The organism is Streptomyces sp. NPDC018026, assembly GCF_044327745.1.
In the GTDB taxonomy this organism is placed as follows: Bacteria; Actinomycetota; Actinomycetes; order Streptomycetales; family Streptomycetaceae; genus Streptomyces; species Streptomyces rubrogriseus.
This window is the reverse complement of sequence record NZ_JBIRFY010000001.1, coordinates 56,476-287,161: the sequence shown is the minus strand read 5'-3', so window position 1 is coordinate 287,161 and position 230,686 is coordinate 56,476. Positions and strand designations below refer to the sequence as shown.

General features: G+C 72.0%; 177 protein-coding genes, 6 pseudogenes and 2 riboswitches (2 of these 185 running past the window's edge). Of the genes and pseudogenes, 63 read left to right on the top strand and 120 right to left on the bottom strand.

Features of this window, described 5'->3' with window-relative positions; translation table 11 throughout:
• On the bottom strand, positions 1-622 hold the 5' portion of the coding sequence (locus ACH4D3_RS01175) for an enoyl-CoA hydratase family protein (RefSeq protein ID WP_398315047.1). 206 nt of this gene lie to the left of the window's left edge; the window shows 622 of its 828 coding nt (coding positions 1-622); its start codon is at positions 620-622; the stop codon falls past the left edge of the window.
• 184 nt (positions 623-806) lie between these two features.
• On the opposite strand from ACH4D3_RS01175, the gene ACH4D3_RS01170 reads away from it, so the two are divergent.
• Positions 807-1,247 (top strand): ATP-binding protein, encoded by a 441-nt coding sequence (locus ACH4D3_RS01170; protein WP_398315045.1) that lies wholly within the window; start codon positions 807-809, stop codon positions 1,245-1,247.
• On the opposite strand, the gene ACH4D3_RS01165 is transcribed toward ACH4D3_RS01170, so the two are convergent.
• From ACH4D3_RS01165 to ACH4D3_RS01155, 3 genes are all read right to left on the bottom strand, one after another.
• Entirely contained in the window at positions 1,207-2,646 is a 1,440-nt protein-coding gene (locus ACH4D3_RS01165) for an amino acid permease (RefSeq protein ID WP_398315043.1), read from the bottom strand. The genes ACH4D3_RS01170 and ACH4D3_RS01165 overlap by 41 nt on opposite strands.
• A 124-nt stretch (positions 2,647-2,770) precedes the next feature.
• Positions 2,771-3,778: an ornithine carbamoyltransferase gene (gene argF / locus ACH4D3_RS01160; protein WP_398315041.1), complete on the bottom strand. Its 1,008-nt coding sequence runs from the start codon at positions 3,776-3,778 to the stop codon at positions 2,771-2,773.
• Positions 3,779-3,877: 99 nt separating this feature from the next.
• Positions 3,878-5,101 (bottom strand): arginine deiminase, encoded by a 1,224-nt coding sequence (locus ACH4D3_RS01155; protein WP_398315039.1) that lies wholly within the window; start codon positions 5,099-5,101, stop codon positions 3,878-3,880.
• 210 nt (positions 5,102-5,311) lie between these two features.
• Between ACH4D3_RS01155 and ACH4D3_RS01150 the strand changes: the two genes are divergently transcribed.
• Positions 5,312-6,607: a cation:proton antiporter gene (locus tag ACH4D3_RS01150; protein ID WP_398315037.1), complete on the top strand. Its 1,296-nt coding sequence runs from the start codon at positions 5,312-5,314 to the stop codon at positions 6,605-6,607.
• Positions 6,608-6,659: 52 nt separating this feature from the next.
• On the opposite strand, the gene ACH4D3_RS01145 is transcribed toward ACH4D3_RS01150, so the two are convergent.
• From ACH4D3_RS01145 to ACH4D3_RS01115, 7 genes are all read right to left on the bottom strand, one after another.
• Positions 6,660-9,212, bottom strand: a complete 2,553-nt coding sequence (locus ACH4D3_RS01145) for a polynucleotide kinase-phosphatase (protein WP_398315035.1) — start codon at positions 9,210-9,212, stop codon at positions 6,660-6,662.
• Positions 9,209-10,687, bottom strand: a complete 1,479-nt coding sequence (locus ACH4D3_RS01140; RefSeq protein ID WP_398315033.1) for a 3' terminal RNA ribose 2'-O-methyltransferase Hen1 — start codon at positions 10,685-10,687, stop codon at positions 9,209-9,211. The genes ACH4D3_RS01145 and ACH4D3_RS01140 overlap by 4 nt, the downstream gene beginning before the upstream one ends.
• A gap of 166 nt (positions 10,688-10,853) precedes the next feature.
• Positions 10,854-11,777: an LLM class F420-dependent oxidoreductase gene (locus ACH4D3_RS01135; RefSeq protein WP_398315031.1), complete on the bottom strand. Its 924-nt coding sequence runs from the start codon at positions 11,775-11,777 to the stop codon at positions 10,854-10,856.
• 70 nt (positions 11,778-11,847) lie between these two features.
• The gene (locus ACH4D3_RS01130; protein ID WP_398315029.1) at positions 11,848-12,318 is read right to left on the bottom strand and encodes a DUF6099 family protein; all 471 of its coding nucleotides are present in this window, start codon (positions 12,316-12,318) and stop codon (positions 11,848-11,850) included.
• 182 nt (positions 12,319-12,500) lie between these two features.
• The gene (locus ACH4D3_RS01125) at positions 12,501-12,845 is read right to left on the bottom strand and encodes a nucleotide pyrophosphohydrolase (protein WP_059298140.1); all 345 of its coding nucleotides are present in this window, start codon (positions 12,843-12,845) and stop codon (positions 12,501-12,503) included.
• On the bottom strand, positions 12,842-14,053 hold the full coding sequence (locus ACH4D3_RS01120; RefSeq protein WP_398315027.1) for an ATP-binding protein: 1,212 nt from the start codon (positions 14,051-14,053) through the stop codon (positions 12,842-12,844). The genes ACH4D3_RS01125 and ACH4D3_RS01120 overlap by 4 nt, the downstream gene beginning before the upstream one ends.
• A gap of 95 nt (positions 14,054-14,148) precedes the next feature.
• Positions 14,149-14,541 (bottom strand): cell division protein SepF, encoded by a 393-nt coding sequence (locus ACH4D3_RS01115; protein WP_398315025.1) that lies wholly within the window; start codon positions 14,539-14,541, stop codon positions 14,149-14,151.
• A gap of 163 nt (positions 14,542-14,704) precedes the next feature.
• On the opposite strand from ACH4D3_RS01115, the gene ACH4D3_RS01110 reads away from it, so the two are divergent.
• A complete protein-coding gene (locus ACH4D3_RS01110) occupies positions 14,705-17,851 on the top strand; it encodes an FAD-binding and (Fe-S)-binding domain-containing protein (protein ID WP_398315023.1) in 3,147 nt (1,048 codons plus the stop codon).
• A 44-nt stretch (positions 17,852-17,895) separates the two neighbouring features.
• Here the strand turns inward: ACH4D3_RS01110 and ACH4D3_RS01105 are convergent, their stop codons facing one another.
• Complete coding sequence (locus ACH4D3_RS01105; RefSeq protein ID WP_398315021.1) at positions 17,896-18,363, bottom strand: hypothetical protein; 468 nt, start codon at positions 18,361-18,363, stop codon at positions 17,896-17,898.
• A 280-nt stretch (positions 18,364-18,643) separates the two neighbouring features.
• Between ACH4D3_RS01105 and ACH4D3_RS01100 the strand changes: the two genes are divergently transcribed.
• The 6 genes from ACH4D3_RS01100 to ACH4D3_RS01075 all read left to right on the top strand — a co-directional run bounded on the left by ACH4D3_RS01100 (position 18,644) and on the right by ACH4D3_RS01075 (position 23,529).
• Positions 18,644-19,990 carry a chloride channel protein gene (locus ACH4D3_RS01100; protein ID WP_398315019.1) on the top strand — a complete coding sequence of 449 codons (1,347 nt, stop codon included), beginning with the start codon at positions 18,644-18,646 and terminating at the stop codon, positions 19,988-19,990.
• 98 nt (positions 19,991-20,088) lie between these two features.
• Complete coding sequence (locus ACH4D3_RS01095) at positions 20,089-20,568, top strand: potassium channel family protein (RefSeq protein ID WP_398315017.1); 480 nt, start codon at positions 20,089-20,091, stop codon at positions 20,566-20,568.
• 51 nt (positions 20,569-20,619) lie between these two features.
• Positions 20,620-20,805: riboswitch (cobalamin riboswitch) on the top strand.
• A 29-nt stretch (positions 20,806-20,834) separates the two neighbouring features.
• Positions 20,835-21,539, top strand: coding sequence for an energy-coupling factor ABC transporter permease (locus tag ACH4D3_RS01090; RefSeq protein ID WP_398315015.1), 705 nt, complete (start codon positions 20,835-20,837; stop codon positions 21,537-21,539).
• Complete coding sequence (locus tag ACH4D3_RS01085; protein ID WP_398315013.1) at positions 21,536-21,892, top strand: energy-coupling factor ABC transporter substrate-binding protein; 357 nt, start codon at positions 21,536-21,538, stop codon at positions 21,890-21,892. Before ACH4D3_RS01090 ends, ACH4D3_RS01085 begins: the two co-directional genes overlap by 4 nt.
• Positions 21,893-22,642, top strand: coding sequence for a cobalt ECF transporter T component CbiQ (gene cbiQ / locus ACH4D3_RS01080; protein ID WP_398315011.1), 750 nt, complete (start codon positions 21,893-21,895; stop codon positions 22,640-22,642). It begins immediately after the preceding gene.
• Positions 22,643-22,713: 71 nt separating this feature from the next.
• Positions 22,714-23,529: an ATP-binding cassette domain-containing protein gene (locus ACH4D3_RS01075; protein WP_398316600.1), complete on the top strand. Its 816-nt coding sequence runs from the start codon at positions 22,714-22,716 to the stop codon at positions 23,527-23,529.
• A 30-nt stretch (positions 23,530-23,559) separates the two neighbouring features.
• Here ACH4D3_RS01075 and ACH4D3_RS01070 read toward each other — a convergent pair whose 3' ends face one another.
• Both ACH4D3_RS01070 and ACH4D3_RS01065 read right to left on the bottom strand, forming a co-directional pair.
• Positions 23,560-25,188: an MFS transporter gene (locus tag ACH4D3_RS01070; protein WP_398315009.1), complete on the bottom strand. Its 1,629-nt coding sequence runs from the start codon at positions 25,186-25,188 to the stop codon at positions 23,560-23,562.
• A 148-nt stretch (positions 25,189-25,336) separates the two neighbouring features.
• Positions 25,337-25,984, bottom strand: coding sequence for a TetR/AcrR family transcriptional regulator (locus ACH4D3_RS01065; protein ID WP_398315008.1), 648 nt, complete (start codon positions 25,982-25,984; stop codon positions 25,337-25,339).
• 139 nt (positions 25,985-26,123) lie between these two features.
• Between ACH4D3_RS01065 and ACH4D3_RS01060 the strand changes: the two genes are divergently transcribed.
• Positions 26,124-26,558, top strand: a complete 435-nt coding sequence (locus ACH4D3_RS01060; RefSeq protein WP_398316598.1) for a hypothetical protein — start codon at positions 26,124-26,126, stop codon at positions 26,556-26,558.
• A gap of 66 nt (positions 26,559-26,624) precedes the next feature.
• On the opposite strand, the gene ACH4D3_RS01055 is transcribed toward ACH4D3_RS01060, so the two are convergent.
• Together ACH4D3_RS01055 and ACH4D3_RS01050 are read right to left on the bottom strand one after the other, a co-directional pair.
• A complete protein-coding gene (locus ACH4D3_RS01055; RefSeq protein WP_398315006.1) occupies positions 26,625-28,922 on the bottom strand; it encodes a glycosyl hydrolase family 18 protein in 2,298 nt (765 codons plus the stop codon).
• A 169-nt stretch (positions 28,923-29,091) separates the two neighbouring features.
• The gene (locus ACH4D3_RS01050; RefSeq protein ID WP_398315004.1) at positions 29,092-29,703 is read right to left on the bottom strand and encodes a TetR/AcrR family transcriptional regulator C-terminal ligand-binding domain-containing protein; all 612 of its coding nucleotides are present in this window, start codon (positions 29,701-29,703) and stop codon (positions 29,092-29,094) included.
• Between the two features lie 147 nt (positions 29,704-29,850).
• Here ACH4D3_RS01050 and ACH4D3_RS01045 point away from each other — a divergent pair, with 147 nt between their 5' ends.
• Positions 29,851-31,317, top strand: coding sequence for an MFS transporter (locus ACH4D3_RS01045; RefSeq protein WP_398315002.1), 1,467 nt, complete (start codon positions 29,851-29,853; stop codon positions 31,315-31,317).
• Between the two features lie 14 nt (positions 31,318-31,331).
• Here ACH4D3_RS01045 and ACH4D3_RS01040 read toward each other — a convergent pair whose 3' ends face one another.
• From ACH4D3_RS01040 to ACH4D3_RS00970, 15 genes are all read right to left on the bottom strand, one after another.
• Positions 31,332-32,888: an ATP-binding protein gene (locus ACH4D3_RS01040; protein WP_398315000.1), complete on the bottom strand. Its 1,557-nt coding sequence runs from the start codon at positions 32,886-32,888 to the stop codon at positions 31,332-31,334.
• Positions 32,885-33,634 carry a response regulator transcription factor gene (locus ACH4D3_RS01035; RefSeq protein WP_398314998.1) on the bottom strand — a complete coding sequence of 250 codons (750 nt, stop codon included), beginning with the start codon at positions 33,632-33,634 and terminating at the stop codon, positions 32,885-32,887. Before ACH4D3_RS01035 ends, ACH4D3_RS01040 begins: the two co-directional genes overlap by 4 nt.
• Positions 33,635-33,693: 59 nt before the next feature.
• Positions 33,694-35,211 carry a streptophobe family protein gene (locus ACH4D3_RS01030; protein ID WP_398314996.1) on the bottom strand — a complete coding sequence of 506 codons (1,518 nt, stop codon included), beginning with the start codon at positions 35,209-35,211 and terminating at the stop codon, positions 33,694-33,696.
• Positions 35,212-35,245: 34 nt separating this feature from the next.
• Positions 35,246-37,468: an MMPL family transporter gene (locus ACH4D3_RS01025; RefSeq protein WP_398314994.1), complete on the bottom strand. Its 2,223-nt coding sequence runs from the start codon at positions 37,466-37,468 to the stop codon at positions 35,246-35,248.
• Positions 37,469-37,662: 194 nt separating this feature from the next.
• A complete protein-coding gene (locus tag ACH4D3_RS01020; protein ID WP_398314992.1) occupies positions 37,663-38,859 on the bottom strand; it encodes an FAD-dependent monooxygenase in 1,197 nt (398 codons plus the stop codon).
• Positions 38,856-40,253 (bottom strand): MFS transporter, encoded by a 1,398-nt coding sequence (locus tag ACH4D3_RS01015; RefSeq protein ID WP_398314990.1) that lies wholly within the window; start codon positions 40,251-40,253, stop codon positions 38,856-38,858. The genes ACH4D3_RS01020 and ACH4D3_RS01015 overlap by 4 nt, the downstream gene beginning before the upstream one ends.
• Positions 40,254-40,267: 14 nt before the next feature.
• Positions 40,268-40,972: a DUF1275 family protein gene (locus ACH4D3_RS01010; protein ID WP_398314988.1), complete on the bottom strand. Its 705-nt coding sequence runs from the start codon at positions 40,970-40,972 to the stop codon at positions 40,268-40,270.
• Positions 40,973-40,986: 14 nt separating this feature from the next.
• Positions 40,987-42,816 (bottom strand): gamma-glutamyltransferase family protein, encoded by a 1,830-nt coding sequence (locus ACH4D3_RS01005; protein WP_398314986.1) that lies wholly within the window; start codon positions 42,814-42,816, stop codon positions 40,987-40,989.
• A 5-nt stretch (positions 42,817-42,821) separates the two neighbouring features.
• Positions 42,822-44,024, bottom strand: a complete 1,203-nt coding sequence (locus ACH4D3_RS01000; protein ID WP_398314984.1) for a DUF3500 domain-containing protein — start codon at positions 44,022-44,024, stop codon at positions 42,822-42,824.
• Positions 44,017-44,802, bottom strand: a complete 786-nt coding sequence (locus tag ACH4D3_RS00995) for an alpha/beta fold hydrolase (protein ID WP_398314982.1) — start codon at positions 44,800-44,802, stop codon at positions 44,017-44,019. The genes ACH4D3_RS01000 and ACH4D3_RS00995 overlap by 8 nt, the downstream gene beginning before the upstream one ends.
• Before the next feature lie 189 nt (positions 44,803-44,991).
• Positions 44,992-45,609, bottom strand: coding sequence for a TetR/AcrR family transcriptional regulator (locus tag ACH4D3_RS00990; protein WP_398314980.1), 618 nt, complete (start codon positions 45,607-45,609; stop codon positions 44,992-44,994).
• Positions 45,610-45,691: 82 nt separating this feature from the next.
• Positions 45,692-46,840 carry a pyridoxal phosphate-dependent aminotransferase gene (locus tag ACH4D3_RS00985; protein WP_398314978.1) on the bottom strand — a complete coding sequence of 383 codons (1,149 nt, stop codon included), beginning with the start codon at positions 46,838-46,840 and terminating at the stop codon, positions 45,692-45,694.
• A complete protein-coding gene (locus ACH4D3_RS00980) occupies positions 46,837-47,496 on the bottom strand; it encodes an RraA family protein (protein WP_398314976.1) in 660 nt (219 codons plus the stop codon). Before ACH4D3_RS00980 ends, ACH4D3_RS00985 begins: the two co-directional genes overlap by 4 nt.
• Positions 47,497-47,647: 151 nt before the next feature.
• A complete protein-coding gene (locus tag ACH4D3_RS00975; protein ID WP_398314974.1) occupies positions 47,648-48,472 on the bottom strand; it encodes a hypothetical protein in 825 nt (274 codons plus the stop codon).
• A 77-nt stretch (positions 48,473-48,549) separates the two neighbouring features.
• Positions 48,550-49,194, bottom strand: coding sequence for an RNA polymerase sigma factor (locus ACH4D3_RS00970; RefSeq protein ID WP_398314972.1), 645 nt, complete (start codon positions 49,192-49,194; stop codon positions 48,550-48,552).
• A 185-nt stretch (positions 49,195-49,379) separates the two neighbouring features.
• Between ACH4D3_RS00970 and ACH4D3_RS00965 the strand changes: the two genes are divergently transcribed.
• On the top strand, positions 49,380-50,555 hold the full coding sequence (locus ACH4D3_RS00965; protein WP_398314970.1) for a PP2C family protein-serine/threonine phosphatase: 1,176 nt from the start codon (positions 49,380-49,382) through the stop codon (positions 50,553-50,555).
• On the opposite strand, the gene ACH4D3_RS00960 is transcribed toward ACH4D3_RS00965, so the two are convergent.
• Positions 50,539-51,966 carry a non-reducing end alpha-L-arabinofuranosidase family hydrolase gene (locus ACH4D3_RS00960; protein WP_398314968.1) on the bottom strand — a complete coding sequence of 476 codons (1,428 nt, stop codon included), beginning with the start codon at positions 51,964-51,966 and terminating at the stop codon, positions 50,539-50,541. The genes ACH4D3_RS00965 and ACH4D3_RS00960 overlap by 17 nt on opposite strands.
• Positions 51,967-52,356: 390 nt before the next feature.
• Here ACH4D3_RS00960 and ACH4D3_RS00955 point away from each other — a divergent pair, with 390 nt between their 5' ends.
• Positions 52,357-53,790 (top strand): endo-1,4-beta-xylanase, encoded by a 1,434-nt coding sequence (locus ACH4D3_RS00955; RefSeq protein WP_398314967.1) that lies wholly within the window; start codon positions 52,357-52,359, stop codon positions 53,788-53,790.
• A 60-nt stretch (positions 53,791-53,850) separates the two neighbouring features.
• Here ACH4D3_RS00955 and ACH4D3_RS00950 read toward each other — a convergent pair whose 3' ends face one another.
• The gene (locus tag ACH4D3_RS00950) at positions 53,851-54,357 is read right to left on the bottom strand and encodes an NUDIX hydrolase (RefSeq protein WP_398314966.1); all 507 of its coding nucleotides are present in this window, start codon (positions 54,355-54,357) and stop codon (positions 53,851-53,853) included.
• Between the two features lie 56 nt (positions 54,358-54,413).
• Between ACH4D3_RS00950 and ACH4D3_RS00945 the strand changes: the two are divergent.
• A pseudogene (locus ACH4D3_RS00945) lies at positions 54,414-54,659 on the top strand (SDR family NAD(P)-dependent oxidoreductase); the annotation flags it as partial.
• A gap of 41 nt (positions 54,660-54,700) precedes the next feature.
• On the opposite strand, the gene ACH4D3_RS00940 reads toward ACH4D3_RS00945, so the two are convergent.
• Positions 54,701-55,675, bottom strand: a complete 975-nt coding sequence (locus ACH4D3_RS00940; RefSeq protein ID WP_398314965.1) for a helix-turn-helix transcriptional regulator — start codon at positions 55,673-55,675, stop codon at positions 54,701-54,703.
• Positions 55,676-55,812: 137 nt separating this feature from the next.
• Between ACH4D3_RS00940 and ACH4D3_RS00935 the strand changes: the two genes are divergently transcribed.
• The gene (locus ACH4D3_RS00935; protein WP_398314964.1) at positions 55,813-56,208 is read left to right on the top strand and encodes a RidA family protein; all 396 of its coding nucleotides are present in this window, start codon (positions 55,813-55,815) and stop codon (positions 56,206-56,208) included.
• Between the two features lie 103 nt (positions 56,209-56,311).
• Here ACH4D3_RS00935 and ACH4D3_RS00930 read toward each other — a convergent pair whose 3' ends face one another.
• A complete protein-coding gene (locus tag ACH4D3_RS00930; protein ID WP_398314963.1) occupies positions 56,312-56,830 on the bottom strand; it encodes a hypothetical protein in 519 nt (172 codons plus the stop codon).
• Between the two features lie 523 nt (positions 56,831-57,353).
• On the opposite strand from ACH4D3_RS00930, the gene ACH4D3_RS00925 reads away from it, so the two are divergent.
• The 3 genes from ACH4D3_RS00925 to ACH4D3_RS00915 all read left to right on the top strand — a co-directional run bounded on the left by ACH4D3_RS00925 (position 57,354) and on the right by ACH4D3_RS00915 (position 63,825).
• Complete coding sequence (locus ACH4D3_RS00925) at positions 57,354-60,737, top strand: ALF repeat-containing protein (RefSeq protein ID WP_398314962.1); 3,384 nt, start codon at positions 57,354-57,356, stop codon at positions 60,735-60,737.
• Positions 60,738-60,818: 81 nt separating this feature from the next.
• Entirely contained in the window at positions 60,819-62,768 is a 1,950-nt protein-coding gene (locus tag ACH4D3_RS00920) for a DNA/RNA non-specific endonuclease (RefSeq protein WP_398314961.1), read from the top strand.
• Positions 62,769-62,805: 37 nt separating this feature from the next.
• On the top strand, positions 62,806-63,825 hold the full coding sequence (locus ACH4D3_RS00915; RefSeq protein WP_398314960.1) for a hypothetical protein: 1,020 nt from the start codon (positions 62,806-62,808) through the stop codon (positions 63,823-63,825).
• Positions 63,826-63,913: 88 nt separating this feature from the next.
• Here ACH4D3_RS00915 and ACH4D3_RS00910 read toward each other — a convergent pair whose 3' ends face one another.
• Both ACH4D3_RS00910 and ACH4D3_RS00905 read right to left on the bottom strand, forming a co-directional pair.
• Positions 63,914-64,069, bottom strand: coding sequence for a hypothetical protein (locus ACH4D3_RS00910; RefSeq protein WP_398314959.1), 156 nt, complete (start codon positions 64,067-64,069; stop codon positions 63,914-63,916).
• Positions 64,066-65,415 (bottom strand): wax ester/triacylglycerol synthase domain-containing protein, encoded by a 1,350-nt coding sequence (locus ACH4D3_RS00905; RefSeq protein WP_398314958.1) that lies wholly within the window; start codon positions 65,413-65,415, stop codon positions 64,066-64,068. The genes ACH4D3_RS00910 and ACH4D3_RS00905 overlap by 4 nt, the downstream gene beginning before the upstream one ends.
• Positions 65,416-66,236: 821 nt before the next feature.
• On the opposite strand from ACH4D3_RS00905, the gene ACH4D3_RS00900 reads away from it, so the two are divergent.
• The 5 genes from ACH4D3_RS00900 (at position 66,237) to ACH4D3_RS00880 (ending at position 83,556) form a co-directional block, all read left to right on the top strand.
• A complete protein-coding gene (locus ACH4D3_RS00900) occupies positions 66,237-67,349 on the top strand; it encodes an SDR family oxidoreductase (protein WP_398314956.1) in 1,113 nt (370 codons plus the stop codon).
• An 87-nt stretch (positions 67,350-67,436) separates the two neighbouring features.
• Positions 67,437-69,020, top strand: a complete 1,584-nt coding sequence (locus tag ACH4D3_RS00895; protein WP_398314954.1) for a PfaD family polyunsaturated fatty acid/polyketide biosynthesis protein — start codon at positions 67,437-67,439, stop codon at positions 69,018-69,020.
• A gap of 56 nt (positions 69,021-69,076) precedes the next feature.
• Positions 69,077-75,118: an SDR family oxidoreductase gene (locus tag ACH4D3_RS00890; protein ID WP_398314952.1), complete on the top strand. Its 6,042-nt coding sequence runs from the start codon at positions 69,077-69,079 to the stop codon at positions 75,116-75,118.
• 41 nt (positions 75,119-75,159) lie between these two features.
• Positions 75,160-81,798 (top strand): beta-ketoacyl synthase N-terminal-like domain-containing protein, encoded by a 6,639-nt coding sequence (locus ACH4D3_RS00885; RefSeq protein WP_398314950.1) that lies wholly within the window; start codon positions 75,160-75,162, stop codon positions 81,796-81,798.
• 1,566 nt (positions 81,799-83,364) lie between these two features.
• Positions 83,365-83,556: a hypothetical protein gene (locus tag ACH4D3_RS00880; protein ID WP_398314948.1), complete on the top strand. Its 192-nt coding sequence runs from the start codon at positions 83,365-83,367 to the stop codon at positions 83,554-83,556.
• 318 nt (positions 83,557-83,874) lie between these two features.
• On the opposite strand, the gene ACH4D3_RS00875 is transcribed toward ACH4D3_RS00880, so the two are convergent.
• Positions 83,875-84,924 (bottom strand): DnaB-like helicase N-terminal domain-containing protein, encoded by a 1,050-nt coding sequence (locus ACH4D3_RS00875; protein ID WP_398314946.1) that lies wholly within the window; start codon positions 84,922-84,924, stop codon positions 83,875-83,877.
• A 294-nt stretch (positions 84,925-85,218) separates the two neighbouring features.
• Between ACH4D3_RS00875 and ACH4D3_RS00870 the strand changes: the two genes are divergently transcribed.
• Positions 85,219-85,626, top strand: coding sequence for a hypothetical protein (locus tag ACH4D3_RS00870; RefSeq protein WP_398314944.1), 408 nt, complete (start codon positions 85,219-85,221; stop codon positions 85,624-85,626).
• Positions 85,627-86,286: 660 nt separating this feature from the next.
• Here the strand turns inward: ACH4D3_RS00870 and ACH4D3_RS00865 are convergent.
• The 5 genes and pseudogenes from ACH4D3_RS00865 to ACH4D3_RS00845 form a co-directional block, all read right to left on the bottom strand.
• A complete protein-coding gene (locus ACH4D3_RS00865) occupies positions 86,287-86,679 on the bottom strand; it encodes a type II toxin-antitoxin system death-on-curing family toxin (RefSeq protein ID WP_398314942.1) in 393 nt (130 codons plus the stop codon).
• Complete coding sequence (locus ACH4D3_RS00860; RefSeq protein ID WP_398314940.1) at positions 86,676-86,870, bottom strand: ribbon-helix-helix protein, CopG family; 195 nt, start codon at positions 86,868-86,870, stop codon at positions 86,676-86,678. The genes ACH4D3_RS00865 and ACH4D3_RS00860 overlap by 4 nt, the downstream gene beginning before the upstream one ends.
• A 697-nt stretch (positions 86,871-87,567) precedes the next feature.
• Complete coding sequence (locus ACH4D3_RS00855) at positions 87,568-87,831, bottom strand: GlsB/YeaQ/YmgE family stress response membrane protein (protein WP_398314938.1); 264 nt, start codon at positions 87,829-87,831, stop codon at positions 87,568-87,570.
• 5 nt (positions 87,832-87,836) lie between these two features.
• Positions 87,837-88,385, bottom strand: a pseudogene (locus tag ACH4D3_RS00850) (ion transporter); the annotation flags it as partial.
• Between the two features lie 618 nt (positions 88,386-89,003).
• A complete protein-coding gene (locus ACH4D3_RS00845; protein WP_398314936.1) occupies positions 89,004-89,639 on the bottom strand; it encodes a MarR family winged helix-turn-helix transcriptional regulator in 636 nt (211 codons plus the stop codon).
• Positions 89,640-89,749: 110 nt separating this feature from the next.
• On the opposite strand from ACH4D3_RS00845, the gene ACH4D3_RS00840 reads away from it, so the two are divergent.
• The 8 genes and pseudogenes from ACH4D3_RS00840 to ACH4D3_RS00805 all read left to right on the top strand — a co-directional run.
• Positions 89,750-90,721, top strand: coding sequence for an aldo/keto reductase (locus tag ACH4D3_RS00840; RefSeq protein ID WP_398314934.1), 972 nt, complete (start codon positions 89,750-89,752; stop codon positions 90,719-90,721).
• A 77-nt stretch (positions 90,722-90,798) separates the two neighbouring features.
• Positions 90,799-91,890 carry a Gfo/Idh/MocA family protein gene (locus ACH4D3_RS00835; RefSeq protein ID WP_398314932.1) on the top strand — a complete coding sequence of 364 codons (1,092 nt, stop codon included), beginning with the start codon at positions 90,799-90,801 and terminating at the stop codon, positions 91,888-91,890.
• A gap of 200 nt (positions 91,891-92,090) precedes the next feature.
• Positions 92,091-93,206: an NAD(P)-dependent alcohol dehydrogenase gene (locus tag ACH4D3_RS00830; RefSeq protein ID WP_333747769.1), complete on the top strand. Its 1,116-nt coding sequence runs from the start codon at positions 92,091-92,093 to the stop codon at positions 93,204-93,206.
• 146 nt (positions 93,207-93,352) lie between these two features.
• Positions 93,353-94,336 carry an MBL fold metallo-hydrolase gene (locus ACH4D3_RS00825; protein WP_398314930.1) on the top strand — a complete coding sequence of 328 codons (984 nt, stop codon included), beginning with the start codon at positions 93,353-93,355 and terminating at the stop codon, positions 94,334-94,336.
• A gap of 49 nt (positions 94,337-94,385) precedes the next feature.
• Positions 94,386-95,291, top strand: coding sequence for an NADP-dependent oxidoreductase (locus ACH4D3_RS00820; RefSeq protein WP_398314928.1), 906 nt, complete (start codon positions 94,386-94,388; stop codon positions 95,289-95,291).
• A gap of 52 nt (positions 95,292-95,343) precedes the next feature.
• Positions 95,344-96,066 carry an alpha/beta fold hydrolase gene (locus ACH4D3_RS00815; RefSeq protein WP_388527896.1) on the top strand — a complete coding sequence of 241 codons (723 nt, stop codon included), beginning with the start codon at positions 95,344-95,346 and terminating at the stop codon, positions 96,064-96,066.
• 155 nt (positions 96,067-96,221) lie between these two features.
• On the top strand, positions 96,222-97,349 hold the full coding sequence (locus tag ACH4D3_RS00810; RefSeq protein ID WP_398314926.1) for a Gfo/Idh/MocA family protein: 1,128 nt from the start codon (positions 96,222-96,224) through the stop codon (positions 97,347-97,349).
• A gap of 117 nt (positions 97,350-97,466) precedes the next feature.
• A pseudogene (locus tag ACH4D3_RS00805) lies at positions 97,467-97,661 on the top strand (ISL3 family transposase); the annotation flags it as partial.
• Between the two features lie 172 nt (positions 97,662-97,833).
• Here ACH4D3_RS00805 and ACH4D3_RS00800 read toward each other — a convergent pair.
• The 5 genes from ACH4D3_RS00800 to ACH4D3_RS00780 all read right to left on the bottom strand — a co-directional run bounded on the left by ACH4D3_RS00800 (position 97,834) and on the right by ACH4D3_RS00780 (position 105,960).
• Positions 97,834-98,424, bottom strand: a complete 591-nt coding sequence (locus tag ACH4D3_RS00800) for an antibiotic biosynthesis monooxygenase (RefSeq protein WP_398314924.1) — start codon at positions 98,422-98,424, stop codon at positions 97,834-97,836.
• Positions 98,425-98,451: 27 nt separating this feature from the next.
• The gene (locus ACH4D3_RS00795) at positions 98,452-99,891 is read right to left on the bottom strand and encodes an aldehyde dehydrogenase family protein (RefSeq protein ID WP_398314922.1); all 1,440 of its coding nucleotides are present in this window, start codon (positions 99,889-99,891) and stop codon (positions 98,452-98,454) included.
• 158 nt (positions 99,892-100,049) lie between these two features.
• Positions 100,050-102,821, bottom strand: a complete 2,772-nt coding sequence (locus tag ACH4D3_RS00790) for an ATP-binding protein (RefSeq protein ID WP_398314920.1) — start codon at positions 102,819-102,821, stop codon at positions 100,050-100,052.
• Complete coding sequence (locus tag ACH4D3_RS00785) at positions 102,821-103,723, bottom strand: LLM class flavin-dependent oxidoreductase (RefSeq protein ID WP_030869077.1); 903 nt, start codon at positions 103,721-103,723, stop codon at positions 102,821-102,823. The genes ACH4D3_RS00790 and ACH4D3_RS00785 overlap by 1 nt, the downstream gene beginning before the upstream one ends.
• Positions 103,720-105,960, bottom strand: a complete 2,241-nt coding sequence (locus ACH4D3_RS00780; RefSeq protein WP_398314918.1) for an FAD-binding protein — start codon at positions 105,958-105,960, stop codon at positions 103,720-103,722. The genes ACH4D3_RS00785 and ACH4D3_RS00780 overlap by 4 nt, the downstream gene beginning before the upstream one ends.
• 119 nt (positions 105,961-106,079) lie before the next feature.
• Between ACH4D3_RS00780 and ACH4D3_RS00775 the strand changes: the two genes are divergently transcribed.
• On the top strand, positions 106,080-106,472 hold the full coding sequence (locus tag ACH4D3_RS00775; RefSeq protein ID WP_003977857.1) for a helix-turn-helix domain-containing protein: 393 nt from the start codon (positions 106,080-106,082) through the stop codon (positions 106,470-106,472).
• A 109-nt stretch (positions 106,473-106,581) separates the two neighbouring features.
• On the opposite strand, the gene ACH4D3_RS00770 is transcribed toward ACH4D3_RS00775, so the two are convergent.
• A complete protein-coding gene (locus tag ACH4D3_RS00770; RefSeq protein ID WP_398316596.1) occupies positions 106,582-107,514 on the bottom strand; it encodes a zinc-binding alcohol dehydrogenase family protein in 933 nt (310 codons plus the stop codon).
• Positions 107,515-107,571: 57 nt separating this feature from the next.
• Positions 107,572-108,591 carry a zinc-binding dehydrogenase gene (locus ACH4D3_RS00765; protein ID WP_388527917.1) on the bottom strand — a complete coding sequence of 340 codons (1,020 nt, stop codon included), beginning with the start codon at positions 108,589-108,591 and terminating at the stop codon, positions 107,572-107,574.
• A gap of 61 nt (positions 108,592-108,652) precedes the next feature.
• Between ACH4D3_RS00765 and ACH4D3_RS00760 the strand changes: the two genes are divergently transcribed.
• Positions 108,653-108,961, top strand: coding sequence for a helix-turn-helix transcriptional regulator (locus ACH4D3_RS00760; protein ID WP_003977860.1), 309 nt, complete (start codon positions 108,653-108,655; stop codon positions 108,959-108,961).
• A gap of 37 nt (positions 108,962-108,998) precedes the next feature.
• Here ACH4D3_RS00760 and ACH4D3_RS00755 read toward each other — a convergent pair.
• Positions 108,999-109,145: pseudogene (locus ACH4D3_RS00755) on the bottom strand (NmrA family transcriptional regulator); the annotation flags it as partial.
• A gap of 218 nt (positions 109,146-109,363) precedes the next feature.
• Entirely contained in the window at positions 109,364-109,957 is a 594-nt protein-coding gene (locus ACH4D3_RS00750; protein ID WP_398314915.1) for a hypothetical protein, read from the bottom strand.
• Between the two features lie 228 nt (positions 109,958-110,185).
• Between ACH4D3_RS00750 and ACH4D3_RS00745 the strand changes: the two genes are divergently transcribed.
• Both ACH4D3_RS00745 and ACH4D3_RS00740 read left to right on the top strand, forming a co-directional pair.
• Positions 110,186-111,904, top strand: coding sequence for a histidine kinase (locus ACH4D3_RS00745; RefSeq protein ID WP_388527926.1), 1,719 nt, complete (start codon positions 110,186-110,188; stop codon positions 111,902-111,904).
• Between the two features lie 91 nt (positions 111,905-111,995).
• Entirely contained in the window at positions 111,996-112,655 is a 660-nt protein-coding gene (locus ACH4D3_RS00740) for a response regulator (RefSeq protein WP_388527928.1), read from the top strand.
• A gap of 611 nt (positions 112,656-113,266) precedes the next feature.
• Here the strand turns inward: ACH4D3_RS00740 and ACH4D3_RS00735 are convergent.
• The gene (locus ACH4D3_RS00735; RefSeq protein ID WP_398314913.1) at positions 113,267-114,208 is read right to left on the bottom strand and encodes a hypothetical protein; all 942 of its coding nucleotides are present in this window, start codon (positions 114,206-114,208) and stop codon (positions 113,267-113,269) included.
• On the opposite strand from ACH4D3_RS00735, the pseudogene ACH4D3_RS00730 reads away from it, so the two are divergent.
• Positions 114,204-115,062 (top strand): annotated as a pseudogene (locus ACH4D3_RS00730) (transcriptional regulator); the annotation flags it as partial. The gene ACH4D3_RS00735 and the pseudogene ACH4D3_RS00730 overlap by 5 nt on opposite strands.
• A 12-nt stretch (positions 115,063-115,074) precedes the next feature.
• Positions 115,075-115,542 (top strand): annotated as a pseudogene (tpg, locus tag ACH4D3_RS00725) (telomere-protecting terminal protein Tpg); the annotation flags it as partial.
• A gap of 18 nt (positions 115,543-115,560) precedes the next feature.
• Here tpg and ACH4D3_RS00720 read toward each other — a convergent pair.
• From ACH4D3_RS00720 to ACH4D3_RS00705, 4 genes are all read right to left on the bottom strand, one after another.
• Positions 115,561-118,260, bottom strand: a complete 2,700-nt coding sequence (locus ACH4D3_RS00720) for an AAA family ATPase (RefSeq protein ID WP_398314911.1) — start codon at positions 118,258-118,260, stop codon at positions 115,561-115,563.
• A gap of 469 nt (positions 118,261-118,729) precedes the next feature.
• A complete protein-coding gene (locus ACH4D3_RS00715; RefSeq protein ID WP_398314909.1) occupies positions 118,730-119,614 on the bottom strand; it encodes an alpha/beta fold hydrolase in 885 nt (294 codons plus the stop codon).
• The gene (locus tag ACH4D3_RS00710) at positions 119,602-120,081 is read right to left on the bottom strand and encodes a serine hydrolase (protein WP_398314907.1); all 480 of its coding nucleotides are present in this window, start codon (positions 120,079-120,081) and stop codon (positions 119,602-119,604) included. The genes ACH4D3_RS00715 and ACH4D3_RS00710 overlap by 13 nt, the downstream gene beginning before the upstream one ends.
• A complete protein-coding gene (locus ACH4D3_RS00705) occupies positions 120,078-120,242 on the bottom strand; it encodes a hypothetical protein (protein ID WP_395577436.1) in 165 nt (54 codons plus the stop codon). Before ACH4D3_RS00705 ends, ACH4D3_RS00710 begins: the two co-directional genes overlap by 4 nt.
• Before the next feature lie 428 nt (positions 120,243-120,670).
• Between ACH4D3_RS00705 and ACH4D3_RS00700 the strand changes: the two genes are divergently transcribed.
• Positions 120,671-123,394 (top strand): ATP-binding protein, encoded by a 2,724-nt coding sequence (locus tag ACH4D3_RS00700; RefSeq protein WP_398314905.1) that lies wholly within the window; start codon positions 120,671-120,673, stop codon positions 123,392-123,394.
• Positions 123,395-123,884: 490 nt separating this feature from the next.
• Here the strand turns inward: ACH4D3_RS00700 and ACH4D3_RS00695 are convergent, their stop codons facing one another.
• Both ACH4D3_RS00695 and ACH4D3_RS00690 read right to left on the bottom strand, forming a co-directional pair.
• Positions 123,885-125,273, bottom strand: a complete 1,389-nt coding sequence (locus ACH4D3_RS00695) for a class I SAM-dependent RNA methyltransferase (RefSeq protein ID WP_398314903.1) — start codon at positions 125,271-125,273, stop codon at positions 123,885-123,887.
• A 51-nt stretch (positions 125,274-125,324) separates the two neighbouring features.
• On the bottom strand, positions 125,325-127,397 hold the full coding sequence (locus tag ACH4D3_RS00690) for an APC family permease (protein WP_398314901.1): 2,073 nt from the start codon (positions 127,395-127,397) through the stop codon (positions 125,325-125,327).
• Between the two features lie 611 nt (positions 127,398-128,008).
• Between ACH4D3_RS00690 and ACH4D3_RS00685 the strand changes: the two genes are divergently transcribed.
• Complete coding sequence (locus tag ACH4D3_RS00685; protein WP_398314899.1) at positions 128,009-128,680, top strand: potassium channel family protein; 672 nt, start codon at positions 128,009-128,011, stop codon at positions 128,678-128,680.
• A complete protein-coding gene (locus ACH4D3_RS00680; protein WP_087806775.1) occupies positions 128,680-129,360 on the top strand; it encodes a TrkA family potassium uptake protein in 681 nt (226 codons plus the stop codon). Before ACH4D3_RS00685 ends, ACH4D3_RS00680 begins: the two co-directional genes overlap by 1 nt.
• A gap of 80 nt (positions 129,361-129,440) precedes the next feature.
• Here ACH4D3_RS00680 and ACH4D3_RS00675 read toward each other — a convergent pair whose 3' ends face one another.
• The 8 genes from ACH4D3_RS00675 to ACH4D3_RS00640 all read right to left on the bottom strand — a co-directional run bounded on the left by ACH4D3_RS00675 (position 129,441) and on the right by ACH4D3_RS00640 (position 136,936).
• A complete protein-coding gene (locus tag ACH4D3_RS00675; protein WP_398314897.1) occupies positions 129,441-130,259 on the bottom strand; it encodes a DUF3159 domain-containing protein in 819 nt (272 codons plus the stop codon).
• Positions 130,260-130,262: 3 nt separating this feature from the next.
• Entirely contained in the window at positions 130,263-130,661 is a 399-nt protein-coding gene (locus tag ACH4D3_RS00670; protein ID WP_076976707.1) for an OB-fold nucleic acid binding domain-containing protein, read from the bottom strand.
• A 94-nt stretch (positions 130,662-130,755) separates the two neighbouring features.
• Positions 130,756-131,439 (bottom strand): response regulator, encoded by a 684-nt coding sequence (locus tag ACH4D3_RS00665; RefSeq protein ID WP_398314895.1) that lies wholly within the window; start codon positions 131,437-131,439, stop codon positions 130,756-130,758.
• Entirely contained in the window at positions 131,436-133,982 is a 2,547-nt protein-coding gene (locus tag ACH4D3_RS00660; protein WP_398314893.1) for an ATP-binding protein, read from the bottom strand. The genes ACH4D3_RS00665 and ACH4D3_RS00660 overlap by 4 nt, the downstream gene beginning before the upstream one ends.
• Positions 133,983-134,142: 160 nt before the next feature.
• A complete protein-coding gene (locus ACH4D3_RS00655; RefSeq protein WP_398314891.1) occupies positions 134,143-134,835 on the bottom strand; it encodes an ABC transporter ATP-binding protein in 693 nt (230 codons plus the stop codon).
• 214 nt (positions 134,836-135,049) lie between these two features.
• On the bottom strand, positions 135,050-135,802 hold the full coding sequence (locus tag ACH4D3_RS00650; RefSeq protein ID WP_003973152.1) for a DUF3710 domain-containing protein: 753 nt from the start codon (positions 135,800-135,802) through the stop codon (positions 135,050-135,052).
• Between the two features lies 1 nt (position 135,803).
• Positions 135,804-136,355: a dUTP diphosphatase gene (gene dut, locus ACH4D3_RS00645; protein ID WP_356862489.1), complete on the bottom strand. Its 552-nt coding sequence runs from the start codon at positions 136,353-136,355 to the stop codon at positions 135,804-135,806.
• On the bottom strand, positions 136,352-136,936 hold the full coding sequence (locus tag ACH4D3_RS00640; protein WP_398314889.1) for a PaaI family thioesterase: 585 nt from the start codon (positions 136,934-136,936) through the stop codon (positions 136,352-136,354). Before ACH4D3_RS00640 ends, dut begins: the two co-directional genes overlap by 4 nt.
• Before the next feature lie 57 nt (positions 136,937-136,993).
• Between ACH4D3_RS00640 and ACH4D3_RS00635 the strand changes: the two genes are divergently transcribed.
• The gene (locus ACH4D3_RS00635) at positions 136,994-137,458 is read left to right on the top strand and encodes a DUF3093 domain-containing protein (RefSeq protein ID WP_398314887.1); all 465 of its coding nucleotides are present in this window, start codon (positions 136,994-136,996) and stop codon (positions 137,456-137,458) included.
• Positions 137,459-137,471: 13 nt separating this feature from the next.
• Here ACH4D3_RS00635 and ACH4D3_RS00630 read toward each other — a convergent pair whose 3' ends face one another.
• The 4 genes from ACH4D3_RS00630 to ACH4D3_RS00615 all read right to left on the bottom strand — a co-directional run bounded on the left by ACH4D3_RS00630 (position 137,472) and on the right by ACH4D3_RS00615 (position 141,048).
• Positions 137,472-138,428 carry a hypothetical protein gene (locus ACH4D3_RS00630; protein ID WP_398314885.1) on the bottom strand — a complete coding sequence of 319 codons (957 nt, stop codon included), beginning with the start codon at positions 138,426-138,428 and terminating at the stop codon, positions 137,472-137,474.
• Between the two features lie 13 nt (positions 138,429-138,441).
• Positions 138,442-138,738, bottom strand: a complete 297-nt coding sequence (locus ACH4D3_RS00625; protein ID WP_003993510.1) for a DUF4193 domain-containing protein — start codon at positions 138,736-138,738, stop codon at positions 138,442-138,444.
• Between the two features lie 405 nt (positions 138,739-139,143).
• Positions 139,144-140,388, bottom strand: coding sequence for a sensor histidine kinase (locus ACH4D3_RS00620; RefSeq protein ID WP_398314883.1), 1,245 nt, complete (start codon positions 140,386-140,388; stop codon positions 139,144-139,146).
• A 6-nt stretch (positions 140,389-140,394) separates the two neighbouring features.
• Entirely contained in the window at positions 140,395-141,048 is a 654-nt protein-coding gene (locus ACH4D3_RS00615; RefSeq protein ID WP_003993508.1) for a response regulator transcription factor, read from the bottom strand.
• A 427-nt stretch (positions 141,049-141,475) separates the two neighbouring features.
• Here ACH4D3_RS00615 and ACH4D3_RS00610 point away from each other — a divergent pair, with 427 nt between their 5' ends.
• Positions 141,476-141,649, top strand: a complete 174-nt coding sequence (locus tag ACH4D3_RS00610) for a hypothetical protein (RefSeq protein ID WP_007387792.1) — start codon at positions 141,476-141,478, stop codon at positions 141,647-141,649.
• Positions 141,650-142,299: 650 nt separating this feature from the next.
• Here the strand turns inward: ACH4D3_RS00610 and ACH4D3_RS00605 are convergent.
• Positions 142,300-143,118 (bottom strand): inositol monophosphatase family protein, encoded by an 819-nt coding sequence (locus tag ACH4D3_RS00605; RefSeq protein ID WP_398314880.1) that lies wholly within the window; start codon positions 143,116-143,118, stop codon positions 142,300-142,302.
• 8 nt (positions 143,119-143,126) lie between these two features.
• Positions 143,127-144,254, bottom strand: coding sequence for a ferrochelatase (locus ACH4D3_RS00600; RefSeq protein WP_398314878.1), 1,128 nt, complete (start codon positions 144,252-144,254; stop codon positions 143,127-143,129).
• 163 nt (positions 144,255-144,417) lie between these two features.
• On the opposite strand from ACH4D3_RS00600, the gene ACH4D3_RS00595 reads away from it, so the two are divergent.
• Positions 144,418-145,674, top strand: a complete 1,257-nt coding sequence (locus ACH4D3_RS00595; RefSeq protein WP_398316594.1) for an MFS transporter — start codon at positions 144,418-144,420, stop codon at positions 145,672-145,674.
• Positions 145,616-146,953 carry a D-arabinono-1,4-lactone oxidase gene (locus ACH4D3_RS00590; RefSeq protein ID WP_398314876.1) on the top strand — a complete coding sequence of 446 codons (1,338 nt, stop codon included), beginning with the start codon at positions 145,616-145,618 and terminating at the stop codon, positions 146,951-146,953. Before ACH4D3_RS00595 ends, ACH4D3_RS00590 begins: the two co-directional genes overlap by 59 nt.
• Here the strand turns inward: ACH4D3_RS00590 and ACH4D3_RS00585 are convergent.
• Positions 146,877-147,791 carry a hypothetical protein gene (locus ACH4D3_RS00585; protein WP_398314874.1) on the bottom strand — a complete coding sequence of 305 codons (915 nt, stop codon included), beginning with the start codon at positions 147,789-147,791 and terminating at the stop codon, positions 146,877-146,879. The two genes, ACH4D3_RS00590 and ACH4D3_RS00585, sit on opposite strands and share 77 nt — an antisense overlap.
• 472 nt (positions 147,792-148,263) lie before the next feature.
• On the opposite strand from ACH4D3_RS00585, the gene sepH reads away from it, so the two are divergent.
• Positions 148,264-149,322 carry a septation protein SepH gene (gene sepH, locus ACH4D3_RS00580; protein ID WP_398314872.1) on the top strand — a complete coding sequence of 353 codons (1,059 nt, stop codon included), beginning with the start codon at positions 148,264-148,266 and terminating at the stop codon, positions 149,320-149,322.
• Between the two features lie 259 nt (positions 149,323-149,581).
• Here sepH and ACH4D3_RS00575 read toward each other — a convergent pair whose 3' ends face one another.
• On the bottom strand, positions 149,582-150,433 hold the full coding sequence (locus ACH4D3_RS00575; protein WP_398314870.1) for a sulfurtransferase: 852 nt from the start codon (positions 150,431-150,433) through the stop codon (positions 149,582-149,584).
• 235 nt (positions 150,434-150,668) lie between these two features.
• On the opposite strand from ACH4D3_RS00575, the gene ACH4D3_RS00570 reads away from it, so the two are divergent.
• On the top strand, positions 150,669-151,472 hold the full coding sequence (locus ACH4D3_RS00570) for a VOC family protein (protein WP_398314868.1): 804 nt from the start codon (positions 150,669-150,671) through the stop codon (positions 151,470-151,472).
• A gap of 116 nt (positions 151,473-151,588) precedes the next feature.
• Here ACH4D3_RS00570 and ACH4D3_RS00565 read toward each other — a convergent pair whose 3' ends face one another.
• From ACH4D3_RS00565 to ACH4D3_RS00535, 7 genes are all read right to left on the bottom strand, one after another.
• Positions 151,589-152,563 carry an MBL fold metallo-hydrolase gene (locus ACH4D3_RS00565; protein WP_398314866.1) on the bottom strand — a complete coding sequence of 325 codons (975 nt, stop codon included), beginning with the start codon at positions 152,561-152,563 and terminating at the stop codon, positions 151,589-151,591.
• Between the two features lie 93 nt (positions 152,564-152,656).
• A complete protein-coding gene (locus tag ACH4D3_RS00560; RefSeq protein ID WP_398314864.1) occupies positions 152,657-153,505 on the bottom strand; it encodes a ketose-bisphosphate aldolase in 849 nt (282 codons plus the stop codon).
• Positions 153,506-153,784: 279 nt separating this feature from the next.
• Complete coding sequence (locus ACH4D3_RS00555) at positions 153,785-154,723, bottom strand: DMT family transporter (protein WP_398314862.1); 939 nt, start codon at positions 154,721-154,723, stop codon at positions 153,785-153,787.
• Positions 154,720-155,712, bottom strand: a complete 993-nt coding sequence (locus ACH4D3_RS00550; protein WP_398314860.1) for a BadF/BadG/BcrA/BcrD ATPase family protein — start codon at positions 155,710-155,712, stop codon at positions 154,720-154,722. The genes ACH4D3_RS00555 and ACH4D3_RS00550 overlap by 4 nt, the downstream gene beginning before the upstream one ends.
• 49 nt (positions 155,713-155,761) lie before the next feature.
• On the bottom strand, positions 155,762-156,919 hold the full coding sequence (locus ACH4D3_RS00545; RefSeq protein ID WP_398314858.1) for an SIS domain-containing protein: 1,158 nt from the start codon (positions 156,917-156,919) through the stop codon (positions 155,762-155,764).
• On the bottom strand, positions 156,916-158,217 hold the full coding sequence (locus tag ACH4D3_RS00540; protein WP_398314856.1) for a D-tagatose-bisphosphate aldolase, class II, non-catalytic subunit: 1,302 nt from the start codon (positions 158,215-158,217) through the stop codon (positions 156,916-156,918). Before ACH4D3_RS00540 ends, ACH4D3_RS00545 begins: the two co-directional genes overlap by 4 nt.
• A gap of 246 nt (positions 158,218-158,463) precedes the next feature.
• Entirely contained in the window at positions 158,464-159,252 is a 789-nt protein-coding gene (locus ACH4D3_RS00535; protein WP_398314854.1) for a GntR family transcriptional regulator, read from the bottom strand.
• A gap of 242 nt (positions 159,253-159,494) precedes the next feature.
• Between ACH4D3_RS00535 and ACH4D3_RS00530 the strand changes: the two genes are divergently transcribed.
• Positions 159,495-161,564 carry a glycoside hydrolase family 36 protein gene (locus ACH4D3_RS00530; RefSeq protein WP_398314852.1) on the top strand — a complete coding sequence of 690 codons (2,070 nt, stop codon included), beginning with the start codon at positions 159,495-159,497 and terminating at the stop codon, positions 161,562-161,564.
• Positions 161,565-161,593: 29 nt separating this feature from the next.
• Here the strand turns inward: ACH4D3_RS00530 and ACH4D3_RS00525 are convergent, their stop codons facing one another.
• The 4 genes from ACH4D3_RS00525 to ACH4D3_RS00510 form a co-directional block, all read right to left on the bottom strand.
• Positions 161,594-162,244: a thymidine kinase gene (locus tag ACH4D3_RS00525; RefSeq protein WP_115744595.1), complete on the bottom strand. Its 651-nt coding sequence runs from the start codon at positions 162,242-162,244 to the stop codon at positions 161,594-161,596.
• Between the two features lie 47 nt (positions 162,245-162,291).
• On the bottom strand, positions 162,292-163,485 hold the full coding sequence (locus ACH4D3_RS00520; protein ID WP_398314850.1) for an alkaline phosphatase family protein: 1,194 nt from the start codon (positions 163,483-163,485) through the stop codon (positions 162,292-162,294).
• Entirely contained in the window at positions 163,485-164,081 is a 597-nt protein-coding gene (locus ACH4D3_RS00515) for a DUF5998 family protein (protein WP_003973177.1), read from the bottom strand. The genes ACH4D3_RS00520 and ACH4D3_RS00515 overlap by 1 nt, the downstream gene beginning before the upstream one ends.
• A gap of 118 nt (positions 164,082-164,199) precedes the next feature.
• Positions 164,200-167,346: a GNAT family N-acetyltransferase gene (locus ACH4D3_RS00510; protein ID WP_398314847.1), complete on the bottom strand. Its 3,147-nt coding sequence runs from the start codon at positions 167,344-167,346 to the stop codon at positions 164,200-164,202.
• 202 nt (positions 167,347-167,548) lie between these two features.
• On the opposite strand from ACH4D3_RS00510, the gene ACH4D3_RS00505 reads away from it, so the two are divergent.
• Entirely contained in the window at positions 167,549-167,830 is a 282-nt protein-coding gene (locus tag ACH4D3_RS00505; protein ID WP_007445064.1) for an HPr family phosphocarrier protein, read from the top strand.
• 142 nt (positions 167,831-167,972) lie between these two features.
• Here ACH4D3_RS00505 and ACH4D3_RS00500 read toward each other — a convergent pair whose 3' ends face one another.
• The 4 genes from ACH4D3_RS00500 to ACH4D3_RS00485 form a co-directional block, all read right to left on the bottom strand.
• Positions 167,973-168,668 carry a GntR family transcriptional regulator gene (locus tag ACH4D3_RS00500; protein ID WP_398314845.1) on the bottom strand — a complete coding sequence of 232 codons (696 nt, stop codon included), beginning with the start codon at positions 168,666-168,668 and terminating at the stop codon, positions 167,973-167,975.
• A 169-nt stretch (positions 168,669-168,837) separates the two neighbouring features.
• Positions 168,838-169,602, bottom strand: coding sequence for a M23 family metallopeptidase (locus tag ACH4D3_RS00495; RefSeq protein WP_398314843.1), 765 nt, complete (start codon positions 169,600-169,602; stop codon positions 168,838-168,840).
• A 12-nt stretch (positions 169,603-169,614) separates the two neighbouring features.
• Positions 169,615-169,778: riboswitch (cyclic di-AMP (ydaO/yuaA leader) on the bottom strand.
• 189 nt (positions 169,779-169,967) lie between these two features.
• Complete coding sequence (locus tag ACH4D3_RS00490) at positions 169,968-171,356, bottom strand: M16 family metallopeptidase (protein WP_398314841.1); 1,389 nt, start codon at positions 171,354-171,356, stop codon at positions 169,968-169,970.
• On the bottom strand, positions 171,353-172,735 hold the full coding sequence (locus ACH4D3_RS00485) for a M16 family metallopeptidase (RefSeq protein WP_398314839.1): 1,383 nt from the start codon (positions 172,733-172,735) through the stop codon (positions 171,353-171,355). Before ACH4D3_RS00485 ends, ACH4D3_RS00490 begins: the two co-directional genes overlap by 4 nt.
• A 335-nt stretch (positions 172,736-173,070) precedes the next feature.
• On the opposite strand from ACH4D3_RS00485, the gene ACH4D3_RS00480 reads away from it, so the two are divergent.
• Positions 173,071-175,527, top strand: a complete 2,457-nt coding sequence (locus tag ACH4D3_RS00480; protein ID WP_398314837.1) for a DNA topoisomerase (ATP-hydrolyzing) subunit A — start codon at positions 173,071-173,073, stop codon at positions 175,525-175,527.
• 6 nt (positions 175,528-175,533) lie between these two features.
• Here the strand turns inward: ACH4D3_RS00480 and ACH4D3_RS00475 are convergent, their stop codons facing one another.
• On the bottom strand, positions 175,534-176,637 hold the full coding sequence (locus tag ACH4D3_RS00475) for a CobW family GTP-binding protein (protein ID WP_398314835.1): 1,104 nt from the start codon (positions 176,635-176,637) through the stop codon (positions 175,534-175,536).
• 318 nt (positions 176,638-176,955) lie between these two features.
• Between ACH4D3_RS00475 and ACH4D3_RS00470 the strand changes: the two genes are divergently transcribed.
• The gene (locus ACH4D3_RS00470) at positions 176,956-177,534 is read left to right on the top strand and encodes a DUF6082 family protein (RefSeq protein WP_398314833.1); all 579 of its coding nucleotides are present in this window, start codon (positions 176,956-176,958) and stop codon (positions 177,532-177,534) included.
• A 100-nt stretch (positions 177,535-177,634) separates the two neighbouring features.
• On the top strand, positions 177,635-177,871 hold the full coding sequence (locus ACH4D3_RS00465; RefSeq protein WP_079187841.1) for a hypothetical protein: 237 nt from the start codon (positions 177,635-177,637) through the stop codon (positions 177,869-177,871).
• 141 nt (positions 177,872-178,012) lie between these two features.
• Here the strand turns inward: ACH4D3_RS00465 and ACH4D3_RS00460 are convergent, their stop codons facing one another.
• Complete coding sequence (locus ACH4D3_RS00460) at positions 178,013-179,185, bottom strand: citrate synthase/methylcitrate synthase (protein WP_398314831.1); 1,173 nt, start codon at positions 179,183-179,185, stop codon at positions 178,013-178,015.
• Positions 179,186-179,309: 124 nt separating this feature from the next.
• Between ACH4D3_RS00460 and ACH4D3_RS00455 the strand changes: the two genes are divergently transcribed.
• From ACH4D3_RS00455 to ACH4D3_RS00440, 4 genes are all read left to right on the top strand, one after another.
• Positions 179,310-180,575 carry a citrate synthase gene (locus ACH4D3_RS00455; RefSeq protein WP_398314829.1) on the top strand — a complete coding sequence of 422 codons (1,266 nt, stop codon included), beginning with the start codon at positions 179,310-179,312 and terminating at the stop codon, positions 180,573-180,575.
• Positions 180,576-180,629: 54 nt separating this feature from the next.
• Positions 180,630-181,574 (top strand): sucrase ferredoxin, encoded by a 945-nt coding sequence (locus ACH4D3_RS00450; RefSeq protein WP_398314827.1) that lies wholly within the window; start codon positions 180,630-180,632, stop codon positions 181,572-181,574.
• Positions 181,575-181,659: 85 nt separating this feature from the next.
• Positions 181,660-183,330: an ATP-binding protein gene (locus tag ACH4D3_RS00445; RefSeq protein ID WP_398314825.1), complete on the top strand. Its 1,671-nt coding sequence runs from the start codon at positions 181,660-181,662 to the stop codon at positions 183,328-183,330.
• Entirely contained in the window at positions 183,327-184,007 is a 681-nt protein-coding gene (locus ACH4D3_RS00440; RefSeq protein ID WP_398314823.1) for a response regulator, read from the top strand. Before ACH4D3_RS00445 ends, ACH4D3_RS00440 begins: the two co-directional genes overlap by 4 nt.
• Positions 184,008-184,044: 37 nt before the next feature.
• On the opposite strand, the gene ACH4D3_RS00435 is transcribed toward ACH4D3_RS00440, so the two are convergent.
• The 6 genes from ACH4D3_RS00435 to ACH4D3_RS00410 form a co-directional block, all read right to left on the bottom strand.
• Positions 184,045-185,637, bottom strand: coding sequence for a cation acetate symporter (locus ACH4D3_RS00435; protein ID WP_398314821.1), 1,593 nt, complete (start codon positions 185,635-185,637; stop codon positions 184,045-184,047).
• Entirely contained in the window at positions 185,634-186,212 is a 579-nt protein-coding gene (locus tag ACH4D3_RS00430; RefSeq protein WP_398314819.1) for a DUF485 domain-containing protein, read from the bottom strand. Before ACH4D3_RS00430 ends, ACH4D3_RS00435 begins: the two co-directional genes overlap by 4 nt.
• A 69-nt stretch (positions 186,213-186,281) precedes the next feature.
• Positions 186,282-186,971: a response regulator gene (locus ACH4D3_RS00425; protein ID WP_398314817.1), complete on the bottom strand. Its 690-nt coding sequence runs from the start codon at positions 186,969-186,971 to the stop codon at positions 186,282-186,284.
• The gene (locus tag ACH4D3_RS00420) at positions 186,968-188,122 is read right to left on the bottom strand and encodes a sensor histidine kinase (RefSeq protein WP_398314815.1); all 1,155 of its coding nucleotides are present in this window, start codon (positions 188,120-188,122) and stop codon (positions 186,968-186,970) included. The genes ACH4D3_RS00425 and ACH4D3_RS00420 overlap by 4 nt, the downstream gene beginning before the upstream one ends.
• The gene (locus ACH4D3_RS00415) at positions 188,119-188,643 is read right to left on the bottom strand and encodes a DUF1453 domain-containing protein (RefSeq protein WP_398314813.1); all 525 of its coding nucleotides are present in this window, start codon (positions 188,641-188,643) and stop codon (positions 188,119-188,121) included. Before ACH4D3_RS00415 ends, ACH4D3_RS00420 begins: the two co-directional genes overlap by 4 nt.
• 219 nt (positions 188,644-188,862) lie before the next feature.
• A complete protein-coding gene (locus ACH4D3_RS00410; protein ID WP_391908874.1) occupies positions 188,863-190,986 on the bottom strand; it encodes a type IIA DNA topoisomerase subunit B in 2,124 nt (707 codons plus the stop codon).
• Positions 190,987-191,426: 440 nt separating this feature from the next.
• Here ACH4D3_RS00410 and ACH4D3_RS00405 point away from each other — a divergent pair, with 440 nt between their 5' ends.
• Entirely contained in the window at positions 191,427-191,657 is a 231-nt protein-coding gene (locus ACH4D3_RS00405) for a hypothetical protein (RefSeq protein ID WP_007445070.1), read from the top strand.
• Positions 191,658-191,768: 111 nt separating this feature from the next.
• Here ACH4D3_RS00405 and ACH4D3_RS00400 read toward each other — a convergent pair whose 3' ends face one another.
• From ACH4D3_RS00400 to ACH4D3_RS00370, 7 genes are all read right to left on the bottom strand, one after another.
• Positions 191,769-192,626, bottom strand: coding sequence for a S1 family peptidase (locus ACH4D3_RS00400; protein ID WP_398314811.1), 858 nt, complete (start codon positions 192,624-192,626; stop codon positions 191,769-191,771).
• 165 nt (positions 192,627-192,791) lie between these two features.
• Positions 192,792-194,327 carry an RNA polymerase sigma factor gene (locus ACH4D3_RS00395; protein ID WP_385360155.1) on the bottom strand — a complete coding sequence of 512 codons (1,536 nt, stop codon included), beginning with the start codon at positions 194,325-194,327 and terminating at the stop codon, positions 192,792-192,794.
• 429 nt (positions 194,328-194,756) lie between these two features.
• Positions 194,757-195,644 (bottom strand): sporulation transcriptional regulator WhiH, encoded by an 888-nt coding sequence (whiH, locus tag ACH4D3_RS00390; protein WP_398314808.1) that lies wholly within the window; start codon positions 195,642-195,644, stop codon positions 194,757-194,759.
• Positions 195,645-195,808: 164 nt separating this feature from the next.
• A complete protein-coding gene (locus ACH4D3_RS00385; RefSeq protein ID WP_398314806.1) occupies positions 195,809-197,911 on the bottom strand; it encodes an ATP-binding cassette domain-containing protein in 2,103 nt (700 codons plus the stop codon).
• Between the two features lie 55 nt (positions 197,912-197,966).
• A complete protein-coding gene (locus ACH4D3_RS00380; protein WP_398314804.1) occupies positions 197,967-198,725 on the bottom strand; it encodes an NUDIX domain-containing protein in 759 nt (252 codons plus the stop codon).
• Positions 198,726-198,856: 131 nt separating this feature from the next.
• The gene (locus tag ACH4D3_RS00375; RefSeq protein WP_398314802.1) at positions 198,857-200,449 is read right to left on the bottom strand and encodes a DUF4192 domain-containing protein; all 1,593 of its coding nucleotides are present in this window, start codon (positions 200,447-200,449) and stop codon (positions 198,857-198,859) included.
• A 95-nt stretch (positions 200,450-200,544) separates the two neighbouring features.
• Complete coding sequence (locus ACH4D3_RS00370; RefSeq protein ID WP_398314800.1) at positions 200,545-202,704, bottom strand: DEAD/DEAH box helicase; 2,160 nt, start codon at positions 202,702-202,704, stop codon at positions 200,545-200,547.
• A 287-nt stretch (positions 202,705-202,991) separates the two neighbouring features.
• Here ACH4D3_RS00370 and ACH4D3_RS00365 point away from each other — a divergent pair, with 287 nt between their 5' ends.
• Positions 202,992-203,606: a hypothetical protein gene (locus ACH4D3_RS00365; protein WP_398314798.1), complete on the top strand. Its 615-nt coding sequence runs from the start codon at positions 202,992-202,994 to the stop codon at positions 203,604-203,606.
• Positions 203,607-203,965: 359 nt separating this feature from the next.
• Here the strand turns inward: ACH4D3_RS00365 and ACH4D3_RS00360 are convergent, their stop codons facing one another.
• From ACH4D3_RS00360 to ACH4D3_RS00350, 3 genes are all read right to left on the bottom strand, one after another.
• On the bottom strand, positions 203,966-204,604 hold the full coding sequence (locus tag ACH4D3_RS00360) for a hypothetical protein (protein ID WP_398314796.1): 639 nt from the start codon (positions 204,602-204,604) through the stop codon (positions 203,966-203,968).
• 68 nt (positions 204,605-204,672) lie between these two features.
• Positions 204,673-205,374, bottom strand: a complete 702-nt coding sequence (locus ACH4D3_RS00355; protein WP_356862382.1) for a ribonuclease HII — start codon at positions 205,372-205,374, stop codon at positions 204,673-204,675.
• 81 nt (positions 205,375-205,455) lie between these two features.
• Positions 205,456-206,076 (bottom strand): TetR/AcrR family transcriptional regulator, encoded by a 621-nt coding sequence (locus ACH4D3_RS00350; RefSeq protein ID WP_398314793.1) that lies wholly within the window; start codon positions 206,074-206,076, stop codon positions 205,456-205,458.
• Between the two features lie 186 nt (positions 206,077-206,262).
• Between ACH4D3_RS00350 and ACH4D3_RS00345 the strand changes: the two genes are divergently transcribed.
• Positions 206,263-207,810: an MFS transporter gene (locus ACH4D3_RS00345; protein ID WP_398314791.1), complete on the top strand. Its 1,548-nt coding sequence runs from the start codon at positions 206,263-206,265 to the stop codon at positions 207,808-207,810.
• A gap of 104 nt (positions 207,811-207,914) precedes the next feature.
• Here the strand turns inward: ACH4D3_RS00345 and ACH4D3_RS00340 are convergent, their stop codons facing one another.
• The 3 genes from ACH4D3_RS00340 to ACH4D3_RS00330 are packed head-to-tail and all read right to left on the bottom strand — an operon-like array spanning position 207,915 to position 210,121.
• Positions 207,915-208,820 carry an ADP-ribosylglycohydrolase family protein gene (locus ACH4D3_RS00340; RefSeq protein ID WP_398314789.1) on the bottom strand — a complete coding sequence of 302 codons (906 nt, stop codon included), beginning with the start codon at positions 208,818-208,820 and terminating at the stop codon, positions 207,915-207,917.
• 12 nt (positions 208,821-208,832) lie between these two features.
• Complete coding sequence (locus ACH4D3_RS00335; protein ID WP_361007040.1) at positions 208,833-209,492, bottom strand: histidine phosphatase family protein; 660 nt, start codon at positions 209,490-209,492, stop codon at positions 208,833-208,835.
• 14 nt (positions 209,493-209,506) lie between these two features.
• Complete coding sequence (locus ACH4D3_RS00330) at positions 209,507-210,121, bottom strand: YdbC family protein (protein WP_398314787.1); 615 nt, start codon at positions 210,119-210,121, stop codon at positions 209,507-209,509.
• Positions 210,122-210,281: 160 nt separating this feature from the next.
• On the opposite strand from ACH4D3_RS00330, the gene ACH4D3_RS00325 reads away from it, so the two are divergent.
• A complete protein-coding gene (locus ACH4D3_RS00325) occupies positions 210,282-210,815 on the top strand; it encodes a TerD family protein (protein ID WP_398314785.1) in 534 nt (177 codons plus the stop codon).
• A gap of 78 nt (positions 210,816-210,893) precedes the next feature.
• Here the strand turns inward: ACH4D3_RS00325 and ACH4D3_RS00320 are convergent, their stop codons facing one another.
• Positions 210,894-213,776 (bottom strand): vitamin B12-dependent ribonucleotide reductase, encoded by a 2,883-nt coding sequence (locus tag ACH4D3_RS00320; RefSeq protein ID WP_398314783.1) that lies wholly within the window; start codon positions 213,774-213,776, stop codon positions 210,894-210,896.
• Between the two features lie 168 nt (positions 213,777-213,944).
• The gene (gene nrdR / locus ACH4D3_RS00315; RefSeq protein WP_125628514.1) at positions 213,945-214,493 is read right to left on the bottom strand and encodes a transcriptional regulator NrdR; all 549 of its coding nucleotides are present in this window, start codon (positions 214,491-214,493) and stop codon (positions 213,945-213,947) included.
• Between the two features lie 517 nt (positions 214,494-215,010).
• Here nrdR and lexA point away from each other — a divergent pair.
• Positions 215,011-215,790: a transcriptional repressor LexA gene (gene lexA, locus ACH4D3_RS00310; RefSeq protein ID WP_059297927.1), complete on the top strand. Its 780-nt coding sequence runs from the start codon at positions 215,011-215,013 to the stop codon at positions 215,788-215,790.
• A 99-nt stretch (positions 215,791-215,889) separates the two neighbouring features.
• Here lexA and ACH4D3_RS00305 read toward each other — a convergent pair whose 3' ends face one another.
• From ACH4D3_RS00305 to ACH4D3_RS00290, 4 genes are all read right to left on the bottom strand, one after another.
• Positions 215,890-217,944: an ATP-dependent DNA helicase gene (locus ACH4D3_RS00305; RefSeq protein ID WP_398314780.1), complete on the bottom strand. Its 2,055-nt coding sequence runs from the start codon at positions 217,942-217,944 to the stop codon at positions 215,890-215,892.
• 149 nt (positions 217,945-218,093) lie between these two features.
• Positions 218,094-218,789: a GNAT family N-acetyltransferase gene (locus tag ACH4D3_RS00300; protein WP_398314778.1), complete on the bottom strand. Its 696-nt coding sequence runs from the start codon at positions 218,787-218,789 to the stop codon at positions 218,094-218,096.
• Positions 218,790-218,818: 29 nt separating this feature from the next.
• Positions 218,819-220,744, bottom strand: coding sequence for an IucA/IucC family protein (locus ACH4D3_RS00295; RefSeq protein ID WP_398314776.1), 1,926 nt, complete (start codon positions 220,742-220,744; stop codon positions 218,819-218,821).
• A gap of 39 nt (positions 220,745-220,783) precedes the next feature.
• Complete coding sequence (locus ACH4D3_RS00290) at positions 220,784-222,217, bottom strand: aminotransferase class III-fold pyridoxal phosphate-dependent enzyme (RefSeq protein WP_398314774.1); 1,434 nt, start codon at positions 222,215-222,217, stop codon at positions 220,784-220,786.
• A 313-nt stretch (positions 222,218-222,530) separates the two neighbouring features.
• Between ACH4D3_RS00290 and ACH4D3_RS00285 the strand changes: the two genes are divergently transcribed.
• Together ACH4D3_RS00285 and ACH4D3_RS00280 are read left to right on the top strand one after the other, a co-directional pair.
• Positions 222,531-223,760, top strand: coding sequence for a trypsin-like serine peptidase (locus ACH4D3_RS00285; RefSeq protein WP_398314772.1), 1,230 nt, complete (start codon positions 222,531-222,533; stop codon positions 223,758-223,760).
• Positions 223,761-223,868: 108 nt separating this feature from the next.
• A complete protein-coding gene (locus ACH4D3_RS00280; RefSeq protein ID WP_398314770.1) occupies positions 223,869-225,086 on the top strand; it encodes a trypsin-like serine peptidase in 1,218 nt (405 codons plus the stop codon).
• Between the two features lie 249 nt (positions 225,087-225,335).
• Here ACH4D3_RS00280 and hflX read toward each other — a convergent pair whose 3' ends face one another.
• The 3 genes from hflX to ACH4D3_RS00265 all read right to left on the bottom strand — a co-directional run.
• The gene (gene hflX / locus ACH4D3_RS00275; protein ID WP_398314768.1) at positions 225,336-226,829 is read right to left on the bottom strand and encodes a GTPase HflX; all 1,494 of its coding nucleotides are present in this window, start codon (positions 226,827-226,829) and stop codon (positions 225,336-225,338) included.
• A 147-nt stretch (positions 226,830-226,976) separates the two neighbouring features.
• A complete protein-coding gene (locus tag ACH4D3_RS00270; RefSeq protein WP_398314766.1) occupies positions 226,977-228,518 on the bottom strand; it encodes a M1 family metallopeptidase in 1,542 nt (513 codons plus the stop codon).
• A 280-nt stretch (positions 228,519-228,798) separates the two neighbouring features.
• On the bottom strand, positions 228,799-230,686 hold the 3' portion of the coding sequence (locus ACH4D3_RS00265) for a RelA/SpoT family protein (protein ID WP_398314764.1). 287 nt of this gene lie beyond the right edge of the window; the window shows 1,888 of its 2,175 coding nt (coding positions 288-2,175); its start codon lies off the right edge, out of view; the stop codon is at positions 228,799-228,801.

The window sequence follows — 230,686 nt, the reverse complement described above, 5'->3', positions numbered from 1 at the left end:
GGGCGGCCTCGTCGGCGCGGCCCTCTTCGGTCAGCTCGCTGATCAGGCCGATCCGCTCGGCCTCGGGTGCGCGGACCGGGTCGCCGAGCATCAGCAGCCGGGTGGCGTGGCCGAGGCCGACGACGCGGGGCAGGAGGTAGGCGGCGCCCATGTCGCCGCCGGAGAGGCCGACGCGCGTGAAGAGGAAGGCGAAGCGGGCGGACGGGTCGGCGACGCGGAAGTCGGCGGCCAGCGCGAGGACCGCGCCCGCACCGGCCGCGACCCCGTGCAGGGCGGCGATCACCGGGAACGGGCACTCCCGTACCGCCCGCACCACCTGGCCGGTCATCCGGTTGAAGTCCAGCAGCCGGGCGGTGTCCATCGACAGGGTGGCGCCGATGATCTCGTCCACGTCGCCGCCGGAGCAGAAGCCGCGCCCCTCGCCGGCGAGGACCAGCGCCCGTACGGACCTCTGCCGGGACAGCTCGGCGAGCAGGTCGCGCAGGTCGGCGTAGGCCTCGAAGGTGAGGGCGTTGAGCTTGTCGGGGCGGGCCAGGGTGACGGTGGCGACGCCGTCGGTGATCTCGACACGCAGGTGCCGCCAGTCGGGGGTGGGGACGGCGGAGCCGGTGAAGGGACTCATGACAATCGAAGCTATCACCCTTCCGTGACTGTCGTCACGGGGGCGCGATAAGGCATCGGGGCGTCGGTGTCGAGGGTCGAAGGTCCCTGAGGGTGCCCGTCGAACGGCTCTGCCGGGCGGCGCCGTACCATTCATAAGGTTGAAAGCAGGACAGGACTCCCCTGCTCCACGAAACGGACCTGCCGTGCACGATCACTTCCCCGCTCCCGCCTCCTGGCGCATCGCACTGCCGCACTCCGCCGCCGCGGTGCCGGTGGCCCGTGCCCTGGTGCGCAACGCCCTGGCCGAGCTGGAGCACACGGCCGACGGGGACACCGCGGAGCTGCTCACGGCGGAGCTGGTCGCCAACGCGGTGGAGCACACCGCGGCCGGCCCGACCTCGATCGAGCTGGTGGTGGAGCTGATGCCGACCGGCTGCCAGGTGGAGGTCCACGACCCCGACCCGTCGCCGCCGGCCGACCTCACCCGGCCGGACGTGGAGCCGCCCGACCCGTGGCGCGAGGACGGGCGCGGTCTGCTGCTGATCCGCGCCCTCAGCTCGTCCTGCGGCCACCGGCCCACCCGGTCGGGCAAGGCGGTCTGGTTCAGGCTTCCTGCGGTACCCGCTCAGCGTCGTCCGCGCTGACGGCGGCCTGCGCCAGGCGGGAGTGGCGGCGCCCGTAGGCCGTGTAGACCAGCAGGCCCACCGCGAGGAACACCGCGAACTGGAGCCAGGTGGCACCGCCCGTCTCGTACATCAGGTACAGGCAGAAGCCGACCCCGAGCAGCGGCGTCGCCGGGTAGAGCGGCACGCGGAAGGTGCGGGCCAGGCCCGGTTCGCGGCGCCGCAGGGTGATCACCGAGACGTTGACGGCGGCCATGGTGGCGAGGGTGCCGATGGTGCACAGGTTGACCACGGCGTCCAGCGGGGCGAAGGCCGCGGGGAGGGCGAAGACCACGCCGACGATCAGGGTTCCGGCGACGGGGGTCGCGGTGCGCGGGGAGACCTTCTCGAAGACCCGGGGGATCAGTCCGTCCCGGGACATCGACATCAGGATGCGGGTCTGGCCGTACATCACGGCGAGCACCACGGAGGCGATGGCGACGACCGCGCCGAAGGCGACCACGCCGCCGCCGATCGCGGAGCCGGTGACCTCGTCGACGACGTAGGAGAGCGCGGCGGGCCGGTCGCCGACCCGGTCGCCGCCGACGGCGCCGATCGCGGCGACGGCGACCGCGCAGTACAGCAGGGTGACCAGGCCGATGCAGACCAGGATCGCGACGGGGATGTCCCGGCGCGGGTTCTTGGCCTCCTCGCCGGCCGTGGTGATCGCGTCGAAGCCGATGTAGGAGAAGAAGGCGGCGGTGGTGCCGGCGCCGATGCCGCCGAGACCGGCCGGGGAGAAGGGGGTGAGGTTCCCGTCCTGGAAGGCGTAGAAGCCGATGGCGCAGAAGGCGAGCAGCACGGCCAGCTTGAGGACGGCCATGGCGGCCGTGGCGCGGGCGCTCTCCCGTACGCCGCGCACCAGCAGGACCGAGGCCAGGGCGATGACGATCACCGCGGGCAGATTGACCGCGCCGCCGTCGCCGGGGCCCGCGGAGAGGGCGTGCGGGAGCTGGACGCCGAGGACGCTGTCGAGCAGCTCGTTGACGTATTGGCTCCAGCCGACCGCGACCGCCGAGACGGACACGCCGTACTCCAGGAGCAGGCACCAGCCGACGAGGAAGGCCGTCCGCTCGCCGAGCCCGGCGTAGGCGAAGGAGTACGAGGAGCCGGAGACGGGGATCGCGCCGCCCAGCTCGGCGAAGGCGAACGCGGTGAACACGCAGGTGATCGCGGCCAGGACGAAGGAGACGACGACGGCGGGACCGGCCTCGGCGACGGAGTCGGACAGGCCGACGAAGATGCCGGTGCCGACGATCGCGCCGACGCCGAAGCAGACGAGCTGGAACAGCCCCATCGTGCGCTTCAGGCCGTGGCCTTCGCGGTCCGCGCCGGATTCGGCGACGAGGAGGTGGGGGGACTTGACGCGGGAAGCGGGCATTGCGGGTGGTGCTCGTTTCTGGTGGTGCGGGGGCGCGACGGTGGTCGCGGCCGACGGCACCGGAAGGGGTGGCTCCGGAGCCGCCGGTCAGCATAGGGCCTGGTGGGGCGGGCCGCGAAGAGGATCAGGCGAGGGTGGCGACGAGTACGGCCTTGATGGTGTGCAGGCGGTTCTCCGCCTCGTCGAAGACGACCGAGTGCTCCGACTCGAAGACCTCGTCGGTGACCTCCAGCGAGTCGAGCCCGTGGGCCTCGAAGATCTCCTGGCCCACCTTGGTGCCCAGGTCGTGGAAGGCGGGCAGGCAGTGCAGGAACCTGACGTCCGGGTTGCCGGTGGCGCGCAGCACGTCCATGGTCACGGCGTAGGGCGCGAGGGCCTTGATGCGCTCCGCCCAGACCTCCTTGGGCTCCCCCATGGAGACCCAGACGTCCGTGACGACGAACCCGGCGCCCCGCACCCCCTCGGCCACGTCCTCGGTGAGGGTGATGCGCGCCCCGCTGGTCTCGGCGAGCCGGTGCGCCCGGTCGACGACCTCCTGGGCGGGCCAGTAGGACCTCGGGGCGACGATGCGCACGTCCATGCCGAGCAGGGCGCCGGTGACCAGGTAGGAGTTGCCCATGTTGAAGCGGGCGTCGCCGAGGTAGGCGAAGCTGGTCTCCCGCAGCGGCCGGTCGCCGTGCTCGGTCATCGTGAGCACGTCGGCGAGCATCTGGGTGGGGTGCCAGTCGTCCGTCAGGCCGTTGTAGACGGGGACGCCCGCGAAGGCCGCCAGCTCCTCGACCTTGGCCTGGCTGTCGCCGCGGTACTCGATGCCGTCGAACATGCGGCCGAGGACGCGGGCGGTGTCCTTCACGGACTCCTTGTGGCCGATCTGCGACCCGGCCGGGTCGAGGTACGTCGTGGACGCGCCCTGGTCGGCGGCGGCGACCTCGAACGCGCAGCGGGTGCGTGTCGAGGTCTTCTCGAAGATCAGCGCGATGTTCTTGCCGGTGAGGTACCGCGTCTCGGTCCCGGCCCGCTTGGCGGCCTTCAGTTCGGCGGCCAGCTCGAGCAGACCGCGGAACTCCTCCTCGGTGAAGTCGAGCTCCTTGAGGAAGTGGCGGCCGGTGAGGGCGGTCGGGACTGTCGCCATGGGGGCGCTCCAGAGGTGCAGGTCGGGGACTGTCTTCTGGAAGTCTATACGAACTTCTGAATTTATATACAGGGGCATTTTTTATACAGGTCCGGGTCCTTATACGGGCCCCCGCTGCACCGGGCAGCTCATGCAGCGCGGCCCGCCCCTGCCCCGGCCCAGTTCGCTGCCCGGGATCTCGATCACCTCGATGCCCTGTTTGCGCAGGTGGGTGTTGGTCGTGGCGTTGCGTTCGTAGGCGACGACGACGCCCGGCTCGACGGCCAGGACGTTGCAGCCGTCGTCCCACTGCTCGCGCTCGGCCGCGTGCACGTCCTGGGTGGCGGTGAGGACCCGGATCTCGCCGAGGCCGAGGGCGGCGGCCATCGCGCGGTGCATGTGCTCCGGCGGGTGGTCGGTGACCTTCAGGTCCTTCTCCCCGGCGCCCGGCTCGATGGTGTAGGAGCGGAGCATGCCGAGCCCGGCGTACTGGGTGAAGGTGTCGCCGTCGACCATCGTCATCACCGTGTCCAGGTGCATGAAGGCGCGCCGCTTGGGCATGTCGAGGGCCACGATCGTCCGGGCGGACCCGGCGGCGAACAGCTTGTGCGCGAGCATCTCGACGGCCTGGGGCGTGGTGCGCTCGCTCATGCCGATGAGCACGGCGCCGTTGCCGATGACCAGGACGTCGCCGCCCTCGATGGTGGAGGGGTAGTCGGCCTGCCCCTCGGACCAGAGGTGGAAGGTCTCGTCGCGGAACAGCGGGTGGTGGCGGTAGATCGCCTCGAAGTGGACCGTCTCGCGCTGCCGGGCGGGCCAGCGCATGGCGTTGATGGAGACCCCGTCATAGATCCAGGCCGAGGTGTCCCGGGTGAAGAGGTGGTTGGGCAGCGGGCCGAGCAGGAAGTCGTCCAGCTCCATGGCGTGGAAGCGCACCGAGGTCGGCTCCGGGTGCGCGTCCAGGAACTCCCGCTTGGTCATGCCGCCGACCAGCCACTCGGCCAGCTCGTGGGCGGGCAGGGTCTCGAAGGCGGCCCGGAGGTGGTCGGTGGCCAGCACTCCGTACTCCTTCTCGTCGAAGACCCGGTCCAGGACGAGCCGCCGCGCGGCCGGCACGTCCAGGGTCTCGGTGAGCAGGTCGCCGAAGAGGTGCACCGCCACCCCGCGGTCGCGGAGCACGTCGGCGAACCCGTCGTGCTCGGCGCGCGCCCGGCGCACCCACAGCACGTCGTCGAAGAGAAGGGCGTCCTTGTTGCTGGGGGTGAGCCTTTTGAGCTCGAGATCCGGCCGGTGCAGGATGACGCGGGTGAGCCGCCCGGCTTCGGAGTCGACTTGGAATCCCATGTCTCCATCCTGACCACTCCGGCGCCCGTTCACCCCCTGCTTTCGCGTGCCGGTGACCACAGTGCGCCCTCCGGGTGCCCCTGTGCGACGGCGGGGCCCCGCGGCGCCGCCGCGTAAAGCGTGGCGACGGCCGGAGTGCCCGGCCGCACCTCAGGGGGAGGCCCGTTGAGTTCCGAAACGCTGAGTTCCGGCACGTTGAGTTCCGACGCCTTGAGTTCCGACGCATTGATCACCCACTTCGTGGGGGCCTCGGCGCTGATCCTGGTGGCCGCCCACAGCGGCGGGTGGCTGGCCCGGCGGCTGGGGCAGCCGTACATCGTGGGCCAGTTGGCGACGGGGATCGCCCTCGGTCCCTCGCTGCTCGGCAGCACCGCCCCGGACGCGTACGCGGCCCTGTTCCCGGCGGCGATCGGTCCGGCGCTGACCGGGCTCGCGCAGTTCTCGCTGGTGGTGTTCCTGTTCGCGGTGGGCTACGAGCTGGACCTGAAGATGCTCGGCGTCCGGGCGCGCAGCTCGGTGAACGTGGCGCTGGCCTCGTTCGCCGTGCCGATGGCCGTGGGCTGCGGCTGCGCCCTGCTGTTCGGGGACGCCCTGCACGACCTGGGCATGCCCAGGGACCTCTCGCCCGGCATGGTGGTCTTCGCGGGGGTGGCCCTGGCGACGACGGCGGTACCGGTGCTGACGGCCATCGTGCGCGAGAACGGGCTGTCCCGCACGGTGCCCGGAGTGGTGGCCGTCTCCGCCGCCGGAGTGCTGGACGCGATCTGCTGGACGGTGCTGGCGGGCGCGCTGCTGGATTCGGGGGGCGGGGGCGGCACCGCAGGGGGGCTCGACTGGCCGTGGCGGGTGCTGCTCACGGTCGGCTACGTCGCCCTGATGGCGTGCGCGGCCCGGCCGCTGCTGCGCCTGCTGCTGTGGCGGACCCGCCTGGAGCCCTCGCTCCGGATGGCGCTGCTCATCGGCTTCGCGCTCGGCTCTGCGTGGGTCACGCACGCGCTGGGGCTGCATGTGATCTTCGGTGCGCTGCTCGCCGGGGTGGTCGTCCCGCGGGAGACGGGTGGCACGCTCGACCCCGACCTGCTGCGGCCGCTGCTGTCCGTGGCCTCGCTGCTGCTGCCGTTCTTCTTCGTGCTGTCGGGCCAGTCCGTGGCGCTGAACAGCATGACGGGCACGGGCTGGGCGGCTCTGGCGGTGGTGACGCTGCTCGCGGTCGTGACGAAGATCGGCAGCGGGGCGGCGGCGGCCGCACTGGGCGGTCTCGACCGGCACGACGCCTGGACGGTCGGCATCCTGCTCAACACCCGGGGGCTGACCGAGCTGATCGCCCTCAACGCGGGCCTGGACGCGGGCCTGCTGAGCGCCCCGCTCTACACGGTCCTCGTCTTCATGGCCCTGGCCACGACGCTGCTGACCCAGCCGCTCCTGCTGCTGAACGCGCGGCTCGCCACGCGCGTGCGCCGTCCGGAGTCGGCCCGGTCCACGGCGGTGAAGCCGTACGCCGGGTGACACCGGCCGGCGCACGTCCCACCGCCGCGGCCCGGTCACCGGATCACGGAGGTCACAGCCGCGGGTCCACCGGCTCCGACTCCAGGGCCAGCACCGCGAACACCGCCTCGTGCACCCGCCACAGCGGCTCGCCGTCCGCGAGCCGGTCCAGGGCCTCCAGGCCGAGGGCGTACTCGCGGATCGCCAGGGACCGCTTGTGGTTCAGGAAGCGGTGCCTGAGCCGGGCGAGGTTGTCGGGACGGGTGTACTCGGGGCCGTAGATGATCCGCAGGTACTCGCGGCCGCGGCACTTGATGCCGGGCTGCACCAGGCGGCCCTTGCTGTCGCGCACCAGGGCGCCGATCGGCTTGACGACCATGCCCTCGCCGCCGCGGCCGGTCATCTCCAGCCACCAGTCGACGCCCGCCGCCACCGACTCCGGGTCGCCGGTGTCGACGTACAGCCGCCGGGTGGTCTGCAGCAGGCCGCTGCCGTCGTGCTCGACGAGCCGGTCGAGGAGGGCGAGCTGCTCGTCGTGCGGCAGTGCGGCCAGGCTGCGGCCCTGGACGGCCAGGATCTGGAACGGGGCCAGGCGGACGCCGTCCAGCCCTTCGGTGGGCCAGCAGTAGCGGCGGTAGGCGTCGGTGAAGGCGGCCGCGTCGGCGGACCGGGCCCGCTGGCGGTCGAGGAGGTCCTTCACTTCGACGCCGCGCGCCGCGGCGCCCTCCAGCGCGGCCAGCGCGCCCGGGAACACCGCGCCGGAGGCGGCGCCCACGGCGGCGTACTGGGAGCGCAGCAGGCCGGAGGCCTTGAGCGACCAGGGCATCAGCTCGGTGTCGAGGAGCAGCCAGTCGGTGGCCAGTTCGTCCCACAGACCGGCCTCGCCGATCGCGGTGCGCAGCCGGTCGAGGATCTCCTCGGTGACCGACGCGTCGTCGAGGAAGGGGCGGCCGGTACGGGTGTACAGGGACCCGGTGGGGCCGTCGACACCGAAACGGGTGCGGGCCACCTCCGCGTCGCGGCAGACCAGGACCACCGCCCGCGAACCCATGTGCTTCTCCTCGCACACGACGCGCTCGACACCGTCCGCCGCGTACTGCGCGAAGGCCTCCTTGGGGTGCTCCAGGTAGCCGTCCACTCCGGAGGTGGCCGTCGGTGCCATGGTCGGCGGGAGGTACGGCAGCAGGCGGGGGTCGGTGGCGAAGCGGCTCATGACCTCCAGGGCCGCCGCGCCGTTCTCCTCGCGTACGGTGATCCGCCCGGCGTGCCGGGTCTCCACCACCCGGCGGCCCTGGACGTCGGCCAGGTCCAGCGGGCGGCCGTCGTGCCCGCCGGGTGCCTCGGTGCGCAGCGGCTTGGCCGGCTCGTACCAGACCCGCTCGGCCGGTACGTCGACGGTCTCCCGCTCCGGCCAGCGCAGCGCGGTGAGCCTGCCGCCGAAGACGGCGCCGGTGTCCAGGCAGATGGTGTTGTTCAGCCAGGTCGCCTCCGGGACGGGGGTGTGGCCGTAGACGACGGCCGCGCGGCCCCGGTAGTCCTCGGCCCACGGGTAGCGCACGGGCAGGCCGAACTCGTCGGTCTCGCCGGTGGTGTCGCCGTACAGGGCGTGGCTGCGGACCCGGCCTGAGGTGCGGCCGTGGTACTTCTCGGGCAGACCGGCGTGGCAGACCACCAGCCGGCCGCCGTCGAGGACGTAGTGGCTGACCAGGCCGTCGATGAACTCCCGTACCTCGGCGCGGAACTCCTCGCTCTGGCCGTCCATCTGCTCGACGGTCTCGGCGAGTCCGTGGGTGTGCTGGACCTTGCGGCCCTTCAGGAAGCGGCCGTACTTGTTCTCGTGGTTGCCGGGGACGCACAGGGCGTTGCCCGACTTGACCATGGACATCACGCGGCGCAGCACGCCGGGGCTGTCCGGGCCGCGGTCGACGAGGTCGCCGACGAAGACGGCGGTGCGGCCGTCGGGGTGGACGCCGTCGGTGTAGCCCAGCTTGCCGAGCAGGGTCTCCAGCTCGGTGGCGCAGCCGTGGACGTCGCCGACGATGTCGAAGGGGCCGGTGAGGTGGGTGAGGTCGTTGAAGCGCTTCTCGGTGACGACGGTGGCGTGCTCGGCCTCCGCGGTGCCGCGCAGCACGTGCACCTTGCGGAAGCCCTCGCGCTCCAGGTGGCGCAGGGAGCGGCGGAGTTCGCGGGTGTGGCGCTGGATGACCCGGCGGGGCATGTCGGCGCGGTCGGTGCGGGTGGCGTTGCGCTCGGCGCAGACCTGCTCGGGCACGTCGAGGACGATGGCGATGGGCAGCACGTCGTGCTTTTTGGCCAGCTCGATCAGCTGACGCCGGGCGTCCTGCTGCACGTTGGTGGCGTCGACGACGGTACGTCGGCCGGCGGCGAGCCGCTTGCCCGCGATGTAGTGCAGGACGTCGAAGGCGTCGCGGCTGGCGCTCTGGTCGTTCTCGTCGTCGGCGACCAGGCCCCGGCAGAAGTCGGAGGAGATGACCTCGGTCGGCTTGAAGTGGCGCCGCGCGAAGGTGGACTTGCCGGAGCCGGAGGCGCCGATCAGCACGACGAGGGAGAGGTCGGTGACGGGCAGGGCGCGGGCCCGCACGGAGGTGTCTTCGGTGGTGCTCATGCGGCCTTCGCCTCCTTCTCGGTCGGGGCCTCGGTCGTGCCGAGGGTGAACAGGGCCAGCTGGGTGGGCGCGCCCACCTCGGGGTCGTCGGGTCCGACGGGGCGGAACTCCACGTAGTAGCCGTGCCGTTCGGCGACCGCCCCGGCCCAGGCGCGGAACTCCTCGCGGGTCCACTCGAAGCGGTGGTCGCGGTGGCGGACGTGACCGGCGGGCAGGGTCTCCCAGCGCACGTTGTACTCGACGTTGGGGGTGGTGACGACGACGGTGCGCGGGCGGGCCGAGCCGAAGACGGCGTACTCCAGGGCGGGCAGCCTCGGCAGGTCGAGGTGCTCGATCACCTCGCTGAGCACGGCGGCGTCGTAGCCCTTGAGCCGCTTGTCGGTGTAGGCGAGGGAGCCCTGGAGGAGCCGGACGCGGGCGGCCTGCCGCTCGCCCATGCGGTCCAGCTTGAGCCGCCGGGAGGCGATGGTGAGGGCGCGCACCGACACGTCCACGCCGACGATCTCGGTGAACCGCGGCTCCCTGAGCAGCTCGCGCACCAGGTGCCCCTCGCCGCAGCCCAGGTCGAGGACGCGGGCGGCGGCCCGGTCGCGCAGGGCGGTGAGGATCGCCTCGCGGCGGTGCACGGCGAGCGGGGTCGGCTTCGGCTCCTGCTCGGCCTCCGCCTCGACCGCGTTGTCGATCTCCTCGACCTCGCTGTCGTCGGTCTCGGCCAGCCGGATCAGCTCCAGCCGGTCCATCGCCTCGCGGGTCAGGGACCAGCGGCGGGAGAGGTACCGGCTGGTGATGAGCTTGTGTTCGGGGTGGCCGGGCAGCCAGCCCTCGCCGGCCCGCAGCAGCTTGTCGACCTCGTCCGGGGAGACCCAGTAGTGCTTGGCGTCGTCGAGCACCGGGAGGAGGACGTACAGGTGGCGCAGGGCGTGCGCGAGGGTGAGGGTCTCGGACTCCAGCACGAGCCGGACGTAGCGCGAGTCGCCCCACTCGGGGAACTCGGGGTCCAGCGGCACCGCCTCGACGGCGACCGCCCAGCCCAGCGGCTCGAACAGGCGCCGTACCAGGTCGGGGCCGCCGCGGGCGGGCAGCGCGGGCACCTCGACGCGCAGCGGCAGCGGCTGGGCGGCGCGCTCGGGGCGGGTCTTGCACACGCCGCGCATCGCGCTGGAGAAGACGTTGCTCAGCGCGACGGCGAGGAGGGACGAGGCGGCGTACGGGCGGTCGTTGACGTACTGGGCGAGCGCCGCGTCGGGGGCGCCGCCGCGGCCCTTGCCCTTGCCGCGCCTGACCAGCGCCACCGCGTCGACCTCCAGCAGCAGCGCCGCCGTGCAGCGCTGATCCTCCGCCTCGGGGTAGAGCACGTGGGCCGTGCCGAAGGAGGTGGAGAACGCCTGCGCCTTGTCCGGATGCTTGTGCAGCAGGAAACCGAGGTCGGTCGCGGGGTGCTCGGGGGTGCCGGTGGTGGTGATGGTCAGGAACATGGGCCTCTCCGGCCGGGTCGGCGGTGCAACGGACGACTGCGTGGGTGCCGTGCGCACGAGAGCCCCCAGGGGGTGTTCCCCGGGGGCTCCGGCAGGACGACGGTCACACCATCGCACAGGGTGGGTGACCGGCGCCTTCGGTTATCCGACGGTTCGACAGGCGGCCTCAGGCAAGCTGCGACTGGACCTGGGAGGAGATCAGTTCGAGGTGGTCCAGGTCGTCGAGGTCGAGGATCTGGAGGTAGATCCGCTGTGCGCCGGCCTCGGCGTAGCGGCCGATCTTCTCGACGACCTCGGCCGGGGAGCCCGCGAGGCCGTTGGCCTTCAGCTCCTCCACCTCGCGGCCGATGACGGCGGCGCGCCGGGCGACCTCGGCGTCGTCCTTGCCGACGCAGGCGACGAGGGCGTTGGAGTAGGTGAGCGCGTCCGCGCCGCGGCCGGCCGCCTCGGCGGCGGCCCGTACCCGGCCGAACTGGCGCTCGGTGTCCTCGATCGAGGCGAACGGCATGTTGAACTCGTCGGCGTACCGACCGGCCAGCCGCGGGGTGCGGGTGGCGCCGTGGCCGCCGATGAGCACGGGCACCTTGGCCTGCGCGGGCTTGGGCAGCGCGGGCGAGTCGGTGAGGTCGTAGAACTTTCCGTGGAAGTCGAAGGTCTTGCCGGTCTCGGTGGCCCACAGTCCGGTGACGATGGCCAGCTGCTCCTCCAGGCGGCCGATCTTCTCCTTCGGGAAGGGGATGCCGTAGGCCTTGTGCTCCTCCTCGAACCAGCCCGCGCCCAGGCCCAGCTCGACGCGGCCGCCGGACATCCGGTCCACCTGGGCGACCTGGATGGCGAGGACGCCGGGCAGCCGGAAGGTGCCGGCGGTCATGAGGGTGCCGAGGCGGATGCGCTTGGTCTCCCGGGCGAGTCCGGCGAGGGTGATCCAGGCGTCGGTGGGGCCGGGGAGTCCGTCCGCGGCGCCCATGCGGAGGTAGTGGTCGCTGCGGAAGAAGGCGTCGAAGCCGAGGTCCTCGGTGGCCCTGGCCACGGTGAGCAAGGTGTCGTAGGTGGCCCCCTGCTGGGGCTCGGTGAAGATACGGAGATCCATGTCTTCCATCCTGCCTGCTCGGCGCGGGGGTACGGCACAGGCTCCCGCCGCGGCGCGCGGAGCGGGGGCCTCATCCGGCCTCCCGCTCGGGTAAGTGCGCCTCGCGGTCCGCCAGTTTGCGCAGCATCTCCAGGACCCGGTCGCGCGACTCGTCCGCCGCGTCGATGGCCTCCATGCACTGCCAGTACGTCGCCTCGTCGTCGGCGGCGCAGGCGACGCCCACGAGAGCGATGCCGGTCTCGCCGAGCAGGGTGCCCAGGCGCATCAGGGCCTGCCGGGCGTCGCCCAGTTCGGTGAGCTGGGCGGCGCGCAGCTCGCCCGGGTCCAGCTCCGGGGTGCGCAGCACTCCGCAGCCGCGGCCCGCCAGCTCGGTCAACCCGATGGCCTCGCCGCGCAGTTCGGGTGGTCCGTGGACCGCCAGCCGGCTGCCAATCGCCTGGGCCAGCGCCTGCACCTGCCACACCTCCGTCAGGACCTCCGGCACCTCGCCGCCGGCGGCCAGGGCACGCCCACTCGTCACGATGAGCCGCACAGCGTCCATGCGCTGCCCCCGTCTGTCCGACGCGCTCGCGGCGCGTCCGCCCGAACTCCGTTGTTCACTACCCAGAGTGAAGGTGTGTGGGACGAAAAGCCAGAGGAAGGCGGAAATCTTCGGACACCATCGTGATTTCTGGCCGGAATTTGACTGCGGAGAGTGATAGCGGAGTGGTTGACTCCCCGGGTTCAGTCTTCCGGTGCGCCCGCCACCGGGAACCGGGACTCGTTGCGCTCGATCTTCGCCTCCAGCGCGGCCAGCGGGTCGACTCCGAGCACCTCGCAGAACTGGAGGAGGTACGCCAGGACGTCGGCGACCTCGTCCCGGACCCGGTGGGCGGTGTCCGGGTCGGTCATCACGCGGGCCGACTGCTCGGGCGTCAGCCACTGGAAGATCTCGAGGAGTTCGGAGGCCTCCACGCTCAGCGCGGCGGCCAGGTTCTTGGGGGTGTGGTACGGCTGCCAGTCGCGCGCGGCGGCGAACTCGGCCAGCCTGCGCCGCAGTGCCGCGAGGTCACGGGGGTGATCGGTCACGGGTTCAGGTGTACCACCGTGACGCCGCCCGCCGCGGCCGCCCCGGCCCGCCCGGCCTCCCCCATCGCCTCGACCACCTCGACCGCCCACGACGCGTCGGCGACCGCTCCGAGGAAGCGGATGTGCCCGCGGTCGCACATCCGCGCCGCCAGCCGGAGCAGTTCGGCGCGCTGGCACACGTCCAGGCCGCGGTCGAAGCCGTCGGCGAGGACGGTGAGCGTCTGCAGCGCGGCGGGCACCTCGCCGGCCGGGTCGACCTCCAGCACACCGGGTCCGGTGAACAGCACCAGGGCCAGGGCGAGGTAGCGCAGCTCGCCGTAGCCGAGGCGGCCGAGGCCGGTGCGGACGCCGTCGCCCCGGTCGAGGAGCGCGCGGACCACACCGCCGCCGAGGACCGGTTCGGCCAGGACGTCCTCGACGGGGCCCGCGCACCCGGCACGTACCGCAGCGACGAACTGCGCGTGCCGCCGGCCGCACTCGGCGCGGGTGCGCCACAGCACGTCGGCGAGGTTGTCGCAGCCGCCGAGCAGGCGCCCCGAGCCGGTGGGCACGGGCTCCCGCATCCGGCCCGGCCGCGGATCGCAGGCGAAGACGGAGCGCAGCGCGACCACCATCTGTTCGGCCGCCGCGAGCACCCTGCGCTGCCCGTCCGTCTTGCCGGCCACCCGCAGCGGCAGCAGCGGGGTGCCGAGCCGGTCGTCGGGCAGCGGGGCACGGGTCACGGGCGCCGACCCGGCCGTGTGCCAGGCCGCCTGTACGGCACGGCGGCCGGGGTCGCGCAGGGCCGTTTCGAGCAGCACGACGCCGTCCGCCGTCAGCCGCTCCCCCACGATGCGCAGTTCCGGCTCGGCCTGCACGGCGACGTCCAGGTGCACCGGCCCCTCGGCCCCGTCGGCCGTGCAGCCGATGCGAAAGCCCCGGCGGTGCTGCGCGTCGGGCCGGGCCCGCTCGGGCACGCAGGCGCCCGGGTCCGCGAACACCGCGCCGAGTTCCGCGCCGCCGCCGAGCCGGGCCAGGGCGTCGTACGCCCGCAGCGCACTGGTCTTGCCGCTGCCGCTGGGCCCGGCGAGCACGGTGAGCGGCCCGAGCCGCAGCACGGCGCGCCGGTGCCCGGCGAACGCGGACAGCCGCAGCTGGGTGACGCGGGGGCGGTCGGGGACCGGCGCGACGGATGCCGGTAACGCGGAGGACGCAGGTGACGCTGCCATATGCGGACCGTAGGACTCCGCCGGACGGCGAACCGTTTTGCCCGGACGGCTTTCCTACGATCGGGGGACCGGACGGTCAGGGCCGGAGCGGACCGTCACACTCCCGACACCCCTGCCGCACTCTCCATCAGCCCGTTCACCTCGGTGCCCGCCGGAGTCAGCAGGAAGACGTTGCGGTCCACCCGGTGCATCCCGCTGGCCAGCCCGAAGACGACGCCGGTGCTGAAGTCCAGGACCCGCTTGGCCACCTCGCCCTCGGCGCTGGTCAGGTCCAGGAGCACCGGAATCCCGGCCATCAGGGTCTCGGCGACCTCGCGGGCGTCCGCGAACACGTTGACCCTCAGGACGACGAAACGGCGGCGCCGCTCCGTCTCCGCCTCGGGCATCGCCCGGTGACCGACCGCGGACGGCCAGGCGTCGCGCCCACGCAGCGGAACTACCTGGGCGAGCCCTTCCCACTGTTCATCGGTGACGTCGTGGCTGTTCACCGGCACCCCCGATTTCACTCGCCTTCATTGCCTGCACCGGCCAATTCTTACGCCAAGTCACCCGTTCGGCCCAACAGCGACACGGTTGGCGACGCTCCGTGTCCGGTGATTGTCCGGCGCCGGGCCGGGTACTCAGCGACAGCCGTCACAAGAAGGAGTGCCCATGGGTGCGCTGGACCTGCCCGAGCCCGTCACGCGCGAGGCGGCAGCGCCGAAGGTCGACACCGCCGCCCTCCGGGACGCCCTGCGCGAGCGGGTGGACGGTGAGGTCCGTTTCGACGCCGGGAGCCGGGCCGCCTACTCCACGGACGCGTCGAACTTCCGGCAGACCCCCCTCGGCGTGGTCGTCCCGCGTACCCCGGAGGCCGGGGTGGAGGCGGTGGCCGTGGCCCGGGAGTTCGGCGCACCCGTGCTCTCGCGCGGTGGCGGCACCAGCCTGGCCGGGCAGTGCACCAACGCGGGCGTGGTCCTCGACTGGTCGAAGTACTGCACCCGGGTGGAGTCGGTGGACCCCGGCGCCCGCACCTGCGTCGTGCAGCCCGGGATCGTGCTCGACGACCTCAACGGGCAACTCGCGCCGCACGGCCTGCGCTACGGACCCGAGCCCGCCACCCACGCCAACTGCACCGTCGGCGGCATGATCGGCAACAACTCCTGCGGCGCCACCGCGCAGGCGCACGGCAAGGTCGTGGACAACATCGTCCGCCTGGAGGTGCTGCTGTACGACGGCACCCGCTTCTGGTGCGGCCGCACGGACGACGAGGAGTACGCCGAGATCGAGCGGCAGGGCGATCTGCGGGCGACCGTCTACCGCCGGCTGCGGGCGCTGCGCGACGCCTACGGGGACGAGATCCGCCGCCGGTTCCCGGACCTCCCGCGCCGGGTCTCCGGCTACAACCTGGACTCCCTGCTGCCGGAGTTCGGCTTCGACGTGGCAGGGCTGCTGGTGGGCAGCGAGTCGACGCTGGTCACGGTGGTGCGGGCGGAGCTGGAGCTGGTGCCGGTGGTGAAAGAACGCTCGCTGCTCGTGCTCGGGTTCGACAGCATCGACAAGGCCGCCGACGCGGTGCCCGGCATCCTGCCGCACGAGCCGATCGCCCTGGAGGGCGTCGACGCCCGGCTGGTGCGCGACGAGCGGATCAAGCACCTGAACCCGGGGGCGCTGGCCGAGATGCCCGAGGGCAACGCCTACCTGATGGTGCAGTTCGGCGGGGACACCGTCGAGGAGGCCGACGCGCGGGCGCACCGGATGCTTCAGGCCGTGCACCGCTCCGAACGGGACGCCGACTGCGCGTTCCTGGACGACCCGTCGCACGAGGCAGACCTGTGGCAGGTCCGCGAGGCCGGGCTCGGCGCCACCGCGCACATCCCGGGCAGGCCCGACACCTTCGAGGGCTGGGAGGACTCGGCGGTCGCCCCCGAGAGGCTGGGCGACTACCTGCGACGGCTGCGCGGCCTGTTCGAGGAGTTCGGGTACCTGAGCGACACGGGTCCGAGCCTGTACGGCCACTTCGGGCAGGGCTGCGTGCACACCCGGATCCCGTTCGACCTGTACACCGCGGACGGGGTGGCGGCGTACCGGAGGTTCATGGAGCGGGCCGCCGATCTCGTCGTCGAGTTCGGCGGCTCGCTGTCCGGCGAGCACGGGGACGGGCAGAGCCGCGGCGAGCTGCTGGGGCGGATGTTCGGGGACCGGCTCGTGGAGGCGTTCGGCCGGCTGAAGGCCGTGTTCGACCCGCTGGACCGGATGAACCCGGGGAAGGTCGTCGCGCCGTACGGGCTGGACGACAACCTGCGGCTCGGCGGTGACTGGGCCCCGTTCGAGCCCCGCGACCTGCACTTCCGCTTCCCGCACGACGGGGGTTCGTTCTCGCAGGCGGCCAACCGCTGCGTCGGCGTCGGCAAGTGCCGGCAGCACACCAGCGACGGCACGGTGATGTGTCCGTCGTACCAGGTGACCCGGGAGGAGGAGCACTCGACGCGGGGCCGGGCCCGGCTGCTGTTCGAGATGCTCGACGGGCACGGGGACGGCGCGATCCGGGACGGCTGGCGTTCGGAGGCGGTCAGGGACGCCCTCGATCTCTGCCTGGCCTGCAAGGGCTGCAAGAAGGACTGTCCGGCGGACGTGGACATGGCCACGTACAAGGCGGAGTTCCTGTCCCACCACTACGCGGGCCGGCCGTGGCGCCGGCCGCGCTCGGACTGGTCGATGGGCTGGCTGCCGGCGCTCGCGCAGGTCGTGGGCCGCACCCGGCTCGGGCCGGTGGTCAACGCGCTGACGCACGCGCCGCTGCTGTCGAGGGCGGCGGTGCTGGTGGCGGGAGTGGCGGACCGGGAGGTGCCGCTGTTCGCGGAGCGCACCTTCGAGCAGTGGTTCGCCGGCCACCAGCCGGAGGGCGACGGGCGCCGCGGGTCCGTGCTGCTGTGGCCGGACACCTTCACCAACCACTTCCACCCGCACATCGGCCGGGCGGCGGTACGGGTCCTCGAAAACGCGGGCTGGCGGGTGGAGTTGCCGCACGAGCCGCTGTGCTGCGGGCTGACCTGGATCTCCACCGGGCAGCTGGGCACGGCGGAGAAGGTCCTCACCCGCACCGTGCGCGCCCTGGCCGAGCACGTCCGCGCGGGCGGCCTGGTGGTGGCGCTGGAGCCGAGCTGCACGGCCGTGTTCCGGGCGGACGCGGCGGAGCTGTTCCCCGGCGACCAGGACGTGCTGCGGCTGGCCGAGCGGACGGTGACGCTGTCGGAGCTGCTCACCGAGCACTCCCCCGGCTACGAGCCGCCGCGGGTCCCGGACCGCTCGGCGCGTGCGCTCGCCCAGGTGCACTGCCACCAGCACGCGGTCCTGGGCTGGGAGGCCGACCGGGAGCTGCTGCGCCGGGCCGGGGTGGACGCGCAGCGACTCGACTCCGGCTGCTGCGGGCTGGCCGGCAACTTCGGCTTCGAGCGCGGTCATCTCGACGTCAGCGAGGCGTGCGCGGAACGGGTGCTGCTGCCCCGGCTGCGGGAGGAGGACGAGTCGACCGTCGTCCTCGCCGACGGGTTCAGCTGCCGGACCCAGATCCACGAGTTCGACAGCGGCGGCCACGAGGGCGTGCACCTGGCGGAACTGCTGGCCTCGGCGCTGCCGCCCGGTCCCGCGACCGGCCCGGGGAACGCCCCGGGCAGCGCGTACGGCACCGCTTTGGGCGCCCGTCCGTCCGCTCCCGGGCCGCGGGCCCGGGCCGTGGCCCTCGCGGCCGCGGCGGCGGCCGCGATGGGCACCGCGGCGGCGGCGACGGCGCTGGCCCGGAGCCTGCGCCGCCGCTGAGCCCGGACACGACGGGCATGGAGTCCGTGTCCGGGCGTGGAGTCTCAGGCCCGGGACGACGCGCTGTCCTGACGGCTCGCCAGGGCCCAGATCACGAAGACGTCGATCGCCATCATGATCACGGACCAGACGGGCGAGTACGGCAGGAACAGGAACTGGGCGATCAGGCTCAGCGAGGCGAGGACGATGCCCGCCACCCGCGCCCAGGCCATGTCCTTGAGCAGACCGAACCCGGTGACGAACACGAGGGCGCCCAGGATGACGTGGACGACTCCCCAGCCGGTCAGGCTCATCTCGTAGACGTAGGTGCCGATACGGGCGTACACGTCGTCCTCGGCGATGGCCGCGATGCCCTGGAGGACGGCGAGCGCGCCGTTCAGCAGCAGCAGTACGCCCGCGAAGACGACACCGCCGGTCACCCAGCCGCTGGTGCGGTCGCCCGAGCGCTGGGCCCAGGAGGCGTCGCCGCCGTGGGACGGCCGGCCGGGAGTGGGTTCGGCGTGCTGGCTCATGAGCGGAGTCCTTTCTGTGTCCCCCGTACGGGGCAGCTGCCCACCGGCGCCCAACGGCACCGACAGGTCATTCAGAGCCTGCGGGTGGCCGCGCTCCCCGGCCAGGCGGGTCCGCCGGACGGGTGAACCGCGCGCCGGGCGTGCGCATGCGGACGCTCCCGGCCTCGCGTTAACTGAGCGGCACCCGCGGCCCCGGTGACCGACGGACCCCGGGGCGGGACGAAGGAGGGCGTGTGACGAGTCGGCCGCTGCCCCGGCGGGGTCCGCGCGGACGGGTTCCGTGACCGCGCCGGCGAACGCCGTCCCGGACCGGGCGGAGCTGTCCCTGCGGCAGACCCTGCTCAGCCCCGGCTACCGGCGGCTGTTGCTGCTGTGCGTGCTGCTGGGGGTGCCCATCGCGCTGGCCTGCTTCTTCTTCGTCGGGCTCCAGCACGAGTTGCAGCACTGGGTGTGGACGTCGCTGCCCGAGGCGGCCGGATACGACACCCCGCCGTGGTGGTGGCCGCTGCCCGCGCTGGTGCTCGCCGGACTGATCCTGGCGCCGATCGTGACCCGGATGCCGGGCGGCGGCGGCCATCTGCCGGTGAACGGCCTGGGCGGCGCGCCCGTCGGCCCCCGGGCGCTGCCCGGCGCGGTGCTGGCCGCGCTGGCCACGTTGCCGCTCGGCGTGGTGCTGGGTCCCGAGGCCCCGCTCATGGCCGTCGGCAGCGGGCTCGCCCTGTTGGCGCTGCGGCGGGCGGGCGCGGGCGGCGATCAACGGGCGAGCGCGATCCTCGCGACGGCCGGCTCCACCGCCGCGATCTCCACCATCCTCGGCGGTCCGATCGCGGCGGCGGTGCTGCTCATCGAGGGGGCGGGGCTGGCCGGCACCCAGCTGGTCGCCCTGCTGCTGCCCTGCCTGCTGGCCAGCGCGGCCGGCGCCCTGGTCTTCACCGGCTTCGGGCAGTGGACGGGGCTGGAGATCGGCGCGCTGAGCCTGCCCGACCTGCCGCCGCAGGCCAATCCGGACGCGGGTGACTTCCTGTGGGGCCTGCCCACCGCGGCCCTGATCGCCGTACTGGTGACGCTGGCCCGCGCGCTGGGCCGCCGCACCGTCACCTGGACCGGGCACCGCACGGCCGCCCGCACCGTCGCCTGCGCCGCCGCGGTCGGCGGCTGTGTCGCCGCGTACGCGCTGATCACCGGCCGTTCCCCGGCCGAGGCGGCGCTGTCCGGCCAGGCCACCCTCGCCCAGCTCGCCGCGCACCCGCACGCCTGGTCCGTGGGGGCGCTGGTCGCGCTGGTCGCCTGCAAGGGGCTGGCCTGGGGCATCGCGCTGGGCGCGCTGCGCGGCGGCCCGATCTTCCCGGCCGTCCTGCTGGGCGCGGCGACGGCCCTGGCCTGCTCCGGGCTGCCCGGCTTCGGCGCCACCCCGGCCCTCGCCCTCGGCATCGCCGCCGCGGCGGCCGCGGTGACGGGGCTGCCGCTGGCCAGCTCGGTCCTGGCGGTGCTGCTGATGGGCCGGGACGCCCACGACCAGATGCCGCTGATCGTCATGGCCTCGGTCGTCGCGTTCGTCGTGGCCCAGCTGGTGCGCCGCACCCGGCCGGAACCGGGTGGGGCGCCGACGGCGGGAGCGGCACGGTGAGGGACCGCCGGACCGCACACCCGCGCCCTCGCCCTCGTCCGCGCCCTCGTCCGCGTTCCCGGACCGGCTGGGCAGCGGTCCGGCCCTGGCTCGTACGGGTGGGGATCGCGGCCGCCGTGGTCGTGGCGTACTTCCTGCTCCCCCTCGACCACCTGGGGCCGCAGCGGCCGGTGCTGAGCTGGGTGCTGTTCGCCCTGCTGCTGACCCTCGTCGCCCTACTGCTGCTGCGGCAGATCCGGCACGTTCTCCTCGACCGTCCGGACCGCCGGCCCGGGGTGGTCATCTCGCTGCTGATCGTCCTGTCCGTGCACGTCTTCTCGGCCACGTACTACGCCCTCGCCAAGTCGCCTGGCCAGTTCAGCGGACTGCACACCCGGATCGACGCGCTGTACTTCACCGTGGTGACGCTCGCGACCGTCGGGTACGGGGACATCACCCCGCGCGGCCAGGCCGCGCGGGTCGTGACGATCCTGCAGATCACCTACAGCTTCGTCTTCCTGACGGCCGCCGCGACCGCGCTGACCACCCGGATGCGGGACATGGTGGTCCGGCGTCCGGAGCGGGGCCGTTCGCGCTGACAGGGGTGCCGCGGGGTCCGAGGCCTGCTTGTGTCCGCCCCCGTGGGAGCACTACTGTCGCCACGCCTTGGTGAACGGGAAATCCGGTGTGATGCCGGTGCGGCCCTCGCCACTGTGAATCGGGAAGTCCGGCTCCGGCCCTAAGGGGCAGCCACTGGATCCTTGTGATCCGGGAAGGCGGAGCACGGGCGGTGGTACCCGTAAGCCAGGAGACCGGCCAAGGCGCGTCGTCCATCCACGAGGTGCTGGAGAGGGTCTGCTGAGCCATGCACATAGCCGAGGGCTTTCTGCCACCGGCGCACGCGATCGCCTGGGGTGTCGCGTCCGCGCCGTTCGTCGTCCACGGAGTCCGGTCACTCACCCGTGAGGTCAGGGAGCACCCGGAGAGCACACTGCTCCTCGGGGCCTCCGGAGCCTTCACGTTCGTCCTGTCGGCCCTGAAACTGCCGTCCGTCACCGGGAGTTGCTCCCATCCGACCGGCACCGGTCTGGGCGCGATCCTGTTCCGGCCGCCGATCATGGCGGTGCTCGGCACCATCACGCTGCTCTTCCAGGCGCTGCTGCTCGCCCACGGCGGGCTGACCACGCTCGGCGCCAACGTCTTCTCGATGGCGATCGCCGGTCCCTGGGCCGGGTACGGCGGCTACCGGCTGCTGCGCCGCTGGCACGTGCCGCTGATGGTCGCGGTGTTCGTCGGCGCGTTCGTCGCCGACCTGTCCACGTACTGCGTGACCAGCGTGCAGCTGGCGCTGGCCTTCCCGGACCCGAGCAGCGGGTTCCTGGGCGCGCTCGGCAAGTTCGGCTCGATCTTCGCCGTGACGCAGATTCCGCTCGCGGTGAGCGAGGGTCTGCTCACGGTGATCGTGATGCGGCTGCTCGTGCAGTCCAGCAAGGGCGAACTGACACGGCTGGGCGTGCTGCTGACGAAGACGGCCAGCGCGGGCGCCAAGTCCGGGGCGGTGGCCCGATGAGCCGTAACGCGAAGATCAACACCCTGCTGCTGCTCGCCGTGGCCGCGCTGGCGGTGCTGCCGCTCGTGCTGGGGCTCGGCGACCACAAAGAGGAGCCGTTCGCCGGGTCCGACGCGGAGGCGGAGACGGCGATCACCGAGATCGAACCGGACTACGAACCGTGGTTCTCCCCGCTGTACGAACCGCCGTCCGGTGAGGTCGAGTCGGCGCTGTTCGCCCTGCAGGCCGCGCTCGGCGCGGGCGTGCTGGCGTACTACTTCGGCCTGCGCCGGGGCCGACGGCAGGGCGAGGAGCGGGCGCTGGCGGCTTCCGGGGCCACGGCGGCACCGGGGAACACCCCCGAAGGGGACTGAGTGCTGCCGATCGACGCGGCGGCGCACGCCAGTCGCTGGCGCCGCCGCCATCCCGTGGACAAGGCCGTGCTCGGTCTCGGCCTGACCGTGCTCGCGATCTCGCTGCCGCCCTGGCCGGGCGCGGCGCTGGTGCTGGTGACGGCGCTGGCGGTGCTGCTCGGCCCGGCGGGCGTGCCCGGGCGCCGGCTGTGGCGGGCCTACCGGGTGCCGCTGGGCTTCTGCGTGACGGGTGCGCTGCCGCTGCTGGTGCAGGTCGGGGGCCCGGACGGGTTCCTGACGGCGGCCGACGGCGGTGCGGTGCGCGCGGGCGGGCTGCTGCTGCGCACCTCGGCGGCCTCGCTCGGGGTGCTGCTGTTCGCGTTCACCACGCCGATGTCCGACCTGCTGCCGCGCCTGGTACGGGCCGGGGTGCCCGCGCCGGTCGTGGACGTGGCGCTGGTGACGTACCGGATGAGTTTCCTGCTGCTGGACTCGGTGCGCCGGATCCGGCAGGCGCAGGCCGCGCGGCTGGGCCACACCACGCGGGCGGCGGCCTGGCGTTCGCTCGGCGGGCTCGGCGCCACCGCCTTCGTGCGGGCCTTCGACCGGGCGGCCCGGCTGCAGACCGGGCTCGCCGGGCGCGGTTACGACGGCACCCTGCGCGTGCTGGTGCCCGAGGCCCGCGTGTCGGTGCCGTTCACGGCGGCGAGCGTCGCGCTGCTGGCGGCGCTCGCCGCCCTCACCCTCGTACTGGAAGGACCCCTGTCGTGAGCGAACCGGTGCGGTCACCCGACCCGGCCTCGGACCCGGCCTCGGACCCGGCCTCGGACCCGGCCCCGGACCTGGTCGCCCTGCGGGGCGCGTCGTTCGCGTACGAGGAGGGCCCGGACGTGCTGGCGGGCCTGGACTTCGCGGTGCGCGAGGGGCGGGCGCTGGCGCTGCTGGGCCGCAACGGCAGCGGCAAGACGACGCTGATGCGGCTGCTCAGCGGCGGGCTGAGGCCGCGCGCGGGGACGTTGACGGTCGGCGGGGAGCCGGTGACCTACGACCGCAAGGGGCTGACCCGGCTGCGGACCACCGTGCAGTTGGTGGTCCAGGACCCGGACGACCAGCTCTTCGCGGCCTCGGTCGGCCAGGACGTGTCCTTCGGTCCGCTGAACCTGGGGCTGCCCGACGCGGAGGTGCGCTCCCGGGTCGGGGAGGCGCTCGCCGCGCTGGACATCGCGGCGCTGGCCGAGCGGCCCACGCACCTGCTGTCGTACGGGCAGCGCAAGCGGACCGCGATCGCGGGGGCGGTCGCGATGCGGCCCCGGGTGCTGATCCTCGACGAGCCGACCGCAGGTCTCGACCCGGACGGGCAGGAGCGGCTGCTCGCCACCCTGGACCGGCTGCGCGCGGGCGGCACCACCGTGGTGATGGCCACCCACGACGTCGACCTCGCCCTGCGCTGGTCCGACGACGCCGCCCTGCTCACCCCGGACGGTGTGCGCACCGGCCCGGCCGCCGCGACGCTGGCCCGCACCGACCTGCTGCGGCAGGCCGGGCTGCGGCTCCCCTGGGGTGTCGCGGCGGCCGGGCTGCTGCGGGCGCGGGGACTGCTGGCGGACGCGGCGACGGGCCCGCGGACGGCGGAGGAGCTGGCGGCGCTGGCCGACTGACCAAGCGGGGGCGGCCGGGGTGCGGGTGGTTCAGCTCCCGGAACGGCTGAGTTCGGTGTCCCGGGCCTGCGTCGGGTCGGCCCCGGTCTCGGCCTCGGCCTCGGCCGCCCGCCGGGCGCGTCGGCCGGGCAGGACGGCGAGGACGATCAGGGTGCCCGCGGCCATGATGACGCCGCCGACGAGGCTGGTCGTCGAGACGCCGTGGGCGAAGGCCCGGTTCACGGCGTCGGCGAGGGCCTGCGCCTGCTCGGGTCCGGCGGCCGGGTTGGTGGCGAGCCGCTCGGCGACGGCGAGTCCGCCGCCCACGGAGTCCTGGGCGGTGTCGAGGGCGGCGGCCGGCAGCCGGTCGCCGACGAGCCCGGACAGCTCGTCCCGGTAGGAGGTGCCGAGGAGGGAGCCCAGGACGGCGATGCCCAGGGAGCCGCCGAGTTCCAGCGCGGTGTCGTTGGCGCCGCCGCCGACGCCCAGTTCGCTCTCCGGGAAGGAGCCCATGATGGTGTCGGTGGCCGGGGAGACGCTGAGGCCGATGGCGAGGCCCAGCAGCAGCATCGGGGCGAGGAAGTCGGCGTAGGTGGAGTTCTGGTCGATCAGGACCAGCAGGAAGACGCCGACGGTGCCGATGGCCATGCCCGAGCCGACCATGGCCCGCACGCCGAGCTTCGGGGTCAGCCGCCCGGTCACCGCGGCGCCGACGAACACGGCCCCGGCCAGCGGCAGCAGCCGTACGCCGGTCTCCAGCGCGCCGTAGCCGAGCACGAACTGCAGGAACTGCGTGGCGTAGTAGATGGCGCCGTAGGTGCCGAAGAAGAAGAACAGCACCGCGAGCATCGAGCCGCTGAAGGGCCGCAGCAGGAACCTGCGCACGTCCAGCATGGGGTGCGGGTGGCGCAGCTCCCAGGCCACGAAGCCGGTCAGGCCGACGGCGGCGACGACGGCCGCGGTCACGGGACCGGCGCCCCAGCCGAAGTGCGGGCCCTCGATGGTCGCGTAGACCAGGCTGCCGACGGAGACGATGGAGAGCAGCCCGCCGACGTAGTCGATGCGGCCCGCACCGGCCGCCCTGGACGGCGGTACGAGGACCAGCGCGCCGACGACGGCGAGGACCGCGACGGGGACGTTGACCAGGAAGGTCGAGCCCCAGGCGTGGTCCTCCAGGAGCCACCCGGCGACCAGCGGCCCGACCGCGATGGCGAGTCCCGAGGTGGCGGTCCAGGCCGTGATGGCACGGGCCCGCTCCCCCTTCGGAAAGACCGCGACCAGCAGGGACAGCGTGGCCGGCATGACGACGGCGGCGCCGACGCCCATGACCGCCCGGGCGGCGATGACCAGCCCCGTCTCGTGGACCAGGCTGCCCATCACCGAACCGCCCGCGAAGATCACCAGACCGGTGACCAGGGCGCCGCGGCGGCTGTACTTGTCGCCGATCGCGCCGAGCACCAGCATCAGCGCGGCGTACGGGACGGTGTAGCCGTCGATGACCCACTGCAGGTCGCTGCTGCTCAGGCCCAGGTCGGTCGTCATGTCCGGGGCGGCCACGATCAGGGACGTGTTGGCCATGACGACGATCAGCAGAGCCAGGCAGAGCACGAGGAGCGCCCACCAGCGCCGGGCGTAGGGCCCGGGCATCTTCTCGACGGGGGTGGTGGCCAGTAGGGGCATGGGGGCTCCCGGAGACAAGCGAGGGCGGGTTAATTGCCCATGAGTGAGCAGACAAGAGCAGCGTAGTTTGTTGCACATGGACGTGCAAATAAGGCGCCCACCGACCGGGGGCGCCTACTGGACGAGGAGAGGAACGGGAAGGGGTGGCCTACTCGGCCGGGACGGACTTCGCGCGCACCGCCGGGCCCACCGCCTCGACGACGGCCCGCGCCCGCGGCTCCGGCACACCGGCCGCGATGAGCATGGCGGCGGCGGTCCGGGGACCGTCGTCCTCCAGGGCACCGGTGTTGACCTGCTCCAGGAGCGCGACGACCATCGCTTCAAGTCCCGCGCTCAGCACCGCGGGGGGCAGGTGGGCCGGGAAGACCCCGTCCCGCTGGCCGCGCTCCAGGATGGCGGTGACCTCGGCGCGGGCCGGGGCCAGGATCTCGGCCACGCGCTCCACGCCCAGGTCGTGCCGGGCCAGGGCCAGCAGCATGCGGTAGCGGTCGCCCACGGACCACATCAGCAGCGTGAAGTGGGCCAGCGCCCGGTCGGCCGGCTCCTCCGGTCCCGCCGCCTCGGCCATCGCGCCGCGCAGCACCTCGGACGCCTCCTCGGCGAGGGCCTCCAGCAGTGCCGCACGCCCCGGGAAGTGGCCGAAAAGGGTACGCCGTACGACACCGGCGGCCCGGGCCAGCTCCTCCAGCGTGGTGTCCGGGTTCCGCCCCAGCTCCCGGCGGGCGGTGGCCAGGATGCGCGCCCTGTTCGACCGCGCGTTGCGGCGCTGCGGCTCACGGGCGACGGGCTTGGTCACGGGAACCTCGGGGCGGGACGATGCGGGGGGCGCGGGGCGGGCGGCGTGGACGTGGTCGTACATTCTGGCACGGGGGCGCACCCAGAAGGACACCGAGAAGGACACCCAGAAGTACGACGAGAAGGACGAGGTCTGCGCGATGGACACGACGTCGGCGGCCGTGGCAGGTGCCGTCACCTTCCTGTGGCTCGGCATGGTACTGGCGATCTCCTTCCTGGAGGCGCCGCTGAAGTTCCGGGCCCCCGGGGTGACGATCCCGATCGGGCTCGGCATCGGCCGCATGGTCTTCCGCGCCCTGAACCTCGCCGAGGCCGTGCTCGCCGCCGCCGTGGTCGTCGCGGTCGCCACCGGCGGCCCGTCCGCGGCGGTCGTGACGCTCACCGCCGTCGCGGTGGCCGTACTGGCGGTGCAGCTCGGTGTCGTACGCCCCCGCCTGAACCGCCGTTCCGACGCGGTGCTCGCGGGCGAGGACCCGGCCGAGAACCGCTCCGGCGCACACCTCTACTACGTCGCCCTGGAGATCGTGAAGGTCCTCGCCCTGCTCGCGCTGGGCTGCACCGTCCTGGCGGCGTGAAAGGGCCCTGCCACCCCCCGGCGGGGGCGGCAGGGCCGGTGGCGCGTCACGCGGATCCGGTTCGCGTCACTCCAGTCCGTTGTCCAGCGCGGTCATGAGCCGGCCGTCGGCCGTGTCGCCGGACATCTCCCAGACGAAACCGCCCAGCAGGCCCTTGGACTTGACCCAGTCGGTCTTCTTCCCGATCGACCAGGTGTCGTCGAAGGACCACCACTGGCCACCCGGACCGGTGTAGCCGAAGGTGGACACCGACTCCTCGTCGTGGTGGACGGTCATGGACGGGTAGCTGCTGATCAGGTTGCTGTAGCCGCGGACCCCGGCCTCCGCGGGGAACTGGCCGGGTGCCGCGCCGTTCGCGTCCTGCCACTCACCGGCCGCGCCGCCCTCGCTGACGCCCTGCCAGCCGCGCCCGTAGAACGGGAAGCCGACCGTCAGTTTGCGCGGGTTGACCCCGGCGTCGAGATACGTCTGGATCGCGTTCTCGATGCTGAAGTGGAAGGGGTAGGGGTCCTCCGCGTCGGTGTAGAGGTTGGAGGCGTGCCCGGTGCGGTTGGGCTCCCAGGAGTTGTCGCTGCCCGAGCCGTGGAAGTCGTACCCCTGCACGTTGGCGTAGTCGAGGGAGTCGAAGATCTTGGTCAGGTCCCAGCCGGCCTCGATCTTCGCCGGGTCGGCCGGGGTGAACGCGGTGAGCAGCTTGTGCTCGCCGCCGAGCGCGTCGAGCTGCTCCCGGAACTCGGCGAGCAGGGCGGTCAGGTTGTCCTTGTCCTGGGCGCCGTAGTGGTTGCCCGGGTGGCCCTCGGAGCCGGGCCACTCCCAGTCGATGTCGATGCCGTCGAAGATCCCGGCCGCGGTGCCGGGACCGCCGGCGCCGTTGTAGACGGGCAGGTTGCCCTTGATCCACACGTCGATGCAGGACTCGACGAACTTCTTCCGGGACTCCGGCGTCGCGGCGGCGTCCGAGAAGAACTTCGAGTACGTCCAGCCGCCGAGCGACACGACGACCTTGAGGTGCGGGTACTTGGCCTTGAGCTTCTTCAGCTGGTTGAGGTTGCCGCGCAGCTTGCCCCAGCCGTCGTCGGCGACCCCGTCGACGGACTGGGCGGCGGACATGGGCCGCGCGTAGTCGGCGTCCGCGTCACCGGCGCCGGTGCCCTCGTCCGGGTCCTGCGGGTTGCCCGAGGTGCCCTTGGTGACACCGGCCTGGCAGGTGAGGTTGGTCGGGTCGAGGTTCTCGAAGGCGTAGTTGATGACGTCGAGCTGCTTGGCGGCGCCGGAGGTGTCGAGGTTCTTCACGAAGTACTGGCGTCCGTAGATGCCCCACTGCACGAAGTACCCGACCTTGAGCTGCTTGCCCTCGCCTGCCACGTCGTCGGTGGTCACCCGCACGGCCGCGGAGGCCGCCGAGGAGTTGTCGGCGGTGTCCCGGGCCCTGACGGTGAAGGTGTAGGCGGTGGCCGGGGAGAGTCCGTCCACCGTGGCGGTGGTGGTGTCCGCCCCGACGGTCTTCGCCAGGGTGTCGCCGCGGTAGACGTCGTAGGCGGCCACGGCCACATTGTCGGTGGACTTGTCCCAGGCCAGGCCGACGGTGGTGGCCGTCCTGCCGGTGGAGCGCGGGTTGCCCGGCGCGGTCGGCGGCGTCGGGTCGGTCGCCGGGTCCACCGTCTCGACGGTGAGCGGTTCGCTGGCCGGTCCGACGTTGCCCCGCTTGTCGGTGGCCCGGACGGTGAAGGTGTAACTCGTCGCCGGGGTCAGGTCGGTGACGGTCGCGGAGGTGCCGCTCGTGGTGGCGACGGTCTCCGTGCCCTTCAGGACCTCGTAGGAGGTGACGGGGTGGTCACCGGGCTGGGCCGCGGCCCATTTCAGCGCGACCGTGTGTGCGGTGACCGCGGTCGCCTCCGGCGTTCCGGGGGCGGCCGGCGGCACGTCGGGGGTGCCGTCGCACTTGTCGCCGTTGACCGTGCAGCCGGTCGGGGTGCCGACCGGGCCGGTCGCCGAGAACTGGTAGCTGTAGGGCTCGGTGGTGCCGCCCGCCGGGACCCTGCCGTTGTAGTAGGCGTTCTCGACGGTCACGTGCCGGCCGGAGACCGTGGCTTCGCCGTAGAGGTGCCCGCTCACGGACACGCCCGGTGGCAGGTCGAACTCCAGGGTCCAGCCGTCGGAGGCGGCCGTGCCGTTGTTGTGGACGACGTACTTGCCCGTCCATCCGGACCCGTTGCTCTGGGAGCTGAAGGTCGCGGTCAGCGTTCCGGCCGCCTGGGCGGGTGCCGCGAGCGCGGTGAGCGCCGCGAGCGGCAGCAGCAACGCGGTCACCAGTGCGGCGATCCGCGTTCTGATCCTGTTCGGTGGTCTGCGCCTGTGGAACATGGCTCTCCCTGTGGTGGTGGGGTGGTACAGGGGGTGAGGTGAACCGTGCGCGCGTGAGGGAGTTGAGCGCCCACAACGTAGAAGGTCTGGACCAATGCGTCAACCGTGCGCTCGTGCACTTGACGCGGACCGGACCCCGGCCCTTCCGGGCCGCCGTCCCCTGCTCCGTTCAGCCCGTCACCCACACACCCGCCCGCGCGGCGGTGCTCGCCGCGCGGGCCGCACGGTCGGCGTCGGCCTCGCAGAGAGGCCGGCCGGTGTTGAGCAGCGCGTAGTAGAGCGGCGCGGAGACGGCGGCCACGACGGCGTGCGGGTCGGTGCCGTCCGGGACTTCACCCCGCGCCACGGCGTCCCGCACACAGCCGGCCCATTCGTCGACGCGTACGGCGTAGAAGCGGTGCAGGGCCTCGGCCGCCTGCTCGTTGCAGAGGGAGGCCGCGATCAGCGCCCTGAAGAGCCGCCCTTGGCGGGGGTCGTCGAGCGTCCTGACGACGAGGCGCGCGTTCGCCCGGAGGTCCTCCTCCAGGGCGCCCGTGTCCGCACGGGGCAGCGACTGGTCCGCCATGTCGGCCAGAAGGTCGGCGGCGAGACCGCCCGGGGTCCCCCAGCGGCGGTAGACCGTCGTCTTGCCGACGCCCGCGCGGCGGGCGATCTCCCCCAGGTCGAGCGCGTCGAAGCCGTCGGCGGCGAGCGCGTCGCCCGCCGCCAGGAGAACGGCCTCGCGGATACGTGCGGTACGACCCCCGGGGCGGAGGGTCCCGGGGGCGGCTGGGTCGGGCATCACGACTCCCTCGTCTCTCTCACGGCGCACTCACGACGCCAGACCCCCACCTTATCGGAACCACAGTTCCTTTACCGCTCGGCTACGTGCTACCTTCCGAGCCGTAATGGGACCTCAGACCCATTAACGACTTCCGAAGGGAACGCCATGCCCACCACCAACGCCACGGCCACCGCCGGGGCCACCGCCACGGGCGGCGCTGCGGCCGGGGCCGGTCCGCAGCGGCTCACCGGCCGGTCGAAGCTGGTCCTCGCGGTCCTGCTGGTCGCCCAGTTCATGCTGGCCGTCGACTTCTCGATCCTGAACGTCGCGCTGCCCGCGATCGGCGACGGACTCGGCTTCGCCCTCTCCGACCTGCAGTGGATCGCCACCTCGTTCGCCCTGTCGGCCGCGGGCTTCACCCTCTTCCTCGGCCGTATCGGCGACCTGGTCGGACGCAAGAGGATCTTCATCGGCGGCATCGCCCTCCTGGGCCTCGCCTCCCTGCTCGGGGGCCTCACCACCAGCCCCGAGGTGCTGCTCGCCGCCCGGGTCGCCCAGGGCCTGGCCACCGCCGCCGCCACCCCGGCGGGGCTGTCCCTGCTGACGACCTCGTTCGCCGAGGGTCCCTTGCGGCAGAGGGCGCTCGGCATCAACGGCGCGCTGATGTCGGCCGGGTTCACCACCGGAGCGATCCTCGGCGGTGTCCTGACCGACCTGCTCTCCTGGCGCTGGACTTTCTTCGTCAACGTGCCCGTGGCGCTCGCGGTCGTGCTCGTCGCCCCGGCCGTCATCAAGGAGTCCAGGCCCGCCGGCCGGGCCGGCCTCGACCTGCCCGGCGCGCTCACCGTCACCCTCGGTCTGCTCGCTCTCGTCTACGGCATGACCCAGGCCGGCGAGTACGGCTGGACCCACCCGCACGCGCTGGCCGGGCTGGCCGGGGGCGCGCTCCTGCTCGCCGCGTTCGTCCTGATCGAGCGCAGCGTGCCGGCGCCGCTGGTACCGCTCGGGACGCTGCGGCGCCGCAACGTGGCCTGGGGCAACGTGCTGGGCCTGCTCGCCTTCGCCACCGAGACCTCGCTGGTCTACCTGCTCACCCTGTACCTCCAGAAGACCCTGGGCTTCTCCGCCCTCGCGGCCGGTGTCTCCTTCGGCGTCCTCGGCGTGGGCACCGTCGTCGGCGGGCTGGTCGCCCCCAGGCTGCTCGCCAGGACGTCCACCCTGACCGTGCTCGTCGGCGGTGGCATCGTCCAGGCGGTCTTCACCGCCGCCCTGCTCTTCCTCGGTACGACGACCGGGGCGTCCCTCGCCCTGCTGCTGCCCGCCACCTTCTTCGGCGGCGTCGGCAACATGCTGGTCATCGTCGGTTTCATGGTCACGGCCACCAGCGGACTGCCGGACGCCGAACAGGGCCTGGCCACCGGGCTGGCCTCGATGTCCCAGCAGGTCGGCATCACCATGGGCACACCGGTCATGTCCGCCGTCGTCACCGCCGGCACCGCGGGCGCGGCCACCGCCTCCGCCGTCCACCGGGGCGTCACGACGGCCATCGCCGTCAACGCGGCCCTGGTCCTCCTCGGCGTCGCCGTCGCCGCGCTCTTCCTGCGAAGCCGCGCCGCCCGGCCGTCCGGGTGACGCCGGGCGGTCGGTCAGGTGGCCGCGGCCTGCGGCGGGTCGTCCGGCAGCGGAAGCAGGATGCGGAAGGTGCAGCCCCGCCCGGGGGCGGCGTCGAGGGTGAGGCGGCCGGTGTGCGCGGTGACGAGGGCGTGGGCGATGGCGAGGCCGAGGCCGGAACCGCCGGTGGCGCGGGTGCGGGAGTCGTCGGTGCGGTAGAAGCGGTCGAAGACGTGGGCGCGTTCGGTGGCGGTGAGGCCGGGCCCTTCGTCGGCGACCTCCAGGACGGCGTGCCGGCCCACCGTGCCGACGCCGATGCGGATCGGGGTGCCGGCGGGGGTGTGGGTGACGGCGTTGCCGATGAGGTTGGTGACGACCTGGCGCAGTCGGGCCTCGTCGGCGTGGGCGGGGGCGGAGCCCGGTTTGCCACCGCCGGGTCCGGTCAGGGTCACCGGACGCGTGCGGTCCAGGGCGCGTACGTCGCGGAGGGCGTCGGCGGCCAGGGTGCGCAGGTCCATGGGGGCGAGGTCGAGGGCGAAGGCGGGCTCCCGCGCGGAGCGCGCGCCGTCGGTGCTCGCGCCGTCGGCGTCCTCGTCGAGGCGGGCGAGGAGGAACATCTCCTCGACGAGCCGGGTGAGGCGTTCGGACTCCTCCGCGATCCGGGTCATCGTCCGGTCGACGTCCTCGCGGGTGGACGTGGCGCCCATGCGGTGCAGGTCGGTGTAGCCCTTGATGCCGACGAGCGGCGTGCGCAGCTCGTGGCTGGCGTCGGCGAAGAAGCGCCGGGTTCGCGCCTCGGCCTCGGTGCGGGCCCGGAAGGCCGTGTCGATCCGGTCGAGCATCTGGTTGAGGCAGGTGGTCAGGCGTCCCACCTCGGTGTGCGGGGCGGCCGGTTCGGGGACGCGGTGGGAGTGGTCGCCGGACGTGATAGCGGTCGCGGTCTCCTCGATCCTGGCGAGGGGGCGCAGTCCGGAGCGCACCGCGAACCAGCCCGCGACGCCCAGGACCGCGAGCAGGGCGACGCCCGCGGTCAGGGAGAGGTTCCGGGTCTTGGTGATGGTGCGGTCGACCTCCTCCATGGAGGTGGCGACGACGACGGACCCACCGGTCCCGGAGGGGTCCGGCGGAAAGACCTGGGCGGGCTGGGTCAGGGCGACGACCCGCCAGCTGTGCTCGCCGTCCATGGCGGACACGGTGAAGGGCCGGCCGCCGTGGGCCAGGACGCCCGCACGGTCGAGCCGGGGCAGGTCGGGCCCGCCGCCCGAGGGGGCGGTGCTGGCGTCGAACCTCTTGCGGGCGGCACCGGTGTCGTCCACGTACGTCACGGTGGTGTCGCCCAGCACGCTGAGGGCGCGCACGCTCGGCGGCGTGCCGGTGTCGGAGGGCGGCGACAGCCGGGCGGCGATCTGTCCGGTGAGGGCGAGCCGGTCGTCGACCCTGCTCTGGAGGTAGCCGTGCAGGGCGGTGGTGACCAGCAGTCCGGTGCCGAGCAGACCGACCGCGACCAGGGCGACGGACAGGCACAGCAGGCGGGTGCGCAGCGACAGCCGGCCCAGCCACACCGTGGGCGACAGCGGGCGGAGTCGCTTCACGACCGGGGCTCGCGGACGACATAGCCGACGCCGCGGACGGTGTGGATGAGCCTGGGTCCGTCGGCGTCGACGGTGTCGACCTTGCGGCGCAGATAGCTGATGTAGGTGTCGACGATGCTGGGGTCGCCGCCGAAGTCGTACTCCCAGACGCTGTCCAGGATCTGGCTCTTGGTCATGGTCCGTCCGGCGTTGGCGACCAGGAAGTGCAGCAGGCGGAACTCGGTCGGGGACAGCCGCACGCTCCGGCCCGCCCGGGTGACGTGGTGGCTGTCGGGTTCGAGGTGCAGGTCGCCGACGGTGAGGCGGGCCGGCGTCTCACCCCGGGTGCGGCGCAGTACGGCGTGGATGCGGGCGATCAGTTCCTCGAGGTCGAAGGGCTTGGTGACGTAGTCGTCCCCGCCGAGGCGCAGTCCGTTCAGCCGGTCCTGGCGGTCCTCGCGCGCGGTGACGAAGAGGACCGGAACGTCGCCGCCCCGGCCCGGCTGCGGCGTTCGGGGCTGGGCGCGCAGGCGGCGGATCACCTCGAACCCGTCCATGTCCGGGAGCATGACGTCGAGAAGGACGAGGTCCGGGATGCGCCGTGCGGCCAGGTCGAGGGCTTCCTGGCCGGTGGCGGCGGCGTCGACGTCGAACCCGGCGTAGCGCAGGGCGGTGCGCAGCAGCTCCCGGACGGTGGGCTCGTCGTCCACGACGAGCAGGTGGTCCGTACGGCCCGGGGGGCGCGAGGGGGGAGCCGGTACCGCCATGGTCGTGTTCGCCTTCTCGGAGTGTCTGAACGGGGGTTCACCAGGAGATCACACGGTCCTCAGGAGGCCGAGTCGGACGTGACCGCACGGCGTCGGGGTGCGGGGACGCGGGCCCTTCCCGCCGGGCGTTCCCGACGCCGCGCCCGTCGCCCGTGCAGACGGCTTCCGGCGTACGAGGCGAGGGCTGCCACGACGAAGGCGGTGAGGGCGGACAGCCGGGGGCTCGTGTCGAGACCGGCGTCGAGGCCTCCCATCTCCCGGCCCATGAGGCCGACGCCGACCCGCAGCGAGCCGCGGGCGAGGAACGGGAGCACGAACGTCATGACGCCGACCGCGATGCCCATGCGCAGGGCGGTGTCCGCGTGGCGGTCCAGGAGGGAGTCGGCGTCCTGCCGCGGGGTGCGGGCCGGGGTGCGGGCGGCGGCGACGTATCCGGCGGCCGACAGCAGGAGCAGCGTGAGCAGCAGTCCGATCACCCACAGCGGCACACCCGCGCCCGCCCAGTGGCCTAGGTCCACCGACCTGTCCCCGTCCGCCGTACCGTCCTGCTTCCCGGCGCCGCCGCCGAGCATGCCGAGCATTCCACCGCCCTCGGGCTGCACCCGCCGCGCCCCGGCCTCCCAGGAGGCGCCGGTTCCGGCGGTGAGCACCGCGGCGATCAGGTTGGGACCGGCGAGCAGCAGCACCCCGGCGGCCTCCGCGGTCCGGCCGTGGCCGGTCAGTGCCGCGGCACCGGCGAGAATGGCGACGGCGAGGACGGCGCAGCACAGCACGGCCGCGGTCCCGGCCAGGGTGGACAGGACGGCGTTCCACTTCGTCCGGAGCCCGCTCAGGGCGAGGGGCCGCGGGAGTGCCGTCCGCCGCGCGGCGAGGCAGCCGAGCGCGAGGACGGCGGCCACTCCCAGGACACCGAGGAAGGCGGTGGCGACGACGTCGGTCCGGAAGCTCACCGAGGCCAGCCCGGAGGCAAGGCCACCGCCACCGCCACCGCCGAATCCTCCGAACCCGCCGAGCCCGCCGGATCCACTCGCCCCGCCCGACCCGGCGCGGTCGCCCATCCGGTCCGTCACGCTCTCCGGCAGCCGGGCGGTGCCCGTCGCCAGCACGGCGCACACCGGAAGAGCCACCGCCGAGGTCACCAGTGCGCCGGCGCTCCGCGCCCACAGCATCGCCGGGGCGGGCCGCGCACGGCGGCGCAGCGGCCGGAAGAACACCGTCGCCAGCACGGCCGTACCCAGGAAGGTCAGGGTCAGGGGCGTCAGCGCCGCCTGCCCGGTCAGCGAGACGCTGAGACCTCCCTCACCGCCGCCGCCGAGAAGCCCGGCGAGTCCCCCTCCTCCCCCACCCGCGGAGGAACCGGACCCGGCGGCCGATTCCAGGGTGACGCCGCCGCCGACGGCCAGGCTCACCAGCGTCGGCACCAGCCGGGAGACCGGTGCGACGCCGTCGGCGCCGAGGAGTGTCAGGGCCGCCCAGGCGGTGGCGGCCATGGTGGCGAGGGCGGCCACGACGGCGAGGCCGCCTTCGAGGACGTGGCGCCACGCGGGCGGGGAGGAGAGGGCAGGCGAGGCGGACATGGGCAGGCTCCTGTGCACGGTGGGAAGCGGGAGGTCAGTTGCCGTGGCGGGGGCCCGAGGCGGCACCGACGGGTTCGCCACCGCCCGCCCCGGCCCCGCCCCCGTGCGGCGACCGACCCAGCCGCTCGCCCTCGATGTCGAGGTCGGGCACGAGCCGGTCCAGCCACCGGGGCAGCCGCCAGGCGCGCCGGCCCAGGAGGGCGAGCACGGCGGGGACGAGCGTCATACGGACCACGAAGGCGTCGAAGAGAACGGCGGCGGCGAGTCCGAAGCCGATCGTCTTGAGGATCTGCTCCTCGGACCCGAGGAAGGCGGCGAACACCGAGATCATGACCACGGCCGCGGCGGTCACCACCCGCGCGCTGTGCTCGAACCCGCTGACCACGGACTCCTTGGGCGACCGCCCGTGGACGTACGCCTCGCGCATCCGGGTCACCAGGAACACCTCGTAGTCCATGGCGAGGCCGAAGACGACGCCGACCATGAAGATGGGCATGATCGACACGATCGGCCCCGGCTCCGTGACCCCGAGCAGGGAACCCAGCCATCCCCACTGGAAGACGGCGACCACCGCGCCGAGCCCGGCCAGCACCGACAGCAGGAAGCCGAGGGCGGCCTTGAGCGGGACGAGCACGGAGCGGAAGACGGCGATGAGCAGCAGGAAGGCCAGTCCGACCACCAGCGTCAGGTACGGCAGGAGCGCCTCGGACAGCTTCTGCGAGACGTCCGCGTTCATCGCGGTCGTGCCGGTGACGAGCACCCGGGCGTCGCTCGCCCGCTCGATCTCCGGGTCGCGCAGCGCGTGGACGAGGTCGGCGGTCTCGGTGCTGCCGGGCGACGCGTCCGGTACGACGTTCAGTACGGCGATGTCGCCGGAGGCGCTCAGCCGGGGCGGGCCGACGGCGCCGACGTCCTCGCGGCCGTCGATCCGCCCGGCCACGTCCTGCGCGGCCCGCTCAGCACTGCCACCGCTGTCGTCGGCCTGGACGACCACGGTGAGGGGACCGTTGTGGCCCGGCCCGAAGCCGTCGGCGATCAGGTCGTAGGCGCGGCGCTGGGTGGTGGAGACGGGTTTGCTGTCGTCGCCGGGCAGTCCCATCTCCAGGGACGCGGCGGGCAGCGCGACCACGCCGAGCAGTACCGTCCCGCCGAGGAGCACGGCGACCGGACGGCGGACGACGAGCCGGGCCCAGCGCACGCCCATGGCCGGCCGCGGGGCGCGGTCCGTCGTCCGCCTGCCGCGACGCGGGCGGGCGGGACCGATCCGGCGGCCGCAGAGCCCCAGCAGCGCGGGGACGAGGGTGACGGCGATGAGTACCGCGATGACGACCGTGCCCGCCGCGGCGAGACCCATCCGGGTCAGCATCGGGATACCCACCACGGACAGACCGGCCAGGGCGACGACCACGGTGAGCCCGGCGAACACGACCGCCGAGCCCGCGGTCCCCACGGCGTGCCCGGCCGCCTCCGCCCCGTCCCGGCCGCGCGCGAGTTCGGCCCGGTAGCGCGAGACGACGAACAGGGCGTAGTCGATGCCCACGGCCAGGCCGATCATCACGGCGAGGCTGGTCGTGGTGGCGCCGAGGCCCAGCGGCGCGGCCAGCGCCTTGATGGCCAGTGCGCCGACGCCGACGCCGAGCACGGCGGTCAGCAGGGGCAGCCCGGCCGCGAGGAGCGAGCCGAAGGTGACGACCAGCACCACGGCGGCCACCCCGAGTCCGAGGGCCTCGGAGGAGTGCCCGCCGGCCCTGGCCTCCACGGCGTTGCCACCCGCCTCGACGGACAGCTCCTCAGAGGCGGCCTGCTCGACGGTCTCCCGCAACGCGGTGCGGGAGTCCTCCTCCAGTTCGGCGGCGGACCGCGCGTAGGAGACCTGCGCGTAGGCGGTGGAACCGTCCTTGCTCACGGACCGGGTGGCGAAGGGGTCGGTGACCCGTACGACCTGGGGTCCGTCACCGAGGGCCCGCACCGTGTCCTCGATCGCGCCGCGCGTCCCGGGATCGGTGACCTTGCCGTGCTCGGCGCGGAACACCACCCGGGCGGCGGCTCCGTCGGCGTTCAGTTCGGGGAAGCTCTTCTCCAGCAGGTCGTAGGCCTGTTGTGCCTCGGTGCCGGGCATGGAGAAGTCGTTCGGCGGTGCGGCGGGAGCGCGCCCGGCCAGCACCGCCGCCCCCACGAGCAGTGCCGTCCACAGCAGTGCGACGAGTCGGCGCCTCCGGAAGGAGAACCGGCCGAGCCGGGAGAGGAATGTCGCCACGGAAAGGGCTCCCAAGTCAGGTCGAGCTCACGGAAGATCTGAGCGCGACGCTGACAGCCGTGCCTGGCCGGTCCCGGAGAGATCCTGGGAGCTTCCTGAGAGCGCCGAGGTCCCGTCACCGGCCGCTGTCCGGAGGAAACGGGCATAGCCGCCGCCGGCACGGCCGGATTCTCAGGAACCTCGCACTCCGCCCGTCATCCGCGTGTCGCGGGTGGCGGCAGCGTCAGGGCCGAGTGGGCCGGCCGGGGTTTTGGGGCGGGCATGGCGCCGAGGGCGCGCAGTCGGGCGTTGCGCTGTGCCAGGGCCTGGGCGGTGGTCGGGAAGAGGGTGGCGCCGCCCTCGCCGACCAGGTCCTGGTTCAGGGTCACGAAGTCACGGGTGGCGCGCTCGTAGGCGGCGAAGCCCTCGGCGTGGTCCCGGTCGGCGAGGGACGCGGCGAGCATGTAGGCGCCGACGAGGGCGAGGCTGGTGCCCTGGCCGGTGAGGAACGAGGGCGCGTACGCGGCGTCGCCCAGCAGCGCGACCCTGCCCTCGGTCCAGCGCGGCATCCGGATCTGGCCGACCGCGTCGAAGAACACGTCGTCCGCGTCGTGCAGGGCGCCCAGGATGCCGGGGACCTCCCAGCCGGCGTCGGCGAAGACGTCGGCGAGCAGGGCCCGTTGGGCCTTCGGGTCGCCGAAGGCGTCGTAGGGCGGGTCGGGCTGGGCGAAGTTGAGGAAGGCGTGCACCTCCTCGTCGTCGCCCACGGCGTAGACGGCCGCGGCCCGGCCCGGGGTGTTCCACATCACCGTCTCGTGGGAGAGGCCGAGGGTGTTGGGCATGGTGAACACGGCGAAGCAGTAGCCGAGATGGCGGTGGAACTGCTCCTCGGGGCCGAACAGCGTCTCGCGGGTGCGCGAGTGCATGCCGTCCGCGCCGAAGACCATGTCGAACCGGCGACTGCTGCCGCCGTGGAAGGTGACGTCGACTCCGCGGTCGGACTGGACGAGGGTGTCGATGGAGTCGTTGAAGAGGAACTCCACGTCGTCCCGGACCGCCATGTACAGCGCGTCGGTCAGGTCCCCGCGGCGTATCTCCAGGTCGCGTCCGGTCACCCCGCCGGTGACGGCGTGCGGGTGGAGCGAGGTGACCTCGTCGCCGTCCCCGTCGAGGAAGGTGATCCGGCGCAGGTCGATGTGCGCGTCGCGCAGTTGCGGCAGGATTCCCATCCGCTCCACGACGTCGAGTGCGGTGCCGCGTACGTCGATGGGGTAGCCGCCGCTGCGGAGGGTCCCGGCCTTCTCCACCACGGTGACCTCGTATCCGTGGCGGTTGAGCCAGAAGGCCAGGGCGGGACCGGCGATGCTGGCCCCGGAGATCAGGACGCTGCGCCTGGGTGCGGTGCGGGTCATGCTTTGACTCCTTTGCTCATGGTGCGGGTGACGAACAGGGCCGTCAGTACGACGACGCCGGCGATGAGGAAGCCGGTGACGTAGGCCGATTCGGCCGCGACCTCCGACCCGGAGGGGGTTCCGGCGGTGAGGAGAGCGCCGCCGAGCTGGCCGCCGACGGCGGAGCCGAGCACGCGGCTCACCAGGATCAGGCTGGTGGCGATGCCGGTGTCGTTGGGGTCGACGGCGGTGGCGGTGCTGGTCATCATCGCCGTGACGCACAGGCCGTTGGCGAGCGCGATCAGCACCTTGCCGACGACGAGGTGCCAGATCTCGGTGTGCACGGCCGCCACGGCGAGCAGGCCGACGGCCATCATGACGACGCCGGTGTTGACCACGGCGCGCGAGCCGAAGCGCCGGTCCCCGATCCCGCCGAGCGGCCCGGCCAGCGTCGCGGCGATGGCGCCGGGCAGCAGGTAGAAGCCGATCTCGGTGGCGCTGGCCCGGAATCCGTAGCCGTCGCCGCGCTCGTCGAGCAGTTGCGGGACGAGGTAGACGGCCATCGTGGTGCCGAGGCAGATCACGAAGGTCAGCACGCACGCCTTCCATATCGCGGGCCGTGCCAGCATGTTCAGGTCGATCATCGGCGCGGCCGCCCGCCGTTCGACCCGCACCCAGCCGGTGACGAGGACGGCCAGCAGGACGACGAGGGCGACGAGCACGAGTGGCGCCGAGCCTGCTTCGGGGGCCAGCGCGAGGACGAGCATGAGGGTGACCAGCAGGCCGCTGAGCAGCAGCAGGCCGGGCCAGTCGATCCCGGCGTCGTCCGACCGGCCCGGCGGATCGGCCGGCATCAGCCTGTTCACGAGCAGGGTGGACCCGACGACCGCGATCGTCGGCAGCGCGAACATCCAGTGCCGGGACAGCTGTTCCGCCACCGGACCGGCGGACAGCATGCCGACCATCGACCCACCGACGAAGAGTCCGCTGACCACGCCGATGGCCACCTTGGACTCGCCGGCGGGGAGGTGCTTGCGGACCACGATGAACGACAGCGGCAGCGCGCCGATCATCGCGCCCTGCAACACCTGTCCGACCAGCAGCACGGGCAGGTTCGGCGCCAGGGCGGACACCGTGCCGCCGAGCGAGACCACCGCCATCAGGCGGATCAGGACCTTCTTCCCGCCGTAGCGGTCGCCGAACTTGCCCGCCAGCGGGGTGATGAGCGCGCCGGTGATGAGGAGGACGATGCTGAGCAGTGCTCCCTCGGCCTGGCTCATGTCCAGTTCGCGTTCCAGGAGCGGGATCGTCGGTGACACCACCGACTCCAGGGCACCGGTGGACAGTGCCAGGATGCCGAGGGCGCCGACAGCGGCCTTCCCAATGGGGACCGGCGGTGCCAGGGTTGTGGTCATGAGCGTCCTTTCCGTCATGGCCGCGGGAGGGCCGTTGATGGAGCGGGTGGAGCGGTGGGGGCGGCTCCGGCCGTGGCCGGAGCCGCCCGGCCGGCGAGAGCCGTCACGGCCAGGACGACGCAGGCCGCCGCCGCCACCGCGAGGCCCTCGTGCACCTGGCACAGCAGCGCGCCGGCCGCCGCTCCGGCGACGATGAGCGCGACGGCGGCAATCCGGCGCAGGGCACCCCGGCCGCGGGCCGCGCCCAGCCGGGAGTCGGCCGCGAGGCCGGTCAGCGTGGAGGTCACGACCACGGTGGTGACGTCCTTGACGGCCAGGTGACGGGCGGTCGCCGCCTGCGCCCCCATGGCCAGGGCGAGTGAGGACGCCATGCCCGCGCGGGCGCCGGAGGTGTCGGCGCCGACGGCGGCCAGGCCGAGGGCCGTCGCGGTCAGGGCCAGTCCGACGCCGCCCAGCAGCGCCGCGCACCGGCCGCTCCAGCCCGGGGCGGCGGTGCGCAGGACCCGCCCGGCCGTCGCCGCGCCGGCCAGGAAGAACGCGAGCGCCACGACCGGCCCGAGCACCGGCAGCCCCGTACCGCCACCGGTGGCCGCCATGCCGAGGATGACCACGTTGCCCGTCATGTTGCCCGCGAACACCTGGTCGAGGCGCAGGTAGCCGACGGCGTCGACGACGCCGGTCGCGAAGGTGAGGGCGAGCATCAGGCCGGGTTGCGTCACCCGCCGCCGCGCGTTCATCGTCCGGCCGCGTAGCCCTGGGCGCCGCGCGGGTTCGCGGCCGCCCCGAGGACGCCGCTGTCCGGATCACGTGTGACGACGGACAGACGGCCCTGGCTCCAGGGCCCGGAGACGGTCACCTCGTGGCCGCGTGCGCGCAGTTCCTCGACGACCGCCCCGCCCGCGCGCTCCTCGATCACCAGTCCCCCGGGCGTCCAGGTCCGCGGCCAGAACGAACTCGGTACGGCGGTGGTGTGGAACGCGGGCGCGTCGATCGCCTCCTGCGGGTCCATGCCCAGGGCCAGCGTGCGCACCAGGTAGATCAGTTGCCACTGGTCCTGCTGGTCGCCGCCGGGCGTGCCGAGGGCGGCCACGGGATTGCCGTCGCGCAGCAGCAGGGTCGGCGTCAGGGTCGTACGCGGTCGTCGGCCCGGTGCCAGGCGGGACGGTGCGGCCGGGTCCAGCCAGGTCATCTGGAGGCGGGTGCCGAGTGCGAAGCCCAGTTCCGGCACGGCGGGCGAGGACTGGAGCCACCCTCCGGACGGTGTGGCGGAGACGATGTTCCCCCAGCGGTCGACGACGTCGATGTGGCAGGTGTCGCCGCGGGTCTCCCCGGTCTGCTGCACGGTGGGTTCGCCCACGCCGTCGGCCTGTTGGGCGGACCCGCGCGTGACGAGCGGCGGCGTGTACGGCGTGCCGCCGATGTGGCCGGGCCGGAAGGCGGTGGAGGCGAGCGGCCGGATCAGACTCGCGCGCTCCTTGCCGTACCGGGGGGACAGCAGCCGGCGCAGCACGGCCTCGGCCTCCGCCGGGTCGAGGTGGCCGTAGTACGCCTCCCGGTCGGCCATGGCCAGCTTCAGGGCCTCGGTGAGGGTGTGGACGCCCTCGGCGGTCGACGGGTCGAGCCGCGCGTCGTCGAAGTGGTCCAGCATGGTGAGGGCCTGCAGCAGCACGGGTCCCTGGGACCACAGGCCCGCCTTGGCCACCGTGGTCCCGCGGAACCGCGCGGTGACCGCGGGTTCCAGGGACGGGTGGAAGTCGGCGAAGTCGGCGGCGGTGATGACTCCGGCGTGGTCGCCGCCCGAGGAGTGCCGGTGCGGCACGGCCGCGAACGCGGCGACGGCCTCCGCCACGAACCCGGTGCGCCAGGCGCGCCGCGCGGCGTCGATCCGGGCGGTCCGCGTCCTGCCGGAGGCAGCCGTGCCCGCCGTGCCCGCCGCGCCCAGCCGGCGCAGGGTGCGGGCGTAGGCGGGGTTGACGAGAGTGGCGTACGGCGCGGGGACGCGGCCCTCGGGCATCCACAGGGCGTACGACGTCGGCCAGTGCGCACGGAAGAGCTCCTCGACCGTGGCCAGGACGCGCGCCAACTGCGGTACGACCGGTACCCCGTGCTCCGCGTAGGCGATGGCGTAGGCCAGGACGTCGGCGAGTTCCCAGGTGCCGAACTCGGCGAGCAGCCAGAGCCAGGAGTCGACGGCGCCCGGGACGGCGGCGGCGAGCGCTCCCGCGCCGGGTACGTGGTCAAGCCCCTCGGCCCGGAAGTGCTCGATCGTGGCTCCGCGCGGGGCGTGTCCCTGGCCCGCCAGCACCCGCGGCGACGGGTCCGCGGCGGTCGCGAGCACGGCGACGAGGTCACCGCCGGGGCCGTTGAGGTGGGGTTCGGCGACGTGCAGCACGAAGGCACCTGCCACGGCGGCGTCGAAGGCGTTGCCGCCCCGCTCCAGTACGGACTGGGCGGTCGCGGTCGCCAGCCAGTGCGTCGAGGCGCACATGCCGAAGGAGCCGCGGAGGGTGGGGCGGGTGGTGTGCGCGGGGGCGTCGGGCGGTGACGGTGGTCGACCGGCCATGTCAGTCACATTCCGTTCGGGTGGTGGGCGGCGTGGTGGGCGGCGTGATGGGCCGCGTGGTCGGCTGCGTCGTGGGCCGCGTGATGGGCCGCGTGGTGGGCGGCCAGGACGTCGCCGCCGAAGTCGGTCTCCGGGTCGCGCCACACGGCGTGCGCGTGGTTGACGCCGCGGTGGACGTTGGTCCACTCGATGAGCAGCCGGGGGCCCTGCAGCCGGTAGTAGTGCGGCTCGCCCGGCGCGGTCGGACCGGCCCAGGCGAGGTGTACGGCGTCCAGCGCGGCGGGGTCGTCGTAGCGGGGCAGGGGGGACGCCCCGTCCGGGACGCGGCCGAGGTAGGCGCCGAGCAGGGCGCGCAGCAACTCCCGCTGGGCCGCGTCGAGTTCCGCGCCCGGTACGCCCTTGGGCGCCGGGGTGAGGGCCAGCGCCCGCCGTTCGTCGCCGTCGAGTCCGGTGGACGGCTGCTCGGCGCGGTCCGGGGTGTGGGTGCCGGGGCGCCAGAGTTCGCGGCGCCTGATCACGCGGTCGCCTATGCGGGCGCTGTTGCCCGCCACGATGTCGTTCGGGGCGCGGGGCAGCAGGACCGCGCGGGCGGCGGCCTCGGGGCGCAGGGAACGCACCAGTTCGCGCGCCAGATCCTCGGCCGTCCCCAGCGGGCGCAGCGTCGAGCCGCCCAGGAGGGGCGAGGCGGCGGGGTCGGCGCCCAGGAAGCAGGGGGTGGTGGCGACGACGCGCCCGTCCACCACGAGGTTGTTGAGCGAGACGTGGTGGCCGCCGAACCGCCAGCCCCACGGCCGCGGCCCGCCGGGCTCGCCGAAGACGCGCAGGTAGTACATGCCGGGGTCGCGGGTCCGCTCCCGGCCCCAGTTCACCGAGAAGCCCTCGACGTGGTCGAGCACGTTCTCCAGGCCGAGCACGGTGGCGACGGTGACGTATCCGGCGTCGGACAGCCCGCTCGCGACCAGGCGCATGGCCAGGCGCTGCTGGGCCGGGCGCTGCTGGTGGAGGGTCAGGCCGCCGTGGTCCGTGGGCGTGTAGTACCAGCGGGTGCGTTCGCCCTCGGCCTCGCCCGGGGTGCCCGGGGCCGGTGCCGGTCCGACCGCGGCCGCGCGCCGGCCGTCGTCCGGAAAATCCATGGAATCCAGGGAGTCCAGCCACGCCCGGGCGGCTTCGGCCATCCGGTCCGCGACGTCGCGGGCGGTGTCAGCCATGGCCGTTGACCCCGAGGAACTCGCGCACCCAGTGGGCGACCGTGTCCGCGAACTCCACCGCGATCCCGTGGCGTCCGCCCTCGATCGGGCGCAACTCGGCGTTCGGGATGCGCCGTTCCATCAGGAGGGCGCCTTCGTAGGGCGCCAGCCGGTCCTGCGTGCCGTGCACGATCAGGGTGGGTGCGGTGATGTCCCCGAGACCGTCCCGTATCTCGTGCCGCCGGGCGGCGTCGTGGCGGCGGACGCTCTGCTCGGGGGTGCGGCGGGTGAGGGTCCGGGCCGGCCGGGCGCGCTGCTCGGCCTGGCCCTCGGGCGTGAAGAAGAAGTCCGCGGCCGCCTTCTGCCGGTCCTCGTGGGACATCTCCAGGAGTTCGTCGATCGCCGCGCTGCCCATCGCGTAGCTCGGCGTGGTGGCGACCAGGACGAGGGACGCGACCCGTTCGGGGTGCCGGCGTGCGGCGTGCTGGGCGACGGCGCCGCCGAAGGAGGTGCCCAGCAGGTGTGCCCGCGCGAGCCCCAGCGCGTCGAGCAGGGCGACGAGGTCGTCGGCGAGGACCTCGGGCGTGTAGGGAACCGGCGGGTTCACGGTGATCCCGGAGTCGCGCTGGTCGTAGGAGACCGCCCTGATCCCCGGGCCGAGTCCCGCGCGGAGCGTGGCGAACTGGGTGCGGTCGCTCTCCCCGCCGTGGACGAGCAGGAGCGGCACGCCGTCGCCGTCGTCGAGCAACCCGACGTCGAGTTCGCCCGCTCGTACGGTCTCTTGCTGCTGCTTGGTCATCGCTGACCTCCACTAGATAGAGCTATCTTATTTGAGATTCATCTATCACTTCATGGGCCGCCTGAAGGAAGGCTCCAACGCCGGTGCGGTGGTGCCTGGCGACGAGGTGCAGAGTGGGTGGACGGCTACGCTCCGGGCGTCATACCCGGGAGCCAATGCGGAGTGATACCGGGGTAGGGGGTGGGACGGTCAGCCCGCCCGCACCCACCCGCGCAGCGCGCCGCAGTACGCCTCGGTCAGCCGGGCGATGACCTCACGGCGGGACAGACCCGTCTCCCGCAGCAGGTCCTGGATCTCCCGGGGGTCGAAGATCATGTTGCTGAGGAACAGGGCGTGTTCGAGCATCCCGTCCACCACGCCGATGTCGTCGAGCAGTCCGCGCACGGGCTCGCTCCAGGCGTCCCGCAGCGCGACGATGATCTCGTTGCCGTCGTGCAGCCGCTCCAGGTAGCCCCGGCGGGACCGCAGTTGCACCAGCGCCGGGCCGTGCTCGGCGAGCAGGTCCACCCACTTGTCCACGAGGGCGTCGAACAGCGGCCGTCCCTGCGCGGTGGAGGCGAGGCTGAAGTCGCGGAGCTGCTCGACGACGCTGAGCACATAGGCCGCCAGTACGTCGTCGACCGAGGAGTAGTAGCGGTACGCGGTGGCGGGACCGATCTCCGCGCGGGACGCGACCGCCTGCATGGTGAGCTGGTCGGGCGCCTCCCGGGCCAGCTCACCGACGGCCTGGAGGAGGCGGCGGTGGTTGCGCCGGGTGTCGCTGCGCGGCTTGCGCCGCCCGGGCGGGGCGGCCTGCTGATCGGTCACGGGCGTCCTCCGCCTCACAGAAGTGCAGGCAAAGGGTATCTCCCTGGGGCGGCGGCCCCGGCCGAGGTGCCGTACGGGGCCCTCAGGAGCTCGCCTCGCCGAAGTAGCGGACGATCCGTTCCAGCCCGACCCACAGGTCGTCCTCGGAGGCCGCGAAGGAGATCCGGAGGTGTCCCTCGCCGGAGGGCCCGTACTCGGCGCCGGCCCGGACGAGTACCTGGCGGGCGGCGAGTTCGCGCGCGACCACCTCCGAGGGCAGGCCCGAGTCGTAGCGCAGGAACCCGTAGAACGCCCCTTCCGGCGGCACCAGGTGCAGGCCGGGCACGCCGGACAGCCGCCCGACGACCAGGTCCCGGCGCCGCCGGTACCGGTCGGCCATGGCCTCGACGACGCCGTCCGGCAGGTCCAGGGCGGCCAGGGCCGCGTGCTGGACCGCCGTGTTCAGCGAGCCGTTCCAGGTCCGGTGCACCTGGGCCGCCGCGTCCAGCACCTCGCGCGGCCCGGTCAGACACCCCACCCGCCAGCCGGTCATCGCGTACGTCTTGGAGAACGTCTGCACGTACACCGTCCGGTCGCGCAGCGACTCGATCTCCAGCGCCGAGACCGGTTCGTGGCCCGGGTGGGCCAGCCGGTGGTACGCCTCGTCGCTGACGACCAGGACGTCGGTGCCGTCGAGGAGCTTGCCGAGGGCTTCGAGTTCCTCCCTGCGGTGCACGATGCCGGTCGGGTTCGACGGGTTCGAGAAGATCATCATCGCGGCGCCGGGGAGTGCGGCGGCCAGTGCGTCCAGGTCCCAGTGCAGGTCCGGGGCGAGCGGGACGAAGTCCACCGTGCCGCCGGCGAGGACGACCAGGTCGGCGTAGAGCGAGTAGGCGGGCTCCGGGACCACCACCCGGTCGCCGGGGCCGATCGTCGCGAGCACCACCGCCGCCAGCGCGGCGGTGGCCCCGTGGGTGACCAGGACGTCGTCCGCGTGCCACGCCCGGCCGGGACGCTCCGGCAGTCCGGCCGCGAGCGCGGCGCGCAGCTCGCGCAGGCCCCGCTGGTCGGCGTAGTGGGTGTGCCCCTCGCGCAGGGCGGACACCGCGGCCTGGACCACCGTCGGCGGGGTCGGGAGGTCCGGCTCCCCCATGGCCAGGGAGACGGCCCCCGGCGGGGCCGGGGCGAGGGCCGGGCGGCGCGAGAGGCGGCGCAGTTCCGCGATCCGGGAGGCGGGCGAGGTGGCGGTCATCGGGCCACCACCGCGCGGTCGGGGCGCGCGGCGAGGATGCGCCCGCGGAGCGCGTCCTCCTTCTCGGCGATCCCGTCGACCGCGGCCACGACCTCCGCCACCCGCCGCCGGGGAACGACCACGACGCCGTCGGCGTCACCGACGAGCACGTCACCCGACGCCACGACCATGCCGCCGACCGCCACCGGGGATCCGACGGCGCCGGGCCCGTCCTTGAAGGGCCCGGCGGGGGTGATCGCCCGGGCGTAGACGGCCAGCCCCATTTCGGACAGCGCCTGTACGTCACGGACCGCGCCGTCGACCACGGCGCCGGTGACCCCGGTGTTCACCATGATCTCGCCGATGAGGTCGCCGACCAGCGCGCGGGTCGTGTCCCCGTGGCCGTTGACGACCAGGACGTCGCCCGGCCGGGCCTCGTCGAGCGCCCGGTGGACGGCGAGGTTGTCGCCCGAGCGCACGTCCACCGTGAGGGCGTTGCCCAGCAGGGCGGTGTGCCCGGTGAGCAGCCGGATGCCGCCGTCCATGACGGTCATCCGCTCCAGCGCGTCGCCGACGTGGGCGGCCGGCACCTCCCCCAGCCGGCGTGTGTCGGCCGCGGCAGCGCGGTCCCAGCTCGGAGCGACGGACACGCCGTCCGTCGCCGCAGCAATGAACATGATGGCACTCCATGTGCATGAGTCTGATGGATCTCTTAAATGAGGTGACTCTCTCAGATAAGAGGAACCATAGCCGCCCCGACGCCCGGCCACAATGGCCGACGCCCACGGGACAGCCCTGGGCTCACCGGGGTGCGGATCATCAAGTACGTCACCGGTCGGTGAACTTCGGGTCCTCGGCCTGGTTGTAGATCTCCCGGCCCGACGCGTCGTAGGCGTGGACGTAGGGGCTCGGGCCCGTGTAGCGCCGGCCGGGGGGCGTGTCCGGGGAGAGCGCGGCCCCGTAGACGAACGCGCCGTCGGCCATGCGGGCCGGGTACTGCTTCGGGTCCTCCCCGTAGCTGACGGTGATCTCGGCGACGTCGGACGAGTAGTGCCCGGCGCCCAGCATGAGGTACTTCCCCTCTCCGGCGGGCACGAGCATGGAGTCGAAGTACTCGACGATCCGGCCGGTGCCCCACAGCCGGTCGTTGATGAAGGTGGGCGGGGAGTCCTGGCTGGTGCCCTTGTCGCCCTTGGACTGGCACTGCACGTACTGGCCGGCGGAGTCGACGGCGACGACCACGCCGTCCCAGTCCTCGGTGGCGAGGGGCGTACGCACCGCGACGACGGCGTGGTACCGCGACGCGTCCGGCCCGAGGCAGGAGGAGAGGATCCTGGTGGCGGTCCCGGCGTCGATCGGCGTCGTGGTCGCGTCGGTGACGGTGAAGTCGGCCTCGGGCGAGGTCCCGCCGGGCGAGGCCGACGCGCTCGGACCCGGTGCCGGAGTGGAGTTGGCCGGGCCGCCGCCCTGCGCCGGGCCGCCGCCGTGTGCGGGGTCGGCGGCGCTCGGTCCGGTGCTCCCCGATCCGCCGAGGACGACCACGGCCGCGACGCTCACCGCCGTCACACCGGAGGCGACACCGAGCGGCACGCCCCACCTGAGTCCCCATCTGCGCTGCGGCGAGGCCCCGTTGTTCTCCGGACCGATCTTCATCAGTAGTTCCTCTCGGGTCCGCCGGTGGTTCGGCAGATCACGATCGAAAGGAGCCGCGGGAACGCCCTGCGGGTCGTTCATCGTGCGACCTCCTTCTCGTTGACGGGATTCCTGGAACTGAACCGCGCCGGGTCGGCGGCTCCGCCGAGGTCGGCCCCCAGCCTGCGCCGCGCCCGGTGCAGGCGGGACTTCACGGTTCCCACCGCCACCTTCAGCACCGCCGCGGCCGCCTGCTGGTCGAGGCCCGACCAGACACAGAGTTCGACGACCTCGCGTTCGTGCCGCGGCAGCCGGCCCAGCGCCCGGTGGATCTCCGACATACGGCGCTCGTCGTCGACCCTCCCGGCGACGCGGTCCGCGTGGTCGCCCACCGGCTCCTCGTGCGAGACGAGCCGGTGCAGCAGCGCCTCGGCCCGCCTCAGCCGCCGCCTGGTGTTCGACAACAGGCCGTTGGCGATGCCCAGCAGCCACGGCAGCGCCGAGTCCCGGTCGAGCACCGTCTCCGACCGCCGTCGCCAGGCGTGCAGGAACACCGTGGACGTGAGGTCCTCGGCCTCGGACCAGTCGGCCGTCCGCCGGAAGAGATGGTTGTAGACGGCCTTCCCGTGACGGTCGAAGATCCGGCCGAAGGCCTCGCGATCGCCGTCGACGGCCCGCGCCCACAGCTCCCGGTCGGACACCCCGCCGACCGGTACGGCAGGACCGGCGTCGTTCAGTTCCATACCCTGTCCATGTCCGGCAGTCGGCCCGAGGTTCCCGCCGCAATCACCCGGGTGGACGCACTTCGGCCCGGGTACGGCCAGCCTCCCTCCGGCACTTCGACCGGATTGGATGATCGAGGGCGCCCGCCCGTCGCCGGGTGCGGCATCCGCACCACCCGATCACGCCGCCACTGGAGGTTGCGCGCATGTTCCGTCCGTCGCGTGCGGCGCCGGTCCCCGCGGAGGGCGGTGCGGACCGGGACGACGGCAGCGCGATCCGCACGCCTCCCACGCGTGTTGTCGCACTGGTGACGATCGCGGCGACGGTGGTGACGGTCGTCCTCGGTGCGGTGACCGAGACCGCCGTGCTCCTGATCGGGCTGCTCGTGTTCCTCCCCGCGTTCGCCTCCGCGCTGTGCACCCCACGCCAGACCACGCTCGTCTCCGCCTGGGTGAGCATCGTCGTCATCGTGCCCGTGGCCCTGTCCACGGAGCAGCTCGCCGACCGGGTGACCCTGGCCCTGTTCGCCCTCGGCTTCGGCGCGCTGGCCGTCTACGGATCCTGGCTGCGCATCACGCGCGAGGGCACGCTGGTGCGTCTGCGGTCGACCGCTGCCGCGATGCAGCGGCAGATCCTGCGTCCGCTGCCGCTGCTCACCGACGACGTGCTCGTGGACGGCGTGTACGAGCCGGTGCAGCAGGACAAACTCGTCGGCGGCGACATCTACGACGTCGCGGCGACCCCCTGGGGCACCCGGGTCCTGATCGGCGACGTCCAGGGCAAGGGGCTCCCCGCCATCGGCATGGCCATCGACGTGGTCGGTGCCTTCCGTGAGGCCGCCCACCGCGAGCCCACTGTCACCGCGCTGGTGGACTCGCTCGAGGCGGCGGTGGTCCGGCACAACGGCTACGCGGAACAGCGCGGTGAGCCGGAACGGTTCGTCACCGCCGTCGTCCTGGGGGTGGACACCGGCGCCGAGACCCAGCTGGTCACATGCGGCCACATCCCGCCCTACCTGCTGCACGACGGGACCGTCACCGCCGTGGGCGACGGGACGGAGCATGCGCCGCTCGGCCTGGCCGACCTCGTCGACGAGCCGCGCACGGTGTCCTGGTTCCCCTTCCCCGCCGGGGCGACGCTGCTGCTGTGCACCGACGGTCTCACCGAGGCCCGCTCCCCCGCCGGCACCTTCTACCCGCTGGAGACACGCCTGGCCGGCCACGTCGACATCACCGCGGGCCGGCTCACCCACGCGCTCGTCGACGACGTCCACGCCTTCACGGAGGGACCGCAGCAGGACGACTTGGCGGTACTCGCCGTACGCCGCTCGCCGCACCGCATGCGGTCACCGTCCGTCGGGAAGGTCAGCGCCGCAGGGTGAGGACTCCCGGCCGCCACGGCAGCGAGTTGTAGTCCCCGCCCGCGTTCGGGGACTTGCCCTGGTAGAGGAACTGCAGGTTGCAGGGGTCGATGGTCATGGTCTGGTCGGGGTTGTCGCGGACCAGGTCGCCGTGGCTGATGTCGTTGGTCCAGGTGGCCCCGCTGTTGGCCTTGCCCGCGAAGGGGTTGCTCTCACTGGCGGCCTGCGGGGTCCACGAGCCGCTCAGACTGGAGGCCGTGAAGGAACGGAAGTAGCGCCCGTTCGCGCCCATCGCCTCGACGATCATGAGGTACTGGTTCTGGCCCTGGACCTTGTAGACCTGCACGCCCTCGAACAGGTTGGCCTTGGTGTCGCTCATGATCGTGGTGTACGAGGAACCGAAGTTGCCCGGGAAGTTCCCGATCGGCATGCTCGCCCGGTAGATCTTGCCGTTGTCACCGGCGAAGAACAGGTACATGTTCTGTCCGTCGGCGATCAGGGTCTGGTCGATCGGGCCGGTGTCGGAGCCGGAGATGCTCCCGGTGAACAGCGGCTGCGGAGCGGACCAGCCGTTGGGGTCGGTGGGGTCGCTCGACGTGCGGTAGATGAAGGGCCACGAACCCCACTGGTACGCCAGCACCCAGATGTTCTTGGGCGCGAAGTAGAACAGCGTGGGCGCCACCGCGGCCTGGTTCATCGCGTTCTGGCCGGCCGACGCCATGTCCGACCAGTCGGTGAAGGGGCTGAACACCATCGAGCCGTACGACGACCCCGACGAGGTCGACCCGTAGACCAGGTGCCTGCCGTTGTGCGTCACCGTGGTGAAGTCCTTCAGCGCGACCCACCCGCTCCTCGGCTGCGCCAGGACCCCCGTCGAGGACCACCGGTACGTCGAAGGAAGCGCACACGTGCCGTCCGTCGGCGGCGTGCCGGTCAGGCCGGTCCACTTCTGGTTGCCGCCGCCGTTGCACGTCCAGAGCTGCACCGCCGTGCCGTTGGCCGTGCCGGCGCCCGCCGCCTCCAGGCACAGCCCGGACTCCACACCGACCACCGTGCCGTCGGAGTTCACCCGCCACTGCTGGTTCGCACCGCCGGAGCAGGACCAGATCTGCACCCGGGTACCGGGCGCGGTGGCGTGCCCCGGAACATCCAGGCACTTGTCGCCGTACACGGTGAGCTGGTTGGAGTCCGTCGAGGTCCACTGCTGGTTGGCGCCGCCCCAGCAGTCGTACATCTGCAGCAGCGCGCCGTCGGTCTCGCTGCCGCCCAGCACGTCGAGACACCGGTTCGAAGCGACACCGCGCAGGGCGCCGCTGCCGGCCGCCTGAGCGGGGGCGGTGGCGACGAGCAGCGCCGCCAGCGCGGCCAGGGCCGCGACCACGGCGGCGAGCACCGCGGGCGTATGCCCGCGGCTGAAACTTCCTCTGTGCATGGGAACTCCCTCAACTTGGGTGGGCGGTTCCTTGCCGGGCAAGAGAGCGACACGGCATGTTCGTAATACCGAACATCGGTCGAAGAGTCGAGCGCTCCGCATCATAGAGAACCGGTGAACGTCGTCAATACCTCTCGCATGTATCGCCGCCACCCCGAAACATTCATGAGAGGCGACGCGCCCTACGCCGCACGTCACACGGAAGACCGTCCCACAAGGGCTCGGGACCTCGCAGATCAGGCCCTACTCACCTGGTTTCGAAACTTTCGCAGAAGAACTGAAACTTTTCCGGCGCCAAGTATTGACCGAGCATCGTCAACACCTCAATCATTCCTGTCTGACTTCCCTGCGCTCCAGTCCTTCCGTGACCACTACCTTGGAGGCACAGTCATGGGCTCCTACGCCCTTCCCAGATCCGGTGTCCGCAGGAGCATTCGCGTCCTGCTGTTGGCGCTGGTCGTCGGCGTCCTCGGCGCGGCCACCGCGCTGATCGCGCCGCCGAGAGCACACGCCGCCGAGAGCACGCTCGGCGCCGCGGCGGCGCAGAGCGGCCGCTACTTCGGCACCGCCATCGCCTCGGGCAGGCTGAGCGACTCGACGTACACGTCGATCGCGAACCGTGAGTTCAACATGGTGACGGCCGAGAACGAGATGAAGATCGACGCCACTGAACCGCAGCGTGGCCAGTTCAACTTCAGCTCCGCCGACCGCGTCTACAACTGGGCGGTGCAGAACGGCAAACAGGTGCGCGGCCACACCCTGGCCTGGCACTCCCAGCAGCCCGGCTGGATGCAGAGCCTCAGCGGCAGCGCACTGCGCCAGGCGATGATCGACCACATCAACGGCGTGATGGCCCACTACAAGGGCAAGATCGTCCAGTGGGACGTCGTGAACGAGGCCTTCGCCGACGGCAGTTCGGGCGCCCGCCGGGACTCCAACCTGCAACGCACCGGCAACGACTGGATCGAGGTCGCCTTCCGCACCGCGCGCGCCGCCGACCCGTCCGCCAAGCTCTGCTACAACGACTACAACGTCGAGAACTGGACCTGGGCCAAGACCCAGGCCATGTACAACATGGTGCGGGACTTCAAGCAGCGCGGCGTACCGATCGACTGCGTCGGCTTCCAGTCGCACTTCAACAGCGGCAGCCCCTACAACAGCAACTTCCGCACCACCCTGCAGAACTTCGCCGCCCTCGGCGTCGACGTGGCCATCACCGAACTGGACATCCAGGGCGCCCCGGCCTCGACCTACGCCAACGTGACGAACGACTGCCTGGCCGTCTCGCGCTGCCTCGGCATCACCGTCTGGGGTGTGCGCGACAGCGACTCCTGGCGATCGGAGCAGACGCCGTTGCTGTTCAACAACGACGGCAGCAAGAAGGCCGCCTACACCGCCGTCCTCGACGCACTCAACGGCGGCGACTCCTCGGAGCCCCCCGCGGACGGGGGACAGATCAAGGGCGTCGGTTCGGGCCGCTGCCTCGACGTGCCCGACGCCAGTACCTCCGACGGCACCCAGCTCCAGCTGTGGGACTGCCACAGCGGCACCAACCAGCAGTGGACGTACACCGACGCCGGAGAGCTCAGGGTCTACGGCGACAAGTGCCTGGACGCCGCCGGCACCGGCAACGGGACCAAGGTCCAGATCTACAGTTGCTGGGGCGGCGACAACCAGAAATGGCGCCTCGGCTCCGACGGGTCCGTCGTCGGCGTCCAGTCCGGCCTCTGCCTCGACGCCGTCGGAGGCGGCACCGCCAACGGAACCCTGATCCAGCTCTACTCCTGCTCGAACGGCGCCAACCAGCACTGGACCCGCACCTGACGGGACGGCGCCGGCGATCCCCGGGTCGCCGCCGCGGCGGCGGCGGCGACCCTCACGAGCTCACCCGGCCGGTCCGGACGAGCCGGCAACGGCACTCGCGATGAGGTCGTGGATCAGGTACTCCCCTGGTCGGCAGTTCTCCTTGAGGCGGGCGAGGCTGCCGGGGCCGAACCAGTCGTAGGCGGAGTGCTTGGACCATTCCAGCCTTGGATGGTCCAGGTCGCCGTCCACCTCGACCAGGTAGTCGGCCTCGTGACGCAGGCCACCGCCGTCGTCCCCCGTCCAGGCCGTGGCGCCGAGGAACCGTCGCACGTGGGTCAGGCGCCAGCCGGTCTCCTCCTCGACTTCACGTGCGAGTGCCTCCAGAAGCGTTTCGCCCTCCTCGACATGACCGCCCACGATGTCCCAGGTCCCGGGGAACAGGCGACGGTCCCGGCTCCGCTTCTGCGCAAAGGCGTGCCCCTCCCGATTGAGGATGACAGCGCCGACGGTCCAGACCTCGTCCGCTCCGGGGCTGGGCACCTCAACACCATCGTTGACCGTGAACGACCGTTCGTGAGCGACCATGACCGATAGCGTAGAACCGCGACGCACGGCACCACCCGATCCACGAGCTCCCTCCCCCTCCTGTGGTGACGATGGTCTCCGCCTGCGGAGCGCCGGGCCACCACCGTTCGGACGCGCACGACGCCTTCTACGCGGCCAAGAGCGCCCAGGCGGGGTTCACCGAGATCCTCTCCAAGCGCCTGCGCTCGCAAGGGGTCCGGGTGATCTCGCTCTACCCGCCCGACTTCGTGGAGTGCGTCCTCTTCGCCGTAGCCCAGCCCCGGGACTGCTTCATCAAGGCGTTCCACTTCGAACAGGCCTGACCGAGGTTCGCCGACGCCCACCAGGCCGGAGGGCAGCGGCGTCAGGCCGGTGGCCGATAGCGGGCCGCGATCACCGTCGCGCGGTGGTGCAGGGAGGTGCGCAGCCACTGCGGGGCCTCCACCTCCGCGTCCGTGGCGTGCTCCCACAGTGCCCATTCCGCGTGCCGTGCGTCCTGGAAGACGACGTTCAGCCGGAGCCGGCCGTCGTCGTCGGTCTCCTCGGAGCGGACCTCCAGAGCGGTGGCGACCAGGTGCTCCCGACGGGCGGGATCCACGCGGACCACCACGGCGGTGCTGTCACCGCCGGTCCGGAACCGCACGTTGCGTTCGCGCCAGGCCCGGTCCAGGTCCACCGTGTCCGAACGCCGCGCGGCTTCGCCGAGCTCCTCGGCCGCCAGGATCCGGCTCAACCGGTAGGTGCGGTCCTCGGTGCCCCGCTTGGCCAGCAGGTAGCCCTGGTCCCTGACGGTGACCAGACCGATCGGGTCCACCGTGCGCCACGTCGGGGGCCGGCCCACGGCCTCGTAGTAGATGCGCAGTCTGTGCCCGGCGAAGACCGCCCGCCGGACCTCTGCGGTGATGGAGTCCGAGACCTCCTCGGGGGCCACGCGACGGGAGAGCAGGTCGGTCTCCGGGTCGACGAGCAGCCGCCGGGCCGCTCCGGTGGCGGTGTCCCGCAGCCCCTCGGGCAGCGCGTCGACCACTTTCAGTACGGCCGAGGCGAGCGCCGGTCCCAGACCGAACAGCTGCGCGCCGCGCCGTGATCCGGCGACCACGAGAGCGAGCGCCTCGTCGTGGCTCAGGCCGGTGAGCGCCGTCTGGAAATCCGGCAGGAGCGCGAATCCGCCGTGCCGCCCGCGCTCCGCGTAGACCGGAACCCCCGCCGCGGAGAGTGCCTCCATGTCGCGGAGCACCGTCCGGGTCGACACCTCCAGCTCACGGGCGAGTGTCTCCGCGGTCGTCCGGCCCCGCTGACGCAGCAACAGGACCAGGGAGACCAAGCGGTCGGCGCGCATGGGGAAACCCTAGCGAAATACATGACGAAGGGTGTCACGTATTCCTGACAGGCTTCATCGCACGACGTCAGAGCGCGGCGGTTGCCGAAGCGATGGGCGTGCGCGGTGTCATGAACCGAATGGAGCAGGGGCGGCAAATGGAACGTAACGCGGTCAACCCGGTGTCGTGGTCCGTCGAGATGGGATTCAACCAGGGCGAGGTCGTCTCCGGGCACTCGCGCACCCTGTACATCTCGGGCCAGACGGCGATGAGCGGGGAAGGCGAGCCCGAGCACGACGGCGACATGGGGGCGCAGTTGGCGCTGGCCGCCGACAACGTCGAGGCGGTTCTCGCCGAGGCGGGCATGACCCTCGCGAACCTCGTCCGGCTGAACGTCTACACGACCGACGTCGATCTGCTCTTCCAGCACTACGGTGTGCTGGCGGGCCGCCTGGGCGCCGTCGGTGTCGCACCGGCCACCACCATGCTCGGTGTGGCACGGCTGGCGATCCCCGGTCAGATGGTCGAGCTGGAGGGCACCGCCGTCGCGTGACACCTCCGCGCGCGTCATGACGTCGGCCTTCGAGACCATGACCGGTCTCGAAGGCCGACGTCGTGACGCACGGCCCCGGGAGGTGCCGTTCCCCTCGAAGTGGCTACTTGGCGACCCGGATCTCCACGAGCATGTGGTCGCGGCCCTCGGGGTCCGCGCTTTCGCCCACCGGCGTCCAGGTGTTCTTGTCGATCTCGTAGGACTTCTCCTCGGTGCCGACCGTCATGTCGACCGTGGTGGAGTAGTCATTTCCCTTGATCGAGAAGACGGCGGGGATCTCCAGGCTCAGCCAGCCCTCGTTGCCGACGGTGTTGAAGCAGATCTTGCTGCCCCGGTCACGGGCCAGGAGCTCCAACTGCCCGGTCCCCGTGGCGCATTCGGCGAGCGTGATGTGGCCGTCGCCCCGCTTCAGAACGATGTTCTGCTCGGCCAGGATCTTGTCCGCCCCGGGGTAGTTGAAGTCCTCCACGGCGTAGCCGGGGGCCCCCTCCGCGACCAGCGCGGGGGCGTCGGCCGTCTCATCGGCGCCAGTGCCTCCGCCCGGCACGCCGCCGACGACCGCGATCCAGGCCAGCGCGCCGCCGGCGGCGGCGGTGCCGAGTACCCGTACCGTGAGCCGCATTCTCCGCGACTTTCCGACGTTAGTGCTGGTTTCCTTCATCGTATCCCTAATCTCGAAGCCGCCGCCCGGATTTGAAAACCACCGGTCGTGAAACCGATCGCGAACAGGGGAAGCCCGCACATACGGAATGGCCCCCTCTTGCGTGTCACTGGCACGCCTTCGCGACGCACTCGCCGAACGCCGATGATCGTCGTCGGCCTTGGCATCCCAGCATGGTGACGCACCCACGTCCAGCATCCCGAAACCGCCCTCATCAGGACATAGAAAGCAAATGATACGTGACCTGCGTCACTTCGAGGCGAGGCGGTTGGGGTCGGCGCCACGATTTCGGGATAAGCGTGACGACCCATCAAATCTTCGCGAAACATGCACTGTTGGTCTCTCGACAACCACAACTCCCACCGAATGATTACTGCGTTGCTACTGTTCGTGAACGTGGCGGGCTTCGATCCAAGGATCAGTTGTCCGGTACGGCGCGAAATCCGACACGTCACCGCATCTTTCGTAGAAGGGCAAGTCCCCTATGCAGACGGCATTCTGGAGCAGACGTCGCGTCCTGGGCGCACTCGCGGCAACAACCGCTGTCGCCGCAACCCCCTCGGTCCTGCGGCCGGCCACCGCGGCGGCCGCCGAGACGGCAGGCGCCGACCCGGTGCCGCTGCCGGACACCGATCGCGCCAAGGCCGTCCGCGCGTGGCTGTCCGGCGGCAGGGGCGTCAAGGCCGCCGCCACCACGGCCCTCTACGGGACCGACAGCGAGATCCAGTCCTTCCTCGCCGAAACGCTGCCGCAGCAGACCGTGCAGGACAACCGGGTCGCGATCGTCAGCAGCCTGGACCGCGCGGGCAAGGGCCTGCGCCGCGAGGCCGTCGCCGCACTGGACAACGGCGACGAGGCGATAGCCGGCTTCCTCTCGTCGGGCTTCGCCCCCGCCATGCTGGAGGACTTCCGGGTCGCCACCAGCATCGTCGCGTCCACCGGCGACAGGGCCGTGGTGCGTGAGGCCAACGCCGCGCTGGACGCCGGCACCGAGTCGTCCCTCGTCACCTTCCTCAGCGACGGACAGTACGACGCGCGGCTGGAGGACACGCAGGTCCAGGTCAGCGCCATGCTGATGAACGGCGGCCCGGAGGTGCAGAAGTACGCGGACCGCGCGCTCAACGGCTCCGCGAAGGACGTCGAGTGGTTCATCGAGACCGGCCAGCACATCGCGCGCGCCCGCGACCAGGAGTCGGCGACCATCGAGGAACTGGTGGCCGTCGTCCAGCGCGAGGGCAGGCGTGCCGAGCGCCAGACGAACCTGGCCATCGAGGCCGGGGCCCGCGCCGAGACCGCCGCCACCAAGGCCAAGGAGGCCGCCCAGAAGGCCGCCGCCGAAGCCGCCGCCGCGCAGAGCGACGTGAAGAAGTCGGCGGCCGCGGCCCGCAAGGCGGCCAGCGCGGCGAAGGGCGCGGCCGACGCCGCCCGAAACGCCGTCAACGCTTCCAACGCCGCCGTGACGGCCTCCCGTCGCGCCTCCTGGGCGGCCGCCGGCGCCGCCCAGGCCGCCGCGAAGGCGGGCAACGCCGCCGCCCGCGCCTACAACGCCGCGATCGCCGCGTCCAAGGACGCCGGCAAGGCGGAGAGCGCCAAGAACGCCGCGATCGCCGCCCGCAACGCCGCCGACAAGGCCCGCAGCGCCGCCGCGGCCGCCGAGAAGGCCGCCCTCGCCGGAGACGCCTCCTCGGCCGCCGGCCTGGCCGCCGCCTCCGCCGCCCGCAACTCGGCCGCCGCCGCGAACGCCGCCGCCCAGGCCGCCGCGTCCGCCGGTGCCGCGCAGGCCGAGGCAGCCGAGGCCAAGCGCCAGGCCGCCATCGCCACCAGCGCCGCCAACCGCGCCACGAACGCCGCCTCCGCCGCCCAGGCACTGGCGAGCGCCGCCGCCAAGGCGGCCCGCACCGCCCGCGACGCCGCCAACTCCGCCGCCAACCACGCCGACAAGGCCGCCGACGCCGCCGAGGAGGCCGTGAAGTACGCGGGCCAGGCCGTCGACTACGCCAACAAGTCGACCGCCCACGCCGCGGAGGCCCAGAAGGCCGCCAACGTCGCCACCCAGGCCGTCAGTGACGCCATCGAGGTGGAGAAGAACGCCCGCGCCGCCGAGGCGCAGACCATCGAGCAGGACAAGCAGCAGGCCATCGAGGAGGTCCAGCAGCTCGCCGCCATCGAGCAGGCCGAGCTCTCCGACGTACGCGAGAAGCGGCTGATGGCGGAGCGCACCGACCAGGCGACCAAGGACCTCATCGCCAAGGCGGAAGAGGCCCTGTACTCCGGCAACATGTCGGTCGCCGCGACCCTGGGCCGGCAGGCCGCGGTCGCCCTGATGGACGCCCGCGGGGCCAACACCCGGCAGGCGGCCCAGCACGCCCTCGCCGGCTCCGACGACGACGTCTACTCCTGGATCGACCTCGACCGGACGCTCGCCGCGACGCAGGACGACCGCGAGACCACCCTGCACGTGGCAACGATCGGCGGTCCGAAGGTGGCCGCGGCCGCCGCCGCCGCGTTGGAGAGCAGCGACTCCAAGGCCATCGGCGACTTCCTCACCGGCGGCATGAAGCGCGCCTCGGACGAGGACCTGCGCGTCGCCATCAACAGGATCATCGCCGAGGGCGCGGGCAGGGCCGTCACCGAGGCCGCCAACGACGCCCTCGACACCAACACCACCGAATCCCTCAACCACTTCTTCGACGAGGCCTACCCGCGGGCCGTCAAGGAGGACGACCAGGTCCTGGCCAACCAGCTGATCAAAACCGGCGGCGCCTACACCAGGTCCTACGCGGAGGTCGCGCTCGAAGGACCGCAGTGGATGCTGCGCAACTTCATCACCGTGGTCCAGTACCGCACCGCCCAGCTCGACTTCGACACCGCCACCCACGTCGCCGCGATCCGGGGAGCCATCGCCGCCGCCGCGAAGGTCGCGCAGAAGGCGCAGGAGGACGCGGCACTCGCCTCGAAGGCCGCCGCCGACGCCCGCAACGCCGCCGCCGAGGCCCAGGAGTGGGCGCAGAAGGCGCTCGACGCCGCCGCCAAGGCCGACGACTACGCCCAGCAGGCCCGCGACAACGCCAACGCCGCCGACAAGTCGGCCGCCGACGCCCGTGCCTCCGCCGCCACGGCGAAGAACGCCGCCGCCACCGCCCGCGGCGCCGCCCGCTCCGCCAACTACTCGGCCAACAAGGCCGTCGACTCGGCGCGCGCGGCCCTCGCCTCCTCCGCCGAGGCCCAGCGCTCCGCCGCCACGGCCCGCGCCGCCGAACTCGCCGCGTCCGCCGACGCGAAGGCCGCCGCTGCCGCGTACGCCCAGGCCAAGCAGATCGCCGCCGACAAGAAGCGGGCCGAGGAGATCGCGAAGGCCAAGGCGGCCGCGCTCAAGGCCCTAGAGCAGCGCCAGAACAACCAGAACCCGGCCGACAACGACAAGAACAACCAGGTCAACCCGAACGGCACCGCGGACGGCGACGCCGACGAGTGGTGGAACGACGCCCAGTTCTACGCGGACGCCGCGGGCGTGATCAGTACCGGCGCCGCGTTCCTGTCGGCCGGCTGCGCCCTCGCCGCCTTCGTCTTCCCGCCGGCCCTCGGCGCGGCCGGCTTCTTCGCCGGTGTCTCCGCGGGCGCCGGTGCCCTCAGCAGCCTCTTCACGGGCATCGAGCACGGCTTCACCAGCGGCGCCTTCTGGGAGTCCGCCGTCGGCACCGGTCTGAGCCTGGTCTCCTTCGGCGCCTACAAGTGGGTCGGCGCCGCCGACAAGGCGCTCGGCGGCAGCATCGTCAAGCCCGTCGTCAGCAAGATCACCGACACCGGCGAGGACCTGGTCGCCAGCGCCACGAAGGGTCTCAGCGACCTCTACGACCTGGTGGCCTGATCTCGCCCGTCCGTTGTCCAGGGGCGCCGCGAGCACGCGGCGCCCCTGCCCCCTCCTCCCCTCACGGAAAGGTCCTGCCCCGTGCATGGAATACGTGGCGGGCGCGCCACAAGAAGACGCGCCCGCTCGACCGTCCTGGGCGTCGTCACCGCCCTGACCCTCGGTCTCACCTCGGCCACGACGAGCCAGGCGGCCGAGCCGTCCGCGCCGGCCCGCGCCGCGTCCACCAGCGACTCCGCGGCCTCCGGCGCGCAGACCACCGATGCCGCCGAGACCAGTGCGTTCGTGGCCGGTTCCGGTGAGCAGTGCACCCCCACCGCGCGTGGCTCCAAGGAGCGCCGTGCGGGCGCCGTCGAGTCCTGTGTGACGGTCGCTCCCGCCCCCACGAAGGCGAAGACCCGCAGCGGCCCCGCCGCCTCCCCCTCCTCCACCGCCGCGGCCGCTCCCGTCGGCAGCTGCGACCTCACCAACCCCGGAAGCTACAGCTACGAGCGCTTCTCGTACTGCGTGACCGGCATCAACGTCACCTACATCCTCCGCGACAGCAGGGGTGTGGAGATCGGTCGCGGCACCCTGGAGGTCTCCACCGGCGCCGACCTGTCACCGACCGCCACGACCTGGAGCGAGCAGGTCAACGTCAGGATGACCAGCGCCTCCGGCGACGTCACCGCCCTGAACGTCAAGTTCCGCGCGTCCTGCGACGCCGGCTGCACGGCCACCGACGTCTCCCCGTGGTGGAACGGCGACATCACCGTCGGCGCCCCGCCGCTCACCGGCGACGTCGGCTACTCGTCGGCCCAGACGACGGGCTCCTCGTCCTCCTTCTACACGTCCTACGTGATGTACGTGACGTCCCCGGGCGCGACGCCGACCGACCCGAACGCGTCGTGGAAGAACCCGAGGCAGATCAGGTGCGACGACGCGGTCGGCGGCACCTCGGTGGCGGGCTGTGCCGTTCCGTCGGTCATGGCCGAGTTGTCGATGAGCCCGCAGGGCTCGGACAAGGGCGGCGCGGTAGCGGCGTACCTGTGGGCCCAGAGGAGCCTCACCGACGGCTGGGGACTCAACACCGCGCTGACCCGGTCAACGAGCGGCGTGGCCGGGCGTACGAACAGCACCTGTGGGAGCGGATCGTCGGAGCCGTTCGCAGACGCGAGCGACCTCATTCCGACCGACACCTGTGCCCAGTTCCCCTTCGCGGAGACGAAGGAAGGCGGAAGGGACGGTGCTGAGTGCGCCGAACTCATCCCCTACTACGGCAGCGGTGGCTGGTCCATCCTCGAGCTCGGCGGTGGTTCGGACCTCGACACCTCCCAGCGATGTGTGCGCGCTCATGTCGCCGCCGCCGACAAGCAGTTCGCGGACAACCAGCTCACCGACGGATTTGCGGGCCAGCGGGTCATCGACGCCGACCAGTTCAAGCTGACACTCACGGCGTCGCTGGACGGCTCCCACGCGGAGTGCCTGGGGATCTCGCCGGCGGGCGCGCGCCCGGCCGGCAACGGCTGGATCCTGAATACCACCGAACCGGTCCCACACGTCAGGAAGAACGATCCGTCGAGCCCGGCCGGCTTCCGGGCGACCAAGGCCACCGCCTGTCTGGGCAAGGTGCTTGGACCCGGCAGTGACGCCGGCGGCGAGATCACCGGCTGGGTGGACGCGGCGGACTACGCCACAGCGAACAGCCTCACCGACCAGCTCGCCCGGTGCCACCTGGTCGCCAACATCCTCGGCGGGCGGATATCGCAGAACCTCGTGCCCTGCTGGCAGGTCGGGATGAACACCGGCGCTGGCAGCATGTGGGAGTGGGAGGAGCAGGTCAGGGACGAAGTGCGGTTGGCCTCGTTCGGCGACGCCGACGCGATCCTCTACGAGGTGACTCCCCATTACCTGAGCGCCGACAGCACGATCCCGGTGCGCGTTACGATGAGTGCCAAGATCCAGCGCGAGGACGGTTCGGTCGAGCCGATGTTCGAGGACATCAACATTTTCAACACTCAGACCGGCGGAGCGCACAACCTCGGCAACTGATCTCTGCCCCACCTTGTCCGTGCCCTCGGGAGCCAGCATGAGTCTCACCACTCCGCCGCGGCCGGTCGATGTGACCGCGCTCTTCCCCCAACTGGCCCCGCTGGCACGCACGGCGACCCGGCTGCACCCGCGGCCGGGCTCGGCCACCGTGCACGACAGTTCCGTCGGCGGGCCGCTGCTGTGGCCCGCCGACGAGCCGTGGCCGCACTGCGGAGGGCCGCACGAGAGGGGCGCGACGCGCAGGGTTCTGTCCCCCGACGACATCCGGCTCCTCCGTCACAACCAAGCGGTGGTGGCGAGCCGGCGGCACCTCGGCCCCCCGGCCTCCCGGCCCACACCCGAGGAACTCGCCACCGAGAGGCGGATCCTCCAGGGCCGCCCCTGGCCCGAGGCCCCGGTCCCCCTGCTCCCCGTCGCGCAGCTGTACGCCCGCGACGTCCCTCTCCCCCTCAACCCGCCCGGAGCCGACCTCCTCCAGATCCTGTGGTGCCCCTTCGACCACCCGGCCCACCCCCGTACCGCGGTCTTCCGGCGCTCCGCAGGCACCGTCTCCGACATCCTCGACGCCCCGCCCGAACCGCCCGCGATCAAGTCTCAGGGCTACCTTCCGGAGCCGTCCGCGCTGGCACCGGAGCAGGTCACGGAGTACCCCGCCTTCAGCCAACTGGACCAGAAGCTGCGGCAGGAGCTGAGCGACCCGATCCGGTGGGGCGTCTCCCGCCCCACCGCCCCGCAGGAGTTCTACGCCAACGACCTGTCCGCTGCGCCGGGCTGGAAGACCGGTGGCTGGCCGCGCCGGGGAATGACCGACCCCGTGCCTCGCCGCTGCCCGGAGTGCGGCACCGAGACGCTGCCGCTCCTCACCATCGCCACCGTCGAATGGGACGCCGACAGCGACAGCTGGGCACCCGAGGAGGAGAGGACGAACCCGACTCCACTCCTCCCCGGCACCCCGCCGGCAAACTACACACTGATCGGCATCGCCGGCGGTTCCAGCCTCCAGCTCCACGCCTGCCCGACCGACCCGTCCCACCCCCACATCGAGCTGGTCCAGTAGCCGGAACGGCGCGAGCCGACAGGAGGTTCACCACCCCGCCGCGGCCAATCGACGTGACCGTCCTTTCTGAACCACCTGGTGTCACCGGTCACTTCAGGTAGTCCAGGATCTCCGCATCGCTGGCCATCAGCTCGGCCAGGACGTCATCGACCTTCAGCTCGGCCCGGTCCTGGGCGTCACCGATGGCGGCGGCCGCGACGGCCCTACCTTCACTCCGTGCGGTCGCAGCGCCCGCCCGGGTCACACCGGCGTCGCACTCTCCTCCAGCTCACCCACGGCCTGCTCCCACAGCTCCGGCAGCAGTTCCCCCAGGGGAAGGGCGCGGTCGGCGACGAAGGACACCTCGGCCCAGTCGCCGAAGAACGACAGCCCCACCGCGAAGAGGTGCCCCGGCACGAGCAGCGGCAACAGGGCAGTGCCCGTCACCTGCGTCTCCCCCAGGCTCCCTTTCTCGGCAAGCGGCATGGAGGTGGCCATGACGTTGGTGACACGCGGGGAGAGCATCCTTCGCAGGTACCACTCGGTGGGGCGGCCCGGCATGAAGCGGACCAGGTCCTGAATGGCCTGCCGCCATGCCTCGCCCCGCAGCCTCCGGGTGGCCGCCATGACACGATCCAGCCGCCGCAGGGACGCCTCACCCTCCCGGGCCCCGTCCGGGTGTTCCGCGGCGGTCCGCACCGGCAGCTCAAGAGGCAGTGCGAAACAGCGGTTTCCCCACGTCTGCTCCTCGTCCGCTCTGCGTGCGTCGACGGGCAGCACGGCCGTCACCCGGGGGAGCGGGACGCCGGCGCGGGCCGACCAGACCGACAACGCCCCGGCGAGTGCGGCCAGATGTACGTCGTGGGCCGAGCCGCCGCGCGCGGTACCGATCCGGCGGAGGGTGTCCGCCGGTACACGGCCTCGCCACAGCCGCCGCTCCCCGGAAGGGGTGAAGGCCGTGCCCAGGCGGTGCCCGCGAACGGCAACGGTGCCGGACAGGAACCTCATCGCCAGCCCGACGGCCGCGCCCACCCGCCGGGGTGCCCCGAACCGACGGCTCCGACCCGGCACCGGACGCGCCGACGGCTCCCCCTCGCCCAGCATGGCCCGGAAGGTCATGGCGGCGGCCGAACCGTCCTGGCAGGCATGGTGGAAGCGGTAGCACACGGCATACGCGTCGGGTTCGTGGCCGTGGATCAGCCAGACCCCCCAGTAGGCGCCGGGGGCGAAAGGGGCGTTGAGCGCGGTATGGAGGGCGGAGTCCCAGGCAGTGGGACCGTCGGCGACCACCTCGTGCACATGCTGGTCGATGTCGAAGTCCGCGTCCGGCTGCCACCGGGACCGCCGACCGCCCTCCACCCGGCTCGTGAGCAGAGGCAACGCGCCGAGCCGGAAGCTCACGTACGCGCGAAGGTCCGCCAGGGCCGGGGGCGGACCGCTGAGGTACGCGACACCGCCCGCGTCCCAGCGGACGTCGGGTCGACGGCGCTCCAGCTTGAGGAACGCCCGGTCGACCGAGTGAGTGGGGTGGCGGGGCGGAGGAACGGACGGATCGGGCCGCACGGAGCGCTCGGACGGGGCGGACAGGGTGGGCTGCTCGGAATCGGGCATGGGCTCCGGGGCTCCAGTTCGGGCGAGGGCGAGGGCGGTCGCGCTGACCGCAGGAGGGGCCGGGGGGGAAGCGAGCGTGCGAACGGCAACAGGCCACGCCCCCGGCAGCCCACCGAACCGGCCGACCGCAGCACACCACGGCCCGGACCGGCCGACCATCAGGATGACCACCGAACGGAGCGGGTCCGTCCGGCGCCCGCACGCCGCCGCGGCCTCGGCAGCCGGATTCCTGTCGGGCCGACGACGGGCGGCCGCACTCGCTCCCGGGCTCCTGCGCTCCCGGTTTTCCGTGCCCTGACGGGCTCGCTGTCCACGCGCCCGCAACCGCCGTCGGCGGGGCGACCCCTGGCAGACCGGTCCAAGGCCCCCGCCGCCGAGTTCCCTCGAAAGAGGGAATGGGCTCCAGTCACCGCCGTAGGGCTCCCACCTGGTCCGGACGCTCCGCAAGCCGGACACACTTGGTCTGCGACGAGTCGCGCCGAACCGGGAGGACGTCCGCGGTCACGGTGCGGCGTACTTCGTTCGGGTGAGCAGGGACGATCGAGACTCGCGCCCCACCCTGCGTCTGCCAGTGTGTGCCGTGCGCCAGCGGTCACCGGGCCCCCAGGGCCTGAAGAGCCCTGGGCCGGACAGGGGTGTCGGAGAACCGGCGAGCATCAGTCGGGCCGTGCGCGACGCGACCGCCGGAGACGATCCATGTCGCAGGAAGGCCGGTGGCGTCCCGTTCATCCGCACCCGGTCGCCGCAACGGCGGCACCCCGCCTCCGCCCTCCGCAGGCGGCCGCAGGCCCGCCCCTCTCACCGCCCTTGGAGACAAGCTCGTGCACGTCGCGCTCACCGGCGCCACCGGGTTCCTCGGACTGCGCCTGTTACGTCGCCTGCTCGACACGCACCGGTCGGTGACAGTCCTGACCCACGCCGGGTCGGCGGACGCTCTGCACCGCATCACGCGGTTCTTCGAACTGACGGGCGCCCCAGAGGAGTTCACCGCGGGACTCCCCCGCCGCCTTCGGGTGGTGGAGACCGACCTGGCACTGCCGCGGCTGGGGCTGTCCGGGCGTACGTTCCAGAAGCTGGCCGACAGCATCGGCGCGATCTGGCACAGCGCGGGCAGCATCAACCTGCAGGGGGATCTTCCCGAGCTGCGCGGGATCAACGTCGAAGGGACCCGGCACATCCTGGAGTTCGCGGCCGCAGGCCGTCGGTCACCCGTGGTCCATCACGTGAGCACCGCGTTCGTGGCCGGCGGGCGCCGCACCGGAGTGGCGTACGAGGACGAGCTGGACGACTCCGGTGGTTTCGAGAACGCCTACGAACAGTCCAAGTACGAGGCGGAGCTGCTGGTACACGCGTGGTCCCGGGAGCACGCTCGCCCGGTCCTGGTACTGCGGCCGAGCATCCTGGTCACGGACCTTCCGACGCACCCCGAACTGCCCCCGCACCCGCTGCTGGTCGTCGAGCGGATCCTGCGGGACGCGCGAGGTGCCGCCGAGCCGCCGCTCCCGGGCCCGGCCGGCCGGCGGCCCCGCGTCCGGGTGGTGGGGCATCCGCACGGCCGGCTGAACCTGTTGCAGGTGGAGCACGCGGCCGAGGTCATGGTGCGGCTGGCCGGGCTGTCGCTTTCGGGCGGGGTCGACACGTACCACGTCGTCCATGACCGCGATGTGCCCGTGCCGACGGTCGTGGCCCTCTTGGAACGGCTGGTCCCGCTCTCGGTCGACCTGGTCGCCACCAGGCCGGACGCCCCGTCGGAGCTGGAGGCGCTGCTGGATTTCTACCCGGGTATGACGGCCTACCTCGCCCACCGGCGGCGGTTCGACGACACCCGGGTCAGAACCCGGCTCGGGCCGTCAGCGGCCTGCGCCCCGGTGAGCCTCGACTATCTCTTGTCCGGACTGGCCCCGGGGGCCGGACTGGCCCCGGGGGCCGGGTGACTCCCCTCGTCGGGCAGTCCCCCGGCCGCCGCCCCGTCCACCCCGTACGCCTGGCCAGCAGGCGTCCTCGCCCGTTGGAGCCCTACCGTGACCGTCCTCGCCCTTCCCGGCGTCCCCGCCGCGTTCCCGCCGGTCTTCTCGCCCGAGGGAATCACGGCCCGCGTCCGGCACATCCGGGAACCCGTTCACATCGTCAGCGGGCCGGACGGCCGGGAGCTGGGGATCACGACCGGTCCCGTACCCGGCGGTCCGGTGCTCGGTACGCTGCCCCCGCTGTACCCCGAGTGGCTCGGTGGTCGCACCTTCTGCGAGACGCACGGGGTCCGCTTCCCCTATGTCGCCGGTGAGATGGCAGGCGGCATCGCGACCACCCGGATGGTCTCGGAGATGGCCCGGGCGGAGATGATCGGCTTCTTCGGCGCGGGCGGTCTGGCCTACCCCGACGTGGAGCGGGCCGTGCACGCACTGGCGCACGAGCTGGGAGCACTCCCGAACTGGGGCGTCAACCTCATCCACTCACCGGCGGAGCCGGCGCTGGAGTGGCGCGTCGCCGAGCTGCTGCTGCGCTGCGGTGTTCCTCGCATCTCGGCGTCCGCGTTCATGGAGCTGACCCCCGCGGTCGTGCTCTGCTCGGCCCACGGACTGCGCCGGGGCACGGACGGCGACATCGTCCGGCGTACACGCCTGTTCGCGAAGGTGTCCCGGCCCGAGGTGGCGGAGAGGTTCCTCTCCCCCGCCCCGCCCGCGTTGCTGGGCCCGCTCGTCGACCAGGGAAAGCTGACCCGTGAGGAGGCGGATCTGGCGGCCCTGGTGCCGGTGGCCGAGGACATCACCGTGGAGGCGGACAGCGGGGGGCACACCGACAACCGGCCGCTGTCGGTCCTGCTGCCGCGGATCACCGCCCTGCGCGACACGCTGTGCCGGCGCTTCGGCTACCGCCGCCCGGTCCGGCTCGGCGCGGCCGGCGGTCTCGGCACACCGGACGCGGTGGCCGCCGCCTTCGCCCTCGGTGCGTCCTACGTGGTCGTCGGATCGGTGAACCAGACGGCCGTGGAGGCGGGCCTCTCCGACGAGGCCAAGGCGATGCTCTGCGACGCGGACGTCTCCGATGTGGCCATGGCGCCGTCGGCCGACATGTTCGAGCTCGGCGTGAAACTGCAAGTGCTCTCCCGGGGCACCATGTTCGCCCAGCGGGCCGGCCGGCTCCACATGGCGTACCGGGCCCACGGTTCGCTGGAGGAGATCCCGTCCGCGCTGCGCGCTTCGATCGAGCGCGACGTGCTGCGCGCCCCGTTCGACGAGGTCTGGCAGCGAACGCGCGCCTTCTGGGAACAGCGCGATCCCGCGGAGATCACCCGTGCGGAGGCCGACCCGAAACACCGCATGGCCCTGGTCTTCCGCTGGTATCTGGGCAGTTCGAGCCGGTGGGCGATCACCGGGGAGACGACGCGGCGGGCCGATTACCAGATCTGGTGCGGGCCCGCGATGGGCGCGTTCAACCGGTGGGTGGCGGACACGTTCCTGGCCGAGCCGGCGCACCGGTCCGTGGTGCAGATCGCGCTCAACCTGCTCGAAGGGGCTGCCGTGGTCACCCGCGCCCACCAGCTGCGCACGTATGGCGTTCCGCTGCCGGCTGAAGCGTTCTCCCACACCCCGTGCGAGCTGGCGTGAGCGGCACCGGCGCCGCCGATACGTCGGCAACGACAGCACGCCCCCGAGGAGGGACCGTGTCCGGCTCCATTCCCCATCAGATCCCCATCGCCGTGGTCGGCGTGGGCGCGCTGGTACCCGGCGCGACGGACGCGGCCGGTTACTGGCGGATCGTGACCGGCGGCCACGACCTGATCACCGAGGTGCCCGCCTCCCGCTGGCGCGTGGAGGACCACTACGACCCGGACCCGGCCGCCCCCGACAAGACGTACGCCCGCCGGGGCGCCTTCCTCGACGAGGTGGACTTCGACCCGATGGCCTACGGGGTGCCCCCCGCCAATCTGCCGGCGACGGACACCTCTCAGCTGCTCGCTCTGATGGTCGCCGACCAGGTGCTGACGGACGTCGGCGGTCCGGCCGGGGTGGACCGGGACCGCACCGGCGTCGTCCTCGGCGCGGCCGCCCTCGAACTCCTTCCGCACATGTACGGGCGCACTCAGCGTCCCGCGTGGCTCGCGGGGCTGCGGGAGAGCGGACTCGGGGAGAGCGAGGCACAAGCCGTGTGCGACCGCATCTCGGCCCGCTTCGAGCCGTGGCGGGAATCGTCCTTCCCCGGGCTGCTGGGCAACGTCGTCGCGGGTCGGATCGCCAACCGGTTCGATCTGCACGGCATCAACCACACCACCGACGCCGCCTGCGCCAGCTCTCTGGCGGCCCTGTCGACGGCCGTCGGTGAGCTGTCGCTCGGCCGGGCCGACCTGGTGATCAGCGGTGGCGTGGACACCGGGAACGACATCGGCATGTTCCTGTGCTTCTCCAAGACGCCCGCGCTGTCGCCCAGCGGTGACTGCCGGCCGTTCTCGGCCGCGGCCGACGGAACCATGCTCGGCGAGGCGGTCGTCATGTACGCCCTGAAGCGGTTGTCCGACGCGGAGCGTGACGGCGATCGGATCCACGCGGTGATCCGGGGCATCGGCTCCTCGTCCGACGGCAGAGGTACGGCGATCTACGCACCGCTGCCCGGCGGTCAGGCGCGGGCCCTGCGACGCGCCTACGAGGAGGCGGGCTACGGACCGGACACCGTGGAGTTGGTCGAGGCGCACGGGACCGGGACGAAGGCCGGGGACACCTCCGAACTGGCCGCGCTCGGGTCGGTGTTCGCAGCGTCGGGCCGTACGGACGGGCAGTGGTGCGCGATCGGCTCCGTCAAGTCGCAGATCGGGCACACCAAGTGCGCGGCGGGTGCGGCGGGGCTGCTCAAGGCGGTGATGGCCCTGCACCACAAGGTGCTGCCGCCCACCGTCAAGGTCGACCGGCCGAACCCGGCAGCCGCCGCCCCGGACGGCCCGTTCTACGTCAACACCCAGGCCCGTCCGTGGGTGAGGCCGGCCGGTCATCCGCGCCGGGCGGCGGTGTCGAGCTTCGGCTTCGGCGGCAGCAACTTCCACGTCACATTGGAGGAGTACGTCCCCTCGGGCGCCCCGGGCCGTGCGGCCCTGCGTCATCGCACCGCCCCGAGCGAACTCGTCCTGCTCAGTGGCGATTCCCTGTCGGACCTGGCACCGCCGCAGACGGACGACGGCCGTCCGCTTGCCGCGTCGGCACGGGAGAGCCACGCCCGCTTCTCACCCGCCGCCCGGATGCGGCTGGCTGTCGTCGCCACGGACGGCGAGGACCTGCTGCACAAGCACGCGCAGGCCCTCGCGCTGATCCGGCAGCGCCCCGACGCGGCGTTCTCGACGCCCGCCGGTGTCCGGTACGCGTACGGGGAGGCCGCCCCCGGCCGCATCGGCTTCCTGTTCCCCGGGCAGGGGTCCCAGTACGTCGGGATGGGAGCCGATCTCGCGATGCTGGCGCCGTCCGCGCAGGCCCTGTGGGACCGGCTGGGCGGCACCCGCTTCGACGGACAGCTCCTGCACCGGGTCGTCTTCCCCCCGCCCTCCTTCACCGACGAGGAACGAGCCGCCCGGCAAGCCCTGCTGAATGCCACCGAGTGGGCGCAGCCCGCGCTGGCGGTGCACGCGCTCGCCCTGCTGGAGGTGGTGCGCGAGCTGGGGCTGCGGCCGGACTGCGTAGCGGGGCACAGCTTCGGCGAGCTGGTGGCGTTGCACTGCGCGGGTGCGCTGGACGCCACGTCGCTGGTGGGTCTGGCCCGTCATCGCGGCGAGCTGATGCGGGACGCGGCTCTCGCCCCGGGCGCGATGCTGGCGGTGACGGCGGACCGCACACACGTGGCGGAGGTGCTGGCCGGCGGCAGGTTCGGCGACATCTGGCCCGCCAACCACAACTCCCCGCACCAAGTGGTGCTCTCCGGATCGGTGGAAGCGGTCGGCCGTGCCGAGAAGGCGTTTTCGGCCGCGGGCGTCGCCACCCGTCGGCTGGCCGCGTCGACCGCCTTCCACAGCCCGCTGGTCGCCCCGGCCGTCGAGCCGCTCGCCGCGTACCTGCGCACGATGCCGCTCGCGGAGCCCGGGATCGAGGTCTACGGCAACGCGGACGGGGCGCCGTACCCGTCGTCCCCCGACGAGGTGCGCCACCGGATCGCCCGCCATCTCGCTTCGCCCGTGCTCTTCCAGGACCAGATCCAGGCGATGTACGCCGCTGGGGTACGCACCTTCGTCGAGGTCGGCGCCGGCACCGCGCTGACCGGCCTGGTCGGGCAGATCCTCGGCGACCGCGAGTACGCGGCCATCCCCCTGGACCGGCCGGCCCGGCCCGGGGCCGACACCCTGCACGCCGCGCTCGGCGAACTCGCCGTACGCGGCGTCCCCCTCGATCTCGACACCCTCTGGGCGCCGTACGCCCCGCCCGGAACCTCAGCGAAGGAGCGCGAGCCCCGAATGACCGTGAAGATCAGCGGAGCCAACTTCGGCCGGTCCGCGCCGACCCGTGCCGCGTCCGCCGAGCCGCCGCCCGCACCGGAGCCCCGGCCTCGGTCTTCCCTCGTACCCGCACACCCGTCCGACACCCCGATGGCTCCCGTGCCCGCGTCCGCTGCCTCTCCGGCCCACACCTCGCAGCCGTCGGCGTACGGGACGGCCACCGCCGCGCCCTGGCAGCTGGAGCCCGAACCGGCGCAAGAGGCCGATGCCGCTGACAGCGCCGGGGCCTCGGGTGCGGTCGGCGGTGACTGGCTCGCCACCGTCGAGAGTGTCCAGCGGCAGGCGGCGGAGACCCACACCGCCTGCCAGCGCATGCTGACGGAAAGCCACATGGCCTTTCTGCGGATGACCGAGACGACCCTGACCGCGATGCTCGGGGGAGCGCACCCGGGCGTGATCACGGACGTACCGGCTCCCCCGCTGCCGCTGCCCCGCCCCACGTCACCGCGGCCCGCACCGGGGCCCGTGGCGATGCCGGCTCCGGTCCCGACCGGTGCTCCGGTACCCGTACCCGTACCCGCCCCGGCCGGCCCTGTGCCCGGCGCGTCCCCCGGGGTCGAGGCGGCGTCTTCCCCCGCACCGGCAGCTGCTCCCGCTCCCGCCGATGATGTGGTGTCCTTGTCGCCAAAGGAGCTGGAGGAGTTGCTGCTGTCGGTGGTGGCCCGGCTCACGGGCTATCCCAGCGCCATGCTCAACATGGACATGGAGCTGGAGGCGGACCTGGGCGTCGACTCCATCAAGCGCGTCGAGATCCTGTCGGCCGTACGCCGGCAGGTGGGCGACGTGGCGGTGGGGGACGCCGGGCAGCTCGGCAAGCTCCGGACGCTGCGCGAGATCGTCGATGCGCTCACCGGCGGCGCCCGGCCTCCCGAGCCTCCCGAGCCGCCGGAGCCGGGCGGCCGTGCCGCCGGAGCCCCCGCCGTTCCCGAGGCATCCGAACCACCTGCCCCGCGCACCGGGGCGGGCGAGGGGACGCCGCTGGCCAGGCTGGTGCCGCGCACGGTGGAGTCGCCTGCGTCCGGGCTGGCCACGGCGGGACTGCTGGACGGGCCCGTCCTGGTGACCGGCGAGGGCACGGGCGGGTGCGGGATCGTCGGCCTCGTCGCCCGGAAGCTGACGGAGCGCGGCGTGGACGCCGCCGCCGTGGCGGAAGTGCCCGCGGACGCGCGTGGTGTCGTCCATCTCGGCGGGCTCACCGCGAGCGGCGCGCCGGACGAGGCGCGGGAGGTCCACCGGTCGGCGCTCCGCGCGGCGCGTGCGGTGGCGGCAGGAGCGGCCGCGGGCGGCGGGCTGTTCGTGACCGTCCAGGACACCGGGGGCAACTTCGGGCTCGGGGGCCACGCGCCCGACCGCGCATGGCTCGGCGGAGTCGCCGGTCTGGCCAGGACCGCGGCGAAGGAGTGGCCGGACGCCTCGGTCAAGGTCGTCGACTGCGAGCGGGGCGGCCGGGACGACGAGGAGGTCGCCGAAGCGATCGTGCGGGAACTGCTCGAAGGCGGGGCCGACGCGGAGGTCGGCCTCCGGGCGGACGGCACCCGCGCCCTCCTGCGGATGGTGCCTGAGCCGGTCACGCCCGGCGGCACCCGACGGATCTCCTCCGCGTCGGTGATCGTGGCCACCGGAGGGGCGCGCGGGGTGACCGCCGCGGCCTTGCTCGACCTGGCCAGGACCCACCGTCCAAGGATCGTGCTGCTGGGCAGGACGGACCTGGCCGCCGAGCCCGCCGGACTGGCCACGGCGACCGACGAGCCGACGCTCACCCGTCTGCTCGCGGAGCGCTCGACCGGGAGCGCGGCGGACTCCTCACCCGTCCGGATCGCGGAGCGGGCACGGGCGATCCTGGCCGCGCGCGAGGTGCGGGCGACACTGGCGGGGCTGGAGGCGGCGGGGTCGCCGGTCCGGTACGTCCGGGTGGACGTCCGCGACGGTGCCGCCCTCGCCGCCGCGCTGCGCGACGTGCGCGAGACGTGGGGGCCGGTCACCGGCATCGTGCACGGTTCGGGGGTGCTGGCCGACAAGCGGATCGCCGACAAGACCGACGAGCAGGCCGAACTGGTGATGTCCACCAAGGTGGACGGTCTGCGGGCGCTGCTGGAGGCGACGGCGGAGGATCCTCTGGACACGATCTGCCTGTTCTCCTCGGTGGCCGCCGTGTTCGGCAACCCGGGGCAGGGCGACTACGCCATGGCCAACGAGGTCCTCCATCAGGTTGCGTCGGCGGAGCGGGTCCGCCGCCCCGGCTGCCTGGTGCGGTGCCTGGCCTGGGGCCCTTGGCGGGGCGGCATGGTCACCCCGGCCCTGGCCGCTCATCTCGGCCGGTCGGGGGTACCGCTCATTCCTCTTGAACAGGGTGCGGCGGCCTTCACCGCCGAGCTGGACGGCACCGCCGGCGAGGCCCGCGTCGTCCTGGCCGCCGGGGACGACCCGGCCGCCCTGTCCCCGGCCGGTGAGCCGCGTAGCGCACAACTGCTGGTCCACTCGGACACCCTGCCGCAGCTGGCCGACCACGCGCCCGCCGTGGTGCCCGTACTGCCCGTGGCCCTGGTCCTGAACTGGTTCTCGGGCGCGGCCACGGCCTGGCTGCCGGCTGCCGGACGGCTCGTCCTGCGCGATCTGCGGGTGTACAAGAAGTACGACCTGCCGCAACTGCCCGGCGTGGGCCACCGGCTCACCGTGGTCGGCAGCCGGGGCGCGCCCGGTTCACCGTCGGCTCTGGAGGCGGAGCTGCGGGGCCAGGACGGTGTGGCGCACTTCCGTGCCATCCTGGACACCGGGGAGGGGGAGCCCGATGCGGCCGCGTGGGACGCCCCGGACGGCCTGAAGCCACTCGACCGGGACGATCCGTACGACGGGAAGGTCCTCTTCCACGGCCCCCGGTTCCACGCGCTGCGCACGGTGCGCGGTATCTCGGAGCACGGAGCCGAGGCGACCGTCACGGGCGTGCGTGCCCTGGGCTGGGCGGGTGAGCACTGGTCGCTCGATCCGGCCGCCGTGGACGGCGCTCTCCAGCTCGCCCTGCTCTGGGGTGCGGAGGTGCTCGGGGCGGCGACGCTGCCGATGACCGTCGCCGAGTGCAGAGTGCACCGGCGTGGCCCGGTGGACGCCGCCGTGCGGTGTGTGGTGAGGGGGCGCAAGGCGCACGAGACGGGTGCGCGCTGCGACGCGGCACTGATCGACGCCGACGGTTTCGTCCGGCTGGAGCTGATCGGCGTCGAACTCGTCCGCCGCCCCTCCTGACCCCGTCCCCGCCCTCCGCCCTGTCCTGAAGGGAGACCCGCATGCGTCGCGAACCGATCGCCGTCGTCGGACGAGGCTGTGTGCTGCCCGGCGCGCTGGATCCGGACACGTTCTGGGAGAACATCGCCGCCGGCCGCGTGAGCCTGTCGGCCGCCCCGGCGGGCCGATGGCGGCTGCCGCGCGGCTGGGCCATGGGTTCCGTGGCGGACCACCTCGACCGTACGTGGACCGATGTCGGGGGGTACGTCCAGGGGTTCGAGTCCGTCTTCGATCCGGGCGGCTTCGGCATCGCCCCGGAGCGCATCGCGTCCTTGGACCCGCTCTTCCACTGGGTGCTGTACGGGGTGCGGCAGGCGCTCGCCGAGGCGGGCAGTGCGGGTCCGCTGCCGCGCGGGGGGCTGGTGCTGGGGAACCTGTCGTACCCCACAGCCTCCGGGGCGGCCTTCGCCGAACACGTTTGGCTGTCCGCCCAGCGGGCTTCGCTCCGTGACGCCCTGTTGACGGGTGAGCGCCGTACGCGCCCCGACGCCCGCAACCGTTTCTCCTCCGGGCTGCCCGCCCGGCTCGCGGCCCGCGCGCTCGGGCTCGGGGCGGGGGCCTGGTCCCTCGACGCCGCCTGTGCGTCCTCGTTGTACGCGATCAAACTGGCGTGCGACCGGCTGCACGACGGCACGGCCGACCTGATGGTGGCCGGTGCGGTCAGCCGCCCCGATCCCCTCTACCTCCACGTGGGGTTCTGCGGGCTGTCCGCGACGAGCCGCACGGGGCGCAGCCGCCCCTTTCACCGGGACGCGGACGGGCTGGTGCACGGTGAGGGTGCCGGGTTCGTCGCCCTGATGCGGTTGTCCGGGGCTCGCGCCGCCGGCCTGCCGGTGCTCGGTGTGATCCGCGGTGTGGGTCTGTCCAACGACGGGCGGGGTTCCGGCCTGATCAGCCCGTCGGAGGAGGGTCAGGTACGGGCCATGCGCCTGGCGTACGACATGGCGGGTGTCGCTCCCGAGTCGGTGTCGCTCGTCGAGTGCCACGCGACGGGGACGCCGGTCGGGGACGCGGTGGAGGCGCGCGGCATGGCCCGGGTCTTCGGGTCGGGCGACGACGTACCCATCGGTTCCGCGAAGTCGAATGTCGGGCACCTGCTGGCCTCGGCGGGGGTGGCGGGGCTGCTCAAGGTGCTCGGCGCGATGCGGGCGGGGGTACGCCCGGCGACGCTCGGGGCCGGGCGTCCGCTGGAGTTGCTGGCGGACACGCCCTTGCGGGTGCTGTCCGCGCCGGAGGAGTGGGTGGGGCGACGCAGGGCGGCGATCAGCGCGTTCGGGTTCGGCGGGACCAACGCCCATCTGGTCGTCGACGCTCCGGACGTCGCTCCCCTGCCCCCCGTACGGCGTGGCGGACCGGTTGCCGCCGCGCCGGAGCCGGCTCCTGAACGTGACGCGCCGGGCGCCCGTACACCGGTGGCGATCGTCGCCCTCGGTACCCGGGTCGGCGAGGGGGCGTCGCTGGAGGACTTCCGCCGGGCGGTGCTGGGCGGCGAACGGCGCGGTCCCGTCGCGGAGATCGCCGTGGAACTGACGGGCCTGTGCTTCCCGCCGCTGGCCCTGGAGCGGACCGCGCGTCACCAGCTCCTGGTGCTGGAGGCCGCCAGGGAGGCCGCCAGGACGGTGAGCCTGCCGCGCGAGCGGACCATGGTGGTCATCGGTACGGGGGTGGACCCCGAGGTGGCCCGCGCCGGCGCCCGCTGGCGGGTCCCGTACTGGCTGGAGCAGTCCGGTGTGCCCGTCACCGCGCCGTCGGCGGATCTCGCCCGGGAGGCGTTCACCGGGCCCATGACGGCGGAAGCCGTGGTGGGCAGCATGCCGAACCTCGCGGCGAACCGCATCAGCACCCAACTGGATCTGGCGGGGCCCGGGTTCACGGTGTCCGCCGAGGAGGCGTCCGGGCTGGTCGCGTTGGAGGTCGCAGCCCGGGCCATCCGGTCGGGGGAGGCCGATGCCGCGCTCGTCGGTGCCACCGACCTCTCCTGCGAGGCGGTCCACCGGGTCGCCCTGCGGGAACTCGGGCACGAGGACGGCCCCGGGGACGCGGCCGTCGTCCTGGTCCTCAAGCCTCTGCACGCCGCGCGCAGGGACGGCGACACCGTCGTCGCCCTGCTGGACGAGGAGGGCGACGACGCACCGGACCTGGTCGTCGGCGACGGTCCCGACGCGGCGTTCGACCCGTCGTCGGCCTTCGGGCGTGCTCATGCCGCGTCCGGGCTCGTCTCCGTCGCCGTCGCCGCGGTCTCGCTCCAGCACCGCGCGGTGCCCCGCCCGGGCGGCCCCGCGGACACCGCGGCCGTCCCGCACACCGCGCGGGCCGAGGTCACGCCGCTGGACGGCCCCGCCGCGAGCGTACGGCTGCGCGCGGCGGACTGCCGGCCGTGGCTGCGAGGTCCGGCTCCGAGCCTGCACGTCTTCTCCGGGGCGGACCGGCGGGAGGTGCTGGCCGCCCTGGAGGCCGGCCGGGAGTCCTCGGCCGGCCCGGCCCGGCTGGCGCTCGTGGTCGACGGCGCCACCCTGCCGCCGGACCGCAGGGAAGCCGCCCGCCGCTGGTTGACGGAGGGTGGGATCCGCCCGGCCGACGTCCTGTACCGAGACGGGCCGGTCACCGGGCAGACCGCCTTCGTGTACACCAACGGATCGGCCACCTACCCGGGGATGGGCCATGAGCTGGCGCTCGCCCTGCCGTCGCTGGGCGAGCGGATCCGCGAGGAGCACGGGGCGGTGGGTACGCGGCTGCGGTCCCGGACCGAGCCCGGAGTGCTCGGCCAGATCTGGGCCGCCGCCGAACTGGCCTCCTTCCACACCGTGTTCAGCCGGGAGGTGCTCGGGCTTCGGCCGGACGCCGCGCTCGGGTACTCCTCGGGCGAGTCGACGGCGCTGGTCGCTCTGGGGGCATGGCCGGATGCCCCGGGGCTGTACGAAGCCACCCGGGACAGCGGTCTGTTCACGACCGAACTCACCGGCGAGCTGCGGGCGGTCCGACGCTACTGGCGACGGCGGGGCATCCAGGGCTCCCGGTGGTCGAGCTACCTGGTCAGCGCGTCCCTGGAAGCCGTCCGCGCGGAGCTCGCCACGGAGGCCGCGGTCCATCTGATGGCGGTGAACGCGCCCGAGGTCTGTGTCATCGGTGGCGAGTCCCGGGCCTGCGCGGCCGTCGTGGCCAGGCTCGGCGCCGACCGGGCGATCGAGCTGGACTACGACATGGCGGCCCACGCTCCGGAGTTGGCGGAGGTCCGCGAGGTGTGGCGCGAGACCCACCGTCGTCCCACGGTCGAGGTGCCCGGGGTTCGGTTCTACAGCGGGGCCACCGGGCGGGCGTACCGACCGACGGCCGAGCGAGCCGCTGAGGCGCTCACCGCCCAGGGACTCGGCACGATCGATTTCGCGGCCACGGTCGAGCAGGCGTGGGCGGACGGTGTCCGGGTCTTCGTGGAGCACGGGCCGCGCAGGCTGTGCACCGGTTGGATCAAGCGGGTGCTCGGCGACCGGGAGCATGTGGCCGTCGCGCTGGACGCCCCGGGCGACGCCGGGCTGCGGCACCTGTGTCTCGCGGTCGCCGAACTCGTCGTCGCCGGAGTGCCCGTGCGGGCCGACGCGTTGCTCACCCGCCTCGCCGAGGCCGCGACGGAACTCCCGCGGCCCGGCCCCACCGTCACCGTTCCCGTACCCCCCTCTCCGCGCCTACCGCCCCTGGAGCCTGCCGTGACCGTTCTGCCCCGGGCACCCGAGCTGGCACCCGTACCGGACCGGCTCCCCGGCCGCCGCGCCGCCCCGGTGGGCCAGGACTTTGGCCGCCTCCCCGCCCCGGCCGCCGGCGCCGTACCCCTGCCCGCCGCGGGACAGCGCTCCCGGCCGCCCGCCGAAGGCGACCGGGAGCCGGGGACGGCAGGCGTTCGGGCCGTGGTCGCCCGGCAGAGTCAGCGGGTCGCCACGCTGCACCAGGAGGTCATGGCCGCGCACGCCGAGGCTCATCAGCAGTTTCTGCGGATGTCCGCGCTCGCCGTGACGGCGCTGACCGCCGTCGGCCCGACCAGATCCGGCTCCGGCCCCGTTCCCGTACGGCCGTCCACCCCCGCCGCACCGCCTCCACCCACCGGGCCTTCACCCGCGGCCCCGGCGCTCCCCAGGCCCCGGCCGGTGCCCGGCTCCCCCACGGCAGCCGCGCCCGCGCCGGCTCCGAAGCCGGGACCGACGTTCGACCGCGCCCAACTGGAGCACCTCGCCTCCCGCGAGATCTCCACCCATTTCGGTACGCGCTTCGCCGAACAGGACCGATACGCGGTACAGACCCGGATGCCCGGGCCGCCCATGCTGCTCGCCGACCGGGTCACCGGCATCGACGCGGTACCTGCGGCGCTCGTCCTGCCGGATCCGGTCCGCACGGACGGGAGGATCTGGACGGAGACCGATGTCCTGCCCGACAGCTGGTACCTGGACTCCACGGGGCGTATGCCGACCGGCCTGCTGATCGAGGCGGGCCAGGCCGACCTGCTGCTGCTCAGTTGGCTGGGCGTCGACCTCCTCAACCGGGGTGAGCGCGCCTACCGGCTGCTCGGCTGCGAGGTGACGTTCCACGGCGGCCCGCCGCAACCCGGCGACACACTGTGCTTCGAGATCCATGTCGACGGGCACGCGGAGGTCGACGGCGTTCGACTGGCCTTCTTCCACTACGACTGCTACGTGGACGGTGAGCTGCGGCTCAGTGTCCGCGAGGGCCAAGCCGGCTTCTTCACCCCCGGGGAGCTCGCCGGCAGCGGTGGTGTGCGCTGGGATCCCGCCGAGCACCCGCCAGGAGACGACCTGCCGCTCGACCCGCCGACCGTGTGCTGCGAACGGTCCCGTTTCGGCGTGGACCAGGTGCGAGCCCTGATGCGAGGGCGGCCTGCGGACTGCTTCGGCCCCGGCTGGGAGGCGACAGCGGCCCACGTCCGCTCGCCGAGGCTCGACAAGGAGCGACTGCGACTGCTGGACGAGGTCACCGCGTTCGACCCCGCCGGAGGGCCGTGGGGCCGAGGCTATCTGCGCGCCGAGACCTCGTTGTCCCCGGACGACTGGTTCTTCGCCGGCCACTTCAAGAACGACCCCTGCATGCCAGGCACTCTGATGCTGCAGGGCGGTCTCCAGGCGATGGCGTTCTACCTGACGGCCATGGGCTTCACCGTCGACCGGGACGGCTGGCGCTTCGAGCCGGTCGGCGAACACCCCGCCAGGGCGATGTGCCGGGGCCAGGCGACCCCGGAGAGCCGGCGGGTCGACTACGAGGTGTTCGTACGCGGCGTCTCGGCCGGGCCGGTGCCGACGCTCTACGCGGACGTCCTCGGCTCGGTGGACGGAGCGAAGGCGTTCCTGGGCCGCGGCATGGCGCTCCGGCTGGTTCCCGACTGGCCGTTGTCGCACTGGCGGCATTCGGGGCCGCCCGCCGTGCAGGCCGACGGAGCGCCGGTGCCGCTGTCGCGGCTCGGCGGGCTGGCGGGCCACCGGGAGGAGAAGCCGGTGGCCGCGGCCGTCGACGGACTCCCCTTCGACTACGCCTCGCTGCTGGCATGCGCCTGGGGCCGGCCGAGCGAAGCCTTCGGCGCCATGTACGAACCCTTCGACGGCACCCGCAGGGTGGCCCGTCTTCCCGGCCCGCCCTACCACTTCATGAGCCGCATCGTGTCTGTGGACGGCCGGCAGGGTGCGATGAGGGAAGGCAGCGTCGTCGTCGCCGAATACGACGTGCCGGCCCAGGCGTGGTTCTTCGAGCAGAACGGTGGCCGCGCCATGCCGTTCGCCGTCCTCATGGAGGTCGCGCTGCAGCCCTGCGGTTGGCTGGCCTCGTACGCGGGCAGCGCGGTGACCAGCGAGGCAGACCTGCTGTTCCGCAACCTCGACGGGTCGGGAACGGTCACCGGCGAGGTCACCCCCGCGACGCGTACGGTCCGCACCAGGGCCGAACTGACACGGGTGTCGCGCAACGGGGACATGGTCATCGAGTCGTTCCGGGTGACGTGCGAGGCCGACGATGTGCCCGTGTTCGAACTCTCCACGGTCTTCGGCTACTTCCCCCGGTCGGCCTTCGACGACCAGCAGGGTCTCGCGGCTTCGGCGGCCGACCGGGCCCGTCTGGAGGAGTCTCACGGCCCTGTGGTCGACCTGACCACCCGTCCCGCCCGGCACTGCGCCGGGGAACTGCGCTTGCCGGGACCGATGTTGTTGATGCTGGACCGCATCACGGGCTACTGGCCGAACGGCGGAAGCGCGGGACTGGGCCGGCTGCGGTCGGAGAAGGACGTTCGCCCGGACGCCTGGTTCTTCCGTGCCCACTTCTTCCAGGACCCGGTGCAGCCCGGCTCGTTGGGCGTCGAAGCCATGTGCCAACTGCTCCAGTACCACCTGCTCGAAAGCGGTGCGGCCGACGGCGTAGCCCACCCCAGGTTCGAACCGGTGCTGCTCGGTCGCGAGGTGGCCTGGACGTACCGCGGCCAGATCACTCCGGCCAATCGGCTGATCCGAGTGGACATGGACATCGTGGAGAGCGGCACGGACTCGCGGGGACCCTATGCCGTGGCGGACGCGTCGCTGTGGGGCGACGACACGTGCATCTACCGGGTGCGGGGGCTGGGTGTGCGCGTGGTACCGGGGTCAGTCGGCGGACCGTGAGACGCCGCCTTCTCGTCCAGCGTGGAATACACCTCGGCCCCGAACACGTTCGTCCGGGGCCGCTCGACCGCCGACACCGGAAGACCCACGTCACCGACCTTCGACTCGGCCCGGTTCTGGGCATCGCCAATAGCCTCGATGACAAGTGCCTGCTTACTGCGGCCCTCCCGAGGGGCCCGCTCCGTAGGCTTCGCGTCCAGGTCGCCAGGAAGTCGGAGTGTCATCCGAGCGTCAAGAATCTCCGAAAGCCCCTCTGAGTGCGTCGCCCATGCAGGCACCTCACTCACGAACCCGCAGGTCAGCAATCTGCAAAGATCGATCCGTCGCTCGAACCGTTCCACGGAGGGAAACAGGTCGAGCAACCCACCCGAACAACAAAAGCGCAGGTCAGGACCCCTTGCCCGCAGACTCCAGGACCGCCACGCACTCCACGTGGTGCGTCATCGGAAACATGTTGCCCCGGGCGCAGGCGGCAAAGCAGCAGGTCAGATGGGATTTCGACGCCCGAATGAGGGGCCATCAAGCGCCCGGAGCGCCAAATGAGCGTCACGGCCGTACGTCGATTCAGCTCGGGCGATCTGGCGTGTCACGGACACCGCAGTACGGCGGCACCTCCCCAGTACGAAACCTCACGCCGTTGAGTCGTGTCGGTGCGCCCACTGTGAACCCGCCTCAGGCACGAGGGAGACGTCGACGCGCCCCGCGGCCCGCGCCACCTCCGCGTCAATGGTGTGAGCATGTCACACGCGCTCCAGGTGCACGCCCTCTTGTCTCCGATGTGGGAGAGCGTGTGCAACGCCTGGTTGCTGGCCCGGGTGCGTCCGGAATCGAGTTCCCGGCGCGTCCGGGGCAGGTTGATCTCCGCTGAGATACGGGTCAGCGCCTAGGGCCACGCCGTACACTCGCTGCACACGACATTTATGCTGGCCGACATCTTCTCTGCTTACCTGGAGACCGCTCCCACCTGGGTGAGGCTCAAGGGCGGCCAGCGCGGCGAGATGGCCCGCACCGGGGCGCCGTAGTCCGACACATCTCGAGCCAACGCCCTGTCAGCGGCCAGCTCGTTCTTCGCATACCTCGACACCGTCAACGAGCGGCCGGTGAGCGACCCGTTCGCTGCAGTCCGGCGGCCGGTGATCGACCCGGACTACTCGGCGACTGAGGGCCTGACCGAGGCGGAGACGGTCCGGCTGCTGGTGGCCGTCCGCGATGAGCAACAGCCGGCGGCGTACCGGCCGCGGGCATACGCCTTGCTGTTGATGATCTACACGGCGTGCCTGCGGATCGACTCCGTGCTCGCAGGCGACGTCGAGGACCTCGGCTGCGACCGCGGTCACTGTGTACTCAACGCCCGGGTCAAGGGCGGCGCAAGGAAGAAGAAGGCTATCCCGCCGCACACCTGGGACGCCCTGCAGGAGTACCTCGACGGTCGTACGACCGGGCCGCTATTCACCACCGCCTCCGGTGGACGGCTCGGCGAGCCCGCCGTGTGGCGTATGATCCGCTCCCTCGCGCGTCGGGCCGGCCCTCGGGCTGCCGCAGGCCAAATCGATCCACCCCCACGTGATGACGCACATGGCCATCACGCATGCTGCCGCCCGGACCGACGCCCGGATCAACCGGGCGCAGGAGTGGGCCGATCACCAGGACGCCCCCACCACCAGCTGGTACAACTACAGGTGCGGACTGCTCGACAACAGCCTGGGCTACGTTCTCGCCGAAGCGCTGGCGTACGGCCTCGACTCCGGGGCGGACTGAACGGAACGGGATGCGCCTTGAGTTCGGTGTCCACCCACCTGGCAGCCGCACGTGGTCGGGCTGCGCGAGCGCAACGTGAAGGTGTCCAGTGACGGCTTAGGCGAACTTTTCGAAAACCTTGAAGCCGCGCGCGTACGTCTTCTGCGTGTTCGTGCTGCGCCGGTGGGCCTTCCAGGCCGCGGCCGGGGCGGGGAGCCGGTCATTTGTGCCGTACAGGGAGACGAGGAAGTCGTGCAGCCTCCGTGCGTGTTCAGGCCAGTGATCGCGTGGGACGCGGCGCTCGGTTAGCGCTCCCCCAGCGCTGATCCACAGTGATGGTCACCGCGGCGCCTCCGGAGTTTCGATCTGCCCGGGTCCAATAGCGGCACTGATGACGTCGTGGGCCACGTGGATCATGTCGTCCATTGGAAGATCACTTGTGTAGGCCAGCTGCGCGATTTGGGCGCTGGCCTCGATGAGACGGCGCCGTACGGCTGTGTCGCGGACGTTCTCCGCGTAGTAGCCGGCATTGGCCGCCGAGGGCACCGCCTGGACGAGCATGTGCAGATAGCGTGCGCCCCCCGCGCGGTCGAGTTCGCCGCGCCGGTCGAGTTCAGCAGCGACGGTGATGGGGTCGGCAGGCTTGTCTTCCGTGTAGAGACCGAGGACGGCCTGGTAGATCGTCTCGTGCGCGGGCCGGTAGAAATCGCGCCCCTCCTGAAGGATCTTGACGACGTCGGCGATGGCGTCCTTGGAAAGCAGCATGCCGCCGAGGACGGACTGCTCGGCATCGAGATCCTGTGGTGGCACGCGGGTGAACCCGCCGCCGTCTGTGTCGTCCCATTGCCCAGTCCTGAGCGTCTCGGCTCTGCTGCGGGACGGGGAACGATGCCCGGGGGAACCTTGAAAAGCCCGGAGAGGGGCGAGCAGCGTCGCCTCAGCGCGCTGGCGCTCGTGCTCCTTCAGCTGATCGGCCAGCAACTCGGCCACGGCCAGGGCGCATGTCGGGTAGTAGCGGGGGTCGCGCATCGCGCGGTGGACCATCGTGTGCGAGAACGGCTGGTCCGCCTCACTGAGCTGCCTCGAGATCTGTCGCACGCTCGGGGCTCCTGCCCGCTCATGCAACTCGGCCATAGCCTGGGGCAACTGCTCGTCGACCCAATCACGGCCACCCTCGCTCGCGGAACGGGCGCGGCTGGCCACCTGCAGCACCTTCATGCGCTCGTCGCGCGGCACGCCCAAGGCGACGAGGTAGGCGTGGACGGTCTTCTCCGACGGGACCGAGGCGCCGTTCAGAGCGCGGGACAGGGTGGCGGGACTGGTCCCGGCCCTGCGGGCGAGTTCCGCCAGCGTCAGCCCCGCTTCCGCCCGCAGCTCGCGGAGTGACATAGCAAGGTCCTGTACTGGGCGAGGCGCGTCCGCGTCCAGCGCCCGCGCGGGACGCCCCGTCGGCCGTGGCCGGTGGCGCGCCGACGGGTTGGGGTGCTCCTCCGCCTGCTCCGTGGGGTCCTGCGCCCGTGCCTGGCGTCCCGCCGCCATCACCGCTCACCTCGCATGTTGGCCGATTCTTTCATTTTTTCATAGACTACGGAACACGCACTCGGGCGGCACCGGCCGTTCCGTTCGTCGTGCATTGGTGTACCCAGAACCGACCCCATGGGCCACACCGGGAGGGGAAGCCCCATGTCGAGTCTCCAGTCCGCACTCCTGGCGTGCGCCACCGTCGTCGCCCTGGTGCTCGCGTTCGCGGCCTTCCGGGTGGCGGCCAGGTCCTCGCCGCCGCCAGGCCAGTCCTGGGCCGCGGCGGGCGCGGCCGTGGTGGCGTTCGCCGTCGACGTCGCCTCCGTGATGAGCGCACTGGGGCTGCCGGAGACGACCCCGGGCGCCGTTCGGATCGCCTGGACCGGCTTCGGAGTCCTGTGCTCGGCGGCCGTCGCCGTGTTCGCGTACACCGTGAACACGCCAGCCCCCGCGCCCGCGGGCGGCAGCACCGTCCCAGTCGCGAGCACCCCCGTCCAGGTGTTCGCCGCAGGCGGAGCCTTCACCGGCGCGCTGACCGTGATGGGGGTGCTGGCCATCCTGCTCGGCTGACCCACGCCGGCTCTCCCTCCCCCTCGGACGCCCCGGCCATGACCGGGGCGTTCCTTGCGTGCGGCCAAGGCAAGTAAAGACAGGATAACTACAATTATCCTATTTTACATGGACGGACGTCATCCACGGCACGGACCCCATGCTGCTGTACGAATCTTTCCCCCAATCACGCGCGATGTTTTTCCCCTGCTACGCCACACTTAAGGCGTCTCGATACAACAGCGGGCTAGGGGTTATGACACCACAATGAATGATCGAACAGCCCAAGAAGGTTGATTCCGGGAGAATCGGCAATATTCCGAATGCATACCCAAGAGCGCAGGCAGAACAGCAGCATACTGAGGATGCCGCGCTTGTCGAGCGGCTGCGGCGGTCCGGCTTCCGCGGCCCGTAGATGGACCTGACCCGAGAGCGGCAACGATGTCGTTGAACGGCTGGCGCTCCAACCGAAAGATCGTGGCACGCGAGACGATCCCCGTCTGCCCCTCGCCGGGCTCGCCGGGAGCTCAGCCGCTTATTCTCGTAGACGCGCCAGCTGAGGAGAGCTGGTTGCCCCTGGCCGCGTCTTATTTGACTCGCAAAGCCGCAAGTCAGCTCCCTTTGCGGCAAGCTCCAGTGTTGCCACGCACCGCACATGCTGCGCTCTCATCTAATCGAGCGTCAGGAAACGGGGAACCAGGTCGCCAGGCGCTTGGCGATCGCCGGTACGTCAACGTTGTCCTGCGCGACGTCCTCGACGAACGGGCCGGCAATGGAGACGTGTGGCGGGGCGGTACTGGCGCTGACGCCGTTGAACCGCAGGAAAACACGCATGGCAAGCCAGGCGGTGCGCTTGTTGCCGTCGATCAGCGCGTGATTGCGAGCGACGGAGTGCAGCAGTGCCGCCGCCTTCTCGTGCAGCGTGGGATACAGCTCGGCCCCGAACACGTTCGTCCGGGGGCGCTCGATCGCGGACACCAGAAGGCCCATGTCACGCACGCTGTGCTCGGTACCGTTGACCGTGCGGGCGACGGCCAGGATCTCGTCGATCTGGATGTAGCGCACGTCGGTCACTTCAGGTAGTCCAGGATCTCCGCATCGCTGTCCATCAGCTCGGCCAGGACGTCATCGACCTTCAGCTCGGCCCGGTTCTGGGCGTCACGGATAGCCTCGATGGCAAGTTCCTGCTTGCTACGACCTTCCTGACGAGCCCGCTCGGACAGCTTCGCGTCAAGGTCATCAGGGAGTCGGAGTGTCATCGCCATACATGCATGATACCTGATCGGTATCACGGCTGAGGTGGTCGAGTCGTGTTCCCTAAAAACGTGGAGCCCAAGGTGGCGGCGCACAGCGCCTCAGGAGGCGCAGCAGAGGCTTCTGCTGCAAGCGTCGTCCGAGCGTCAAGAATCTCCGAACGCCCCTCAAAGTCGTCGCCCGTGCAACGCACCTCGCTCACGAATCCTCAGGTCAGCGAGCTACAGAGATCGATCCGCCCGCTCGAACCGCTGCACTGAGGGAAACAGGTAGGGCAACCCACCCGGACCGACAAAAGCGCAGGTCAGTTCGCCTTGCCCGCAGGCTCCAAAATCGCGACACACTCCACATGATGGGTCATCGCGAAACATGTGGACACGAAAGCATGTGGAAATACGTGCAGCTCAACAGCGCGCGACACGCAAATCCGGCATACGGGTCACGTCGTTACGGGCATAGTGTGCGCTACGTGCGCCATCATGACGCACGCCGCGTGCGCAACCGAGCGCTTCAGACCGAACGAGAACTGCAGCCCTCACCTCCGCGAAGGAGCAGCACTGCACGCCACGGAAGGGGCTATTTCGCGGCCCGGGCCGGGCGCTTCCAGGCCGCGCTCACCGAAAAACGCCAAGGCCACCTCGGAACGCTGTCGCCCCAGCTCGCGTGGCTGCGAACGTACGGATCCGCGCAGCCGAGGTGTCACGCCGGTCACCGGCGGCCGGTGAACCGCTCCACTCCGACGACGCCGAGCGCGGTGAGACCGATCTGGATGGCGAGTTCGATCCAGGCGATGCCCTTGGTGTCGGCGACGTTGAAGGCGCCGGCGATGGCCGTGCCGGCCAGGGCCGCGACGATGCCGGCCGGGATCGTCCACCAGATGCCGATGCGCTGGCGGCCGGGGATGATCAGGCGGCCCGGGGCTCCGATCACGACGCCGATCACGATCGCGGTGAAGATGCCCGAGACCTTCATGCCCGTCAGCCTCGCCTTGACCCGACGGTTCGACACAGCTGTCGAATTACGGGTTCCCCCGCAGCGGCGGTGCAGTAGCTTCCGTGCCAGTCGGGCGGGGCACGGAGAGGATCGCCAGGCTCTCCTCCAACTCGTCGAGTGCTCTGCGCGCCGACACTGATGAGGACGTTGACCAGAACGAAGGAGGCGATGAGGACGTAGCTGGCGTAGTAGAGGACGCTCCAGCGAGAGATCTCCAGGCCCGCGCGGACGGCGTCACCGAGGCCGTCGAGCGTCATGAGCAGGAACAGGGTCAGGACGGCGCGGCCGATCGAGCCGAAGTGTTCGGGGGCGGCGCGGGCGAAGAAGACCCAGCCCACCATCGCGTAGACGTACAGCAGGAGTCCGCCCACGAGCAGGAAGCTGACCGTGCCGGGCAGGCTGCGGCCCACCGCGACGAGCACGATGCGCAGTTGGGGCAGGAAGCGGGCGGCGCGCAAGACGCGGGCGAGGCGGAGAAGTCCCCGCACGGTGGTGTTCTCCCGGACGACGGGGAGGAACGCGCAGGCCACCACGAACGGGGCACTTCCTCAGGGTCTCGACCGAGTCGGATGGAATCGGCGAGCAGGGAGTTGACTCGGCGCGCTGTGGGCTCAGTGGCGGAGGATGGCGCTGGCCGCCGACCGGCGGACCACGGCCCCGCAGAGGCGTGCGGCTGGCATGGCTTTCTCGATGTCCTGCGACAGCAGTTGTCGACACACATGCCTCCGCTGTTCCGCTGTTTGCTGCTTGCCCGAACTGGCAGCCGAGGTGCCTCCCGAACGGCGCGAGACGCTGCTCTTCAACGTCGACAGAGCCAGGCGCGTCCGATGAAGATCTTGGGCCAGCCGCCCAACGACTCGTTGGGTGGCGATGGCGACACGCCCCCTGCCGAGCCGCCCTCGCATTCCGGCTCCCACCCGCTTTGGGTGTGCAAGTTCATCTCCGGCAAAAACTGGCAGAACGCCGTCAAGTCGATGGTCGTCACGGACGGTGAAGGTCGCATGCTGTGGTGCAGCCCAGCACGGCCCGCAAGCTGCGCGGACCTCACTCACGCCCGCCGGTCAGGGCTGGTCAGGCTCTTGGCCGGCGGGCTCGCGGGGAGTCACGATCAAGGTGTCGGCCGGAGGCTGTGAAGCAGGATGAATCGTGGGTTACTGGCCGTCCACTGCGCCGTCCCCCGGAGGCGAAGCCGCAGCGCTCGCGTCGGGTTGCCCGCGCTTGATGGCCGCGTCCACCGCCGCACCGATGCGGCGCAGTGCCGCCAGCTCCTGAGGACCGAGATCATCGATCAGGTACTCGCGGACTGCGGCGACGTGTCCCGGCGCCGCCGCCACCACTACGTCGTAGCCGGCCTCGGTCAGCGTCGCGGTGGTGCGCCTTCCGGAACCGGGGATCCGCTTCCGCGCGAGCAGTTCGCGCTTCTCGAGCCGACCGACGACATGGGACAGCCTCGACAGTGACGCAGCCGTTCGCGCGGCCAGGGCGCTCATCTGCATGGTGCGGTCCGGCTGCTCGGAGAGGACCGAGAGCACCATGTACTCGAAGAAGGTCAGCTGAGCCTCGCGCTGCATGCGCGCATCCAGCGCGGCCGGCAGGCTGATCATGATCGCGGAGTTGGCCAGCCACGCCGCCAGCTCGTCGCCGTTCAGCCATCGCGTCTCGGCAACCGGACCGGTGGAATCCCCCGAGCCGGAGCCTGCGTCGGCACGAGCCGTCGCCTCGGATGTCGGCCCGTTCCGTGGACGCCGACGGCGCCGGCCGTTCGTGTCATCTGCCGTACTCGCCATGAGGACATCCTAGAGCCACTTATTGACGCGTCAAGTTCGAAGGAGTAGAACTTGACGCGTCAAGTTCGCTCTGCGGCGCTGAGGCCCGCCCCACACGGAATGGACAACAGATGCAGTCCACGTCGCTCGGCAGGCTCGATGTCCCGCGCATCGGCCTGGGTGTCATGGGGATGTCGGCCTTTTACACCGGCACCGGCCGGGACGAAGCCGAGTCGATCCGCACCATTCGTCGCGCCGTCGACCTCGGTGTCACCCATCTGGACACCGCCGAGGTGTACGGCCCCTACATCAACGAGGAACTGCTGGGTCGCGCGATCAAGGGCCGCCGGGACGAAGTCGTCCTCGCCACCAAGTTCGGCCTCGTCTCCCACACCGGCCGGCCGGGCCCGGACAGCACCCCCGCCAACATTCACACGGCTGTCGACGGCTCACTGCGGCGGCTCGGAACCGACCGCATCGACCTCTACTACCAGCACCGGGTCGACCCCAACACTCCCATCGAGGAGACGGTGGGGGCGCTGAGCGAGCTGGTGGAGGCGGGCAAGGTCCTCCACATCGGGCTGTCGGAGGCGGCAGCGGCGACCGTCCGCCGGGCCCATGCGGTCCATCCCGTGGCCGCTGTCCAGAGCGAGTACTCGCTGTGGACGCGTGACCCGGAGGCCGAGGTGCTGCCCACGCTGCGCGAGCTCGGCATCGGGCTGGTTCCCTATGCACCGCTGGGACACGGATTTCTCACCGGTGACATCCGCACCCTGGACGGCTTGGACGCCGCCGACTGGCGTCGCTCCAATCCCCGGTTCACCGGCGACAACCTCACGCGCAACCTGCGCATCGTCGACCAGGTGCGCGAGGTCGCCGACGAGGTCGGGGCCACGCCCGCGCAGGTCGCTCTGGCCTGGCTGCTCGCGCAAGGAGACGGCATCACCCCCATTCCGGGGACGACACGCATCGACCGCCTCAAGGAGAACAGCGCCGCCGACGGCATCCGGCTCACCCCGGGCCAGATCGCCCGCCTGAACAACCTCACACCGGCGTCCGGCGAACGCCATGCCGAGCCCGACATGGCCGCCGTCGACCAGTGACAGAGGCGCGAACGCGCCGATTCGCCCCGCGCATCACACCACGTCTTGCTTCAGCGAAAGAAACGGAACACCACATCATGTCAAGCAATCTCATACGGGTCGGCATCATCGGCGCGGACACGAAGGCGAGCTGGGCGGGCGCATCGCACATACCCGCGCTGGCGGCACAGCCCGACTTCCACCTGGCCGGTGTGGCGACGCGGCACGAGGAGAGCGCGCGCGGCGCTGCCGAGGCGTTCGGCGCCGAGCGTTGGTTCGCGGACCCCTACGCTCTCATCGGTGACCCTTCGATCGACCTCGTCACCGTCGCGGTGAAGGTCCCGGCTCACCGCGAGCTCGTCCTGGCGGCCCTCGCGGCGAACAAGGCCGTGTACGCGGAGTCGCCGCTGGGCGCGACCGTCGCGCAGACGGAAGAGATGGCTGAGGCGGCCGGCGCACTGCACACCGCGATCGGCCTGCAGGGCCGGCTCAACCCCTCGGTACGCCGCGCGTCGGAGATCATCGCCGAGGGCCGGCTCGGGCGGCTGCTCTCGGCGCGAGTCGCCGCGACGACCTTCGGCAACGGCCCGGAGTCGGTGAGTGCGTACGAATACTTCGACAAGGCAGCGTCCGGAGCCGGTTTCCTCACCATCGCCGCGGGCCACGTCCTGGATGTGGTCGAGGCCGTTCTCGGCGACATCACCGAGATCGACGCCCGTACCGAACTCCTCTGGCCGCAGGTGAAGTTGGTCGACACCGGCGCGATGTCCGTCCGCGAGGTCCCGGATCACCTCGACGCCATCGCCAAGACCTCCTCGGGGGCGCCGGTCGGGGTGCAGATCCTGGCGGGCGTGCCCGCACCCGACGCCCACTTCAGTCTGGAGGTACGCGGATCGGAGGGCTGGCTGAAGCTGACGGGCGACCACCCCGCGGGCGTTCAGGTCGGCGACCTCACCCTCTCGTCGAGCGTCGACTTCACCGCGCCCGACCGCCCGGTCGCCACCGGCGCGGGACCCACCGCCGCCGACATCTGGACGGGCGCTTCCATCAACGTCGGCGAGGTCTACGCCAGCCTGGCCCGCGACATCACGAACGGCACCCACCACACCCCGGGATTCCAGCACGCCGCCCACAACAGCCGTCTCATCGCCCGAGTCGAACAAGCCGCCCGGACCGGCGTCCGGCAGTGACCGCGCCGCACCTCGCGACACCGTGGCTCACTGCCGTGACGGATACGGCGACCGATCCGCGGGCACGGGCGGCCGACATAGGTTCGGACTCGCTGAAGGGTTCCTGAGGCCCACCCCCCGATCAGAGAGTCGCTGATGATGTCAGTCCCTCGTCCTCGTCACCATGGCCCTCGCGGCGCTTCGCGGCAGGCTCACGGCGTATGACCACCTCCGCGCGCGCCGCTGTGCTCGAAGCGCAGGACGGGCCCTTCGAGTTCCGCGACATCGAGATCGAGGACCCGCGGTCCGACGAGGTACTCGTTCGCATGGTCGCGACCGGAATATGCGCGACCGACGCTCACGTGCGGGCACAGCGCATGGCAACGCCGCTGCCGGTGGTGCTGGGGCACGAGGGAGGAGGAGTCGTCGAACGGGTGGGGGCCGCTGTCACCACCGTCGAGCCCGGTGACCACGTCGTCCTCTCCTACCACTCGTGCGGCCGCTGCAAGCCGTGCATGTCCTCGCACGCGGCCTACTGCGACAACGTCTGGGCGGCCAACTTCGCAGGTGCCCGCCTGGACGGCTCGAACGGTCTCCACGTCGCCCACGGTGCTGAGCCGCACGGTCACTTCTTCGGCCAGTCCTCGTTCGCCACCCACGCCCTGACGCACCAACGGAACACGATCAAGGTCCCACGCGATCTGCCCCTCGACGTCATGGCTCCGCTGGGGTGCGGGCTGCAGACGGGCGCGGGGGCCGTACTCAAGGCCCTCGCCGTGCCGGCGGGAGCGTCCTTCGCGGTCTTCGGTGTGGGAGCGGTGGGCCTGGCGGCGGTCATGGCGGCACATGTCGCGGGTGCCACCACCATCGTCGCCGTCGACGTCGACGCCGGCCGCCTCGATCTGGCCCGCGATCTCGGAGCGACGCACCTCGTGGACCCCGGCCGGGTCGAGGATCTGACCGGCGCGCTCCGCGCCGTCGACGAACGCGGTCTGGAGTACGTCCTCGACACCAGCGGCCGCGCGGAGAACCTCGACGCCGGGGTCGGCGCCCTGGCCCCGATGGGCCGATTCGGCTTCGTGGCGTTCCACGAAGGAGCGGGCGCCGTACTCGACGCCGGCCGGCTCACGCTCGGCCAGTCGCTTCAGGGCATCATCCAGGGCGACGCCGTCTCGTCGCTCCTGATCAACGACCTTGCCCAGCTCTATCGAGCGGGCCGGTTCCCCATCGACCGACTGCTGTCCTTCTACGACTTCGCCGATATCAACACCGCGTTCGAGGACGCGGGCTCAGGCCGCGTCACCAAGGCGGTCCTTCGATTCACGTCACCGGGATAGCCCACCCGTTCCACAGCTTCCCAAGAACACAGAAAGGCGTCCCGTCGATGTGCCAGAGCAGTCAGAAACCCATCAGGGTCGAAGAAACCCCGAGCTTCTACGGGATCGAACCTTATGGGTTCCCTCGCGCGGGGGCGGACGACCCGTTGGACCCCGCGGACTATAACCCCCCGTATTTCCAGAGCGAGCACTTCCAGAAGTACGGCTACCACGTGGAAGAACTGCGCGGCGGCTTCTACTGGGTCACCAGTGCCGGCTACGACGCCGCGTTCGTGGTGACCGAGGAGGGCGTGGTCGCGATCGACGCACCCCCGACGCTGGGCGAGAACATGCTGGCGGCGATCGAGGACGTCACCGACCGACCGGTGACCCACGTCATCTACAGCCACTGGCACGCCGATCACATCGGCGCAGCCTCCGTCTTCGGTCCCGACGTCGAGATCGTCGCCCACCGCATCACCAAGGAACTCCTGGAGCGCTTCCCCGACCCGAAGCGCCCCCTGCCGACGAGGACGTTCGACGACGAACTCGTCCTCGAAGTGGGCGGCGTGAGCCTGCAGCTCTCCTACAGGGGAGAGAACCACTGCCCCGGCAACATCTTCATCTACGCACCGCGGCAGAAGGTGCTCACGGCCGTGGACATCGTCAGTCCGGGAAGCGTCACGTTCATGCACTGCGACGCCTCGCAGAACATCTCCGGCTGGTACGAGGCTCAGTCCCAGATCCTCGAATACGACTTCGACTACTTCGTCGGCGGGCACCACATGCATTACGGCACCTACGAGCAGGTGAAGCTGTGCGTGGAGTACTTCACCGACGTGCTCGAGGGGGCGACTGCGGCGGTCGAACGGTTCAGCCGCTCGGATGCGCTCGTCGACATAGTGACCGGCACCGGCTGGGACAGGATCTTCGTCGGTACCGAGAACTGGATCAGCTCCATGGCGAACTACACCACCCGCCACGTCCTCGAGAAGGAGACGAGCGACGGCCGGCTCTGGTGGGAACGGCTGGCGGGAGCCACCACCCAGACCAAGTACCACGCGTACACCGTGCTGGAATCGATCCGCCTCGAACGGCCCCGGCCCGACTACCGCCTGCGGGGCGAGAATCCTCCGGTCTTCCTGACCTGACACCGTTCTGAACGGTGCGAGCAAACCCTTGTATACGAGAAGGATCATCATGAAAGCCGTCGTCATCACCTCGTTCGGCGAACCCTCCGTGTTGCGGGTTGCGGAGGCTCCGCGACCGCTGCCGGGTCCGGGTCAGGTACTGGTGCGGGTTCACGCCGCGGGGGTGAACCCGGCGGAGATCCAGGCACGCGCCGGAGTGTTCCGCCTGCGTGCTCCCGCCATCATCGGATTCGAATTCGCCGGCGTCGTCGAGGCGGTCGGCCCGGGCGTCGACGAGGGCGTGGTCGGCGACCGCGTCGCCGGGTGGCCGGACTCCGCCACCCAGGGCTCGTACGCCGAGTACACGGTCAGCAGCAACTTCGCGACGATCCCCTACGGCGTTTCCTTCGAGGAGGCCGCGGCTACTGTCATCGGCGCCGACAACGCGGCGAGGGCTCTCGGGCTTCTGAACATTCGCCCGGGTGAGACGCTCGTGGTCACCGGCGCGAGCGGTGCTCTGGGCGGCGCCGCCGTGCAGTTCGCGCGACAGCGCGGCGTGACGGTGATCGGCGTCGCCGGAACTGACAACGCCGACTTCGTCAGGAGTCTCGGAGCGACCCCTGTCGCCCACGGCCCGGGCCTGGTCGATCGCATCCGTGCCGCCGCTCCGGGCGGGGTCGACGCCGCGCTCGACACCGCCGGCAAGGGGCTCCTTCCCGCCCTCGTCGATCTTCTCGGCGGCCCCGACCGGATCGTGACGCTCGCCGACCGCGATGCCGCACTGCACGGCGTCGTATTCAGCCCCGGGGGCAGCGGGAACCGCGACCGCGGCCCTGTCCAGGAAGCCCTGAATCTGATCGCCGCCGGCGCATGGACCGCACGCATCGGCCGGAGCTTCCCACTCGACGAGGCCGCGGACGCTCATCGCCTCGTCGCCACGGGCCACACCCACGGCAAAGTCATCCTCCTTCCCTGACTCGGCCGACCGACCATTTCAACCACGACAACAAGCAACTGGAGAATCCGAAATGCCTGCAGTCCTCGTTCATGGTGTACCTGATACCCACCGGCTTTGGGACACCGTCCGTTCCCATCTTCAGCGCGAAGATATTTTGACGATCGATCTCCCCGGGTTTGGCGTCCCCCTGCCAGAGGGATTCACGTCGACGAAGGAAGAGTATCTCGATTGGCTCATTGAGAGGATCGAGGAAATCGGCGAACCCGTCGACCTGGTCGGTCATGACTGGGGGTCTCTGCTCACGGGCCGTCTCGCGTCGGTCCGACCGGAACTGGTGCGGACATGGACAGGCATCAGCGGCCCCATCGATCCGGAGTATCCGTGGCACTATCTTGCCAAGATCTGGCAAACGCCGGGCGAGGGCGAGCAGTGGATGGCGGACCTCGACCTCGAGGAGTTCGCAGCAAGTCTCAACGAGGCGCAGATGCCGCGCGACGCGGCAGACGAAGCGGTCCGGCATATCGATGCCACTATGAGGGCAAGCATTCTCGCCCTTTACCGTTCGGCGATCGAGGTCGGGGCGGAGTGGAAGCCAGGTCTGAGCAAGGTGACCGCACCAGCGCTAGTGATCTGGGGCCTGGACGATCCGTTCCTTCCTCACCGCTTCGCCGACGAGCTCGGTAATGCCACACGCGCACGTGCCGTCTTCAAGCTGCGCAGCTCGCACTGGCCGATGATAGAGCGTGCGGCCGATGTCGCGCGCGAACTCGAGGCCCACTGGGCTCACGTGTAGAACTAGCGCTTGGGTCACTCGGGCTCACCATGGCGAACGGCAATAATTGCTCGCTCGCCATGGTGAGCCCGAGTGCCCACGCATGTGTCCGGAAACGAATCATCGTGACGCAGCCCGGAGAGCGATTCCGGGCTGCACATGGCAGGAGCATCCTCATGACGAATTCAGCACATACCCAGATCGGCGTCGGTATTATCGGGGCCAGTGCCGATCGGGGTTGGGGCGGAATTGCTCACGTCCCGGCGCTGCAGGCGCTCGACGCGTTCCAGATCCGCGCCGTCAGTACGACTCGTATGGAGAGCGCGAACGCGACCGCTCGTCGGCTGGGCGCCGATCTCGCCTTCGACACTCATGAGGCTCTGGTCGTGCGACCGGAGGTCGACCTGGTGGTGGTCGCGGTCAAGGTGCCGGATCACGAGAAGATCGTTTCCGACGCGCTGGCCGCGGGCAAGATGGTTTATTGCGAATGGCCGCTCGCAAGAAACCTGTCGGAGGCCGAAGCGCTGGAGGGGTTTGCCCGCGAGCGGCGGCTGCGGACGGTTGTCGGGTTGCAGGGCGGCCTGCACCCGCCGATCCTCTTCCTTCGCGACCTCATCGCGCAAGGCGTGATCGGCAAGCCGCTCAGCACGAGCATCCGAGCGCATTTGTCCGACGACATGTGGGCCGGCCGATATGACCCGCCGGTCGAGTACATGGCTCACGCAAAGAATGGCGCCACGCTGCTGAGCATCATGCTCGGCCACGGGCTCGAACCGCTTGCGCGCGTGCTCGGCACGTTCGAGAGTCTGTCCGCCGTCGTCGCCAATCAGCGCGGTGACGGCGTCCGCCTGTCCGATGGCGCGACGCTGCCGAAGGACGCGCCGGATGAGATCGTCGTCGCCGGCGTTCTCGATGGCGGGATCGTCACCTCGCTGCACTACAGTGCCGGGCAGTCTGCCGGCTCGGCGCTGGTATGGGAGATCCAGGGCACCGAGGGCAGTGTGCGTGTGGAGTCGGCGTCGGGTTACATCCATTTCACCGATCTCACCATCACGCTGAGCCGCGGCAGCGAGCCTGCCCAAGTGCTACAGGTCCCTCCCGCTTATGCGGCTCCCGACCTGCAACTCGACGCACCCGCAGCGGGGGTCGCCCGCCTCTACGCCCAGTTCGCCGCCGACCTCCGCGACGGAACCGCCGATGCGCCGGATTTCACGGTCGCACTCGATCGCCACCGGGTACTCGAGGCGATCACACGGGCCGCTGAAACAGGTCATCGGCAGCATCTGTCCCGCCCGACCGAATGAACTCCCCTCTTTGAACCCGGGAGAGGCACTCCCGCAGGACCCGAGGAGATGGCGATCCGCGAGCCAGCCCTGACTTGATCACGCAGAGCTGACCCGCACCGTGTCGAAGGACTCTGCCAGCACGCGCGCCTCGAGGCGTTGTTCGCCATCTTCGAGCACGTCGAGGTCAAGGCGACCTGGGGCATCCACCAGCGCATGAATGCCGCTTACCGCGAGCCCGACCGCTCCCTCGGGAAGAAGGCCACGCAAGCGGTGATCAACGCCCTCGCCGGCGGCGTCCCGGCCGCGCTCGTCGAGTTGCGCACGCCGGGCGGCCCGCCGCGCGGACGGCGTACTTCCCGTCGTGGTGCCCGTCCGGGGCTCCGCATGCGACCCCGCCACCGTGATCAACCAGCCGCTGCGGGAGATCCGTGCCGGAGATCATGGAACTGTCCCGCTGAAAGCCGAGCCGCAAGACGGCGCGGTCCGCCCCGGGGCCGCCGCGTCATCGCGTCGGTCCCTCGCGCGCGGTCGAGCTGTCGGCATAGAGCCAACGGCGCAGGACGAGCGTCACAGCCGGCATCATCAGATACGTCATCAACGTACTGAAAAGCAGCGCGAGCATCAGCACCCGCGCCACAAGCGGCCAAGCACGGAGCGCCGGCCCCAGAAGACCGTTGCCGATCAGGGAGATCGGGAGTACGGCCGCGAAGGCGGCGAGCGCCATCTTCCAACGAGGCGGCGCCGTCGTGGGCGTGTCGTGCGCAGTGGTGAACAGGGTCTCCATTCCGGAGAGTTCGCGACGCGCCACCTCGCTCTGATGATGGCCCTCGCAGTGGTCGAACAGTGCGGCCCGCTCAGGTGACGTCGTCCAGTGCCGCGCGGACTCCTGGTCGCGGAACCGGTGGATCAGAACCCATGGCCCGGCGGCCGTGGCAGGCCGGAACAACCCGTCCCCCAGGTGTCCGGGAAACGCTGAGGCGGTGTCGGTCACCCGCCCGAACCACTCCCGGAAGTCCTGCTCGTAGCCGGGTTCCACAGCGCGCGCGGTCAGCAGGGTGACGTCGGCCGGGCCGACGTCGTCCGTCTCGGTCATCGATTCTCACTCCGCCGTCGAGAGCTGTCAGAGCTGCGGTGCCACATGCACGAGGTGCTTGGTCTCCTGGAATTCCTCGATCCCGCGGATGCCGTTCAGGCGGCCCACTCCCGACTGCTTGAAGCCGCCCTCCTCGAACTGGTCGTGGATCATGGCCCAGGTGTTGGTCCAGACGGTCCCGGCCTGCAGTTCGCGGCCGACGCGCAGGGGGCGGTCGACATCACGGGTCCAGATGCTCGCGGCCAGGCCGAACTCGGTGGCGTTGGCACGCGCGACGGCGTCGGCCTCGGAGTCGAACACCTCGAAGGTGGCGACCGGCCCGAACACTTCGCGCTGCACGATCGGCGAGGACACGTCGGCGACCTCGATCAGGGACGGGCCGAGGAGCGCCCGGTCCCGCTTGCCCCGCACGAGGACGGTGGCGTAGTCGGCCGCGGCGGCCACGGTCTGTTCGACCCGTTGGGCGTTTCCTTCGTCGATCATGGCGCCCATCTCGCTGGCGGGGTCGTCGCCGGGCCCGACCCGGACCGCTTCGAGGGCGGCGACGAGCCGCCGCCGGAGTTCGTCCGCCACGCCGCGCTGGACCAGTATCCGGCTGCCCGTCATGCAGAACTGGCCCGCGAACATGGTGACGGCCTTGGTGAGCACGGGCACGACGGCGTCCAGGTCGGCGTCGTCGAAGACGAGCATCGGCGTCTTTCCGCCCAGCTCCATGGACAGCGTTTTCAGCGTCGGGGCGGCCTGTTCCATGATCACGCGGCCGACCGCGGTGGAGCCGGTGTAGCTGAGCACGTCGACGTCCGGGGAGGAGACCAGCTCCGGAGCCCCGGCGTTGCCGCTCTCGGTGAAGACGTTGAACACGCCCGGGTCCAGGCTCGGCGTGTCGGCGACGATCTCGCTCAGCACTCCGTTGACCAGGCCGGTCTGCGCCGGCATCTTCATGACCACGGTGCAGCCGGCCGCCAGGGCGGGTGCGAAGGAACGCGCCGAGAGGATGACCGGTGAGTTCCACGGCACGATCACCGCGGCGACGCCCGCGGCTTCGCGCAGGGTCATCGAGTACATGCCGGGCCGTACTTCGCCGGCCCTGCCGTGGTCGGTGAGGGCCAGCGCCGCGTGGTAGCGGAGCTTGGGGATGGTGCCTTCGACTTCGATGGCCGCCTCGGAAAGCACTTTCCCGTTCTCCCGCGCCAGGAGGGTGATCAGTTCGTCCTTGCGCTGCTCGAGCCGGTCGGCCAGTTCGTGCAGCGCTGCCGCACGCCGGTGACGGTCGCGGGACCAGGCGGTGGAGTCGAAGGCCCTTCGGGCCGCGGCCACGGCGGCCCTCGCCTCCCGCGCACCGCCGTCGGCGAAGGTACCGAGCAGGCCGTTGGTCGCGGGGCTGCGGGACTCGCCGCGGGAACTGGAGTCCTGCCACTGCCCGTCGATGTAGTGGCGCGTGTGGGGCAGGTTTTCGGACTTGGGCATGAGGTGACCTCTCGTCATGCGTCGCACGGCGTTTCGCCGCGGGTACGCGGGACAACGTCAGCGACGCTACAAATCAGGACCGGTGAGCGAATCGGGCGGGCAATCCGTCACTTCCGCCGGAGGCGTCGCGCGCCCTCTCCGCCGCGGCCTCCCTGTGCTCACGGTGGCTCACAACCGGCGTGGAGGTGGCTCAGCTCGGTTCGGGTGTTGATGCCGAGCTTGGCGAACACGTTCCCGAGGTGGTGGCCCACGGTGCGGTGGCTGATCCGCAGCTGTACGCCGATCTCGCGATTCGTAAGCTGTTCGGCGGCCAGTTCGGCGACTCGCTGTTCCTGGGCGGTGAGCCGGTTCATCGCCCTGGTGTCCGAGCTTCCCCGGCGTCCCGGCGCTCCGGTGAGGTCCTGCTCGCGCTGCGCGCGTTGGCGCAGCGGCTCGGCACCGAGCCGCTCGAACGCCTCCAAGGCGGCGCCGATCCGGACGCGCGCATCGGTCCGTCGGCGGCCCCGTCGCAACCACTCGCCGTAGGACAACTGAGCGCGCGCGTAGAGCAGCGCATGGGATCGGGCACCCGGCACGTCGAGTGCGGCCCGGAAGGCACCCTCGGCCCGGGCGCCGCCGAGGAGCCCGCGCGTGACGTGCGCGGCACAGCGGGCCCACGGCGCTCCCGTGCGCCGCGCCCAGGCTTCGAGCACCCGTACCCGTTCGTCCGCGAGGTCGCTCCTGCCGACGCGCACGGCCGCCTCGGCCGTGTCGAGAGCGGCCAGGAGCGCGAAGGTCGGGTGTTCCGCGCCATGGCCCGGCTCGGTCAGGCGCACCAGGATGTCCAGTGCTTCCTCGGGGCGCTCGCGAAACAGCGAGGCCATGCCGCGGTTCCAGTACGCGGCGGCGCTCAGCGCGCGGACGCCCTGCGGGAGTGACGTCTCCAGAGTCCTGGCGGTGGCCTCCGCGACGGCGCGTTCGTCACCACGCGCCGCGGCGAGCCAGCCCAGGCTGGTGCGGCAGTGGGAGGCGATGTGGTCGGCACCCAGGTCCTGGGCCAGCCGCAGTCCCTCCGCGGCCGAGGACTCCGCTTGCGGCCAGCCGCCGGCAGCGTTGTCCAGCATCGCGGTCTGGGCCAGGGCGGCGGCGAGCCGAGCGCGCTCGCTGCGCCGCCGCAGGCGCGGCAACCGGCGGCGCAGCGCATCCGCCATCGGCTCGTCGATCCCCCAGGCCAGGGCGAGGGGTGTCGGCGGCAGCAACGGCAGGATGGTCGTACGGACCCGCGCGGCGGCATCACCGAGGTCGGGGGTGTCCGCCGGCGCCGCGTCGGCGGACACGTCGTCGCTCCACCAGGCAAGCGTGCCGGGTAATCCGGTCCGGCCCGCGACGTCGTCTTCGAGCAGCAGCTCCAGCGCTCTGTCCCGCAGGTCGCCGCGTCCGACGGTCCAGGCGGCGCGCATGGCCAGCGTGCCCAGTTCCAGCGCCGTTCCCGGTTCCGGGACGCGCTTCATGTCGGTGATCAGGAAGTGGTGCGCCATCTCGGGCATGCCCCGGGCGAACTCCATGATCCCCCGCAGGCCCCGGCTCCGCCGGGCGACGTGAGCACCGGGGGCCAGCCGTTCCGCGTCATCGAGCAGGCGCTCCGCCGTGGCTGCCCACCCGGCGTCCCAGGAAGCCCTGGCCGCCTCGGCAAGGCGTTGTGAGGCGTCGATCGGTGCGGCCGACAGTTCGGCGGCCCGCCACCACGCCCGTGCCGCCGTGTTCGTGGCCCCGCGGAGCCGGGAGCGGACGGCGGTCCGTTCGAGGAGCCGCGCGACGTCCTCATCGCGTCCGTGGGCCAGGGCGGCGAGATGCCATGCGCGCTCCTCCGCCTCGTCCGGCATCGTGGCGGCCAGGGCGCGGTGAGCCCGGCGCCTCGTCGCGGCACCGCAGCCCTCGTAGACGGCTCTGCTCACGACCGGGTGCCGGAAACCGACGCGGTTGCCCGCCACGTGGAGCAGGCCCGCGTTGGTCACTTCCTCCCAGACGGCGTCACCGGCACCCGACGCACGTCCGGCCCGCTGCACCGTGAGCCGGTCGCCGTGCTCCTCGGCCGCCGCGAGCACGGTCAGCAACTGCGCCGGAGGGCTCAGGGCCTCGATCCTGGCACGGAAAGCCCGCTGCAGGCACGGCCCGACGGGCGGTCGTCCTCGCTTCCGGCGATGCTCGGCGTCGTCGAGGTCGCCCCCAAGCGTGGCCAGTTCGTGCAGCGCCAAGGGGTTGCCCCCTGCCTCCCGGACCATGCTCCGCGTCGTCGCCTCGTCGGTGAGCGGCGCCACGGCCGCCACAAGCTGCCGCGCGCTCTCGTCGCTCAGGCCGTCGACCCGCACGTCGGCCACGCCTTCCCAGGGCCGGCCAGCCGGATCGCTGTGATCGGCGAGCACGACGACCACGGGATGCGCTCCCACACGTCGGGCGACGAACCCCAGGCACAGCGCGGTGGCCTCGTCGAGCCACTGCCCGTCGTCCACCACGACGAGCACGGGCTGCCGCTCGGCGAGTCCGCGGAGCAGCGACAGCACGGCCGCCCCGACCACCAGGCGGTCCGTCGGCTCACCGCTCAGCCCGAGCGCGGTACGCACAGCGGCGGCCTGGGCCGTCGCCAGCAGCTCGACACGATCGGCCAGCGGTCGCAGCAGCCCGTGCAGCCCCGCGAAAGCCAGGTCCGACTCGGGCCGGGTGGCCGAGTGGCTCAGCCGGACGAAGTCCGCGGCCTGGCCATGCACGTGGCGAAGCAGAGCTGACTTGCCGATACCCGGCTCGCCCCACACTACGAGCGCGCCACCGCTCCCGCCGCGGGCCTGCGTAAGCAGCCCGTCGAGAACCGCGGTCTCCTCGCGGCGTCCGAACAGCTCCGTCGGCGCTGCCCCTGTCGCAGCTTGGTCACCGGGCCCGCCACGCGCGCACCGCATCACGTCACGCGTTCGGACTGGACGAGTTCGCGGGCGCGCGGCGCGACCTCGTGACCGAAGAGGTTCAGGTCGGCAGGCTCGTCCGAGGCGAGGATGAACCCGGACACGCCGTACTGCAGGGCGAGGTCGGCGATCTGTTCGGCCCAGTCGCCGGGAGTCCCCTGCAACAGGCCGCCGCCGGCGCCGGACGTGAATCGGCCGCTCAGGTTGAGCAGGCGGCTGACCGCCGCGGGCTCCCGACCGGCGGCGGAGGCGGCCTCGTCGATCTGCTCGTTCATCGCGCGCAGCGATGCCGGGCCCTCGGGCAGGAAACCCAGGGAGGGTAGCCAACCGTCGGCGATCCTGCCCGTCAGCCGGAGCATGCGCGGCTTGTAGGCACCGATACGGATCGGGATGCGATGGGCGGGTGCCGGACCGCGCTTGGCGCCGTTCACGGTGTAGAACTCCCCGGTGACACGGAGGGGACCGGTCTCGTCGGTGGCCCACAGCCCTCGGATCACGCCCACGGCCTCCTCCACCGCCCGCACGGCCTGGGCCGGTTCGAGCCGGCGGCCTCCCATCGCGACGATGCCGTCCCAGAACGCGCCCGCGCCGATGCCCAGTTCGACTCGCCCGCCGGTCAGCCGGTCCAGGCTCGCGGCGGCGCGGGCCAGCACGGCCGGGGGCCGCAGCGGAAGGCTCAGCACGTTGCCGCTGATCCGGATCCGTTCGGTGCGTGCGGCGACGTACGACATCAGGGTCCAGGTGTCCTGGAACGCCGACTGGTAGGGGTGGTCCTGGAAGCTGACCAGGTCGAGGCCGGCCCTCTCGGAGGTCTGGGCCAGCTCGACCGGCGCCTGAGGCGGGTGGGCGGTGGGGGTGATGAAGCTGCCGAACCACAGTTCGTGGCCGTAGTCGCTCATGGGGTGCTTCCTCCGGGGTGGTTCGCGGCGGGTGTGAGGGCGAAGTTGTCGCCGAACACGCCCTCGGGGTCGTAGACGCTCTTCAGCTCACGCAGACGCGTGAGGGTCCGTGGGGGCCAGGCCGCGGTGATCCGCTCGGGCCGGAGGCTGGACTCGAAGCTGATGTAGAGGCCGTCGAGGAAAGGGCTCAGCCGGGCCCAGGCCCGGTCGACCACCTCGTCGGCACCGCCCATCACCACCAGCGAGAAGTTCGCGTCGCGGTGGGCGTAGGCCGTGGCGTCCGCGGGAACATCGGCGACGGCGCCCCCGACCGAGCGGAGCTGGAACCATCCGATCGCGCCGCTGCGGATCATCTGAGCCGCCGCCGCAGCGAACTGCGGGGTCACGTGCCGGAGCAGCCCGCTGCGTGAGACCGGTTCACCCTGGGAGACCGGTGGGTCGTCGCTCGCGTTGTCCATCACGGCCGCGTAGGAGGTGATGACGATGTCCTGGGCATACATCGCGGAGATCGCGGCCAGTGGCTCCAGCCGGGCGCGCACGGTCTCCGGGTCCGAGGAGTCGACCATGGTGTGGCTCACCGCGAGCGCCGGACGTCCGCCGCGCGGGGGCGGCACGATGACGAAGCTGGTGAGGTCTCGCGGTGAGTCCTCGACCGCCCGGCCCCACTCGACGAGGTAGCGCTCGAGGTCGCTCGCGTCCTGGGTGAGCCGGGCGAAGGCGACCGCGCCCACGTCGTCGGCCTCGAACTCGAAGGCAGTGACGATCCCGAAGTTCGCGCCCGCCCCTCGCACGGCCCAGAAGAGATCGGGGTTCTCCACATCGTCGGCCCGCACGACGGAGCCGTCCGCGAGCACCATCTCCACGGCCCGCAGGCGGTCGATGGTCAGTCCGTGCCCGCGCGCGAGGTACCCGATGCCCCCCGCCGTGGCGAGGCCGCCCACCCCGACGCCCCCGTAGTCGCCCGAACTCAATGCCCAGCCGTAGGGCTCCAGTGCGGCCGCCACCTCGGCCCAGCGCGCACCCGGGCCGATGCGCACCCGGCGTGTCTTCCTGTCGAGCACCTCGATCGCATTCATCAGTGACACGTCGATGACGATCCCGCCGTCATTGGTGGAGCGGCCGGAGACCCCATGTCCGGCGCTTCGCCGAGACAGGGCCACGCCGGGATGCCGGCGGGCGAACGCGAGCGCCTGGGTCACCTGCTCGTTCGTCGCCGCCCGCAGGATGATGCCGGGCGCACCGCCGCGCAGGTATCCGGACCGCAGCCGGGCGTAGGCCGGATCACCGGGCTCGACGACCTCGGCCATCTCCGGCGGAGCGCCCTCGTAGTCGATCCCCGGTCGGCGCCTGGCGCGCACGGCGGACCGCCGGACCCGCGCGCCCGACCATCCGCGCAAAAGCACCGCGTCCACGGCCGCCCGCAGGGCCGGGGCGACCTCGCTCGCGAAGCCTGCCGCGACGTCTCGCTCCTCGGTGTCCAGCACGATGGTGCCCACCCCGTGCTCGACGACGAGTGGCAGCAGGTCGTTCACCCAGTCCGCGGCGGTCCCGGTGAACCTGCCTGTCCGCTCGCCGAAGCCACCGCGGATCGTGACCCGTCTGCGGATCTCGCGGGGATCGCGGCCTGCCCCTCGCGCCGCCTCGTCGACTGCGCGGTTGCCCTGCGTCAGCGTGGCGGCGTCGCACCCCGTCGACCACTCGTCAGCCCGCAGTCCGACCAGCCGGAGCAGGTCCTGGCCCTGGCCGTCCACGGAGATCGGCACGTCGTGCGCGGGCGCGGCCTTCTCAGCCCCCGCGAGACGGTAGAAGCGGCCGGTGAACCGGCCGAGGCCACGGTCGAGGACATTCCAGAGCTCGCGGACGACGGCGATCGCCTCACCCAGTGCCGCGACCGAATCGGCTGTCCCGGACGCGGCGGCTGACGGGCCCGCCCGGAAAGCCAGTTCGACCCTGCCTTCGGTGAGCCGGTCCAGGCCCGCGACGGCTCGCGCGAGCATCGCCGGATGGAGGGTGTCGGGGCGTGCCTCCAGCACCAGTCCGAGAGAGACCGTAGCCCCGGCGATCCAGGCCGCCACAGTCGACGGTTCGAGATCGTCGCCGGCGGTTCCGGCCGGGACGACCAGCAAGTCCAGTCCCCACTGCTCGGCCAGGCCCGCCACTTCGGCCAACCGGCCGGGTCCGCAGTCGGCGTCGGAGGGCAGGTGCAGCCCGAACCTCAGCGGGTGCCCGTAGTTCATAGCGCGTGGTGACAGGCCGAGTATGCGTTCATGGGCCAAGGCTGCACGGCGATGATCACAGGCGACAAGCAAGACATGACCAGGTCATCAAAAGTGACACGCTCCAGTATCGTGACCGTATGACCGGTCCCCGACAGCCCGATGACTCCTCCGCCACCGCGGGCCAGAGCCGCCCGGAAGCAGGCTACGAACACATCGACGACGACGTGTGCCGCAGTTTTCAGCGCTCGGTCGAGATCGTGGGCAAGAAGTGGAGCGCCGCGGTGCTCCTGGCGGCGATGCGGGGCGCGCGCCGATTCGTCGACTACCGAGCGCGGATCCCCGGAATCTCGAACCACCTTCTGTCCCAGCGTCTGCGTGAGCTCGAGGGCCACCGACTCATTGAGCGGCTCGTGGTACCGACGACGCCGGTCCAGATCACGTACCGGCCCACCGAACAAGGTGCCAGCCTGATGCGCGTCCTGCATCCGCTGATCGAATGGAGCGCCAAGAACCAGGACATGGACACCTGACGAACTGGTCGCAGGCCGCCCACGCACTCGATCCGTCGCGTACCGGGACCGGTGGTCGCGCGGGCGGCCGCTCGCGGTGTGGCTTCAGCAATGCGGGGACAGGAACGGGTTACGGGACCAGGACGATCTTTCCCGTGGTGTGGCCGGCCATGATCTCGCGGTGGGCGGTGGCGGCCTCGCGCAGGGGGTAGCTGTCCGCGATCACAATGCGCAGGCGGCCTGCTGTCGCGGCTTCCGTGAGCTGCAGGCGGGCGGCTTGGCGGATCTCGGTACCGGGATCCGCGCCCGGCACACCACCCAGGAGCTTGATTCCCGCGCGAGCCCCGCGCTCGTGGCCCGCGATGGTGGCGATACGCAAGCGGTCCGGCACGAGCTCCACGGAGACGTCCACCGCCTCCTCGGTGCCCACGAGATCGGCGGCCGCGTGCACGCCCTCCGGCGCCACCGCGCGCACCCTGTCCGCCAGCCCCGGCCCGTAGACGACCGGGATCGCTCCCAGCTCTCGCAGGAGGTCGTGCTTGGCCCGGCTCGCCGTGGCCACTACCGTCGCGCCGCGTGCCACCGCGAGCTGCACGGCCACGAGACCGACGCCTCCCGCGGCACCGTGGATCAGCACCGTCTCGCCCTTGCCCAGGCCGACCGCCTCAAGCGTGTGTACGGCGGTGACCCCGGCGGCCAGCAGCCCGCCGGCCTGCTCCCAGGACAGGGCGACGGGCTTCGGCACCACGGACGAGGCGGGCACGACGATTTCGGCGGCGTAGGCGCCCGGCGCGGTGTAGGTGATCACTTCGTCACCCACCGCGATCGGGCCCGCGGGGCCGATCGCGTCGGCACCGACCGCTGTCACCACGCCCGCCGCCTCGACACCGAGCCGCACCGGCAGTCTCTCCGGATCGACACCGAAGGCGCCGCTGTACGACTTGTAGTCGAAGGGATTGACGCCGGCCGCGCGGACCGTGATCCGTACCTCGTTCGGCCTCGGCTCCGGGACGGCGACATCGATCACCGACAGGACCTCGGGACCCCCGTACGCGCCCGCCACTACCGCAGTTGTTTCGCTCATACGAGACGACAACGGGTGCGCGAGGCGCCCCATTCCTCAGGTCCGGGCCGCCGCCGCGTGCGGGGTCTCGTCCACGGGATGCACGGCGAGAGCGATCTTGCCGCGCGGGCGTTGGCGTCCTTCGTCGGCGGAGCCGCCTTCCAAGAGGCTGTGGGCGTGGGCGACGTCGGCCAGCGGCAGCACGGCGCCGATCACCGGCCGGAGTTCGCCCTGGTCGACCAGGCGGCCGAGGGCCTCGAGTTTTGCCCGGCCGGGACTGACGAAGAGAAAATGGTAGGTCGCGTTCACGCCCCAAGCAGCGAGGAGGTTCTGCGGCTCGGGAATGTCCACGATCGACACCACGCGGCCTCGGTCGGCCAGAGCCAGCGGACTGCGGGTGAGGGTGTCCCGGCCCACCGTGTCCAACACGACGTCCACCCCGCCCAGGGCCTGCACCTGCGGCACATAGTCACCGGCCGAGAAGTCGATCGTAACGTCCGCTCCCAGCCGGGTGACGAAGTCGTGATCCCTCGCCCGCGCGGTAGTGACCACCTCGGCCCCCAGCGCACGTGCGACCTGGATGGCGACCGAACCGACCCCGCCCGCGCCGCCGTGCACCAGGACCCGCTCCCCGGTCCGCACTCCGGCCCGTTCGACCAGCGCCTCCCACGCCGTCACCCCCACGAGAGCGAGACCGGCGGCCTCGACATGCGACAAGCGGGAGGGCTTGCGGGCGACCAGGGCCTGGTCGACCACGTGGAACTCGGCATAGGTTCCCTGACCGGTGAACACCGGCGCCAAGTACCAGACCTCGTCGCCCGGACGGTAGTGGCCCGCCCCCGTGCCGGTCTCGACCACCACGCCGGACACGTCGTTGCCGATCACCGCCGGCAGCGCCACCTGGTCGCGGTAGTCGCCGCGGCGGGTCTGCAGGTCCAGGGGATTCACGGAGGTGGCCATGACCTTCACCAGCAGCTGGCCGGGCCCAGGGCTGGGCATGGGCCGTTCCCGTACCGCGAACGCGGTGTCCGCACCACCGAAACGGACGAGTTCCATCACGCGCATCGAAGAGGACATACGGCGAAGATAAATCGTCGTATCGCGAATCGTCAATATGAAAATGGGTTACGATCACGTCGTGTTCTCGGAAGAGCAGTTGCTGTCCGTATTCCGGGCCCTGTCCAACCCCGCCCGCCGCCAGATGCTGGTGTGGCTCAAGGACCCCATGAGCTTCCCCGGCCAGAAGGCCGAGGACGTCGAGATCGGCGTCTGCGTGACCGACATCCAGCGGCGCATGGGCCTGGGACAGTCCACCACCTCCCAGTACCTCACCATGCTGCGGCAGGCAGGGCTGGTGGTCGCCACCCGACGCGGCAAGTGGACCTACTACCGCCGCGACGAGGCGAACATCGCCCGCCTCCTGGAGACCCTGCGCGACGTGTTCTAGCGCCTGGCCCCGGTACGGCGCCCCGGTGCGGCCGGTCTCAGCGGAACGCGGTGACGTTGCGGGCGGCCCAGTCGGCGAAGGGGCGCGGCGCGCGGCCCAGGACCCGTTCGACGTCCGGGCTGACGCGCTGCTCGGCCGGGCTCGGGTTGCCGACGATGTCCAGGGTGTCGTCGGCGAGTTCGGCACCGGCGCAAGGGCAGTGGCGTTACTCCGGCGCGTACTGGTCGTCCTACGAAGTGTGGGATGCGCTGCCGCCCGCAGAACTGGAGAGCATGCGCATCCTGCTGGATACCGAGGCCCGTGGCTGTTCGAGGCCGGTCCGGAGGTATCCGGCCATGGGCCTGGAGCTTTCCCACCGGCGACATGGCCCACCTGCCCGCCGTCGGCGCCAGTCTCTTCGGGTCAACGGTCCTGGAACGTGTCCAGGGCCACGGCCTGGGCGACGGCCAGGCGGGGGTCCGGTCCGGGGGTGAGGATGTCGACCACGTAACGGTCCCGCAGACCCCACTTCCTGTCCACCTTCAGCACCTGCTTGCCTCCCGTCTCGAAGTCGAAGTGGTACGGCCACAGGAACGGCAGGTCCAGCGGCAGGAAGTCCCAGGCGCGGCGGAGCACAGCCACGAACCGGTTACGCTCCCGGCCGACGGCGGCCGGGAATCCGGGCTGGTCCAGCACCCAGGTCGAACGCACCAGGGAGGCGACGTCCTTCTCCTCGAAACCGCCGACAAGGTTGCCCTCCGCGTCCCACACGTCGTAGCCATCACCGGCGCCGCGAAGGCCGCGCTCCTCGATGGTGAACAGCACGCGGGTCCCGGACAGGCCGGTGTGGAAGGTGATCTTCTCCTTGGGCGAGAATCGCTTCACCTCGGCGCAGGCCACGACCTCGCCCTCAGAGCCGTCCGGCATCAGCTCGCTCACGGTGTAACGGCCGGCCTTGAGACGGTTCTCCTGCCGGACGGTGAAACGTCTGCCGGTCCACTGTCCCGCACTGTCCACTGTTCCGCTCCCGAAGCCGTCGTTCCCTGTGCCGCCGCTGAGTGCGTCCGGCGGAGCCATCGTCACCGGACCGCCCGCCCCTGCGGCAGTCTCCATAAGTCGTCACCCGTAACGACCAAAGAGGGCAGGAATCCCAGGAACCGATGCCTCCCCGACCCCCCTTCGTCGCGCGCGACCGCACCGAAGGAAGGATGCGGGCGTCAGAGGGCAGCCGTCTATCGTCTGCGCGTGGATGCTGCAGAAACTCCCCGTACCGGACCGTCGTTCCGCTTCCGTCTCGCCGCCGCCTCCGCCTGGCCCCGGCGGCGGATCGTCGGCGAGGCCGTGCTCACCCCAGTGCTCTCCGGGATCGCAGGCATCCTTCGCACGGCGGAGACCGGCTCCCTGGTACAGGGCGGGGCACTGGCCCTGGTCGTCGCCGTACTGTCCCTGGCGCGTCGCGCCCTGCCGGCGTCGGTACTGCTGGCCGCGTCAGCCCTGGCGGGCACCTTTCTCGGTGCGTTCGTCCTGCTGGTCTGCGCCGGATGGTCCGCCGGCAGCCGCATCGAGCGCCCGGCGCGGGCACTGGCCGCGTTCACGGCTGGTTTCGTGCTCCACCTTGTCGCCGGCGTGGCCAGCGCACCAGATGAAGACCTCGGACTGTCGGTGCTGGTGACCGTCGCACTTACCGGGGGGCCGTTCCTGGTGCTCGCGGTGGTGCCCGGTTTCGCCGCCCGGTACCGTGCCCAGCGGCACGCCCTGCTGGACGCCCTGCGGCGGCACAACGCCCAACTGGTGCGCGAACGGGCGATGGTGGCGCGCCAGGCCCGGCTGCTGGAGCGGCAGCGCATCGCCCAGGACATGCACGACAGCCTTGGCCACCAACTTGCCCTGATCGCCGTGCACACGGGGGCGCTGGAGGTGGACCCGGAGCTCAATGGCCGCCAGCGGGAAGGTGTGGGCGTCCTCCGGGAGGCATCCAGATCGGCGATGCGGGAGCTGCGCGAAGCCGTGGGCATCCTGCGCAACGACGCGGAGATGTCCGGGCCCGGTCCGCAGGAAGCCGGGCCCTCCTCGGACCGTGCCGCGGTTTCTGTCGACGAGCTGGTCGCGTCGTCGCGGGCGGCGGGCGCGACAGTGGAACTGCACCGATCCGGCGCCGAGCGACCCCTCACCCCCGCTGTCGACCGGGCGGCGTACCGCATCGCTCAGGAGGGACTGACCAATGCACACAAGCACGCGCCGGGCGCCCCGATCACGGTCGCGCTGCGCTACGAACCGGACAGCCTCGTAGTCGAGGTGGCGAACGGCCCAGTACCGGCCGGGGTTCCGGCCGCACCCCCCGCGATCAGCGGCCAACAGGGGCTGACGGGCCTGCGGGAGCGGGCCCGTCTGGTCGGCGGCATGGTGCACACCGGCCTCACCCCCGGCGGGGGCTTCCGCCTCGCCGGTGTGCTGCCGTACGCCGGTGGCGAGCGGCAGTCCCCTCCGGGCGGCGCGACTTCGGTGGCTGCGGACGACGACTTCCGAGGGCAGATCGGCGGGGCCTCGGCGGGAAATGGTGGTGGCGTCCTCGAACGCGCCGTACCGCACAAGGAGTTCACCGCCATCATGAGCAGCAAGAAGAACGCCGCCCTGGGATGCGCCGCCACCGCCGTGGTCCTCGTCGTGGGCGTCGGCGCCCTTCTGGTGTGGGGGGTGTCGAAAGGGATCGACGAGTTGGAGAAGGGGGCCATACCGGCGAGCGTGTACGAGTCGGCTCGAGTCGGCGAGGCCGAGGCGGACCTGCGCGGGAAGTTGCCGGAAGGCGGCTCGTTGCTCACCGACGGCGTGGAGAAGCAGGGGCCTGCGCTGCCCGATGACGCGGCCTGCGAGCACTTCGTGGACGACGAGAAGGACATCGTCTACCGGTTCTGCTTCCGCGACGGGAAGCTCGCCTCCAAAGTGTCCTACACGTGGAACCCCTGACCCGAGGTCTGTGACCGCGCTCCCGGCCGGATCGGGCATGATGAGCTGGCCTGTTGTCCGCCTGTCACACCGATCCCGCGCAGGAGATCGCATGATCCGGGTTCTCATCGCCGACGACGAGCCGCTCATCAGAGCAGGCATCAGAATGATCCTCACCTCCGCCGGGGACATCGAGGTCGTCGCCGAGGCACGGGACGGCCGGGAGGCGGTGGACACCGCTCGGAGCACCGCGGTCGACGTGGCCCTGCTGGACATCCAGATGCCCGTGATGGACGGGCTGACCGCACTGGCCGAACTGGGCCGTGCCGCGCCGGGGGTACGGGTGCTGATCCTGACGACGTTCGGGGAACGCGACAACGTCCTGCGGGCGCTCGGCCACGGCAGTGCGGGCTTCCTGCTGAAGGACACCGCCCCGCAGGAGCTGATCCACGCAGTCCGCGCGGCGGCGGCCGGCAACGCTTACCTGTCCCCGGCCGCCACCCGCCACGTAGTGGACACCCTCGCCTCCCCCGCCACCGTGCGTGGCGAGGAGGCGCGCCGCCGCCTGGCCGGGCTGACCGCTCGCGAACGCGAGGTGCTGGCCCTGCTCGGCGAAGGACTGTCCAACGCGGCCGCCGGCGCCCGCCTGCATATGAGCGAGGCGACGGTGAAGACCTACGTCAGCCGCGTCCTCACCAAGCTCGACTGCGACAACCGGGTCCAAGCGGCGCTCCTGGCCCGCGACGCGGGCCTGGAGCCGTGCGCAGAGTGAACCTCAGCGCTCCGGCAAACCGTACGTGGAACGGATCTCCGAACTCACCCTCAGAGATGAGCCCCGTGAACCGGACTGTCCGGATTCCGAGGTCCTGCTCACCATCGTCAATGCGGTACGCCATTGCCGACCGGTCCCGGTCCACTACGGCGACGGCGACGGACGCCGTACCGGCGCAGAGCACCTATTCCGTTGCCGTCGTATTCCTGCGGGCAGTGGCAGCTCTCACCTGTTCGCGCTGAACTGCACGTTGATCTTGTGGGGTTCAGGAACAGTTTTGTGAGCTCGCGGCGCTTCGTTGCACTACAGACGGTGATGAGCCGTGGCTGCGTCCGGCGATGGAGAGGATTCCGACACGACCATGAGACTGACCGCCTCAGACATGGCTTGAGACACCCGCCGAGCCCGAGGTCACAGCAGCGTCGTATGACACGAATCGCGAGAACCTACAGTTCTCCCGACGGTCAGGATGTCTGCGCCTCTGCGGGCGTCGGGTCCAAGGAGTCGAGGAGTTCCCCGAAGGTGATCTTCTCGTCGTCGTAGTCGAAGGTCATGGCAGCGGCGAGTGCCCCACCGGTCGGTGCTGCGCCCGCAGCGGTCCAGCAGGATCGTCAGGGCGACGTCGGGTTCGTGGTTGGCGAGGACCTCGTCGGCGGGATCTGGCGTAGGTGCTCCAGGGTGCGGTAGCGGGACTTCGCGACGGCGCGGTAGACCTCGGAGCGGGAGAGGATCTCCCCGGTGGCGGGGGAGTCGAGCCAGGACTGCAGGACGGCCGCGGGGTCGGGGTGCTTGCCGAGTTCGTCGTCGTCCACCAGCCGCACCACACCGTCGTCCTCGTCTTCCGGAACCGGGATGGCGGCCGCCGCGGCCAGGAACCAGTCGGGGCGGTCGGCCTTCTGAACCAGTCGAGGCCGTCGGCCTTCTCGGCGGTCCGGGCCAGTTCGGCAGGGTGCAGCCCGCCCAAGACGCCCACGACAGCTGCGTGCGGGGTGTGCGGGGTGGCGGCGAGGACGGTCGGTGGCGCGGAGGCGGGAGTCCTTGAGGGCCTGGGTCTCGGCATGGTCTAGCAGCAGGTGCTGGACGGCCGCACCGAGTGTGGGGTGAGTGGCGAGCTCCGACCACCGCTCGGGACACCGGGCCAGCATCGCCCAGCCGCTGTGGCCGGCCAGGTCCAGGGACCAGTCCTTTGAGAAATCGGACACGGCCTCCCAGCCCTCTTCGGGCTCCGGGTGGAGAAGGTACGCGGCGAGCGGAGTCAGGCAGGCTTCCGGGACAGCGTCGAACAGTTCTGGCGGCACGGGCGGGGCAGGTGCGTCCGCTTCGGTGCGGGTGTAACGGTCGGGATCCCAGGACCGGACGACCTGCTCCACCTCGTAGCTGGAGAGGCGGGGCAGGAGAGCGATAGCGGCCTCGACCTGCCCAGGGTGCCGTGCCAGGGCTGAGACCAGCCCGGCCCAGGCCCTTCGGTGCCGCAGGACGGCGGGCACATCGGCGGCGGTCACCGTGCCTGCGGCGGCCAGGGCGGCCAGCGTCTTGTCGTCGGCGTGCGTCAAGGCCCCCGCGTTCGACGCGAAGCTGCCCGGCTCCTGGCTGGTCGACCTGTCCCACGTCGATCTGTCCCGCGTGAAGGTCGGCAAGGAGTGGGGGGAGCTGGACGGCTCGCTGCTGCCCTCTCCGTTCACGCCGAAGGGCGAGCGCCTGACTGGCCCGGCCTGGTACGCGACGCCCACCGTCGCTTACGCGGCGGAGCTCGGCTACGAGGTGCGGCCGATTGAGGCGTGGGTCCGGTACGAGCACGGCCGGTACCTGGACGGCTGGTACAACCGGCTCCGTGACGCCTACCTCGCCACGATGGCCGACCTCGGCGTCGACGCCGACCTCGCCCCGGTGGACTTCCTTGCGGCGATGGACGGCTACAAGGGCCATGACCCGGAACTGGCGATCGTTGGCACGGCGGTCAAGGCGACCGGTGAAGGGAGGTCTGGGCAAGCTCCGCGAGCGGCCCCGCGGCGAGGGCTGGAGACCGGGCGAGCCGTGGCGCGCGCTGTCCCGCCCGACGTGGCGGCCGGGCTTCCGGGCGGCGGTCATCTCCCGCACCCGGATCAACCTGCACCGCAAGATCGTCAAGCCCGCCGCCTTCACCGGGCAGTACCCCATCGCGATCCTGTCCGACTGCGTCGTCTACGTGGCAGGCGGGCCCTCGCCGCTGGACTTCCTGCCCTACCGGGAAGGCAAGCCGCTGCCCGGCGGCTTCAAGCTCGGCATCAACCCCGGCCTGGTCAAGCACGAGGGCACCCAGGACCTGATGTGGGGCGAGGAAGTCCGGGAGCGGTTCAACGCCCCGGAGCTCAACCTCGCCCGGCACATCAAGGACGGCACCGTCACCGACGTCGACAACGGAGAGTAGGAGTAGGCCACGATGAGCCTGTTCGGGGACGGCCTGGAGGCGGCGGTGCAGAAGGCGTTCACGCGCCCGGCACCCAAGAGCGCGGGTGCGCAGATGCGGTACCTGGTCAAGCAGCTCTAGGGCACAAAGGCGGTCGCCCTGATACTGCGGGTCTCCCAGCGCACCGTCGAGCGGTACGTGAAGGACCAGATCAAGAAGCCCCGGCCCGAACTCGCCGCGCGCCTGGAGCGCGAGGTGAAGAAGCGGTGGCAGCCGCAGATCCGCGCGAAGGCCAAGGAGAAGGCGGCCAGCACGGGCGGCATCATCATCGACACCCGCGCCCGCATGGGCTACACGGCCCCGATCGGGTCGACGGACCAGGACCGCATCCGGCACCTGACCGTCGCCCTGCCGCCCGTCTACGCCGCCCGCCTCTTCGACGCCCAGGAGCAGGGGGCCAGCGACGCCCGGCTACAGCAGATCGCCGCCGAAGCGCTCAAGGTAGGCGGTGAGGCGTCATCAGCTCCGTCCGGAGATGCCGGTGGCCGCCAAGTCGCGCCGTGAGCAGAGCCCCAGCTTGGCGAACACGTTGGATAGGTGATGCCCGACGGTGCGGTCGCTGATCCGCAGATGGGCCCCGATCTCCCGGTTGGTCAGTTCGCCGGCGGCAAGCTGGGCCACCCGGCGTTCCTGTGCCGTCAGCGTTGCCATGCCCGTGCCGACGGCAGTGTCACGGCGTGCGGGCGCCATGATCAGACGCTGCTCACGCCGGGCCCGCTCAAGCATCGGGCGCGCTCCCAGTGCGTGGAACGTCTCGGCAGCGGCGTCGAGCTGCTGGCGGGCGTCTCGGCGCCGCCGCTGTCGCCGCAACCACTCGCCGTAGAGCAGCCGGGCCCGTGCGTGGTCGAACGGGCGCCGGGACGCACCGGGCACGTCCAGCGCCGCCCGGTAGGACCGTTCGGCGGCCGGTTCGTCCAGCAGTGCGCGTGCCAGGTGCGCTGTGAATCTCGCCCAGTGCGCGCCGGTGCGCCGTACCCAGGCGTCGAGCGCCTCGGCGCGGCGCCGGCCGATCTCCGGCCGCCGCGCGTGCACGGCGGCCTCGATCGTGTCCAGGCTTGCCAGCAGAGCGACGATCGGATGTGCTGCCTCGTGCCCGTGCTCGTCCAAGCGGGCGAGCAGGTCGAGTGCAGCATCGGCGCGACCGGCCGCCAGGGCGGCCATTCCACGATTCCAGTGGGCCGAGGCGCTGACCGCACGGTCGCGGCGCGGCACGGCCAGCTGCAGGGTCCGAACGGTCAGATGGTCGACGCTGCGGCCGTCACCGCGGGCGGCGGCGAGCCACCCGAGGCAGTTCCGGCACTCCGCAGCGATGTGCTCGGCACCGATCCGCTCGGCCGACGCGAGCCCCTCGGCCGCGGCGTCCTCCGCAGCGCCCCACCGGCCCGCGGCGATGTCGAGTCGCGCGATCCGAGCCAGCGCCGCAGCAAGCGAGGTGCCATCGGCGTGACGGCGGTGCCTGCGGACAAGGGCGTGCACAGCATCGGCGAGTGGCTCGTCGAGGCCCCACACCAGTCCGAGCGGCGACGCCGGGAGCAACTGCGACTCCACCCGGGAGATGTGCGCCATGACGTCACCGAGTTCTGCCGACGACGCTGCCCGTGCCGGGTCCGTCGCTGGCCCCCACCACGTCCGGACGATCGGGAGGACCTCGGGCAGCCCAGGGGTCGTCAGCCCCGCGAGACGAGTGAGGGTCTCGCCGACGAGGTCGTCGCGGGCCGCGGACCATCCCGCGTGCAGGGCAGCGGCGCCGAGCTCCACTCTCATGCGCGGATCATCGAACGCGGCGATGTCGCGACTGATCGATCGGTGGGCTCGTTCCAGAGACCCCTCGGCGAGTTCGAGTACCCCGCGCAGGCCGCGGCTGGCGCGGGTGGCCAGAACCTCGTCGGTCAGGCTCCGGGCATCGGCCAGCAACCGACGCGCCATCGTGGCGTCGCCGCCGTGCCAGGCAGCCACGGCCGCGCCGGCGAGCCTGCGGGTCGCAGCGGCCGGGTCGGCGGACAGCTCGGCGGCCCGCCGCAGGATCGGTACCGCGCCGGCGCCCGAGGGCACCGTCTGCTCGAGCAGCCCGGCGATCTCCTCGTCGACGTCGTGAACGGTCGCGGCCCGGTGCCAGACATGCCCGCGACTGCCCGGGGGAAGCGCGGCGGCCAGGGTCCGGTGGGCGTTCCTGCGCTCAGACGGGGAGGCGCTCGCGTAGACAGCGGCCCGGACCACCGGGTGCCGTAGCGCAGGCCGGTCGGGCGTCCCGGCGAGCAGACCCGACCGGATCGTCTCCTCCCAGACCGGCTCCTCGGCGGCGCGGGAACGTGCTGACCGTGCGAGCGTGAGCTGATCACCGTCGGCACGAGCCGCGGCCATGAGCACGACGAACTCGCGTGCCGGGGTCGGCATGGTCTGCAGGCGCTCGGCGAAGGCCGTACGCAGCCGGGGCCCCACGGGCACCGTGCCGACGGCAAGATCGTCGATTGGTACAGGCAGCTCGTGCAGTGCCAGCGGGTTGCCCCCACCTGCTTTCACCGCGCGGGTGACCTCGGGGCCGTCGAGGCCGGGGTGAGCGGCGGCGACCAGTTGGGCGGCGTGGTCGTCAGCGAGAGGACTCACCGCGAGCGGATCGACCCCCTCCCACGATCCGCCGGCAGGCGCGTCGTGGCCGGCGACCAGGACCACCACCGGATCGGTCCCCACCCGCCGGGCGACGAATCCGAGCACGAACTCGGTCTCCGCGTCGAGCCGGTGTGCGTCGTCCACGACGATCAGTAGCGGGCGGTCGACTGCCAGCGTCGACAACAGGGACAGGACCGCCACGGCGGTGAGCGACCGGCCCGCTCCGGTGACCTCGCCCGCGAGCACGCCTCGCAACGCTGCCGCCTGGGACACCGGAAGAGTCGCGATCAGGTGCTCGACCGGCCGGAGCAGCGTGTCCAGGCCGGCGAAGGGGGTCCCGGACTCGCACCGTGCGGGCTGTACCGCCAGCGGGGCGAAATCGGGAGACGCCGCGGTGACGTGGTCGAGAAGTGCGGTCTTGCCGATGCCCGGCTCACCCCAGAGCACCAGGGCGCCACCCGTGCCACGGCGGGCTCGGTCGAGCACCTCGGTCACGGCAGCGATCTCTGCCTGTCGTCCGACGAGCGGGGCCGGAGCACCGGTTGCCCTCATCGCGTCCCCTCAGCCGTGACCATCTTCCGGCCCCAGAAGTCCGTGCCATACCGTCCGAGGCCGGCGGGATCGTCCGACGCCCCGACGAGGACGCCGACCCCGTGCACGAGCGGGATGCCGGTGAGCCCCGCTCGGATCCTGATGAGCGCATCCTCGGGCCCCTGCTGCGGCAGTGCCACCCCACCGAGCCGGGTCCCGTTCGGTGGTGCCGACCTGACCGTGAATGGTGTGCGCATGCTCAGCGGCCTGCCGCAGGTGCTTCTAGGCCCGCAGACCACGGGCCCGAGTACCTTGACCGATGGCCCCGCCGCCGCGGTTAGGGTCGGGACCCGTTCGTCGATCGCCGACGACGAGCTTGCCCATCGAGCACGCCGAACCGCTGCCACGGCACGGGCAGCGTATGGACGAGGCGCTCGCCGCGGGCGCACGCCGAGGTCGGCGCCGCGCGGCGAGGCGCCGGTGGCCGTGGTCATGGCGACTCCTCCGAACCGGGGCGGACGCCCGTAGGGAGGGGGTCTCCCAGGAAGGCGAGCAGGGCGGCGTTGACCTCGTCGGCGTGAGTCCACAGCAGCCCGTGCGGGGCGCCGTCGATCTCCACGTACTGCGCGTCGGGCAGGGCCCGGCGGAAGCGGTGGGCCGTGACTTCGATGGGGAGGATCCGATCGGCGGTGCCGTGCAGGATCAGGGTCGGCGTGCCGCTGGCCCGGACGGCCTCGACGTCGGCGCGGAAGTCCTCGATCCACGAGGAGACGACGGCATGGGCGGCCACGGGGGCGCTGGAGATGGCGACGTTCCAGCTGGCTGTGACCGCCTCCTGGCCGATGCGGTTGCCCAGGTTCTCGTCGAGGTTGTAGAAGTTGGAGAAGAACTGCTCGTACCAGGCGTAGCGGTCGCCCTTGGCCGCGGCCTCGATGCCATCGAAGACGTCCTGGGGCACGCCGTCCGGGTTGTCGTCCCGAGCAACGAGGAAGGGCTCCAGGGAGGCCAGGAAGGCGAGCTTCGCGACCCGCTGGTGGCCGTATCGAGCGATGTAGCGGGCGAGTTCGCCGGTGCCCATCGAGAACCCGATGAGGACGACATCGCGCAGGTCCAGGGTCTCCAGCAGGGCATTCAGGTCGGCGGCGAAGGTGTCGTAGTCGTAGCCGGTGCCGACCTTCGACGAGCGGCCGAAGCCGCGGCGGTCGTAGGTGATGACGCGGTAGCCGGCGGAGAGCAGCTCGCGCGTCTGGCGCTCCCAGCTGTGGCCGTTGAGCGGGTAGCCGTGGATGAGGACGACGGGCTGACCCGCGCCTTGGTCCTCGTAGTAGAGCTCGACCGGCGTGCTGTTCTCGTACCCGATGGTTACGTGTCCCATGATCTTTCCTTTCCGAGGGTGGTCTGCCTGCTATTGACCGACGAGCCGCCGTACCGCGATCGTTGTCGCCTCGGCGATGGTGGCGTTGCCGGCCGTGGACTCCGGGTCGTCCGGGTCGGCGTAGACGGCGAGACCAGCGGCGCGCGGTCCGGGGGCAGCACGCTCCCGACGTCGTTGCGCTCGCCCTGTGCTTCGGTCCCGGTCCTGTCCCCGATTGGCCACCCGGCTGGCACGCCGGCCCGGATGGTGGCGTCGCCGGTGGTGTTCGCGACGAGCGAGGTGGTGAGCCGCTCGCGGCCGGCCGGCTGCAGGCCGCCAGCGAGGGGCACCGCCCGCATGCTCTCGACGATGGCGGCCGGTGTGGTGGTGTCGCGCTCGTCGTCTGGGCCAGTGGAGACGTTGAGCTGTGGCTCGTTGCGGTCGAAACGGGTGGTCGCGTCATCCAGGCCGGAGGCGAACGCGGTCACGGCGGTCGGTCCGCCGAGGAGGTCGAGGGGCAGGTTCGTCGCCGTGTTGTGGCGTTGGCGCGCCGCGGCGGCTCCTCCAGCAGGCCGACGTCGGGGTAGTGCCGCACCGCACCCACAGTGGTGCCGGCGAGTTCGGCGAGTTGGCGGGGTCTCCAGGCCACGGCTGTTCCCTTCAGGTGTCGTCGACCGACGTGTCGTCGGCCCAAATGTCTTCGGCGTGGTCAGGGGCGCGTGAGCCGGCGCCGGCGATCGGCCTCCGACAGCCCGCCCCACGGCCGTGCAGCTCCCGGTGGGCCAGGGCGTGGACGGCGACCCGCTCGCGCTGCTGCCGTAGCGGGAGGACTCCTCGTCGGCGGGGAAGAACACCTCGATGCTGGTCACGGTGGTCGCTCCCTTCCCGGTCGCTCTGCTGAGGGCTCTCAGAGTCGCGGGGAAGGCGCCTGGTCCGCGTCGGTAAAAATCCCTTACTCCGTCACCGACCCTGGCGCGGGGGAGGCCGGCATCCTGACGACCCGGTGCTGCCCGCGCGCTTCGCGTCGGTGACAATTACCGGATAGACGCCGTGTCGGCGCCAGGGGAGGACCAGGCGATGCTCGTGGGACGGCGCGCCGAGCAGGCGGCGCTCGAGCAGCTGCTGGCTCAGGCGCAGGGCGGCGACAGCGGAGTGTTGGTGGTGCGCGGGGAAGCCGGCATCGGCAAGTCCGCCCTCCTGCAGCACATGCGGGAGACCGCCGTGGCGGCGGGATTCGGGGTTCACGACGCGGCCGGGGTGGAGGCCGAGGCAGAGTTCGCGTTCGCGGGCCTGCACCAGTTGTGCGCCCCGTTCCTGGCGCGGGCGGTCGAGCTGCCCGAGCCGCAGCAGGCCGCGCTCGGGGTGGCGTTCGGGCTGCGCGAGGGTGCTGCGCCGGACCGGTTCCTGGTGGGGTTGGCGGTGCTGAGCCTGTTGGCCGAGAACGGGCCGTTGCTGTGTGTGGTCGATGATGCGCAGTGGCTCGATCAGGCGTCTGCGCAGGTTCTGGCTTTCGTGGCCCGGCGAGTGGGGGCCGAGCGGGTGGTGATGGTGTTTGCGCTGCGCGATCCCGGTGTGACCGACGTCGAGGCGTTCAGCGGGTTGCCGGAACTGCGCCTGGCGGGGCTGGGGGCCTCCGATGCCCAGACGCTGCTGGCCACCGCGGTCCGCGCACCACTGGACGATGTGGTGCGCGACCGGATCGTAGCCGAGGCGCGCGGCAATCCGCTGGCGTTGTTGGAGCTACCCCGGGGTGCTCCGGCGGTGCAGTTCGCGGGCGGGTTCGAGCTGCCGGATGTGGTGAGCGTTCCGCGCCGGATCGAGGACGGCTTTCGGCGCCGCGCGAACAGCCTGCCTGCCGACGCGCGGATGCTGCTGGTGGTTGCCGCGGCCGAGCCGACCGGGGACGCGGCGTTGCTGTGGCGCGCGGCCGCGGAGCTGGGGATCGCCCGCGAGGCGGCTGCGCCCGCGGAGGCCGCCGGGCTGCTGGAGTTCGACTTCCGTGTGCGGTTCCGGCACCCGCTGGTGCGCTCGGCGGTCTACCGGGCGGCCACACCGACCGACCGGCGCCGGGCGCACGGCGCGCTGGCCGCCGTCACCGACCAGCAGGTCGATCCGGACCGGCGTGCCTGGCACCGCGCGCAGGCGGTGGTGGGCACTGATGAGGACGCCGCCGCGGAGCTGGAGCGTTCGGCCGGACGGGCCCGCGCCCGCGGCGGGCTGGCCGCCGCGGCGGCGTTCCTGAAGCGTGCGGCCGAGCTGACCCCCAGGCCGGCCGTCCGGGCGGAACGGGCCCTGGAAGCTGCGCACGCCAAGCACGAGGCAGGTGCGTCCGAAGCCCTGGAGCTGCTGACAGTCGCCGCGGCCGGGCCGTTGGACGCCGTGGCGCAGGCCCGCCTACAGCTGCTGCATGCTCGGATCGCGTTCCACGGGGCAAGGGGCGGCGAGGGGCCACGGATGCTGCTGGACGCCGCCAAGACCCTCGCCCCGCTGGACCCGGCGCTGTCCCGGGAGACCTACCTGGACGCGCTCGATGCGGCGATCGTTACCGGCGACCGCGGACCCGGCGGCGTGCGTACGGTGGCCGACGCAGCCCGGGCCGCGCCCGCACCACCGGAGACGCCGAGGCCCGTGGATCTGTTGCTCGACGGGCTGGTGACGACGTTCACGCAGGGCTACGCGGCAGGAGTGCCCGGCCTGCGGCGGGCGTTGGACGCCTTCAATCGTCACGAGCGGGACGATCATGCCGTGAACGACAGCGACGACCGCCGCTGGCTGTGGCTGGCCGGCCGGACCGCGATGTCGCTCTTCGACGACCAGATGGTGCACGCGCTGGCCGCTCGTCATGTCCGGCTGGTCAGGGAAGCCGGCGCGCTGGCCACGCTCCCGGCAGCACTGCTCGTCCAGTCCGTCATGCTGGTGCTCTCTGGTGACTTCTCCCGGGCCGCCGAACAGACCGCGATCGCGGCCGCGACCAGAACTGTGCCCGTGCTCCACGGCCAGCTCATCCTGGCTGCCTGGCGCGGCCGCTCGGACGAGACCACCGAGATCCACGCGACCATGGTCCGGGAAGCGGCTGGACGTGGGCGCCGAACTGAGGACTTCCTGGCGCAGTACGCCATGGCGGTGCTGCACAACGGTCTGGGCGACTACCCGGCGGCTCTGGTCGCTGCGACGCGGGCTTTCGAGTCCGACGAGCTGACCCACAGCAACCTGGCACACTCCGAGCTCATTGAAGCGGCATGCCGTAGCGGCCGGCCGGAGCATGCGACCGCTGCGCTGGACCAGCTCAGCTCACGGGCGCTGGCCAGCGGCACCCCGTGGGGGCTCGGGCTGGCAGCGCGCTCACGGGCATTGGTCAGCACCGGCCCGGCCGCCGAGGAGTACTACCGCGAGGCGATCGAGCAGCTACGAAACTGCCGAGTGGCCACCCAGCTGGCCCGAGCTCATCTCGTCTATGGCGAGTGGCTACGCCGCCAGGGCCGCCGTCAAGGCGCCCGCCAGCAGCTCCGCACCGCCCACCAGATGCTGTCGGACATGGGTGCGGAAGCGTTCGCCGCACGCGCCGCCCGCGAGCTGCGCGCCACCGGCGAGCACCCACGCAGCCGGACCGCCCAGCCCTCGGACGCGCTCACCGCACAGGAGCTGACGATCGCCCGGCTGGTAGCTACCGGGGCGACCTCCCGGGAGGTCGGCGCACAGCTGTTCTTGAGCCCGCGCACCATTGAGGCCCACCTCCGCAGCATCTTCCGCAAGCTGAGCATCACCTCCCGGCGACAGCTGCGGGACCTGCGGCTTCCCTAAAGGGCTGGAAGCGTGCGTGCTATGTCGCGGTACAGCGAATGCCGCCCGGAAGGCCAGCGAGCTGCGCCCTGTGGAGTTCGTAAAGGATCAAGAGCGCGCCGTCTTGAGGCGACGCCTGCGAATGAGCGTGCAGACGAGGGGACGACGGCGGGCGGCTTAAGGCGACGGTGAATCGCTCGGCACGGCGGCATCGCCGCCTTCCGCGAACGGCGCAGGTACACGGTCAGACGCGGCACACACCGTACGCGCCGACAAGCGAACCCACCCGACGATCCGAGGCGCGCTACCCATCGGGCAGGACCGTGGCCGCCCACGCACGTTCCTCAGCCCACGCTTCAGCCCAGGTCACAGCATCCCGAAATGCACCTGACGCGCCATCAGAACGAGCGTCAAATGAGCGTCAAGGCACCTCGGAGAGCGTCATTTGAGCGTCAAGATTTCGCCCGTAACGCGCATAGCACACATCCCGCACACCGAGTAAAGCCGCAGGTCAACGGCCCTTATCGGCAGGCTCAAGGATCGCGACGCACTCCACATGGTGCGTCATCGGAAACAGATCGAACACCCGCAGCATCCGCACCCGGTACCCCCCGTCCCGGAAGTACCCCAGGTCCCGGGCCAGCGCGGCCGGGTCGCAGGCCACGTAGGCGATGCGGCGGGGGCCCAGGGAGGACAGGTGCTGGACCGTCTTGCGGCCGGCGCCCGCGCGGGGCGGGTCGAGGACGATGAGGTCGACCTCGTCGATGCCGGTGCGGGGCAGGACGGACTCGACCTTGCCCTGCTCGATGCGGACGCGGTCGAAGGCGGCGAGGTTGTGGCGGGCGTCCTCGACGGCGCGCTTGCCGGACTCGATGCCGAGGACCGCTCCCTGGTCGCCGACGCGGTCGGCCAGGGCGCCGGCGAAGAGGCCGACGCCGCAGTAGAGATCCAGGGCCATGTCGCCCTTGCGGGGCAGCAGGCCCTGCATGACCGCGGTCACCAGGGTGTCGGCGGCCTTCGGGTGGACCTGCCAGAAGCCGCCGGAGCCCACCCGGTAGGTGCGGCCGTCGGCGCGCTCGCGGACGAAGGGGCGGCCGTGGACGCGGTGGACGCCGCCGTCCTTCTCCCCGACGCGCATGACCGAGACCGGGCGGTCCAGCTCGACGATGGGCAGGCGGGCGCCGGGGCGCGGGGTCAGGATGACCTGGCGGTCCTGGGAGCCCGTCGCCGCGATCGCCTCGACGGACGCCATGCCGGGCCAGTCACGCGCCTCGATACCCAGCTCGCTGACGCCCTCCGCCGCGATCATGCAGTGGTCGATCGGCTCGATCTCGTGGGAGCGGTGGCGGCGCAGACCGGCGCGGCCGTCCGCGTCCACCGCGTACTGCACCCGCGTGCGCCACGACGGGACCTGGCCGGCGGGCAGCTTGTCACCCTCGGCCGGCATCACCGTGCCGTCCCAGCCGGCCTCCTCCGGGGTGAGGCCCGCCAGGCGCTGCAGCTGCTCGGCGACCACCTCGCCCTTCAGGCGGCGCTGGGCGCCCGGCTTGGCGTGCTGCCAGTCGCACCCGCCGCAGCGGCCGGGGCCGGCGAAGGGGCAGGGGGCCTCGATGCGGTCCTTGGAGGGGTCCAGGATCTCGACCGCGTCCGCGCGCAGGAAGCGGGCGCCCTCCTCGCCCTCCGTCACCCGGGCCACGACCCGCTCGCCGGGCAGCGTGTGCCGGACGAACAGCACCTGGCCCTCGGACGTGCGGGCGATGCAGTGGCCGCCGTGGGCGACGGGGCCGACCTCGACCTCGTACTCCTCGCCCACCAGCGAGACCGGCTCCGAGACCGCCCGCGGGGCCGACTCCGAGACCGCTCGCTGCTCCGCCTGCGACTTCTTCGGTTCTGCCTGCATGGCGGGGTGACTCCAGAGAACGGGGGCGACAAAGGACAACAGCCGTCCAGTCTACGTGGACGAGGAGGAGTCCTTTGGACGGTCCTGGTGGGGGTGGTGGGCCGGTCCGCGGCGCACCGCACCCGGCGCGCTCCAGTCCTGCCGCTTGCGGGCCCGGCGCCTGGCGGCCTCGGAGGACTCCAGCTGGTAGGGGACGGACGTGACCATGACGCCCGGTGTGAACAGCAGCCGGCCCTTGAGGCGCAGGGCGCTCTGGTTGTGCAGCAGATGCTCGTACCAGTGGCCGACCACGTACTCCGGGATGATCACCGAGACCGCGTCGCGCGGGGACTCCTTGCGCAGGCTCTTGACGTACTCGATGACCGGCCGCGTGATCTCGCGGTACGGCGAGTCCAGGACCTTCAGCGGTACGGCGATGCCGCGCCGCTCCCACTCCTCGCGCAGCGCCTTCGTCTCGACCGGGTCGACGTTGACGCTGAGCGCCTCCAGGCTGTCGGAGCGCATCAGCTTGGCGTAGGCGAGGGCCCGGAGCGTGGGGCGGTGGATCTTGGAGATCAGGACCACCGAGTGGACGCGGGAGGGGCGCACCATGTCGTCGGTCTGCGCCTCCTCGGGGTCCTCGGGGGCCGCGATCTCCTCGGCGACGCGGTCGTAGTGCTTGCGGATCGCCGTCATGGTCGCGAAGAAGATGCACATGCCGAGCAGCGCGACCCAGGCGCCGTGCGTGAACTTGGTCGCCAGGACCACGACCAGGACGAGGCCGGTGAAGAAGGCGCCGAAGGCGTTGATCGCGCGGGAGCGCATCATGTGGCGGCGCTTGGACTGGTCCCGCTCGGTGGCCAGGTTGCGGTTCCAGTGGCGGACCATGCCGATCTGGCTGAGCGTGAAGGACACGAAGACGCCGACGATGTAGAGCTGGATCAGCCGGGTCGAGTCGGCGCCGTAGACGACGACCAGGAGCACGGCGGCCCCGGCGAGGAGCACGATGCCGTTGGAGAAGGCCAGGCGGTCGCCGCGGGTGTGCAGCTGGCGCGGCAGGTAGCGGTCCTGGGCAAGGATCGAGCCGAGCAGCGGGAAGCCGTTGTACGCGGTGTTGGCGGCGAGGAAGAGAACCAGCGCGGTGGCGGCGGCGAGCACGATGAACAGGAAGCTGCCCTCGCCGAAGACCGCCTCGGCGACCTGCGAGATCACCGGGTGCTGGACGTAGTCGGCGCCGACCGCGACGCCGTTGTGGAAGAGCTCGGTGGCCGGGTTCTCCGACATCCGCACGTCGGTGGCGGAGGCCAGCGCGATGATGCCGCAGAACATGGTGACGGCGAGCAGGCCCATCATCGCGAGGGTGTTGCCCGCGTTCTTGGACTTGGGCTTGCGGAAGGCCGGGACGCCGTTGGAGATCGCCTCGACGCCGGTGAGCGCGGCGCAGCCGGAGGAGAAGGCGCGCAGGAGGAGGAAGATCAGGGCGAAGCCGGCCAGGCCGCCGTGCTCCGGCTTGATCTCGTAGTCCGCGGTCGGGGCGCGCATGGTGTCGTCCAGGACCAGTCCGCGGAACGCCCCCCACACGATCATGATGAAGACGCCCGCGACGAAGACGTACGTCGGAATCGCGAACAGGGTGCCCGACTCCCTGACCCCGCGCAGGTTCATCAGCGTGAGCAGCAGGATCACGGCGACCGCGCACAGGACCTTGTGCTCGACGACGAAGGGGATCGCCGAGCCCAGGTTCTCGATGCCGGAGGAGATGGAGACCGCGACGGTCAGGACGTAGTCGACCAGCAGCGCGCTGGCGACGGTCAGACCGGCCTTGGGGCCGAGGTTGGTGGTGGCCACCTCGTAGTCGCCGCCGCCGCTCGGGTAGGCGTGCACGTTCTGCCGGTAGGAGGCGACCACGGTGAACATCAGGACCACGACCGCGACCGCGATCCACGGGCTGAAGTGGTAGGCCGACACGCCCGCGATGGACAGGACGAGCAGCACCTCACCGGGCGCGTACGCCACGGAGGACAGCGGGTCGGACGCGAACACCGGCAGGGCGATGCGCTTCGGCAGGAGCGTCTCACCCAGCCGGTCGCTGCGCAGTGCGCGCCCGATGAGGATCCGCTTGGGCACGTCGGTCAGTTTGGACACAGCAGAGGATCGTAAGCGTTCGAACGGGCGACCACCCAACCGCCACCCCCGATCGGTCCGCAGTCTGCTCTACGGGTGAATTCGGGGAGTGCTCCGGCTGCGGATTCCGCAGGTGACGGCATTCGCATGGCTATATGACTGCTTACCCGACAAGCCCTGCCCGTTTTCCGTCCGTTGCCGCCCCTGGAGGTCCCATGCACCTGAGCGCAGAGCTGATCGGCGGCGCCGCCTCGCTCGTAGGCCTCGGAATCCTGACGGTCGCCAGCATCCGCAGCATCTGCCGCCGGGGGTCGTCGGCCGGGGGATGAGACGGCTCCTGCGGGCTCGGGGGGCTTGCCGATACGTTGGATCCGGACGCCGGTGCGTCGGCTCCGGACGCCGGTGCGTCGGCTCCGGACGCCGGTGCGTCGGCTCCGGGCGGGGACCCGGCTTCCCGGGCCCCCGGGGTCTGTCAGACGGGCCCTAGCGGCGTCGGCGTCGGTGCGCACCGGCATGATGTTCCCCTGCGGCCCGCACACTGGCCGCGACGTGTCGCCAGGCGAGCCGAAAGAGAGACATGAGCGAGACATTCACCAAGGCCGGCGGGCCCGCAGGAAGCGCGGTGTGAGGCGATGCACATTGTCATCATGGGCTGCGGGCGCGTGGGCTCCGCGCTCGCCCAGACCCTGGAGCAGCAGGGGCACACGGTCGCCGTGATCGACCGGGACCCCACCTCCTTCCGTCGCCTCGGTTCCTCCTTCGGCGGCCGCCGCGTCACCGGCATCGGCTTCGACCAGGACACCCTGCGCGAGGCGGGCATCGAGGAGGCCGGTGCCTTCGCCGCGGTCTCCAGCGGCGACAACTCCAACATCATCGCCGCCCGGGTGGCCCGCGAGATGTTCGGCGTGGAGAACGTCGCCGCCCGCATCTACGACCCGCGCCGCGCCGAGGTCTACCAGCGCCTGGGCATCCCCACCGTGGCCACCGTCCGCTGGACGGCCGACCAGATGCTGCGCCGGCTGCTCCCCTCGGGCGCCGAGCCGCTGTGGCGCGACCCCACCGGAGGTGTCCAGCTGGCCGAGGTGCACACGTCCTCGTCCTGGGTGGGCCACAAGATCAGCCGGCTCCAGGAGGAGACGGGCGTGCGGGTGGCCTTCGTCACCCGGCTCGGGGAGGCGATCCTGCCGTCCTCGCAGACCGTCCTTCAGGAGGGTGACCTCGTGCACGTCATGATGCGCACCGACGAGGTCCACAAGGTCGAGGCGGCGTTCGCCCAGGGTCCCGAAGAGGAGGGCGGTCACTGATGAGGGTCGCCATTGCCGGAGCCGGCGCGGTCGGCCGTTCGATCGCGGGCGAGCTGCTGGAGAACGGCCACGAGGTCCTGCTCATCGACAAGGCGCCGACCGCCATCTCGGTCGAGCGCGTCCCGATGGCGGAGTGGCTGCTCGCCGACGCCTGCGAGATCACGTCCCTGGACGAGGCGGCGCTCCAGCGCTGCAACGTCGTCATCGCCGCGACGGGCGACGACAAGGTCAACCTCGTCGTCTCGCTGCTGGCCAAGACGGAGTACGGCGTTCCGCGCGTCGTCGCCCGGGTGAACAACCCGAAGAACGAGTGGCTCTTCAACGAGTCCTGGGGCGTGGACGTGGCCGTCTCCACCCCGCGGCTGATGTCGGCCCTGGTGGAGGAGGCGGTGAGCGTCGGCGACCTGGTCCGGCTGCTGCGCTTCAGCCACGGCGACGCGAACCTGGTCGAGCTGACGCTGCCGGAGGAGTCGGCCCTGGCCGGTACCCAGGTCGGCGACGTCCAGTGGCCCGAGGACACCTCGCTGGTGACGATCATCCGCGGCACCCGGGTGCTGACGCCGTCCCGGGAGGACTCCCTGGAGGCGGGCGACGAGCTGCTCTTCGTCGCCGCGCAGGCCCGTGAGGAGCAGCTGGAGGACCTGCTGTCGGCACGCCGGCGGCCCGACGGCGCGGTCTGACGGGGCACAGGACGGCCTACGGCGGTGGGGCGCCCGGAATTTCCCGGGCGCCCCACCGCCGTCTTGTCTCGTCCCGTCCGTCAGGCCTTGCGGTGCCTGCCACCACGCAGGTCCGCGGCCTCCCCGTCGGCCTCGGACGGCCCCGGCAGGGCGCCGCCGGCCTCCTCCTGCTCGCGGTCGCGCCGTTCCCGCTCCGCCTTCTCCGCCTTCTCGGCCTCTTCCGCCGCCTCCATCTCCGCGAACACGTCGATGGGGGCCGGCGCCTTGGCCAGGAAGACCCAGGTCAGCCAGACGGCGAGCAGGAAGGGCGGGATCTTCAGGGTGACCAGGACCCAGCCGAGCTGCTCGGTGTCCGCCCACCAGTACAGCGGGAAGAGGATCGCGCTCTTGGCGAGCAGGATCAGGCCCCACGCGTAGCTGGCCTTGGTGTAGGCCTTCTTGCGGCCGGGGTTGCGGGTGCGCCAGGAGAGGTTCTCCTTGAAGACCGGGCCGAGGATCAGACCGATCAGCGGCACGCCGGCCAGTGAGGTGACGATGTACGCCAGCGCCAGACCCAGGGTGTAGAGCATGCCCGGCAGATAGAAGTTCTTGGCGTTGTCGGTCATCATCGCGAAGACCACGCCGAAGGCGACACCGAAGACCCCGCTGAACGCGTGCTTGACGGTGTCCTTCATCACGAGCCGGACGACGACCAGCACCACCGACACGGCCAGGGCCGCGATCGCCGACATGTGCAGGTCGTTGTTGAGGGTGAAGATGGTGACGAAGAGCAGGCCCGGCAGCACCGTCTCGATCATGCCCCGCACGCCGCCGAACGCCTCGAACAGCGCGGCCTCCGTCACCGCCCGGGCGTCGTCGGCCTCTGTCGTCTCTTCGGTCGGCTTGTCGAGCGACGTCACCGGCTACTCCCGTCCGAGGGGTCTCAGTTCGTATTTCGGGTTGAAGAGCACCCGGCGGCCGTGGCTCATGGAGATCCGGCCCGATGCGATGAGCTTGCGCCCCGGCTCTATGCCCACGATGGAGCGTCTGCCCAGCCACACCACGTCCAGGGCGGCGGAACCGTCGAACAGCTCGGCCTCCAGGGCCGGAACGCCCGCACGCGGTCGCAGGGTGACCGTGCGCAAGGTACCAGTAACCGACACGACCTGCCGGTCCTGGCAGTCTCCGATGCGAGTGCAGCCGGCGGTGTCGGCGTCCTCGCGCAGTTCCTCCGACTCCAGGTCCTCCTGTGACGAGGAGAGCCGGTCGAACATGCGCCGGAACCGGCCCACCGGCTTGTCGGAACGCGGAGCAGCACTCATATCTGAAGCGTACCGGGGCACGCCGACAGCCATGCACCCCTCTCGGGGCGGGATGGCGAGGCTCACTTCCCCCTCACGTCCCGTGCACCCCCTCTCACTTCTCGAAGCGGTATCCCATGCCCGGCTCGGTGATGAAGTGCCGTGGGTGCGCGGGGTCCGCCTCGAGCTTGCGGCGCAGCTGGGCCATGTAGACCCGCAGGTAGTTCGTCTCCGTCCCGTACGAGGGCCCCCACACCTCCCGCAGCAGCTGCTTCTGGCTGACCAGGCGTCCCGTGTTGCGCACCAGCACCTCCAGCAGGTGCCACTCGGTGGGCGTGAGGCGTACGTCCCTGCCGCCCCGGTTGACCTTCTTCGCGGCCAGGTCGACGCTGAACTCCGGGGTGTCCACGACGACCTCGTCCTCGCCGCCGGGGACGGGCTCGGCCCGGCGGACGGCGGCCCGGAGCCGGGCCAGCAGCTCGTCCATGCCGAAGGGCTTGGTGACGTAGTCGTCGGCGCCCGCGTCGAGCGCCTCGACCTTCTCGTCGGAGGAGTGCCGGGCGGAGAGCACCAGGATCGGCACCCGGGTCCAGCCGCGCAGCCCCCTGATCACCTCGACACCGTCCATGTCGGGCAGGCCCAGGTCCAGGACCACCACGTCGGGGTGCCGGGCGGCGGCGAGCTGGAGGGCGGTGGCGCCGTCGTGGGCGGCGTCGACCTCGTAGTGCCGTGCCTTGAGGTTGATCACGAGGGCCCGCACGATCTGCGGTTCGTCGTCGATCACGAGCACCCGGGTCATCGGGCGGCCTGCCTTTCTGCTGTCGCCAGGTGGGGTGCCGATACCGACCGGCCCACCGCGCGGAGGGTGAGGACCATGGTGAGGCCGCCGCCGGGGGTGTCCTCGGCGTTCAGGGTGCCGCCCATCGCCTCGGCGAAGCCGCGGGCCACGGCCAGCCCGAGTCCCACCCCGGCCCCGCGCGGGGCGTCGCCGTAGCGCTGGAAGGGCTCGAAGATGCGGTCCTTGGCCTCGTCCGGCACTCCCGGCCCCCGGTCGACGACGCGCACCTCGACGCGGTCGGCGAGGGCGCTGGCGGCGACCAGGACGGTCCGGTCGTCCGGACTGTACTTGACGGCGTTCTCCACCAGGTTGGCCAGCGCCCGCTCCAGGAGCCCGGCGTCCACGGCGACCATGGGCAGCGTCTCGGGGATGTCCAGCTCCGCGCTCCCCTCGGGGACCCCGCCGAGCGCCATCGGCGCCACCTCGTCCACGTCGATCTCGCGGATCAGCGGGGTGACGGTGCCGGTCTGCAGGCGGGACATGTCGAGCAGGTTGCCCACGAGGTGGTCGAGGCGGTCGGCGCCCTCCTCGATGCCTTCGAGCAGCTCCGCCTGGTCCTCCTCGGACCAGGCCACGTCGTCGGACCTGAGGCTGGTCACCGACGCCTTGATCCCGGCCAGCGGGGTGCGCAGGTCGTGGCTGACGGCGGCCAGCAGCGCGGTGCGGATGCGGTTGCCCTCGGCCAGCGCGCGGGCCCGGTCGGCCTCCTCGCGCAGGCGGCGCCGGTCCAGGACGACGGCGGCCTGGGCGGCGAAGGCGGCCAGCACCCGGCGGTCCTCGGCGGGCAGGACCCGGCCGGTCAGCGCGAGGGCCATGTGGTCGCCGACGGGCATGTCCACGTCCGCGTCCTCCGGGCGCTCGACCGGCGGTCCCGATCCGGCGCGGCCCGCACAGGTCCAGGGCGCCACGTCGCCCTCCCGCTCCAGGAGGGCGGCCGACTCCATGCCGAAGGTCTCGCGCACCCGCTCCAGGAGCGTCTCCAGGCTGGTCTCGCCGCGCAGTACGTCACCGGCGAGGAAGGACAGGATCTCCGACTCGGCACGCAGCCGGGCCGCCTGGTGGGTGCGGCGGGCCGCGACGTCGACGACCGAGGCGACGGAGAGCGCGACGCCCACGAATATGGCGAGCGCAAGCATGTTCCTGGGGTCGGCGATGGTGATCCGGTTGACGGGCGGCGTGAAGAACCAGTTCAGCAGCAGCGACCCGACCGCGGCCGAGGCGAGCGCGGGGTAGAGCCCGCCGAGCAGGGCGGCGGCGACGGTGAGCGCCAGGTAGAGCAGGACGTCGTTGGCGAGCCCGAGGTGGACGGTGCTGAGCAGCAGCGTCAGCAGTACCGGGCCGCCCAGGCCCGCGAACCAGCCCCAGACGATCCGGGACCGGCCGAGCCGTGCGCCCCTTGCCACCGGCAGCCCGCGCCCCTTGGCGACCTCCTCGTGGGTCACGATGTGGACGTCCAGGTCGGAGCCGGACTCGCGGGCGACGGTGGCGCCGACGCCCGGTCCGAAGACGTACTGCCAGGTCTTGCGGCGCGAGGAGCCGAGGATGATCTGGGTGGCGTTGACGCCGCGGGCGAAGTCGAGCAGGGCGGCGGGTATGTCCTCGCCGAGCACGTGGTGGAAGGTGCCGCCGAGGTCCTCCACGAGGGTGCGCTGGACCGCCAGCTCCTTCGGGGAGGCGGAGGTCAGCCCGTCGCTGCGGGCTATGTACACCGCCAGCACCTCGCCGCCGGCGCCCTTCTCCGCGAGGCGCGCGGCCCGCCGTATCAGCGTCCGGCCCTCGGGGCCGCCGGTCAGGCCGACCACGATGCGTTCGCGCGAGCCCCAGATCTTCGAGACCCGGTGCTCGCTGCGGTACTGCTGGAGGTACTCGTCGGCCCGGTCCGCGACCCACAGCAGGGCCAGCTCGCGCAGGGCGGTGAGGTTGCCGGGGCGGAAGTAGTTCGACAGGGCCGCGTCGACCTTGTCCGGCTGGTAGATGTTGCCGTGCGCCATGCGGCGGCGCAGCGCCTGCGGCGACATGTCGACCAGTTCGATCTGGTCCGCGCGCCGCACCACCTCGTCCGGCACGGTCTCGCGCTGCCGTACGCCGGTGATGGACTCCACGACGTCGCCGAGTGACTCCAGGTGCTGGATGTTGACGGTCGAGACTACGTCGATGCCGGCGGCGAGGAGTTCCTCCACGTCCTGCCAGCGCTTGGCGTTGCGCACGCCGGGGACGTTGGTGTGGGCCAGCTCGTCCACCAGCGCCACCCGGGGGGCGCGGGCCAGTACCGCGTCCAGGTCCAGCTCGGTGAAGACCGCGCCCCGGTACTCGACCTCACGGCGCGGCACCTGTTCCAGGCCGCGCAGCATCACCTCGGTGCGTGCCCGGTCGTGGTGCTCGACGAAGGCCACGACGCAGTCGGTGCCCCGTTCGACGCGCCGGTGCGCCTCGGAGAGCATCGCGTACGTCTTGCCGACGCCCGGTGCCGCACCGAGGTAGATCCGAAGCTTGCCGCGTCCCATGGCCTCATTGTCTTCCGGTCACCGCTGACTGCGCAGCGTCGACCCTACGACCCACAATCGCGGCAAAAGGGGCGGGGGTGCGGATGCCGGTCGTCCTTGACGGAACTCTGACGCACTCCGGCGCACTCGGCGCACGCCCGCGCACTCCGACGCCGGAGCGTCACTCCTCGACGATCTCCCCGTCCCGCAGCTCCAGCACCCGGTCGGCGAGGTCGAGCAGGGTGGCGTCGTGGGTGGCGACCAGGGCGGTGACCTGCTCGCTGCGTACGACGGCCCGCAGCAGCTCCATCACGGAGTGCCCGGTCTCGGCGTCCAGCTGGCCGGTGGGTTCGTCGGCGATCAGGAGGGCGGGGTTGTTGGCGAGGGCGCGGGCGATGGCGACCCGCTGCTGCTGTCCGCCGGACATCTCGCCGGGGCGCTGGGCGGCGTGGTCGGCGAGGCCGACCAGGGAGAGCAGCAGCTCTACGCGTTCCTCGCGTTCGCGCGGGGCGGCCCGGCGCAGCCGCATCGGTACGCCGACGTTCTCGGCGGCGGTGAGGATCGGGACGAGCCCGAAGGACTGGAAGACGAAGCCGACCCGGTCCCGGCGCAGCGCGAGCAGTCCGTCCTCGTCCAGCTCCGCGAGGTCCCGGCCGTCGACCTCGACCCGCCCGGCGTCGGGGGTGTCGAGACCGCCGACGATGTTGAGCAGGGTGGTCTTGCCGGACCCCGACCGGCCCTTGAGGGCGACCAGCTCACCGCGCGGCACCTCGAAGGAGACGCCGCGCAGGGCGTGTACGGCGGCGCTGTCCCGGCCGTACGACTTGCGCACGCCCTCGACGCGCACCATGGTCTCCGTGACCACCTGGGTCATGTCGTGCCCTCCCCCGTCGTACTCGGTGAACCGGGCGCCAGTATCACCGGCGGCGGCGGACGGATCAACGGCCGGGGCCCGATCGGGGCCGCACGACCCTGCCGAGCGACCGGCAGCGCGAAGGGCCGCGTCCTCCTGGGGACGCGGCCCTCGTGGCGCGCGCGTACGGCGAGCAGGCGTACCGGGACGACGAGAAGCCGTACCGGGTCGTCGCCTACCGCACCTCGGTGATCTCCGGTCCGCGCTGGAGCTGGCCCATGCCGCCGGCGAAGCGTGAGCCCTCCTCCTGTTGCACGCCCTCGGGGACCATCTGCGCGTCGTTCGGCAGCTTCAGGACGATGGGGTCGCGGGGGGCCATCGGGCCCTCGCCGCGGACGACGACGGTGTCCCGGAAGATCTGCTCCAGCAGACCGGCGGCCTGCGGCTGCACCGCGCCCTGGCCCGAGATCACGCCGCGCAGGAACCAGCGGGGCCCGTCCACGCCGACGAACCGCACGACCTGGAAGCCGCCCGTGCCGTCCGGCAGCTGCACCGGGACCTGGGCCCGCAGCTCCCAGCCCAGCGGACCCTCGACCTCGTCGATGATGCCGCCCTGCTGGGTGATGCCGGAGCCGATCTCCTCGCGCACCTCGCCCCAGATGCCCTCGCGCTTGGGCGCGGCGAAGCCCTGGAGCTGGATGGCGCTGTCGCGCAGTACGACGGTCGCGGCGACGATCGCGTCGCCCGCGACCTCCACCCGCAGTTCCATGCCGTCGACCCCGGGGATGAACAGGCCGCCCAGGTCGACCCGGCCCTCGCCCGGGTCGCGGACCTCGGTGCTGTCCCAGGGCCCGTCGGGGCGCGGCTCGGGCTCGAGCCGCACGCGTTCGCGCTCTTCGTCCGCCTCGGTGTCGACGCTGTCGACGACCTGCTCGGTCTCGCCGGCCGCGTCCTCGGCGGCGTCGTTCTTCTTGCGACGTCCGAACACGTCACTGTCCTTCCCGGTCGGATACGACCGAAGCGTATCGATTCCCACCCGTCGGGCCGCCTTCGGCGACCTGACCGCTTGTGCCGCTTGCAGGGTCCAGCCCGGCGTGGCCGCCGGTGGACCCGAAGCCCCCCTCGGCCCGCGCCGAGCCGGGAAGTTCCGCGACCTGACGGAAGCGGACCCTCTCGACCTGCTGGACGACCAGTTGGGCAATCCGGTCGAAGCGCTCGAACCGCACGCTCTCGCGCGGGTCGAGATTCACCACGATCACCTTGATCTCCCCACGGTACCCGGCATCAATCGTCCCCGGGGCATTCACCAGGGCGACGCCGCAGCGTGCGGCCAGTCCGGAACGTGGGTGCACGAAGGCCGCGTACCCCTCGGGGAGGGCGACAGACACGCCGGTGGGCAGAACGGCGCGTTCGCCGGGCGCCAGCTCGCGGTCGACGGTGGTACGCAGGTCGGCGCCCGCGTCCCCGGGCTGCGCGTACGCCGGAAGCGGTACGTCGGGGTCGACGCGGCGGATGAGCACCTCGAGGTCGGCACGGCTCACGGGTTCACCTCGAAGGCGCGGGCGCGGCGGAGCTGGTCGGGATCGTCCATGGCGGCGCGGATCTCCTCCTCGCGGCCGTTCTGGACGAAGTGCTCGACCTTGACCTCGATGAAGAGGGCGTCGGCGCGGACGGCCACGGGGCCGTCGGGCCCGCCGATCCGGCCGGTGGCGGTGGAGTAGATCTTGCGGCCGGCCACCGCGGTGACCTCGGCCTCCAGGTACAGCGTCGTGTCCACGGGCACCGGCCGCCGGAAGTCGGTCTCCAGCCGTCCGGTCACCGCGATGGTGCGCAGCAGCCAGTTCAGCGAGCCCAGCGTCTCGTCCAGGGCGGTGGCCAGCACGCCGCCGTGCGCCAGACCGGGAGCGCCCTGGTGGGCGGGGCGGACGGTGAACTCGGCGGTGATCGACACGCCTTCGCCCGCGCGCGCCTGGAGGTGCAGTCCGTGGGGCTGGTCGCCGCCGCAGCCGAAGCACTGGCCGTAGTGGGCGCCGAGCAGCTCGCCGGGGGCGGGCGCGTCGGGGTGCCGTACGGGTTTCACGGCGTCGTCGGGGGGCTGAAGACCTGGGGAAGTACCACTCACAGGCGCAGACCTTACCCGCGCGTCGGCCGAACACCGATACCGTGCCAAGCTTGCTTCATGCAGCTCTCCACGGCCCCGTACGAAGAACGCCTCACCGCGCCCCGCTCCTGGTGGCTGGTCTCCTTCCTGGTGGGGCTGGCGTTCGCGCTGATCCTGCTGCCGTTCGGCACGCTGCCGATGCTGGGCGGCCTGGCGGGCGGCACCGCGGTGGCGGCGGTGGCGGCCAGTTCGTACGGCGCGGTCCGCATCCGGGTCGTGGGCGACTCGCTGATCGCGGGCGAGGCGAAGGTGCCGCTCTCGGCGCTGGGAGAGGCGGAGATCCTCGATCCGGAGGAGGCCCGCGCCTGGCGCACGTACAAGGCCGACACCCGGGCGTTCCTGCTGCTGCGCGCCTACATTCCGAGGGCCGTGCGGGTGCTGGTCACGGACCCGCAGGACCCGACTCCGTACCTGTACCTGTCGACGCGCGAGCCGGAGCGGCTGATCGAGGCGCTGAAGGCGGCGAAGGCCGCGGCCGCGTAGGGCGGGCCTGCGGTCAGCGGTCGTCTTTGCCGAAGTTTTCCCCGCGGCCGAGCCGGCCGGGTCCGATCCCCTTGGTGATCTCGCCCATGTCGAGGGCGTCCTGCGGGCGTTCCAGGGCCGGGAGGTCGCCCAGGGCGCTCCAGGCGACCTGGTGCTTGCGCAGGTCGGTCCGGATCCTCGCGGCCAGTTTCCGGGTGTCGCGCCGGTTCATGACGGCGCCCACGGCCGCGCCCACCATGAAGGGCATCAGGTTCGGCAGGTCGCGCACCATCCGCTTCATGATCTGCTGGCGCAGCTGGCGCTTCATGTGGCTGTTCATCGCCGAGCCGAGGGTCGACGGCTTGGACACGTCGACGCCGCGTTCGTCGGACCACGAGTTCAGGTACGCGGTGCTGCGCTGGGCGAGGCTGCCGGGCGGGCGCACGCCGTAGACCTCGTGGAGTTCGGCGATCAGCTTGAGCTCGATCGCGGCGACGCCGGTGATCTCGGCGGCCAGTTCGGTGGGCATCGCGGGTGGTACGGGCAGCATCGCCGCCGCTCCGATGCCCGCTCCCACGGTCGCCGTGCCCTTGGCCGCGCCGGCCACGAGCCGGTCGGCGATCTCCTCGGGACCGAGGCCCGGGAACTGCCTGCGCAGCGTCGCCAGGTCCCGTACGGGCACGCGGGGTGCCAGGTCGATGATCCGGTCGGCGAGGTGTGCCAGGGCGGCCCTGGCGCGGGCGCCGCCGTTGCGGACGCTCTGTCCGGCCTTGTCCCGGAACGCCGCTGCCCGGCGCCGGGCAGCGGGTGCCGGAGTCCGCGTGGTCGCCGGGAGGTCACTCCGGTCGGCCACTGGCTCGAGCGGGGCCTTACCTGTATCGGTCGGGCCCCGCTCGTCGTCACGCGCGCTGTAGGGACCGTCGGGCGGCCCTTGGTCCGCTCCTCGTCGGGAGGAACGGCGCTTCCAGGGAGGGGTCGAGCCGGTGGTCACGGCCGACCCCGCCTCAGTCGCAGTCGCGGCAGATCGGCTGGCCGTTCTTCTCTCGGGCCAGCTGGCTGCGGTGGTGCACCAGGAAGCAGCTCATGCAGGTGAACTCGTCCTGCTGCTTCGGCAGTACACGGACGGCCAGTTCCTCGTTCGAGAGGTCGGCGCCGGGAAGCTCGAGGCCTTCCGCGGCCTCGAACTCGTCGACGTCGACGGCCGAGGCGGACTTGTCGTTCCGCCGGGCCTTCAGCTCTTCGAGGCTGTCCGAGTCGACGTCGTCGTCGGTCTTGCGTGGAGTGTCGTAATCGGTTGCCATGGTCGCTCTCCCCCTCTGGGTGTCTGCGGTGTCTTCAGCGCACGTAACGCGTGAGAGGCCGGACTTGTGCCCGACCTGAGGCGGAGATTTTGCCTCACATCAAGGTCTGTTACTCAATCGACACCCAACCGGACTCCTCATGAGTGATCGGCTTGGATGGCGATGGGGACCGTACACGGTCCGAATGCCGCACTTCAAAGGCGTCTCACCGTGTACTTCCCGTGATCAGGGGCCCTGAAAACCGGGATTTTCCCGGCTTTCCGACAGGGTGCATGATCACGGAGAGTAGAGGGCGGGAAAGCCTCCGCTGTGATCGATCACACACGCGACTCCAGGGCCGGTGGCCTGGAAATTCCGCTCAAAGCGAACATCCTCGGGTCTCGGTGAGATGTCGGGGTCATGATCTCAGACGGGGAGCGTCACGCGCATCACGAGCCCTCCGCCCTCGCGCGGCTGGGCGGAGATGTGGCCGCCGTGCGCCCGGGCCACGGACCGCGCGATGGACAGCCCGAGGCCCACGCCCTTGTCGCTGCCCGTCCGCTCGGTGCGCAGCCGCCGGAACGGCTCGAAGAGGTTGTCCACCTCGTACGCCGGTACGACGGGGCCGGTGTTGGTGACCACCAGGACCGCCTGTCCGTTCTCGACAGCGGTGGCGACCTCGACCCAGCCCTGTTCGGCCACGTTGTAGCGCACGGCGTTCTGGACGAGGTTCAGGGCGATGCGCTCCAGCAGGACGCCGTTGCCCTGGACCACCGCGGCCTCGCGGGTGCCGCGGATCTCCACGCCCTTGCTCTCGGCCTCGCCGTGCACCTGGTCGATGGCCTGGCCGGCCACCTCGGCGAGGTCCACCGGTTTGCGCTCGACGATCTGGTTGTCGCTGCGGGCCAGCAGGAGCAGGCCCTCGACCAGCTGCTCGCTGCGTTCGTTGGTCGCCAGCAGCGTCTTGCCGAGCTGCTGGAGCTCCACCGGGGCGCCCGGGTCGGACAGGTGCACCTCCAGGAGCGTGCGGTTGATCGCCAGCGGCGTGCGCAGCTCGTGGGAGGCGTTGCCGACGAAGCGCTGCTGGGCGGTGAAGGCCCGCTGCAGCCGCTCCAGCATGTCGTCGAAGGTGTCGGCCAGCTCCTTCAGCTCGTCGTCCGGGCCGTCCAGCTCGATCCGCCGGGAGAGGTCGGAGCCGGCCACCGCGCGCGCGGTGCGGGTGATCCGCCCCAGCGGTGACAGGACGCGCCCGGCCATGGCGTAGCCGAAGGCGAAGGCGATCACGGCGAGGCCGAGCAGCGCCAGCAGGGAGCGGCTGAGCAGGTTGTCCAGGGCGACCTTGCGCTGGTGGTCCATGCAGTCGCTGATTGCCGCGTTGAAGTCGGACAGCGACAGGCCGCCGTTGTCGACCACGGGACAGGTGCTGCTGGAGACCTTGAGGTCGGTGAAGTCGACGATCTTGTACAGCGGTTCGTTGCCGGTGCGGACCGCCTGGGCGGCGAGCAGGTAGATGATCGACAGCAGCAGGATGCCGGCGATCAGGAACATACCGCCGTACAGCAGCGTGAGCCTTATCCGGATGGTGGGGCGCAGCCACGGCAGGGGCGTGGCCGAGCGCGGGTCCCACGTGGGCTTGGGGGGCGCCCCGGGGGGCGCGGGTGTCGTCGCCACGGCCGGTCAGATCCGGTAGCCGGAGCCGGGGACGGTGACGATGACGGGCGGCTCGCCCAGCTTGCGGCGCAGCGTCATGACGGTCACGCGCACGACGTTGGTGAACGGGTCGGTGTTCTCGTCCCAGGCCTTCTCCAGGAGCTGCTCGGCGGAGACCACGGCGCCCTCGCTGCGCATGAGGACCTCCAGGACGGCGAACTCCTTGGGCGCGAGCTGCACCTCCTTGCCGTCGCGGAAGACCTCCCGGCGGTTGGGGTCGAGCTTGATCCCGGCCCGCTCCAGGACCGGCGGCAGCGGCACACTGGTGCGCCGGCCCAGGGCGCGCACGCGGGCGATCAGCTCGCTGAACGCGAAGGGCTTCGGCAGATAGTCGTCGGCGCCGATCTCCAGGCCCTCGACCCGGTCGCTGACGTCGCCGGAGGCCGTGAGCATCAGCACGCGCGTGGGCATGCCCAGTTCGACGATCTTGCGGCAGACGTCGTCGCCGTGCACGAGGGGGAGGTCGCGGTCGAGGACGACCACGTCGTAGTCGTTGACGCCGATGCGCTCCAGGGCGGCCGCACCGTCGTACACGACGTCGACGGCCATGGCCTCCCGGCGCAGTCCGGTGGCCACCGCATCGGCGAGCAGCTGCTCGTCCTCGACGACGAGTACGCGCACGTCGCTTGTCCTTCCTGTGTCCACCCGCGTAGCGCTTCTCGGACGCACGAGGGCAGGGGCCTGGTGGGTGTGTTGCCTCCATCCTGCCCTTTTCGGCCATAAGTCGGCTGTAAGTCGGGTGAGGAACCGGTGCCGAAGCGGGACGCGGAAAGGCCTCGGAAGCGGGAATACGAGATTTTCTCGCGTGGTTGAGGTTTCCGCGAAGGGGAGCTGGGGGAGGACGGCTTTACACCCCGCGATCACGCTCTGCCTGTACCGCGTTACCGCGCGGTACGTCGCGGTCCGCTTCCGCAGAGCGGGCGTGGGTGTCCGGCACGGTCGCCGCCCGGCAGGGCAGCGCTGGGCACTCCACCGGAGGCGTGATCGCCCCTTCCGATCGGCACACCCCCGTGCCAACGACCCACGACCCAGGACGAGGGGGCGCAGCATGGACGCTTTCACCGCAGGACTTCTGCAGCGCATAAAGACGACCGAGTCCGACCTGTCCCGGGCCCGCGACGAGGGCGACGAGTTCCTTGTCGAAGTGGAGCTGGGCGAGCTCGACGATCTGCGCCGTCTCGCTGCCGAGCACGGTGTGGAGGTCAGCGCGACCAACGCCTGATCGGCCCGCGCAGGACGAGGCCCCGGCGAGATCCAGCGCCGGGGCCTCGTCGTGCGCGGCGCCGTGTCGCGGTTCGTGGTGTGCCCCGGCGACCACGGAGTACGGGCAGCACGGGTGGGGCGGCCGGGGCAGTCCGTGCGGCGCGGCCGGGCGGAGTGGCTGCCCGATCCGACCCGGCGGGGGACACGCCTGAGCGGTCTCCGGGACCACGTGAGCCGGGGGCCGCCGAACCTCGCCCGGCAAGCGGGCGGCGGCGCGGAGAGGCGGTCCAGACCCACGAGCCTGGCCGCGCGGCCGAGAGGCCGAGGGTCGAGAGGCCCGACCGCAAACGACCAGCGCCGGTCCGCTCGTCGGCTCACAACGCGATGTGACCGGACGCGGCACCGACGGCGGAACCGAGCGCAGAGCCGACGGCGGGACCGACCGCGCGAGCATGCCTGCGGCGGCCACGCTCGGGCGGGAGGGACCGCCGCCCCGCACCACCCGGCGCGGCGGCCGAGGGGTGCGGGCGGCGTCACGCGGCCCCGCTCGCGTGGGCGCAGCCTCCCCGCTCGGGCACCCGGCACGCCCGCGGGGCGCGCGGGCACGGCGCCGGGCGACGGCACTCCCCCGCGGCGACCGGCGCCGTCCTCCGCACTACCGCCGGAGGCCTACGCTCCGAAGTCCGTCAGAAGCCGCTGGAGGGGCTCGAAGACGGCCGGGGTGGCGGCGATGGTCAGGGCGCCGGTGGGGCGCTCACCGGGGCGGCCACCGGTCACCGCGCCCGCCTCCCGGGCGATCAGGTCGCCCGCCGCGAGGTCCCAGGGGTGCAGCCCGCGCTCGTAGTAGCCGTCGAGGCGTCCCGCGGCCACGTCGCACAGTTCGATCGCGGCCGAGCCGCCGCGCCGGATGTCCCGCACCAGCGGAATCAGCCGCCGTGCGATCTCCGCCTGCTCCGCGCGGACCTCGGCGACGTAGTTGAAGCCGGTGGAGACCAGCGCCTGGTCCAGCGGGGCGGCGGACCGGCAGGCGAGCCTGCGTTCGCCCGCCCAGGCACCCGTCGCCCAGGCGCCGCCGCCCAGCACCGCGTGGTAGGACTCGCCGCGCATCGGGGCCACGACCACGCCGGCCACCCGCTCGCCGTCCTGCTCGGCGGCGATGGAGACCGACCAGGTGGGCAGTCCGTAGAGGTAGTTCACCGTGCCGTCCAGCGGGTCGATGACCCAGCGGACGCCGCTGGTGCCCTCCGTGGCGGCGCCCTCCTCGCCGAGGAAGCCGTCGTCGGGGCGGCGGTCGGCGATCAGCCCGGTGATCAGCTTCTCCGCCGCGATGTCCATCTCGGTGACCACGTCGATGGGGCTGGACTTGGTGGCGGCGACCGCGAGGTCGGCCGGGCGGCCGTCCCGCAGCAGCTCGCCCGCGCGGTGGGCGGCCTCCTGGGCGATCTTCAGCAGGTCGGCACGGAGCGGGTCGGGCGTCACGTCGGTCACGGGGCTCCTCACGCGTAGGGGCTGTCGGCGCCCGCGGCGGCGGGACGGGGGGCACGGGCGGGGCAGCAGCCGACCGGGCACAGGTTGTGGCTCGCGCCGAGCGTGCCGAGGGCACAGGGCGTGACCTCCTGCCCGCGCTCGTCGCCCGCCCGCTCCAGGACCAGGTCGCGGACGGCCGCGGCGAACCGCGGGTCGGCGCCCACGGTGGCCGAGCGGCGCACCGGCAGCCCCAGCTCCTCGGCCTTGGCGGTGGCCTCCGTGTCGAGGTCGTACAGGACCTCCATGTGGTCGGAGACGAACCCGATGGGGGCCATCACCACCGCGGGGACACCGGCCGCCTGCCGCTCCTCCAGGTGGTCGCAGATGTCGGGCTCCAGCCACGGGATGTGCGGGGCACCCGAGCGCGACTGGTAGACGAGCTGCCAGGGGTGGTCGACGCCGGTGCGCTCGCGGACGGCATCGGCGATCACCTGGGCCACGTCCAGGTGCTGGCGTACGTACGCCCCGCCGTCGCCGTGCTCCTCCACCGGCCCGGAGCCGTCGGCGGCCGAGGTGGGGATCGAGTGGGTGCAGAACGCGAGGTGCGCGCCGTCCCGGACCTCCTCGGGCAGCTCGGCGAGGGACCGGACGACCCCGTCGACCATGGGCTCGACGAAGCCGGGGTGGTTGAAGTAGTGCCGGAGCTTGTCGATCTTCGGCAGCTCCAGGCCCTCGGCATCGAGGGCGGCGAGCGCGTCGGCGAGGTTCTCGCGGTACTGGCGGCAGCCCGAGTAGGAGGCGTAGGCGCTGGTCGCGAGGACCAGGATGCGGCGGCGGCCGTCGCCGACCATCTCGCGCAGGGTGTCCGTCAGGTACGGCGCCCAGTTGCGGTTGCCCCAGTAGACCGGCAGGTCCAGGCCGTGCTCGGCGAAGTCCTTGCGCAGGGCGTCCAGCAGGGCGCGGTTCTGGTCGTTGATCGGGCTGACGCCGCCGAAGAGGAAGTAGTGCTGTCCGACTTCCTTGAGGCGTTCCTTGGGGATGCCGCGCCCCCGGGTCACGTTCTCCAGGAACGGGACCACGTCGTCCGGCCCCTCCGGGCCGCCGAACGAGAGCAGGAGCAGGGCGTCGTAGGGGCTGGCATCGAGCACGTCTGGCATGCCCCGATCCTGCCACCCGGCACTGACAGCGGGGAAACGGTGGGGTACCGACCGTGCGTTTCACCAGGTCCGAGGGGGTGTTCCCGAACGCAGGGGCGAGTAAGCTGTATCGACTGCGTTCGCACCTTACCAACTCGTGACCGAGCCGCTTCCGGAGACCTCGTTGGCCAGTCCCTACCGCGCCCTGTTCGCCGCCCCCGGCACCAAGGGCTTCTCCGCCGCGGGCCTCCTGGGCCGGATGCCGCTGTCGATGATGGGCATCGGCGTGGTGACGATGATCTCGCAGCTCACCGGGCGGTACGGACTGGCCGGGGCGCTGTCGGCCACCATCGCGCTCGCCGCCGCCGTGGCCGGGCCGCAGGTCTCCCGCCTGGTGGACCGGTACGGGCAGCGCCGGGTGCTGCGCCCGGCGACCCTGGTGTCGCTGACCGCGGCGGCGGTCCTGCTGCCCGCCGCGCACTACGGGTGGCCGGACTGGGTGCTGTTCGCGGCCTGCGTCGGCATCGGCTGCGTGCCGAGTCTCGGCGCGATGGTCCGGGCCCGCTGGGCGGCCCTGTACCGGGGCACGCCGCAACTGCACACCGCGTACTCCTTCGAGTCCGTGGTGGACGAGATCTGCTTCATCTTCGGCCCGATCATCTCCATCGGCCTGTCCACGGCGTGGTTCCCGGAGGCCGGGCCGCTGCTCGCCGCCTGCTTCCTGGCGGCCGGCGTCTTCTGGCTGACCTCGCAGCGTGCCACCGAGCCGGAACCGCACCCGCGCGAGCACAAGGGCGGCGGCACGGCGCTGCGCTCCCGGGGGCTCCGGGTCCTTGTGGGCACCTTCGCGGCCACGGGGACGATCTTCGGGGCCATCGACGTCGTCACCGTGGCGTTCGCCGAGGAGCAGGGGCACAAGGCCGCTGCCAGCCTCGTCCTCGCCCTCTACGCGGCGGGATCGTGCACGGCCGCCATGATCTTCGGGCTGCTGCGCTTCGCCGGGCCGCCGGAACGCCGCTGGCTCCTGGGCGTGTGTGCGATGGCCGTGAGTATGATCCCCCTCCTACTGGTCGGAAACTTGCCGTTTCTGGCCGCTGCGCTGTTCGTTGCGGGTCTGTCCATCGCTCCCACGATGATCACGACCATGTCCCTCATCGAAGAGCACGTACCGCGCACGCAGCTCACCGAGGGCATGACCTGGGTGAGTACCGGACTCGCGGTGGGGGTCGCGCTCGGCTCCTCCGCGGGCGGCTGGGTGATCGACGCCTCCGGGGCCCGTGCCGGGTACGGGGTTCCGGCGGTGGCCGGGGCCGTCGCGGTCGCGGTCGGTTTCCTCGGGTACCGCCGGCTCAAGCGGCCGGAACCGCGTCGGGGAGGGACCGTTGAGCAGCACACGCACGGCGAACGGCAGGACGAGCGGCCGGAACGGCACATGGCGTAACTGGGGCGGAAACGTCTCGGCGCGCCCCGCGCGGGAGGTCACTCCCGCCTCCGTCGACGAACTGGCCGACGCCGTCCGCCGGGCGGCCGAGGACGGGCAGCGGGTCAAGGCGGTGGGCACCGGGCACTCGTTCACGTCGATAGCCGCGACGGACGGTGTGTTGATCCGGCCTCAACTGTTGACGGGCATCCGCAGCATTGATCGCGACGCCATGACGGTCACGGTCGAGGCCGGTACCCCGCTCAAGAGGCTCAACATGGCGCTCGCGCGTGAGGGCCTGTCGCTGACCAACATGGGCGACATCATGGAGCAGACCGTCTCCGGGGCCACCAGCACCGGCACCCACGGCACCGGCCGCGACTCGGCCTCGATCGCCGCCCAGATCCGGGGCCTGGAACTGGTCACGGCGGACGGCTCGGTGCTGACCTGCTCCGCGGACGAGAACCCCGAGGTGTTCGCCGCCGCCCGGATCGGCCTCGGAGCCCTGGGCGTCGTCACCGCGATCACCTTCGCCGTGGAGCCGGTCTTCCTGCTCACGGCCCGCGAGGCACCGATGCCGTTCGACCGGGTCCTGGCCGACTTCGACGCGCTGTGGTCGGAGAACGAGCACTTCGAGTTCTACTGGTTCCCGCACACCAACAGCACCAACACCAAGCGCAACAACCGCAGCGCCGGTCCGGAGCGGCCGGTGGGGCGGTTCCAGGGCTGGCTGGACGACGAGTTCCTGTCCAACGGCGTCTTCCAGGCGGCCAACTGGGTCGGCCGTGCGGCGCCCGCCACCATCCCGGCGATCGCCCGGATCTCCAGCCGGGCACTCGCCGCGCGGACGTACACGGACACTCCCTACAAGGTCTTCACATCCCCGCGCCGGGTGCGGTTCGTGGAGATGGAGTACGCCGTTGCGCGCGAGGCCGTGGTCGAGGTGCTGCGCGAGCTGAGGACGATGGTCGACCGCTCACGGCTGCGGATCAGCTTCCCGGTCGAGGTGCGCACGGCCCCGGCCGACGACATCACGCTGTCCACCGCGTCGGGGCGCGACAGCGCGTACATCGCCGTGCACATGTTCAGGGGCACGCCCTACCAGGCGTACTTCACCGCCGCCGAGCGCATCTTCACGGCGCACGAGGGCCGACCGCACTGGGGCAAGGTGCACACCCGGGACGCCGGGTACTTCTCCCGGGTGTATCCGCGCTTCGGCGAGTTCACGGCGCTGCGGGACCGTCTTGACCCCGACCGTCTGTTCCAGAACGACCACTTGCGCCGGGTTCTGGGGCCGTAGCCGAGGCGTCCGGGTCGGGGGCTCCGGTACCGCCGGCATCCTCGTCACCGCCGGCGTCCGGGGTGGTCGTCGGGCTGGACGCCGTACCGCCGCCCTCCGTCGAACCGGCACCGGACGACGGGCTCCCGTCGGTTCCGTCCGGGCTCCCGGAGGGAGTGGGGGCCGGAGCTCCGCTCCCGGAACCGGAGTCCTTCGCGTCACCCGAGTCACCGGAGCCCCCGGAGTCCCGGCCGTCCTGCGGGTCTTGCGCGCCACCGGAGTCGCCGGTCTCCCCGGACTTCCCGGACTCCCCCGAATCGGCGGCGGACTTGTTGTGTCCGGTGAAGGCGTTGCCGACGGTGGTGCTGTGGCCGCCGCTCAGGTTCTGGCCGGAGGCGACCTCGTACACCGTGATCCCGGCCATGGTGACGCCGAAGACGAGGGCCGCCGCGATCAGCGGGCGGCGCCGGCCCCTGGTCCGCGCGCGGTAGACGGTGCCCTCGGTGAACTCCCCCGAGGGCGAGGGCGAGGGCGAAGGCGGGTTCGGGTCCGGCGCCTCGGCCGGAACCGACGCGGTTCGCCCGTCGATCCGCACGGCAGCGGCGGTGCGCTGCACCCGGATCTGCTCCCCGGTGCGCTTGAAGAAGTGCTGGAGCACCGAGCCCCCGCAGGTGGCGACGACACTGATCAGGCCGGCCCCGGCGATCGTGCCGTAGACACCGAAGGAGGAGGCGAGTTTGGCGGCCACCACCGCCGCCAGGGCGCTGCCCGCGACCTGCGGGACGCTCAGGTCGATGCGCCTGGACTCCCCCTTCGAACGCATGTCCGCCACATCCGCGCCATCGGACCTTTCACGCATCGTCGGACCTTGCCTGCCTTTCCCGTACGGGATCGATCAACTGCATGAGAAAGGGACGTGCGGCCGAAACCATTAGTTCCGTTTCTGGTGATTGCGTGAAGTACGCCACGCTCAAGATCACGGAAACCGTGCCGGGGACGGCCGGCTGTCACCTCTTGCCAGAAGTTGGGCGGCGCGCCAATCCACGCACGTGGTCCGAATGGAGTACTGTTGCGAGCCCTGGAGCCGGTCTCCCGACAGGGGGTCCGGCACCTTGAAGGACCGCCGGGAGGGGGCTAGTTGCACAGGGTGACGAGGTTGGTCACTTAGCGTTGCGAACAGGTAACCGTGCCATAACGGCGATCCAGGGCCCGCGCCCGACACGCCGGGCAACTCGGCAAGGTTGTGGCAGGCTGCACCCGGGCAGGCCACACTCGACAGAGCGGAAGCAGCGACGCACGTGACGTCGGCAGGCACCACCCGGGAGGTCCCCATGCCCGAACTGCGTGTCGTGGCCGTCTCGAATGACGGCACACGGCTGGTGCTGAAGGCTGCGGACAGCACGGAGTACACGCTTCCGATCGACGAGCGGCTCCGTGCCGCCGTGCGCGGCGACCGTCCCCGCCTCGGCCAGATCGAGATCGAGGTGGAGAGCCATCTCCGCCCCCGCGACATCCAGGCGCGTATACGTGCCGGCGCGACCGCGGAAGAGGTCGCCCAGATGGCGGGCATCCCCGTCGACCGCGTACGGCGCTTCGAGGGCCCGGTGCTGGCCGAGCGCGCCTTCATGGCGGAGCGGGCCCGCAAGACCCCCGTCCGCCGTCCCGGCGAGAACTCCGGGCCGCCCCTCGGCGAGGCCGTCCAGGAGCGGTTGCTGCTGCGCGGCGCCGACAAGGACACCGTCCAGTGGGACTCCTGGCGCCGCGACGACGGCACCTGGGAGGTCCTGCTGGTCTACCTGGTCGCGGGCGAACCGCACTCGGCGAGCTGGACGTACGACCCGCCCCGGCGGCTCGTCCAGGCCGTCGACGCGGAGGCACGCGCGCTGATCGGGGAGTCCGACGACCTCGCCGCGCCCGAGCCCAGCTTCCCGTTCGTGCCGCGCATCGCCCGACTGCCGCGCGACCGGCCGCTGGACCGCACCCTCGACCGGGAGCAGCGGGAGCGGCCGAGCCTGCCCCCGCCGCCGTCCGAACCGGCCGACGACACCGCGGTCACCGCCTCGGCCGAGCGCGAACGCGACTCGCTCACCAGCCTGCTGGAGGCCGTACCGAGCTTCCGTGGTGACCTGGTGGTGCCCGAGCGCGCTCCGGATCCGGTGGCGGAGCCCGTCGAGGAACCCGAGGTGGAGGAGCCGCCCGCGCCCGCGGCGTCGGCCGGTTCCGCCTACGCCGACGTGCTCATGCCGCGCTCGGTGGCGAGCCACCGCGACCGCCTCACCGGCTCCACCGACCGCCAGGCCGAGGCCGACGGCGTCCGGCCGGGCCGCCGCGCGGCGGTGCCGAGCTGGGACGAGATCGTGTTCGGCACGCGGCGCAAGAAGCAGGAGTAGTCCGGTCTCCGCCGAATGACGTGACCGAGGTCGGGGCCGCACCCGGGTGGGTGCGGCCCCGATTTCGTGCCAACGGCCGACTGCGCGTACGGCCTTGCCGCGGACGGGCCTGCCGGGTGCGGCCCCTCTCCGCGTGCGGGCGCCGCCCCACCCGGGACGCGCGGTCCGCCGCCGGACCGGCCGGCCCTTGCGGGTGCGGCGCTCGTGCGGGCGCCGCGCCACCCTCGATGCCGGTCCCGGCCTTCCGGACCGGCCCCCTCTACTGCGGGTCGGGCCCCACCGCGACCGGCCGGGCCGGGTCCGACGACCACTCGGACCAGGAGCCCACGTACAGCGCCGCCGGAATCCCCGCCACCGCCAACGCGAGCACTTCGTGGGCACCCGACACGCCCGAGCCGCAGTACACGCCGACCCTGCCGTCCTCCGTGGCGCCGAGGGTCTTGAAGCGTGCCCGGAGTTCCTCGGCGGGCAGGAAGTGCCCGTCCGGGGCCACATTGGCGGTCGTCGGGGCGGACACGGCGCCCGGGATGTGGCCGCCGACCGGGTCGATCGGCTCGACCTCGCCCCGGTAACGCTCCCCCGCGCGGGCGTCGAACAGCACCCCGGACCGGGCCAGCGCGGCCGCCCCGTCCGCGTCCAGCAGGCCCGTCGCGCCCGGCGCCGGCGTGAAGTCGCCCTCCGCGGGCGCCGGGACGTCCGTCGACAGCGGCGCCTCCCAGGACGGCAACCCGCCGTCGAGGACCCGCACGTTCGGGTGACCCGTCCAGCGCAGCAGCCACCAGGCGCGGGCCGCCGCCCATCCCTGCCCGCCGTCGTAGACCACGACCGGTCGCCCCTGCGACACGCCCGCCCGGCGCATCGCCGCGCCGAACTCCCCCACCTCGGGCAACGGGTGCCGGCCGTGCACGCCGGGCGCCGAGGCGAGTTCGCGGTCCAGGTCGACGTAGACGGCACCGGGCAGATGCCCGGCCGCGTACTCGGCGCGGCCGTCGAACGGCGGGGCACCGGCCGCCTTCGCCGTGCTCAGCTGCCAGCGGACGTCGAGCAGGGCGGGCGGATTGGCGCCCGCCAGTTCGTCGACGAGTTCGGATGCGGAGATGATGGCGTTCATGGCCCCATCCTGACGTACCGAGTGGCCGAGGCGTCGTTGTCGGGCTACTCTGCCCGCCGGACAGTACCGATCACGAGGCGTACGGGTTCGGCCACATGCTGTACTGCCCGGGCAGGCGGGCTGCCCCACGAGCGCGAGCACGCCCGAAGCACGCACCGGAACCCGGTGCCGGTGCCGAGGCCCGTCGGAGCGGAAGCGGACGCACGGCCCGCGGAGGGCCGAGAAGAGGGTGACGATGACCGACGCACGGGGATCGGACAGCCGGTCCGGCGGGACGAACGCCCGACGCGCGCCCGGCACGCCCTGCTGGGTGAGTCTGATGGTGCACGGACCGGCCGCCACCCACGACTTCTACGGTGCCCTGTTCGGCTGGGAGTTCCGGCCGGGCCCTCAGCAACTGGGCCCCTACGCGCGGGCCCTGCTCGACGGGCGGGAGGTGGCCGGCATCGGGCGGTTGCCCCCGGACCGGCAACTGCCCACCGCCTGGACGCCGTACTTCGCGTCCGACGACGTCAACCGGACGGCCGAAACGGTGCGCCTGTGCGGTGGCACGGTCGGCGTCGGCCCCCTGGACGCGGGCGAGGCCGGCCGTATGGCCCTGGGCTCCGATCCGGCCGGCGCCGTCTTCGGCATGTGGCAGGCGGCCGCACACCTGGGCACGGCCGTCACGGGCCGGCCCGGCACACCGGCCTGGAACGAACTGCTGACGTACGAGACGGCGAGCGTCGCCAAGTTCTACGAGACGGTCTTCGGCTTCGAACTGCTCCCGGACCCCTCCGCCGACCGCGACCACGTGACCCTGCGCATCGGGGGCCGCCCGGTCGCCGGCCTCCACGGCGTCGGCGACGCCCTGCCGCGCGACCGGGGGCCGCACTGGATGACGTACTTCGAGGTGGCCGACACGGACGAGTCCGCGGCGCGCCTCGTCGACCTGGGCGGGCACGTCCTCACCCCGGCCCACGACACGCCCCACGGCCGGGTGGCGACGGTGGCGGATCCGGAGGGGGCGCGGTTCACGCTGCTCGCGGTACGACGCTGACGTCCTGACAGCGGGCGGGACGGGGCGGCGCGGGCGCGGGGCGGATGCCATCGCCGCGGCTGCCGCGTCCGCCCCGCCCCGAGCCCTCCTCATGGAAGCGGCGTGGCCGCGGCGGCTCAGTAGTCCCAGACGGTCGGCACGAAACGGAAGGCGTTGCCGGCGGCCGCCACGTGGCAGACGGACGGGAACGGCAGGTGGGTGGCCATCAGGTGCTCGCCGCTCGCCGCCATCTCCGTCAGGAGACGGATCCGGACCCGCGCGGACTCCTCGGGGTCGTGTTCGAAGCCGTTGAACCAGCCGGGCTGGTCGAACCCGCACTGGAACACGGCGTCGCCCGCGAACGTCAGCCGCTCGCCGCCCGACTCCAGGCGGATGATGCTGTGGCCGGGGGTGTGCCCGCCGGTGCGCTTGATCAGCACACCCGGCGCCACCTCGAACTCCGTCTCGAACGGCTGCAGCTGGCCTCGGTACACGTCCAGGAACCGCGCCGCGGTCGTCCGGAGTGTCTCGGGCACCTGTGCCGGCATGGCGGTGCGGGAGAAGTCGGGTGCCTGCCAGAACTCGGCCTCGGCGGCCGCCAGGTGGACCCGCAGGTCCTTGCGCAGCCGGCCCCTCAGACCCTCGACGAGCAGTCCGCCGATGTGGTCCATGTGCAGGTGGGTGAGCACCACGTCGGTCACGGACGCGGGATCGATCCCGGCGGCGTCCAGCCTCATGGCCAGCTGCCCGGCCCGGGGGAAGCCCGGGAACTCCGTACCCAGACCGGAGTCGACGAGGATGGTCCGGCCGCCGCTGCGCACCACGGCCACGTTCAGCGGGTAGTCGATCACCTCGGGCGGCAGGAAGTTGTCGCTGAGCCAGGCCGACAGCTCGGCCTTGTCGGCATTGGTGGCCAGTGTCGCGGGGTTGATCGGGAGCACCCCGTCGCTGATCACCGTCACGTCGATCTCGCCGACCTTCAGTGCGTAGCGCGACGGAACTGCTTCGTCGAGCCTCGGTGCGTCAGGGTGTGCGACGTTGATCTGGTTCATGTTGTCGTCCTTCTGGAGAGCGTCGACCGTGGTCATCGACGGGGTGACGAGGTCGGTCACTCCGTCCCTCTCACTCCAAGACAGGGCAGGGGCCAGGTTTGTGACGGCCCCTCACACGCCCTTTCGGTCGAACTCGCCGCTCTCCGACCCCACTCAGCCGCTCACCACGCCGAGAAGGACACGTACCGTCTCCGCCATCGCCTCCCGGCCCTGGGCGACGTAGGGGCGAGGGTCGGTCAGGTCGGGCCGCGCCGCCAGCGTCTCGCGGACCGCGCGCGTGAAGGCGATGTTGAGGGCGGTACCGATGTTGATCTTCACGATGCCCGCCCGGACGGCTCGCCGCAGTTCGTCGTCCCCGACGCCCGACGAACCGTGCAGTACCAGGGGCACGGGCACGGCCTCCCGGAGTCGTTCGATCAGTGCGTGGTCCAGGGACGCGGAGCGTTCGGTCATCGCGTGGCTGCTGCCGACGGCGACGGCCAGCGCGTCCACGCCGGTGTCCGCCACGTAGCGCGCCGCTTCCTGCGGGTCGGTGCGCACCCCGGCCGCGTGGGCGCTCGCGGGGGCGTCGGGTTTGCCCCCCACGTACCCGAGTTCGGCCTCCAGCCACAGGCCCGCGCCGTGGGCCCACCGCGCCGCGGCGCGGGTGGCGGCGAGGTTCTCGGCGTAGGGCTGCGCCCCGGCGTCGAACATCGCGGAGGAGAACCCCGCGTCGGCCGCCGTGCGCAGCAGCCGCGGGTCCGTCACGTGGTCCAGGTGCAGTGCGACGTCGACGTCACAGGCCTTGGCGACCTCTGCCGCGGCCCGCGCGACCGGCTCGACCCGGCCGCCGTGGAACCGCACGGCGTTCTCGCTGATCTGCAGGATCACGGGGGCGCCCGCGGCCTCCGCGCCGGAGGTGATCGCCTCGGCGTGCTCCAGCGTGATCACGTTGAACGCCGCGACGGCCCGGCCGGCGACGGCGGCTTCCGAGACGAGTTGGCGCGTGGGAACCAGCGGCATGGGGGTGTCCCCCTCGCTTTCGTGTTGCTTCGACGGTCGGTCGGTCCGGCCGGTACGGCGGTTGCCGTCCGCACCGGCCGGTACGGGTGGGTGGGCGTTCGGGGCTAGGGCCTGTCTGACAATTCGCGTCGTCGCCCGAAGGGCGGCCGCGCGGCGTCAGGTGCGTGCTCTCGGCGTGCCGGCCCCAGACCCGCGTACTGGCCGTACTCGGGTCTGGGGCCGGTGCGGCGAGAGTGCGTGCATGGCGTCGCGCGGCAGACGGGAATTGTCAGACAGGCCCTAGCGTCCGACGGAACTCACGTCGCCGTCCGCCACACCCGGTGCCACGGAACTCTCGCCGCTCTTCTCGTCGCTGTAGACCATCAGCGTCGAACCCGCGAGGGCGAGCACGATACCGAGGGCACCCCACACGCTGGGCAGCGTCTGGTAGACCGCCAGGGACAGCACGATGGTCAGGACCGGGGCGAGTGCGTTGGTGATGGGGGCGACCACGGTGGCCTTGCCCCGGCTGAACGCCATGACCAGGAACAGCGCGCCGACGGCGTTGAGGACCTGGGTCACCGCGGTGAGCGCCGGCGCCTGCCAGGGGGCCCCGGACGGGAGACCGCCCATGATCGCGAACGCCACGGGAACCAGCAGCAGTCCGCTGATGGTCATCCACCCGAAGGTGGTCGCGTCGTTGACCCCGACGAGCGCGGCCTTGCGCATGCAGAACGCCTGCACACCCCAGGCGACGCAGATCAGGATGGCCAGCGGCAGCCACGGGCCGTGCGTGTCCGAGTCGCCCCCGCCGCTGGGGATGCTGAGCAGCACGATCGCCACCAGCGCCGCGACCACGCCCACGACGGCGAGCCGGGTGATCCGCTCCCGCAGCAGCACCGTCGCCATGAGGACGGTGATCACCGGGGACAGGGACACCAGGGGGAAGATCAGGTACGCGGGGCCGTCGGCGAGCGCCTGGAACAGCAGCAGTTGTCCGCCGGCGCCGGTCAGGCCCGCGATCAGTCCGTACATCGCGGCGACCGGCCTGCGGTCGAACGTCTTGCCGCGCATCGCGAAGTACGCGGGGATGAGCATCGTGAAGGCCCAGATGATGTAGATCATCTCGTTGGGGTAGCCGTACCTGCTGTTGGGCTCACTGGAGAAGGCGCCCCACACACCCCAGAACAGGACCAGCAGCGACGCGTACAGGATCCAGCCTCTTGTGCCGTTCTTCATTGTTCGTCCTCTCCTGAGGCGGGGGACCCTGAGGCCCTGCGCAGCGCGTCGAGCGCCGGCCGGTCGAGCGGGGTTCCAGCGAGTTTCGCCGCGTACAGGGCAGCGCCCACGACGGGCTCGTACAGGGGGTGTCGCAGCTCGTAGCCCGCGAAGCGGCTCTTCAGCCCGGTGGTGAACGCCTCCAGGACCGGGGCGGCGCCGAAGGTACCGCCGGAGTAGGAGACGGGCACGGTCTCGTCCGGGCCGAACCCGAGCCGTTCCCGGGTGGCTTCGACGAGCAGGGCGAGTTCGCGGCCGGCCTCCGCGAGGATCGCCGCGGCGGTCTCGTCGCCCGACGCGGCCGCCTCGGCCACCGAGCGGCTCAGTGCGGCGATCCGGCCCCGGTCGCCCTGCCACCGGTTGTGCACGACGTCGATCACGTCGAGGTCGGACTCCAGGCCGAGCCCGCTTCGGAACACCCCGGCCAGGGGGCCCTCGGGGAGCCGTCCGTCGCTCATCCGGGAGAAGGCGTTGAGGCCGCGGATCGCGATCCAGTACGCCGATCCCTCGTCGCCGAACGACTCGCTCCAGCCGCCGATGCGTACGCCCCGGCCCTGCCGCTCGCCGTAGGTCATCGAGCCGGTGCCGCTGATGACGTTGATGCCGTCGGCCGCGCCCAGCGAACCCGCCCAGCCGCAGACCATGTCGTTGTCGCAGGCGTAGCGGTCGTGCCCGAGCACCGCCCGCGGTGCCGCGTCGAGCACCGGCAGGTCGCGGGCCGCCTCCCCGTAACCGGGCAGGCCGAAGAAGGCGTACTCGATGTCGGCCGGGGCCAGTCCGGCCGCCGCGCAGACGGTGCCGACGCCTTCCCTCAGCACCCGCTCGACGAGCTCGATGCCGTGGGAGAAGTAGTACGAACTTGCCGCCTGGGCACGCGCCACCACTTGTCCGGACCGGTCGACCAGACAGAACGCGGTTTTCGTACCGCCGCCGTCGACACCCAGGAACATCGTCGTACCTCCGTCCGGCGCCCTCGATCCGCGCCGTTGCTGACTTCGATCAGTCGTTCAAGGTGTGCAGGGTCACGCCCTGCACCACGCGGTTGACCTCACCCGAGGGGAACGGGTTGTCGGGCCGCAGACCCCGGGCCTGGGAGGCGCGCAGGGCGATGAGCTGGGCGTACACCACGGCGGGCAGTGCCAGGGCGGCGTCCTCGACGTCGCCGAGACCGGGGAGCGGCCAGGCATCGGCGCTCTCCGTTCCCGTGCCGGTCTCCGCGGAGACCGCGACGACACTGCCGACGGGAAGGTTTCCGCGCAGCTCCGCGACGATGTCGTGGTCGTACTGGCGGGTGTACGGGTCGTTCGACACGTACACCACCGCGACCGAACGTTCGTTGAGCACCGCCTTGGGACCGTGCCGGAAGCCCAGCGAGGACTCCGCGACGGCCATGAGCGTCCCGCCGGTCAGCTCCAGCACCTTCAGCGCCGACTCCTCGGCGAGGCCCTTCAGCGGGCCGCTGCCGAGGAAGACGATGCGCTCCGGGGCGCGGTCCACCAGGGCGCCGGCCGTGCGCTCTGCGGCGCCGTCCTCGATGATCGACTCCGCTGCCCGGGCCAGGCGTTCGGCGACCCCGTCGCGGGCGTCCTTGCCCAGGGCGAGCAGTGCCGCGAGCGTCATGCAGGTGAAGCTCGACGTCATGGCGAAGCCGCGGTCGTTGGACGCGGCCGGCATCAGCAGCACGTGCGACCGCGGCCGCGGCGCGTGCTCGCGTGCCAGGCGGCCCTGCTCGTTGCAGGTGATCACGAGGTGGTGCACCTCGGTGAGGACCTGGTCGGCCAGGGCGGTGGCGGCGACGGACTCCGGGCTGTCACCGGACCGTGCGAAGGAGACCAGCAGCGTGGGCAGGTCCTCGGCGAGGCACCCGCGGGGGTCGGCGACGAGATCCGTGGTGGCAACCGCGTCGACGCGCCGCCCCAAGTGCCGCGCCAGCGAGGGCTGGAGCACCTGGCCGGCGAACGCGGAGGTTCCGGCGCCGGTGAGCACCACGCGCAGGTCGCCGCGGGCCACGAGCGGACCCAGGAACGCGTCCAGCGCTTCCCGGGAGGCTCCGACGATGCGGTCGACCTCCCGCCACAGGGCGGGCTGCTGGGCGATCTCGCGGACGGTGTGGACGGCGCTGTCGTCGAAGGGCAGCGTGCCGGGGGGCGTGGTCACACGAACTCCCTCTGGTTCTGGTTCTGGTCGGCGGCGCGGTCGTAGTCGCGCAGGACGTCGCGGACGTGGTCCACGGCCAGTTCGCGCGGGCGGGCGGCGAGCTCGCCGCGGCGGACGCGGGCGTACTGGAGCGGAAGGTGCGCGCTGAGCAGGGGCAACGGGACGGCCGTGGCCGAAAGGTTGGCCAGCAGACGGGCCTGGGCCGCTTCGATCTCGGGGTCGGTCCAGTAGTAGCGCATCCGGTCGCTGTAGCTGTAGCGGCGTGCCAGGCGCTGCTCGGCGTCGCCGCCCGGGTAGTAGCCCTCCCACTGGGCGGGCTCGGCGAGCATCCGCCGCTCGACGACCTCGGGAAGCCGTGACCGCTCGCCGGCCGGCACCAGCTCGTCCTCGATCGCTGCGAGGGCGAACAGCGCCTCGCGCAGGGCGAAGGTCAGACCGGGGCCCACCTTGAGGACCGCCCAGTGGTCCTCGACCAGCGCGGTGAGCGCCTCGGCGGTCTGGTAGTCGGTCGAGTGGGCCTCGTAGACCATGGTGGGCTCGTCGTCGAGGACCTTGCGCAGTTCCTCGGTCGCCTCCCGCCGGTAGTCGACGACCCGCAGGTGGTCGAACTCCACGGCCGGCTGTACCACCAGGGCCATGACGCGGGGCCAGACCCCTTCGACGCCGTGCCGGGCGAACGCCTTCCGGTGCTGCTCCAGGGTCGCGCGCGCCGCCTCGGCCGTGGTGGGCACCAGGGCGCCGAGCGTCTCGTGCGCGCCGCCGGGCGTCGGCACCTCGGTACCGATCACATACCGGATCCGCTCCGCCCGCTCGGGGCCCACCGTGTCCTCGGCCACCCGGATCAGACGCGCGGCGCGTTCGGCGACCACGTCGTCGGTCAGCGGTGCGGGGTCACCGGCGCAGGCGAAGCTGCAGTCCAGGTGGATCTTGGTGAAGCCCGCCTCCGCGTAGGCCGCGACCAGGGCATCGGCCTGCCGCATCGCCTCGTCGGGCGTCAGGGACTGCCACCGGTTCGGTCCGAGATGGTCGCCGCCGAGAATGACGCGGTCCAGTGGCAGACCGCGTTCCGTCGCGATGCCGTACACGAGGTCGCGGAAGTCCGCGGGCCGCAGGCCCGTGTAGCCGCCGTACTGGTCGACCTGGTTCGAGGTCGCCTCTACCAGTACCGGACCACCGGTCTCGCGCGCCTGCATCACGGCCGCCTCGATGACCAGCGGATGGGCCGAGCACACGGAGGTGATGCCCTGTGGTCGTCCGGCCTTCTGACGCCGGACGACCTCGTCCAACGGGCTCTGCATCGCCAACCCCTTACTGAAGTGCAATTTGAGCCCGTTTGCCGCGATGGCCCGAAGCTCATGCGGAACGTTACTGGTCTTATTTTCGGCCGTCAATAGTCTCCATTGGTATGCTTCTGGTATTACTCAAGGTCGGTGAAACGGCGACGAGCCGGGCGTCGGCTGCTCCGACGCCCGGCTCGGGCAGGTTCAGGTCCGGTCCATTCAGGTCCGGTCGGTTCAGGTCCGGTCGGTTCAGGTCCGGTCGGTTCAGGTCTGATTGGTGATGGAGGCCCGGAACCGGTAGCGGTCCCCCCGGTAGACCTGGACGGTCAGTTCGATCGGGCGGGCGTCCTGGTTGGAGGTCAGCTGGGTCGCGACCAGCATCGGCATGGTCGCCCCGATCTCGAGCAGCTCCATCTCCCGCGCCGTCGGATGGCGGGCCTCGACCGAGTAGTCGGCGACCCGGGGAAGCTGCGGCGGGTCGGCGGCACGCAGGGTGGCGTACAGCGAGGCGGTGCTGAAGTCGGTGTCGGCCAGGGCCGGGCAGGCCGACAGCGGCAGCCGGTTGTGCTCCAGCACGACCAGCAGGCCGTCCAGGAAGCGCAGCCGGTGGAGGTCGAAGAGGTCGGCGCCCGGAGCGATCCGGAGCTGCTCGGCCTCCGCCACGGTGGCCGGGCGGACGGCGGCGGAGAGCACCTTGCTGGCCGTCGTCAGCCCGTTGGCCTCGGCGTAGTCGGCGAATCCCTGGACCTGGGGCACGGTCGAGGCCGGCGCCGTCACCGCTTCGGGGAACAGGCCGGGTTCGGCGACGAACCACCCGCGCGACGACGACGGCCGCACGACCCCTCGCGCCTCCAGCTGGGCGAGGGCGGCCCGCAGGGTCACGCGCGAGACGGCGTACCGGGTGACCAGGGCCCGCTCGGAGGGCAGCCGGTCACCGGGGCGGGCGGCGGCGGCACGCAGGTCGTCGAGGAGCCGCGCGGCCGTGCGCTCGTACAGCGGAAGGGCGTCGTCGGCGAAAAGGCCCCTGGGCATCGGCGTACTCGCTTCGGTCATACCAGAAGCGTACCGGTTCGACCGGCGGCGCAGGCACCCGCATCCCTCGCGTCCCCACCGCACGTCGTGAACTCCCGCGCCGGGGCGGAGCTTTGAACCATTGACATGCCAATCAAATACCACTTACGTTCTCGATGCAGGCCACTCGGAGCCCGATGGCGCCGTCCTCGCCCTCACGGGTGTCCCGGCTCCGTTCGAGGAGCCGGTTACAGACCAGGGCCTGCTCCGACAGAGAGGCCGACATGACGGATGTGAACCGGCGCAGCGTACTGAAGGTGGCGCTGGGAGGTGCCGGCCTGGCCGCCCTCCCCTCCGTGGCGCCGGGCGCCACGCCCGCGGCCGCCGCACCGCACCGCGGACCCGACCTCGTCGGGGTCGGCGACACCTCCATCACCCTGGAGTTCGACGACCGGCTGCGCAGCCGGGTGGCGTTGCGGGGCGTCGACGTCACACGCTTCGACGCCGGTGAGGCCCTGCTGGTGGACGGCGGGGCGATCGACGCGTTCACGTACGGCGGGCACGAAACCCGCAGGACCCGGCATTCCCGGCACGGCGCGGGCGTGAGCGTGACCGTCTGGGGCAAGTCCGCGACCGGAGTCCGCAAGACGGTGGAGCTGACCTCCTTCCGGCGCCTGACCGGGATGATCGTGATGAAGGTGACCTACACCAACGGGACCGGTGCCCCGCTGGCGGTCACCGGATGGCGCAGCGGGGCCCATGAACTCCTGGAGGTCCCCGGCGGCTTCCACACCTTCTCGGGAACCACCTACGAGGACCGTCGCGACTGGGTGCGGCCGATGACGGACGGGTTCGTCCAGGAGAACTCGCTGGGGATGGACGCCTCCGACTACGGCGGCGGCACCCCCATGGCGACCGTGTGGCGGCCGGGGGCCGGTCTCTCCGTCGGGCACGTCGAACCCGTGGCCAGGATGCTGCGCCTGCCGGTTCGCAGGACGGCCGGCGGAGCGAGCCTCGCCGTCGAGGGCGACACCCGCGTGACCCTGGAACCGGGGCGGCGCCTGACCACCGACACCACCTTCCTGACCGCCCTGCCCGGCGACCACTTCGCACCGCTGCAGCGCTACCGCGACTACATGAGCGACGTCGGCCAGCGTGCGCCCAGGACGCCCGGGCCGGCCCTGGAACCCATGTGGTGCGCCTGGGGCTACGAGCGGGACTTCACCGTCGAGCAGGTCGTCGCAACGCTCCCCAAGGTGCGCGAGGTCGGCCTCAAGTGGGCGGTGCTGGACGACGGCTGGCAGACCAACGAGGGCGACTGGGAACTGGACCCGCGGAAGTTCCCGCGCGGCGCGAGGGACATGCGGGCCTTCACGGAGCAGATCCGGGACGCCGGCCTGCGGCCGCGCCTGTGGTGGGCTCCGCTGGCGGCGGACCCGGAGAGCAGCCTGTACCGGAACCACTCCGACATGCTCCTGCTGGACCGTGAGGGCAACAAGCAGCGCGTGAGCTGGTGGGACGCCTGGACCCTGTGCCCCGCGTACCGGCCGACGGTGGACTACTTCGTCGGGCAGGTGAAGCGGTTCATCGGCGACTGGGGATACGAGGGGCTCAAGATCGACGGCCAGCACCTCAACGCCGTCACGCCCTGCTACAACCCGGCGCACGGGCATGCCCGCCCGGAAGAATCGACCGAGGGCCTCGCGCAGTTCTGGAAGGCGGTGTACGAGGCCGCGCACGAGGCGAACCGCGACGCCGTGGTCGAGCTCTGCCCCTGCGGCACCGCCTTCGCCTTCCACAACCTCCCCTACGTCGACCAGTACCCGAGCTCGGACCCACTCTCGTCGTACCAGGTCCGTACGAAGGGCAAGACGATGAAGGCGCTGATGGGCCGGGGCAGCAGCTACTCCGGCGACCACGTCGAACTGAGCGACGGCGGCGACGACTTCGCCTCCAGCTACGGTGTGGGAGCCGTCCTGTCGACGAAGTTCACCTACCCCGCGGGCCCGGACGACTCCATCGTGCTCACGCCGGAGAGGGAAGCCCTCTGGCGCCGGTGGATGAACCTGTACGAGGAGAACATGCTGTCCACGGGCGAGTACCGGGGCGAGCTGTACGACATCGGTTTCGACAAGCCCGAGGCGCATGTGGTGGCCAAGGGCGCGACCCTGCACTACGCCTTCTACGCCGGGCGGTGGGACGGGACCGTCGAGCTGCGTGGCCTGGGCCGCGGCAGGTACCGCCTGACCGACCCGTTCAACGGCACCTCTCTCGGCACCGTCGACGCTCGGCACAACACCGTGGAGCTGGCCTTCGAGCGGTTCCAGCTCATCGTGGCCGAGCAGATCGGCTGATCAGGGCCGGCGCGCGCCGGCCTGGGCACTCACGTGGTGGAGACGGGCAGCACGTCCGGCGAGAGCGCCGCCGCCCGCGCCGTCGCGCTCGTCATCCGCCTGCGGTGGTGGCGGCGGCACAGCACCTCGTAGCCGATCTCGTCGGGGGACTGGGCGACGTCCCCGACGACCACCTGGGCGCCCTCGACGACCATGACGCCGCCCACGGTGCGGGCGTTGTGCGTGGCGCGGGCTCCGCACCAGCACAGGGCCTCGACCTGGAGCACCTCGACGCGGTCGGCGAGTTCCACCAGCCGCTGGGAGCCCGGGAAGAGCTTGGAGCGGAAGTCGGTGGTGATGCCGAAGGCGTACACGTCGACGTCGAGGTCGTCGACCACGCGCGCGAGCTGGTCGATCTGGTCCGGCGCGAGGAACTGCGCCTCGTCCGCGATCACGTAGTCCACCCGGCCGCCCTGCGAGAGGTGGTCGACGACGTGGGCGTACAGGTCCTGGCCGTCCCCGACCTCGACCGCGTCGGTGACGAGGCCGAGGCGGGAGGAGAGCTTGCCCTCGCCCGCACGGTCGTCGCGGGTGAAGATCATGCCGGCCAGTCCGCGCGCCGAGCGGTTGTGCTCGATCTGGAGAGCCAGTGTCGACTTCCCGCAGTCCATCGTTCCGGAGAAGAACACCAGCTCGGGCATGAGGGGTTGGGCACCTTTCGGCAGCGGGATCGGTGGAGCGGAGAGGGTCAGGAGCGTACTTCGAGCAGCGGGACGAACTGCTCGGCGGGGGTCATCGAACCGTGGTTGCCGACCATCGCCGACTCCTTGGGCTCGCGCTCGGAGGCGATGACCAGGACGTCGTCGCGCGCCGCGGCGACCACGTCGCCGATGCGCTCGTACACCCGGTCGTCGATGCGGGGGCCGAACCAGCCCGCGGCGATCGCCTCGTCCCGGGAGGCCACCCAGAACTGCTCGCCGAGCACCTCGCGCCAGCAGAACAGCACGTCGTTGCGGGCACCGGGGACGGCGTAGACGTGGCGGGCGCGGCCCTCGCCGCCGAGGAGGGCGACGCCCGCCTTCAGCTCCCAGTCCTCGTCGAAGTCGATGCGGTGTTCCTCGTCGAAGGGCACGTCGACCATGCCGTGGTCGGCGGTGACGTACAGGGCGCTGCGCGGTGGCAGCTGCTCGGCGAGGCGCTGGACGAGCCGGTCCACGTGGCCGAGCTGGCCGCGCCAGGTGTCGGAGTCGACGCCGAAGCGGTGTCCGGCGCCGTCGACCTCGGCGTAGTACGTGTAGACGAGAGCGCGGTCGGCGCGGGCGAGCTGCTCGGCGGCGCAGTCCATCCGGTCCTCGCCGGACAGGCGTCCGTGGAACTCGCCGCCGCTGAGCGCGACCTTGGTCAGCGGGGTGTTGGCGAAGGTGGGCGAGGAGACCTGGGCGGCGTGCACCCCCGCCTCGTGGGCGAGGCCGAAGACGGTGGGGTAGGGCTGCCAGGGGCCGGGCGCGGTCCACGGCTGCCAGCGGAGCTGGTTCATCAGGGCGCCGGTGCCGGGATTGCGCACCGTGTATCCGGGCAGGCCGTGGGCGCCCGGCGGGAGGCCGGTGCCGACGGAGGCGAGGGAGGTCGCCGTGGTCGCCGGGTAGCCGGCGGTGATCGGGCGCCCCGTGCCGCCGCGCGAGCTGCCCAGGAGGGAACTGAGGAACGGGGCGTCCTCGGGGTGCGCGCGCAGCTGCTCCCAGCCGAGGCCGTCGATCAGGAAGACGCAGTTGCGGTCGGCGGGGGTCAGTTCGGTGATCCCCGCGGTCATGCCGGGGACACCGAGGCCGGCGGCCAGGGTGGGCAGCAGGTCGGCGAGGGAGCCCCGGCCGTACTCGGGTACGGGGGCGGAGTCGACGGGGAGCGGTTCCGGGTGGGTGTCCCAGGCGGTGTTCTGCACCATCAGCGGGCGGAGTCCGCGGTCGCCTCGGAGAGGGCCTGGGCGAAGGTGAGCGCCTGGCGCACCGTCTCGGGGCCGTCCCCGGCCTCGCTGACGCGCAGGCTGAGGTCGTCGGCCGTCGAGCTGCCCGTGTAGCCGTGGTCGGCCTCGCAGTTGGGGTCGCCGCAGGCGGCGGGCTCCAGGTCGAGGCGGGAGACGGCGCCCCAGCCGATGGTCAGCACGATCTCGCGGGGCAGGGTGCCCGGCTTGTACTGCTCCGGGTTGGCGACGACGCGGCTGACGACGATGGACGAGATCCGGCCGAGCTTGACGGACTCCGTGGACGTCGTGGCGTACGGCGTCGGGGAGGTGTCGTCGGCGGCCTGCTCGTCGGTGTGGCTGACGATGAAGCGGTTGCCGGTGAGCACCAGCACGGTCACGTGCCGGCGCACCTCGTTCTGGTCGAACGTCGTCTCCTGGTGGACCAGGTAAGACCGCACGGGCTCGCCGCCCACGGCGGCCTCCACCGCCTCGGCCACGAGGGCCGGGTAGTAGCCGCTGCGCTCGATCGCCGCTCGCAGCCCCTGGGTCGTCGTACTGGTCTTGGCCATGCCGTCCATCCTACGGGGACCCACTGACTGCGAGGGACGCTCCTGCGGTACCCGTCCCGGGGCGTACCCGGCGCGGGCACCGGGCCGGGTAGGGGCGGGTACGAGGCCGGGTACGGGGCGGGGCGGGTCAGTAGGCCGGCAGGGTCCGCGGGCCCAGGTCGTCCCTGGCGGGAGGGGGCGCGAGGCGGACGGAGGCGCCGAGGACGCTCAGGCCGTGCGGGGCGACCACGACGGGCTCCAGGGTGACCGCGACGACCTCCGGGTGGTCGTCGACCAGCCGGGAGACCCGCAGCAGCAGCTCTTCGAGGGCGGCGGCGTCGACCGGGGCCGAGCCGCGCCAGCCGAAGAGGAGGGGGGCCGTGCGGACCGAGCGGATGAGCGAGGTCGCGTCCCGGTCGGTGACCGGGATCAGCCGGTGCGCCATGTCGCCGAGCAACTGGGTGGCGGCGCCGGCGAGGCCGAAGGAGAGCACCGCGCCGGCCGCCGGGTCGATGACCGCCCGTACGACGGTGTCGACGCCGCGCGGAGCCATGCCCTGCACCACCGGGCGCAGCTCCGCGGGCTTCCCGAACAGCTCGGTCAATTCGGCGTAGGCCCGGCGCAGTTGCTCCTCGTCCGCGAGGTCGAGGCGTACGCCGCCCAGGTCGGCGCGGTGGCGCAGGTGCGGGGCGGTGGCCTTGAGGGCCACCGGGTAGCCGATGGTCCGCGCGGCGGCCGCGGCGTCGTCGGGGGTGGCTGCGGGCAGGGCGCGGTGGACGTGGACGCCGTACCGGCCGAGCAGGTCGCAGGTCTCCTGGCTGCCGAGGGTGAGCCCCTGCCCGCGCGCGAGGTGCCCCGCTATCTGCTGGGCGGCGCCCTTCTCGTCGATGTCCTCGTACTCCGGCACCCTGCCGGGGTCGGCGGCCTCGCGCCGCCACTGGGCGTAGGCGACCGCCTCACCGAGGGCGCGGACGGCACGCTCGGCGGCGGGGTAGGCGGGGATGAGGTGGGCCCCCTCCTTGGGCAGGACGGCCGACGGCGGCTGGGCCGTGGCGGCGGACGCGACGGACGGACCGGACGCGCGGGACGGGGGCCGTTCGGCGGTGCCGGGAGCGGCATGGGGTACGCCGCCCGGGGTCGTCCGGGAGGCCGGGCCGCCCGGGGTGGCCTGGGGCACGGCACCCGGGTCGGGCGGGAATGCTGTGCTCGGGTCGGCTTGGGAGCCGGTGACCGGAGCCGCCTGGGCTGCGCCGCCTGAGGTGGCCCGGGAGGCAGGGCCGCCCGGGCCGCCCTGCCGCACGGCACCCGGATCGACCGGGAAGGCCGCGCTCGGAGCCGCTTCGGGGCCGGTGGCCGGAGCCGCCTGGGAAGTGTTGCCCGGGGTGGCCCCCGCCTGGGACGCGGTGGCCTGAGCTGTTTGCGGGGCCGTGCTCGCCGCCGCGGACAGGGCCTCCGCCAGGCCGCCCAGCTCCACGTGGACCACGAGGACGGGCTTGGTGGGGACCGCGGCCGCCGCCGAGCGCAGGGCCTCGGCGAGCGCGGCGTCCCCGGCCGCCCCCTCCCCCACCGTCGGGATGGCGGTCACCACCACCGCGTCGCACGTGTCGTCGGCCAGCGCCCTGGCCAGGGCCGCGTGGAAGTCGTCGGCGGAGGCGGCGGTCGTCAGGTCCAGCGGGGGCTGCGGGCGCAGGCCCTCGGAGAGGCACGCATCGTAGGTGAGCAGTCCCAGGGACTCCGAGTTGCCCAGGATGGCCACCCTCGGTCCGGTGGGCAGCGGCTGGCGGGCGAGGAGCAGCCCCGCGTCGACCAGGTCGGTGATGGTGTCGACCCGGATCACGCCGGCCTGCCGCAGCAGCGCGGAGACCGTCGCGTGCGGCAGCCGCGTCGCCCGTACGGCGTGCCCCTGGGGTGCCACGCCGCCGTGCCGGGCGCCCTGCACCACGACCAGGGGCTTGGCGGCCGCGGTACGCCGGGCCAGGCGGGTGAACTTGCGGGGGTTGCCGATGGACTCCAGGTACATCAGCGCGACGTCGGTCTCCGGGTCGTCGTACCAGTACTGGAGGACGTCGTTGCCGGAGACGTCGGCGCGGTTGCCGGAGGAGACGAAGGTGGACACGCCGGTGACGCCGGTGACCCCGCCGCCGCGCCGGTGCAGCCGGGACAGCAGGGCGATGCCGATGGCGCCGGACTGCGCGAACAGGCCGATCCGCCCCGTGCGCGGCATCTCGGGGGCGAGGGAGGCGTTGAGCCGCACGTCCGGGGAGGTGTTGATGATCCCGAAGGCGTTGGGCCCGATAATGCGCATGCCGTACGTGCGCGCGTGCCGCACGAGGGCGCGCTGGCGTTCGCGCCCCTCGGGGCCGCTGTCGGCGTATCCGGCGGAGATCACCACCAGGCCCTGCACCCCGTGCTCGCCGCACGCGGTGACGACGTCCGGGACGTGCTCGGCGGGCACGGTGACGACGGCGAGGTCGACGGGCCCGTCGATGTCGCGCACGGAACGGCACGCCGGAACTCCGTCGAGCTCCTTCATGTCCTCGGGGAAGGCCCTGTTCACGGCGTACACGCGCCCCGTGTAGCCGGCGTCCCGGATGTTGCCGAGGATGCTGCGGCCGACGCCGCCCGGGGTGCGGCCGGCGCCGACGACCGCGACCGAGCCGGGCTGCAGCAGCCGCTGGACGGATCGGGCTTCCGCGCGGTGCTCGCGCGCGTACTGCACGGCCAGCGAGCGGTCGGTGGGTTCGAGATCGAACTCCAGGCGGACCACCCCGTCCTCGAAGCTCCGCTTCTGGGTGTACCCGGCGTCCATGAAGACTTTGATCATCTTGTTGTTGGCGGGCAGCACCTCGGCGGCGAAGCGGCGGATGCCCCGCTCGCGGGCGACGGCGGCGATGTGCTCCAGGAGGGCGGAGGCGACGCCGCGCCCCTGGTGGGCGTCCTGGACGAGGAAGGCGACCTCGGCCTCGTCGGCCGGTGCGGTGGCGGGTGTTCCGCCGGCCCCGATCCGGTCGTAGCGTACGGTGGCGATGAACTCGCCGCCGATGGTGGCCGCGAGTCCCACCCGGTCCACAAAGTCGTGGTGCGTGAAGCGGTGGACGTCCTTGGCGGACAGGCGAGGGTACGGCGCGAAGAAGCGGTAGTACTTCGACTCGTCGGAAACCTGCTCGTAGAAGCTGACCAGGCGCTCGGCGTCGTCAACGGTGATGGGGCGGACGCGCGCGGTACCGCCGTCGCGCAGCACCACGTCGGCTTCCCAGTGGGCGGGGTACTCGTGCCGGTCCGACGAGGTCTGCATGGGCCCCAGAGTACGGCTCGCGTACGACAACGGCGCGGGGCAGTCTGTGGGGGACGGATGTCCGGACCGAGGCCGCGGTCCGGGACCCGTACGGGGCGGCCCACGTGGTCGTCCCGGCTTGCTTCACGATGTGGGAAACTGGTCTAGACAAGACTGGTCTAGACAACTTCAACGCCTCTGAACACCTGAAGGGCAGCATCACATGGCTGAGCGCCGCGTCAACGTCGGCTGGGCCGAGGGTCTCCACGCCCGCCCCGCCTCCATCTTCGTCCGAGCCGCCACGGCCACAGGCGTCCCGGTGACGATCGCCAAGGCCGACGGGTCCCCCGTCAACGCGGCCTCCATGCTGGCCGTCCTCGGCCTCGGCGCCCAGGGGGGCGAGGAGATCGTCCTCGCCTCCGACGCCGAGGGCGCCGAGGCGGCTCTGGACCGGCTGGCGAAGCTGGTCGCCGAGGGGCTCGAGGAGCTTCCCGAGACCGTCTGAGGGACAGGACAGCAGCACCGAAAGGCCCGCCGGGACCACCGGACGGGCCTTTCGCCTTTACGCTCCCGCTTCCGCTTCCGCCCATTAGGGACGGCAGAAATAGTCGGCCGGAATTCCCCCGCTTTTGTATACGGAACCTGTGTTACCGGAGCGGGCTCGCGGTGTTTACGGAATGTTGCGTATTCCTCACACGCTCCGTCGCCGCGCCGCCGGAGGCGAATCGGAGCCGGTGCCCGGATGCCGACCGCTCGATGTGCCGCGTCATGAGCGCCCGCGCGCGTTCGCCGTCGCCCCGGGCCACGGCATCGGTGATCGCCGCGTACTCCGCCCAGTACTCCACCGGTCCGGCCGGTGCCTCCACGACGTACATCCAGGCGATCTTCTGGCGGAGCTGGGTCAGCAGCGCGGTCAGGGAGGGGCTGTCCGCCGCCCGGGCGAGGGTCTCGTGGAACCAGTCCCCCAGGGAGCGCAACTCGTCGGCGGTGCCCCGCCCGGCCCGTTCCCGCCCCAGCCTGACCAGGCCGCGCAGCACCTTGAGGTGGGCGTCGGTGCGCCGTCGCGCGGCCCGGGAGGCACCGAGCGGCTCCAGGAGCGCGCGGGTCTCCAGCAGGTCCGCGGCCTCCCGCTCGGACGGTTCCGCGACGCACGCGCCCGCGTGCCGCCGGGTCACCACGAAGCCCTCCGCCTCCAGCGTGCGCAGAGCCTCGCGGACGGGGACGCGGGAGACGCCGTAGCGGCGGGCCAGGATTTCCTCGGTGAGCCGGCTCCCGCGTCCGTGGACGCCGGCCACGATGTCGTCCCGAATCGCCGTGCACACCGAATGCGCCGGAATACGCATGACCGACCTCCGCCTTGATCCCCTGAAACGTCGACGATGGACGCGCTTTCAGCGACTCTAGGCCAATCAGGCCGGGATGGAATACAAAAAGCCCCGACTCGGGAAGCCGGGGGCTTTTTGCCAGACGTTCTCTCCGTCAGACGTTGTCTCCGTCAGACGTTCTCTCTCCTCAGACGTTCACGCCGTGGGAGCGGAGATAGGCGACGGGGTCCATGTCCGAGCCGTACTCGGGACTCGTACGGGCCTCGAAGTGCAGGTGCGGTCCGGTGACGTTGCCGGTGGCCCCCGAGACGCCGATCTGCTGGCCGGGCTCGACCGACTGGCCGACCGAGACGCCGATCGACGACAGGTGCCCGTACTGCGTGTACGTGCCGTCGTGCATCCGGATCACGACCTGGTTGCCGTACGCCCCGCCCCAGCCGGCCTCGACGACGGTGCCGACGCCGACGGAGTGCACGGACGTGCCGCTGGAGGCGTGGAAGTCGATGCCGGTGTGGCTGCCCGAGGACCACAGGGAGCTGCCGGCCTGGTAGGCGGTGGAGACGTACGAGGCGGTGATCGGCGCGACGAAGGTGTTGAGGCGCTCGCGCTCCGCCTCCCGCGCGGCGCGCTCCTTGGCCTCGCGCGCCTCCTTGGCCGCCTCGGCCGCCCGCTCGCGGGCCGCCTCCTGGGCCGCCTCGCGGGCGGCGGCGTCCGCGGCCGCCTGCTGCTGGGCGAGGGCCTGGGCGTCGATCTCGTCGGCTATGGAGTCGCCGATGGTGACGACCGGGGTGAGCCCGGTCTGTTCCGCCTCGGGCTCGGCGGCGAGCGCCGGAGCCGCGAGGGTGCCGACCACGCCGGTGGTGGCGAGGGCCGCGACTCCCGCCGCGCGGGCGGTGGTGCGGTGCACCCGGCCGGTACGGCGGTGCTTCCCGGTGGCGCGCGTGAACGCCATGTAGAGGCTTGTCCTTTCCTTCCCTCTCGCCTACCGGGTTAGCTGACGGGTTCGGAGGTGGAAGGTCTCCTACGGACCCCCTCGCGTGCGCGCGGGCGTCCGATTCACCCCAGGGACTGCGATGGGTCCCCGGCTCCCCTGGCTCGCGCCGTACGGGGACTCGGCGATGGCTGCCCGGTGCCGCGGACGCGGCGCACTGCCTGACGAACAGCCCGGACGACGCTAAACGCGGCTGCGTTCAATCCTCAAACGCAACAGGCTTTTTGTAGCGCACGCCACAGGGCAGACGGGCAACCACTCCCCCAATCCGGACAAACGGCGGCCCTGGTGACACACCGGTCACCAGGGCCGCCGCGCGCGTGCCGCTACTCGGCCGCCACCACGGTGACTTCGCCGATGCCGAGGGCCTCGACGGGCTCCCTGATCTGCGCCGCGTCGCCGACGAGGACCGTCACGAGACGGTCCACCGGGAAGGCGTTCACGACCGCCGCGGTGGCCTCCACGGTGCCCGTGGCGGCCAGTTGGCGGTAGAGCGTGGCCTGGAAGTCGTCGGGCAGGTGCTGCTCGACCTGGTCGGCCAGCGTGCTCGCCACGGCCGCCGCCGTCTCGTACTTCAGCGGCGCCACGCCCACCAGGTTCTGCACGGCCACGTCGCGTTCGGCGTCGGTGAGCCCCTCCGCGGCCAGCTTGCGCAGCACCGTCCACAGGTCCTCCAGGGCGGGACCGGTGTTGGGGGTGTCGACGGATCCGCTGATGGCGAGCATCGCGGCGCCGGTGCCGTCCGGCGCGGAGCGCAGGACCTGGCCGAACGCCCGCACACCGTAGGTGTAGCCCTTCTCCTCGCGCAGGACGCGGTCCAGGCGCGAGGTGAGGGTGCCGCCCAGGCAGTAGGTGCCGAGCACCTGCGCGGGCCACACCCGGTCGTGCCGGTCGGCGCCGGTGCGGCCGATCAGCAGCTGCGTCTGGACGGCGCCGGGACGGTCCACGATGACGACCCGGCCCCGGTCGTCGGCGGTCACCGGGGGCACGGGGCGCGGCTCGGCCGCCGAGCCGGTCCACGCGCCCAGGGTGTCGCCGAGCAGCACGTCCAGGTCGACGCCGGTGAGGTCGCCGACGACCACCGCGGTGGCCGTGGCGGGGCGGACGTGCCGCTCGTAGAAGGCGCGTACGGCCGCCGAGTCGATGGCCTCGACCGTCTCCTCGGTGCCCTGGCGCGGGCGCGACATGCGCACGTCGGCCGGGAACAGCTCCTTGGAGAGTTCCTTGGCGGCGCGCCGGGAGGGGTTGGCCAGCTCGTGCGGGATCTCGTCGAGCCGGTTGCGCACCAGCCGTTCGACCTCGCCGTCGGCGAAGGCGGGCGCCCTGAGGGCGTCGGCGAGCAGGCCGAGTGCCTTGGCGAGGCGCGAGGCGGGCACCTCCAGGCTCAGCCGGACGCCGGGGTGGTCGGCGTGCGCGTCCAGGGTGGCGCCGCAGCGCTCCAGCTCGGCGGCGAAGTCCTCGGCGGAGTGCTTGTCGGTGCCCTCGGAGAAGGCGCGCGCCATGATGGTGGCGACGCCGTCGAGGCCGGCCGGCTCGGCGTCCAGGGGGGCGTCGAGGAGCACCTCGACGGCGACGACCTGCTGGCCGGGGCGGTGGCAGCGCAGCACGGTGAGGCCGTTGTCGAGGCTGCCGCGCTCGGGCGCGGGGAACGCCCAGGGCTTGGGCTCGCCGGCCTGCGGCTGGGCGTGGAATTCCATGGTGGCGAGCTCGGTCACTTGGCCGCCTCCTCGTTCTCGTCGGTGGCGTCGGTCACGGAGACGGTGGTCTCGTCGGCGTCGGTCTCGTCGGCGGGGGCGGTGGGCTCGTAGACGAGCACCGCGCGGTTGTCGGGGCGCAGGCGGGCCTTGGCGACCTCCTGGACCTCCTCCGCGGTCACCTCGAGGACCCGCTGCACGGCGGTGAGGGCGAGCTGCGGGTCGCCGAACAGGACGGCGTACCGGCACAGTTCGTCGGCGCGGCCGGCGACCGTGCCCAGGCGGTCCAGCCACTCGCGCTCCAGCTGGGCCTGGGCGCGCTCCATCTCCTCGGCCGTGGGGCCCTCCTCGGCGAACCGGGCCAGCTCCTCGTCGATGGCGGTCTCGATGACCGGCACCTCGACGTCGCCGGACGTCTTCACGTCCAGCCAGCCCAGGGAGGGCGCCCCGGCGAGCCGGAGCAGGCCGAACCCGGCGGCGACGGCGGTGCGGTCGCGGCGGACGAGCCGGTTGTACAGGCGGGACGACTCGCCGCCGCCCAGGACGGTCAGGGCCAGGTCGGCCGCGTCGCACGCGCGCGTGCCGTCCTCCGGCAGTCGGTAGGCCGCCATCAGGGCGCGGGCCGGGACCTCCTCCTCGACGACCTCCCGCAGTTCCCCGCCCATGACGTCGGGCAGCGCGCCGTCCCGGGGCGGCTGCTTGCCGTCGTGGGAGGCGATGGAGCCGAAGTACTTCTCGATCCACGCGAGGGTCTGCTCGGGGTCGATGTCGCCGACGACCGAGAGCACCGCGTTGTTCGGCGCGTAGTAGGTGCGGAAGAACGCGCGCGCGTCCTCCAGGGTCGCCGCGTCCAGGTCGGCCATCGAGCCGATCGGCGTGTGGTGGTAGGGGTGGCCCTCCGGGTAGGCGAGGGCGGTCAGCTTCTCGAAGGCGGTGCCGTAGGGGACGTTGTCGTAGCGCTGGCGGCGTTCGTTCTTGACGACGTCCCGCTGGTTCTCCATCGACTCGTCGTCCAGGGCGGCGAGCAGGGAGCCCATGCGGTCGGCCTCCAGCCAGAGGGCGAGCTCCAGCTGGTGGGCGGGCATGGTCTCGAAGTAGTTGGTCCGCTCGAAGCTGGTGGTGCCGTTGAGCGAGCCGCCGGCGCCCTGCACCAGCTCGAAGTGGCCGTTGCCCTTGACCTGGGCGGAGCCCTGGAACATGAGGTGCTCGAAAAGGTGAGCCAGGCCGGTGCGCCCCTTGACCTCGTGGCGCGAGCCGACGTCGTACCAGAGGCACACCGCCGCGACCGGGGTCAGGTGGTCCTCGGAGAGCACCACGCGCAGGCCGTTGGCCAGGCGGTGCTCGGTCGCTGTCAGGCCGCCGGAGCCTGCCTGGGCTGTGGCCGTGTGACCCATGGGCATGTACGTCCCTTCGATCGCGAGATCCTGGTGGAGTCACTGGGTGAACCACCGGGTGGAATCCATGGGCGGAACTGCGGAATTCCGCCGGTCCTGCCACTGTATGCAAGCGTGCGGGCGGCCGGTGGAGTTCCCGGGCCCCGTACGCCGAGAGCGAGAACGCGGTTGACGGGCCGCCGGAGACGGCTGCGCGGACGGCACCCCGGGACGAGGGCGTACGCTGCGGGCAGCGCCGGGCCGGCAGCCCGTGACGGGTCCTGGTCGGTCGCTGTCAGTGCCGCAGTCCACAATGGACGGCGTCAGATCACCGTTCACGCTTCAGCAAGGAGCCGGCAGCGATGGCCCGCCGTAGTACGAAGACCCCGCCGCCCGACGACTCGTACGAGGAGAAGATCCTCGACATCGACGTCGTCGACGAGATGCAGGGCTCCTTCCTCGAGTACGCGTACTCGGTCATCTACTCCCGTGCGCTGCCGGACGCCCGCGACGGCCTCAAGCCGGTGCACCGGCGCATCGTCTACCAGATGAACGAGATGGGCCTGCGGCCCGAGCGCAGCTACGTGAAGTGCGCCCGCGTCGTCGGCGAGGTCATGGGCAAGCTGCATCCGCACGGCGACGCGTCGATCTACGACGCCCTGGTCCGCATGGCCCAGTCGTTCTCGATGCGCGTGCCCCTGGTGGACGGCCACGGCAACTTCGGCTCGCTGGGCAACGACGACCCGCCGGCCGCCATGCGGTACACCGAGTGCCGGATGGCCGAGGCCGCCGGCCTGATGACGGAGTCCATCGACGAGGACACCGTCGACTTCGCCCCGAACTACGACGGCCAGGAGCAGGAGCCGGCGGCCCTGCCCGCCGCCTTCCCGAACCTGCTGGTCAACGGCGCTTCGGGCATCGCGGTCGGCATGGCCACGAACATGCCGCCGCACAATCTGCGCGAGGTGATCGCGGCGGCCCGGCATCTGATCCGGTACCCGAACGCCGACCTGGACGCGCTGATGAAGCACGTGCCGGGCCCCGACCTGCCCACCGGCGGCCGCATCGTCGGCCTGCCCGGCATCCGGGACGCGTACGAGACGGGCCGCGGCACCTTCAAGATCCGTGCGACGGTGTCCGTGGAGACGGTGACGGCGCGCCGCAAGGGTCTCGTCGTCACCGAGCTGCCCTTCGCGGTCGGCCCGGAGAAGGTCATCTCGAAGATCAAGGACCTGGTCGGCGCGAAGAAGATCCAGGGCATCGCGGACGTCAAGGACCTCACCGACCGCGCCCACGGACTGCGCCTGGTCATCGAGATCAAGAACGGCTTCGTGCCGGAGGCGGTCCTGGAGCAGCTCTACAAGCTGACGGCCATGGAGGAGTCCTTCGGCATCAACAACGTCGCCCTGGTCGACGGCCAGCCCCTCACCCTGGGCCTCAAGGAGCTGCTGGAGGTCTATCTCGACCACCGCTTCACGGTCGTCAGGCGCCGCAGCGAGTTCCGCCGCAGCAAGAAGCGCGACCGGCTGCACCTGGTGGAGGGCCTGCTCACCGCCCTGGTCGACATCGACGAGGTCATCCGCCTCATCCGCTCCAGCGAGAACTCCGCACAGGCCAAGCAGCGCCTGATGGAGCGGTTCTCGCTGAGCGACGTCCAGACGCAGTACATCCTGGACACCCCGCTGCGCCGGCTCACCAAGTTCGACCGCATCGAGCTGGAGTCCGAGAAGGACCGGCTGAACGCGGAGATCGAGGAGCTGACCCGGATCCTCGACTCGGACGCGGAGCTGCGCAAGCTGGTCTCGGCCGAACTGGCGGCGGTGGCGAAGAAGTTCGGCACCGACCGGCGTACGACGCTGCTGGAGTCGAGCGGTGCCCCGGTCGCCGCCGTGCCGCTCCAGGTGGCGGACGACCCGTGCCGGGTACTGCTGTCGTCGACGGGGCTGCTGGCCCGCACGGCGAACGACGAGCCTCTCGTCACGGAGGCCGGGGCCAAGCGCGTCAAGCACGACCTGATCGTCTCGGCGGTACCGGCCACCGCGCGCGGCGAGGTGGGCGTGGTGACGTCCGGCGGGCGGCTGCTGCGGGTGAACGTGGTGGACCTGCCCCAGCTCCCGGAGGCCATGCCGACGCCGAACCTCGCGGGCGGCGCGCCGCTGGCCGAGTTCGTGTCCCTGGAGGACGACGAGGACGTCGTCTGCCTGACCACGCTGGACGAGTCGTCGCCGGGGCTGGCGCTCGGCACGGAACAGGGCGTCGTCAAGCGGGTGGTGCCCGACTACCCGTCCAACAAGGACGAGTTGGAGGTCATCACCCTCAAGGACGGCGACCGCATCGTCGGCGGGGTCGAGTTGCGCACCGGTGACGAGGACCTGGTCTTCATCACGGACGACGCGCAGCTCCTGCGCTACCAGGCCTCGCAGGTCCGCCCACAGGGCCGTCCTGCGGGTGGTGTGGCGGGCGTCAAGCTCGCCGACGGGGCCAAGGTCATCTCCTTCACGGCGGTGGACCCGGCGGCCGACGCGGTGGTCTTCACGGTGGCCGGATCGCGCGGCACACTGGACGACTCCGTGCAGACCACGGCCAAGCTCACGCCGTTCGACCAGTACCCGCGCAAGGGTCGCGCCACGGGCGGTGTGCGCTGCCAGCGGTTCCTGAAGGGCGAGGACTGCCTGGCCTTCGCCTGGGCGGGCGCCACCCCGGCCCTCGCCGCGCAGAAGAACGGCACGCCGGCCCAGCTCCCGGACACCGACCCGCGCCGCGACGGCTCGGGCGTGTCGCTGCCCAAGACGGTGTCGGTGGTGGCGGGCCCGGTGTAGGGAGGCCTACGGGGCGTCCGGCGGCTCCTGGCCGTCGGGCTCCTCGCCGTCGGGCACATAGCGCAGGACGCCCCACATGCCGTGCTCGTCGGCGGGTGGGGCGTCGGTGTCCCGGCGGCACGCGTCGAGTTCCGCGCCGAGGGCCGCCGTGTCGAGGCCGGTGCCGATGAGGACGAGCCGGGTGCGGCGGGCGCCGGCGGTGTCGTCGGCGGGAGTGTCGTCGGCGGACGTCCAGGGCTCCGGGTAGAAGCGCAGGAAGCGTCCGACGGCGTGGACGGCGTACCGGTTGCGCGTGTCGTACGGGCCGAAGTCGACGTACCCCTTGATCCGGTACAGGCCCTCGGGACGGCTGTCGAGGAAGCGCATGAGCCGGCGCGGGTCGAGCGGGAGGGCCGAGACGAACGACAGGGTGTCGTAGTCGGCGTGCAGGTGATCGGAGTGCGCGCCGCCCTCGGAGTGGTCGTGCAGGTCGTCGAAGGACAGCTGCCCCACGCGCTCCTCGCCGGGCCGGCAGTCGTAGAGGAACCCGGGGTCGATACGGCCGTAGGTCGCGGGCACGACGGCGGCGCCGTCCACGAGCGAGTGCACGAGGCCGAGCACCCGCTCGGCGTCGGGGACCCGGTCGGTCTTGTTGACCACGACCAGGTCGGCGAGGGCCAGGTGCCGGTCGATCTCGGGATGCTTGGCGCGGGTGTCGTCGAACTCGGCGGCGTCGACGACCTCGACGAGCCCGCCGTAGACGATCCCCGGCTGCTCGCTGGCGAGCAGCATGCGCACGAGTTCCTGCGGTTCGGCGAGGCCGCTGGCCTCGATGACGATGACGTCGATGCCGGCCTCGGGCCGGGCGAGCCGCGCCAGGTAGCCGTCCAGTTCACTCGCATCGACGGCACAGCACAGGCAGCCGTTGCCCAGGGACACGGTGGAGTCGCCGAGGGCGCCCGCGACGGCCATCGCGTCGATCTCGATCGATCCGAAGTCGTTGACGACGGCGCCGATACGGCTGCCTCCGCTGCGGTGGAGGAGGTGGTTGAGCAGGGTGGTCTTCCCGGAGCCGAGGAATCCGGCGAGCACGACGACCGGAATCTGCTGCGGAGTCGAGCGCTGCCCCACCGTGCGACCTCTTTCTCACCCATGCGTACGCCGGCCCGCGGCAGGGCGTACACCCGTGAACGGAATTGCCTGCTCAGGATACGAGCCGGCGGAGTACCCGCGGAGTGAACGATTGTTAGCAGCACTTGGTGGGCAGACGTTTTCCAAGGCGCCGGACCGTGCGACCCTCGCTTCCCTCCGTGCGCCTCCTCTCCGCCTCCCCGTCGATCAGCGCCGCTCGGCACCCTGGAGGTGGCAGCACCAAGCATCGCTCGCCGGTCCCCGTCAGCCGACCCGCACTCGACGACCGGCGGGCGGTCGCCTGATTCGGGGGTTGACATGGTCACACGGAAGAAGGTCACGGGGAGGTTCGGCTCCGCCGCGGCCGGGATGCTGGTCGCCACGGCGGGGTTGACACTGGCCGCGCGCCAGCGGCGACTGGAAGCGGAACGCGTCGGTCTCAGGCGGCTGGAACTGGAGGAAGCGGCCTCCCGGCGCAGGGCTCTGGCGCACCAGCAGCGCATGCACTGGGAGCTGCTCACGAGGGCGATGGACGACGCGTCCCTGGCTGCCGTGATCGACACCTACGACAAGCACATCCCCGCAGAGAAGCGGCGTCAGTTCTTCTACGCCAACGCCTGGTACGTCAACCTGTACTACCTCTACGAAGCGGGCCTGCTGGACCAGCAGGAGCTGTTCGGGCGTCTGCGTGAAATCTTCCAGACGCCGCTGATGCGGGAGTACTGGGAAGCGTCGAGGGCGCAGCGCGCGACGCTGGCCGAGTCTTCCGACGAGACGCGGATCGGTGCCATGGTGGACGGCCTGATCATGGACCTGGACGAGGCGGACACGGACGAGTGGTGGGTGGTCGGCACGCCTCCACCCGCCTGGGAGGGCAACTCGTCCTCGGGCGAGTGAACCTCTCGCTTCATTTCGGCCATGCGGTCACACGCGACCCACTGATCACAGTACGGTGCTGCCGACCAGCGTGCCCAACCTGTGTAAGGACCGGTACCCTTTGAAGATCGTGCGCCGCATCGGTGTGCCTCCGAGCTCGCGTGGCAGTACGTCGGGAGCCAACTGCCCGGATCTGTTCGAACTGAGCGACGGCAATTTTGCAGTGATCGGTACGGAGGCCACCGAAGCCCTCGAACGTGAGCTGCCCGCCGACGCTTCCCGGGCCGACTACGAACGCATCGTGGTCATCAGCCGGGAGACCCTCATCCGGGCCAAGGCGGACATCCCCGACGCCTGACGTCACCCGTGCCTTCGGCAGTACCCCACCGCCGGCGGCGCACGGACCCCCAGCACCGGCGAGCAACCCGGCACCCCGTCCTTGCTCGACCCTCTCCCGACCAGGCCTGGCGCCCGAACGGCACCAGGCCGTTCGTGTTTCTCAGGCCACCGCCGGGACCCCCACGGGCGCCCCCGGCCCCACATACCGCGCCGCCGGGCGGATGATCTTGGAGTCGGACGCCTGCTCCAGAATGTTCGCGCTCCAGCCCACCACCCGGGCCGCCGCGAACGTGGGAGTGAACATCTCGCGGGGCAGGCCGCACAGTTCCATGACCACGCCCGCGTAGAACTCGACGTTGGTGTGCAGTTCGCGTCCCGGCTTCAGCTCCGCGAGGATCGCCTCGACCTGCCGCTCCACCTCGACGGCGAACTCCACGCGCGGTCCGCCGAAGCTCTGCGCCACCTCGCGCAGCATCCGTGAGCGCGGGTCCTCCGTGCGGTAGACCGCGTGCCCGAAGCCCATGATGCGGTCACCGTCGAGCACCCGCTCGCGAATCCACGCGTCGATGCGATCGGGCGTGCCGATCGCGTCCAGGGTGTCCAGCGCCCGGCTGGGCGCGCCGCCGTGCAGCGGGCCGGACAACGCCGACACCGCGCCCGCCAGGCAGGCCGCGACATCCGCACCCGTGGACGCGATGACCCGCGCGGTGAAGGTCGACGCGTTGAATCCGTGGTCGATGGTGGAGATCAGGTACTGCTCGATCGCCCGTGTGCGCGCCTCGTCCGGCTCCTGGCCGGTCAACATGTACAGGTAGTTCGCGGCGTACGAGAGGTCCTCGCGCGGCTCCACCGGTTCGAGTCCCCGTCCCAACCGGTGCAGCGCGGTCAGCAGCGTCGGTACGGCCGCCGCGGCCACCAGGGTGTCCTGCCTGCGCCGGTCGACCGACAGGTCGTACACCGGTCCGAAGCCCAGGGCCGCACCGAGCAGGGACAGGCCGGTGCGCATGCCGGCCAGCGGACCGGAGCGTCCACCGGCCTCGGCGATGGCGGGCAGGGCGGCGCGTACCGCGTCGGGGAGCCGCCGCAGCGCCGCGGTCTCGGCGGCGAAGGCGGCCCCGGTTCGCGCGTCGGGGAGTTCCCCGTGGACCAGGAGATGCCAGACGTCCTCGAAGCCGCGGCTCCTGGCGAGTTCGACGGCCGAGTACTGGCGGTAGTGGTAGAACCCCTCGAGTCCTCGCACGTCGCCGACCTCGGTGTCGGCCACCACGACACCGGCGAGCCCGCGCGGCACCTCGACGGGGGTTGCCGCGGCTGCGGTTCTGTTGACGGACATGATTACCTCCTCGAACTTGATTTAACTGTCCATACTTGACTGTGATTCTGTCAATATTGATTGAATCAATGCTTAGTATTGCGGCGACTCAACACGGACCGCCTCCGATCGATACGGTGACCTCATGCGCGATCACGAGCCCCACCACCCCGCAGACAGCGAGCCGCGCCTGACCACCAGGGAGGCGGCCGAACTGCTCGGGGTGAAGCCCGAGACCGTGTATGCGTACGTCAGCCGCGGCCAGCTCGGCAGCCGACGCGCGCCCGGTTCCCGGGGCAGCACCTTCGACGCCGACGAGGTGCGGGCCCTCGCCCGGCGCAACCGGCGCGACGGCGGCACGAACCCGGCCTCGGCCGCCGGTCAGGAGCTGACCGTGCGGACCCGCCTCACGCTCATCGAGAACGACCGGTTCTCCTACCGGGGCGTCGACGCGGTCGAACTGGCCGCGCGCCACACCTACGAGGAGGTGGCCGAGTGGCTCTGGACCGGGGAGCTGCGTCCCGGCGCCGCGTTCTCGGCCCCCGAGTCCTCCGTCGCCGTCGCCCGCCGGGCCGTCGACGCCCTGCCCGAACACGCCGGGCCCGCGGACCGGCTCCGTGTCGCGGCGATCGCCGCGGCGGTCACGGACCCGCTCCGTTTCGACCTGTCCGAGGACGCGGTGCTGGGCACGGCGCGCGTCCTCATTCCCACCCTCGTCGCCGCGCTTCCCCCCGTACTGCGCGACGGGCACGACCGGGACCCGATCGCCCACCGCCTGTGGACCCGGCTCAGCGGGCAGCAGGCCGACGAGCCGACGCTGCGGGCGCTGGACACGGCGCTCGGACTCCTCGTCGACCACGATCTGGCGGCCTCCACGCTGGCCGTGCGCGTCGCCGCGTCGGCGCGGGCGCACGCCTACGCCGCCGTCTCCGCCGGGCTCGGTGTGATCGAGGGACCGCTGCACGGTGCCGCGGGGGGACTCGCGCACCGGATGCTGCTGGAGGTTCTCGATCTGGGCAGCGCGGCGCCGGTGGTCGCGGAGGAACTGCGGGCCGGCCGCCGCGTCCCGGGGCTCGGCCACCGGCTCTATCCAGGTGAGGACCCACGCGCGCGTGCCCTGTTCGCGCTCCTGGAGGACATCCCCCGGGCGGCGCCCGCGCTCGCGGCGGCCCGGGACGTCCAGGCCACCGCCGCCCGCCACACCCCGCTGCACGCCAATGTCGACCTGGCGCTCGCCGTGCTCACCGTGTCCTCCGGCATGGCCTCCACCGCGGCCGAGACGATCTTCGCCGTGGCCCGCACGGCGGGCTGGATCGCGCATGCCCTGGAGGAGTACGGGGAGCGCCCGCTGCGGATGCGGCCGAGTGGGCTGTACACGGGTCCGAGGCCCCCGCGGCCGCTGCCGGAGTAGTGCTCAGGCGCGGCTGGAAGCCGCCGGGGGCGAAGTCAGGTTAGGCTCACCTCTGTGAGTACGTGCTCAACCGTCTCCCGGGACCTCGACGAGCCCGTTTCGGGCACCGCACCCGTCGCGAGGACCTGGTTGCTGCTCGAACAGCCCGGCCCGTGGGGCGCCAAGGCGCTCACTTCGAGCCACCTGGACCCCGCGCTGGGGCGTGCCCTCGACGCGGCGGCCAAGGGGACGGGCGTGCGCATCGCGCTCGTGCGGCGTCCCGGGCGCCACGCGGACCGGGGCACGACCGCCGCACGCAGGGTGTACGCGGCCCACACCGTGCCGGGAAACGTATGGCTGCACGGCACCACGGTCACAGATCCCCGTCGCCTGCTCGGCCTCGATTTCGCGGCGCTCGGCCGGGGCGACCACCGCGCCTTCGACTCGGTGCTGGACGGCCGCCCCCACGCGGGCGATCCGCTCGCCCTCGTCTGCACCAACGGCAGGCGCGACCGGTGCTGCGCTCTCCTCGGCAGGCCCCTGGCGGCCGAACTCGCCGCCTCCGGAGCCGACGGCGTCTGGGAAGTCACCCACCTGGGCGGGCACCGCTTCTCGCCGACCGTGCTCGTGCTGCCCCACGGATACGTCTACGGCCGGGTCCAGGCCCACACCGTCAAGGAGATCCTGCACGGCGCACGGGAGGACCGGATCGTCATCGAGGGCTGCCGCGGGAACTCCGCGTGGGACCGCCCCGGCCAGGCGGCCGAGCTGGCCCTGCGATCGGCCCTCGGCGAGGACACGGCCCAGGCACTGACCGTCGTACGCACGGACGGCGCCGCACCGCGCTGGGAGGTGACCCTGGCGCACCGCGACGGCCGGCACTGGCGGGTCACCGTCGTACAAGGGGCGTCCGGGCCGCCGCGACCGGAGAGCTGCGCGGCGTCGGTACTGGGCTCGCCGGCGCGGATGGAGGTCACGGCGGTGCGCGCCCTGCCGGTGACGGCGGCGCTGGCGAGCTGACCCCGCGGGCGATGCACGCCCCTGGCGGGAGATACGCGCCACACCCCGCTACGGCATGCCACCGGCCCCACGTACCGTCATGGCCATGAGCTCCACTCCCCCCGTCCGCCGACTGCGCCTGGGCCTGCCGCGGCGGGTGTTCTCACAGGTGCTGCTGATGCAGCTGGCGATCGCCGCGGGCGTCGCGGTACTCGCGACCGGGCTGTTCCTGGCGCCGCTCGGGGACCAGCTGGACGACCAGGCGATGCGCCGGGCGCTGGCGATCGCGCAGACCACCGCGCAGCAGCCGCAGGTCGTGCGGGACCTGCGGACCACCCGGCCGACGGCGAACGGCCCGGTGCAGCGGGAGGCGGAGCGGGTCCGGGAGGCCACCAGGGCGGAGTACGTGGTCGTGATGGACCGGCAGGGCGTGCGCTGGTCGCACACCGACCCGGAACGCATCGGCGAGGTCGTCTCGACCGACCCGGGGCAGGCCCTGGCCGGGCGCGAGGTCATGGAGATCGACGACGGCACCCTGGGCCGCTCCGCCCGCGGGAAGGTGCCCCTGCGCGACGGCGACGGCGAGATCGTCGGGGCGGTCTCGGTGGGCATCGCCTACGACAGCGTCCGGGCGCGGCTGATCCACGCCATTCCCGGCCTGTTCGCGTACGCCGGCGGCGCACTGGCCGTCGGCGCCCTGGCCTCCTGGATCATCTCGCGCCGGGTGCAGCGGCAGACCCGGGACCTGGCCTTCTCCGACATCGCGGGGCTGCTGGCCGAACGGGAGGCCATGCTGCACGGCATCCGGGAGGGCGTCGTCGCCCTCGACCGGGGCGGCCGCGTGCGGCTGCTCAACGACGAGGCGCAGCGCCTGCTCGGCATCGGCGGCGAGGCCGTCGGCCGCTCCCCCGACGAGGCGCTCGGCGCGGGACGCACGGCCGACGTGCTGACCGGCCGGGTGACCGGCACCGACCTGCTGACCGTGCGCGGCCGGCGGGTCCTGGTCGCCAACCGGATGCCCACCGACGACGGCGGCGCCGTGGCCACCCTGCGTGACCGCACCGAGCTGGACCAGCTCGGCCGGGAGCTGGACTCCACGCGCGGCCTGATCGACGCGCTGCGCGCCCAGGACCACGAACACGCCAACCGCATGCACACCCTGCTGGGCCTGCTCGAACTGGAGATGTACGACGACGCCGTGGAGTTCGTCGGCGAGGTGGTCGGCGACCACCGGGTCACCGCGGAGCAGATCACCGAGCGGATCCATGACCCGCTGCTCGCCGCCCTCCTGGTCGGCAAGGCCACCGTCGCGGCCGAACGCGGAGTCGCCCTGTGGGTCTCGGACCGGACCCGGTTGCCGGACCGCCTGGTCGATCCGCGGGGGCTCGTGACGATCGTCGGCAACCTGGTGGACAACGCGCTCGACGCCGCCGCGGGGACGGCGCACGCGCGCGTGGAGGTCGAACTGCGGGCCGAGGGGCGGGCCGCCACGCTCACGGTGCGCGACACGGGGCCCGGGATCGCGGCCGACCACCGTGAGCTGGTGTTCGCCGCGGGCTGGTCCACCAAGGAGCCGCCCACCCACCGCGAGCGTGGCATCGGACTGCCGCTGGTGCGCCGCCTGGCCGAGCGGCAGGGCGGCAGCGCGACCGTCGGGGAGGCGTACGGCGGGGGCGCGGAGTTCGTCGTCGTCCTTCCGGAGGCGCTGACCGAGGCGGCCCCGGAACCCGCCCTCGCCGCCCCTGTGACCACCGCTGCCGAGGAGGAGTCCCGATGATCGAGGTCCTGGTCGTGGACGACGACACGCGCGTCGCGCGCGTCAACGCCGCGTACGTCGAGAAGGTGCCGGGCTTCCACGTCGCCGGTGAGGCGCACAGCGCGCTGGAGGCGCTGGACGCGGTGGAGCGGCTGCCCCGCCTGGACCTGATCCTGCTGGACCACTACCTGCCCGACCGGACCGGTCTGGAGGTCGTCCAGGAGATGCGGCGACGGGGACGCCAGACCGACGTGATCATGGTGACGGCCGCCCGGGACGTGTCGACCGTGCAGGCGGCGATGCGTCAGGGGGCGCTCCAGTACCTGGTGAAACCGTTCGCCTTCGCCGGTCTGCGCGGCAAGCTGGCGGCGTACGCCGAACTGCGCCGCACCCTCGACGGGGGCGGTGAGGCGGAGCAGGCCGAGGTCGACCGGATCTTCGGCGCCCTGTCGGCACCCTCCGAACCCGGGCTGCCCAAGGGCCACTCCCCCACCACCGCCGAGCTGGTACGCCAGTGCCTGCTGAAGGCCGACGGACCGCTCTCCGCCCAGGAGATCGCCGAGCGGACCGGCGTGAGCCGCCAGACCGCGCAGCGCTATCTGAAGCTCCTGGAACGCACCGGACGGGCCGTACTGACCCTCAAGTACGGTGAGGCGGGCCGCCCCGAGCACCGTTACGCGTGGGCGACCCGCACCTGAGACGACCGCCGGCCACCGGGAGCCGCCGGCGCCGTCCCTACACGGCCCCCGCCCCGGTCAGCGACCGCACCTCGGTCTCGGCGTGCCTGGCCTCGTCCGGGACCTCCCGGGAGGTCACCGTGCCCAGCCAGCCGGCGACGAAGCCGAGCGGGATCGAGACGAGGCCCGGGTTCTGCAACGGGAAGCACTGGAAGTCCAGGTCCGGGAAGAGCGACTGCGGGCTGCCGGAGACCACCGGGGACAGCAGCACGAGCAGCACGGACGGCACCAGACCGCCGTAGACCGCCCAGACCGCGCCGCGCGTGGTGAAGCCGCGCCAGAACAGCGAGTAGAGCAGCACCGGCAGGTTGGCGGAGGCGGCCACGGCGAAGGCGAGGCCCACCAGGAACGCGACGTTGAGGTCGCGGGCGAGCAGGCCGAGCCCGATCGCGACGGCGCCGATGCCGACGGCGGCGACCCGCGCCACGGCGACCTCGCTGCGCGGCTTGGAGTTGCGGCGCCGCAAGGACGCGTACAGGTCGTGGGCCACGGACGCCGAGGACGCCAGGGTGATGCCGGCCACCACCGCGAGGATGGTGGCGAACGCGACGGCGGCGACGACGGCGAACAGGACCGTCCCGCCGGTGGACTGCGCGCCGCCGCCCAGATCGAGGGCGAGCAGCGGCACCGCCGTGTTCCCGGCGGCGTTGGACGCGCGCACGGCGTCCGGCCCGACCAGGGCGGCGGCACCGAATCCCAGCACGATCGTCATCAGGTAGAAGCCGCCGATGAGACCGATCGACCAGACCACCGACCGCCTCGCCGCCCGCGCGGTGGGCACGGTGTAGAAGCGGGACAGGATGTGCGGCAGCCCGGCCGTACCCAGGACCAGGGCGAGTCCCAGGCTGATGAAGTCGAAGCGGGAGACCCAGTCCCCGCCGTAGGCCAGGCCGGGCGCGAGGAACGCCTCACCGTGGCCACTGCGCTCGGCCGCCGTGCGCAGCAGCCGGTCGACGTCGCCGTGGAAGCGCACCAGGACGAGCGTGGTCAGCGCCACGGTGCCGCCGAGCAGCAGGACCGCCTTCACGATCTGGATCCAGGTGGTGGCGCGCATCCCGCCCAGCGACACGTAGATCACCATGAGGGCGCCGACACCGATGACGGTCCATGTCCGCGCCGCCTCGCTCGTCCCGCCCAGCAGCAGCGCGACCAGGCTGCCCGCGCCCACCATCTGTGCCACCAGGTACAGGACGGAGACGGTGACCGAGGAGGTCCCCGCCGCGATGCGCACCGGCCGCTCCCTCATCCGGGCGGCCACGACGTCGGCGAGGGTGAACCGTCCGCAGTTGCGGACCAGTTCGGCGACGAGGAACAGGACCACGAGCCAGGCCACCAGGAATCCCACCGAGTAGAGCATGCCGTCGTACCCGTTGAGCGCGATGAGCCCCGAGATACCGAGGAAGGATGCGGCCGACATGTAGTCGCCGGAGATGGCAAAACCATTCTCCATCGGGGAGAAGAGGCGCCCGCCGGCGTAGAACTCCTCGGCGGATCCCTGCCGGTGGCGGCCCACCCAGGTGGTGATCCCGAGGGTGACGGCGACGAACGTGCTGAACAGCAGCAGGGCCAGCGTCTGGTGATCGCCCGTCACGACGCATCGCCTCGCACTCCGCGCGTCAGCTCCTGGGTGTCCCAGCGCAGTTCGAGCGCGGCCCGGTCCCTGCGCAGCCGGGCGTGGCGGGCGTAGGCCCAGGTGAGCAGGAACGTGGTCAGGAACTGCCCGAGTCCCGCGACCATCGCCACGTTCACCGCACCGGCCACCGGTCGGGCCATCAGGGCGGGCGCCGACGTGGCGGCCACCACGTAGGCGAGGTACCAGAGGAAGAAGCCGGTGACCGCCGGCACCACGAACCTCCGGTACCGGCTGCGGACCTCCTGGAAGGCCGCGCTGCGCTGGACCTCCAGGTACACGTCGGCGGCGGCCCGGTGCGGCTCCGCCGGGGCGTCCCGACGCATCGGTGGCACCGCCGGCTCGGGGGCCGCGGGACCGGCCGCCTCGCCCCAGCCGGAGGCGAGGGCGTCGTACCACGGGTCGTCGTACCGCGGGCCGTCGTACCGCGCCCCCCGGGCCGTCTCGACGTAGGCCCTGCCCGGCACGGCGCGGTGGTCGGCCGCGCTTTCCGGACCGCCCCCGGCGCCGCGGGGCGGATCGTTGCTTGACTGCATGCCCAAGGATGGACAGAACGGGAAGATCCCCGACTCTTCTTCCCCACGCGTTTCACCCCATCAGGTGATTCATCCCGTTGGTGGCCGCACCAGCCCCTTCCCATAGGCGTAACGCACCGCCTGTGCACGGTCCTTGAGGCCCGTCTTGGCGAACAGGTTGTTGATGTGGGTCTTCACCGTGGCCGTGGAGACCTGCAGTCTGCTCGCGATCTGGTGGTTGCTGAGCCCCTCTGCGATGAGTACCAGCACCTCGGTCTCCCGGGTGGTGAGCCCGTCCGGGGGCTCGGGGGGTCCGGTCGGCCGGGGCTCGGACTCGGACTCGGACAGGCGCTCCAGCAGGCGTCGTTGGATGCTCGGCGCAAGTCCCGCGTCCCCGGACAGGACGCTGTGCACCGCCCGGACGATCTCGTCGCCGCCCGCGTCCTTGGTGAGATAGCCACGCGCCCCCGCGTGCAACGCCGGGAACAGCGACTCGTCGTCCGCGTACGTCGTCAGCACGACGACCTGCGTACCGGGGTACTCGGACCGGATCCGGCGGGTGGCCTCCACCCCGTCGCACCTGGGCATGCGCAGGTCCATGAGCACCACGTCCGGAGCGAGTTCGGCGACGAGCCGGACCGCCTCCTCGCCGTCACCGGCGGCGCCCACCACATCCACGCCGGGCAGGAGTCCGAGCAGCATCACGATCCCCTCGCGCACCACGGTCTGGTCGTCCGCGACCACCACCCGCGCGGGCCTCTTTCCGGGCTCCTCACTCATACGGGCACCTTCAGCGTCACCACGAACCCCTCCTCGCCCGGCCCTGCCCGCAGCGAACCGCCCAGCAGCTCGGCACGCTCCCGCATGCCCAGCAGACCGTACCCACCTCCGGAGCCGGTGTCTTCGCCGGGCGGGCCTCCCGAATCCCGCACGTCCAGCACCACTTCGTGGGCGGCGTAGTCCAGCCGCACCCGCACGCCGGCGCCGGGGGCGTGCCTGCGGGCGTTCGTCAGCGCCTCCTGGGCCACCCTGCGCACGGCCTGAGACGCCTCGGCCGACAGCGGTCTGCGTTCGCCCGTAATGGTGACCTTCGCCGTGCCGCCTGCCGTCTCGACGAGCTGGGCCAGGAAGTTCTCCAGCGGCGTCAGGTCGCCGCGCAGCGCGGACAGCGCCTGTCGGGTCTCGGCGAGTCCGTCGCGGGCCATCCCCCGCGCCGCCACCACCCGGTCCAGGATCTGCTGCCGGTCCGCGTCCCGCTCGATGAGCAGTCGGGCCGCCTCCAGGTGCACCATCTGCGCCGAGAGGCTGTGCGCCAGCACGTCGTGGATCTCCCGGGCGATACGGGCCCGCTCCGCGAGTGCCGCGGTCTCCGCCTCGGCCGTCCGGGCGGCCCGCTCCTGGGTCAGCAGCCGCTGCGCGCTCCCCCGTGCCTCGGCGTCCAGTCGCAGGACGTATCCGGCCAGCGCCAGGCCGCCGGCCGTCGCCGCCGTGGTCAGCCACGCGTCGTCGCTGACCGCGGCGTAGGAGGCCAGCGCGACCGAGGCCACGGGCAGCGCGGCCGCGATGGGCAGTCGTTCCAGGGCCACGACGGCGCAGCCGCACCAGATGACCAGTGCGGGGACACCGAAGCCGACGGAACGGGCGGCCACCGCGATCGCGAGCAGGACGACCACGAGTGCCAGGGACGGCCACAGCCGGTGCGCGAGCGTGGTCCGGAAGAAGGCCCATGCCGCGCACACGGCGGCCACGAGGCCGACGGCCGCCGCGGCCGATCCCCACCCGTGCAGGCGACTGCTGGTGAACGCACCCCACAGCAGCGTCCCGGACACCACCAGGCGCACCGCCCCGGTGAGCAGGCGGCGGGGCCGGGAGACGCTCTCGGGCAGGAGTGCCTCCCTGGAAGGCCACCTCGTCCAGATGTTCTCCGTCACGCGGGCTCCTTCCAGGTGGGCCGGGGCACGGCGTCACGGTACGCGGGACCAGGTGCTCCGGCCGGGCGTGGGTCCTGAACGCGCCAGGCCAGGACGCCGGACCGGACCAGCAGGGTGACCGCCAGGGCGAACAGCAGGGCGGAGCCGTCCTGTCGCACTCCCAGGACCGCACCGATCCCGTAGAGGCCGGCGCGCAGCGCGATTCCGCCGCCCCACACGGCGACGCTCGCCCTGGTGCCCCTGCTCCACACCGCCCCGTCGGCCTCGACCCATATCCGGGTGGTCCGGGCCCACCCGGCGCCGGTGAGCAGACCGACGATCACCTCGGCGGCGAACAGCAGCAGAGCGGCCGTGTGGTGGTGGGCGTCGAGCATGCCCGGTTCGCGCAGCGCGACGATGCCCAGCACCACGGGCAGCACCCACTGGCGTCGGCCGGTGTCGATCCGGCTCGCGCGGAACTGCCGGGTGATCACCAGGCCCGCCACCGCCGTGATGACCAACGCGTCGACGAGCCCGGACATCGTGCCTCCGTGAGCGGAAGAAGGGTGATGCCGGCGGAGTCCCGCCGACGCCTTCGACGTTACGGAAAGTACGAGGTCACGGGATCGGAGTCCGGGTGGATCATGGGTGGAGCTCTGCCTGGTGCGGCACTCCACCCAGAGGTGGAGAGGACGACGGACCGCAGCCGCCGGACCGGGCCCGGTTCACGCTCCCGGGCCCGGTCCGGCGGCCGAGCCGCCTCACGCGTCGATGCGCGACCGGTCCAGCGTCGCCGCCGAGCTGGAGATGAACTCCTTGCGGGGTGCGACGTCGTTGCCCATCAGCAGGTCGAAGACCTGCTCGGCGGAGTCCAGGTCGGTCAGGTTGATCCGGCGCAGGGTCCGGCGGCGCGGGTCCATGGTGGTCTCCGCCAGCTGGTCGGCGTCCATCTCACCGAGGCCCTTGTAGCGCTGGATGGAGTCCTTGTACCGGATGTTCTTGCTCTGGAACTCCATGAGCTTGTCGCGCAGCTCGCGGTCCGAGTACGTGTAGACGTACTTGTCCTGGCCCTTCTTCGGCTGGACCAGCTCGATGCGGTGCAGCGGCGGCACCGCGGCGAACACCCGGCCGGCCTCGACCATGGGCCGCATGTAGCGGTGGAAGAGGGTCAGCAGCAGGGTCCGGATGTGGGAGCCGTCCACATCGGCGTCGGTCATCATGATGATCTTGCCGTAGCGGGCCGCGTCGATGTCGAAGGTACGGCCCGACCCGGCTCCTATGACCTGGATGATCGCCCCGCACTCGGCGTTCTTCAGCATGTCCGTCACGGACGACTTCTGGACGTTGAGGATCTTGCCCCGGATCGGCAGCAGCGCCTGGAACTCGGAGTTGCGGGCGAGCTTGGCGGTGCCCAGCGCGGAGTCGCCCTCGACGATGAACAGCTCGCTGCGGTCGACGTCGTCGCTGCGGCAGTCGGCGAGCTTCGCGGGCAGCGACGACGACTCCAGGGCCGTCTTGCGGCGCTGGGCGTCCTTGTGCTGGCGCGCCGCGATACGGGTGCGGGCCGCGGCGACGGCCTTCTCCATGACCACCCGGGCCTGCTGGGCCGCGTCACGCTTGGTCGAGGTGAGGAACGCCTTCAGTTCCCTGCTGATCACGCTGTTCACGATCCGGCGGGCCGCCGAGGTGCCGAGGACCTCCTTGGTCTGGCCCTCGAACTGCGGCTCGGCGAGGCGGACGGTGACGACCGCGGTCAGCCCTTCCAGGGCGTCGTCCTTGACGATGTCGTCCTCGGCGACGCGCAGCATCTTCTTGGTGCGCAGCACCTCGTTCATCGTCTTGGCCACGGCCTGCTCGAAGCCGGCGACGTGCGTGCCGCCCTTGGGCGTGGCGATGATGTTGACGAATGATCTGACCGTGGTGTCGTAACCGGTGCCCCAGCGCAGTGCGACGTCGACACCGAGGTCGCGGGTGACCTCGCTGGGCGTCATCTGACCGTCCTCGTCCAGGACTGGGACGGTCTCCTTGAAGCTGCCCTGCCCGCTGAAGCGCAGGACGTCGCAGACGGGCCGGTCGGCGGCCAGGAACTCGCAGAACTCGCTGATGCCCCCGTCGAAGCGGAAGGACTCCTCGCCCTTGCTGCCGCCGTCGCCGAGACCGAACTCGTCGCGGACGACGATCGTCAGTCCGGGCACCAGGAACGCGGTCTGGCGGGCCCGCTGGTGCAGGGTGTCCAGGGAGAGCTTCGCGTCCTTGAGGAAGATCTGGCGGTCCGCCCAGTACCGCACGCGCGTGCCCCTGCGGCTCTTGGGCACCTTCTTCACCTTGCGCAGCCCGCTCCCGGCCTCGAACTTCGCGTCCGGTCCGGCCTTCGCGAACGTCCCCGGGACCCCGCGCCGGAAGCTGATGGCGTGGGTGTGCCCGCCGAGGTCGACCTCGATGTCCAGGCGGGCGGACAGGGCGTTCACCACGGAGGCGCCGACACCGTGCAGACCGCCGGAGGCGGCGTAGGCGCCACCGCCAAACTTGCCGCCGGCGTGCAGCTTGGTCATGACGACCTCGACGCCGGACAGGCCGGTCTTGGGCTCGACGTCGACCGGGATGCCCCGGCCGTTGTCCCGGACCTCCACCGAGGCGTCGTCGTGGAGGATCACTTCGATGTGGTCGCAGTAACCACCCAGGGCCTCGTCGACGGAGTTGTCGATGATCTCCCACAGGCAGTGCATCAGGCCACGGCTGTCGGTCGATCCGATGTACATGCCCGGACGCTTGCGCACGGCCTCGAGCCCCTCGAGGACGAGCAGGTGCCGCGCGGTGTAGTTGGATCCGTCCCGGTCTGCTCCTGCCAGCAGCGCAGTGGACGGCACGGATGTCTCGGCGGTCACGCGGTTCGCTCCTCGCTGAATTTCAGATGGGGCCCCGCTGGGTAAGGGCGCGGCTCTGTTCACCGGTCAGAGGGTACCGAGGCCTGGTAGAGCCGTTGTAACGCCACCCTCGTCTCGCACTCACCCTAGTCCAGTGTCGCATGCCTGTTCGATCCCTCGATGGGGTGAAGTACACATCACGTTCCCTTCGACGCATGAACCATTTAGGCTCCGGGCACGTCCTCATGAACAAACCGGCAACCCAGCCGGCGGGACCGACACTGACCGACTGCGCGAACCCGTACGACACAAAGACACGCACTACGGCACATTCGCCGCCAATCGGCAACAGCCGGCCCCTCGGAAAGTTTTTTCGAGGAAAAGCCACGAGCGGGAACGTTTTGGGGCTGGTTGGATGTTGACCCTGGTACGACAGCTCGTCGAGCTAGAGAAGAGGCGACGTGACTACTGTTCTGACTTCCGCAAGCCCGCTGACGGCCGCCGATCGCTGCGACCGCTGCGGCGCCCAGGCATACCTGCGCGTCGTCCTGCTGAGCGGCGGAGAACTGCTCTTCTGCGCCCACCACGGTCGCAAGTTCGAGCCGGAACTCAAGAAGATCGCCGCTGAGATACAGGACGAGACGGAGCGGCTGACGGCCGTTCCGGCATCTTCCGCCGAGGAAGAGCGCTGACTCAACGCGCCCGACGACGAGCCGAATCGGCACAGGCCGGTGAACGGGCGGCCGCCTCCGGACCCCGGAGGCGGCCGCCCGTGCTCGTACCCGGAAGGCTCTCAGCGGCCCTCAGACGCCACCGCGCTGCTGCGCGGCCGTGCCGTCCCAGCCCAGCGTCCGCAGTATCGAGGAGACGCGCGTGTACACCCCGGGACTGCCCGGGCGCCCGCAGCCACTCCCCCAGGACACGAGACCGATGAGCCTGCCCCGACCGACCAGCGGTCCGCCGCTGTCCCCCTGACAGGCGTCACGGCCCCCGGCCTCCTCCCCGGCACAGAGCATGGTGCTCGGGAGGTAGTGGCCGTCGTCGTTGCCCGGATACGCCCGCTCGCAGGACGCGTCGGGAAGTACGCGCACCCGGGACGCGTGCAGGCCGTTCGCGTAGTCTCCGGCGCCCGTGGTGTCCCCCCAGCCGTAGACGAGGGCCCCGGTGTCCGGGGTGTACGCGGGGTCGCCTTCCGCCGCCATCCCTATGACCGAGCCGGCGGGCAGGGCTTCGGAAAGCGTGAGCACCGCGAAGTCGCCGGCGTTGCTGCCGTCGTCGTGCGCCGGATTCACCCACACGGAGCGGACGGGGATCTCCTGGCCCCGGTCCGACAGCAGGTCGGTACGGCCCGCGATGATCCTCAGGTCGTCCACCTGTTCCGGCGGCGACCCGAGAACCTGCTCCCCCAGGCAGTGGGCCGCCGTGAGCACGGTGGTCCGGCCGACGGCCACTCCGCCGCAGAACTGTCCCGCCCGCGTACCCCCGAACCGGTCACGACTGGACAGGGCGACGGTCCACGGACTGTCGGACACCTCGACCGGAAAACCTCCGACGACGATGCTGTCGGCGGCCGCGGGGGTGGCGGACCCCAGCGGTATCGCGGTCGCCGCGGCCGCCAGCACCAGCGGCCGGGCCAGTGTCCGGGCAAAGAGACGACGCATGCGGGCTCCTCACTCCTAGGTGGTCATGGGACACCCAGAGTGATCCAGTACGCCGTGCCGCGCACCCGCTGCCCAACGCGAAGGCCCGGTTCCGCACCTGGCGGGACCGGGCCTTCGTCGCTCGTACGTCCGCTCGTACTGCCTGTCCGTACTGCCTGCTACGACCTAGTCGAGGTAGTCGCGCAGCACCTGCGAGCGCGAGGGGTGACGCAGCTTGGACATGGTCTTCGACTCGATCTGGCGGATGCGCTCACGCGTGACGCCGTACACCTTGCCGATCTCGTCGAGGGTCTTCGGCTGACCGTCGGTGAGTCCGAAGCGCATGGAGACGACGCCCGCCTCGCGCTCCGACAGGGTGTCGAGAACGGAGTGCAGCTGCTCCTGCAGGAGTGTGAAGCTGACCGCGTCGGCCGGGACGACCGCCTCGGAGTCCTCGATGAGGTCACCGAACTCGCTGTCGCCGTCCTCGCCCAGCGGCGTGTGCAGCGAGATGGGCTCGCGACCGTACTTCTGGACCTCGATGACCTTCTCCGGGGTCATGTCGAGCTCCTTGGCCAGCTCCTCCGGGGTGGGCTCGCGGCCCAGGTCCTGGAGCATCTGGCGCTGCACGCGCGCGAGCTTGTTGATGACCTCGACCATGTGCACCGGGATACGGATGGTGCGGGCCTGGTCGGCCATCGCGCGGGTGATCGCCTGGCGGATCCACCAGGTGGCGTACGTGGAGAACTTGTAGCCCTTGGTGTAGTCGAACTTCTCCACGGCGCGGATCAGACCGAGGTTGCCCTCCTGGATGAGGTCCAGGAAGAGCATGCCGCGGCCGGTGTAGCGCTTGGCCAGCGAGACCACCAGACGGAGGTTGGCCTCCAGCAGGTGGTTCTTGGCGCGGCGGCCGTCCTCGGCGATGATCTCCAGCTCGCGCTTGAGCTTGGGCGCCAGCTTGTCGGAGTTCGCCAGCTTGTCCTCGGCGAACAGACCGGCCTCGATGCGCTTGGCGAGCTCGACCTCCTGCTCGGCGTTGAGCAGGGGGACCTTGCCGATCTGCTTGAGGTAGTCCTTGACCGGGTCGGCGGTGGCACCGGCCGCGGCGACCTGCTGGGCCGGGGCGTCGTCCTCGTCCTCGTCGGACAGTACGAAGCCCGCGTTCTCGGTGCCCTCGGGCTCCTCCGTCGCGGCCTTCGGCTCCTCGGTCGCCTCGTCCTCGAGAAGCTCGCCGTCTTCCTTCTTGGCGGTGGTCTTCTTGGCCGCCGTCTTCTTGGCGGTCGTCTTCTTCGCCGTCGCCTTCTTGGCGGTCGTCTTCTTGGCCGCCGCCTTCTTGGCGGGCGCCTCTTCCTCGACGGCGGCGGGCTCGGTCGCGGGTGCCGCCGGGGCGGCGGGAGCGGCCGCCTTCCTGCTGGTCACCGGCTTGGCCGCGACCGCCTTCGTGGCGGTGCGCTTGGCGGGACTCTTCGCTGCGACGCTCTTTCGGGTGCGCTTGGGCTCTGCGGCACTGACCATCAGCGTCACACCCTCTTCCTCGAGGATCTGGTTGAGGCTGCGCAGTACGTTCTTCCACTGAGTGGCCGGAATCTGGTCAGCTTCGAAGGCCCGACGCACGTCATCGCCGGCGATCTGCCCCTCAGCCTTTCCCCGCTCAATGAGCGCCATGACAGAGACGGACTCGGCGATCTCCGGCGGGAGCGTACGGGATGTGCTGGCCGACACGAACAACCTCTCGGAACGTTGAAAAACGGCTTCCGGCCCCGTCCACGGCGGACAGGGGCCGACCACCGGCTTGGGAATGGGCCGACGGTGCGGGCGGGCCGGGGAGATGCACAGCGCCGTGAACGGCGTCCGTATTCCCTCCGCGGCTGTCACCTCTTAGGTCATCGTGTTGTTCCCAAGAGCGTTACGCCCAATCCGCGTGGCCCGAGTCACACCCCGTAAGCGATCAAAGTTGATCAAATGCGGATAAACAAGGTCATCAACTCGTACCTTCCGACCGCACGGGGAAGGCTCAGCCTGCTCATCACACCTTCGGACCCCGTGGAAACCGCGAGCGGCTCCGCGGGGCCCGAAGGTGACGGCGATGGCCGGCCACAGCCACAGGAGGGGTTTGGCGTGCCCGGACCGCGCCGTTGTGGCGGAAGGCGGTCAGTGCTCGCGAGGGGCGGGCACCACGCGTTCCACCTCGGGGTGAACGGTCAGAAGTTGGCGCATGGCCGCCTCGGCCGCCGCACCGTCCCCGGTGGCGAGGGCGTCGACGATCCTGCCGTGCTGGGCGAGCGACACGTCGTTCGGCCGGTCACAGCCCGTGACCGGACCGCCGGAGACGTGGAGGGCGGCAGAGACGATCCCGGAGAGGTGGTCCAGCATCCGGTTGCCCGCGATCTGGATGAGCAGGGTGTGGAACTCGGCATCCGCGCGCGAGAAGGTGAGCGCGTCACCCTGCCCCATGGCGTGGCCCATGATCCCGACCATGTCGGACAGCCTCTGCTGGACGTCCTCGCGCCCGTGCCCGGCGGCCAGGCGCGCGGCGAGCGGCTCGATCGTCCAGCGCAGCTCGCTCAGCTCGCGGCGCTGGTCGTCACGCTGCGGGCCGAAGGCGCGCCATTCGATGATGTCCGGATCCAGGAGGTTCCAGTCACTGACGGGGCGCACCCGGGTGCCGACATTGGGGCGGGCGCTGACCAGCCCCTTGGCCTCCAGCACGCGAAGGGACTCGCGCACCACGGTGCGGGAGACCTCGAAACGCTGCCCGATCTCCTCCGGCACCAGCGGGCGGTCGGCACCCAGGTCGCCGGAAACGATCATCTGGCCCAGCTGCTGGACGAGTTGTCCGTGCAGTCCGCGGCCACGGTTGCCCGCGGTACGCCGGCCCACGCGCCCCAGCTCGGGCTCCACCCCTTCCCAGGAGGGCACCCCGACACGGTCGACGGCGGGCGTCTCCGCGTACGGGTAGCGGTCGAGTTCGCCCGGGTTCGCGAGGCCGGAGTCGGCGGAACGGGCGGCGGTCATCATGGTGTGCGCAAGGGTACTCACGCATCCTTTGTCGGCGCCGACCTCAACTCCCTTGAGGTCTTTGGTGAAAAGCACACGAAAGGGTGATCGCTCACCCCGTCGCAATTGACGCCTTATCGGAAAGAAATGGGCTTTCCCCGGGGAGTTGCGCACACGGTCGGAACGGAAGGGTGGGACAGGGGTCGTCAAACCCTGCTGCGCAAGGTCATGAGCAGATAGGCGCAGAGCAGCGCGGTCAGGGACAACGCCATTGCGCCGCCCACCGGTTGGGCGATCAGACGCAGCACCTCCGCCACGTACCGCTCGCCTCCGAACGGCCACTGGGTCAGCAGGACCTCGCGCACCCGCATCGGCAGTCCGGCGGCCGTCCGCACGGAGGGGCCCTCCCAGACCTTCTGTACGAGCGGTACGACGGCGACCGGAACGGCGACCACCGCCGCCAGCCCGGCGGTGGTGGACCGGAAGACGCCCGCGGCGAGCACTCCGGACCAGGCGCACCCGACGACGAGTCCGAGCCAACCCGCACTCAGGGCGGGCCAGTCGGCGGGGGCCTGGGCGAGCTCCGGCCCGTAGAAGAGGCGGAGCACCTCGGCGTCGCAGCCCACCGTCAGCGCGGCCAGCAGCAGTGCGGTGGCCGCGGAGACGAGGAGTTTGGCGGTCAGCAGTCCCATGCGGCGTGGCACGGTACCGCGGTCCGCCGCCAGGGCGGGGTGGCGGAACTCGTCGCCGAAGGCGAGGGCGCCGAGCAGCCCGGCGCCGAGTGCGGCGGGCGGCAGCGGGAGCTCGCGCGGCCAGGCGGCCAGGAGTCGCGGCTGCGGGATGTGTCCCACCCGGGCCAGGACCACGGCGATGACGGCGGACACGAGGAGCACGACCGCACCGGTGACGAACCCGGTACGGATGCCCACCGCGCGGCGGAGTTCGTAGCGCAGCGGACGAAGCGGGCTGGGGGCGGAGCGGACGGAGATCGGCGGCGGCAGCGTGGCGGCCGCTTCCCGGCTCCGCGCGCCGCCCGGGGCGAGGGCACGGAACGGGCGCGGGGTGCGGAGCGGAGCGGCATCGACCGCGGAGGGACTGGGAGCAGGGCCGGAGGGACTGGGAACGGATGTGGAAGGACCGGGTGCGGGTTCGGAGGGGCTGGGAGCGGCTTCGGGGTGGTCGCCGGGGACGGGGGCCTGGCGGGGGCCGGGAGTTCGGTTCGGAACGGTCCCCGATGCGGGGCCGTCCGGGTCTCCGTGCCCGACAGCGCGCCCGTCTCCGAGGGTGTCGCCGTCCGTGGCGGGCGACGGGAGGAGCGCGCCGGGCGTCTCGGGGCCCGGCCTCACCGCGCTCGGCGCGCCTGTGCCCGGCGCCCGATCGCCGTCCGTCTCCCGTGGCTCCTGCTGCCGGGCTGCGGGGACCACACCGGCTCCGGGGCCCATGTCACCGACCTCGTCGGCCAGTTGGTGCACGAGGATGCCGTGCCGGAAGGCCGCCTCACCGATGTCGGCGCACGTACTGCCGTACACCGCCAGACGGTTGCCGCCCTCGCGCACCACCTCGACGGAACGGCGTGCCGCGCGCGCCTCCTTGGTCACCAGGGCCGCGAGCCGGGCGGCGTGCGGGCTGCGTACCGCGACGCGGGGGCGCAGCCGGGTACGGGCGAACTCCGCCGCCTCCTGGTCGGCGACGACTCTGCCCCGCTCGAGCGTGACGACGTGGTCGGCGCTGCGTGCGGCCTCCTTGGGATCCGCCGTGCTGAACAGGACCGTGCCGCCCTGTGCGGCATGCGCGCGCAGTACTCCGTGCAGTCGTCGGGCGTCGTGGGCGGAGAGTGCGCCGGCGGGATCGTCGAAGAGCAGGGTGTGCGGGTCGGGGACCAGTGCGCAGGCCAGTCCGAGGCGCCGGTCCATGCCCCGGGAGAGGGAGCCGACGCGTTCGTCGCGCAGGCCCAGGAGACCGACCGACTCCAGGACCTCGTCGGCCCTGCGGACGGGAACGCCGGCGGCGGCGCACAGCATGCGGAGATGGCCGCGCACCGTACGGGCGGGGTGTCCCGGAACGTCCCCCAGCAGCACGCCGACCTCGCGTGCGGGGTGGGCGATGCGGTGCAGGGGGCGGCCTCTGAAGTAGGTGAGGCCACGGCCCCGCTGAAGGTCGAGCATGAGTCTGAGTGCCGTCGTCTTGCCGGCGCCCGATGCTCCGAGCAGCGCGGTGACGCGGCCCGCACGCGCCTCGAACGAGACGTCGTCGACGGCGGGCGGAAGCTCCTTGCGGGGGTTGCTGGTCAGTCCGAAGGCCTGGATCACCCGTAGCAAGATAGCGTGTGATATCCGGTTTTTCGGGCATCGCACGGGCCCGGCGTCACACCTCGGGACGAAGCATCGGCGGGTTGAGGAGGGTCGCGCCGCCCGCGCGGAAGAGCTGGGCGGGACGGCCGCCCTGGCGGGTGGTCGTGCCGCCGGTGGGGACGAGGAAGCCCGGGGTGCCCGTCACCTTGCGGTGGAAGTTGCGGGGGTCGAGCGCCACGCTCCACACCGCCTCGTAGACACGGCGCAGCTCCCCCACGGTGAACTCGGGCGGGCAGAAGGCGGTGGCCAGGGAGGAATACTCGATCTTGGAGCGGGCTCGCTCCACGCCGTCCGCCAGGATCTGGGCGTGGTCGAAGGCGAGCGGCGCCACCGCCTCGTCGGCACGGCCGTAGCCGCTCTGTTCCAGCAGTTCCTCGACCGGTGCCCAGCGGGCGTTGCTGGCGTCGCCGCCCGCTCGCGGCGCGGGCAGGTCGGGGGCGAGCGCGAGGTGGGCGACGCTGACCACCCGCATGCGGGGATCGCGCTCGGGGTCACCGTACGTCGCGAGCTGCTCCAGGTGGGCGCCGTTGTCCTGGGGCGGTGCGGCAGGGTCGTGGACGCACAGCCCGGTCTCCTCGGCCAGCTCCCGCGCCGCCGCCTGCGCCAGGTCCTCGCCGTCCCGTACGAACCCGCCGGGCAGGGCCCAACGGCCCTGGAACGGCGGCTCACCCCGGCGCACCGCCAGCGCGCACAGTGAGTGGCGACGCACGGTCAGCACGACCAGGTCCACAGTGACGGCGAAGGGCGGAAAAGCTGACGGGTCGTAGGGCATGCGGCGATCATAGTCGTCTGCCTGACGATAAACACTCCCTTCGCCAACCGCTTCGCCGCTGATCCACTTCCTCCCGACCTGGGCCTCCCCACCCGGCGGCCCCGGGTACGTCCGGGCCTCGGCCATCCGCCTCAGGGGCGCTCCCTGTCCCCGAGGCTCCCGCTCTCTCCCGTGCCCGCACCCTCCGGGCGGGCGTCCTCCCGGCCGGTGACCGGCGTCGCCGGAGCCTGGGAGCGGGTCCGGCGCGTGCGCGGGACGCCGGGGTGGCCGGCCCCGGGGGCGGTGCGGGGAGGGGCGGTGCGGGGAGGGGTGGTGCGGGGAGGCGTGGTCTCGGTCCCGGGCCGGTGACCCCCTGCCCTCGTCCGGCGTCGTACGCCGGAGGGCAAGGCGGGGGAAGGCCCGCGGCGCCGACGGCGGGGCGGCGCGGCGGACGAGGGCCGGGGCGGTTCCCCTCCCCCTTCCACGGCTGCACCGCCGCGCCCGTCGTCGGCCGCGGTGGTGTCTCCCTTGCCTTGGCCGCCTTCCCTGTCCTCGCGCAGGCAGCGGCGGATCGACTCGGGGTCGAGGCCCTCGTTGCACGCCTGGTGCAGGAGCCGGGCGAAGAGGTAGTCGGGGTCCGCGCCGAGGGCCATGGCCAGTGCCTCCCGCGCCTCCAGTTCGTCACCGGTGGACCAGGCGACCCAGCCCGCGAGGGTGAGGGGCGCGGCCGCGTGTTCGCCGTACGGCCCGACGCAGCGTCGGGCCAGGGCCCGCCAGAGGCGCATCGCGGGTGCCGCCTCGGCGCCCTCCATCCAGGCGGCGGCACGGTCACGCGTCGTACGGTCCTGGAGCCCCAGGATCAGTGCCGCCGCCTCGTCGTGCCCGAGCAGTTGATCGTCCCGCACGTCCTCGGCCTGCGCGCCGGACACGGGCGGAGCCCCGGCGAGGCGCCGCATGATCCGCTGCGCCGTCTCCAGCGTCTCCGCGGCCACCTCGGCCCGGCCCCCGGCGTCAAGGATCCTGGCGACCAGCGTCGTGGCGGCCGCATCGAGGGCGGCCGTCTGCTCGGCCGCCGTCGCGTGCTCCCCCGGGAGCATCCTGGCGCGCAGCTCGGTGAGCGAGCCGCGCACCTGGATCCCGGCGTAGGTGGCCGCCGCGGCCAGCACCGACGTACCCGGCAGTCCCACGGGGAGGCCGTCGGCAGGGCAGCAGGCCTCTTCGTCGCAGCAGTAGGACCAGAAGCGCCCGTCCGAGATGCACAGGGCTTCGACGACGGGAATGTCGAGGGCACCGCACTCGACACGGAGCTTCTGGGCCAGCGGCCGCAGTCGCTCCATCACCTCCCGGCCGGTCTCGCCCGGGCGAGGTTCCTGGCAGAGGTAGGCGACCATCTGCTCGGGCCGCACCCCCCGGCGCTCGCTCCCGGTCACCAGCCCGTGAACCAGTTGTCCGGCCGCGCCCGCCCAGTCGTCCGGGCTCGCCGGGATACCGAGCCGCGCGCGGCCGCCGAACCGGCCCCGACCGTCCCTGTCGCGCAGGGCCGCCAGGACGATGCTGTCTTCGGGGCGGTACCCGAGCAGGTACGGCAAGGCGTCCGCGAGTTCGGCGGGGGTGCGCAGGGTGACCTGGTGTTCGTCTGCGGGGCTCTCGGGCGTGGCGGCGTCCGCCCGCTCCCGCCCCCGTTCGGCGGCTCGCGAGATGTCGCCGTTCTCGGAGGATCCAGTCGTTTCGCTGTGGTTCGTCATGACTGGACCATCTCGCGGATCGGAAAACTCCGCTTTGCCCTGTGGACAACTATCGGCAGGGACACGTCACGACCGCGTCCGAGGGCCGGAACCCCTTATCCGGCCAGAGCAAGGACGAGCGGGAGCACCTCGTCGGCACCGGCCTGACGCAGCAGGCGTGCGCCCACGGCCAGTGTCCAGCCCGAGTCGGTGAAGTCGTCGACGAGCAGGACCGGACCGTCCGTGGCGGCCAGCGCCGCGGCCAGCTCGGCGGGCACGGTGAACGACTCGGCCAGGGCACGCAGTCGCTGGGCGGAGTTGCTGCGGTGGGCGCCGTACTCGTCGGCGTGGGGGGTGTGGGCGAGGCTGCCCAGCAGCGGGAGCCTGCCGACCCGCGCCACTCCCTCGGCCAGTGAGGCGACCAGCTGGGGGCGGGTGCGGGAGGGCACGGCGACGACGCCCACGGGCCTCGCCACCGCGTCGGGAGAGCCGGTGGCCCAGCCACCCGGTGAGCGGGCCCAGTCGGCCAGCACCGTCACGACGGCCCGCAGCACGTCGTCCGGGACCGGACCGTCCGCGGCCTGCGCCGACAGGAGCGGTCGCAGTCGGTTGCCCCAGCCGATGTCCGACAGCCTTCCCAGTGCCCGCCCGGTGAGGGCCTGCCGGCCCGCGGGGATGCGGCCCTTGAGGTCCATGCCCACCGCGGCGAGGCCGGTCGGCCACATCTTGCGCGGCTCGACCTCCACGCCCGGACGGTCCAGCTCGCCCGTCGCCGCCGCGAGGGCCTCGGCGGAGACGGCGGGGTCGAGCCAGGGGCCGGCACAGGTGTCGCAGCGACCGCACGGGGCCGCCTTCTCGTCGTCCAGCTGCCGCTGCAGGAATTCCATCCGGCACCGCGTGGTGGACACGTAGTCCCGCATGGCCTGCTGCTCCGCCTGCCGCTGCCGGGCCACCCAGGCGTACCGGTCCGCGTCGTACGCCCACGCTTGTCCCGTGGCGGCCCAGCCGCCCTTCACCCGCTTGACCGCGCCGTCCACGTCCAGGACCTTGAGCATGGTCTCCAGCCGCGATCGGCGAAGGTCCACCAGCGGTTCGAGCGCCGGGAGCGACATGGGCCGCCCCGCCTCCTCCAGCACCGCCAGCGTGCGCCGGACCTGCTCCTCCGGCGGGAAGCCCACCGAGGCGAAGTACGCCCAGATCGCCTCGTCCTCCCGCCCGGGCAGCAGCAGGACGTCCGCATGGTCCACGCCACGCCCGGCACGTCCCACCTGCTGGTAATAGGCGATGGGGGACGAGGGCGACCCCACATGAACGACGAAGCCCAGGTCGGGCTTGTCGAAGCCCATGCCCAGCGCCGACGTCGCCACGAGTGCCTTCACCCGGTTCGCCAGCAGATCCTCCTCCGCCTGCAACCGGTCGGCGTTCTCCGTCTTCCCGGTGTAGGAGGCCACCGGATATCCGCGCTGCCGCAGGAACGCCGCGACCTCCTCCGCCGCAGCCACCGTCAGGGTGTAGATGATTCCGGAACCGGGCAGCTCCCCCAGCTGCTCCCCCAGCCACGCCAGCCGGTGCGCCGCGTCCGGCAGCACGAGCACGCCCAGCCGGAGGCTCTCCCGGTCGAGCGGCCCGCGCAGAACCAGAGCGTCCCCGCCGCCGGTGCCCAGCTGGTCCGCCACGTCGGCCGTGACCCGCGCGTTGGCGGTCGCCGTGGTGGCCAGCACCGGAACCCCGGCCGGCAGCTCGACCAGCATCGTGCGCAGCCTGCGGTAGTCGGGGCGGAAGTCGTGGCCCCAGTCGGAGATGCAGTGCGCCTCGTCCACCACGAGCAGGCCGGTCGTGGCCGCGAGCTTCGGCAGTACTTGATCGCGGAAGTCCACGGAGTTCAGGCGCTCCGGGCTCACCAGGAGGACGTCCGTCTCACCCCGCTCGACCTCCCCGTAGATCGCTTCCCAGTCCTCCGGGTTCGCCGAGTTGATCGTGCGCGCCCGGATCCCCGCCCGCGCGGCAGCCTCGACCTGGTTCCGCATCAGCGCCAGCAGGGGCGAGATGATCACCGTGGGTCCGGCGCCACGGCGGCGCAGCAGGGCGGTGGCGACGAAGTACACGGCCGACTTGCCCCAGCCGGTGCGCTGCACCACCAGGGCCCGCCGGTGCTCCTCCACCAGGGCCGCCACCGCCTGCCACTGATCCTCCCGCAGCCGTGCCGAGCCCTCACGGTCGCCGACGAGCTCGGCGAGGACGGCGTCCGCTTCGGTCCGGAGTTCCACGTGGTCCATGCCCCCATGCAACCCGATGGCACTGACAATCGGCGAATCCGGAACGGGCCGTGGCGTGTGCCGTGCCCCATGCGTCGCCGGGTGACACTCCGGGTAGGGATATAGAACGCACATCAGCCGATATGGGTCCTCGGTCTCAATTGCTCGTTGCCGCATCCAAGTTCGACAGGAAGAATTGAAGTCCGCTCCCCGCACGGCCCTCCGTGCCCCGGCAGGGCTTCGCTGCGGTGCGCGCTCCCCGAATCCGACCCTGCCCGCAGTGTGGGCGCGTAGCCGAAGGGAGGAACGTGACCTTCGGATTCGCTCCGTCCTCGGCGGCCTCGTTTTCGTCGTCCGCCGTTTCCGCCACTCGCATGCTCGAACCGGCGGAGTGGGCCGCCGCCGGCATCCCGCTGCTGCGCAATCCCCGCGAGGTCGTCACCGGGCTGCACTCACGGCACCGTCCCGAACCGGCGACGGCGGTCGTGGCCGTGCTCGACCCGGACGAACGGCTGCGCGCCAGTGCCTCGTTCACCAGCCGCCGCTCGGCCGCCGACGGCTGGATGTTCCGCAACGCGCTGCTCTCCCAGCTGCGCCGTGTCATCCCGCACGACCTGCGGCGCCGCACTCCGGTGCGCACCGCCGTGCTGCTCTACTGCCGTGAGGGCGACGGGCGCTGGACCCAGGAGGACGGCGCGTGGATGTGGGGGCTGCGGGACGCGTGCACACTGCACGGGCTGCGCTGCGGCGCGTACATCACGCTGACCCGGGACGGCTGGCAGGTCCTCGGCGAGGGCCGCGGCGGGCGCCGGCCCAACGCGGCGTCGGCGCCGGAGCCCTTCGCCACGGCGGAGTCGCCGCCCCCGCCGCCACGCACCGGTGGTGTCGCCTCGGACGTGCTGCGCCGCGCCGCGGCCCGCTGAGCACCGCGGACGGGGGCATACTCGGCGAGGCCACCACGAAAGAGGCCACGCCGGAGGCCACGACGGGACGGCAGCCCGCGCCGTCGCACCCCTCGCCCGTGACCCGACCGGTACGAGACCCGTCGGCGCCGACCGCACCGACCGCTCAGGGCGTCCGGCGGTGTCCGTACGGCGTCCGAATCCCGACGACCGGCACGGGCACCGGCAGGTGCGGCGGCAGGCGCACTGCTGCCCGCGTCGGACCCGGTCCTGTCGGGCACCGGAGGGCACCCGGGCAGGCCTGAGCCCCCACCGTGCCGGGGGCTCAGGCCGGCGCCCCCTGTGTCACACCGGCGTCCGCCGTGCTCGGCGGAGCGGTCTCAGACGCCCGCGCCCAGCACCGAGTTGATCCGCTGCGGATCACCGCAGACGATCAGCAGGGCACCGGCCCGGGAGTGGGCCACGGTCAGGGCGGTGACAGCGGCGGCCTCGGGGCCGCCGTTGATCGCGACCACGACCACCGCCCGCGACGCGGCACGGTCGGCGACGGCGGCGTCGGTGTAGAAGACGTCGTCGCCCGCGTCGTGCTGCGCCCAGTAGGCGGCATCGCCGAAGGACAGTTCGTGGGCCGCCCACGGGTGGAGTTCGCCGGTGGTGATCACCAGCACGTCACCGGGGGTACGACCCGAGTCCAGCAGCAGGTCCACGGCCTCTTCGGCGGCGTCGAGCGCGCCGTCGGGCGTGGCCGGGATCAACTGGATCTGCGGGGCCGCCGAGGTGACTTCCGGGGTGGCCGGGGCGGCCGGACCCGAAGGTCCGGGTTTGGCGGCCGTGTCGCGCGATGCGCGTTGCGCCGGCGGTGCCGGCCGCACCGGGCCGGGACGGCCGGGGCGCGGCGGAGCCGCGGGACGGGGGCCGGGTACGGGGCGGGGGGTCGGCGCGGTGCGGCCACTGGCCGGAGTGGCGCGGGGACCCTGGGCCTTCTCGTGAATCTGAGGCTCCTCGGGAATGAGAGGCATGAGCTGATATTTATCAAACGTTGGTGCGGCTCGCGTCGGCGGGTGGCACATACCTGCGAGCGGAACCGTCAGAAATCGAATCCGAGCTGACCCTCGATTTCCGGAACGCTTCCCTCCACCCAACTGCGGACCTTCTTGAGGTGCCGCCACTGGGGCAGCGCATCAAGATACGCCCACGACAACCGGTGGTGCGGGGTGGGGCCCCGCTCCTCCAGTGCGGCCTTGTGCACGGGCGACGGATACCCGGCGTTGTCCGCAAAACCGAAGTCTGCATGGTCGACACCCAGTTCGGCCATCATTTTGTCGCGCTGGACCTTGGCGAGCACCGAGGCCGCCGCGACGGCGACGCAGGACTGATCGCCCTTGATCACCGTGCGAACCCGCCAAGGGGCCCCGAGATAGTCGTGCTTGCCGTCGAGGATGACGGCGTCGGGGCGGACGGGCAGGGTCTCCAGGGCCCGCACCGCCGCCAGTCGCAGCGCGGCGGTCATCCCCAGCGCGTCGATCTCCTCCGGAGAGGCGTGGCCCAGGGCGTAGGACGTGACCCAGGTCCGCAACTCCACCTCGAGTTCGGTGCGTCGCTTGATGGTGAGCAGCTTGGAGTCGGTCAGACCGACCGGGGGTCGGCGCAGTCCGGTGATCGCGGCGCAGACGGTGACCGGACCGGCCCACGCACCGCGCCCCACCTCGTCGACACCGGCAATGATCTTCGCTCCGGTCGTGGCGCGAAGGGAGCGCTCGACGGTGTGAGTAGGTGGTTCGTACGGCATGGCGCCCCTAGCGTACGCCGCCGCGATCGCCGGGCGACACCCCGGTCGCCCAAAACGGGAACGGCCTCCCGGCCGCCCGGGTCAGGGACCGTCGGGACGCAGCAGCGGGATCATCAGCTGGTCGATCATTTCCTCAAGCTCGTGATCCGTCCATTCACTTGCACAAATCTTGGAGCGGTACATCATCATCGCCGGGATGGCGTCGCAGACGTACCCGTTGACCGCGTCGGGCCGGACCTCCCCCCGCTCCCTTCCACGCTCGATGACCTCACAGAGCAGCTTGAGGGTCGGCTCGACGACACCCTTGATGATCACCGTATGGAAGCGCTCGGCCTGCATGGTGTCGCATTCGTGAATCACGGAGCGCAAAGCGGATCCGGGCCGGGAGAACATCGCGTCGCGCGCCCTGCGGCACAGCTCCAACAGGTCCTCGCGCACGCTGCCACGGTCGGGGGCCGTGTCGAAGTCCGGGAGCCCGGACCGCAGCGCGTCCGCGACGAGGTCCTCCTTGGAGGGCCAGCGCCGGTAGACGGCGGCCTTGCCGGTCTGCGCGCCCGCGGCCACCCCCTCCATCGTCAGGCCGTTCCAGCCGACGGTCCCGAGCTGGTCCAGCGCGGCCTCGAGGATCGCGCGCTCCAGGACCGCACCACGCCGGCGGGAGGGCGTCTGGGCGGAGGCGGACGCCCAGTGCGAAGCAACCATGTCGGAGGTCTCCAGAAAGCGGTGAAAACGGGTATTCGGGGATGAGGTACGCATCGTGCGGCCGCGACGGGGACAGGATGCACGACGACACGAAAAGTGAACGGTTGCGTTCACTGTCTCCGAGTCACTAACGTTGAAGCAACAGTGAACGCGATCGTTCACTAAATCGTCCGTGGGGGACACATAGTGACAACCTCTTCTCTGGTCAAAGACAAGAAGCCGGGAGCGGCCCGCCGGGAGGGGCATCCCGGCATCGCACTCGCCGTCATCGCGGCCTGCCAACTCATGGTCGTACTTGACGCGACGATTGTGAACATCGCGCTCCCGCACATCCAGAACGCGCTCGAGTTCAGCACCACCGACCTCACCTGGGTCGTCAGCGCCTACACGCTCACCTTCGGCGGCCTGCTCCTGCTCGGCGGCCGAGCCGGTGACATCCTCGGCAGGCGCCGGGTCTTCATGACGGGCATCCTGCTGTTCACCTTCGCCTCGCTGCTCGGCGGCTTCGCGCAGGAACCCTGGCAGCTGCTGGCCGCGCGCGTCCTGCAGGGCATGGGAGGCGCGATCGCGTCGCCCACGTCGCTGGCCCTTATTACCACCACCTTCCCCGAGGGGCCGGAACGCAACCGGGCCTTCGGCGTCTTCGCCGCCGTCTCCGCGGGTGGCGGTGCCATCGGCCTGCTGGCCGGCGGCATGCTCACCGAGTGGCTCGACTGGCGCTGGGTGCTCTTCGTCAACGTGCCGATCGGCGTACTGATCGCCGTGCTCGCGCCGCTCTACATCAGCGAGTCCGAACGGCACTCCGGCCGCTTCGACATCGCCGGGGCGATCACCTCGACGGCGGGCATGGCATCTCTCGTCTACGGCTTCATCCGGGCCGCGGACGAGGGCTGGCGGGACAACCTGACCATCGGCTCCTTCGCGGCCGCCGCGGTCCTGCTGCTGGCCTTCGTCCTCATCGAGCAGCGGGCCAAGGAACCGATCACCCCGCTGAAGATGTTCGCCGACCGCAACCGCTCCGGCACGTACGTAATCATGCTGAGCCTGGCCGCGGCGATGTTCGGCATGTTCTTCTACATCGTGCTGTTCGTGCAGAACGTGCTCGGCTACACCCCCATCGAGGCGGGTCTGGCCTTCCTGCCGGTCACGGTCGTGATCGCGCTCGGTGCCGGACTGTCGCAGCGCTTCCTGCCGGTGTTCGGCCCCAAGCCGTTCATGATCGCGGGCTCGGCGCTCGCGGCGCTCGGGCTCGGCTGGCAGGCTCTCATCAGCTCCGACAGCTCGTATGTCGGCGGAATCCTGGGACCGATGCTGATCTTCGGCTTCGGCATGGGGCTGAACTTCGTCACGCTGACGCTGACCGCGGTCTCCGGCGTCGCCCAGCACGAGGCGGGCGCGGCGTCGGGTCTGCTCAACGCGATGCAGCAGGTGGGCGGATCGATCGGGCTCGCCATCCTGACCACGGTCTTCGGCACGGCCAGCAAGGACGAGGCGAAAGAGCAGGTGCCCGACTTCCTCACCAACGGTTCGCCGGAGCAGAAGGCGGAGTTCGCCCAGACGCACCAGCTGCCCGCGCCCTGGTCGCACGACGTGCTGGCACAGGGCATCTCGGCCGCCTTCATCCCGGCGGCGGCCATGGCCGTACTGGCGCTGGCCACGGCCTGGCTGGTGATACGGGTGCGCAAGAGCGACCTGGACGCCCTGTCCGGCACGGCGGGGCCGGGTATGGGCTGACACCGCGGCGCCCCGGGCCGGGCGGGGTCCGCAGCTGGTCGCCGCGCCCACCCGTCGGAGCAGCGCGACGAACACCGACAGCACGTCCACGCCGAGCGATTCGGTCAGGCCGACGTCGCCGTCCAGGCGGGCAGCGCCTCGACCCGGTCCGCCCACTCGGCCGGGGGCGCCCCCGCCTTGCCGGACGCGATCACCCCGCCCACGATGGCACAGGTGGTGTCCACGTCGCCGCCGACCTGGGCGGTGGTCCAGAACGCGGTCTCGTAGTCCCGGAGGGCGCGCGCCGCGGACCAGAGGGCGAAGGGAACCGTGTCATGGGCGGTCGTACGCCGACCGCAGCCCAGGACCGCCGCGACCGTGGCCGCATCGCCGTAGTCGAGCATGTCCCGGGCGCGTCGCAGTCCGGCGCCCACCGCGCTCTTCGGTACGAGCGCGATCACCCCGTCGAGGAGGGTGTGCGCGGCGGGCGGGCCGGCCGGATCGGCGGCCAGTGCCGCGGCCGCCGCGACGGCCATGGCACCGACCACGGCCTCACGGTGCTGGTGCGTCGGGTAGGCCGAGATCTCCGCCTGGTGGGTCGCCTGCTCCGGATCGTCCGCGTACCAGGCGCCGAGCGGGGCGATGCGCATGGCGGCGCCGTTGCCCCACGAGCCCTGGCCGTTGAACAGCGCCGCGGCCAGCTCGCGCCAGTCGCCGCCTTCGCGGACCAGCCGCAGCAGCCGGTTGACCGCGGGTCCGTATCCCCGGTCGAAGTCGTGGTGGTGGGCGAAGGACTGTGCCAGAGCGTCCTGGTCGATGCGGTGGTGCGCGGCCAGGACGGAGACGACGGAACAGGCCATCTCCGTGTCGTCCGTCCACTGCCAGGTACCGGACGGCAGCTCGCGGCGCCCCAGCAGCGGGTAGTTCGCGGGAACGAAGAACTGTGAGCCGAGCGCGTCCCCCACCGACAGTCCGCGCAGGCTGGAAAGGGCGCGGTCCAGGCGCCCGTCAGAAGAAGAATGAAGGGTCATCGCCCCGCCACTCTATCCGGTGATCCCGTACGGTTCCGGATCTCGCCAGCGTTCGAAGGGCCGGTCAAGGGTGTACTTGCCGTCCTCACCGAGAACGAGCATCCGCATCTCGGCGTTCCCGGGGTTGGACAGCGACTCGAACTCCGCGACCGTCCAGTGGAACCACCTCATGCAGAACAGCCGCATGGCCAGCCCGTGCGTCACCAGCAGCACGTTCGGCGGATGGTCGGGGTCCTCGAAGCTGCGGAACAGGCTCTCCAGGAAGCCGCCGACCCGGTCGTACACGTCGGCGCCGGACTCGCCCTGGGCGAAGCGGTAGAAGAAGTGCCCGTAGGCGTCGCGGTAGGCCTTCTGCAGACGCACGTCGTCGCGGTCCTGCCAGTTCCCCCAGTCCTGCTCCCGCAGCCGGGGTTCCTCACGTATCCGTATCAGGTCCGGGTCGAGGTGGAAGGCGCGGAGCGTCTCGTGGGTGCGGCGGTAGGGGGAGACGTACACGCTGATCCGCTCGCCGCCGAACACCTCGCGCAGCCCCTTGCCGGTCTCCTCGGCCTGCGCCCGGCCCCGGTCGGTGAGGGCGAGCGCGTGGTCGGGTTCGCGCTCGTACACGGTGTCATCGACGTTGCCGGTCGACTCGCCGTGCCGGACAAGAACGATGCGCCGTGGTCGTGCCATGCCAGAACCCTAGATCAAACGGTCCAGGAAGGTTCCAGTTGCACGATGTCGCCCGTCAGCGCGGCGATGTCGGCCTCCGTCTGGGCGCGCAGGGCGAGCCGCTCCACCCGCTCGGTGCGGTACTTTCCGTGTTCGGCGGCCGACAGCCACATGGACAGCACGAGGTACTCGTTGTACCCGTTGCCCGGGGCCTCGCCGAACAGGCCGCGGATCATGCCCGGCGAGCCCGCCATCGCCGGGTTCCAGACCTTCTCCTGCATGAGGACGTAGTGCTCCGACCGCTCCTCGTGGACCCGGCACAGCGCCACCCGCAGCAGGTCGGCGTCGGTGAAGCGCGGCTCGAACCCGGTCTTCACGTCGAAGCGGTAGTCGAAGAGCCTGACCTGGGCGTCCTTGAAGGTGCCCACCTGGGCCGAGGCCAGCCTGTCGTGGGAGCGGGCCATGAAGGAGTCGTAGAAGGCACGGCTCTCCCAGAAGGCGAAGACGTGCGCCACGTCCGGCCGCGCCCGGCTCCAGCCACCCCCCTGTCCCCGAAAACCCGGCTCCCCCGGAAGCCCCGCCCACTTCCGCTGCCCCCGTTCGAAACCGCGGCGGTCCACCACGGTGCAGCGAATCCACTTGACCAGCACCGCGCCATGGTAAGGCCAGGGAACCCGGCGCCGGTCGCTCTCCGCGGGACCGCTTGCCCGCACCCCCGTCCCGGTGCGTGGCAGGATGGACAACCGGCCGCCGCCGCCCGGCAGTTCTGGTGGCCCGGGCGGGGCGGGGGGACCTGGGAAGGGGAAGTCTGTGAACGGCCTCAGCAAGGGCATGGGCAAGGTCGAGGTCGCACTGCGGTGGGACCCGAGTCCGGCGGGAGAGCCACCCACCGACCTGGACCTCGTCGCCGGGACCTATCCGGCCGGTGACCCGTACGGGACCCCGGTCTACGTGGTGCACTTCGACAGCCGCTCGCCCGACGGCACGATCTACCTCAACCGGGACAGCAAGGACGGCAAGGGCTTCGGTTTCGACGAGGTCATGACCCTGGAGCTGGAGCGGCTGGACGCCCGGTACGCGCGCGTGGTGGTGGGCGTCGCCATCCAGCAGCACACCGAGGACCGGACCTTCCGCGACGTGGCCAACCCGGGCCTGCGCATCCGCGAGGGCTACACGGACCTGGCCGCGGAGGACTTCGCCGGCGTTCCGGCCGCCACCGCGGCGACGGTCGCGGAGTTCGTCCGGGACGAGGCTGGGGCGTGGGAGTTTCGCGCCGGCGTACACGGCTTCGACGGCGATCCCGCGACGTTCACCCGGGTGATGGGCGCGGCGCGGCGGTCCTGACGTTGCACGCGTATGAGTAAGGGGCGCCCACCAATGGCGGGCGCCCCTTACTCATGGGCGACTAGGCACGACCAGGCGTCAGCTGCAACCGCTGGTCGAGCCGCAGCCCTCGCAGATGTAGCAGGAGCCGGCGCGCTGCATCTTCGTGCCGCAGGAGAAGCAGAGCGGGGCGTCGGCCTGGATGCCCAGCTGCATCTCCACCAGTTCGGTGCTGGTGTGCGCCTGCTGCGGAGCGGGCTTGGCGGCTTCGGCCTCGGCCACCAGCTCCTGGGCGCGGGGCGCGGACTGGGCCAGGCCCTCGACGTCCAGCTCGTCGTCGGACGGCTCGTACGAACCGGTCTCCAGGTGGCGCTGGCGCTCCTCGGCGGAGTGGATGCCGAGCGCGGAGCGCGTCTCGAAGGGCAGGAAGTCCAGCGCCAGGCGGCGGAAGATGTAGTCGACGATCGACTGCGCCATCCGCACGTCCGGGTCGTCCGTCATGCCGGCCGGCTCGAAGCGCATGTTGGTGAACTTCGAGACGTACGTCTCCAGCGGCACGCCGTACTGGAGGCCGACGGAGACCGCGATGGAGAAGGCGTCCATCATGCCCGCGAGGGTCGAGCCCTGCTTGGACATCTTCAGGAAGACCTCGCCGAGACCGTCGTCCGGGTAGGAGTTGGCGGTCATGTAGCCCTCGGCGCCGCCGACGGTGAAGGACGTGGTGATGCCGGGACGTCCCTTCGGGAGGCGCTTGCGGACCGGGCGGTACTCGACGACCTTCTCGACCGTCTCGCGGATGGCCGCCTCGGTCTTCTCGGTGATCTCCGCCTTCTCGTCCTTGGCGGACTTGGTCTTGGCGGAGAGGGGCTGGCCGACCTTGCAGTTGTCGCGGTAGATGGCGAGCGCCTTGACGCCCATCTTCCAGGCCTCGAAGTAGACCTCCTCGACGTCCTCGACGGTGGCCGACTCCGGCAGGTTGACCGTCTTGGACAGGGCGCCGGAGATCCACGGCTGGATGGCGGCCATCATGCGGACGTGGCCCATCGCGGAGATGGAACGCTCGCCCATCGCGCAGTCGAACACCTCGTAGTGCTCGTGCTTGAGACCGGGCGCGTCGATCACGTTGCCGTGCTCGGCGATGTGGGCGACGATCGCCTCGATCTGCTCCTCCTGGTAGCCCAGGCGGCGCAGGGCCTGCGGGACGGTGCCGTTGACGATCTGCATCGAGCCGCCGCCGACCAGCTTCTTGAACTTGACCAGGGCGAGGTCGGGCTCGAGGCCGGTGGTGTCGCAGGACATCGCGAGACCGATGGTGCCGGTCGGGGCGATGACGGACGCCTGGGAGTTGCGGAAGCCGTTCTTCTCGCCGAGGCGCAGCACGTCCTGCCAGGCCTCGGTGGCGGCGGCCCAGATCGGCGTGTCGAGGTCGTCCATGCGGACGGCCTTGGCGTTCTCGTCGGAGTGCTGCTTCATGACCCTGAGGTGCGGCTTCGCGTTGCGGGCGTAGCCGTCGTAGGGGCCGACGATCGCGGCGAGCTCGGCGGAGCGGCGGTACGACGTGCCGGTCATCAGGGAGGTGATGGCGCCGGCCAGGGCGCGGCCGCCGTCGGAGTCGTAGGCGTGGCCGGTCGCCATCAGCAGGGCGCCGAGGTTGGCGTAGCCGATGCCGAGCTGGCGGAAGGCGCGGGTGTTCTCGCCGATCTTCTGGGTCGGGAAGTCCGCGAAGCAGATGGAGATGTCCATCGCGGTGATGACCAGCTCGACGACCTTGGAGAAGCGCTCGGCGTCGAAGGACTGGTTGCCCTTGCCGTCGTCCTTCAGGAACTTCATCAGGTTCAGCGAGGCGAGGTTGCAGGACGTGTTGTCCAGGTGCATGTACTCGCTGCACGGGTTCGAGCCGTTGATGCGGCCGGACTCCGGGCAGGTGTGCCACTGGTTGATGGTGTCGTCGTACTGGATGCCCGGGTCGGCACACGCCCAGGCGGCCTCGGCCATCTTGCGGAAGAGCGCCTTGGCGTCGACCTCCTCGATGACCTCGCCGGTCATGCGGGACGTCAGGCCGAACTTGCCGCCGTCCTGCACGGCCTTCATGAACGTGTCGTTCACGCGGACCGAGTTGTTGGCGTTCTGGTACTGGACGGACGTGATGTCGTCGCCGCCCAGGTCCATGTCGAAGCCCGCGTCGCGCAGGGCGCGGATCTTCTCCTCTTCCTTGACCTTGGTCTGGATGAAGTCCTCGATGTCGGGGTGGTCGACGTCCAGGATGACCATCTTGGCCGCGCGGCGGGTGGCGCCGCCGGACTTGATGGTGCCGGCGGAGGCGTCGGCGCCGCGCATGAAGGAGACCGGTCCCGAGGCGTTGCCGCCGGAGGAGAGCAGTTCCTTGGAGGAGCGGATCCGGGAGAGGTTCAGGCCGGCGCCGGAGCCGCCCTTGAAGATCATGCCCTCTTCCTTGTACCAGTCGAGGATCGACTCCATGGAGTCGTCGACGGACAGGATGAAGCAGGCGGAGACCTGCTGCGGCTGGGGCGTGCCGACGTTGAACCACACCGGGCTGTTGAAGCTGAAGATCTGGTGCAGGAGGGCGTAGGCCAGCTCGTGCTCGAAGATCTCGGCGTCGGCGGGCGAGGCGAAGTACTTGTTGTCCTCGCCGGCCTTCCGGTACGTCTTCACGATGCGGTCGATGAGCTGCCTCAGGCTCACCTCGCGCTGCGGGGTGCCCACGGCGCCCCGGAAGTACTTGCTGGTGACGATGTTGACCGCGTTCACCGACCAGAACTCGGGGAACTCGACGCCACGCTGCTCGAAGTTCACCGAGCCGTCGCGCCAGTTGGTCATGACGACGTCACGACGCTCCCAGGCCACCTCGTCGTAGGGGTGGACGCCGGGAGTGGTGTGGACGCGCTCGACGCGGAGTCCCTTGCCCGCCTTGGTGCCCTTGGCGCGGGAACTCCGTGCCGGACCGCTCGCCGTCTCTGTCATGCCGCCTCCCTGTACGGGCGAAAACGCCCTGAAGTGCCCCGATTGTTCCCGTGGGCACGGTGTTCTGTCTGGTGTTGCGGGCATCTCTCGCACCGCCCGCAACGGGTCTTGTTCGCTCGCCGCCGTCCGGCCGGGCCCGGGCGCCGAAGTCCGGGTCCGGCCCGCCGATCAGTCGGCGGCGCCTGCGGGCTCGGGGACCTGTCCTGCCCCCGTGGGCCCGCGGTCGTTCTCCTGGCTCCCCGCGCCGGTGTCGTCGTCCTCGCCGGGGTGCCCCGTCGTCTCCCTCAGTTCCGCGATCGCGGCCTCGAAGTCCTCGAGCGAGTCGAACGCCCGGTAGACGGAGGCGAATCGCAGATAGGCGACGAGGTCGAGCTCCTGCAACGGTCCGAGGATGGCCAGCCCCACGTCGTGGGTGGTCAGCTCGGCGCTTCCGGTGGCCCGCACCGCCTCCTCGACCCGCTGGCCGAGCTGGGCGAGCGCGTCCTCGGTGACGGGCCGGCCCTGACAGGCCTTGCGCACACCGTTGATCACCTTGGTGCGGCTGAACGGTTCGGTGACCCCGGACCGCTTCACCACCATGAGCGAGCACGTCTCCACGGTCGTGAACCGACGGGAGCAGTCAGGGCACTGGCGGCGCCTGCGGATCGACGTGCCGTCGTCGGTCGTACGACTGTCGACGACACGGCTGTCGGGGTGCCTGCAGAAGGGGCAGTGCATGGACTCCGAACCCTCCTCACAGCAGACTCAACAGCCTCGAAAGGCCCTTCAGGCCCCTCGAAGCAGCCCCCAGCATAGGCGATCGCGGCGGGCCCGAAGACCCGGGGGACCACAACTTGTGGGCTGCTCACGCTATCCAACCACTAGATGTGGGGATTGGCTCATACATACACGCCCTGCACGCGTGTCGCGCCTGTGCGTGCGCGGCCGCCCGGGGCATGCGGAGATACCGTGGGCACCGCGGGGAGGGGACGTGGGGCTACCGCAACAGATGGGAGACCCGCCCGGTCGAACGGGATGCCGGATGGCAGACTGGGGCGACATCCCGGAGGTTGTCACCACGGCGGTGAAGAGTACAGCAATGAGCCCTTTTGTCCGCCAGGCGTCACGGTAGCTATACACCCAGGCACGCAATACGAGCGAGCGATTCGCGTTTTTTCACTCGAACGTGTGTTTGGCGCAACCTTTCGAAAGCTACTACCGTTGTGCAGCAGGGAGACCATCGAGAGGGGCCGACGTGACCACCACCGCCGACAGTGCCACCATCACTGCCCAGGAACGCCCCCAGGGCCGACCTGAGCCGGTGCACGCGATGAGCGACGCCGCGAGTCCCGAGGGGCACAAGCGCTCCCTGCCGGGGCGACCTCCCGGCATCCGGGCGGACAGCTCGGGGCTCACCGACCGCCAGCGCCGGGTGATCGAGGTCATCCGCGACTCCGTGCAGCGGCGCGGATACCCGCCGTCGATGCGGGAGATCGGCCAGGCCGTCGGCCTCTCCAGCACCTCGTCCGTGGCGCACCAGCTGATGGCGCTGGAGCGCAAGGGCTTCCTGCGCCGGGACCCGCACCGCCCGCGCGCCTACGAGGTGCGCGGCTCCGACCAGGCCGCCTCGGTGCAGCCCACGGACACCGCCGGAAAGCCGGCCGCCTCGTACGTGCCGCTGGTCGGTCGTATCGCCGCCGGTGGTCCGATCCTGGCCGAGGAGTCCGTCGAGGACGTCTTCCCGCTCCCCCGGCAGCTGGTCGGCGACGGCGAGCTGTTCGTCCTGAAGGTCGTCGGCGACTCGATGATCGAGGCCGCGATCTGCGACGGCGACTGGGTCACGGTCCGCCGTCAGCCGGTCGCGGAGAACGGCGACATCGTGGCCGCGATGCTCGACGGCGAGGCCACCGTCAAGCGCTTCAAGCGCGAGGACGGCCACGTCTGGCTCCTCCCGCACAACTCCGCGTACGAGCCGATTCCCGGTGACGACGCGACCATCCTCGGCAAGGTGGTGGCCGTACTGCGTCGCGTCTGAGCGCCACGGCGGGCGGGTACGCGCGACAGCGCCCCGCCGACCAGACCGGGCCCCGGGACCTCTGCGCCGGTTCCGGGGCCCAGCGCTGTGCGGGAGCGATCAGTCGCCCTCGGCCTGCTCGGCGCTCACGGTCTGCTCGGCGCCCTCCGTCTGCTCGGCGCCCTCGGTCTGCCGTGCCTTCGCGTCGATCGCGGCGAGTGACTTGCGGACCTGGTTGCGGTCCGTGGTGAACCAGAAGTCGGGCAGCGACGCCTTCAGATAGCTGCCGTACCGGGCCGTCGCCAGCCGCTGGTCCAGTACGGCGACCACCCCGCGGTCGCCCGACGCCCGGACCAGCCGGCCCGCGCCCTGGGCCATCAGCAGCGCCGCGTGGGTGGCGGCGACCGCCATGAAGCCGTTGCCCCCTGCCTCCTCCACCGCCTTCTGGCGGGCACTCATCAGGGGGTCGTCCGGACGCGGGAACGGGATCTTGTCCATGACGACCAGCTGGCAGCTGGGCCCGGGCACGTCGACGCCCTGCCACAGGGACAGGGTGCCGAAGAGGCAGGTCCGCGGGTCGGCCGCGAAGTTCTTGATCAGCTCGCCGAGGGTCTCCTCGCCCTGGAGCAGGATCGGGTACTCCGGGATCCGCGAGCGCAGCTCCTCGGCGGCCAGCTGGGCCGCGCGCATCGAGGAGAACAGCCCCAGTGTGCGGCCGCCCGCCGCCTGGATCAGCTCGGTCAGCTCGTCGAGCATGTCGCCGCGGTCGCCGTCCCGGGCGGGCCGGGCCAGGTGCTTGGCGACGTAGAGGATGCCCTGCTTGCGGTAGTCGAAGGGCGAGCCCACGTCGACGCCCTTCCACTGGGGCACGTCGTCGCCCTCGGTGCCCTCGGGGGCGAGGCCGAGGGACGCCCCGACGCCGTTGAAGTCGCCGCCCAGCTTCAGGGTCGCGGAGGTCAGGACCACCGAGCGGTCGGTGAAGAGCTTCTCCCGCAGCAGCCCGGAGACGGACATCGGAGCAACCCGCAGCGAGGCCCCACTGGGCCGGTATGCGGCTCCGCCGCGGGGCTCGTGGCGCTCGTACCAGACGACGTCCCACTCGGAGCCGTTCGTGATCCGCTCGGCCACGTCGTGCACCGATTCCACGGAGGCCAGCGCCTGCTTGCGGACCGCGTCCTCGTCCTGCACGGACTTGTCGCGGGTGGCGCCGATCGCCGAGATGACCGTGCGACAGGCGTCCCGCAGGGCCATCAGGGCGTAGCCGAGGTCCTCCGGGATCTCCTCCAGGCGGCCCGGCAGCGCGAGCTCCATCAGCCGCTCGAAGCCCTCCGCGGCGGTCTGGAGCTGGTCGGCGGCCTTCTCGTTCACCAGCTTCGCGGCACGGCGCACGGCACGGTTGACCTGGCCGGGGGTCAGCTCGCCGGTGGCGACTCCGGTGACCCGGGAGACCAGCTCGTGGGCCTCGTCGACGATCAGCACCTCGTGCTGCGGGAGGACGGGCGCGCCCTCGATGGCGTCGATCGCGAGCAGCGCGTGGTTGGTGACGACGACCTCGGAGAGCTTGGCCCGCTCACGGGCCGACTCGGCGAAGCACTCGGCACCGTAGGCGCACTTAGTGGCGCCCAGGCACTCCCGGGAGGACACCGACACCTGCGCCCAGGCGCGGTCGGAGACGCCCGGCGTGAGGTCGTCGCGGTCCCCGGTCTCGGTCTCGTCCGCCCAGTCGCGCATCCGCAGCAGGTCCTGGCCCAGTTTGCTGGTGGGGGCGGCGGCCTCGAACTGGTCGAAGAGACCGTCTTCCTCGTCCTGCGGCACGCCCTCGTGCAGCCGGTGCAGGCACAGGTAGTTCGACCGGCCCTTGAGCATCGCGAACTCGGGGCGGCGGCGCAGCTGGGGGTGGAGCGCGTCGACCGTGCGGGGCAGGTCCCGCTCGACCAGCTGGCGCTGCAGGGCCAGCGTCGCCGTGGCCACGACCACCCGCTCCCCGTGCGCCAGCGCGGGCACCAGGTACCCCAGCGACTTTCCGGTGCCGGTGCCGGCCTGGACCAGCAGATGGGAGCCGCCGTCGATGGCTTCCTCGACGGCTTCGGCCATGGCCACCTGGCCGGGACGCTCCGTGCCGCCGACGGCGGTGACGGCGGCGTGCAGGAGTTCGGGGAGTGAGGGCTTCGTCATAGCGCGACCACCCTACGGCCCGGGACTGACAAACGGGTCGGCAAGGCGGGGGCGAGGGGCGTGAGTAACCGTGGGGACAGGCGGGGCAAGGGAGGCTCCTGGGTGGCTGACCGGCGAAACGGGGTGGGACGGCGGGCGGGCGCGGCGCTTCACGGCGACTGTTCCCGCGCCTCGCGTGCCCGGCTCATGAGGACGGCGCGCTTGGTGGGCAGGTCCACCTCCCCCGTCGTCCGGAACCCGGCGCCGAGGAACGCCGCGACGGACGGTCTGTTGCGGACGTCGGGTTCGGCGAGCACGCGCGTGCAGGCGGGGCGCCCCGCGAGGACGAGGTCGGCGACGGCCCTGATCAGCTCGGTTCCGAGGCCCCGCCCGCGGTGGGCGCGGTCGCCGATCAGCAGGTGGACGCCGGTGTCGTGGGGCCGGACCGGGCAGTACCGGGCCAGCGGATCGAGGTCGGCGCGGTAGATCTCCCAGTAGCTCATCGGCACCCCGTCCAGTGTCCCGAGGCACGGGACGCTGCGCCCGTCGCCGGTCAGCTGGGCCCGTAGGTGGTCCGCGGTCACGCTCTGCGGTCCGGTCAGCTCCCAGTACGCCGCGACGGCGGGGTCGTTCATCCAGCGGGCGACGAGCTCGACGTCCCGTTCCAGGTCGACGGGGACCAGGTGGAAGACTCCGGCGGGCGTGTCGCTCGGCCCCCAGTCGGCGATGCCGTCGAGGAGGTCCTCACGCGCGCGTGCCGTCGCTGCCTCCGAGGGGTCGTTCGCCGGGGTCCGGAAGAGGGCGACGAACTCCTCGGGCAGGTGCAGGTCCAGGGTGTCGTCGGCGCTCGCGTCGGTGGATTTCACAGTGTCGTTCCTTCGGGAGGGCGGCCCGCTCAGGCGTGCAGGGGGTTGGCGATGGTGACGTAGACGGACTGGGTGTCCACCGGGCCGACGAGTTCGTCGAGGCCGTGCAGCCGGGTCAGCAGGTTCGCCTTGCAGCGCAGCACGGGTGAGTCGAGGAGGTGGGCGGGGAGCGGGCCGCCCTGGGCGTCGGGGCCCGAGCCCAGCTCACCGAGGAAGCGGCGGAAGGCCGCCAGCAGCGTGCCCTCCGGGGCGAGACGCTCGGAGCCGAAGGTGCCGATGAGACCGAACACGTTGTTGACGGCGAGGTAGTACGCGAAGCGCTCGTCGGTGACGGCGTCGGCCACGAACGTGTCGCTGTGTGCGCCGATCCCGGGGAGTCTGGCATCGAGTTCCGCACGCCGGGACTCGCGGAAGTAGTAGCCCTGGTTGTCGCGGTAGCGGCCGCCCGCGGGCCAGCCGTCGGCGTCCAGCAGGACGAGCGTGTTCTGCTGGTGCGCCTCCAGGGCGATCCCCGCGCGGGCGTCCAGCCACAGGACGGGGCGCACGACGTGGTGGAGGTAGCGCAGGAACCACTCGACGGCGACCGCCCCGCGCGGGCGGCCGGTCCGTCCGGCGAGCCGGGTGACCACCTCGGCCAGCCGGGTGTGCGGCCGCGGCTCCACGAGGGAGGCCACGCAGCAGACGTCGTCCGAGGGCCGGAAGGGGTTGTGCCGGACGACGACGTCGAGGCCGCGCACGGGCGTGCCGTCGGGTGCGTCGACGGCCAGCCAGGCCGGGTCGCGGACGATGTCGAAGTCCGGGTGGGCCGACCGCCACTGGCGGGACAGGCCGCGGCGCAGCAGGCGGTGCACCTCGACGCCGCGGTGGAGCTCCTTGCGGAGGTTCTCCCTGCGGGAGTTGGTGATGTGCAGGCCCAGCGAGAGCTTGAGCATGGCGGGGGCGCCGCCGCGGTGGACGGTGCGCACGGAGGACGTGGGGTGCCACGCCGGGCCCCGGGCGCCGAGATCCCTGACCAGCCCGGAGTCCAGGAGTGCCGCGACGTCCGGCCGGTGCAGCACCGCGCGGAACTGCCAGGGGTGCAGAGGCAGGAGGGCGTACCCCTCCGGTGCCGCCGGAGTGTCCGCCGCGAGGCGTGCGGTGAGCGCGGGCGCGGTGACCGGGCGGCCGCGCTCGGTCCAGGCCGAGTCGGTGCCGAGTACCGAGGGGGCGACGGCCAGCCAGTGCAGGGGGAAGGAGCCGCGCAGCTCCGGTGAGTACCGGCGGGCCTCGTCCTCGGTGAGGCCCTCCCGGCTCTTCGGGGTGGGATGCAGCGGGTGTCCGAGGAGCAGCGACTGTTCGGCGGCGAGGAAAAGGTCGGGGCAGCTGCGTTCGCTGGAACCGGCGCGGTCCCGGAGGAAGACGGCGGTGCGGCGGACGGAGTCGGCCACGCGCGCGACGAGGTCGGGACCGTCCGGCCCCGGGGAACCGGCCGTCTCGCGTACGAGCAGCGCGGCGAGCGTGACCGCGTCCACCGGCGGCGCCGACGCGGGAGAGCCGGAAAGCCGCGGGGGGCCGAAGCGGTGCGCCCCGGTCGGGGACCAGTAGCGGACGGGCACGACGAGCGAGGTTCCGGAGGCCGGGAGCGGTACGTGGAGGACGCCGTCGCCGGGGGTGGACACACCGGCCTCGCGGGCCCAGCAGCGGATCAGGTTCTCCGTGCCCGCGGCCTGGGCGGCGGCGCGGGGATCGAGGTCGTCCAGGGGGTCGGCCGCGGCCTGGCCGGTGTGCGGCGCGGGCCGCGGCGCGGGGAGGGCGTCGTGCGCCGGGGCAAGCCGTGGTGCGGTGTCCCCAGTCGCGTCGGGCTCCGAAGCGGCGTCGCGTGCGGTGTCCGGAGCGGCGACAGGCCGCGGGGCAGCCGGGCCGCCGGGTGCGGAGGTGGCCGCGCGGGGCGGTTCGGGGGCGGGGTCGGTGTGCAACGCGGGTCCTCCTGGCGTGCCGGGTCCGGGGCGTGGGTCTCATCTCGGGGCGCGCTTCCCGCGTAACGGGACAAGACCGCCGGGGCGGTCGCGGTCCACCGCCCGTACGGCGTCGGCGAGTCGGTCGAGGACGGCGGACATCTGCTCCTCGGTCACGATGAGCGGCGGCAGCAGCCGTACGACGTTCGCGCGCGGGCCCGTGACGTCCACGATCAGCCCGCGGCGCAGGCACTCCTGGCGGACGGCAGTGGCGAGGTGGGCAGCGGTACCGGGGCCGACGGCGGTACCGGGGCGGGCGCCAAGGGCGGTGGCGTCGGACGCGGTGTCCGGTGCCAGCAGTTCGACACCGGCCATCAGGCCCCGCCCGCGCACCTCGCCGACGCAGGTGAACTCCGCGGCCAGGGCGCGCAGTCCGGTCAGCATCCGGCCGCCCAGCGTGGCGGCGTGCTCGGCGAGCCGGTGCTCGCGGACGTGGGCGAGGGTGGCTGCTCCTGCGGCCAGGGCCAGTTGGTTGCCGCGGAAGGCGCCGGTCATACGGTCCGGTTCGCCCAGGTCCTCGCGGTGAACCAGCACGGCCAGCGGGAGGCTGCCGCCGATCGCCTTGGCGAGGACCAGCACGTCGGGCGTGACTCCGCTGTGCTCGAAGGCCCAGTAGGCACCGGTACGGCCGACGCCCGTCCCGGTCTCGTCGACGATGAGCGGGACGGCACGGTCGGCCGCGCGGGCCCGCAGGCGCCGCACCAGGCCGTCCGGCACCGGACGCACCCCGGCCTCGCTCCGGACCGGTTCCAGGAGGAGTCCGGCAGGCCGCTCCCGCCCCGGCTCGCCGCCATCGGCGTCGCCGTCGCCGTCGCCGTCGCCGAGAACCGTCTCGTCGGCGTCGGCCTCAGTGACGGCGTCAGGGACGGTGACCACCCGGGTCCGTCCGGTGGCGGCGCGGGCCAGCGCGACGGCGGCGGCGACCGGGTCCGGGCCGGCCGGGCCGCAGAACCGCACCCGCGCGCGGTCGGCGAGTCCCGGCGGCAGGGTGCGCAGCAGCTCGGTGACGAAGGCGTCCTCGACCGGTGTGGTGAGGTCCATGACGTGCAGGGGCGCGCCCGAGTCGAGGACCGCGCGGATCGCGTCCAGGACGACGGGGTGGTTGTGGCCGAGGGCCAGGATGCCCGCGCCGGAGACACAGTCCAGGTAACGGCGGCCGTCGGCGCCCTCGATGGTGAGTCCCCGGGCGCGGACGGGTACGACCGGGAGGGCGTGCGCGTAGGTACGCGCGGCCGGTTCCCGCGCCGCCCGGCGCCTCGGGGCGCCCCTTCGCGCGGCGTGCGCCCGCGTGGACGCCCCGGCCGCGGGCTCCCTCGCCACGACCGGCCCGGCGTTCCCGCCGGCGCCCGCGTACCCTCCGTAGGGGGATCCCGCCACGGCTCGTCGACCTCCCGCTGTCCGGACACGACCCGGCGTGCCGGGCGCTCCCGGCATGGGGGACCGCGTCCGGACAGCAGGCCCCCCAGCGCTACCAACCGAGGACCGTGCACGGGGTTACGGCCTGCCTGAAGATCGTTGCCGCGGCGGCGGTTTGCGCGGGGGTGCCGCGGTCCGTTCCGGCTCCGCGACCCGGCGGTCCGGTGCGGCGGGCGACGCGTGCCAGGTCAGGCGGCTGTATCCGAACCGTTGCCGTTCCGTCGGAACTCCCCCACAGCCACCGCATAGTGTGTGGTGCCGTTCCCGGTCACCGTCGTTCGACGGTTCGACCGCGGCACCACGTTCGTTCACAGCAGGGGGAGTCAACACCATGCGATCCATACGGCCGTCGTTCAGCACGCGCGGAAACAGGCGCGGACGGCGCGGAACCTCCTCCGCGGCCGCCGCCGTAGCGCTCGTCTCGGCGCTCGCGCTCACCGCCACGGCGTGCGAGGACGGCGACCCCGAGGCGGGCGGCGACGCCTCGGCCTCCGCGTCCGCCGCGGGCGACGGCAAGGGCGGCATCCAGATCCCGGACGACATCAAGGACAAGCTCAAGGAACACGGGATCGACGTCGACGACTGGAAGAACGGCGCCTGGAAGAACTGGAACAAGGACGACTGGCTGCGCGAGGCGCAGGACTTCGTCAACCCGATCATCGAGGGCCTGTGGGACCCGGACCGGATGCGGGACGCCGAGGAGCCGGACCAGGAGGTCGACGAGAACGACATCTCCGGCGACCAGGGCGTCACCGACCCGGAGCCCGCGCCCGTCGAGGCGGCGGCCGTACCGGCCAAGTACCACGACAACGCCGCCACGGCCGGCAAGCTCCTCTTCGACTCCCCCAAGGGTTCGATGGTGTGCTCGGCGACGGTCGTGCAGGACCCGGCCCACCCCGGCAAGTCCAACATGGTGTGGACGGCCGGTCACTGCGTGCACGCGGGCAAGAGCGGCGGCTGGTACCGCAACATCGCCTTCGTCCCGTCGTACAACGACGCGGACAAGTCGGTGGAGGAGTTGCAGAACGCCACCAAGGAGGAGCTCGCTCCCTACGGTGTCTGGTGGGGCGACTGGGCGCAGACCTCGGACCAGTGGATCGAGCAGGGCGGTGCGACCGGTGGTGACGGTGCCTCGTACGACTTCGCCGTGATCCATGTGACGCCGGAGAAGGGCAGCGACGGCAAGTCGCTGGAGGAGACCGTCGGCGCCGCGCTGCCGGTCGACTTCGACGCGCCCGCCGTGCCGGAGATCGAGAGCATGAAGGCGATCGGCTACCCGGCGGCGCCGCCGTACGACGGCCAGAAGCTGTACCAGTGCCAGGACAAGCCCGGACGGCTGTCGCTCAAGGCCGCCGACCCGACGATGTACCGCATCGGCTGCACCATGACCGGCGGCTCGTCCGGCGGTGGCTGGGTCGCCGCCGGTTCCGACGGCAAGCCCGCGCTGGTCTCCAACACCTCGATCGGCCCGGTGACGGCCGGCTGGCTGGCCGGTCCGCGCCTGGGCGACGAGGCCAAGGGCGTGTTCGACGCGGTGAGCGGCAAGTTCGCCGACCAGTGAGGACGGTGGTGGGGTGCGTCGGGCCCGAAGCCGGCACCCCACCGCGCGTTCCATGACGCACATTCACGCATTCACGCATTCACACGTTTCAACGGGGGTTGTCGCACCATGCGTTCCACACCTGTGTCCGCCGCGCCACGGCGCGGGCGGCGCACCGCACTCGCCGCCGCCGGTCTGGTCACCGCGCTCACGCTCACCGCGACCGCCTGCGGCGGATCGGAGCAGGACGAGGCCGACGCCAAGCCCGGCGGCGGCACCTCCGAGACCGCCGACGCGGGCGGCACCGGTGGCGGCGAGGGCGGACTGGCGGCCGGTCTCGCCGACCGGCTCAAGGAGCACGGCATCGACGTCGACCGGTGGAAGGACGGCGGCTGGAAGAACTGGGACGAGGACAAGTGGCTCAGTGAGGCCAAGGACTTCGTCAACCCGGTGATCGAGGGCCTGTGGGAGCCGGACCGGATGAAGTCCGCGAAGGAGGCGGACAAGACCGTCACCACCAAGGACGCCGCCGCCGACCAGGGCGCCACCGACCCGGAACCGGCGCCCGTCGAGGCCGTGGCCGAGAAGAAGCCGTACCACGAGAACGCCGCTCCGGTGGGGAAGGTCTTCTTCGACTCCCCCGAGGGTTCGATGGTCTGCTCCGGCACGGTGATCAAGGACGTGAACCACCCCGGGAAGTCCAACCTGGTGTGGACGGCCGGCCACTGCGTGCACGCGGGCGGCAGCGGCGGCTGGTACCGCAACATCGCCTTCGTCCCGTCGTACAACGACTACGGCAAGTCCGAGGCGGAGCTGGCGAACGCGACGACCACCGAGATGGCCCCGTACGGCACCTGGTGGGCCGACTGGGCGGCGACCTCGGACCAGTGGATCAAGGGCGGTTCGGACAGCGGCGGTGACGGGGCCGCGTACGACTACTCGGTGCTGCACGTGAAGCCCGAGCAGGGCGGCAAGTCCCTGGAGGAGACCGTCGGCGCCGCGCTGGAGGTGGACTTCTCCGCCCCGTCGGCGACCGAGGTGTCCAGCATGGGTGCCTGGGGCTACCCGGCGGCGGCGCCGTACAACGGCCTGGAGATGTTCAAGTGTCTCGACCGGCCCGGCCGGTTGTCGCTGAGCCCGTCGCTGCCGACGATGTACCGCATCGGCTGCACCATGACCGGCGGCTCGTCCGGCGGCGGCTGGTTCCGGGTGGTGGACGGCGAGACCAGGCTGGTCTCGAACACCTCGATCGGCCCGCTGGAGAACACCTGGCTGGCGGGACCGCAGCTCGGCCCGTCGGCCGAGGCGATGTACCAGAACATGAGCAGGACGTACGGCGGTCAGTGATCCCTACCGGGACCGTACGGTCGGGGGGGGGGGGGGGGGGGCCCCCCCCCCCCCCCGGGCGGGGGGGGGGGGGCCCCCCCGCGCCCCCACCCCCCCCCCGTCCCCGGGCACCCCCCCCCAGGGGGGGGGGGCCGCCCGGGGGGGGTGCGGTTTTTTTTACCAATCATGTGGTGTCGGGGGGGGGGGGGGGGGCCCCCCGGCGGGGGGGGGGGGGGGGGGGCCCGCCCCCCCCCCCCCCCCCGACCGGTCTCAGGCGAGCGGTGCCGGAACGTACGGCGCGAACTCCGCCGCCAGTTCCTCGTGCACCCGCACCTTGAGCAGGGTGCCCTCCGGGGTGTGCTCCTCGGAGATCACCTCGCCCTCGTCGTGGGCACGGGCCACCAGCTTGCCGTGGGTGTACGGCACGAGCGCCTCGATCTCGACCGAGGGACGCGGCAGCTCGTTGTCGATCAGGGCGAGCAGTTGGTCGATGTTCCGGCCGGTGCGCGCCGAGACGGCGATGGCCCGCTTCTCGACCCGCAGCAGCCGCTGGAGCACCAGCGGGTCGGCCATGTCGGCCTTGTTGATCACGACGATCTCGGGTACGTCGGTGGCGCCGACGTCCCTGATCACCTCGCGCACGGCGGCCAGCTGCTCCTCCGGGACGGGGTGCGAACCGTCGACCACGTGGAGGATCAGGTCGGAGTCGCCGACCTCCTCCATGGTGGAGCGGAACGCCTCGACCAGGTGGTGCGGCAGGTGCCGGACGAAGCCGACGGTGTCGGCCAGGGTGTACAGCCGCCCGCTGGGGGTCTCGGCCCGGCGCACGGTCGGGTCGAGGGTCGCGAACAGGGCGTTCTCGACCAGTACGCCCGCGCCCGTGAGGCGGTTGAGCAGCGAGGACTTGCCGGCGTTGGTGTAGCCCGCGATGGCGACGGAGGGCACCTTGTGGCGCTTGCGCTCCTGGCGCTTGATCTCGCGGCCGGTCTTCATCTCCGCGATCTCCCGGCGCATCTTCGCCATCTTCTCGCGGATCCGGCGCCGGTCCGTCTCGATCTTGGTCTCACCGGGACCACGGGTGGCGAGGCCGCCGCCCTTGCCGCCGCCCATCTGCCGGGACAGCGACTGACCCCAGCCGCGCAGCCGCGGCAGCATGTACTGCATCTGCGCGAGCGCGACCTGCGCCTTGCCCTCTCGGGACTTGGCGTGCTGGGCGAAGATGTCCAGGATCAGGGCCGTGCGGTCGATGACCTTGACCTTGACGACGTCCTCGAGGTGGATCAGCTGCCCCGGGCTCAGCTCACCGTCGCAAATGACGGTGTCCGCGCCCGTGTCGAGCACGACGTCCCGCAGCTCCTCGGCCTTGCCGGAGCCGATGTAGGTGGCGGCGTCGGGCTTGTCGCGGCGCTGGACGACGCCGTCGAGCACGAGCGCACCCGCCGTCTCCGCGAGGGCGGCCAGCTCGGCCAGTGAGTTCTCCGCGTCCTGCACGGTGCCCGAGGTCCAGACGCCGACGAGGACGACCCGCTCCAGACGGAGCTGGCGGTACTCGACCTCGGTGACGTCCTCGAGCTCGGTGGAGAGGCCCGCCACGCGGCGCAGTGCCGCGCGGTCGGAGCGGTCGAACTGCTCGCCGTCCCACTGCGAGTCGTCTCCGCGGTTCCAGGCGACGTCCTCTTCCATCAGGGCATCGGCCCGGAGGCCCTCGGGATAGGTCTGCGCGAGACGCTTGGTGTCCTGGGAGGGGGAAGAAGAGGAGGTCATTGGATCCTTACGTAGCTCGGAAGGGCTTGGCGCGGCGCACGGGCCGCGACACCGTGTACAACGTGCGAACCACCGGGGAGATTCCCGGGGCCCGTACCGCGCCGTCTTCGAAGATGGTCGCACGGCACGGGCCGTCTCGTCACCGGCTTATTCCCCGTGTGCCTTCCCGGACGCCTTGGCGGGCTGCTTCCCCGCCGCCGCCTTCTCGACGGGGTTCTTCTTCCAGTCCGGGTGGCCGGGCATCGGCGGGGTCTTCTCGCCGTACAGCCAGGCCTGGAAGAAGCCGCTCAGGTCCCGGCCGGAGGTCTCGGAGGCGAGCCGGACGAAGTCGGCGGTCGTCGCCGTGCCGTCCTGGTTGCGGGCGACCCACGCGCGCTCGACGCGTTCGAAGGCGGGGCGGCCGATCTCCTGGCGCAGGGCGTAGAGCACGAGCGCGGCTCCGTCGTAGACGTTGGCGCGGAAGATCCCGGTCTTGCTGCCGTTCTTCGGCGGCTTGGGGGCGGCGGGGGGTCCGCCCGCCGTGCGCCAGCGGTCGGAGGCCCCGTAGGCGGCCTTCATACGGGCCGCCAGGGGCTTGTCCGCGGTCTCCTCCGCGTACAGCGCCTCGTACCAGGTGGCGTGGCCCTCGTTGAGCCACAGGTCGGACCAGGTGGCCGGGCTGACGCTGTTGCCGAACCACGAGTGGGCCAGCTCGTGCACCATGATCGACTCGACATACCACTTCGGGTAGGCCGGCTCGGTGAACAGCTCCCGCTCGAAGAGGGTGAGCGTCTGGGTCTCGAGTTCGAAGCCGGTGGTGGCGTCGGCCATGAGCAGGCCGTACGTCTCGAAGGGGTAGCGCCCGACCTTCCGCTCCATCCACGTGATCTGGCCGGGGGTCTTCGCCAGCCACGGTTCGAGCGCCGCGCGGTGCTCGGTCGGGACCACGTCCCGGATCGGCAGTCCGTGCGGCCCGGTGCGGTGCAGCACCGTGGAGCGGCCGATGGACACCTGGGCCAGCTCGGTGGCCATGGGGTGCGCGCTCCGGTAGGTCCAGGTGGTGGATCCGCCGGTGCGGTCCACGTGGGTCGGCAGGCCGTTCGCGACGGCCGTGAGCCCGTCGGGGGCGGTGATGTGGAAGGTGAACCGCGCCTTGTCGGAGGGGTGGTCGTTGCAGGGGAACACCAGGTGGGCGACGTCCGCCTGGTTGGCCATGGCGAGGCCGTCGGCGGTGCGCACCCAGCCGCCCTGGCGGTCCTCGGAATACACCGGGTCGCTGCTGTGCCGCACGGTGATCCGCGTCCGGTCGCCCTCGTCGAGCGCGTCCTCAGGCGTCACGACGAGGTCCTCGCCCGCGGTGGCGAAGCCGGCGGGTTCGCCGTCGACCTCGACCGAGTCGACCTTCCCGTGGGCGAAGTCGAGGTTGATCCGGTCCAGGTCGGCGGTCGCCCGGGCCTCGATGGTGGTGACGGCCTTCAGCGGCTCGCTGTTGCTGCCGGAGTAGGTGAAGGAGAGGTCGTACGCCGCCACGTCGTACCCGGGGTTGCCCAGCTGCGGGAAGAGGCGGTCGCCGACGCCCAGCGGGGTCGGCGGGGCGCTCGCGGCGACCAGGCAGACGGAGACGGCGGAGGCGAGCAGCGCCGCGGCCCTGAGCCGGCGCCTGGGGCGTGCGCGGAGTCGCGGAGTCGGGGGGTGAGGGGTGTGCAGCATTCCCCACGGCTATCAGCGCGCGCGTGTCCGGCGGCGACGGCGCGCGCCCGGGGCACCCGAACGGGTCCGGCACGGCGCGCAGGATCGGACGGGTGCGGTAGGCCGTGCCGGATCGGACAGGTCCGGCGCGGCGTGCCGGATCGGAGAGGTGCGGTGCCTCGGGCCGATCACGCGGGTGCGGCGCCGCGCCTGCCGGGCCGCACGGGCTCGGCGCCGCCTACCGGATGCGGCGGCGGATGCGGCGGATGCGGCGGATGCGGTCCACCGTGCCCGTGCCGGATCACGCGCCGGTCGGCTGCGGCTGGGCCCGGCTGACGTCGTAGACGCCGGCCACGTCGCGCATGGCGCGCATGAGCGCGGGCAGCCGGGCCGCGTCCGGGAGTACGACGGTGTAGCTGTGCCGGACCCGCTGGCGGTCCGGGGGTTCGACGGTCGCGGAGACGATTTCGGCGCCTTCGAGGGCCATGGCTTCGGTGAGGTCGGCCAGCAGGTGCGGGCGGCCGAACGATTCGGCGAGCAGGGTCACCCGGCATCCGGTGCTCTCCCCCCAGCGCACCCCGACCTCCGCGCGCCCGGTGCTCTTCATGCGCGCCACCACCGCGCACTGGGCGCGGTGCACGGTCACCACACCTCCGCGCACCGCGAACCCGGTGATCTCGTCCGGCGGTACGGGGGTGCAGCAGCCCGCCAGCCGTACGGTCGCGCCCGGTGGGTCGACGAGGACGTCGGCGGCGGGGCGGGCGGGTGCGGCGTCCGGGGCCGGTCGCGGCACGTCCGGGTGGGCGTGGGGCTCGGGCACGGCGGGTTCGCGGGGCGGCTCCTGCGCCTCGGGCGCCGCTTCCGGGTGGGCCGCGAGCCGGCGCTGGATGGCGATCCGCGCGGCCGGGGTGTGGGCGTGCTCCAGCCACTCCCTGGACGGCTCGGAGGCGGGGTCCTGGCCCATCAGGAGCTGCACGGTGTCGCCGTCCCGCAGCACCGTACTCATGGGCGCCAGCCGGCCGTTGACCCGGGCGCCGATGGTGGCGTGCGCGTCCTCGCCGTACTGGGCGTAGGCGGCGTCGACGCAGGTCGCGCCCTCGGGGAGGCCGAGGGTGCCGCCGTCGGGGCGGAAGACGGTGATCTCGCGGTCCTGGGCGAGGTCCTCGCGCAGGGTGGACCAGAACGTGTCGGGGTCGGGGGCGCCGCGCTGCCAGTCGAGCAGCCGGGAGAGCCAGCCGGGCCGGGTGGGGTCGGCGCGCTCGCCGTCGCCCGCGCTCTGCTCCTCCGACGGGGGCGCGTACGGGTTGCCGAGCGCGATCACACCGGCCTCCGCGACCTTGTGCATCTGGTGGGTGCGGATGAGGACTTCGACGACCTGGCCGTCCTCCGCGCGGGCCACCGCCGTGTGCAGCGACTGGTAGAGGTTGAACTTGGGGACGGCGATGAAGTCCTTGAACTCCGAGACGACGGGCGTCATACAGGTGTGCAGCTCACCGAGGACGGCGTAGCAGTCGGCGTCCTCCTGGACCAGCACCAGGAGGCGGCCGAAGTCCGCGCCGCGGAGCGTGCCGCGCTTGCGGGAGACACGGTGCACCGAGACGAAGTGGCGCGGGCGGATGAGGACTTCGGCCTGGATGTCGGCCTCGCGCAGCACGCCCCGCACCTCGTCGGCGACCGCGGCGAGCGGGTCGTCCGCGCGGGCGGCGTTCTCCTGGACCAGTTCCCGCGTGTGCGCGTACTCCTCGGGGTGCATGACCGCGAAGACGAGGTCCTCCAGCTCGGACTTGAGCGCCTGGACGCCGAGCCGTTCGGCGAGCGGGATGAGGACGTCGCGGGTGACCTTGGCGATGCGTTCCTGCTTCTCGCGGCGCATGACGCCGAGGGTGCGCATGTTGTGCAGCCGGTCGGCGAGTTTGATCGACATCACGCGGACGTCGTTGCCGGTGGCGAGGAGCATCTTGCGGAAGGTCTCGGGTTCGGCGGCGGCGCCGTAGTCGACCTTCTCCAGCTTGGTGACGCCGTCCACGAGGTAGCGGACCTCGGCGCCGAACTGCTCGCCGACCTGATCGAGCGTCACCTCGGTGTCCTCGACGGTGTCGTGGAGGAGCGAGGCGGTCAGGGTGGTGGTCTCCGCGCCCAGTTCGGCGAGGATCAGGGTGACGGCGAGGGGGTGGGTGATGTACGGCTCG

Bases quoted from the DNA above. Each gene is read 5' to 3' on its own strand.
- ACH4D3_RS00820 (WP_398314928.1), top strand. From the start codon at position 94,386: ATGAAAGCCGTCGTCATCACCTCGTTCGGCGAACCCTCCGTGTTGCGG.
- ACH4D3_RS00495 (WP_398314843.1), bottom strand. From the start codon at position 169,602: ATGGCGTTCACGCGCGCCACCGGGAAGCACCGCCGTACCGGCCGGGTG.
- ACH4D3_RS01120 (WP_398315027.1), bottom strand. From the start codon at position 14,053: ATGGCAGCGTCACCTGCGTCCTCCGCGTTACCGGCATCCGTCGCGCCG.
- ACH4D3_RS01130 (WP_398315029.1), bottom strand. From the start codon at position 12,318: ATGGACGCTGTGCGGCTCATCGTGACGAGTGGGCGTGCCCTGGCCGCC.
- ACH4D3_RS01140 (WP_398315033.1), bottom strand. From the start codon at position 10,687: ATGTTCCTGACCATCACCACCACCGGCACCCCCGAGCACCCCGCGACC.
- ACH4D3_RS00500 (WP_398314845.1), bottom strand. From the start codon at position 168,668: ATGCGTATTCCGGCGCATTCGGTGTGCACGGCGATTCGGGACGACATC.
- ACH4D3_RS01030 (WP_398314996.1), bottom strand. From the start codon at position 35,211: ATGTCCGCCTCGCCTGCCCTCTCCTCCCCGCCCGCGTGGCGCCACGTC.
- ACH4D3_RS00505 (WP_007445064.1), top strand. From the start codon at position 167,549: ATGGCTGAGCGCCGCGTCAACGTCGGCTGGGCCGAGGGTCTCCACGCC.
- ACH4D3_RS00935 (WP_398314964.1), top strand. From the start codon at position 55,813: ATGGAACGTAACGCGGTCAACCCGGTGTCGTGGTCCGTCGAGATGGGA.
- ACH4D3_RS00480 (WP_398314837.1), top strand. From the start codon at position 173,071: ATGGCCCGCCGTAGTACGAAGACCCCGCCGCCCGACGACTCGTACGAG.
- ACH4D3_RS00340 (WP_398314789.1), bottom strand. From the start codon at position 208,820: ATGACCCTTCATTCTTCTTCTGACGGGCGCCTGGACCGCGCCCTTTCC.
- ACH4D3_RS00740 (WP_388527928.1), top strand. From the start codon at position 111,996: ATGATCCGGGTTCTCATCGCCGACGACGAGCCGCTCATCAGAGCAGGC.
- ACH4D3_RS00350 (WP_398314793.1), bottom strand. From the start codon at position 206,076: ATGGTTGCTTCGCACTGGGCGTCCGCCTCCGCCCAGACGCCCTCCCGC.
- ACH4D3_RS01070 (WP_398315009.1), bottom strand. From the start codon at position 25,188: ATGCCCCTACTGGCCACCACCCCCGTCGAGAAGATGCCCGGGCCCTAC.
- ACH4D3_RS00320 (WP_398314783.1), bottom strand. From the start codon at position 213,776: ATGACAGAGACGGCGAGCGGTCCGGCACGGAGTTCCCGCGCCAAGGGC.
- ACH4D3_RS00695 (WP_398314903.1), bottom strand. From the start codon at position 125,273: ATGCAGGCAGAACCGAAGAAGTCGCAGGCGGAGCAGCGAGCGGTCTCG.
- ACH4D3_RS01145 (WP_398315035.1), bottom strand. From the start codon at position 9,212: ATGAGCACCACCGAAGACACCTCCGTGCGGGCCCGCGCCCTGCCCGTC.
- ACH4D3_RS00985 (WP_398314978.1), bottom strand. From the start codon at position 46,840: ATGACCGCCACCTCGCCCGCCTCCCGGATCGCGGAACTGCGCCGCCTC.
- ACH4D3_RS00470 (WP_398314833.1), top strand. From the start codon at position 176,956: ATGGTCACACGGAAGAAGGTCACGGGGAGGTTCGGCTCCGCCGCGGCC.
- ACH4D3_RS01105 (WP_398315021.1), bottom strand. From the start codon at position 18,363: ATGAGCCAGCACGCCGAACCCACTCCCGGCCGGCCGTCCCACGGCGGC.
- ACH4D3_RS00355 (WP_356862382.1), bottom strand. From the start codon at position 205,374: ATGCCGTACGAACCACCTACTCACACCGTCGAGCGCTCCCTTCGCGCC.
- ACH4D3_RS00660 (WP_398314893.1), bottom strand. From the start codon at position 133,982: ATGGGACGCGGCAAGCTTCGGATCTACCTCGGTGCGGCACCGGGCGTC.
- ACH4D3_RS00625 (WP_003993510.1), bottom strand. From the start codon at position 138,738: ATGGCAACCGATTACGACACTCCACGCAAGACCGACGACGACGTCGAC.
- ACH4D3_RS00980 (WP_398314976.1), bottom strand. From the start codon at position 47,496: ATGTTCATTGCTGCGGCGACGGACGGCGTGTCCGTCGCTCCGAGCTGG.
- ACH4D3_RS00810 (WP_398314926.1), top strand. From the start codon at position 96,222: ATGACGAATTCAGCACATACCCAGATCGGCGTCGGTATTATCGGGGCC.
- ACH4D3_RS00575 (WP_398314870.1), bottom strand. From the start codon at position 150,433: ATGAACGCCATCATCTCCGCATCCGAACTCGTCGACGAACTGGCGGGC.
- ACH4D3_RS00570 (WP_398314868.1), top strand. From the start codon at position 150,669: ATGACCGACGCACGGGGATCGGACAGCCGGTCCGGCGGGACGAACGCC.
- ACH4D3_RS01055 (WP_398315006.1), bottom strand. From the start codon at position 28,922: ATGTTCCACAGGCGCAGACCACCGAACAGGATCAGAACGCGGATCGCC.
- ACH4D3_RS00425 (WP_398314817.1), bottom strand. From the start codon at position 186,971: ATGAGTGAGGAGCCCGGAAAGAGGCCCGCGCGGGTGGTGGTCGCGGAC.
- ACH4D3_RS00530 (WP_398314852.1), top strand. From the start codon at position 159,495: ATGACGGATGTGAACCGGCGCAGCGTACTGAAGGTGGCGCTGGGAGGT.
- sepH (WP_398314872.1), top strand. From the start codon at position 148,264: ATGCCCGAACTGCGTGTCGTGGCCGTCTCGAATGACGGCACACGGCTG.
- ACH4D3_RS00940 (WP_398314965.1), bottom strand. From the start codon at position 55,675: ATGCGCGCCGACCGCTTGGTCTCCCTGGTCCTGTTGCTGCGTCAGCGG.
- ACH4D3_RS00445 (WP_398314825.1), top strand. From the start codon at position 181,660: ATGAGCTCCACTCCCCCCGTCCGCCGACTGCGCCTGGGCCTGCCGCGG.
- ACH4D3_RS01020 (WP_398314992.1), bottom strand. From the start codon at position 38,859: ATGACCCGCACCGCACCCAGGCGCAGCGTCCTGATCTCCGGGGCCAGC.
- ACH4D3_RS00665 (WP_398314895.1), bottom strand. From the start codon at position 131,439: ATGACCCGGGTGCTCGTGATCGACGACGAACCGCAGATCGTGCGGGCC.
- ACH4D3_RS00960 (WP_398314968.1), bottom strand. From the start codon at position 51,966: ATGCACAGAGGAAGTTTCAGCCGCGGGCATACGCCCGCGGTGCTCGCC.
- ACH4D3_RS00610 (WP_007387792.1), top strand. From the start codon at position 141,476: ATGGACGCTTTCACCGCAGGACTTCTGCAGCGCATAAAGACGACCGAG.
- ACH4D3_RS00335 (WP_361007040.1), bottom strand. From the start codon at position 209,492: ATGGCACGACCACGGCGCATCGTTCTTGTCCGGCACGGCGAGTCGACC.
- ACH4D3_RS00540 (WP_398314856.1), bottom strand. From the start codon at position 158,217: ATGCAGAGCCCGTTGGACGAGGTCGTCCGGCGTCAGAAGGCCGGACGA.
- ACH4D3_RS00815 (WP_388527896.1), top strand. From the start codon at position 95,344: ATGCCTGCAGTCCTCGTTCATGGTGTACCTGATACCCACCGGCTTTGG.
- ACH4D3_RS00635 (WP_398314887.1), top strand. From the start codon at position 136,994: ATGCAGCTCTCCACGGCCCCGTACGAAGAACGCCTCACCGCGCCCCGC.
- ACH4D3_RS00555 (WP_398314862.1), bottom strand. From the start codon at position 154,723: ATGAAGAACGGCACAAGAGGCTGGATCCTGTACGCGTCGCTGCTGGTC.
- ACH4D3_RS00925 (WP_398314962.1), top strand. From the start codon at position 57,354: ATGCAGACGGCATTCTGGAGCAGACGTCGCGTCCTGGGCGCACTCGCG.
- ACH4D3_RS00950 (WP_398314966.1), bottom strand. From the start codon at position 54,357: ATGGTCGCTCACGAACGGTCGTTCACGGTCAACGATGGTGTTGAGGTG.
- ACH4D3_RS00845 (WP_398314936.1), bottom strand. From the start codon at position 89,639: ATGGCGAGTACGGCAGATGACACGAACGGCCGGCGCCGTCGGCGTCCA.
- ACH4D3_RS01090 (WP_398315015.1), top strand. From the start codon at position 20,835: ATGCACATAGCCGAGGGCTTTCTGCCACCGGCGCACGCGATCGCCTGG.
- ACH4D3_RS00715 (WP_398314909.1), bottom strand. From the start codon at position 119,614: ATGGGACACGTAACCATCGGGTACGAGAACAGCACGCCGGTCGAGCTC.
- ACH4D3_RS00515 (WP_003973177.1), bottom strand. From the start codon at position 164,081: ATGGACGGCATGGCCAAGACCAGTACGACGACCCAGGGGCTGCGAGCG.
- argF (WP_398315041.1), bottom strand. From the start codon at position 3,778: ATGGCGACAGTCCCGACCGCCCTCACCGGCCGCCACTTCCTCAAGGAG.
- ACH4D3_RS00765 (WP_388527917.1), bottom strand. From the start codon at position 108,591: ATGTCCTCTTCGATGCGCGTGATGGAACTCGTCCGTTTCGGTGGTGCG.
- ACH4D3_RS00290 (WP_398314774.1), bottom strand. From the start codon at position 222,217: ATGCCGGGAGCGCCCGGCACGCCGGGTCGTGTCCGGACAGCGGGAGGT.
- ACH4D3_RS00795 (WP_398314922.1), bottom strand. From the start codon at position 99,891: ATGCCCAAGTCCGAAAACCTGCCCCACACGCGCCACTACATCGACGGG.
- ACH4D3_RS01015 (WP_398314990.1), bottom strand. From the start codon at position 40,253: ATGACCACAACCCTGGCACCGCCGGTCCCCATTGGGAAGGCCGCTGTC.
- ACH4D3_RS00915 (WP_398314960.1), top strand. From the start codon at position 62,806: ATGAGTCTCACCACTCCGCCGCGGCCGGTCGATGTGACCGCGCTCTTC.
- ACH4D3_RS00720 (WP_398314911.1), bottom strand. From the start codon at position 118,260: ATGAGGGCAACCGGTGCTCCGGCCCCGCTCGTCGGACGACAGGCAGAG.
- ACH4D3_RS00375 (WP_398314802.1), bottom strand. From the start codon at position 200,449: ATGACGAACCACAGCGAAACGACTGGATCCTCCGAGAACGGCGACATC.
- ACH4D3_RS00270 (WP_398314766.1), bottom strand. From the start codon at position 228,518: ATGCTGCACACCCCTCACCCCCCGACTCCGCGACTCCGCGCACGCCCC.
- ACH4D3_RS00360 (WP_398314796.1), bottom strand. From the start codon at position 204,604: ATGCCTCTCATTCCCGAGGAGCCTCAGATTCACGAGAAGGCCCAGGGT.
- ACH4D3_RS00655 (WP_398314891.1), bottom strand. From the start codon at position 134,835: ATGACCCAGGTGGTCACGGAGACCATGGTGCGCGTCGAGGGCGTGCGC.
- ACH4D3_RS00400 (WP_398314811.1), bottom strand. From the start codon at position 192,626: ATGCGTCGTCTCTTTGCCCGGACACTGGCCCGGCCGCTGGTGCTGGCG.
- ACH4D3_RS00790 (WP_398314920.1), bottom strand. From the start codon at position 102,821: ATGCGGTGCGCGCGTGGCGGGCCCGGTGACCAAGCTGCGACAGGGGCA.
- ACH4D3_RS00415 (WP_398314813.1), bottom strand. From the start codon at position 188,643: ATGTCCGGGCTCGTCGACGCGTTGGTCATCACGGCGGTGGCGGGCCTG.
- ACH4D3_RS01035 (WP_398314998.1), bottom strand. From the start codon at position 33,634: ATGGCGGTACCGGCTCCCCCCTCGCGCCCCCCGGGCCGTACGGACCAC.
- ACH4D3_RS00905 (WP_398314958.1), bottom strand. From the start codon at position 65,415: ATGCCCGATTCCGAGCAGCCCACCCTGTCCGCCCCGTCCGAGCGCTCC.
- ACH4D3_RS00930 (WP_398314963.1), bottom strand. From the start codon at position 56,830: ATGCGGCTCACGGTACGGGTACTCGGCACCGCCGCCGCCGGCGGCGCG.
- ACH4D3_RS00670 (WP_076976707.1), bottom strand. From the start codon at position 130,661: ATGAGTGCTGCTCCGCGTTCCGACAAGCCGGTGGGCCGGTTCCGGCGC.
- ACH4D3_RS00680 (WP_087806775.1), top strand. From the start codon at position 128,680: ATGAGGGTCGCCATTGCCGGAGCCGGCGCGGTCGGCCGTTCGATCGCG.
- ACH4D3_RS01165 (WP_398315043.1), bottom strand. From the start codon at position 2,646: ATGCCCGCTTCCCGCGTCAAGTCCCCCCACCTCCTCGTCGCCGAATCC.
- ACH4D3_RS00975 (WP_398314974.1), bottom strand. From the start codon at position 48,472: ATGAAGATCGGTCCGGAGAACAACGGGGCCTCGCCGCAGCGCAGATGG.
- ACH4D3_RS00855 (WP_398314938.1), bottom strand. From the start codon at position 87,831: ATGAAGGTCTCGGGCATCTTCACCGCGATCGTGATCGGCGTCGTGATC.
- ACH4D3_RS00885 (WP_398314950.1), top strand. From the start codon at position 75,160: ATGCGTCGCGAACCGATCGCCGTCGTCGGACGAGGCTGTGTGCTGCCC.
- ACH4D3_RS00485 (WP_398314839.1), bottom strand. From the start codon at position 172,735: ATGCCCATGGGTCACACGGCCACAGCCCAGGCAGGCTCCGGCGGCCTG.
- ACH4D3_RS00785 (WP_030869077.1), bottom strand. From the start codon at position 103,723: ATGAGCGACTACGGCCACGAACTGTGGTTCGGCAGCTTCATCACCCCC.
- ACH4D3_RS00875 (WP_398314946.1), bottom strand. From the start codon at position 84,924: ATGTCACTCCGCGAGCTGCGGGCGGAAGCGGGGCTGACGCTGGCGGAA.
- ACH4D3_RS00305 (WP_398314780.1), bottom strand. From the start codon at position 217,944: ATGACGAAGCCCTCACTCCCCGAACTCCTGCACGCCGCCGTCACCGCC.
- ACH4D3_RS00830 (WP_333747769.1), top strand. From the start codon at position 92,091: ATGACCACCTCCGCGCGCGCCGCTGTGCTCGAAGCGCAGGACGGGCCC.
- nrdR (WP_125628514.1), bottom strand. From the start codon at position 214,493: ATGCACTGCCCCTTCTGCAGGCACCCCGACAGCCGTGTCGTCGACAGT.
- ACH4D3_RS00870 (WP_398314944.1), top strand. From the start codon at position 85,219: ATGTCGAGTCTCCAGTCCGCACTCCTGGCGTGCGCCACCGTCGTCGCC.
- ACH4D3_RS00285 (WP_398314772.1), top strand. From the start codon at position 222,531: ATGCGATCCATACGGCCGTCGTTCAGCACGCGCGGAAACAGGCGCGGA.
- ACH4D3_RS00840 (WP_398314934.1), top strand. From the start codon at position 89,750: ATGCAGTCCACGTCGCTCGGCAGGCTCGATGTCCCGCGCATCGGCCTG.
- ACH4D3_RS00995 (WP_398314982.1), bottom strand. From the start codon at position 44,802: ATGACCAAGCAGCAGCAAGAGACCGTACGAGCGGGCGAACTCGACGTC.
- ACH4D3_RS00860 (WP_398314940.1), bottom strand. From the start codon at position 86,870: ATGGCGATGACACTCCGACTCCCTGATGACCTTGACGCGAAGCTGTCC.
- ACH4D3_RS01155 (WP_398315039.1), bottom strand. From the start codon at position 5,101: ATGGGATTCCAAGTCGACTCCGAAGCCGGGCGGCTCACCCGCGTCATC.
- ACH4D3_RS01085 (WP_398315013.1), top strand. From the start codon at position 21,536: ATGAGCCGTAACGCGAAGATCAACACCCTGCTGCTGCTCGCCGTGGCC.
- ACH4D3_RS01110 (WP_398315023.1), top strand. From the start codon at position 14,705: ATGGGTGCGCTGGACCTGCCCGAGCCCGTCACGCGCGAGGCGGCAGCG.
- ACH4D3_RS01050 (WP_398315004.1), bottom strand. From the start codon at position 29,703: ATGCCCGACCCAGCCGCCCCCGGGACCCTCCGCCCCGGGGGTCGTACC.
- ACH4D3_RS00800 (WP_398314924.1), bottom strand. From the start codon at position 98,424: ATGACCGAGACGGACGACGTCGGCCCGGCCGACGTCACCCTGCTGACC.
- ACH4D3_RS00965 (WP_398314970.1), top strand. From the start codon at position 49,380: ATGTTCCGTCCGTCGCGTGCGGCGCCGGTCCCCGCGGAGGGCGGTGCG.
- ACH4D3_RS00535 (WP_398314854.1), bottom strand. From the start codon at position 159,252: ATGACCGAAGCGAGTACGCCGATGCCCAGGGGCCTTTTCGCCGACGAC.
- ACH4D3_RS00700 (WP_398314905.1), top strand. From the start codon at position 120,671: ATGCTCGTGGGACGGCGCGCCGAGCAGGCGGCGCTCGAGCAGCTGCTG.
- ACH4D3_RS00600 (WP_398314878.1), bottom strand. From the start codon at position 144,254: ATGCCAGACGTGCTCGATGCCAGCCCCTACGACGCCCTGCTCCTGCTC.
- ACH4D3_RS00525 (WP_115744595.1), bottom strand. From the start codon at position 162,244: ATGCCCGAGCTGGTGTTCTTCTCCGGAACGATGGACTGCGGGAAGTCG.
- ACH4D3_RS00455 (WP_398314829.1), top strand. From the start codon at position 179,310: ATGCGCGATCACGAGCCCCACCACCCCGCAGACAGCGAGCCGCGCCTG.
- ACH4D3_RS00880 (WP_398314948.1), top strand. From the start codon at position 83,365: ATGACGCACATGGCCATCACGCATGCTGCCGCCCGGACCGACGCCCGG.
- ACH4D3_RS00775 (WP_003977857.1), top strand. From the start codon at position 106,080: ATGACCGGTCCCCGACAGCCCGATGACTCCTCCGCCACCGCGGGCCAG.
- ACH4D3_RS01045 (WP_398315002.1), top strand. From the start codon at position 29,851: ATGCCCACCACCAACGCCACGGCCACCGCCGGGGCCACCGCCACGGGC.
- ACH4D3_RS00430 (WP_398314819.1), bottom strand. From the start codon at position 186,212: ATGCAGTCAAGCAACGATCCGCCCCGCGGCGCCGGGGGCGGTCCGGAA.
- ACH4D3_RS00955 (WP_398314967.1), top strand. From the start codon at position 52,357: ATGGGCTCCTACGCCCTTCCCAGATCCGGTGTCCGCAGGAGCATTCGC.
- ACH4D3_RS00970 (WP_398314972.1), bottom strand. From the start codon at position 49,194: ATGGAACTGAACGACGCCGGTCCTGCCGTACCGGTCGGCGGGGTGTCC.
- ACH4D3_RS01135 (WP_398315031.1), bottom strand. From the start codon at position 11,777: ATGGATCTCCGTATCTTCACCGAGCCCCAGCAGGGGGCCACCTACGAC.
- ACH4D3_RS01005 (WP_398314986.1), bottom strand. From the start codon at position 42,816: ATGGCCGGTCGACCACCGTCACCGCCCGACGCCCCCGCGCACACCACC.
- ACH4D3_RS00280 (WP_398314770.1), top strand. From the start codon at position 223,869: ATGCGTTCCACACCTGTGTCCGCCGCGCCACGGCGCGGGCGGCGCACC.
- ACH4D3_RS01000 (WP_398314984.1), bottom strand. From the start codon at position 44,024: ATGGCTGACACCGCCCGCGACGTCGCGGACCGGATGGCCGAAGCCGCC.
- ACH4D3_RS00520 (WP_398314850.1), bottom strand. From the start codon at position 163,485: ATGGTGCAGAACACCGCCTGGGACACCCACCCGGAACCGCTCCCCGTC.
- ACH4D3_RS01060 (WP_398316598.1), top strand. From the start codon at position 26,124: ATGGACACGACGTCGGCGGCCGTGGCAGGTGCCGTCACCTTCCTGTGG.
- ACH4D3_RS00510 (WP_398314847.1), bottom strand. From the start codon at position 167,346: ATGCAGACCTCGTCGGACCGGCACGAGTACCCCGCCCACTGGGAAGCC.
- ACH4D3_RS00835 (WP_398314932.1), top strand. From the start codon at position 90,799: ATGTCAAGCAATCTCATACGGGTCGGCATCATCGGCGCGGACACGAAG.
- ACH4D3_RS00685 (WP_398314899.1), top strand. From the start codon at position 128,009: ATGCACATTGTCATCATGGGCTGCGGGCGCGTGGGCTCCGCGCTCGCC.
- ACH4D3_RS00440 (WP_398314823.1), top strand. From the start codon at position 183,327: ATGATCGAGGTCCTGGTCGTGGACGACGACACGCGCGTCGCGCGCGTC.
- ACH4D3_RS00780 (WP_398314918.1), bottom strand. From the start codon at position 105,960: ATGAACTACGGGCACCCGCTGAGGTTCGGGCTGCACCTGCCCTCCGAC.
- ACH4D3_RS00460 (WP_398314831.1), bottom strand. From the start codon at position 179,185: ATGTCCGTCAACAGAACCGCAGCCGCGGCAACCCCCGTCGAGGTGCCG.
- ACH4D3_RS00585 (WP_398314874.1), bottom strand. From the start codon at position 147,791: ATGCGTGAAAGGTCCGATGGCGCGGATGTGGCGGACATGCGTTCGAAG.
- ACH4D3_RS00550 (WP_398314860.1), bottom strand. From the start codon at position 155,712: ATGTTCCTGGGTGTCGACGGCGGCGGTACGAAAACCGCGTTCTGTCTG.
- ACH4D3_RS00560 (WP_398314864.1), bottom strand. From the start codon at position 153,505: ATGCCGCTGGTTCCCACGCGCCAACTCGTCTCGGAAGCCGCCGTCGCC.
- ACH4D3_RS00380 (WP_398314804.1), bottom strand. From the start codon at position 198,725: ATGCCCTACGACCCGTCAGCTTTTCCGCCCTTCGCCGTCACTGTGGAC.
- hflX (WP_398314768.1), bottom strand. From the start codon at position 226,829: ATGACCTCCTCTTCTTCCCCCTCCCAGGACACCAAGCGTCTCGCGCAG.
- ACH4D3_RS00370 (WP_398314800.1), bottom strand. From the start codon at position 202,704: ATGGACCACGTGGAACTCCGGACCGAAGCGGACGCCGTCCTCGCCGAG.